Annotated in this window: 236 protein-coding genes and 5 tRNA genes (2 of these 241 running past the window's edge); 120 read left to right on the plus strand and 121 right to left on the minus strand. The window is 68.4% G+C overall.

The window, feature by feature from the left end:
* From NO978_RS03350 to NO978_RS03380, 7 genes are all read right to left on the minus strand, one after another.
* Positions 1 to 148, minus strand: partial view of a branched-chain amino acid ABC transporter permease gene (locus NO978_RS03350; protein ID WP_257298108.1) — the 5' end (the start) only. The gene continues 896 nt to the left of window position 1, outside the view; the window shows 148 of its 1,044 coding nt (coding positions 1-148); the start codon lies at positions 146 to 148; its stop codon lies beyond the left edge, outside the window.
* Positions 148 to 1,026: a branched-chain amino acid ABC transporter permease gene (locus NO978_RS03355; protein WP_257298109.1), complete on the minus strand. Its 879-nt coding sequence runs from the start codon at positions 1,024 to 1,026 to the stop codon at positions 148 to 150. The genes NO978_RS03350 and NO978_RS03355 overlap by 1 nt, the downstream gene beginning before the upstream one ends.
* A gap of 18 nt (positions 1,027 to 1,044) precedes the next feature.
* Positions 1,045 to 2,382, minus strand: coding sequence for an ABC transporter substrate-binding protein (locus NO978_RS03360; protein ID WP_257298110.1), 1,338 nt, complete (start codon positions 2,380 to 2,382; stop codon positions 1,045 to 1,047).
* Positions 2,383 to 2,561: 179 nt separating this feature from the next.
* On the minus strand, positions 2,562 to 3,311 hold the full coding sequence (locus NO978_RS03365; RefSeq protein ID WP_257298111.1) for an SDR family NAD(P)-dependent oxidoreductase: 750 nt from the start codon (positions 3,309 to 3,311) through the stop codon (positions 2,562 to 2,564).
* Positions 3,312 to 3,359: 48 nt separating this feature from the next.
* The gene (locus tag NO978_RS03370) at positions 3,360 to 4,829 is read right to left on the minus strand and encodes an aldehyde dehydrogenase (RefSeq protein ID WP_257298112.1); all 1,470 of its coding nucleotides are present in this window, start codon (positions 4,827 to 4,829) and stop codon (positions 3,360 to 3,362) included.
* 54 nt (positions 4,830 to 4,883) lie between these two features.
* Positions 4,884 to 5,537 (minus strand): DUF502 domain-containing protein, encoded by a 654-nt coding sequence (locus NO978_RS03375; protein WP_257298113.1) that lies wholly within the window; start codon positions 5,535 to 5,537, stop codon positions 4,884 to 4,886.
* 39 nt (positions 5,538 to 5,576) lie between these two features.
* Entirely contained in the window at positions 5,577 to 6,416 is an 840-nt protein-coding gene (locus tag NO978_RS03380) for a proline dehydrogenase family protein (protein WP_257298114.1), read from the minus strand.
* A gap of 356 nt (positions 6,417 to 6,772) precedes the next feature.
* Between NO978_RS03380 and NO978_RS03385 the strand changes: the two genes are divergently transcribed.
* The 7 genes from NO978_RS03385 (at position 6,773) to NO978_RS03415 (ending at position 14,533) form a co-directional block, all read left to right on the plus strand.
* A complete protein-coding gene (locus NO978_RS03385; RefSeq protein ID WP_257298115.1) occupies positions 6,773 to 7,318 on the plus strand; it encodes a CDP-2,3-bis-(O-geranylgeranyl)-sn-glycerol synthase in 546 nt (181 codons plus the stop codon).
* Between the two features lie 429 nt (positions 7,319 to 7,747).
* Positions 7,748 to 8,278, plus strand: coding sequence for an orotate phosphoribosyltransferase (gene pyrE, locus NO978_RS03390; protein ID WP_257298116.1), 531 nt, complete (start codon positions 7,748 to 7,750; stop codon positions 8,276 to 8,278).
* A 177-nt stretch (positions 8,279 to 8,455) separates the two neighbouring features.
* Positions 8,456 to 10,399 (plus strand): threonine--tRNA ligase, encoded by a 1,944-nt coding sequence (gene thrS, locus NO978_RS03395; protein WP_257298117.1) that lies wholly within the window; start codon positions 8,456 to 8,458, stop codon positions 10,397 to 10,399.
* A 138-nt stretch (positions 10,400 to 10,537) separates the two neighbouring features.
* Positions 10,538 to 11,254, plus strand: coding sequence for a phosphoribosyltransferase family protein (locus NO978_RS03400; RefSeq protein WP_257298118.1), 717 nt, complete (start codon positions 10,538 to 10,540; stop codon positions 11,252 to 11,254).
* A 35-nt stretch (positions 11,255 to 11,289) separates the two neighbouring features.
* Complete coding sequence (locus NO978_RS03405; protein ID WP_257298119.1) at positions 11,290 to 12,135, plus strand: DUF4129 domain-containing protein; 846 nt, start codon at positions 11,290 to 11,292, stop codon at positions 12,133 to 12,135.
* Positions 12,132 to 14,048: a DUF58 domain-containing protein gene (locus tag NO978_RS03410; RefSeq protein ID WP_257298120.1), complete on the plus strand. Its 1,917-nt coding sequence runs from the start codon at positions 12,132 to 12,134 to the stop codon at positions 14,046 to 14,048. The genes NO978_RS03405 and NO978_RS03410 overlap by 4 nt, the downstream gene beginning before the upstream one ends.
* Entirely contained in the window at positions 14,045 to 14,533 is a 489-nt protein-coding gene (locus NO978_RS03415) for a hypothetical protein (protein WP_257298121.1), read from the plus strand. Before NO978_RS03410 ends, NO978_RS03415 begins: the two co-directional genes overlap by 4 nt.
* A gap of 12 nt (positions 14,534 to 14,545) precedes the next feature.
* On the opposite strand, the gene NO978_RS03420 is transcribed toward NO978_RS03415, so the two are convergent.
* Positions 14,546 to 16,468 (minus strand): DEAD/DEAH box helicase, encoded by a 1,923-nt coding sequence (locus tag NO978_RS03420; protein WP_257298122.1) that lies wholly within the window; start codon positions 16,466 to 16,468, stop codon positions 14,546 to 14,548.
* A 245-nt stretch (positions 16,469 to 16,713) separates the two neighbouring features.
* On the opposite strand from NO978_RS03420, the gene NO978_RS03425 reads away from it, so the two are divergent.
* The 3 genes from NO978_RS03425 to NO978_RS03435 all read left to right on the plus strand — a co-directional run bounded on the left by NO978_RS03425 (position 16,714) and on the right by NO978_RS03435 (position 18,861).
* Positions 16,714 to 18,192: an NCS2 family permease gene (locus tag NO978_RS03425; protein WP_257298123.1), complete on the plus strand. Its 1,479-nt coding sequence runs from the start codon at positions 16,714 to 16,716 to the stop codon at positions 18,190 to 18,192.
* A gap of 90 nt (positions 18,193 to 18,282) precedes the next feature.
* Entirely contained in the window at positions 18,283 to 18,528 is a 246-nt protein-coding gene (locus NO978_RS03430; protein ID WP_257298124.1) for a glutathione S-transferase N-terminal domain-containing protein, read from the plus strand.
* Between the two features lie 60 nt (positions 18,529 to 18,588).
* Complete coding sequence (locus NO978_RS03435) at positions 18,589 to 18,861, plus strand: DUF5808 domain-containing protein (protein ID WP_257298125.1); 273 nt, start codon at positions 18,589 to 18,591, stop codon at positions 18,859 to 18,861.
* Here the strand turns inward: NO978_RS03435 and NO978_RS03440 are convergent, their stop codons facing one another.
* Complete coding sequence (locus NO978_RS03440; RefSeq protein WP_369684096.1) at positions 18,862 to 20,517, minus strand: NADH-quinone oxidoreductase subunit D; 1,656 nt, start codon at positions 20,515 to 20,517, stop codon at positions 18,862 to 18,864.
* Between the two features lie 120 nt (positions 20,518 to 20,637).
* Here NO978_RS03440 and NO978_RS03445 point away from each other — a divergent pair, with 120 nt between their 5' ends.
* From NO978_RS03445 to NO978_RS03460, 4 genes are all read left to right on the plus strand, one after another.
* Entirely contained in the window at positions 20,638 to 21,291 is a 654-nt protein-coding gene (locus NO978_RS03445; RefSeq protein ID WP_257298126.1) for a helix-turn-helix domain-containing protein, read from the plus strand.
* A 58-nt stretch (positions 21,292 to 21,349) separates the two neighbouring features.
* On the plus strand, positions 21,350 to 21,913 hold the full coding sequence (gene rdgB / locus NO978_RS03450; RefSeq protein WP_257298127.1) for an RdgB/HAM1 family non-canonical purine NTP pyrophosphatase: 564 nt from the start codon (positions 21,350 to 21,352) through the stop codon (positions 21,911 to 21,913).
* A 169-nt stretch (positions 21,914 to 22,082) separates the two neighbouring features.
* On the plus strand, positions 22,083 to 22,862 hold the full coding sequence (locus NO978_RS03455) for an SDR family oxidoreductase (RefSeq protein ID WP_257298128.1): 780 nt from the start codon (positions 22,083 to 22,085) through the stop codon (positions 22,860 to 22,862).
* Between the two features lie 39 nt (positions 22,863 to 22,901).
* Positions 22,902 to 23,105, plus strand: a complete 204-nt coding sequence (locus NO978_RS03460; RefSeq protein WP_257298129.1) for a hypothetical protein — start codon at positions 22,902 to 22,904, stop codon at positions 23,103 to 23,105.
* Here the strand turns inward: NO978_RS03460 and NO978_RS03465 are convergent, their stop codons facing one another.
* The 4 genes from NO978_RS03465 to NO978_RS03480 form a co-directional block, all read right to left on the minus strand.
* Positions 23,106 to 23,576, minus strand: coding sequence for a hypothetical protein (locus NO978_RS03465; RefSeq protein ID WP_257298130.1), 471 nt, complete (start codon positions 23,574 to 23,576; stop codon positions 23,106 to 23,108).
* On the minus strand, positions 23,566 to 23,703 hold the full coding sequence (locus NO978_RS03470; RefSeq protein ID WP_257298131.1) for a hypothetical protein: 138 nt from the start codon (positions 23,701 to 23,703) through the stop codon (positions 23,566 to 23,568). Before NO978_RS03470 ends, NO978_RS03465 begins: the two co-directional genes overlap by 11 nt.
* Positions 23,700 to 24,563, minus strand: coding sequence for a dihydrodipicolinate synthase family protein (locus NO978_RS03475; RefSeq protein WP_257298132.1), 864 nt, complete (start codon positions 24,561 to 24,563; stop codon positions 23,700 to 23,702). Before NO978_RS03475 ends, NO978_RS03470 begins: the two co-directional genes overlap by 4 nt.
* A 194-nt stretch (positions 24,564 to 24,757) precedes the next feature.
* Positions 24,758 to 25,414, minus strand: coding sequence for a TrkA family potassium uptake protein (locus NO978_RS03480; protein ID WP_257298133.1), 657 nt, complete (start codon positions 25,412 to 25,414; stop codon positions 24,758 to 24,760).
* Between the two features lie 175 nt (positions 25,415 to 25,589).
* Between NO978_RS03480 and NO978_RS03485 the strand changes: the two genes are divergently transcribed.
* The 7 genes from NO978_RS03485 to NO978_RS03515 are packed head-to-tail and all read left to right on the plus strand — an operon-like array spanning position 25,590 to position 33,333.
* Entirely contained in the window at positions 25,590 to 26,852 is a 1,263-nt protein-coding gene (locus NO978_RS03485) for an ABC transporter substrate-binding protein (protein ID WP_257298134.1), read from the plus strand.
* Between the two features lie 3 nt (positions 26,853 to 26,855).
* A complete protein-coding gene (locus NO978_RS03490) occupies positions 26,856 to 27,875 on the plus strand; it encodes a branched-chain amino acid ABC transporter permease (protein WP_257298135.1) in 1,020 nt (339 codons plus the stop codon).
* A complete protein-coding gene (locus NO978_RS03495; RefSeq protein WP_257298136.1) occupies positions 27,872 to 28,984 on the plus strand; it encodes a branched-chain amino acid ABC transporter permease in 1,113 nt (370 codons plus the stop codon). Before NO978_RS03490 ends, NO978_RS03495 begins: the two co-directional genes overlap by 4 nt.
* On the plus strand, positions 28,981 to 29,850 hold the full coding sequence (locus NO978_RS03500; protein ID WP_257298137.1) for an ABC transporter ATP-binding protein: 870 nt from the start codon (positions 28,981 to 28,983) through the stop codon (positions 29,848 to 29,850). Before NO978_RS03495 ends, NO978_RS03500 begins: the two co-directional genes overlap by 4 nt.
* The gene (locus NO978_RS03505; protein ID WP_257298138.1) at positions 29,847 to 30,605 is read left to right on the plus strand and encodes an ABC transporter ATP-binding protein; all 759 of its coding nucleotides are present in this window, start codon (positions 29,847 to 29,849) and stop codon (positions 30,603 to 30,605) included. The genes NO978_RS03500 and NO978_RS03505 overlap by 4 nt, the downstream gene beginning before the upstream one ends.
* 14 nt (positions 30,606 to 30,619) lie before the next feature.
* Positions 30,620 to 31,123: an LUD domain-containing protein gene (locus NO978_RS03510; protein ID WP_257298139.1), complete on the plus strand. Its 504-nt coding sequence runs from the start codon at positions 30,620 to 30,622 to the stop codon at positions 31,121 to 31,123.
* Complete coding sequence (locus NO978_RS03515) at positions 31,120 to 33,333, plus strand: LUD domain-containing protein (RefSeq protein WP_257298140.1); 2,214 nt, start codon at positions 31,120 to 31,122, stop codon at positions 33,331 to 33,333. Before NO978_RS03510 ends, NO978_RS03515 begins: the two co-directional genes overlap by 4 nt.
* Here NO978_RS03515 and NO978_RS03520 read toward each other — a convergent pair.
* The 4 genes from NO978_RS03520 to NO978_RS03535 all read right to left on the minus strand — a co-directional run bounded on the left by NO978_RS03520 (position 33,267) and on the right by NO978_RS03535 (position 38,118).
* Positions 33,267 to 34,829 carry an Hvo_1808 family surface protein gene (locus NO978_RS03520; RefSeq protein WP_257298141.1) on the minus strand — a complete coding sequence of 521 codons (1,563 nt, stop codon included), beginning with the start codon at positions 34,827 to 34,829 and terminating at the stop codon, positions 33,267 to 33,269. The genes NO978_RS03515 and NO978_RS03520 overlap by 67 nt on opposite strands.
* Positions 34,830 to 34,874: 45 nt before the next feature.
* The gene (locus NO978_RS03525) at positions 34,875 to 35,474 is read right to left on the minus strand and encodes a class I SAM-dependent methyltransferase (protein WP_257298142.1); all 600 of its coding nucleotides are present in this window, start codon (positions 35,472 to 35,474) and stop codon (positions 34,875 to 34,877) included.
* A 62-nt stretch (positions 35,475 to 35,536) separates the two neighbouring features.
* The gene (locus NO978_RS03530; RefSeq protein WP_257298143.1) at positions 35,537 to 37,711 is read right to left on the minus strand and encodes an amino acid permease; all 2,175 of its coding nucleotides are present in this window, start codon (positions 37,709 to 37,711) and stop codon (positions 35,537 to 35,539) included.
* Positions 37,708 to 38,118, minus strand: a complete 411-nt coding sequence (locus NO978_RS03535; protein WP_257298144.1) for an NAD-binding protein — start codon at positions 38,116 to 38,118, stop codon at positions 37,708 to 37,710. Before NO978_RS03535 ends, NO978_RS03530 begins: the two co-directional genes overlap by 4 nt.
* Before the next feature lie 234 nt (positions 38,119 to 38,352).
* Between NO978_RS03535 and NO978_RS03540 the strand changes: the two genes are divergently transcribed.
* Positions 38,353 to 38,850, plus strand: coding sequence for an Lrp/AsnC family transcriptional regulator (locus NO978_RS03540; protein WP_257298145.1), 498 nt, complete (start codon positions 38,353 to 38,355; stop codon positions 38,848 to 38,850).
* 66 nt (positions 38,851 to 38,916) lie between these two features.
* On the opposite strand, the gene NO978_RS03545 is transcribed toward NO978_RS03540, so the two are convergent.
* The 4 genes from NO978_RS03545 to NO978_RS03560 all read right to left on the minus strand — a co-directional run bounded on the left by NO978_RS03545 (position 38,917) and on the right by NO978_RS03560 (position 41,628).
* Positions 38,917 to 39,288 (minus strand): Hsp20/alpha crystallin family protein, encoded by a 372-nt coding sequence (locus NO978_RS03545; RefSeq protein ID WP_257298146.1) that lies wholly within the window; start codon positions 39,286 to 39,288, stop codon positions 38,917 to 38,919.
* 189 nt (positions 39,289 to 39,477) lie between these two features.
* On the minus strand, positions 39,478 to 40,722 hold the full coding sequence (locus tag NO978_RS03550) for a transposase (RefSeq protein WP_257298147.1): 1,245 nt from the start codon (positions 40,720 to 40,722) through the stop codon (positions 39,478 to 39,480).
* Between the two features lie 104 nt (positions 40,723 to 40,826).
* Positions 40,827 to 40,898, minus strand: a tRNA-Thr gene (locus tag NO978_RS03555).
* A gap of 55 nt (positions 40,899 to 40,953) precedes the next feature.
* Positions 40,954 to 41,628: a hypothetical protein gene (locus NO978_RS03560; protein WP_257298148.1), complete on the minus strand. Its 675-nt coding sequence runs from the start codon at positions 41,626 to 41,628 to the stop codon at positions 40,954 to 40,956.
* A 59-nt stretch (positions 41,629 to 41,687) separates the two neighbouring features.
* On the opposite strand from NO978_RS03560, the gene NO978_RS03565 reads away from it, so the two are divergent.
* From NO978_RS03565 to NO978_RS03575, 3 genes are all read left to right on the plus strand, one after another.
* On the plus strand, positions 41,688 to 42,377 hold the full coding sequence (locus NO978_RS03565; protein ID WP_257298149.1) for an enoyl-CoA hydratase/isomerase family protein: 690 nt from the start codon (positions 41,688 to 41,690) through the stop codon (positions 42,375 to 42,377).
* A gap of 92 nt (positions 42,378 to 42,469) precedes the next feature.
* On the plus strand, positions 42,470 to 43,126 hold the full coding sequence (locus NO978_RS03570; RefSeq protein ID WP_257298150.1) for an SDR family oxidoreductase: 657 nt from the start codon (positions 42,470 to 42,472) through the stop codon (positions 43,124 to 43,126).
* A 58-nt stretch (positions 43,127 to 43,184) separates the two neighbouring features.
* Complete coding sequence (locus NO978_RS03575; protein WP_257298151.1) at positions 43,185 to 43,814, plus strand: hypothetical protein; 630 nt, start codon at positions 43,185 to 43,187, stop codon at positions 43,812 to 43,814.
* Here the strand turns inward: NO978_RS03575 and NO978_RS03580 are convergent, their stop codons facing one another.
* Entirely contained in the window at positions 43,815 to 44,612 is a 798-nt protein-coding gene (locus tag NO978_RS03580; protein WP_257298152.1) for an NAD+ synthase, read from the minus strand.
* 194 nt (positions 44,613 to 44,806) lie between these two features.
* On the opposite strand from NO978_RS03580, the gene NO978_RS03585 reads away from it, so the two are divergent.
* From NO978_RS03585 to NO978_RS03595, 3 genes are all read left to right on the plus strand, one after another.
* Positions 44,807 to 44,877: transfer RNA gene (locus NO978_RS03585), tRNA-Gly, on the plus strand.
* A gap of 317 nt (positions 44,878 to 45,194) precedes the next feature.
* On the plus strand, positions 45,195 to 45,452 hold the full coding sequence (locus NO978_RS03590; RefSeq protein ID WP_257298153.1) for a hypothetical protein: 258 nt from the start codon (positions 45,195 to 45,197) through the stop codon (positions 45,450 to 45,452).
* 1 nt (position 45,453) lies between these two features.
* Positions 45,454 to 45,633 carry a hypothetical protein gene (locus tag NO978_RS03595; protein WP_257298154.1) on the plus strand — a complete coding sequence of 60 codons (180 nt, stop codon included), beginning with the start codon at positions 45,454 to 45,456 and terminating at the stop codon, positions 45,631 to 45,633.
* 111 nt (positions 45,634 to 45,744) lie between these two features.
* On the opposite strand, the gene NO978_RS03600 is transcribed toward NO978_RS03595, so the two are convergent.
* From NO978_RS03600 to NO978_RS03615, 4 genes are all read right to left on the minus strand, one after another.
* A complete protein-coding gene (locus tag NO978_RS03600) occupies positions 45,745 to 45,897 on the minus strand; it encodes a hypothetical protein (protein ID WP_175526450.1) in 153 nt (50 codons plus the stop codon).
* Positions 45,898 to 45,960: 63 nt separating this feature from the next.
* A complete protein-coding gene (locus NO978_RS03605; protein ID WP_257298155.1) occupies positions 45,961 to 46,239 on the minus strand; it encodes a hypothetical protein in 279 nt (92 codons plus the stop codon).
* Between the two features lie 61 nt (positions 46,240 to 46,300).
* Positions 46,301 to 47,383, minus strand: a complete 1,083-nt coding sequence (locus tag NO978_RS03610) for a PQQ-dependent sugar dehydrogenase (RefSeq protein ID WP_257298156.1) — start codon at positions 47,381 to 47,383, stop codon at positions 46,301 to 46,303.
* Positions 47,384 to 47,418: 35 nt separating this feature from the next.
* On the minus strand, positions 47,419 to 48,318 hold the full coding sequence (locus NO978_RS03615; protein ID WP_257298157.1) for an acyltransferase: 900 nt from the start codon (positions 48,316 to 48,318) through the stop codon (positions 47,419 to 47,421).
* Between the two features lie 129 nt (positions 48,319 to 48,447).
* Here NO978_RS03615 and NO978_RS03620 point away from each other — a divergent pair, with 129 nt between their 5' ends.
* Both NO978_RS03620 and NO978_RS03625 read left to right on the plus strand, forming a co-directional pair.
* The gene (locus NO978_RS03620) at positions 48,448 to 48,648 is read left to right on the plus strand and encodes a hypothetical protein (RefSeq protein ID WP_257298158.1); all 201 of its coding nucleotides are present in this window, start codon (positions 48,448 to 48,450) and stop codon (positions 48,646 to 48,648) included.
* Positions 48,649 to 48,726: 78 nt separating this feature from the next.
* Positions 48,727 to 49,779 carry an aldo/keto reductase gene (locus tag NO978_RS03625; RefSeq protein ID WP_257298159.1) on the plus strand — a complete coding sequence of 351 codons (1,053 nt, stop codon included), beginning with the start codon at positions 48,727 to 48,729 and terminating at the stop codon, positions 49,777 to 49,779.
* 320 nt (positions 49,780 to 50,099) lie between these two features.
* Here the strand turns inward: NO978_RS03625 and NO978_RS03630 are convergent, their stop codons facing one another.
* Positions 50,100 to 51,587 (minus strand): heme-binding protein, encoded by a 1,488-nt coding sequence (locus tag NO978_RS03630; RefSeq protein ID WP_257298160.1) that lies wholly within the window; start codon positions 51,585 to 51,587, stop codon positions 50,100 to 50,102.
* A 132-nt stretch (positions 51,588 to 51,719) separates the two neighbouring features.
* On the opposite strand from NO978_RS03630, the gene NO978_RS03635 reads away from it, so the two are divergent.
* Positions 51,720 to 52,247, plus strand: coding sequence for a PadR family transcriptional regulator (locus NO978_RS03635; RefSeq protein WP_257298161.1), 528 nt, complete (start codon positions 51,720 to 51,722; stop codon positions 52,245 to 52,247).
* 45 nt (positions 52,248 to 52,292) lie between these two features.
* Here NO978_RS03635 and NO978_RS03640 read toward each other — a convergent pair whose 3' ends face one another.
* From NO978_RS03640 to pyrH, 4 genes are all read right to left on the minus strand, one after another.
* Positions 52,293 to 54,080 (minus strand): site-2 protease family protein, encoded by a 1,788-nt coding sequence (locus NO978_RS03640; RefSeq protein WP_257298162.1) that lies wholly within the window; start codon positions 54,078 to 54,080, stop codon positions 52,293 to 52,295.
* Positions 54,081 to 54,174: 94 nt separating this feature from the next.
* On the minus strand, positions 54,175 to 54,372 hold the full coding sequence (locus tag NO978_RS03645; protein WP_257298163.1) for a hypothetical protein: 198 nt from the start codon (positions 54,370 to 54,372) through the stop codon (positions 54,175 to 54,177).
* A gap of 548 nt (positions 54,373 to 54,920) precedes the next feature.
* Entirely contained in the window at positions 54,921 to 56,588 is a 1,668-nt protein-coding gene (lysS, locus tag NO978_RS03650) for a lysine--tRNA ligase (RefSeq protein ID WP_257298164.1), read from the minus strand.
* A gap of 103 nt (positions 56,589 to 56,691) precedes the next feature.
* Positions 56,692 to 57,408, minus strand: coding sequence for a UMP kinase (pyrH, locus tag NO978_RS03655; RefSeq protein ID WP_257298165.1), 717 nt, complete (start codon positions 57,406 to 57,408; stop codon positions 56,692 to 56,694).
* A 90-nt stretch (positions 57,409 to 57,498) separates the two neighbouring features.
* Between pyrH and NO978_RS03660 the strand changes: the two genes are divergently transcribed.
* From NO978_RS03660 to NO978_RS03675, 4 genes are all read left to right on the plus strand, one after another.
* A complete protein-coding gene (locus tag NO978_RS03660) occupies positions 57,499 to 58,326 on the plus strand; it encodes a molybdopterin synthase (protein ID WP_257298166.1) in 828 nt (275 codons plus the stop codon).
* A gap of 264 nt (positions 58,327 to 58,590) precedes the next feature.
* Positions 58,591 to 58,842, plus strand: a complete 252-nt coding sequence (locus tag NO978_RS03665) for a hypothetical protein (protein WP_257298167.1) — start codon at positions 58,591 to 58,593, stop codon at positions 58,840 to 58,842.
* 222 nt (positions 58,843 to 59,064) lie between these two features.
* Entirely contained in the window at positions 59,065 to 60,207 is a 1,143-nt protein-coding gene (locus NO978_RS03670) for a site-2 protease family protein (protein ID WP_257298168.1), read from the plus strand.
* 136 nt (positions 60,208 to 60,343) lie between these two features.
* Entirely contained in the window at positions 60,344 to 61,318 is a 975-nt protein-coding gene (locus NO978_RS03675) for a formyltetrahydrofolate deformylase (RefSeq protein WP_257298169.1), read from the plus strand.
* On the opposite strand, the gene NO978_RS03680 is transcribed toward NO978_RS03675, so the two are convergent.
* Both NO978_RS03680 and NO978_RS03685 read right to left on the minus strand, forming a co-directional pair.
* A complete protein-coding gene (locus NO978_RS03680; RefSeq protein WP_257298170.1) occupies positions 61,319 to 61,495 on the minus strand; it encodes a hypothetical protein in 177 nt (58 codons plus the stop codon).
* Positions 61,496 to 61,569: 74 nt separating this feature from the next.
* Positions 61,570 to 63,393, minus strand: a complete 1,824-nt coding sequence (locus NO978_RS03685) for a DEAD/DEAH box helicase (RefSeq protein ID WP_257298171.1) — start codon at positions 63,391 to 63,393, stop codon at positions 61,570 to 61,572.
* Between the two features lie 112 nt (positions 63,394 to 63,505).
* Between NO978_RS03685 and NO978_RS03690 the strand changes: the two genes are divergently transcribed.
* On the plus strand, positions 63,506 to 63,970 hold the full coding sequence (locus tag NO978_RS03690) for an N-acetyltransferase (protein ID WP_257298172.1): 465 nt from the start codon (positions 63,506 to 63,508) through the stop codon (positions 63,968 to 63,970).
* A 25-nt stretch (positions 63,971 to 63,995) separates the two neighbouring features.
* Here NO978_RS03690 and NO978_RS03695 read toward each other — a convergent pair whose 3' ends face one another.
* Positions 63,996 to 65,015: a phosphoribosylaminoimidazolesuccinocarboxamide synthase gene (locus NO978_RS03695; RefSeq protein WP_257298173.1), complete on the minus strand. Its 1,020-nt coding sequence runs from the start codon at positions 65,013 to 65,015 to the stop codon at positions 63,996 to 63,998.
* A gap of 131 nt (positions 65,016 to 65,146) precedes the next feature.
* Here NO978_RS03695 and NO978_RS03700 point away from each other — a divergent pair, with 131 nt between their 5' ends.
* The 3 genes from NO978_RS03700 to NO978_RS03710 all read left to right on the plus strand — a co-directional run bounded on the left by NO978_RS03700 (position 65,147) and on the right by NO978_RS03710 (position 67,380).
* The gene (locus NO978_RS03700) at positions 65,147 to 65,548 is read left to right on the plus strand and encodes a hypothetical protein (protein ID WP_257298174.1); all 402 of its coding nucleotides are present in this window, start codon (positions 65,147 to 65,149) and stop codon (positions 65,546 to 65,548) included.
* Positions 65,549 to 65,652: 104 nt separating this feature from the next.
* Positions 65,653 to 67,059: a 7,8-didemethyl-8-hydroxy-5-deazariboflavin synthase subunit CofH gene (cofH, locus tag NO978_RS03705; protein WP_257298175.1), complete on the plus strand. Its 1,407-nt coding sequence runs from the start codon at positions 65,653 to 65,655 to the stop codon at positions 67,057 to 67,059.
* Positions 67,060 to 67,098: 39 nt separating this feature from the next.
* Positions 67,099 to 67,380, plus strand: coding sequence for a hypothetical protein (locus NO978_RS03710; protein WP_257298176.1), 282 nt, complete (start codon positions 67,099 to 67,101; stop codon positions 67,378 to 67,380).
* Between the two features lie 7 nt (positions 67,381 to 67,387).
* On the opposite strand, the gene NO978_RS03715 is transcribed toward NO978_RS03710, so the two are convergent.
* From NO978_RS03715 to NO978_RS03740, 6 genes are all read right to left on the minus strand, one after another.
* Positions 67,388 to 67,678, minus strand: coding sequence for a winged helix-turn-helix domain-containing protein (locus tag NO978_RS03715; protein ID WP_257298177.1), 291 nt, complete (start codon positions 67,676 to 67,678; stop codon positions 67,388 to 67,390).
* Between the two features lie 69 nt (positions 67,679 to 67,747).
* A complete protein-coding gene (gene cofG, locus NO978_RS03720; protein ID WP_257298178.1) occupies positions 67,748 to 68,893 on the minus strand; it encodes a 7,8-didemethyl-8-hydroxy-5-deazariboflavin synthase subunit CofG in 1,146 nt (381 codons plus the stop codon).
* Between the two features lie 299 nt (positions 68,894 to 69,192).
* Positions 69,193 to 69,810, minus strand: a complete 618-nt coding sequence (gene cofC, locus NO978_RS03725; RefSeq protein WP_257298179.1) for a 2-phospho-L-lactate guanylyltransferase — start codon at positions 69,808 to 69,810, stop codon at positions 69,193 to 69,195.
* 43 nt (positions 69,811 to 69,853) lie between these two features.
* On the minus strand, positions 69,854 to 70,672 hold the full coding sequence (locus NO978_RS03730; RefSeq protein ID WP_257298180.1) for a hypothetical protein: 819 nt from the start codon (positions 70,670 to 70,672) through the stop codon (positions 69,854 to 69,856).
* Positions 70,650 to 71,822, minus strand: a complete 1,173-nt coding sequence (locus NO978_RS03735) for a tubulin/FtsZ family protein (RefSeq protein WP_257298181.1) — start codon at positions 71,820 to 71,822, stop codon at positions 70,650 to 70,652. The genes NO978_RS03730 and NO978_RS03735 overlap by 23 nt, the downstream gene beginning before the upstream one ends.
* A gap of 203 nt (positions 71,823 to 72,025) precedes the next feature.
* On the minus strand, positions 72,026 to 72,931 hold the full coding sequence (locus NO978_RS03740; RefSeq protein ID WP_257298182.1) for a complex I NDUFA9 subunit family protein: 906 nt from the start codon (positions 72,929 to 72,931) through the stop codon (positions 72,026 to 72,028).
* 260 nt (positions 72,932 to 73,191) lie between these two features.
* Here NO978_RS03740 and tmk point away from each other — a divergent pair, with 260 nt between their 5' ends.
* Positions 73,192 to 73,779, plus strand: a complete 588-nt coding sequence (gene tmk / locus NO978_RS03745) for a dTMP kinase (RefSeq protein WP_257298183.1) — start codon at positions 73,192 to 73,194, stop codon at positions 73,777 to 73,779.
* On the opposite strand, the gene NO978_RS03750 is transcribed toward tmk, so the two are convergent.
* Positions 73,780 to 74,103, minus strand: a complete 324-nt coding sequence (locus NO978_RS03750; RefSeq protein WP_257298184.1) for a hypothetical protein — start codon at positions 74,101 to 74,103, stop codon at positions 73,780 to 73,782.
* 71 nt (positions 74,104 to 74,174) lie between these two features.
* Here NO978_RS03750 and pdhA point away from each other — a divergent pair, with 71 nt between their 5' ends.
* Positions 74,175 to 75,221, plus strand: a complete 1,047-nt coding sequence (gene pdhA / locus NO978_RS03755) for a pyruvate dehydrogenase (acetyl-transferring) E1 component subunit alpha (RefSeq protein WP_257298185.1) — start codon at positions 74,175 to 74,177, stop codon at positions 75,219 to 75,221.
* Between the two features lie 17 nt (positions 75,222 to 75,238).
* Here pdhA and NO978_RS03760 read toward each other — a convergent pair whose 3' ends face one another.
* Positions 75,239 to 75,469 carry an Lrp/AsnC family transcriptional regulator gene (locus NO978_RS03760; RefSeq protein ID WP_257298186.1) on the minus strand — a complete coding sequence of 77 codons (231 nt, stop codon included), beginning with the start codon at positions 75,467 to 75,469 and terminating at the stop codon, positions 75,239 to 75,241.
* Positions 75,470 to 75,567: 98 nt separating this feature from the next.
* Between NO978_RS03760 and NO978_RS03765 the strand changes: the two genes are divergently transcribed.
* Positions 75,568 to 76,254, plus strand: a complete 687-nt coding sequence (locus NO978_RS03765) for a TrkA family potassium uptake protein (protein WP_257298187.1) — start codon at positions 75,568 to 75,570, stop codon at positions 76,252 to 76,254.
* Positions 76,255 to 76,256: 2 nt separating this feature from the next.
* Positions 76,257 to 76,487, plus strand: coding sequence for an Lrp/AsnC ligand binding domain-containing protein (locus tag NO978_RS03770; RefSeq protein ID WP_257298188.1), 231 nt, complete (start codon positions 76,257 to 76,259; stop codon positions 76,485 to 76,487).
* Positions 76,488 to 76,502: 15 nt separating this feature from the next.
* Here the strand turns inward: NO978_RS03770 and NO978_RS03775 are convergent, their stop codons facing one another.
* The 7 genes from NO978_RS03775 to NO978_RS03805 all read right to left on the minus strand — a co-directional run bounded on the left by NO978_RS03775 (position 76,503) and on the right by NO978_RS03805 (position 80,235).
* On the minus strand, positions 76,503 to 76,988 hold the full coding sequence (locus NO978_RS03775) for a DUF5813 family protein (RefSeq protein WP_257298189.1): 486 nt from the start codon (positions 76,986 to 76,988) through the stop codon (positions 76,503 to 76,505).
* Between the two features lie 58 nt (positions 76,989 to 77,046).
* Entirely contained in the window at positions 77,047 to 77,601 is a 555-nt protein-coding gene (locus NO978_RS03780; protein ID WP_257298190.1) for a DoxX family protein, read from the minus strand.
* A gap of 56 nt (positions 77,602 to 77,657) precedes the next feature.
* Positions 77,658 to 78,065 (minus strand): hypothetical protein, encoded by a 408-nt coding sequence (locus NO978_RS03785; RefSeq protein WP_257298191.1) that lies wholly within the window; start codon positions 78,063 to 78,065, stop codon positions 77,658 to 77,660.
* Between the two features lie 514 nt (positions 78,066 to 78,579).
* Positions 78,580 to 78,662: transfer RNA gene (locus NO978_RS03790), tRNA-Leu, on the minus strand.
* A gap of 40 nt (positions 78,663 to 78,702) precedes the next feature.
* On the minus strand, positions 78,703 to 79,044 hold the full coding sequence (locus NO978_RS03795; protein WP_257298192.1) for a ferredoxin: 342 nt from the start codon (positions 79,042 to 79,044) through the stop codon (positions 78,703 to 78,705).
* Positions 79,045 to 79,102: 58 nt separating this feature from the next.
* The gene (locus NO978_RS03800; protein WP_257298193.1) at positions 79,103 to 79,615 is read right to left on the minus strand and encodes a hypothetical protein; all 513 of its coding nucleotides are present in this window, start codon (positions 79,613 to 79,615) and stop codon (positions 79,103 to 79,105) included.
* A gap of 77 nt (positions 79,616 to 79,692) precedes the next feature.
* Positions 79,693 to 80,235, minus strand: coding sequence for a peptidylprolyl isomerase (locus tag NO978_RS03805; RefSeq protein ID WP_257298195.1), 543 nt, complete (start codon positions 80,233 to 80,235; stop codon positions 79,693 to 79,695).
* 139 nt (positions 80,236 to 80,374) lie between these two features.
* On the opposite strand from NO978_RS03805, the gene NO978_RS03810 reads away from it, so the two are divergent.
* Positions 80,375 to 81,352, plus strand: coding sequence for a succinylglutamate desuccinylase/aspartoacylase family protein (locus NO978_RS03810; protein WP_303647189.1), 978 nt, complete (start codon positions 80,375 to 80,377; stop codon positions 81,350 to 81,352).
* 3 nt (positions 81,353 to 81,355) lie between these two features.
* Here the strand turns inward: NO978_RS03810 and NO978_RS03815 are convergent, their stop codons facing one another.
* Positions 81,356 to 81,766 carry a cytidine deaminase gene (locus NO978_RS03815; protein WP_257298197.1) on the minus strand — a complete coding sequence of 137 codons (411 nt, stop codon included), beginning with the start codon at positions 81,764 to 81,766 and terminating at the stop codon, positions 81,356 to 81,358.
* 90 nt (positions 81,767 to 81,856) lie between these two features.
* On the opposite strand from NO978_RS03815, the gene NO978_RS03820 reads away from it, so the two are divergent.
* Positions 81,857 to 82,471 carry a cyclopropane-fatty-acyl-phospholipid synthase family protein gene (locus NO978_RS03820; RefSeq protein ID WP_257298198.1) on the plus strand — a complete coding sequence of 205 codons (615 nt, stop codon included), beginning with the start codon at positions 81,857 to 81,859 and terminating at the stop codon, positions 82,469 to 82,471.
* Positions 82,472 to 82,489: 18 nt separating this feature from the next.
* Here NO978_RS03820 and NO978_RS03825 read toward each other — a convergent pair whose 3' ends face one another.
* Complete coding sequence (locus NO978_RS03825; RefSeq protein WP_257298200.1) at positions 82,490 to 83,560, minus strand: anthranilate phosphoribosyltransferase; 1,071 nt, start codon at positions 83,558 to 83,560, stop codon at positions 82,490 to 82,492.
* Between the two features lie 119 nt (positions 83,561 to 83,679).
* On the opposite strand from NO978_RS03825, the gene NO978_RS03830 reads away from it, so the two are divergent.
* The 3 genes from NO978_RS03830 to NO978_RS03840 all read left to right on the plus strand — a co-directional run bounded on the left by NO978_RS03830 (position 83,680) and on the right by NO978_RS03840 (position 86,758).
* Positions 83,680 to 84,735 carry an Lrp/AsnC family transcriptional regulator gene (locus tag NO978_RS03830; RefSeq protein WP_257298201.1) on the plus strand — a complete coding sequence of 352 codons (1,056 nt, stop codon included), beginning with the start codon at positions 83,680 to 83,682 and terminating at the stop codon, positions 84,733 to 84,735.
* A 229-nt stretch (positions 84,736 to 84,964) separates the two neighbouring features.
* Positions 84,965 to 86,206 (plus strand): proteasome-activating nucleotidase, encoded by a 1,242-nt coding sequence (locus NO978_RS03835; RefSeq protein WP_257298202.1) that lies wholly within the window; start codon positions 84,965 to 84,967, stop codon positions 86,204 to 86,206.
* 78 nt (positions 86,207 to 86,284) lie between these two features.
* The gene (locus tag NO978_RS03840; protein ID WP_257298203.1) at positions 86,285 to 86,758 is read left to right on the plus strand and encodes a pyruvoyl-dependent arginine decarboxylase; all 474 of its coding nucleotides are present in this window, start codon (positions 86,285 to 86,287) and stop codon (positions 86,756 to 86,758) included.
* 36 nt (positions 86,759 to 86,794) lie between these two features.
* On the opposite strand, the gene NO978_RS03845 is transcribed toward NO978_RS03840, so the two are convergent.
* A complete protein-coding gene (locus NO978_RS03845; RefSeq protein WP_257298204.1) occupies positions 86,795 to 87,850 on the minus strand; it encodes a hypothetical protein in 1,056 nt (351 codons plus the stop codon).
* Between the two features lie 111 nt (positions 87,851 to 87,961).
* Here NO978_RS03845 and NO978_RS03850 point away from each other — a divergent pair, with 111 nt between their 5' ends.
* The 3 genes from NO978_RS03850 to NO978_RS03860 are packed head-to-tail and all read left to right on the plus strand — an operon-like array spanning position 87,962 to position 90,302.
* Complete coding sequence (locus tag NO978_RS03850; protein ID WP_257298205.1) at positions 87,962 to 89,254, plus strand: glucose-6-phosphate isomerase; 1,293 nt, start codon at positions 87,962 to 87,964, stop codon at positions 89,252 to 89,254.
* 37 nt (positions 89,255 to 89,291) lie between these two features.
* Positions 89,292 to 90,107: a CPBP family intramembrane glutamic endopeptidase gene (locus NO978_RS03855; protein WP_257298206.1), complete on the plus strand. Its 816-nt coding sequence runs from the start codon at positions 89,292 to 89,294 to the stop codon at positions 90,105 to 90,107.
* A gap of 57 nt (positions 90,108 to 90,164) precedes the next feature.
* Complete coding sequence (locus NO978_RS03860; protein ID WP_089736014.1) at positions 90,165 to 90,302, plus strand: CopG family transcriptional regulator; 138 nt, start codon at positions 90,165 to 90,167, stop codon at positions 90,300 to 90,302.
* Here NO978_RS03860 and NO978_RS03865 read toward each other — a convergent pair.
* From NO978_RS03865 to NO978_RS03875, 3 genes are all read right to left on the minus strand, one after another.
* On the minus strand, positions 90,299 to 90,763 hold the full coding sequence (locus tag NO978_RS03865) for an NOB1 family endonuclease (protein WP_257298208.1): 465 nt from the start codon (positions 90,761 to 90,763) through the stop codon (positions 90,299 to 90,301). The two genes, NO978_RS03860 and NO978_RS03865, sit on opposite strands and share 4 nt — an antisense overlap.
* Complete coding sequence (locus NO978_RS03870; protein ID WP_089736018.1) at positions 90,764 to 91,009, minus strand: PRC-barrel domain-containing protein; 246 nt, start codon at positions 91,007 to 91,009, stop codon at positions 90,764 to 90,766.
* Positions 91,010 to 91,093: 84 nt separating this feature from the next.
* Positions 91,094 to 91,360, minus strand: a complete 267-nt coding sequence (locus NO978_RS03875; protein WP_257298209.1) for a hypothetical protein — start codon at positions 91,358 to 91,360, stop codon at positions 91,094 to 91,096.
* Positions 91,361 to 91,485: 125 nt separating this feature from the next.
* Here NO978_RS03875 and infB point away from each other — a divergent pair, with 125 nt between their 5' ends.
* Positions 91,486 to 93,297, plus strand: a complete 1,812-nt coding sequence (gene infB / locus NO978_RS03880) for a translation initiation factor IF-2 (protein ID WP_257298210.1) — start codon at positions 91,486 to 91,488, stop codon at positions 93,295 to 93,297.
* A gap of 52 nt (positions 93,298 to 93,349) precedes the next feature.
* The gene (locus NO978_RS03885; protein ID WP_257298211.1) at positions 93,350 to 94,021 is read left to right on the plus strand and encodes an alpha/beta hydrolase; all 672 of its coding nucleotides are present in this window, start codon (positions 93,350 to 93,352) and stop codon (positions 94,019 to 94,021) included.
* A gap of 6 nt (positions 94,022 to 94,027) precedes the next feature.
* Here the strand turns inward: NO978_RS03885 and NO978_RS03890 are convergent, their stop codons facing one another.
* A complete protein-coding gene (locus NO978_RS03890; RefSeq protein ID WP_257298212.1) occupies positions 94,028 to 94,489 on the minus strand; it encodes an NUDIX hydrolase in 462 nt (153 codons plus the stop codon).
* Positions 94,490 to 94,539: 50 nt separating this feature from the next.
* Positions 94,540 to 94,935 (minus strand): DUF5811 family protein, encoded by a 396-nt coding sequence (locus tag NO978_RS03895; protein WP_089736029.1) that lies wholly within the window; start codon positions 94,933 to 94,935, stop codon positions 94,540 to 94,542.
* A gap of 211 nt (positions 94,936 to 95,146) precedes the next feature.
* On the opposite strand from NO978_RS03895, the gene NO978_RS03900 reads away from it, so the two are divergent.
* The gene (locus NO978_RS03900) at positions 95,147 to 95,770 is read left to right on the plus strand and encodes a hypothetical protein (RefSeq protein WP_257298213.1); all 624 of its coding nucleotides are present in this window, start codon (positions 95,147 to 95,149) and stop codon (positions 95,768 to 95,770) included.
* Here the strand turns inward: NO978_RS03900 and NO978_RS03905 are convergent, their stop codons facing one another.
* Both NO978_RS03905 and NO978_RS03910 read right to left on the minus strand, forming a co-directional pair.
* Positions 95,771 to 96,427: a metalloregulator ArsR/SmtB family transcription factor gene (locus NO978_RS03905; protein WP_089736033.1), complete on the minus strand. Its 657-nt coding sequence runs from the start codon at positions 96,425 to 96,427 to the stop codon at positions 95,771 to 95,773. It lies immediately after the preceding gene.
* Between the two features lie 61 nt (positions 96,428 to 96,488).
* Positions 96,489 to 97,490: a hypothetical protein gene (locus tag NO978_RS03910; protein WP_257298214.1), complete on the minus strand. Its 1,002-nt coding sequence runs from the start codon at positions 97,488 to 97,490 to the stop codon at positions 96,489 to 96,491.
* Between the two features lie 176 nt (positions 97,491 to 97,666).
* Between NO978_RS03910 and NO978_RS03915 the strand changes: the two genes are divergently transcribed.
* The 5 genes from NO978_RS03915 to hisS all read left to right on the plus strand — a co-directional run bounded on the left by NO978_RS03915 (position 97,667) and on the right by hisS (position 102,795).
* The gene (locus NO978_RS03915) at positions 97,667 to 98,056 is read left to right on the plus strand and encodes a DUF5802 family protein (RefSeq protein WP_257298215.1); all 390 of its coding nucleotides are present in this window, start codon (positions 97,667 to 97,669) and stop codon (positions 98,054 to 98,056) included.
* A 77-nt stretch (positions 98,057 to 98,133) separates the two neighbouring features.
* Positions 98,134 to 99,027, plus strand: coding sequence for a Vms1/Ankzf1 family peptidyl-tRNA hydrolase (locus tag NO978_RS03920; protein ID WP_257298216.1), 894 nt, complete (start codon positions 98,134 to 98,136; stop codon positions 99,025 to 99,027).
* 105 nt (positions 99,028 to 99,132) lie between these two features.
* Positions 99,133 to 100,146, plus strand: a complete 1,014-nt coding sequence (locus NO978_RS03925) for a DUF1611 domain-containing protein (RefSeq protein WP_257298217.1) — start codon at positions 99,133 to 99,135, stop codon at positions 100,144 to 100,146.
* Positions 100,143 to 101,168 carry a dipeptide epimerase gene (locus NO978_RS19900; protein ID WP_257298218.1) on the plus strand — a complete coding sequence of 342 codons (1,026 nt, stop codon included), beginning with the start codon at positions 100,143 to 100,145 and terminating at the stop codon, positions 101,166 to 101,168. The genes NO978_RS03925 and NO978_RS19900 overlap by 4 nt, the downstream gene beginning before the upstream one ends.
* Before the next feature lie 313 nt (positions 101,169 to 101,481).
* The gene (gene hisS, locus NO978_RS03935; RefSeq protein WP_257298219.1) at positions 101,482 to 102,795 is read left to right on the plus strand and encodes a histidine--tRNA ligase; all 1,314 of its coding nucleotides are present in this window, start codon (positions 101,482 to 101,484) and stop codon (positions 102,793 to 102,795) included.
* 4 nt (positions 102,796 to 102,799) lie between these two features.
* On the opposite strand, the gene NO978_RS03940 is transcribed toward hisS, so the two are convergent.
* Positions 102,800 to 103,219, minus strand: a complete 420-nt coding sequence (locus tag NO978_RS03940) for a hypothetical protein (RefSeq protein WP_257298221.1) — start codon at positions 103,217 to 103,219, stop codon at positions 102,800 to 102,802.
* Between the two features lie 96 nt (positions 103,220 to 103,315).
* On the opposite strand from NO978_RS03940, the gene truA reads away from it, so the two are divergent.
* Positions 103,316 to 104,137, plus strand: a complete 822-nt coding sequence (gene truA / locus NO978_RS03945; RefSeq protein ID WP_369684098.1) for a tRNA pseudouridine(38-40) synthase TruA — start codon at positions 103,316 to 103,318, stop codon at positions 104,135 to 104,137.
* On the opposite strand, the gene NO978_RS03950 is transcribed toward truA, so the two are convergent.
* Positions 104,134 to 105,441, minus strand: coding sequence for a M28 family metallopeptidase (locus NO978_RS03950; RefSeq protein ID WP_257298222.1), 1,308 nt, complete (start codon positions 105,439 to 105,441; stop codon positions 104,134 to 104,136). The two genes, truA and NO978_RS03950, sit on opposite strands and share 4 nt — an antisense overlap.
* Before the next feature lie 152 nt (positions 105,442 to 105,593).
* Between NO978_RS03950 and pepF the strand changes: the two genes are divergently transcribed.
* Positions 105,594 to 107,387 carry an oligoendopeptidase F gene (gene pepF, locus NO978_RS03955; protein ID WP_257298223.1) on the plus strand — a complete coding sequence of 598 codons (1,794 nt, stop codon included), beginning with the start codon at positions 105,594 to 105,596 and terminating at the stop codon, positions 107,385 to 107,387.
* Positions 107,388 to 107,438: 51 nt separating this feature from the next.
* Here the strand turns inward: pepF and NO978_RS03960 are convergent, their stop codons facing one another.
* The 4 genes from NO978_RS03960 to NO978_RS03975 form a co-directional block, all read right to left on the minus strand.
* On the minus strand, positions 107,439 to 107,696 hold the full coding sequence (locus tag NO978_RS03960) for a hypothetical protein (protein ID WP_257298224.1): 258 nt from the start codon (positions 107,694 to 107,696) through the stop codon (positions 107,439 to 107,441).
* Positions 107,697 to 107,745: 49 nt separating this feature from the next.
* Positions 107,746 to 107,961, minus strand: coding sequence for a hypothetical protein (locus NO978_RS03965; RefSeq protein WP_257298225.1), 216 nt, complete (start codon positions 107,959 to 107,961; stop codon positions 107,746 to 107,748).
* A 204-nt stretch (positions 107,962 to 108,165) separates the two neighbouring features.
* A complete protein-coding gene (locus tag NO978_RS03970) occupies positions 108,166 to 111,246 on the minus strand; it encodes an FAD-binding and (Fe-S)-binding domain-containing protein (RefSeq protein ID WP_257298226.1) in 3,081 nt (1,026 codons plus the stop codon).
* A gap of 113 nt (positions 111,247 to 111,359) precedes the next feature.
* On the minus strand, positions 111,360 to 111,509 hold the full coding sequence (locus tag NO978_RS03975) for a hypothetical protein (protein WP_257298227.1): 150 nt from the start codon (positions 111,507 to 111,509) through the stop codon (positions 111,360 to 111,362).
* 169 nt (positions 111,510 to 111,678) lie between these two features.
* On the opposite strand from NO978_RS03975, the gene NO978_RS03980 reads away from it, so the two are divergent.
* Positions 111,679 to 111,840: a hypothetical protein gene (locus NO978_RS03980; RefSeq protein ID WP_257298228.1), complete on the plus strand. Its 162-nt coding sequence runs from the start codon at positions 111,679 to 111,681 to the stop codon at positions 111,838 to 111,840.
* A gap of 64 nt (positions 111,841 to 111,904) precedes the next feature.
* Here the strand turns inward: NO978_RS03980 and NO978_RS03985 are convergent, their stop codons facing one another.
* From NO978_RS03985 to NO978_RS04000, 4 genes are all read right to left on the minus strand, one after another.
* The gene (locus tag NO978_RS03985) at positions 111,905 to 112,492 is read right to left on the minus strand and encodes an archaellin/type IV pilin N-terminal domain-containing protein (protein WP_257298229.1); all 588 of its coding nucleotides are present in this window, start codon (positions 112,490 to 112,492) and stop codon (positions 111,905 to 111,907) included.
* 52 nt (positions 112,493 to 112,544) lie between these two features.
* On the minus strand, positions 112,545 to 113,432 hold the full coding sequence (locus NO978_RS03990; RefSeq protein ID WP_257298230.1) for a haloalkane dehalogenase: 888 nt from the start codon (positions 113,430 to 113,432) through the stop codon (positions 112,545 to 112,547).
* A gap of 76 nt (positions 113,433 to 113,508) precedes the next feature.
* Positions 113,509 to 113,582, minus strand: a tRNA-Ile gene (locus NO978_RS03995).
* Positions 113,583 to 113,660: 78 nt separating this feature from the next.
* Positions 113,661 to 114,260 (minus strand): FxsA family protein, encoded by a 600-nt coding sequence (locus tag NO978_RS04000; RefSeq protein WP_257298231.1) that lies wholly within the window; start codon positions 114,258 to 114,260, stop codon positions 113,661 to 113,663.
* 92 nt (positions 114,261 to 114,352) lie between these two features.
* On the opposite strand from NO978_RS04000, the gene NO978_RS04005 reads away from it, so the two are divergent.
* The 4 genes from NO978_RS04005 (at position 114,353) to NO978_RS04020 (ending at position 119,130) form a co-directional block, all read left to right on the plus strand.
* Positions 114,353 to 115,666 carry a hypothetical protein gene (locus NO978_RS04005; RefSeq protein ID WP_257298232.1) on the plus strand — a complete coding sequence of 438 codons (1,314 nt, stop codon included), beginning with the start codon at positions 114,353 to 114,355 and terminating at the stop codon, positions 115,664 to 115,666.
* Between the two features lie 415 nt (positions 115,667 to 116,081).
* Positions 116,082 to 117,755, plus strand: a complete 1,674-nt coding sequence (locus NO978_RS04010; protein ID WP_257298233.1) for a DUF255 domain-containing protein — start codon at positions 116,082 to 116,084, stop codon at positions 117,753 to 117,755.
* A gap of 116 nt (positions 117,756 to 117,871) precedes the next feature.
* On the plus strand, positions 117,872 to 118,675 hold the full coding sequence (locus NO978_RS04015; protein ID WP_257298234.1) for a TrmB family transcriptional regulator: 804 nt from the start codon (positions 117,872 to 117,874) through the stop codon (positions 118,673 to 118,675).
* 59 nt (positions 118,676 to 118,734) lie between these two features.
* The gene (locus NO978_RS04020) at positions 118,735 to 119,130 is read left to right on the plus strand and encodes a hypothetical protein (protein ID WP_257298235.1); all 396 of its coding nucleotides are present in this window, start codon (positions 118,735 to 118,737) and stop codon (positions 119,128 to 119,130) included.
* Positions 119,131 to 119,135: 5 nt separating this feature from the next.
* Here NO978_RS04020 and NO978_RS04025 read toward each other — a convergent pair whose 3' ends face one another.
* Positions 119,136 to 119,414 carry a hypothetical protein gene (locus NO978_RS04025; RefSeq protein ID WP_257298236.1) on the minus strand — a complete coding sequence of 93 codons (279 nt, stop codon included), beginning with the start codon at positions 119,412 to 119,414 and terminating at the stop codon, positions 119,136 to 119,138.
* Between the two features lie 24 nt (positions 119,415 to 119,438).
* Entirely contained in the window at positions 119,439 to 119,969 is a 531-nt protein-coding gene (locus tag NO978_RS04030) for a DoxX family membrane protein (RefSeq protein WP_257298237.1), read from the minus strand.
* A gap of 163 nt (positions 119,970 to 120,132) precedes the next feature.
* Here NO978_RS04030 and NO978_RS04035 point away from each other — a divergent pair, with 163 nt between their 5' ends.
* Positions 120,133 to 121,668, plus strand: coding sequence for an amidohydrolase (locus NO978_RS04035; RefSeq protein ID WP_257298238.1), 1,536 nt, complete (start codon positions 120,133 to 120,135; stop codon positions 121,666 to 121,668).
* Between the two features lie 67 nt (positions 121,669 to 121,735).
* Positions 121,736 to 122,104 (plus strand): hypothetical protein, encoded by a 369-nt coding sequence (locus tag NO978_RS04040; RefSeq protein WP_257298239.1) that lies wholly within the window; start codon positions 121,736 to 121,738, stop codon positions 122,102 to 122,104.
* 8 nt (positions 122,105 to 122,112) lie between these two features.
* Here the strand turns inward: NO978_RS04040 and NO978_RS04045 are convergent, their stop codons facing one another.
* Together NO978_RS04045 and NO978_RS04050 are read right to left on the minus strand one after the other, a co-directional pair.
* Positions 122,113 to 122,439, minus strand: a complete 327-nt coding sequence (locus NO978_RS04045) for an AzlD domain-containing protein (protein WP_257298240.1) — start codon at positions 122,437 to 122,439, stop codon at positions 122,113 to 122,115.
* A complete protein-coding gene (locus NO978_RS04050) occupies positions 122,436 to 123,194 on the minus strand; it encodes an AzlC family ABC transporter permease (protein ID WP_257298241.1) in 759 nt (252 codons plus the stop codon). The genes NO978_RS04045 and NO978_RS04050 overlap by 4 nt, the downstream gene beginning before the upstream one ends.
* Before the next feature lie 188 nt (positions 123,195 to 123,382).
* Between NO978_RS04050 and nadA the strand changes: the two genes are divergently transcribed.
* The 4 genes from nadA to NO978_RS04070 all read left to right on the plus strand — a co-directional run bounded on the left by nadA (position 123,383) and on the right by NO978_RS04070 (position 127,460).
* Positions 123,383 to 124,516 carry a quinolinate synthase NadA gene (gene nadA / locus NO978_RS04055; protein ID WP_369684100.1) on the plus strand — a complete coding sequence of 378 codons (1,134 nt, stop codon included), beginning with the start codon at positions 123,383 to 123,385 and terminating at the stop codon, positions 124,514 to 124,516.
* A 3-nt stretch (positions 124,517 to 124,519) separates the two neighbouring features.
* Positions 124,520 to 126,013, plus strand: a complete 1,494-nt coding sequence (locus tag NO978_RS04060; protein WP_257298242.1) for an L-aspartate oxidase — start codon at positions 124,520 to 124,522, stop codon at positions 126,011 to 126,013.
* Entirely contained in the window at positions 126,013 to 126,825 is an 813-nt protein-coding gene (gene nadC / locus NO978_RS04065; RefSeq protein WP_257298243.1) for a carboxylating nicotinate-nucleotide diphosphorylase, read from the plus strand. Before NO978_RS04060 ends, nadC begins: the two co-directional genes overlap by 1 nt.
* Positions 126,826 to 126,992: 167 nt before the next feature.
* Positions 126,993 to 127,460, plus strand: coding sequence for a hypothetical protein (locus tag NO978_RS04070; protein WP_257298244.1), 468 nt, complete (start codon positions 126,993 to 126,995; stop codon positions 127,458 to 127,460).
* A 3-nt stretch (positions 127,461 to 127,463) separates the two neighbouring features.
* On the opposite strand, the gene NO978_RS04075 is transcribed toward NO978_RS04070, so the two are convergent.
* Entirely contained in the window at positions 127,464 to 128,363 is a 900-nt protein-coding gene (locus NO978_RS04075) for a helix-turn-helix domain-containing protein (protein WP_257298245.1), read from the minus strand.
* A gap of 193 nt (positions 128,364 to 128,556) precedes the next feature.
* On the opposite strand from NO978_RS04075, the gene NO978_RS04080 reads away from it, so the two are divergent.
* The 3 genes from NO978_RS04080 to NO978_RS04090 all read left to right on the plus strand — a co-directional run bounded on the left by NO978_RS04080 (position 128,557) and on the right by NO978_RS04090 (position 130,559).
* The gene (locus NO978_RS04080; protein ID WP_257298246.1) at positions 128,557 to 129,765 is read left to right on the plus strand and encodes an MFS transporter; all 1,209 of its coding nucleotides are present in this window, start codon (positions 128,557 to 128,559) and stop codon (positions 129,763 to 129,765) included.
* A 66-nt stretch (positions 129,766 to 129,831) separates the two neighbouring features.
* The gene (locus NO978_RS04085; RefSeq protein WP_257298247.1) at positions 129,832 to 130,020 is read left to right on the plus strand and encodes a hypothetical protein; all 189 of its coding nucleotides are present in this window, start codon (positions 129,832 to 129,834) and stop codon (positions 130,018 to 130,020) included.
* A 77-nt stretch (positions 130,021 to 130,097) separates the two neighbouring features.
* Positions 130,098 to 130,559 carry a pyridoxamine 5'-phosphate oxidase family protein gene (locus NO978_RS04090; protein WP_257298248.1) on the plus strand — a complete coding sequence of 154 codons (462 nt, stop codon included), beginning with the start codon at positions 130,098 to 130,100 and terminating at the stop codon, positions 130,557 to 130,559.
* A gap of 16 nt (positions 130,560 to 130,575) precedes the next feature.
* Here NO978_RS04090 and gpmI read toward each other — a convergent pair whose 3' ends face one another.
* Complete coding sequence (gene gpmI / locus NO978_RS04095; protein WP_257298249.1) at positions 130,576 to 132,150, minus strand: 2,3-bisphosphoglycerate-independent phosphoglycerate mutase; 1,575 nt, start codon at positions 132,148 to 132,150, stop codon at positions 130,576 to 130,578.
* A gap of 517 nt (positions 132,151 to 132,667) precedes the next feature.
* On the opposite strand from gpmI, the gene trmY reads away from it, so the two are divergent.
* The 6 genes from trmY (at position 132,668) to NO978_RS04125 (ending at position 137,314) form a co-directional block, all read left to right on the plus strand.
* Positions 132,668 to 133,264: a tRNA (pseudouridine(54)-N(1))-methyltransferase TrmY gene (gene trmY, locus NO978_RS04100; protein WP_257298250.1), complete on the plus strand. Its 597-nt coding sequence runs from the start codon at positions 132,668 to 132,670 to the stop codon at positions 133,262 to 133,264.
* A gap of 50 nt (positions 133,265 to 133,314) precedes the next feature.
* Positions 133,315 to 134,049 carry a hypothetical protein gene (locus NO978_RS04105; protein WP_257298251.1) on the plus strand — a complete coding sequence of 245 codons (735 nt, stop codon included), beginning with the start codon at positions 133,315 to 133,317 and terminating at the stop codon, positions 134,047 to 134,049.
* 54 nt (positions 134,050 to 134,103) lie between these two features.
* Positions 134,104 to 134,176, plus strand: a tRNA-Pro gene (locus NO978_RS04110).
* 223 nt (positions 134,177 to 134,399) lie between these two features.
* Positions 134,400 to 134,795 carry a PIN domain-containing protein gene (locus NO978_RS04115; RefSeq protein WP_257298253.1) on the plus strand — a complete coding sequence of 132 codons (396 nt, stop codon included), beginning with the start codon at positions 134,400 to 134,402 and terminating at the stop codon, positions 134,793 to 134,795.
* 57 nt (positions 134,796 to 134,852) lie between these two features.
* Positions 134,853 to 136,628 carry a DUF4013 domain-containing protein gene (locus NO978_RS04120; RefSeq protein ID WP_257298254.1) on the plus strand — a complete coding sequence of 592 codons (1,776 nt, stop codon included), beginning with the start codon at positions 134,853 to 134,855 and terminating at the stop codon, positions 136,626 to 136,628.
* A gap of 95 nt (positions 136,629 to 136,723) precedes the next feature.
* On the plus strand, positions 136,724 to 137,314 hold the full coding sequence (locus NO978_RS04125; protein ID WP_257298255.1) for an AAA family ATPase: 591 nt from the start codon (positions 136,724 to 136,726) through the stop codon (positions 137,312 to 137,314).
* 1 nt (position 137,315) lies between these two features.
* On the opposite strand, the gene NO978_RS04130 is transcribed toward NO978_RS04125, so the two are convergent.
* Positions 137,316 to 137,918, minus strand: coding sequence for a CocE/NonD family hydrolase (locus NO978_RS04130; RefSeq protein ID WP_257298256.1), 603 nt, complete (start codon positions 137,916 to 137,918; stop codon positions 137,316 to 137,318).
* Between the two features lie 54 nt (positions 137,919 to 137,972).
* Here NO978_RS04130 and NO978_RS04135 point away from each other — a divergent pair, with 54 nt between their 5' ends.
* From NO978_RS04135 to NO978_RS04145, 3 genes are all read left to right on the plus strand, one after another.
* The gene (locus NO978_RS04135) at positions 137,973 to 138,851 is read left to right on the plus strand and encodes a PspA/IM30 family protein (RefSeq protein ID WP_257298257.1); all 879 of its coding nucleotides are present in this window, start codon (positions 137,973 to 137,975) and stop codon (positions 138,849 to 138,851) included.
* A 123-nt stretch (positions 138,852 to 138,974) separates the two neighbouring features.
* Entirely contained in the window at positions 138,975 to 140,006 is a 1,032-nt protein-coding gene (locus NO978_RS04140; protein ID WP_257298258.1) for a hypothetical protein, read from the plus strand.
* Between the two features lie 80 nt (positions 140,007 to 140,086).
* Positions 140,087 to 140,803 (plus strand): DUF5821 family protein, encoded by a 717-nt coding sequence (locus NO978_RS04145; RefSeq protein WP_257298643.1) that lies wholly within the window; start codon positions 140,087 to 140,089, stop codon positions 140,801 to 140,803.
* 63 nt (positions 140,804 to 140,866) lie between these two features.
* Here NO978_RS04145 and katG read toward each other — a convergent pair whose 3' ends face one another.
* From katG to NO978_RS04165, 4 genes are all read right to left on the minus strand, one after another.
* On the minus strand, positions 140,867 to 143,014 hold the full coding sequence (katG, locus tag NO978_RS04150) for a catalase/peroxidase HPI (RefSeq protein ID WP_257298259.1): 2,148 nt from the start codon (positions 143,012 to 143,014) through the stop codon (positions 140,867 to 140,869).
* Positions 143,015 to 143,169: 155 nt separating this feature from the next.
* A complete protein-coding gene (locus tag NO978_RS04155) occupies positions 143,170 to 143,760 on the minus strand; it encodes an alpha hydrolase (RefSeq protein WP_257298260.1) in 591 nt (196 codons plus the stop codon).
* A complete protein-coding gene (locus NO978_RS04160) occupies positions 143,760 to 144,107 on the minus strand; it encodes a DNA-binding protein (RefSeq protein ID WP_257298261.1) in 348 nt (115 codons plus the stop codon). The genes NO978_RS04155 and NO978_RS04160 overlap by 1 nt, the downstream gene beginning before the upstream one ends.
* A gap of 51 nt (positions 144,108 to 144,158) precedes the next feature.
* Positions 144,159 to 144,614: a 30S ribosomal protein S19e gene (locus NO978_RS04165; protein ID WP_257298262.1), complete on the minus strand. Its 456-nt coding sequence runs from the start codon at positions 144,612 to 144,614 to the stop codon at positions 144,159 to 144,161.
* Positions 144,615 to 144,806: 192 nt separating this feature from the next.
* Here NO978_RS04165 and NO978_RS04170 point away from each other — a divergent pair, with 192 nt between their 5' ends.
* From NO978_RS04170 to NO978_RS04180, 3 genes are all read left to right on the plus strand, one after another.
* Positions 144,807 to 146,123 (plus strand): tRNA pseudouridine(54/55) synthase Pus10, encoded by a 1,317-nt coding sequence (locus tag NO978_RS04170; protein ID WP_257298263.1) that lies wholly within the window; start codon positions 144,807 to 144,809, stop codon positions 146,121 to 146,123.
* Positions 146,124 to 146,509: 386 nt separating this feature from the next.
* Positions 146,510 to 147,151 carry a ribonuclease HII gene (gene rnhB, locus NO978_RS04175; protein WP_257298264.1) on the plus strand — a complete coding sequence of 214 codons (642 nt, stop codon included), beginning with the start codon at positions 146,510 to 146,512 and terminating at the stop codon, positions 147,149 to 147,151.
* A gap of 36 nt (positions 147,152 to 147,187) precedes the next feature.
* A complete protein-coding gene (locus NO978_RS04180) occupies positions 147,188 to 147,613 on the plus strand; it encodes a universal stress protein (RefSeq protein ID WP_257298265.1) in 426 nt (141 codons plus the stop codon).
* 17 nt (positions 147,614 to 147,630) lie between these two features.
* On the opposite strand, the gene NO978_RS04185 is transcribed toward NO978_RS04180, so the two are convergent.
* Positions 147,631 to 149,193 (minus strand): preprotein translocase subunit SecD, encoded by a 1,563-nt coding sequence (locus tag NO978_RS04185; protein WP_257298266.1) that lies wholly within the window; start codon positions 149,191 to 149,193, stop codon positions 147,631 to 147,633.
* Positions 149,190 to 150,095 carry a protein translocase subunit SecF gene (gene secF / locus NO978_RS04190; RefSeq protein ID WP_257298267.1) on the minus strand — a complete coding sequence of 302 codons (906 nt, stop codon included), beginning with the start codon at positions 150,093 to 150,095 and terminating at the stop codon, positions 149,190 to 149,192. The genes NO978_RS04185 and secF overlap by 4 nt, the downstream gene beginning before the upstream one ends.
* 171 nt (positions 150,096 to 150,266) lie before the next feature.
* On the opposite strand from secF, the gene NO978_RS04195 reads away from it, so the two are divergent.
* Positions 150,267 to 150,584, plus strand: coding sequence for a hypothetical protein (locus tag NO978_RS04195; protein WP_257298268.1), 318 nt, complete (start codon positions 150,267 to 150,269; stop codon positions 150,582 to 150,584).
* 20 nt (positions 150,585 to 150,604) lie between these two features.
* On the opposite strand, the gene NO978_RS04200 is transcribed toward NO978_RS04195, so the two are convergent.
* Together NO978_RS04200 and NO978_RS04205 are read right to left on the minus strand one after the other, a co-directional pair.
* Positions 150,605 to 151,078, minus strand: a complete 474-nt coding sequence (locus NO978_RS04200) for a DUF5812 family protein (RefSeq protein WP_257298269.1) — start codon at positions 151,076 to 151,078, stop codon at positions 150,605 to 150,607.
* Positions 151,079 to 151,123: 45 nt separating this feature from the next.
* Positions 151,124 to 151,642, minus strand: coding sequence for a hypothetical protein (locus tag NO978_RS04205; protein ID WP_257298270.1), 519 nt, complete (start codon positions 151,640 to 151,642; stop codon positions 151,124 to 151,126).
* A gap of 224 nt (positions 151,643 to 151,866) precedes the next feature.
* Here NO978_RS04205 and gatD point away from each other — a divergent pair, with 224 nt between their 5' ends.
* On the plus strand, positions 151,867 to 153,114 hold the full coding sequence (gatD, locus tag NO978_RS04210) for a Glu-tRNA(Gln) amidotransferase subunit GatD (protein WP_257298272.1): 1,248 nt from the start codon (positions 151,867 to 151,869) through the stop codon (positions 153,112 to 153,114).
* Positions 153,115 to 153,116: 2 nt separating this feature from the next.
* Positions 153,117 to 154,067 carry a GNAT family N-acetyltransferase gene (locus NO978_RS04215; RefSeq protein WP_257298274.1) on the plus strand — a complete coding sequence of 317 codons (951 nt, stop codon included), beginning with the start codon at positions 153,117 to 153,119 and terminating at the stop codon, positions 154,065 to 154,067.
* Between the two features lie 21 nt (positions 154,068 to 154,088).
* On the opposite strand, the gene NO978_RS04220 is transcribed toward NO978_RS04215, so the two are convergent.
* Genes NO978_RS04220 through NO978_RS04230 form a run of 3 tightly spaced genes read right to left on the minus strand, consistent with a single transcriptional unit; the run spans position 154,089 to position 156,834 of the window.
* A complete protein-coding gene (locus NO978_RS04220) occupies positions 154,089 to 154,385 on the minus strand; it encodes a ubiquitin-like small modifier protein 1 (protein WP_257298275.1) in 297 nt (98 codons plus the stop codon).
* Between the two features lie 20 nt (positions 154,386 to 154,405).
* Positions 154,406 to 155,587, minus strand: a complete 1,182-nt coding sequence (locus NO978_RS04225) for a potassium transporter TrkA (protein WP_257298276.1) — start codon at positions 155,585 to 155,587, stop codon at positions 154,406 to 154,408.
* Positions 155,584 to 156,834: a potassium channel family protein gene (locus NO978_RS04230; protein ID WP_257298277.1), complete on the minus strand. Its 1,251-nt coding sequence runs from the start codon at positions 156,832 to 156,834 to the stop codon at positions 155,584 to 155,586. The genes NO978_RS04225 and NO978_RS04230 overlap by 4 nt, the downstream gene beginning before the upstream one ends.
* A 109-nt stretch (positions 156,835 to 156,943) precedes the next feature.
* Here NO978_RS04230 and NO978_RS04235 point away from each other — a divergent pair, with 109 nt between their 5' ends.
* Positions 156,944 to 158,131: an NAD-binding protein gene (locus tag NO978_RS04235; RefSeq protein ID WP_257298278.1), complete on the plus strand. Its 1,188-nt coding sequence runs from the start codon at positions 156,944 to 156,946 to the stop codon at positions 158,129 to 158,131.
* A 103-nt stretch (positions 158,132 to 158,234) separates the two neighbouring features.
* Here the strand turns inward: NO978_RS04235 and NO978_RS04240 are convergent, their stop codons facing one another.
* Positions 158,235 to 159,716 carry an HPP family protein gene (locus tag NO978_RS04240; RefSeq protein ID WP_257298279.1) on the minus strand — a complete coding sequence of 494 codons (1,482 nt, stop codon included), beginning with the start codon at positions 159,714 to 159,716 and terminating at the stop codon, positions 158,235 to 158,237.
* Positions 159,717 to 159,819: 103 nt separating this feature from the next.
* Between NO978_RS04240 and NO978_RS04245 the strand changes: the two genes are divergently transcribed.
* Positions 159,820 to 160,554: a DUF547 domain-containing protein gene (locus tag NO978_RS04245; RefSeq protein WP_257298280.1), complete on the plus strand. Its 735-nt coding sequence runs from the start codon at positions 159,820 to 159,822 to the stop codon at positions 160,552 to 160,554.
* A 49-nt stretch (positions 160,555 to 160,603) separates the two neighbouring features.
* On the opposite strand, the gene NO978_RS04250 is transcribed toward NO978_RS04245, so the two are convergent.
* Both NO978_RS04250 and NO978_RS04255 read right to left on the minus strand, forming a co-directional pair.
* Complete coding sequence (locus NO978_RS04250; RefSeq protein ID WP_257298281.1) at positions 160,604 to 161,335, minus strand: nucleoside phosphorylase; 732 nt, start codon at positions 161,333 to 161,335, stop codon at positions 160,604 to 160,606.
* A gap of 37 nt (positions 161,336 to 161,372) precedes the next feature.
* Positions 161,373 to 161,810 (minus strand): hypothetical protein, encoded by a 438-nt coding sequence (locus NO978_RS04255; protein ID WP_257298282.1) that lies wholly within the window; start codon positions 161,808 to 161,810, stop codon positions 161,373 to 161,375.
* Between the two features lie 71 nt (positions 161,811 to 161,881).
* On the opposite strand from NO978_RS04255, the gene NO978_RS04260 reads away from it, so the two are divergent.
* Positions 161,882 to 162,082 (plus strand): hypothetical protein, encoded by a 201-nt coding sequence (locus NO978_RS04260; RefSeq protein ID WP_257298283.1) that lies wholly within the window; start codon positions 161,882 to 161,884, stop codon positions 162,080 to 162,082.
* 31 nt (positions 162,083 to 162,113) lie between these two features.
* Here NO978_RS04260 and NO978_RS04265 read toward each other — a convergent pair whose 3' ends face one another.
* The 3 genes from NO978_RS04265 to NO978_RS04275 all read right to left on the minus strand — a co-directional run bounded on the left by NO978_RS04265 (position 162,114) and on the right by NO978_RS04275 (position 164,915).
* Positions 162,114 to 162,995 (minus strand): carbohydrate kinase family protein, encoded by an 882-nt coding sequence (locus tag NO978_RS04265; protein ID WP_369684101.1) that lies wholly within the window; start codon positions 162,993 to 162,995, stop codon positions 162,114 to 162,116.
* Positions 162,996 to 163,871 carry a DUF63 family protein gene (locus NO978_RS04270; RefSeq protein WP_257298285.1) on the minus strand — a complete coding sequence of 292 codons (876 nt, stop codon included), beginning with the start codon at positions 163,869 to 163,871 and terminating at the stop codon, positions 162,996 to 162,998.
* An 84-nt stretch (positions 163,872 to 163,955) separates the two neighbouring features.
* Positions 163,956 to 164,915, minus strand: a complete 960-nt coding sequence (locus NO978_RS04275; protein ID WP_257298286.1) for a ribose 1,5-bisphosphate isomerase — start codon at positions 164,913 to 164,915, stop codon at positions 163,956 to 163,958.
* A 132-nt stretch (positions 164,916 to 165,047) separates the two neighbouring features.
* Here NO978_RS04275 and deoC point away from each other — a divergent pair, with 132 nt between their 5' ends.
* Complete coding sequence (gene deoC, locus NO978_RS04280; RefSeq protein ID WP_089735478.1) at positions 165,048 to 165,689, plus strand: deoxyribose-phosphate aldolase; 642 nt, start codon at positions 165,048 to 165,050, stop codon at positions 165,687 to 165,689.
* A 17-nt stretch (positions 165,690 to 165,706) separates the two neighbouring features.
* Here deoC and NO978_RS04285 read toward each other — a convergent pair whose 3' ends face one another.
* Entirely contained in the window at positions 165,707 to 167,623 is a 1,917-nt protein-coding gene (locus NO978_RS04285; RefSeq protein WP_257298287.1) for a PGF-CTERM sorting domain-containing protein, read from the minus strand.
* 165 nt (positions 167,624 to 167,788) lie between these two features.
* Here NO978_RS04285 and NO978_RS04290 point away from each other — a divergent pair, with 165 nt between their 5' ends.
* Together NO978_RS04290 and NO978_RS04295 are read left to right on the plus strand one after the other, a co-directional pair.
* On the plus strand, positions 167,789 to 169,045 hold the full coding sequence (locus NO978_RS04290; protein WP_257298288.1) for a tRNA (N(6)-L-threonylcarbamoyladenosine(37)-C(2))-methylthiotransferase: 1,257 nt from the start codon (positions 167,789 to 167,791) through the stop codon (positions 169,043 to 169,045).
* Between the two features lie 16 nt (positions 169,046 to 169,061).
* Positions 169,062 to 169,802 (plus strand): competence/damage-inducible protein A, encoded by a 741-nt coding sequence (locus NO978_RS04295; protein ID WP_257298289.1) that lies wholly within the window; start codon positions 169,062 to 169,064, stop codon positions 169,800 to 169,802.
* Positions 169,803 to 169,945: 143 nt separating this feature from the next.
* Here NO978_RS04295 and NO978_RS04300 read toward each other — a convergent pair whose 3' ends face one another.
* The 3 genes from NO978_RS04300 to NO978_RS04310 all read right to left on the minus strand — a co-directional run bounded on the left by NO978_RS04300 (position 169,946) and on the right by NO978_RS04310 (position 172,335).
* Entirely contained in the window at positions 169,946 to 170,413 is a 468-nt protein-coding gene (locus tag NO978_RS04300; protein ID WP_257298291.1) for a cyclic nucleotide-binding/CBS domain-containing protein, read from the minus strand.
* 194 nt (positions 170,414 to 170,607) lie between these two features.
* Positions 170,608 to 171,522 (minus strand): cation diffusion facilitator family transporter, encoded by a 915-nt coding sequence (locus tag NO978_RS04305; RefSeq protein ID WP_257298292.1) that lies wholly within the window; start codon positions 171,520 to 171,522, stop codon positions 170,608 to 170,610.
* Positions 171,523 to 171,792: 270 nt separating this feature from the next.
* On the minus strand, positions 171,793 to 172,335 hold the full coding sequence (locus tag NO978_RS04310) for an HIT family protein (RefSeq protein ID WP_257298293.1): 543 nt from the start codon (positions 172,333 to 172,335) through the stop codon (positions 171,793 to 171,795).
* Positions 172,336 to 172,592: 257 nt separating this feature from the next.
* On the opposite strand from NO978_RS04310, the gene NO978_RS04315 reads away from it, so the two are divergent.
* Positions 172,593 to 172,793 (plus strand): hypothetical protein, encoded by a 201-nt coding sequence (locus NO978_RS04315; protein WP_257298294.1) that lies wholly within the window; start codon positions 172,593 to 172,595, stop codon positions 172,791 to 172,793.
* 39 nt (positions 172,794 to 172,832) lie between these two features.
* On the opposite strand, the gene map is transcribed toward NO978_RS04315, so the two are convergent.
* A complete protein-coding gene (gene map / locus NO978_RS04320; protein ID WP_257298295.1) occupies positions 172,833 to 173,735 on the minus strand; it encodes a type II methionyl aminopeptidase in 903 nt (300 codons plus the stop codon).
* A 125-nt stretch (positions 173,736 to 173,860) separates the two neighbouring features.
* Between map and NO978_RS04325 the strand changes: the two genes are divergently transcribed.
* Entirely contained in the window at positions 173,861 to 174,568 is a 708-nt protein-coding gene (locus tag NO978_RS04325) for a metallophosphoesterase family protein (RefSeq protein ID WP_257298296.1), read from the plus strand.
* Between the two features lies 1 nt (position 174,569).
* A complete protein-coding gene (gene ppk1, locus NO978_RS04330; protein ID WP_257298297.1) occupies positions 174,570 to 176,699 on the plus strand; it encodes a polyphosphate kinase 1 in 2,130 nt (709 codons plus the stop codon).
* Positions 176,700 to 176,950: 251 nt separating this feature from the next.
* On the opposite strand, the gene NO978_RS04335 is transcribed toward ppk1, so the two are convergent.
* Positions 176,951 to 177,856, minus strand: coding sequence for an isoaspartyl peptidase/L-asparaginase (locus NO978_RS04335; RefSeq protein WP_257298298.1), 906 nt, complete (start codon positions 177,854 to 177,856; stop codon positions 176,951 to 176,953).
* Positions 177,857 to 178,024: 168 nt separating this feature from the next.
* Here NO978_RS04335 and icd point away from each other — a divergent pair, with 168 nt between their 5' ends.
* The 5 genes from icd (at position 178,025) to NO978_RS04360 (ending at position 181,375) form a co-directional block, all read left to right on the plus strand.
* Entirely contained in the window at positions 178,025 to 179,299 is a 1,275-nt protein-coding gene (gene icd, locus NO978_RS04340; RefSeq protein WP_257298299.1) for an isocitrate dehydrogenase (NADP(+)), read from the plus strand.
* A gap of 268 nt (positions 179,300 to 179,567) precedes the next feature.
* Positions 179,568 to 179,810, plus strand: a complete 243-nt coding sequence (locus NO978_RS04345) for a hypothetical protein (RefSeq protein WP_257298300.1) — start codon at positions 179,568 to 179,570, stop codon at positions 179,808 to 179,810.
* A 299-nt stretch (positions 179,811 to 180,109) separates the two neighbouring features.
* A complete protein-coding gene (locus tag NO978_RS04350; protein WP_257298302.1) occupies positions 180,110 to 180,631 on the plus strand; it encodes a DUF5817 domain-containing protein in 522 nt (173 codons plus the stop codon).
* The gene (locus tag NO978_RS04355) at positions 180,628 to 180,972 is read left to right on the plus strand and encodes a hypothetical protein (RefSeq protein ID WP_257298303.1); all 345 of its coding nucleotides are present in this window, start codon (positions 180,628 to 180,630) and stop codon (positions 180,970 to 180,972) included. The genes NO978_RS04350 and NO978_RS04355 overlap by 4 nt, the downstream gene beginning before the upstream one ends.
* 49 nt (positions 180,973 to 181,021) lie before the next feature.
* The gene (locus NO978_RS04360; RefSeq protein WP_257298304.1) at positions 181,022 to 181,375 is read left to right on the plus strand and encodes a hypothetical protein; all 354 of its coding nucleotides are present in this window, start codon (positions 181,022 to 181,024) and stop codon (positions 181,373 to 181,375) included.
* Here the strand turns inward: NO978_RS04360 and hmgA are convergent, their stop codons facing one another.
* The 3 genes from hmgA to NO978_RS04375 form a co-directional block, all read right to left on the minus strand.
* On the minus strand, positions 181,376 to 182,587 hold the full coding sequence (hmgA, locus tag NO978_RS04365) for a hydroxymethylglutaryl-CoA reductase (NADPH) (protein WP_257298305.1): 1,212 nt from the start codon (positions 182,585 to 182,587) through the stop codon (positions 181,376 to 181,378).
* 39 nt (positions 182,588 to 182,626) lie between these two features.
* Positions 182,627 to 185,422, minus strand: a complete 2,796-nt coding sequence (locus NO978_RS04370) for a VWA domain-containing protein (protein ID WP_257298306.1) — start codon at positions 185,420 to 185,422, stop codon at positions 182,627 to 182,629.
* A 206-nt stretch (positions 185,423 to 185,628) separates the two neighbouring features.
* The gene (locus tag NO978_RS04375; protein WP_257298307.1) at positions 185,629 to 186,147 is read right to left on the minus strand and encodes a GbsR/MarR family transcriptional regulator; all 519 of its coding nucleotides are present in this window, start codon (positions 186,145 to 186,147) and stop codon (positions 185,629 to 185,631) included.
* A 55-nt stretch (positions 186,148 to 186,202) separates the two neighbouring features.
* On the opposite strand from NO978_RS04375, the gene NO978_RS04380 reads away from it, so the two are divergent.
* The 3 genes from NO978_RS04380 to NO978_RS04390 are packed head-to-tail and all read left to right on the plus strand — an operon-like array spanning position 186,203 to position 188,381.
* Positions 186,203 to 186,919: an ABC transporter ATP-binding protein gene (locus NO978_RS04380; protein WP_257298308.1), complete on the plus strand. Its 717-nt coding sequence runs from the start codon at positions 186,203 to 186,205 to the stop codon at positions 186,917 to 186,919.
* Positions 186,916 to 187,650: a hypothetical protein gene (locus NO978_RS04385; protein WP_257298309.1), complete on the plus strand. Its 735-nt coding sequence runs from the start codon at positions 186,916 to 186,918 to the stop codon at positions 187,648 to 187,650. The genes NO978_RS04380 and NO978_RS04385 overlap by 4 nt, the downstream gene beginning before the upstream one ends.
* Entirely contained in the window at positions 187,647 to 188,381 is a 735-nt protein-coding gene (locus NO978_RS04390; RefSeq protein ID WP_257298310.1) for an ABC transporter permease, read from the plus strand. Before NO978_RS04385 ends, NO978_RS04390 begins: the two co-directional genes overlap by 4 nt.
* Before the next feature lie 2 nt (positions 188,382 to 188,383).
* Here the strand turns inward: NO978_RS04390 and mptA are convergent, their stop codons facing one another.
* Positions 188,384 to 189,316 carry a GTP cyclohydrolase MptA gene (gene mptA, locus NO978_RS04395; RefSeq protein ID WP_257298311.1) on the minus strand — a complete coding sequence of 311 codons (933 nt, stop codon included), beginning with the start codon at positions 189,314 to 189,316 and terminating at the stop codon, positions 188,384 to 188,386.
* 67 nt (positions 189,317 to 189,383) lie between these two features.
* The gene (locus NO978_RS04400) at positions 189,384 to 190,208 is read right to left on the minus strand and encodes an NAD(+)/NADH kinase (RefSeq protein WP_257298312.1); all 825 of its coding nucleotides are present in this window, start codon (positions 190,206 to 190,208) and stop codon (positions 189,384 to 189,386) included.
* Positions 190,209 to 190,426: 218 nt separating this feature from the next.
* Here NO978_RS04400 and NO978_RS04405 point away from each other — a divergent pair, with 218 nt between their 5' ends.
* Positions 190,427 to 191,692 (plus strand): KaiC domain-containing protein, encoded by a 1,266-nt coding sequence (locus tag NO978_RS04405; protein ID WP_257298313.1) that lies wholly within the window; start codon positions 190,427 to 190,429, stop codon positions 191,690 to 191,692.
* Between the two features lies 1 nt (position 191,693).
* Here NO978_RS04405 and NO978_RS04410 read toward each other — a convergent pair whose 3' ends face one another.
* Positions 191,694 to 192,122 (minus strand): universal stress protein, encoded by a 429-nt coding sequence (locus NO978_RS04410; RefSeq protein WP_257298314.1) that lies wholly within the window; start codon positions 192,120 to 192,122, stop codon positions 191,694 to 191,696.
* A gap of 42 nt (positions 192,123 to 192,164) precedes the next feature.
* Complete coding sequence (locus tag NO978_RS04415) at positions 192,165 to 194,003, minus strand: ATP-binding protein (RefSeq protein WP_257298315.1); 1,839 nt, start codon at positions 194,001 to 194,003, stop codon at positions 192,165 to 192,167.
* A 116-nt stretch (positions 194,004 to 194,119) separates the two neighbouring features.
* Here NO978_RS04415 and NO978_RS04420 point away from each other — a divergent pair, with 116 nt between their 5' ends.
* Together NO978_RS04420 and NO978_RS04425 are read left to right on the plus strand one after the other, a co-directional pair.
* Positions 194,120 to 194,323, plus strand: a complete 204-nt coding sequence (locus NO978_RS04420; protein ID WP_257298316.1) for a hypothetical protein — start codon at positions 194,120 to 194,122, stop codon at positions 194,321 to 194,323.
* Positions 194,324 to 194,375: 52 nt separating this feature from the next.
* Complete coding sequence (locus tag NO978_RS04425; RefSeq protein ID WP_257298317.1) at positions 194,376 to 194,711, plus strand: hypothetical protein; 336 nt, start codon at positions 194,376 to 194,378, stop codon at positions 194,709 to 194,711.
* Between the two features lie 18 nt (positions 194,712 to 194,729).
* Here the strand turns inward: NO978_RS04425 and NO978_RS04430 are convergent, their stop codons facing one another.
* A complete protein-coding gene (locus NO978_RS04430; protein WP_257298318.1) occupies positions 194,730 to 195,989 on the minus strand; it encodes a DNA double-strand break repair nuclease NurA in 1,260 nt (419 codons plus the stop codon).
* Between the two features lie 103 nt (positions 195,990 to 196,092).
* Between NO978_RS04430 and NO978_RS04435 the strand changes: the two genes are divergently transcribed.
* From NO978_RS04435 to NO978_RS04455, 5 genes are all read left to right on the plus strand, one after another.
* On the plus strand, positions 196,093 to 196,350 hold the full coding sequence (locus NO978_RS04435; RefSeq protein ID WP_369684109.1) for a hypothetical protein: 258 nt from the start codon (positions 196,093 to 196,095) through the stop codon (positions 196,348 to 196,350).
* Positions 196,351 to 196,852: 502 nt separating this feature from the next.
* Positions 196,853 to 197,743, plus strand: a complete 891-nt coding sequence (gene thiL / locus NO978_RS04440) for a thiamine-phosphate kinase (protein WP_257298320.1) — start codon at positions 196,853 to 196,855, stop codon at positions 197,741 to 197,743.
* Positions 197,744 to 197,837: 94 nt separating this feature from the next.
* On the plus strand, positions 197,838 to 198,092 hold the full coding sequence (gene purS, locus NO978_RS04445; RefSeq protein WP_257298321.1) for a phosphoribosylformylglycinamidine synthase subunit PurS: 255 nt from the start codon (positions 197,838 to 197,840) through the stop codon (positions 198,090 to 198,092).
* Positions 198,089 to 198,769, plus strand: coding sequence for a phosphoribosylformylglycinamidine synthase I (gene purQ / locus NO978_RS04450; RefSeq protein WP_257298322.1), 681 nt, complete (start codon positions 198,089 to 198,091; stop codon positions 198,767 to 198,769). Before purS ends, purQ begins: the two co-directional genes overlap by 4 nt.
* A gap of 115 nt (positions 198,770 to 198,884) precedes the next feature.
* Positions 198,885 to 202,034 carry a PAS domain S-box protein gene (locus tag NO978_RS04455; protein WP_257298323.1) on the plus strand — a complete coding sequence of 1,050 codons (3,150 nt, stop codon included), beginning with the start codon at positions 198,885 to 198,887 and terminating at the stop codon, positions 202,032 to 202,034.
* Here the strand turns inward: NO978_RS04455 and NO978_RS04460 are convergent, their stop codons facing one another.
* The 5 genes from NO978_RS04460 to NO978_RS04480 form a co-directional block, all read right to left on the minus strand.
* On the minus strand, positions 202,035 to 203,138 hold the full coding sequence (locus NO978_RS04460; RefSeq protein ID WP_257298324.1) for an archaeosine biosynthesis radical SAM protein RaSEA: 1,104 nt from the start codon (positions 203,136 to 203,138) through the stop codon (positions 202,035 to 202,037).
* Between the two features lie 59 nt (positions 203,139 to 203,197).
* Positions 203,198 to 203,479 carry a hypothetical protein gene (locus NO978_RS04465; protein ID WP_257298325.1) on the minus strand — a complete coding sequence of 94 codons (282 nt, stop codon included), beginning with the start codon at positions 203,477 to 203,479 and terminating at the stop codon, positions 203,198 to 203,200.
* On the minus strand, positions 203,476 to 203,847 hold the full coding sequence (locus tag NO978_RS04470; protein ID WP_257298326.1) for a helix-turn-helix domain-containing protein: 372 nt from the start codon (positions 203,845 to 203,847) through the stop codon (positions 203,476 to 203,478). Before NO978_RS04470 ends, NO978_RS04465 begins: the two co-directional genes overlap by 4 nt.
* A gap of 64 nt (positions 203,848 to 203,911) precedes the next feature.
* Positions 203,912 to 204,955, minus strand: a complete 1,044-nt coding sequence (locus NO978_RS04475) for a halocyanin domain-containing protein (protein ID WP_257298327.1) — start codon at positions 204,953 to 204,955, stop codon at positions 203,912 to 203,914.
* 32 nt (positions 204,956 to 204,987) lie between these two features.
* On the minus strand, positions 204,988 to 205,389 hold the full coding sequence (locus tag NO978_RS04480) for a VanZ family protein (protein ID WP_257298328.1): 402 nt from the start codon (positions 205,387 to 205,389) through the stop codon (positions 204,988 to 204,990).
* Positions 205,390 to 205,476: 87 nt separating this feature from the next.
* Between NO978_RS04480 and NO978_RS04485 the strand changes: the two genes are divergently transcribed.
* Positions 205,477 to 205,890 (plus strand): DUF123 domain-containing protein, encoded by a 414-nt coding sequence (locus NO978_RS04485; protein WP_257298329.1) that lies wholly within the window; start codon positions 205,477 to 205,479, stop codon positions 205,888 to 205,890.
* Here the strand turns inward: NO978_RS04485 and NO978_RS04490 are convergent, their stop codons facing one another.
* The 9 genes from NO978_RS04490 to NO978_RS04530 all read right to left on the minus strand — a co-directional run bounded on the left by NO978_RS04490 (position 205,891) and on the right by NO978_RS04530 (position 212,981).
* Positions 205,891 to 206,304 (minus strand): hypothetical protein, encoded by a 414-nt coding sequence (locus NO978_RS04490; protein ID WP_257298330.1) that lies wholly within the window; start codon positions 206,302 to 206,304, stop codon positions 205,891 to 205,893. It lies immediately after the preceding gene.
* A gap of 276 nt (positions 206,305 to 206,580) precedes the next feature.
* Entirely contained in the window at positions 206,581 to 208,332 is a 1,752-nt protein-coding gene (gene arcS, locus NO978_RS04495) for an archaeosine synthase subunit alpha (protein WP_257298331.1), read from the minus strand.
* 77 nt (positions 208,333 to 208,409) lie between these two features.
* Positions 208,410 to 209,885 carry a tRNA guanosine(15) transglycosylase TgtA gene (tgtA, locus tag NO978_RS04500; RefSeq protein ID WP_257298332.1) on the minus strand — a complete coding sequence of 492 codons (1,476 nt, stop codon included), beginning with the start codon at positions 209,883 to 209,885 and terminating at the stop codon, positions 208,410 to 208,412.
* 67 nt (positions 209,886 to 209,952) lie between these two features.
* Complete coding sequence (locus tag NO978_RS04505) at positions 209,953 to 210,129, minus strand: hypothetical protein (protein WP_257298333.1); 177 nt, start codon at positions 210,127 to 210,129, stop codon at positions 209,953 to 209,955.
* A gap of 193 nt (positions 210,130 to 210,322) precedes the next feature.
* Positions 210,323 to 210,871: an NUDIX hydrolase gene (locus NO978_RS04510; protein ID WP_257298334.1), complete on the minus strand. Its 549-nt coding sequence runs from the start codon at positions 210,869 to 210,871 to the stop codon at positions 210,323 to 210,325.
* A 45-nt stretch (positions 210,872 to 210,916) separates the two neighbouring features.
* Complete coding sequence (locus NO978_RS19905; protein ID WP_369684103.1) at positions 210,917 to 211,234, minus strand: alpha/beta fold hydrolase; 318 nt, start codon at positions 211,232 to 211,234, stop codon at positions 210,917 to 210,919.
* Positions 211,235 to 211,262: 28 nt separating this feature from the next.
* Positions 211,263 to 211,808, minus strand: a complete 546-nt coding sequence (locus tag NO978_RS19910; RefSeq protein ID WP_369684104.1) for an alpha/beta fold hydrolase — start codon at positions 211,806 to 211,808, stop codon at positions 211,263 to 211,265.
* 60 nt (positions 211,809 to 211,868) lie between these two features.
* Complete coding sequence (locus tag NO978_RS04525) at positions 211,869 to 212,336, minus strand: pyridoxamine 5'-phosphate oxidase family protein (RefSeq protein ID WP_257298335.1); 468 nt, start codon at positions 212,334 to 212,336, stop codon at positions 211,869 to 211,871.
* 87 nt (positions 212,337 to 212,423) lie between these two features.
* Positions 212,424 to 212,981, minus strand: a complete 558-nt coding sequence (locus tag NO978_RS04530; RefSeq protein ID WP_257298336.1) for an ABC transporter permease — start codon at positions 212,979 to 212,981, stop codon at positions 212,424 to 212,426.
* Positions 212,982 to 213,005: 24 nt separating this feature from the next.
* Here NO978_RS04530 and NO978_RS04535 point away from each other — a divergent pair, with 24 nt between their 5' ends.
* The 4 genes from NO978_RS04535 to NO978_RS04550 all read left to right on the plus strand — a co-directional run.
* A complete protein-coding gene (locus NO978_RS04535; protein WP_257298337.1) occupies positions 213,006 to 213,503 on the plus strand; it encodes a hypothetical protein in 498 nt (165 codons plus the stop codon).
* Positions 213,503 to 214,495, plus strand: coding sequence for a tyrosine-type recombinase/integrase (locus NO978_RS04540; RefSeq protein WP_257298338.1), 993 nt, complete (start codon positions 213,503 to 213,505; stop codon positions 214,493 to 214,495). Before NO978_RS04535 ends, NO978_RS04540 begins: the two co-directional genes overlap by 1 nt.
* A gap of 147 nt (positions 214,496 to 214,642) precedes the next feature.
* Positions 214,643 to 214,912 (plus strand): hypothetical protein, encoded by a 270-nt coding sequence (locus NO978_RS04545; protein WP_257298340.1) that lies wholly within the window; start codon positions 214,643 to 214,645, stop codon positions 214,910 to 214,912.
* Positions 214,913 to 215,196: 284 nt separating this feature from the next.
* Positions 215,197 to 215,390, plus strand: the 5' portion of a protein-coding gene (locus tag NO978_RS04550) for a hypothetical protein (RefSeq protein ID WP_257298341.1). Its footprint extends 127 nt past the window's final position; only the first 194 of its 321 coding nucleotides appear in the window; its start codon is at positions 215,197 to 215,199; its stop codon lies off the right edge, out of view.

The raw sequence follows: 215,390 nt of genomic DNA on the forward strand, positions 1-215,390 counted from the left end.
CGCCCGCAGCGAAGAAGGCGACGTGCCCGAAGTTCAACAGTCCTGTGTAGCCGTAGTGGACGTTGAGGCCCAGCGTCAACAGCCCGTAGATGCAGCCGATGGTCCCCACCGAGACGAGGAACGCCGCCCAGCCGGTCAGCAACGCCATCAGAACTCACCTCCCCTGATGCCCTCGGGTCTGACCAGCAGGACGGCGACCAGGATGACGAAGGCGTACGCTCGGGTGTAGTTCGCCGAGAGGTACGCCGAGCCGAGGTTCATCGCGATGCCGATGATGAACGCGCCGAGCATCGCCCCGTATGGACGGCCGATACCGCCGAGCAGCGTCGCGGCGAAGATGACGATGAGGTACGCAAACCCCACCCCGGGGCGGAACGGCGCGAACAGGATGGCGTACAGGACACCCGAGAGCGCCCCTGCCGCCGCGGAGATGAACCACGTCTGCCGGACGACGCGTTGCGTGTCGATGCCGGCGACCTCCGCGAGGGAGCGGTTCCCGCTGGTCGCACGCATCCGCTTGCCCAGCATCGTCCGCTGCAGCAGCAGGTGCACGAGGAGCATCGTCACCACGCCGACGACGATGACGGCGACCTCGAGTTCGGTCAGCTGGACGCCGAAGTAGTCCTTCCGGCGCAACAGTGGGACGGGGAGCTGGCGTGCGTCGACGCCGACCCACCCCTGGAGCAGGTTCCGGAGGATGAACGAGACGCCGATAGACGTGATGAGCAACGGGAGCGCGCCGCGGTGGGAGATGGGCTCGAAGAACACCCGCGAGACCGCCACGCCGAGCAGCCCGACGAGGAGGACCGCGACGGCGATGGCGACCGGCAGCGGGAGCGACACCCCGAACAGGCCGCCCGCGATGAACACCGCGAGGTACGCCCCGTAGGTGAGGAACTCGCCGTACGCGAAGTTGATGAACCGCGTGACGCCGTAGGAGAGCGTGAGACCGACCGCACCGACGGCGATGACACTGCCCTCGACGATTCCGAATACGAACGTCTGTATGAGATTGTCCAGAACCATGTTAGAGGGCGCGACAGCTCAGAGCGCCTCGGGCGGCAGCCGGCCCGCCTCGCTCCACGCTCCGTCCTGGGCTCGCCTGATGGAGAAGGGGGCGACGATGTCGCCGTCGTCGTCGAAGTCGATCGGACCCACCAGTCCCTGGTAGTCCACGTCGGTGCCGTCGGCGGTGGCGGACGCACCCTCGCTGTAGCTAGTGACCGCCTGCTCCGGGGGGCGGGCGACTGTCGGGATGGCCGCAGCGACGTTCGGGCCGGTGAGGTCGTCGCCGTCGGCCGCGACCTGACTCATGGCGAGTCCGAGCACGTTCATCGCGTCGTAGGTGTTCGTCGCGAACACGCGCGAGCCCTCGTCCCACCCCGCGTACTCGGTGATGGCGTCGAAGAACCCCTGGAGCCGACCGGCCTCCTCGGCCGGCTGGTACGTCGCCGCGTTCAGTCCGAGCATGTCGTTCGTGACGCGGTTGTCGCTCTGGGAGAGGAAGTCCTGGTTGGTCTGGTCCTGGGTCGCGAACCAGTTGCCCTCGTAGCCCGCCTGGAACCCCGCCTCGGTGATCTTGATGCTGTCCTCGACGGACGCGACGAGCACCGTTATCTCGGGGTCGGAGTCCATCATCGACTGGACCTCCGAGGTGTAGGAGGCCTTGCCGGTCCGGATGTCCATCGTCGTGGTGACGGTCCCGCCGAACTCCTCGAACGAGGACCGGATCGGCTCCTTGAACGACTGGAACACCTCCTCGTTGCCGACCATGAGCGCCATCCGCTCGTAGTCCTGGATGGAGTTGTACTGCTCGTCGCGGGCCGCGCGGGCGATGGCCCGACCACCCAGCGAGTCGGAGGAGACCGTCCGGAAGACGTACTCGCCGCCGCGGTCGTCGAGCGAGGTCGTCCCCGCCGTCGGCGTGACGACCGGGACCTCGTTCTCCACGAGCGTGTCGATGACCGCCGACATGGTGATGCTCGTCGGACCGATGACCGCGCTGACGTTCTCGACGTTGACGAGGCGGTTCGTCGCAGAGACGGACGCGTCCGGCGACGCCTCCGTGTCCCCCTGGACGATGCTCACCTGCCGGCCGTCGATGCCGCCCCCGTCGTTGATCTCCTCGACGAGCATCTCCACGACCGGGAGCACGTTCGCGCCGACCCACCCGTAGTCGCCCGAGAACGGCAGCAACACGCCGATGCGGATGTTGTTCCCACCACCACCTCCGCCGCCAGTATCGGTGTCGTCGCCCCCACCCGGAGCCGTGGTATCACCGTTCGAGCCGTCGTCGCCGTCCCCACCGAGACAACCGGCTAATGCGGTGATTCCTGCCAATCCACCAGTGTGCTTGATCAGTCGCCGTCTCTCGATACCCATGCACACACATCACTATTTTCCATTATAAAACCGTTTGTAGAGGGGAAAAACTCGCCCGTAGACCGCAGAAAGCGGGAACGCCGGTGTTTCCGTCGAACAGGATTGGCCCCCGTCGTGCAGCCGGGCGGTGGCCTCTCGACGCGTCGCCGGGGCGTGGAATGAGTCCGGACCGCCGAGAGTCAGATGTCCCGGCCGCCGTCGACTTCGAGAGCGGTCCCGGTTATCATCGATGCCTCGTCGGAGGCCAAGAAGGCCGCCGCGCTGGCGACGTCGCCGGGCTCGGCGAGTCGCCCGAGCGGGATGGTGTCGGCCATGTCGGCGACGGAGAGCTGGTCGCTCGCGAACTCGGGGAGCATCCCGGTGTCGGTCGCGACCGGACAGATAGCGTTGACGCGGATGCCGTCCTCGGCGAGTTCGTGTGCGAGTTGCTTCGTGAGGGTGATCATCCCGCCCTTCGACGCGGCGTAGGCCGACAGGCCGGTCCGGGGGCGAATGCCCGACGTCGAGGCAGTGTTCAGGATGACGCCCTCCGCAGCCTCGCGCAGGTGCGGCACAGCGTACTTCGCACCGAGGAACGCGCTCTTGAGGTTCACGTCCTGTATCCGGTCCCACGTCGCCTCGGTCACGTCCTCGACCGGCGTCGACTGCTGGGGGATGCCGGCGTTGTTGTGCAGCACGTCGAGCCCCCCATAGGTCTCGACTGCGCGGTCGACGAACGCCTGCACGTCGTCGGGGTCGGAGACGTCGGCGACGACGGGCTCGGCCTCGCCGCCCTCGTCGACGATGCCGTCGGCCGTCTCCGCCGCACGGTCCGCGTCGAGGTCGACGACGACGACCGACGCGCCCCGCTCGGCGAACAGCTCGGCGGTGGCCCGTCCCATTCCCGACCCCGCACCGGTGACGATGGCGGTCATGTCTTCGAGTGTCATGGACCGACTGAGACGGAGCGGCGACAAAAGTATCGGGGTCCGTCGAGTTCAGGCACCGGGAAGGTCGTCGCCGGGCCCGGCGTCGAGGTTGACGGCGACGTTTTTCGTCTGCAGGTAGGAGTCCAGCGCCGCGAGCCCCTTCTCCCGGCCGATGCCGGAGCGCTTGTAGCCGCCGAAGGGGGTCTGGTTCGTATCGCCGAACCACTTGTTGACGTAGATGTTCCCCGCCTCGAGACGCTGGGCTGCACGGTGAGCACGGCGGACGTCGTTCGTGAACACCCCGGCGACGAGGCCGTACGCCACGTCGTTGCCGAGCGCGACGGGGTCCTCGTCGTCGTCGTAGGGGATGACGGTCAGCACGGGACCGAAGATCTCCTCCTGGGCGACCCGCATGTCGTTGTCGACGTCCGTGAGCACTGTCGGTTCGACGAAGTAGCCCTCGCGGTCGAGCGCCTCGCCACCGGTCGCGACCGTCGCGCCCTCCGTGACACCGACGTCGACGTAGTCGAGCACGCGCTCGAAGTGGTCCGCGCTGTTCAGCGGTCCCATGTCGGGGTCCTCTTCGCCGGGGCCCAGCTCGTAGGCCTCGGCCCGCTCGACGATACGCTCGACGAACTCCTCGTAACGGTCCTCGTGAACGATGGCCCGGTCGGCCGCCGAGCAGACCTGGCCGGCGTTCGTGAAGATACCGCGGTCGATCCACGAGACCGCCTCGTCGAGGTCCGCGTCGGGGTAGACGATGGCGGGGTTCTTCCCCCCGAGCTCCAGCGTGACGGGTGTGACCTCTGCCGCGGCCGCCTGCATCACCCGCTGGCCGGTGGCGACGCTCCCGGTGAACGTGATGGTGTCGACGCCCTCGTGACCCGTCAGCGCCGCGCCGGTCTCGCCGCCGCCGGTGACGAGGTTCACCGCGGACGCGGGGACGCCGGCCTCGAAGCAGAGTTCAGCGAGCCGGTAGGTCGACAGCGGCGTCGTCGGAGCCGGTTTGACGACCGCCGTGTTCCCCGCGGCCAGCGCCGGGGCGACGCCACGGGCGAACAGGTTGCCCGGGAAGTTCCAGGGCGTTATCTGGGCCGAGACCCCGTACGGCTCGCGGACGGTGAAGTCGACCTGGCCCGTACCGACGGGGACGCTGGTGCCCTCCAGCTTGTCGGCAGCGCCGGCGTAGTACTCGAAGTAGCGAGCCGCACTCAGCACGTCAGAGCGAGCCTGTGACAGTGGCTTTCCCTGGTCCAGGCTCTCTATCTCGGCCAGCTCGTCGGCGTGTGCCCGGATGCGTTCGGCGACCCGGTACAGGGTCCGGCCACGCTCGGCCGGGTCGGTGTCGCGCCAGTCGGGGAACGCCTCGCGGGCCGCCTTGACCGCGCGGTCGACGTCGGAATCGGTGGCGACGGCGACCGCCGCGATCGGCTCCCCGGTCGCCGGGTCGACTGTCTCCACGTACGCCCCGTCCGCCGGGGGGACGCGCTCCCCGCCGATGAGTAAGTCGTACCGTTCGGTCGAGCGCGCGCTCTCCATGACGAACAGTACTGTCGCCGGTCACTTGATACCCGCAGTTGGGGGCAACCGGTGTTACTCGTCCTCCTCGACCTCGACCAGGTTTTCCACCGCCGAGCCGCCCATCCGGTCGGAGTCGCCGAACCCGGCCGAGAGGATACGGGTGAGTGCGTCCTCGACGCGCTCGTCGGTCTCCTCGATGTCCGCGGGGTCGAGTTCGATGACGAACCCGGTGGTGATGTTCGGCGCCGTCGGGAGGAAGACGACCACGCGTCCGTCCTCGGTCGTCTTCCCGGTCTTGAACGCGGTCATGCGCATCCCCGTCCAGGGCTCGATACGGACGGGCGTCTGGAGCGAGTCCGTCCCACCGAGGGCGGTCTCCGCGGCCATCTTCGAGGCGTTGTAGACGACACGCAGGCCGGGGACGCGGTTCGCCATATCGTCGATAACCCCCTCGGCAAGATTGCCGACGGCCGTGCGCATCAGATAGCCGACGGAGAAGACGAAGACGACGAACACGGCGAGGACGACCAGCACGCGCAGGGGTTCGACGAGCGTGTTCGCGACGCCGGACGACACCCCGAGGTCGGTGAGCAGCTCGACCTTGATGACGCGCTGTGGCGTAACGGAGGAGATGACGCCGTACAGCCAGGCGATGACGTAGGCGCTGACGAGCACCGGCAGGACGACGATGAGACCCGACGCGAAGTCCCGTTTCCACGACGACATACACGCGACAAATCCCACCGTGGGGTTATGTCTCTGTTCCTATCGCCCAAGGACCGCCCGTAACGCGAACGTGACGTTTTCTTTCCGCTCGCGGACCCGGCGGTAGAAGTACGAGAGCCACTTCCCGCCGTAGGGGGCGTACTGCCACACCTCGACCCCCTCGCTGGCGAGGTCGAACTGCGCGTCCTCGCGCACGCCCATCAGCATCTGTACCTCGTAGGGGGTGCCGTGTTCGGCGTGGAGGTCCCGGGCCATCGCGATCATCTCCGGGTCGTGGCTGCCGACCGCGATGCCGTCGTCGAACTCCTCGAACATCTGCTTGAGGAGGTCGCGGTACTGCTGGTCGACACGGGACTTCTCGCCGTACGCGACGGACTTCGGCTCGTCGTACGCGCCCTTGACCAGCCGGACCTTCCCCGGCACGTCGGCGAGCCGTTCGAGGTCGTCGGGCGTGCGCTTGAGGTTCGCCTGGATGCAGACGCCGACGTTGCCGTCGGTCTGGCGGGCGTACCTCTCGAACGCGTCGAGCGTCGCATCCGTCGTGTGTCGGTCCTCCATGTCGACCCAGACGAACGTGCCGGCCTCGTCCGCCACGTCGACGATGTCGCCGAGCAGCTCGTCGAACACGTCGTCGCCGACGTCGAGCCCGATCTGGCTCGGCTTGATGGAGATGCAGGCATCGACCTCGGTGTCACCGATGTCCGCGACCAGCTGCTTGTACGCCTCCGCGTCCTCCTCGGCCGGCCCGCGCTCGTCGTAGTGCTCGCCGAGCAGGTTCAGGATGACCTTCACGTTCCCCTCGTTCAGGTCGCGTGCGTGTTCCAGTGCCTCCGCTGGTGTCTCCCCAGCGACGAACTGGCTCGCGATGGGCGGAATCATGCTCGAGAGTGGGGGCCCGTGGTACAAGAGGATTGATGTACCGGGCTGAGGCGTCTGGACTCCGCTTCGACGGGTGACGTACACCGCAGGCTGCCGAGGGTTTACGAAAACTGTAAACCGCGTTCGGTGTCCCGGGCGACGGACTGGCCGGAGCACTCCGGGGCCGGGGCCGCGAGACGCTCGGAGCCGCCTACATCCAGTGCGGCTCCGGAGCCGTCCGCGCCTGGCGTGGGGTCCCGCCAGTTCGTGGTTCTCGTCGTCGCCCGACCCGAGCTGCCGGCCTCACCGACACGACGATGCCATCAGTTCGCCGACAACCCAGACACCTTAAGGTGGCCGGTCGACATCCAACGGACATGGACCTCGTCTCGACGCTGGTCGTCGCCTTCTGGGCGATGCTCCCCGCGTACGTGCCGAACAACGCCGCCGTGCTCCTCGGCGGCGGTCGGCCCATCGACGGGGGACGGAACCTCGGCGGGCGGCGCATCCTGGGCGACGGGAAGACCTGGCGTGGGACCATCGTCGGCACGGGCGTCGGCGTGGGCCTCGCACTGCTGCTCTCCGAGGTCGCCGCGTCGGTGGGGGACGCCGCGAACGTGGCGCTGCCGACGTTCCCGCTGCCGGTCGCGTTCGCACTCGCCTTCGGCGCGATGGTCGGCGACATCGGTGCGTCGTTCCTCAAACGCCGGACCGGCCGGGACCGCGGGGCCGCGTTCCCCGGGCTGGACCAGCTGGACTTCGTCGTGGGCGCGCTCGGGCTCGCCGCCGTCGTCGACCCCGCGTGGTTCGGCGAGTGGTTCACGGTTCCGGTGCTCGCGGCCGTCGTCGTCGTGACGCCGTTGCTGCACATCGGGACCAACGGGGTGGCGTACGCGCTCGACCTGAAAGAGGAGCCGTGGTGAAACAGTTCGATTATAGCCTCTTCAGTTCGCCCTCTTACCGTTGATTCTGCCGTCACTACCCGCCAGAAAACTCCGATTATCTCGACTCGGGGGACTCGCTGCGGTTCGTGCGTCGTCCGCCGTCGTCGAGATGGTCGTCCCCTTTCAGTCCCGCCCACCTGAACCGCATCTCCCGCCACCCCAGCCGACTGCATCTCCGGAAATCAGAGATTTCCGGCGGGCTCACGAGACGCAAGCGTCTCGTGACCGACGCTCGTTCCTGTGCTTCTCGTCCCTCGCGTGTGCACGACGAGCGACACTCGCTCCGCTCGGTACGCTCGTCGGCGCGCGCCACCCGGCTGATTCGGTAGCATCGCCGCCAGCCACCTGCCAGTTCACTCGCGAACGAATCCACGGGCCTTATTGTCGGCGGGCGCGGCTCTCAGTCCAATGACGAACGACGACCTCATCTCGGCGCTGGTGGCAGCGGACGCGGTCCGCTTCGGCGAGTTCGAACTGAGCCACGGCGGTACGAGCGAGTACTACGTGGACAAGTACCTGTTCGAGACCGACGTCGACTGCCTGCGCCAGATCGGCGCGGCGTTCGCCGAGCGCGTCGAGGACACGAAGCTGGCGGGCGTCGCGCTCGGCGGGGTCCCCCTCGTGGTGGCGACCGCGCTGGCGGCGGACCTGCCCTACGTCATCGCGCGCAAACAGCAGAAGGAGTACGGCACCGCAAACCTGGTCGAGGGCCGACTGGAAGAGGGCGAGGAGGTCGTCGTGGTGGAGGACATCGCCACGACGGGGCAGTCCGCTGTCGACGCCGTGGCGGCGCTCCGGGATGCGGGCGCGGTCGTGAACCGCGCGCTCATCGTCGTCGACCGGGAGGAGGGCGGTCGCGAGAACCTCGCCGACGTGGGCGTCGAGATGGAGGCACTCGTCACCGCGAGCGACCTGCTCGGTCACGCCGACGACGGATAGAACGTGCGATAGCGTACCACAGCGTGCATCGCAACCCTTTTCTTGCAGTCTTGGCTATTGAGATGTACGATGGTAGGTGTCTGCTTTACAGGCCGGGCGGCAGCCCACTTCTAACATCAACGTCCACCTACCGTTCTTCGCGTTCGCAGACACCCACCAGAGACATCCACAACAGCCATGTCCCAGTCAGAATCCGAATCACAGATAGCGGTCGTACTACCGGACGGTTCCGAACTCTCCGTCCCCGAGGGAGCCAGCGTCGAAGACGTCGCCTACGAGATCGGCCCCGGTCTCGGTCGCGACACCGTCGCGGGCAAGATCGACGGTGACCTCGTCGCCAAGGAGGCCGAGGTCCACGACGGCGCGGCCATCGAGATCGTCACCGACGGCTCCGACGAGTACGTCCAGGTCATGCGCCACACGGCCGCCCACGTCCTCGCGCAGGCGGTGAAACGACTGTACCCGGACGCCAAACTCGCCATCGGCCCGCCGACGGACGAGGGCTTCTACTACGACTTCGACGACATCGACGTCGACGCCGACGACCTCGCCGACCTCGAGGACGAGATGGCCGACATCGTCGACGACGACCTCGAACTCGAACGCGAGGAAGTGTCCTACGAGGACGCCAGGGAGCGCCTCGCAGACGAGCCGTACAAGCTCGAACTGCTCGACGAACTCCACGAGGAGGGTGCCGAGATCACGTTCTACTCCCAGGGCGACTTCGAGGACCTCTGTGCCGGCCCGCACGTGGAGTCCACGGGCGATATCGGCGCGTTCGACCTGCTCGAGATCGCCGGCGCGTACTGGCGCGGCGACGAGGACAACGAGATGCAGACGCGCATCTACGGCACCGCCTTCGAGAGCGAGAGCGACCTGGAGGAGTTCGTAGAGCGCAAGCAGGAGGCAGAACGACGCGACCACCGCAAGATCGGCAACCAGATGGACCTGTTCTCCATCCAGGACGTGACGGGGCCGGGGCTGCCCCTCTACCACCCGAACGGCAAGACGGTGCTGCGCGAGCTCGAGCGGTTCATCGAGGAGCTCAACCTCGACGCCGGCTACGAGTACGTCGAGACGCCGCACCTGTTCAAGACGGACCTCTGGAAGCGCTCGGGCCACTACGACAACTACGAGGACGACATGTTCCTCTTCGAGGTCGACGACGACGAGTTCGGCCTGAAGCCGATGAACTGCCCGGGCCACGCCGCCATCTTCCAGGACCAGTCCTGGAGCTACCGCGACCTGCCGGTGCGCTACGCGGAGGACGGGAAGGTGTACCGCAAGGAACAGTCCGGCGAGCTCTCCGGGCTCTCTCGCGTCTGGGCTTTCACCATCGACGACGGCCACCTGTTCGTCCGCCCGAACCAGATCGAGGCGGAGGTCGAGCAGATCCTCGACGCCATCGACACGGTGCTCGACACGTTCGAGCTCGACTACGAGGTCGCCCTCGCCACGCGCCCGGAGAAGTCCGTCGGGAGCGACGATATCTGGGAGAAGGCCGAGTCCATCCTCGAGCGGGTCATCGAGGAGCACGAGGACGACTACGTCGTCGAGGACGGTGACGGCGCGTTCTACGGCCCGAAGATCGACTTCGCGTTCGAGGACGCCCTCGGCCGCAAGTGGGACGGCCCGACGGTCCAGCTCGACTTCAACATGCCCGAGCGCTTCGACCTCTCCTACGTCGGCGAGGACAACGAGCACCACCGCCCGGTGATGATCCACCGCGGCGTCTACGGGTCCTACGAGCGCTTCTTCATGGTGCTCATCGAGCACTTCGAGGGCAAGTTCCCGTTCTGGCTCGCCCCCGAGCAGGTCCGCATCCTCGCCATCTCGGACGACAATCTCGACTACGCCTACGAGATCGCCGAGGAGTTCGACGAGTTCCGCGTCGAGGTCAACGACCGCGACGCGACCATCGAGCGGAAGATCCGCGGCGCACACAACGACCGCGTGCCCTACATGATAATCGTCGGCGGCAACGAGGAGGAGGACGGCAATATCTCGGTGCGAGACCGCAACGAGAACCAGGAGTACGACGTCGAGATCGACGCGTTCCGCGACCACCTCCGCCGCGAGCGCGACGAGAAGCACGTCGAACCGGACTTCCTGCTGGACTGACCCCGCTCCGCCGCCGCTGCCCTCGCTGTCGTCCCCGTTCTTCCGGGCCGACCGCGCTCGACTGTTACACGTCCGTGGTGTAGCACGCCCGTTTTTCGTTTCGACGTATTCATAGTTGCGTAGTCGTGTATACTGGCCATGAACCGCGCAGAGAAGGCGGCGCTCCAGCTTCGCGCCGTCGACGTGCTCCAGATGTTGAAGGAGACGCGCACCTACGACGAGCTCGCCGAGGTCACCGGTCTCCCGGCGGGCGACCTGAACCGCTACGTGAACGGCCACGTCCTCCCGAGCGCCGAGCGCGCCCGCGAAGTCGTCTCCGGCGTCGGTCACGAGGCCCTCGGCGACGAGCTCGAGGCCCGAATCGAGGTCGACGACGAGGGCTACGTCGACAACTCCGCGGCTGTCTTCGACCAGGCGTTCCTCGACCTCGTCGCGCCGGTCGCCGCCGACGCCTACGAGTTCGAGCGGCCGGACGCCGTGTTGACCGCGGCGACGGACGGCATCACGCTCGCGGCGGCGATGGCGAGCTACTTCGGCGCGCGCTGTGTCTACGCGAAGAAGAGCAAGGAGACGGCCGTCGAGGAGTTCGTCGAGGCCCGCCAGCGCCTCCAGTCCGGCATCGAGCTCACCTACTACCTGCCTGCATCCTCCCTCTCCGCTGGTGACACCGTCCTCGTCGTCGACGACCTCATCCGCTCCGGCGAGACGCAGGAGCTGCTGCTCGACATCGCCGACCACGCCGGCGCGTCAGTCGGCGGCGTCTTCGCCCTCATCGCGGTCGGCGACGAGGGCACCGAGCGCGCGGCCGCGCTCACCGACGCACCGGTCGGCGCGCTGGTCGACGTCGAACCCTGAGTCTTTTTCTTCGCCGCGCTCGCGCTTGTGACCGGATGCAATCGGTCCCTCGCTCCTTCCTCGTTGCGCTCGCAGGCGTCGTCGGCGTCGTCGCGCTCGCGGCCGCCCTCGCCACGCCGGACACACCGGTGACGGCCAGCGTCGGCAGCGGTGGCGGCCGTGGCGTCGCCCGCGTGGTCGTCGCGACCGCCGTGTTGCTCGCACTCGCGGTGGTGCCGCTGCTCCTGCTGACGCTCCGCCGGGAGACCCCCACAGAGACCGTCGACCGACGGCTGGCCGCGCTCGGGCTCCTCCTGCTCGGCGTTCTCGTTGCCGTCGTCGCGTTCCTGCTCGCGAACGCGAGTGGCGGAGCCACGCGGCCCCCAGCCGGTGGCGGCGGGGGTCCCCTGGGCGCGGTGAACCAGTCGACGCCGGAGCCGTCGGCGGGCCCCGGCGGGACCGGGTTGGCCGGACTGGCGGTCGTCGGCGCCGTCGGCCTCGCGGGTGCCGGACTGCTCTGGCTGCGGCTCCGCACACCAACCGACACACCGGACGGGGACAGCGACGAGGACGCCGCCGAGACCAGGGACGCCGTCGCGGCGACGGCCGGCGCGGCCGCGGAGCGGCTGGCCGCGGGCGACCGGCCCGTCGACAACGTCGTCTACGGGGCGTGGCGCGAGATGACCGCAGCACTGGACGTGGGTGCATCCGCATCGACGACGCCCGGCGAGTTCGCCGCCGCGGCGGTCGACGCCGGATTCGACCCCGACGCGGTCGCCGAGCTGACCGACGTCTTCGAGACGGTCCGCTACGGCGACGACCCCCCGGCGGCGTACGCGGACCGGGCACAGGGCGCGCTCGAACGAATCGAGGCGACGGCCGACGGGGGCTCCGAGCCGTGAACCGTGCGCTCGCGGCCGTCGGGCTCGCGGCGGTGGGCCTCGGCCTCGTCGGCGTACTCGAACTCGGAGGCGGCGTCGCGGCCGCCGCCGCGGTCGTGGCGCTGCTTCTGACCGCGTGGCTCCTCAGCGCCGTGGTCGTCGACGAGCCCGAGCAGCGCACGCTCCCGGCCGTCGAACGCGCGGCGGGGACCGACCCCCCGGGAGAGACCGTCACGAGCGCGCTCGGTCAGTTCGTCGACGAGGGGCGGGTGGGTCGTGGCGCGAGGGACCTGCGGGCGGCGCTGTCGGCCGCCGCGGTCTCGGTGCTCGTCCGACGCGGCGACCGCTCCCGGGACGCGGCCGAGTCTGCCGTCGCCGACGGCAGCTGGACCGACGACGGGCGCGTCGCCGCGTTCCTCGCGGGCGAGACCGGGGACGGCGACGACGTATCGTTGCGCGACCGGCTCCCGTTCCGCAGCGGCCCGTCGCTCCGGGACGACGTCCGGCGGACCGTGGACGCGGTCGCCGACGTCGCCGGGGTAGAGCGTGCGGGCGACACACCGGGCTGGTTTGCCGTCGGCCCACGGAGCCCTGTCGAGACGGTCCCCTCGCTGCCCCCGGACCACGACGGCGGCGTTCACGTCCGCGAACGTCGGGCGACTGGGCGCTGGCGCGGCCTGCGCGCGCTCGGCGTGGCCACGCTCGCGGTCGGGACGCTGCTGCAGTCGCCGTCGGTCGTCCTGCTCGCCGCGCTCCCGTTCGGCTGCCTCGGCGCGGCCAGGCTCGGTGCCGCGCGGCTCGATGCCGAGGGGACCGCGGCGAGCGACCCGCCCGTCATCGCCGTCGAGCGGACGCTGGCCGACGACGACGTGGCCCCCGGCGACCGGGTCGCGGTCGAGCTGACGGTGACCAACGAGGGCGAGACGGCGGTCGCGGACTGCCGGCTGGTCGACGGCGTTCCCGCCGGTCTCCCGGTCGTCGACGGCTCGCCGCGCGCCGCCGTCGCGCTGGCACCCGGCGAATCGACGACGCTGCGGTACGCGGTTGTGGCTCGCCGTGGGAGCCACGAGTTCGGCCCGACACTGACCGTCGAGCGGGACCCCGCCGGCACGAGCGCGGTCGAGTGCCTGCGTCCCGTCGAGTCGACGCTCCGGGTCCTCCCCCGGTTCGAGGCCGTGCCGACGGTCCCGCTCCGCCGGCAGGGGACGCGTGCCGCCGGGGAGATACGGACCGGCGAGGGTGGCGAGGGAACGACGTTCCACGCGACTCGCGAGTACCGCAAGGGCGACCCGCTCTCGCGGGTGGACTGGCGACGCTGGGCCCGGACCGGCGAGTTCGCGACCGTCGAGTTCGAGCGCGAGCGTGCCGCGACGATCGTCTTCGTCGTCGACGCCCGCGGCGCGAGCTACGTCGCGCCCGACCCGGACTCGGAGCACGCCCTCGACCGGGCGCTCGGCGCGGTCGCGTCGCTCTACCCGGCGTTGACCGCGACCGGGAACCGGGTCGGACTGACCGCGGTCAGCACCGCGGACTGCTGGCTCCCGCCGGGAGCTGGCAAGGCCCACCGTGCCCGGTTCCGCGAGACGCTCGGGACGCACCCGGCGCTCTCGTCGGCCCCCGAGAGCGATAACCTCGCCGCACGAACGGCTATCGCCCGGCTCCATCGACGACTCCCGACCGGCGCGCAGGTGCTCCTGCTCTCGCCGCTGTGTGACGACTACGCCGCACAGATCGCCCGCCGGTTCGAGGTCGGCGGGCACCCCGCGACGGTCGTCAGCCCGGACCCGACGACGACCCGGTCACCGGGCCAGTCGCTGGCGCGGGTCGCCCGGCGGAACCGGATCCACGACCTGCGGGAGGCCGGCGTGACGGTCGTGGACTGGGCGTGGGACGAGCCGCTGTCGACCGCGCTCGAACGGGGTGACCGGCGGTGAGACGGGTTGGCGGAGTCGAGTCGTGGGCGAGCCTGCTCGCGGGCAGCGTCGCACTCGTCGTCGCCGCACTCGCCGGCGTCGCCACGGTCGCGCTCGCAGCCGTCGGATTCGCGCTGCTCGCGGTCGGGGTGTGGCGTGGCGTCCGGACGGGTATCACGCTCGGTTCCCTGGGGCTGTTCCTCGCGGTCGTCCTGGCTGGGACCGTGCTTCCACCGCTGCCGACGCTGCTCGGCGGACTCGGGGCGACAGTCGCCTGGGACGCCGGCCATCACGCCCGGGAGCTGGACCGCCAGCTCGGCCGCGAGAGTCCGAGCGGGGCCGTCGAGCGTAGACACCTCGGGTACCTGCTCGTGGTCGGCGCGGCGAGCGTGGGACTCTCGTACATCGGCTACCTGTCCGTGGCCGGCAGTCTCGGGCCGGGCTCGGCGGTGCTCCTGTTCGTCGGGACGGTCGCGCTGTTCGTCGCGTTCGGGCGGGAGTTCTGACCAGCGACCCGCTCAGGCCTCGCGCTCGACCAGCGCCTCGCGCGTCTCGCGGATGACCCGGGCGACGCGCTCGACCTCACCGCCCTCGTCGGCGATGTAGCCCGCGATGGACTCCGTGGCCGCGAGCAGCCACGCCGCCCGTTCGGCGATGCGTCCAACGTCGCCCGGTCCGACGCCGTACTGCTCGGCGAGCTCGTCGAGCGCGACGCCGTCCGCCCAGTCGGCGAGCATCAGCGCGGTCTTGAACACGTCCAGCCAGCGCTGGAAGTCGCCGTCGAAGCTCATCACCGACTTCGTGAGCTCGCTCTCGCGCCGGGTCGCCGCGTCGGTCACGCGGCCGGCCTCGTCGTTGCGGACGTACAGCGTCGGCATGTCGCTCGTGTCGCAGACGAGTTCGAGCACGGTCAGCGGCGTCACGCGCGGGAGGTCGGCCGCCTGCTCGATGGCGTCGACGACGGACCGTCCGGTGACGGGGTCGACGTACACCCGGGAGACGAGCGTCCCGAGGCGGGTGGCAGCGAGCCCCTCGCGACGCTCGAGCATCCCCGACGCCGCGAGGTAGTCGAGCACGTCGCCGACGACGGAACCGAGCTCGTCGGCGGCGCGCTGGTGCCCGTAGAACGTCTCGTCGAGCAGGTCCAGCACCTCGGTCCGGGAGTCCGCGAAGCCCGACGCGACCGTCGAGAGCACGTGGGTGCGTAGGGCGCGCTCGCTGTCGAGCTTCGAGGTGACGCGCTCGGGCTCGGCGCCGACGTAGCGGTCACGGAGCTCGTCGCCCTCCTCGGCGTCGCCGGCGACCAGCAGCGCCTCGCCGTACGGGTCGAGGTGGGGCCGGCCCGCCCGCCCGAACATCTGGTGGACCTCGAGCACCGGGAGCGGAGCCATCCCGTCGCCGTCGTAGCGCTCGTGGTCGCGCACGACGACTCGGCGAGCTGGAACGTTCACCCCGGCGGCGAGCGTCGGTGTCGCGACGATGACCGTCAGCTCGCGGTCCCGGAAGGCGTCCTCGACGACGCGGCGCTGGTCCGCCGAGAGCCCGGCGTGGTGGAACGCCACCGCGTTGGCGGCGGAGCGCGCGAGGTCGGTGCCGGTTCCGGTTGTCGCCAGGACCCGCAGCTCCTCCGCCACCTCTGCTGCGTCGTCGAGGAACTCGTCGGCGAGGTCCTCCGCGAGCGCCTGGGCCGACCGTCGGGAGGAGACGAACACGAGGCACTGGCCGCCCTCGTCGACGGCATCACGGGCGAGCGCGATGGCCGGCTGGTCGCCGCCGGTCGGGATGTCCCGCTCCTCCCCGTCGTCGAAGGCGGCGGTCTCCTCGGCGTAGACGCCCGTCTTCAGCTCGACCGGTCGCCAGTCGCTCGCGACGAGTTCGGCGTCGAGCCAGTCCGCAATCTCGCCGGCGTTGCCGACCGTCGCGGAGAGCCCGACGAGCTGGATCTCCGGCGTGAGCCGGCGGAGCTTGGCGACGGTCACCTCCAGCGTCGGCCCGCGGCCGTCCTGGTCGAGCAGGTGTATCTCGTCGACGACCGCGCAGTCGACCGCCGATATCCACGCCGCGCCGTTCCGAATCGCCGAGTCGACCTTCTCGCTGGTCGCGACGACGATGTCGTGCTCGGCGAGGTCCTCGTCGGTCGCGTCGAAGTCACCCGTGGCGATGCCGACGCTCACGTCCGGAAGTTCGGTAAACTCGTCGTACTTCTCCGTCGCGAGCGCCCGCAGCGGGACGACGTACACCGCCGGGCCGTCGCTGGTGAGCATCGCCAGCTGGGCGACGAACGTCTTGCCCGATGCGGTGGGGACCGCGGCGAGAACGCGCTCCCCCTCGCAGACGCCGGCCTCGACTGCCGCCGCCTGTGGCGGGTAGAGCTCCTCGACGCCCCGGGTCTCGAAGTGCTCGACGAAGCGCTCGGCCAGCGGCAGGTCCGCGACGTGCATCTACCCCGTGATTGGGCGGGATGATATAAAAAGTGGAGCCGCGGGTGGGGGTGTGGACCACCGGCTCGGCCGCTCGCAGTGACCCAGTCGCCCGGGTACGACCGGCGGAGCCGCGAGGCACCGCACCCGGGCGGACTCCCTTCCCCGACGTGAAACCACGAAATTATACACGAATGTGAATAGCTCTCCGCCTGTTTTCCGGAACGGTTTAGTAAATCAGTTTTGTGGTTGGCCGTACGTGCATTATGGGTTCCAGTGATAGTTCGACGGGGCAGTCGGGCTCTGGTGGTGGGTCCAGCTGGTTCGCCGACTACTTCGGCTTCGACGAGCACGGTACAGACCTCAGAACGGAACTGCTGGCGGGGCTGACGACGTTCCTGACGATGAGCTACATCGTCGCCGTCAACCCGCAGGTCATGGCACAGACGACCGACGCCGAGGGCAACGTCACGAGCCCCGGCATCGCGCTGTCGGGTTACAGCGAGCCGCAGACCATCCAGATGATCGCTGTCGTCACCATCCTCGCGAGCGTCGCCGCCATCCTCGTGATGGCGTTCTACGCGAACCGGCCGTTCGCGCAGGCACCCGGCCTCGGGCTGAACGCATTCTTCGCGTTCACCGTCGTCGGCGCGATGGGCATCCCGTGGCAGACGGCGCTCGCCGCCGTCGTCACCGAGGGTGTGCTGTTCATCGTTCTCACCGCCGTCGGCGCGCGGGAGTACGTCATCGGCCTCATCCCCGAACCGGTGAAGTTCTCGGTCGGGACCGGTATCGGCCTGTTCCTCGGCATCATCGGCCTGGAGGCGATGGGCATCATCACCGGCGAGGCGGGCACCATCGTCGCGCTGTCGTCCATCGCCGAGAGCCCGGTCGCCATCGTCTCCGCAGTCGGCCTGTTCCTGACCGTGGCCCTCTACGCCCGGGGCGTGAAGGGCTCCATCGTCATCGGCATCGTGCTGACCACGCTCGCCGGTTTCGCGCTCTCGTTCGCCGGCATCGGCTCGGGGTCGCTCTCGGGCGACTTCGTCACCGAGGGCGCGTTCGTCGCCAGCGAGCTCCCGCAGGCGACCTACGACATCACGCCGCTCGCCGGTGCGTTCGTCTCCGGCTTCCAGGACGTCGAGGCGTTCACGTTCGCACTCGTCGTGTTCACGTTCTTCTTCGTGGACTTCTTCGACACCGCCGGCACGCTCGTCGGCGTCGGCCAGGCCGGCGACTTCCTCGACGAGGACGGTGAACTGCCGGACATCGACAAGCCGCTGATGGCGGACGCGGTCGGTACGACCACGGGCGGCATGCTCGGTACGTCGACCGTCACGACGTACATCGAGTCCGCGACCGGCATCGAGGAGGGCGGCCGGACGGGGATGACCGCGCTCGTCGTCGCAGCCCTCTTCCTCGTCTCGCTCGTGTTCGTCCCGCTCGCGGCCGCGATTCCTCTGTACGCGTCGCACATCGCGCTGGTCGTCGTGGCCATCCTGATGCTGCGCAACGTCGTCGAGGTCAAGTGGGACGACATCACCCACGCGGTCCCGGCGGGGCTGACAATCATGGTCATGCCCTTCACGTTCTCCATCGCGTACGGTATCGCAGCGGGCATCCTCAGCTATCCCATCGTCAAGACCGCCGCCGGCGAGTTCGACGACACCTCGCCCGGCCAGTGGTTGCTCGCGGCTGCGTTCCTCGTCTACTTCGCCGTCCGAACCAGCGGTATCGTCGGCTGATCTCCCGCGACTCTCTCGCGCCGTGGTCTGGCGACACCGGCGCACACGACCGCCGTCCCTTTTATCGCGAGGCACCAAGCGACGACCAGCATGTCCACCCTCGAACTGTACGACTTGCCCGGCTGTCCGTTCTGCGCGAAGGTGAAGACGAAGCTCGACGAGCTCGGCCTCGAGTACGAGACCCACGAAGTCCCCCGGTCGCACAGCCAGCGCACCGAGGTGGAGGAGGTAAGCGGTCAGACCGGCGTTCCGGTGCTGGTCGACCCGGACAACGGCGTCGAGGGGATGCCCGAGTCCGACGACATCGTCGCGTACCTCGAAAAGCAGTACGCCTGACAGCGCCTCGGGGTCGTCCCGACGACAATCTTCTTAAATCAACCGCCCGTACGGACAGGTATGCCCGATAAACCGAGTTCTGGCGAGATTCTGGGGGTTCCGTACAACTTCGAACGACCGAGCATGAGTCGCATGCTCTCCTCGTACTGGGAGCCCGGCGAGGGAATGCTCGTGAAGAAGCCGTTCGGCATCGGCTACACGCTGAACCTGGCGAACTGGCGTTCGTGGCTCGTCATCGCGGTCGCCGGTGGCCTGCTCCTGCAGGAGCGCAACTCCGGCTCCGGTGCCGAAGAAGAGGACGACGAGGCCGTCGAGGTCGTCGTCGAGGACTGATCAGCGGTCCACTTCTCCCATGATGGTGTCGAGGCTGCCCAGCGACGCGACCAGGTCGGGAACGTACTCGCCCTCCGCCATGGCGGGCAGCGCGGAGAGGTTCGAGAAGCACGGGCTCCGGATCTTGAAGCGGGCCGGCTCGTCCGTGCCGTCCGAGCGGATGTAGATGCCGAGCTCGCCCTTCGCGCCCTCCACGGCACGATACACCTCGGTGTCGGCCGCGGGCTTGAGGGTCCGCGGGACGTTGGACTGGATGGTGCGGTCCTCGTCGGGCCAGCTCTCGAGGACGTCGACGCACTGCTCGATGATTTTCGCGGACTCCTCGACCTCCTGCAGGCGGACGAGTACCCGGGCGAAGTTGTCACAGCCGTCGCGCGTGACCACGTCCCAGTCGAGCTCGTCGTAGTAGCCGTACGGGTCGTCCCGGCGGAGGTCGTAGTCGATACCGGAGCCACGGGCGACCGGGCCGGTACAGCCGTACTCCTTGGCCTCGTCCGGGTCGAGGTTGCCGGTGTCGACGCAGCGGAGCTGGAAGATCTCGTTGCTCGTGAGCAGGTCGTGGTACTCCTCCAGCGCGGGGGGGAGCGTCGCCAGCGTCTCGCGCACGTCCTCGAAGAACTTCTCGCGGGGGGCGGGGAGGTCCCAGGCGACCCCGCCGAGCCTGAAGTAGTTGAACATCATCCGCTGGCCGGTGAGCTGTTCGAGCAGGCCCAGCGCCTTCTCGCGGTCGCGGATGCCGTACTGGAAGGCGGCGGTGAACTCGCCGAAGACGTCCAGCGCGTACGTCGCGATGGCGAGCATGTGGGAGGCGATGCGGCAGAGTTCGGCCCCCATCGTGCGGATGACCTGTGCGTACTCCGGCACCTCGATATCCGCGAGGTCCTCCGCGGCACGGGCGTACGCCCACTCGTTCAGCAGGCCCGACGACGCCCAGTCCCAGCGGTCGGGATACGGCATAATCTGGTGGCGGTAGGTGCCGTTCTGGCACATCTGCTCCTCGCACCGGTGGATGAAGCCGATATCCGGGTCAACGTCGGCCACCGTCTCGCCGTCGAGCACCGTCTTGACGTGCAACACGCCGTGGGTCGACGGGTGGTGTGGCCCGATGTTGAGGAACATCGTGTCCTGCTCGCGCTCGTCGTCGTGCAGCGGGTTCGCGTGCTCCTCCAGCGGGACGACCTGTGGCTGGTTCTGGTCGTAGTCGTCCGAGAGCGGGTGCCCCTGCCAGGTACGTGGGAGGAGGATGCGCCGCGGGTCGGGGTGGTCGCCGTAGTCGATGCCGACGAGGTCGAACGCCTCGCGCTCGTGCCAGTTCGCCGTCTCGTAGACGGGGGCGGCGGACTCGCTCCACGGGTCGTCGACGCTCGTCGGGACGACGACGCTCAGCTCGTCGGTCGGGTCGTCGTACTTCTTCAGGTGGTAGATGGTCTCGTAGCGGTCCTCGTACTGCTGGGCGGTGACGCAGGAGCAGTGGTCGTAGCCCGCCTCGCGCTTGAGATGGCTGAGGACGGTCTGGACCTCGTCCGGCCGGACGACGATGCCCGGCGCGTTCAGGTGCTCCTCGCGGTCGAGGACGTACTCGCCCACGAGGCCGTCGATGTCCGGCTCTGCCGCCTGTTCGGTCCGCGCAAGCGCCTCGGTCGTGCCGCCGCTCACGGTCCGGCACCCCCTGTGTGACTCGTCGGTCGCTCCATACTGGGTTTCGTGCCGCGCGGGCCACGGAATTTTGGTCGCAGTCGCTAGGGGATTTAAGTCATCGGCCCAAACCCGCTGTCGATGAAGTACCTGCAGGTCACGCTCAGGCACTCGGCGGAGACCATCCATCCGATGCACGAGTTCGTCTGCGACCACGGAGGGTACGACGAGTACTACCTCGTGAACTGGAACTTCGCCACGCCCGACGCGAACACGCTCCTGTTCCACGTCCGCGGCCCGCGCGAGCCGTACGAGGCGGCGCTACGCGAGGTCGAGGGGGTCCGGTCGTTCGAGGTCGCACCGCTCGGCGACGATCGGTTCTACGTCTACGTCATGGACGACCCCGACGAGACCGGCCAGGGGCTGATGGAGGCGTTCTCGCGGCCGAGCATCGCTGCCGTCCCGCCGCTGTCCTACCGGATGGACCGCTCGGTGTCCATCGGTGTCCTCGGCGAGCCAGAGCGGCTCCGGGAGCTGTTCGAGGCCACCCCCGACGGCATCGACGTCGACATCGAGCGCGTCGGGCAGTACGCCGCCGACCCGGCCGCCGCGGGCGCACGGCTCACTGACCGCCAGCGCGAGGCCGTCCGCGTCGCACAGGAGCTCGGGTACTACGAGGTGCCGCGGGCCGCGACCGTGGCGGACGTGGCCGCCGCGCTCGACTGCTCGACCGGCACCGCCGCCGAACACCTCCAGAAGGCCGCCGCCGAACTGCTGGGGGACCTGGACTGCTGACTGTCGGCTGTCGGCCGCGACCGACGGCTCTTTGGCGGCGACACGCCGACGCTATCGCATGACGATTCGCTTCGTGACGAGCAACGAGGGGAAGGTTCGTGAGGCCAGCGAGTACCTCACCGAGCCCGTCGAGCAGGTGAACTACGACTACACCGAGATACAGAGCGACGACCTCGGCGACATCGCCGCCTACGGTGCGCGCGAGGCGTTCGCCCACCTCGGCGGCGAGGAGCCGGTCCTGGTCGACGATGCCGGGCTGTTCTGCGACGCATTCGACGGGTTCCCCGGCCCGTACTCCGCCTACGTCCAGGACACCGTCGGCGTGCAGGGCGTCCGCGAGCTCGTCGGCACCGCAGACGACGACCGGGCGCGCTTCCGGACCGTCCTCGCGTACTACGACGGCGACGAGGTCACCACGTTCGAGGGCGCGGTCCAGGGTCGCATCATCGACCCGCGCGGCGACGGTGGCTTCGGCTACGACCCTATCTTCGAGCACGACGGCCAGACACTCGCGGAGATGAGCACCGCCGAGAAGAACGCCATCAGCCACCGTGGCCGTGCGCTGGCGAAGTTCGCGGACTGGCTCGCCGCGGAGCCGGCCGAGCGGAAGGGCCCACGGTAGTCCACCCGGGCGTTCAAGTACGAAGCCGGAGGCAGGGTCGGCGTGTTCTGACCGAGTGCCCCGGCCGACCGAGGCGCGAGCGCGGCGCATCGCCGGGGGCCGAGCTGCGCCGCCTGTTCGCCCAGCCGAAACCCGAAGGGTTACTCTCCTCGCGGCCGCCGTTGTCGACATGACACGCGACACCGCCCTGGTCACCGGCGCGTCGAGCGGCATCGGTCGCGAGCTCGTCAGACAGTTCGCCCGTCACGGCCACGATGTCGTTGCCGTCGCCCGCAGCGAGGCGACGCTCGACGAGGTGGCCGACGAGATAGAGTCCCGTTACGCGGTCGACGTGACACCGCTGCCGATGGACCTCGACCGGGATGGCGCGAGCCAGGAGCTGTACGACGCGGTTCACGACCGCGGCCTCGACGTGGGTATCCTCGTGAACAACGTCGGCATCGGTACCCACGGCCCGTTCGCCGACGCCGACATCGACGAGGAGCGAACGCAGCTCCAGCTCAACGTCGTCACGCTCGTCGAGCTGAGCCGGCTGTTCCTCGACGACTTCACCGCACAGGACAGCGGGAAGATACTCAACGTGGGCTCGACCGCCGGCTTCCAGCCGGGGCCGTTCATGGCCAGCTACTACGCCAGCAAGGCGTACGTCAACTCCTTCACCGAGGCACTCGCTGAGGAGCTGCGCGACACCCGCGTCTCCGCGACGGTGCTCGCTCCCGGCCCCGTCGACACGAACTTCCAGTCGCGTGCGGGTACGGGGGACTCGGCGATCGGATCGACGTACAAACAGCCCGTCGAGGACGTCGCGAAGGCCGGCTACACGGGGCTGATGAAGGGGAAGAAGGTCGTCGTTCCGGGGCTACCGATGAAGGCGCTCTACCTCCTCTCGCGCGTGACGCCGCGACCCATCCTCCGGCGGGTCGCTCGCCGGGTCAACGAGGAGCGGTAATCGGCAGCTCTTTGCGGACCACGTCCCCCGATTACGGTGATGTCCTCTAACTCGTTCGTCCAGCGACTCGGTCCCCACCAGGCCGCCCTGTTCGCCGCCACCGGAAGTTCGATCATGCTTTTGATGGCGGCCGGAGTGCTCTTCATGTCCGAGTCCTCGATGTACTGGGTCCTCCTCGCGGTCGCACCCGTGGACTTCGCACTCGTCTACGTCTTCCTGAGGCGAACCTTCGAACGGACCTGATCAGGCCCGTGGGTCGCGGTCCGGCCCCGGGTACTCGTCACCGACGACGGCTTCGTACAGGCTCTCCGCGTCGAACAGCCGTGCGAACGCGTCCGGCGTCCGGATGCTGACCGACATCCGGCGGTTCAGGTTCGCGCCGGCGTCGACGCTCCCGAGCCCCTCGTCGAAGCTGAGGAGGTGTGCGGCCTGCCCCCGGTACGCCGACGCGAGACCCGGGTGGTCGGTCGCGGGGTGATCGACTGGCTCGCGCTCTCGTTCGATCCGCTCTCGCCAGTCCGCCGCGAGCGACGCGTCCGTCAGCGCCGCGATGACCGCGGCCGCGTCGTCGAGCAGGTGATCGCTCGCGACCAGTGTCACCCAGTCATGTCGCCGGACGTGGTCCATGGCCTCCCGGCTCGGCCCGTCACAGCAGAGGTCGGCAGCGAGTACGTCCGCATCGGCGACGACGCGGGCGGCAGCCTCAGCGCCCATCGCCGCCCTCCTCGTCGGCGTCCGGTTCGCCGGCGCTCGCGGCACGGTGTTCGGCGAGCGTCGTCCGCACGTCGTCGACGGTCACGTCGTACGCCGCTGCTCGGTCGAACAGCGCACCCCAGCTCATCGTGCGGCCTCGACGAGTTCGGCGAGCTCGGTCGCGGTGGCGTCGTCGACCGGGCGGAACGGCCGCCGGACGTGGCCGGCGGGGAGCGACCGCGACCGCATCGCGGCCTTGAGTCCCGGGACGCCGTAGCGGCCGGTGACTGCTCGGTTGAGTTCGACGAGTGACCGGTTCAGTGCGCGTGCGCCGTCGTCGTCCCCGGCGGCGTGGCGCTCGTACACCTCGCTCGCGCGCTCGGGAACGACGTTCGCCAGCGCGAGGACCCCGCCGTCCGCGCCGTGGTCGAGGCCCGCAGCGTAGATGCTCCCGCTCCCGACGAGCACGGCGAAGTCGGCGTCTTCGGTGAGCGCGGCGGTGCGCTGGAGCCGTTCGAGGTTCCCGCTCGAGTCCTTGATACCGCCTACGTTCGGGTGTGTCGCGAGCGACTCGACGGTGCGCGGGTCGAGCGCCGTCTCGGTGTACTTCGGGACGCTGTAGAGGTAGATGGGGATGGGGCTCTCGTCGGCGAGGTCGCGGTAGTACGACGCGAGGGCCGACTGGTCGTGTCTGAAGTAGTACGGGGTCACCACGAGCGCGGCGTCGGCACCGGCCGCGGCGGCAGCCTCGGTGTCGGCGAGCGTCTCCCGGTAGCCCGGCTGCCCAGTGCCGGCGAGGACGGGTACCTCGCTTCGGTCGGCGACGACCTCGACGACGTGACGGCGTTCCACTGGCGTGAGCAGTGGTGCCTCGCTGTTCGACCCACACGGCACGATGAAGTCGACGCCGGCGTCGGTGACGCGGTCGACCAGCGCACGGAGTGCGGCCTCGTCCACGTCGCCGGTCTCGTCGAAGGGTGTCACGAGCGGCGGTCCGGTGCCTTGCATGGTCGGAGTGAGTCGGTGGGACGACAAAAGCGAACCGCTGGCGGGTTCTGGCGTCGGTGTGCGACAAACGTCTGACGTAACTTTATGAGCAACGGAGGTCACGAACCGGTAGGGCGCGCACGACGGCCTCGAACTCCCATCCTACACGTCGCGCGCCCGGTAGCTGTCTCTCCCCCCTTTCAATGCCCACACCCTCAGGCAGCGGTGAGTGCCTGGCGGACCGAGTCGATACCCGTCTGTTCGGCGACGACGGCGAGCCGGTCGCCCGCCTCGATAGAGGTTGAGGGGAGCGGAATCGTCAGTGATCCGTCGCTCGACCCGTGGGCGTAGACGCGTGCCTGCGCGGGCAGGTCGACCTCGACGACGCGCTTGCCGACGAGCTGGGAGTCCGCAGGGATCTCGAAGACGGAGAACTGCAGATTCTCGGTCACGTCCGCGAGCACGTTGAAGTCGCCACCGAGCATCGCGGTCTTCGCGCCGGCGGCACCCAGCCGTTCGGGGTAGATGACCTCGTCGACGTCGCTGGCGTACTTCTCGTAGATGTCCTCGCGGTAGTCCTCGTCGATGCGGAGGACGGTCCGGGCGCCGTTGTGCTTCCCGATCATACAGGCGGTGAAGTTCGCGTTCAGATCGGGGGTGAGCGCAGCGATGGCGTCCGAGTCGGCGATTCCAGCCTCGACGAGGACGTCCTCGTCCTCGGCGTCACCCTCGACGACGTGGAACCCGTCGTTGCGCGCGCGCTCCACGCGGTCCGGGTCGTTGTCGACGACGACGACGTCGTGGCCCTCCTCGCTGAGGATGCGGCAGGTTCTCGTTCCGACACGACCGTAGCCCACGATAACGAACTTCATGGGGGACGCTACGCGAGCGGGGGGTAAAAAAGATAGTCCCGGGAGGGCGGGCGGCCGGTTCGCTGTGGATAGCGAAATCGACGGATTTGAATCCACCGGTCTGACAGGCAGACCCCGCCGTCAGCTTTCGATTTCACCACGTAGGTTTATCTATGACCATTTGTTAGTCAAGGGCATGAGTGGTAACAACACTTGGGACACGGTGGACAGACGTACGGTGCTCCGCGCGGCCGGCGCGGCAGGCATCGGTGGACTCGCGGGCTGTCTCGGTGGCGGTGGTGACGAGGGTGGCGCGAACGACTTGACCGTCGGCGTCGCGACGTCGCTGTCGGGGCCGTTCTCGGTGTTCGGCCAGGCGGCGCTGGACGGGGCGATGCTCGCAGTCGAGGACCTGGAGGAGGAGCTCGGCGTCAGCATCACGGTCGAGGACGGCGACACCCAGCTCGACCCCCAGACGGGCGTGAGCCAGCTCCAGCGGATGGTCACGGAGGCGGAGGCGGACTTCACGATGGGCGCGGTCTCCTCCAGTGCGGCGCAGGCGATGGCGTCGTGGGCGAACGAGAACGAGGTCATCTACATGCCGACGGGGGCACACGGCGACGGGCTGACCGGCGCGGCGTGCGGGCCGTACTCGTTCCGGCCGACCGCGTCGAACTCGATGCTCGCGGCGAGCATCGGTGCCGAGATGGCCGAGAGTGCGGACAGCTGGTACCTGCTGTACTCGGACTACGCGTGGGGAGACACCGCACAGTCGGCGGTGAGCCGCATCCTCGAGGAGCAGGGCAAGGAGGTCGTCGGCCGGTCGGCGACGCCGTTCCCGGCGGACGACTACTCGCCGTACCTCAACGAGGCGGACAACTCCGACGCGGACGGCATCGGGATGCTCATCGCCGGGCTGGACCTGCGGAAGGCGTCCAACCAGCTCGTTTCACAGGGCATGCAGGGAGACTACACGCTCGCGATGCACCAGCTCGAGGACGCCGTCTTCTGGGGTCTGGACCGTGAGTCGGCCGGAATCCTCGACTCGGCGGGGCAGGTCTGGGGGCCGGCGGTCGACACCGACGCGAGCGTCGACTTCTGCGAGCGTGTCGCGGAGTCCTCGAACACGGACCCGTACGTCCGGCACTTCCTCGGCTACCTCTCGATGGACCAGGCGGTACGGGCGGCCGTGCGGGCGGACTCGACCAACGCCGACGACATGCGTGGCGCGCTGGAGGGCCACGAGGTGTCGTCCATGGCCGCCGACATCAAGGGCGGCGACAGCGGGATGTACTGGCGCGAGGGCGACCACCAGCTCATCCAGCCGACCTACACGGTCGAGGCGATGGACGTCGAGACCATGTCCGAGGACCCCTACAAGCGGTGGTTCCAGACGGTGAACACGTTCGACGGTGACGACGTGGCACGCCCGGTCTCCGAAACCGGCTGTTCGATGTGATCGATGAGCACGACCGAACTCACCCGTGAGGACCTCGCGACGGTCTCGCCGGCCTGGTGGGCGGCCGGGCTCCTGACGGTCGTCCTGTTAGCGGTCACGTTCGCCGTCGAGCCCGGGCTGTTCATCGACCAGGCCATCGGTGGCCTCGTGTACGGGATGGTGCTGGTGCTCGTCACGCTCGGGCTTTCGCTCATCCTCGGCCTGATGGGTATCGTCAACTTCGCCCACGGTGCGTTCTTCATGCTGGGGGCGTACATCTCGTACTCGGTCGTCGTCACGCTCGGCCTGCCGTTCTGGGCGGCGCTGATACTCGCCCCGCTCATCGTCGGCGTGGTCGGCGTCGTGCTGGAGATCACCGTGCTGCGATACCTCTACGATTCAGACCCCATCGTCAGTCTGCTCGCGACGTTCGGCCTGACGATGATGATCGAGGAGGTCATCCGCGCGTACTGGGGTACTGCCCCACTGGAGATTTCCCGGCCGTCGGTGCTTACGCGCGGGACGGACCTCGGCGTGACGACGGTTCCGACCTACCGGCTGTTTCTGGTCGGCGTCGCGGTCATCACCATCGCCGCGGTGTACCTGCTCATCTCGCGGACCGACTTCGGGCTCACGATCAGGGCCGGGGTACAGGACGGCGAGATGACCGAGTTCGTCGGGGTGAACCTCCCGATACGTTTCACCGCGATGTTCTTCCTCGGTGCGGCGCTGGCCGGCTTCGCCGGCGTGCTGTACTCCGCCGAGACGGGCATGCGGACGACGATGGGTGAGACGTTCGTCATCCTCGCGTTCGTGGTCGTCGTCGTCGGTGGTATCGGGAGCCTGTTCGGGAGCGTGGTGAGCGGCATCCTCATCGGCGTGTCGGCGTACCTCACGCCGGTCGTGCTCTCCGCGCTCGCGGAGGTAACGAACCAGCCGTGGCTGGCGCTCCAGATACGGAACCTCGTGCCGTACCTCGTGATGATACTCATCCTGCTGTATCGGCCACGGGGACTGTTCGGCGAGGAGGGTTTCCTCGAATGAGCGGCGAGACCGCGACCGGCGAGGGGCCGACCGAGGCACTCGACCGCGCGCGCTCGCTGCTGTTGCGCTACCGGGTGCCGGTCGGGCTCGTGCTGGTCGTCCTGCTGCTGCGCCCGGTCATCTCGCACCCGCTGTTGCTCGGCTACGAGGCCGTCGCGGCGACCATCCTCATCTGGATGGTGTTCGTCGCGGCGTTCAACCTCCTGTTCGGCTACGCGGGGCTGCTCTCGTTCGGGCACGCGATGTTCCTTGGCTTTGGCATGTACGCCGCGGCCATCGGCGTCTCCGGGCGCGCCGGCGCGCCCGAACTGCCGTTTCCGGTCGCCGCCGCCGTCGGCATCGCCGTCGCGGCGACGGTCGGCTACCTGCTCGGACGGCTCACCGTCGAGAAGGGCGAGATATACTTCGCCTTCCTCACGCTGGCGGTCGCACAGGCCGTGGAGTTCACCGCGAACCGCAACCCGCTGAACCTCACCGGGGGCTCGAACGGCGTCACACAGAACGTGCTGCCGGGCTTCGTCGAGTCGACGCGGGGCCAGCTCGTCGTCGTCTTCACGGGTCTCGAGATCGACTGGTACTGGTTCGTCTCGGCCGTGTTCCTCGTCGCGATGCTCGCGCTCTGGCAGATCGTCCGCTCGCCGTTCGGGCGGTCGCTCGTCGCCATCCGCGAGAACGGCGACCTCGCGCGGGCGATGGGCATCAACACGACCCGGTACAAGGTGCAGGCGTTCACCATCAGCGCCGCGTTCTCGGCGCTCGCCGGGTCGGTGCTGATGATCGACCGGTACGGCGCGTCACAGGAGACCCTCAGCGTCATCACCAGCGGCGACACCGTGCTGATGGCCGTCCTCGGCGGGGTCCGGTACTTCTTCGGGCCCGTCGCGGGCGTGTTCGTCTGGCAGTTCACCGAGGAGTTCCTCAACGAGTTCGAGGTGCTGCACCTCGGGTTCACGAGCGTCGACCTCTCGGGGGTGTTGACCCACTGGCAGTTCTTCCTCGGCGCGCTGTTCGTCGTGCTCGTCGTGGTCGCCCCGCTGGAGGGCATCTGGGGCTACCTGCGTGACTGGGTGCGCGACCTCTACGTTCGGGTCAAGGGGGTGGCCGAATGAGCGACACCGCCGACGCAGCCACCGGGACGGCCGACGACGGGGAGCCGACGGACGCCGGCCGCGAGGCCGACACGATGCCGTCGCCGGACCCTGCGGTCGACCCTACGACGGCCGCACTGGCGACGGACGGCCTCCGCCGGACGTTCGGCGAGGTCACCGCGGTCGACCGCGTCTCGCTCGGCGTCGAGCGCGGCGAGCTCCGGGCCATCATCGGCCCGAACGGCGCTGGCAAGACGACGCTGTTCAACACCATCATGGGGACGCTCCCGCCGACCGACGGACGGGTGTTCCTCGACGGGCAGGACGTCACCGAGCGCGACGAACACGAGCGCCCCCACCTCGGGCTGGCCCGGTCGTTCCAGTCGAACGAGCTGTTCGAGGAGCAGACGGTGCTCGAGAACGTCCGCGTCGTCGTCCAGACGTCTCGGCGCGGCGCGTTCAGCTTCGACCTGTTTCGGGACCATCGGTCCGTTGGCAGGGAGCGAGCCCTCGAACTGCTCGACACCGTCGGGCTCGACGCGCTGCCGTCGACGCTCGCGAAGAACCTCTCGCACGGCGACCAGCGCCGGCTCGGCATCGCGATGGCGCTGGCGACCGACCCCGAGGTGCTGCTGCTGGACGAACCCACGTCGGGGATGAGCCCGGGCGCGACGACGGCGACGGCGAACCTCATCGAGGAGATCCGCGACGAGCTCGGGCTGACGGTCGTCCTCATCGAGCACGACATGGACGTGGTGCTCTCCATCTCGGACCGCATCTCGGTGCTGAACCGGGGGTCGCTCATCGCGACCGGCCCGCCCGAAGAGATACAGGCGAACGATGCCGTTCAGGACGCGTACCTCGGTGGTATGCGGGAGGAACTATGAGTTCGGACTGGGACGCTAGCACGACCGCGGACACGACGGAACCGTCCGGCGCACTGCTCGAAGTCGACGGCCTCGCGGCCGGCTACGACACCGGCCAGGTGCTGTTCGACGTCGACCTCGCCATCGGGGAGGGGGAGCTGGTCTCCCTGCTCGGACGCAACGGCGCGGGGAAGACGACGACGATGCACGCCATCATGGGTGCCGACGAGCCGGCGGTGCTCGGTGGCGACGTCCGGTACCGTGGCGAGTCCATCGTGGGCTGGCAGTCGCACCGGCGCGCGAACAGCGGCATCGCCATCGTGCCGGAGAAACGGCGGTGCTTCCCGCGGCTCTCGGTCGTCGAGAACGTCCGTCTCGCCATCAACCACGCGGCGAACCCGCTCGGGCTGGACGAGGCGCTCGCGTTCTTCCCCGAACTCGAGGACATGCGCGGGAAGGAGGCCCGGAACATGAGCGGTGGCGAACAGCAGATGCTCGCCATCGCCCGCGCGCTCGCGGCGAACCCGGACCTGATGCTGCTCGACGAGCCGTTCGAGGGGCTCGCGCCGTACATCGTCCGGCGCATCGAGGACATCGTCGCCGACATCAACGCGGAGCAGGGCATCACGGTCTTCTTCGTCGAGCAGAACGTCGCGGCCGCACTCGCCATCGCGGACCGCCACTACGTGCTCGACGAGGGGCAGATCGTCGACGAGGTGACGAGTGACCGCATCCGCGAGGACGAGGCGTTCCGTCAACGATACCTCGGTGTGTAACCGTGTCTTCGACAGTGACAGCTACCGACGACTTCCTGGACGCGCTCGACGACCTCGACGTGTCCCACGACCGGACGACGCTCGACGGGCTATCCGCGACGCTCGCGGCGGCCGTCGACGACCCGGCGGTCGGTGTGCCGCTGCACGTCGACGCCACCCTGCCCGACTCAGTCGCGACGACGTTCACACCGGGCGAGCTGCAGGACGCGGCGACGGGCGTCACGCCCGCCCGCCTCGGTATCGCCGAGTACGGGAGCGTCGTCATCCGGTCGAGCGCCGGCGGCGACGAGCCGTTGAGCCTCTACCCGGAGCGACACGTCGCGGTGCTCGACGCCGCGGACGTGGTCGCCACGGGCCGGGACGCCGTCGACTGGCTGGCCAGCGAGGTCGCCGCCGGCCGGGGCTCGCACGTGTTCGCGACCGGCGCCTCCGCGACGGCGGACATGGGTGGACTCGTCGAGGGCGTCCACGGCCCGAACGAGGTCCACGTCGTGCTCGTGGAGGCCGATACAGCATGAGCTCCGAACGCAAGGAGAAGGCGGCCCACATCCGCCACCTGCTCGACACGGAGGGGCCGCTCATCGGCGAGAAGGTCCGCGGGAAGAACCGCGACCGCTACGCCGCCGCCGAGCGGTTCGAAGCGTGGGACGACAGCCGCGACGAGGCGAGAGCCATCAAGGAGGCCGCCATCGCGGACCTCCCGGACCTCGTCGAGCAGCTACGCGAGTCCGTCGAGGCAAACGGCGGCACCGTCTACGTCGCCGACGACGCGGCCGACGCGAACCGCTACGTGACCGAGCTCTGTGAGGAACAGGGCGCTGAGACGCTCGTGAAGTCGAAGTCGATGACGACGGAGGAGCTGGAGCTGAACGACGCGCTCGCGGCCGCCGGCGTGGACACCTACGAGACGGACCTCGGGGAGTTCGTCGTCCAGCTCGCCGAGGAATCGCCGAGCCACATCGTCGGGCCGGCGCTGCACAAGTCTCGCGAGGAGATCGCCGACCTGCTGAACGCGACGTTCGAGCCCGACGAACCGCTGGAGACGGCCGAGGAGATGACCCGGTTCGCCCGGGACTATCTCGGTGAACGCATCCGCGAGGCCGACGTCGGCGTCACCGGTGCGAACTTCGTCTTCGCGGAGTCGGGGTCGATGGCGCTCGTGACCAACGAGGGCAACGCCCGGAAGTGCGCCGTGACGCCGGACACCCACGTCGCCGTCACCGGCATCGAGAAGATACTGCCGTCGGTCGACGACTTCGGTCCGTTCGTCGACCTCATCTCGAAGGCGGCGACCGGGCAGGACATCTCCCGGTACGTCTCGCTGTTCACGCCGCCGACCGCGTCGCCGACGCTCGACTTCGAGAGCGACGAACCCATCGAGTTCGGCGACGCGGCCGCCGAGTCAGACGACCCCGACGACGACCGCGCGTTCCACCTCGTGCTCGTCGACAACGGCCGCACCGAGCTGCGCGAGGACGACCAGCTCCGGGAGACGCTGTACTGCATCCGGTGTGGCGCGTGCTCGAACTCGTGTGCGAACTTCCAGGCCGTCGGCGGCCACGGCTTCGGCGGCGAGACGTACTCGGGCGGCATCGCGACCGGCTGGGAGGCCGGTGTCCACGGCATGGAGAGTGCAGGGGAGTTCAACGACCTCTGCACCGGCTGCTCGCGCTGTGTCGACGCCTGCCCCGTGAAGATCGACATCCCGTGGATCAACACGGTCGTCCGCGACCGGCTGAACCGCGACGCCGACCCCGACACCTTCGACCACCTCGTCGACGGGCTGTCGCCCGACGAGGAGCCGTCCGGGCTCGCGCTGGACAAGCGCCTGTTCGGCAACTTCGAGCGGCTGGCGAAGCTCGGCAGCGCGACCGCACCCGTCTCGAACTGGCTGGCCGACGCTGGACCCGCACGAGCCGTCATGGAACGCTTCCTCGGGGTCGACCGGCGGCGCGACCTGCCGCGGTTCCGGCGGGAGACGCTGGTCGACTGGTTCGACGACCGGGGCCCCCGCGTCGCTGCCGACGACGCCGCGCGGGAGGCCGTGCTCTACCCCGACGCGTACACGAACTACGTGCTCGTCGACCGCGGGAAGGCAGCGGTCCGCGCGCTGGAGGCGCTCGACGTGCGCGTCCACGTCCCCCGCGTCCGGTCCTCGGGCCGGGCACCGCTCTCGCAGGGGATGATTTCGACCGCGGAGGACCACGCCCACCACGTCTACGCCGGGCTGGCCGAGCACATCGACGCCGGGCGCGACGTGGTGGTCGTCGAGCCCTCCGCGCTGGCGATGTTCGAACGGGAGTACGAGCGACTCCTGGCCCCGAAATCCGCAGACAGGCTGGCCGACGCGAGCTACGAGGTCATGGAGTACGTCTACGGCCTGCTGGAGAACGGCGGCTCGCCCGACGCGCTCGGGCACCCGCCCGAGGCGGTCGCCTACCACAGCCACTGTCAGGGCCGGACGCTCGACCTCGAACCGTACACGGTCGCGGTGCTCGAAGCGTGTGGCGCGACAGTCCGCACCTCCGACGTGGAGTGCTGCGGGATGGCCGGGAGCTTCGGCTACAAGGAGACCTACTACGAGCTGAGCATGGACGTCGGCGAGGAGCTCGCCGACCAGTTCGCCGGCGAGCCGGTCGTCGCCGCCAGCGGCACCTCCTGTCAGGAACAGCTCGACGCGCTGCTCGGCGGCGAGGTGCCACACGCCGTCGAGTTGATCGCGCCCTGAGCGGGTGCAACGTCGGCGGCAGTCACCCGGCTGTTCTCGGGATGAATCTCGGACAGCGCCGACCGGTCGGGCCCGTTCACGATGGTCACGGCGTCGTTCGAGACGCGCACGGAGAAGGCGTCGGCGAACTCCCCGTCGCTGATGACCCAGGTCTCGGCGGTGGCGCGGACGGCACCGTGGTACTCGAGCAGGTCCCGGTACGCGCTCGCGAACTCGCGAGCCTCGGCGTTGGAGTCCCACTCGGTCTGCCAGACGTAGCCCGTCTCCTCGCCGTTGCGGTAGGCGTACAGCCGGTCGCCGCCCCAGCCGGCGCTCGGGGCCAGGTCGTAGGTCAGGCGTGGCCCCGGGCCGTCCTGCCGGCGGAACGCGCCCTCCTCGACGAGACTCCCGTCGCGGTCGTCGTACAGCGTGTAGGCGAACATCGTCGCGAGGCTCGCCTCGCCGAGGGTTCGGCCGGCCGGCTCGCCGGCGGTCACGCGCTCCCAGTCGCCGGTGCTGCGGTCGGGGACCGAGACCGACCTGGCGTCGTCCGGGTTCGACCGCCAGTGGATGACCTGCTCGCTCGACAGCGGCGGCTCCTGGTAGAGTCGGGCGACGCCGTCCCAGCCATCGCGCTCGTACACGCCGGCGACCATCGACTCGCCGGCGGCGTACGGGAAGTACGACTGGAGGTAGATACCCAGGTTCGGCCCCGCGCTGGCGGCGGTCGTGCCATCACCGGAGCCGACGTCCGACCCGCCGCTGCCCTCGTCGGTCCAGTCGCTCCGGCGCAGGCAGTCCCACTCCTCGCCACAGCGCGCCTCGTACCGGCGCTCGACGAAGTTCGCGTCCCCCTCGATGAGGGACCGTAGCCCGACGATGCCGTCCTGCGAGACGTCTTGGGGGATTCGGGTCTGCCGGAGCGGGCCTCGGAACTGGTAGGCGTGGACGAGTTCGTGGCCAAGCGTCAGCTCGGCCAGTCTGGGCGTGTCGGAGTTCGAGACGACGACGATGCGGTCCTGCTGGGTGTCGTAGTAGCCCTGCACCGACGCCTCCCGGGTCGCCTCCTCGGCCTCGCCCGCGTCGGTCGTCTCGCCGACGACGAACAGTGCCTCGAACTCCGCGGCGCGTTCGGCCGCGGCGGCGCGCTGGCTGGCCGTCGGCGAGCCACCGCCACCCCCGCCCGCACTGTACTCGGACCGGTTGATGAGTTCGACGTCGACTGGCTCGTCGAACTCGACGTCCCTCACGACCTCGACGCGGGCCATCGCGCGGGAGACGAGCGCCTGCAGTTCGGCCTCGGTCAGGCCATCCTCGGGGTCGACGTTCAGCGACTCGTTGTGCCAGTAGCCCCGTTCCCAGCCCTGTACGTCGGTGGTCGGGTCCGTGACGGAGGCGTCGGCCGCGAGCGAGTCGTCGCCCGCGGGTGGGTCAGCCTCCTGGGCGCCGAGGGCGGTACAGCCCGCCAGCGCGACGAGTGCGAGCGTGACGACGACGAGCAGCAGGGACCTGCGCATTCACCCGTCGTTCGGACCGCCCGGACAAAAGCCGTGCGACCGTGGCTACGCGACCCTCGCCAGCGCCTGCACCCAGCCGTCCCGGCTCGCGACCTCCTCGGCGGCGGCGGTCTCCACGTGTACCGGCTCGAACCCGGCTCCGACCAGCAGCGACGCCACCGCGTCGGCGGTGTGACGCTCGAAGAACCGTCCGTCCGCGTCGAAGCCGCTCTCGTCGCCGCGCTTCAGCGAGCAGTACAGGTGGCCGCCGTCGGCGAGCACGCGCGCGAACTCGGAGAGAGTGGCGGGGACGTCCTCGCGTGGCACGTGCAGGAGTGAAGCGCAGGCCCAGACGCCGTCGAAGGTGCTCGAATCGAATGGCAGGTGGCGCATGTCCCCCAGCGAGAACCGGGCGGCGGGGACGTTCGTCCGGGCGCTTTCGAGGAACGACGGCGTCACGTCCAGTCCCGTCACGTCGTACTCACGGTCGGCGAACGTCTCCGCGTCCGAGCCGGGACCACAGCCCACGTCGAGCACGCGGTCCCCCTGGAGGGCCTCGAAGAACGGCTCGCCGAACCGCTCGGCGATGGACTCGCTCCGGTACTTCTCGACGAACGCGTCGCTGTGTTCTTCGTAGATGGACCGTGTTCGGGCGACTTCGTCCATATCTGTGGGGTCGCCACGTCGGGCAATCAATCTTCGGCGACGACCCGACCGGTGTCCCCGTCTCAGAACACCAGCCGTTCGAGCAGGCGGCGCAGCAGGCCGGGCCGCTCGGACTGCGTGGGGTAGACGGTGACGGTCGTACACTGCGGGCTCGGGAACGCCGGCCGTTCGTCGAACAGCGCGCTCCGGAGCCGGTGGTCGGCACCGCGGCGGACGACCACGTCCGGGCGCGTCTCGCGGCCGCCGTCCGTGCGGACGGGCGTCGACTGGACCGGGACGGAGAGGAGCGACGACAGGTCGGACTGGTACTCCCCGACGGTGGCCCGGTACTGGTCCGGGGCGTCGCTGTCGACGGGGTACCAGAGCGAGATCCGGCCGTCGTTGGTCCCGGCGACGGTGTCCGCGACCGAGACGGCGAGCGGGTCGTACGGGCCGACGCCCGCGAGGACGACGTGCTGGGGGCGGTCGTAGCCCAGGTTGTCGACGAGCAGCACGTCACACGGGGCGTGGCGGACGACCCAGTCGATGGGGTCGCCGAACAGCCGCGAGCGAAGCCGGAGCGGCTCGTGCTCGGCGAGCACCGTGTCGACCCCGCGGTCGGCGGCGACGTTGACGATGGCGTGTTTCGTGTCGTGGCTGACGACCTCGTCGGCCTCGACGGCCACGTCGAACTCGTCCGCGAGCTCCGTGACCCGCGTCTCGAACGAGAGGTCCGACGAGGACTGTGCGGTCATCTCCTCGGTCAGCGGGGCCTGGTCCGGCACCTCCTCGAAGCGGACCGCGACCACTCGCCCGTCGTGCGGCCGGACGAGGTCGGCGGCGAGCGCGAGCAGCGAGCGCTCCCGGTCCGGCCCGACGTCCTTCGTGAGTGCGACGAGCACCTCGTGAGTGGGCGCTGACTGGCCGTCCGCAACGTCGGTCAGTGCGGAGCGGCTGACCTGCCGACGGATGGCATCCCGTGCGGTGCCCTCCCGGTCCACCCGCGGCCGGACGTAGACGAGGTACCAGCCGATACTCGCGACCGTGATGACCACGGCCCCAAGGAGGGCGACCGTCCCCATCTGGGTCAGCAGGACGACACCGGCGACGACGCCGAAGAGCTGCATCCAGGGGTACAGCGGCGAGGTGAACTCGGGGTCGTACTCGGTCTCGCCCTCACGGAAGGCGACGACGGCGAGGTTCACGAGCGCGAACACGATTATCTGGAATGCACTCGCGAGCTTCGCGATTTCGAGGATGTCGACGAACGCGATGAGCGCGAGCAGGACCGCGCCCGTCAGCGTGATCGAGGCGACGGGGGTCCCGAAGCGTTCGCTGACCGCCGATAGCGACGGCGGGGCGAGGCTGTCGCGACTCATCGCGAAGGGGTACCGCGACGACGAGAGGATGCCGGCGTTCGCGGTGGAGACGAGCGCGAGGATGGCGGCGCCGATGACCGCGTACACGCCGGCGGTCCCGAGCGTCTGCTCGGCGGCGTCCGCGACCGGCGTGAGCGACCCGGCAACGCTCCCGGGGTCGGTGACGCCGACGAGAACCGCGACGACGACGACGTAGAGGACGGTGGTGAACGCGAGCGACCCGAGGATGCCCAGGGGGATGTTCCGCCCGGGGTCCTCGACTTCCTCGGCGATGCTCGCGACCTTCGTCACGCCCGCGTACGAGACGAAGACGAGCCCGGTCGCGGCGAGCAGGCCGCCGATGCCGTCACCGAAGAAGTTCGCGTAGTTTGCGCTCTGGGCGCTGGGTGCGCTCGACGCCGCGAACCAGCCGAGCGCGGCGAGCATCACGACGACGATGCCGAGCTGGAGACGCCCGGTCTGCTTCGCGCCGACGACGTTCACCACGATGAGGATAGCTGCGAGCCCGAGCGCGACTGGCTTCAGCGGGAGGTCGAACAGCAGCAGCAGGTACGGGACACCGCCGACGAGCGCGAGCGCGCCCTTGAACGACAGCGAGAACCACGTGCCGACGCCCGCGATGGTCCCCAGCAGCGGCCCCATACCGCGCTCGATGTAGATGTACGTCCCGCCCGCTTCGGGCATCGCGGTCGCCATCTCGGACTTCGAGAGGGCGGCAGGGACGACGAGGAGACCGGCGACGAGGTACGCGAGGATGACTGCCGGGCCGGCGATCTTCAGGGCGAGCGCGGGCAGGATGAAGATGCCACTGCCGATCATCGCGCCGATGCTGATGGCGAGGACCGAGGGCAGCCCGAGGTCCCGTTCGAGCTCCTTCATAGCGCCTCCGCGACGCCGGTCGACAGCACGGTCGCCGCACAGACCGACTCGTGGCCGGCCTCCTCGAACAGGCGGACGCTGCTCGGGCGGTTCGCCAGGACGATGATGCGGTCCGGGTCGAAGTGGACGCGGACGAGCTGTGCCACGAGCAGGTTCCTCCGGTCGTGACGGGTCGCCACCACGACGGTCGAGGCCGGGCCGATGCCGGTCGTCTCGAGGCCCCGTACGTCGGTCGGGTCGGCTTCGTGCGACGGAACTACCGACGACTCGTGACTGTCGTCGACGTACCGCACCCGCAGACCGATGTCAGCGAGGCGTCTGGCAACCTGTTCTCCGACTGGACCGCCGCCGAGGACGTACCAGGCCTCGACGGACGGCTCGTCCGGGCCGCGTGGGCTCTGTCTCATGGTGGTGGGTGTCGTCCGGGCCGTGGTTCGCGACCACGCCCGGGGTCGTACCCCGTACTTGGTGACGGAACAGCATAAACTAGTGGTTTCTTTTCACGGACTGTCAAAATAAGGCCGATTAAACACACTAAATGTCTTTGAACTCTCCCGGTGACGACGCCGCTCGACGACACGCACTCCGACCGGCGGCGGAGCCAAACAATGAATAGTGCTCGCCGACCACCCAGACAGCAGATGAAAGACGGTACACTCGACGACGTCGACAGACACATCCTGTACTATCTCCAGCGAGACGCCAGACACACTTCGTCCAGCGACATCGCCGAGGAGCTCGACATCTCGCCGAGTACGGTCCGGACGCGACTCAAGGAACTCGAAACGAGAGGCATCATCCGGGGCTACCACATCGACATCGACTACGACCTCGCCGGCTATCCGCTCTACACGAAGATTATCTGTACCGCACCGGTTCCGGACCGCGACACCCTCGCGAACCGCGCCCGCGAGGTCAACGGCGTGACCGCGGTCCGGGAGATCATGACCGGCGAGCGGAACGTCTACGTCAACGCCATCGGCACCGACCACGACGACCTCAACCGCATCGCACAGGACCTCGACGAGCTCGGGCTCAGAATCGTCGACGAACAGCTCATCCGCGACGAGCACGTCTGTCCGTACCACGGCTTCCTCGACGCCGACGCTGAGCAACCCGTGCCCGACGCCGAGGACTAACCGCGACGAGAACCGGGTCCGGGTGCCCGCTCGTCGCCTCTAGGACCCCGGACGGTGCGTCTCCGGTCAGCTCTCGACCGGAATCTCCGTGCCGGTGGCGGTCGCGTCCGCCATCACCGGCAGCCTCACTTCGAGAATGCCGTTGGTGTACTCGGCCGTGATCTCCTCGTCAGCGACGGCCTTCGGGAACCGGAACCGGCGATGGTACGTCTTGCGCTGGCCCCGGGCCTCGTCTTCGTGCTCCGCCGCGATGTTGAGGACGCCGTCGTCCCACGCGACGGTTATCTCCTCGGGGTCGAACCCGGGGAGTTCGACGCTCAGGACGAACTCGCCGTCTTCCTCGTACAGTTCGTAGTCGTCACGACCGGTCCCGAACAGCTGGCTCGGGACGTCGAGGCTCTGCATCCACGAGGTTGGTGTACTCCTGGGCAGTGCCATCGCTGGTCACCTCGAATGCAGTTAGATGTACGTTCGCGGTTCGAAAAGAATTTTTCTGACGGTTCGTGACAGATTGGATGGGTGGTTGGTCGGCGGTCGACAGGGAGCGCCGAAACGGACTCTAGCCGGGAATCGACTGCGAGAAGAGCCTAGGCCGGGATATCGACTGTCCACCCCGTTCCGCTCAGTCTACGACTTCGCTTCCGATGGGGCGGACTCGTCCGTGAACTCGGCCTCGAACCCGTCGGGGTAGGCGGTGAATCCGCCGTTCGGCGTCACCGTTCCGGACTGCAGGGCGAGTCGACCGTCGCCCGTCCGCCGGGACGACTGGTGGCCCCGACGGACGTACCGCAGACCGATGTTCTTCGCCGCGTTGTAGTCCGCGTTCGCCTCTGCGCCGCACTCCTGACAGCGGAACTCGTCGCGTGACCGCCGGTTCTCGGCGACCGTGAACCCGCATTCGGAACAGCGTCGCGAGGTGTTCGCTGGTGCGACCCGTTCGACGGCGATACCGACCGCCTCCGCCTTGTAGGAGACGTATTCGGAGAGCGTTCGGAACGCCCAGCGGTGTCCCCACGCCGCCCCGGTATGGGTTCGAATCTCGGCGAGGTCCTCGAGCGCGATGACGTCGCAGTCGTACCGCCGTGCCTCCCTGACGATGTCGTTCGCTGCGTTGTGGAGCACGTCACGAACGTACCGAAGTTGATGGCCGCTCGCCCGTTCGAGCGTCCGGTGGGCACTTCGGGTTCCGTTCTGCTGGAGCCCGGCACGTGTCTTTTCGAACTCACGGAGACGGTGGGTAAGTTCGCGACCGTTCACGAAACAGGCGGTGCTCGTGACGGCGAGGTTCTCGATACCGAGGTCGACCCCGAGGACCGTCCCGTCCTCGGCGGTGGTTCGCTCGGTCTTCGGCCGTCGGAATCCGAGGTGTAGGAAGTACGCCCCGTCGCGTGCCCTGAGTGTACTCTCGGTCAGCGCCCACTCGTCAGAGTCGAGGAACTGCCACTGGTAGCCATCCTCGTCGTCGGGAAGCACGAGCGGACACCGGATACGGTCCCCCACGGTCGCCAGCGATACCGTTCCGTCGTCGAATAGGGTCATCGACCGTGCGTCGTAGGTCACCGTCGGTGCGGTGAAGCGGGGCTTGCTGGTCTTCTTGCCCATGCGCTTTCGCTCGATGCAGCCGCTAATCGCGTCCGCAGCCTGTTGAGTAGCCAGCACCGCGTGCTGGCTCCCGAGGGTCGTCTTCTCACGGACGGTGTCGTATGCGAGCGGTTGCACTTCCCGCTTAGCGTGGCATCGGTTCCAGGCCAGGTCGGTCGCGAGCTGGCAGCCCCGTTTCCACTCGGCAATCGTCGCCTCCAGGGTTTCGCGTTGCTCCTGCGTGACCGACAGCCTGGTGACGGCAGTCCGTCGCACGTAGTTCGCCGACACGTCTTATTTCAGAGGCCGAGAGCTGAAAATAGTTGGGGGTCTGCGTGGTTGAACCTCCTGACAGACCCTGGCCTCTCCGTGCGAGAAATCCGAGTGAAGAAGCAAGCCTGAGGCGGGATTTGAACCCGCGCTCTCGTCCTTACCAAGGACGCGCTTTACCGCTAAGCTACCCAGGCACCGAAGTGCATCCTATCGTTGCTCGGTGTAGTTTTAATGGGTTTCGATTCCCGTCTACGAATCCGTCGCCGACTGGCGGACGTGGTCGTCGGCCCTGCTGGCGGTCTCGCCCGCCGTCGCGCCGATGTTGAGGTCGCTTGCGGCGGGGAGCGCCTCGACCGCTGGCAGCGGCTCGCTCCCGTCCGTGGGCACGAGGCCGGCGAGCTGGGCGAACAGCTCGGTCGTGGGGGTGGCACCGACGGCGGTGGTGCCGGCGACGGCGGCGAGTTCGAACACGTCGCGTTCGAGGCTGGCGTCGAGGGCGGTCGTGTCGGCGTCGGGCTGCCGGCGGTCGGTCTGGTCGCGGCCGAAGTCGCGGACGGTCCCGACGGCCTTGGCGGCGGCGTCGGTCCGCGCGAGGAGGTAGAAACCGCGTGAGACGAGCACCGTGGCGGCCAGCGAGTCGAGGTTGGCCTGCGTGTGGTCGTCGGTCTCGGTCCAGGGCTCGTCGTGGGCGAGCGAGCGGGTGAGCCGGAGACCGTCGTAGATGAGCTGCACGCCTGCGGCCCTGTCGACGACGCTCTCGACCTCGACGTCGTCGTCGCAGGCGCGGGCACAGCGGAGCGTCACCACGCCGGGAGCCATCGGCGCGGCTGCCAGGCGGGACGCGATGTCGTCCCGGAGCCGGTCGGGGTAGATGTCGGCGAGCGCCTCCTGGGCGGCGCGCCTGCACGTTGCGACCTCGTCCATTGCCGCCGACTAGCGGGGGGAAAGGCAAAGACCTTTGGAAAGCGAAAACTCGCCAACGTATGATCGAAACGGCAGTTGACGGGGACGTGACCTGGGTGACGCTCTCCCGGCCGGACCGGCGGAACGCGTTCACCGAGCCGGGGCTGCGGGCGCTGCGGTCCGCGGTGACCGAGGCGGAGACACCGGTGGTGTTCCTGACCGGCGAGGGGGCGGCGTTCTCTGCGGGGGCGGACCTCGAAGTCGTCGGGGGCCTCGGCCGCGAGGAGGCACGGGCGTTCGCGCAGCTTGGCCAGTCGGTCGCGACCGCCATCGCGGAGGCCGAGGCGGTCGTCGTCGCCGGCATCGACGGGCCGGCCCGGGGCGGCGGGGTCGAGCTGGCGCTCGCCTGCGACGTCCGGGTCGCCACGCCCGCGGCCACGTTCGCGGAGACGGGCGTCTCGCTCGGGCTGTTCGGCGCGTGGGGCGGGACGTCCCGACTCCCGCGCGTCGTCGGCGAGGGTGAGGCGATGGACCTCGCGCTGTCGGGCCGGACCGTCGACGCGGACGAGGCGCTGGTGATGGGGCTCGTGTCGCGCGTGGTCGACGAGCCGGCGTCCGTGGCCGAGGAGATCGCCGGGAACGACCCCGCTGCACTGTCGGTGCTGAAGCGACGGCTGCGCGACGACGCGGACCGGGCGGTGCAGCACGCCCGCGAGGCAGATGCCTTCGCGGACCTGGTCGAGCGGAACGCCGGCGACATCGCCTGGTGACGCCAGCGAGCCGGCCGTCGCGGACCTGACACTCGCGCTACCAAACCGCGTTTCAGCGAACGCTTTTGCGCCTCTTGCCACTGGTTTCGTCCATGACGGGAACCGCAGTCGTCGCTGGCGTCGGCCCGAAGATCGGCGAAGCAGTCGCACGCGAACTCCACGACGCGGGCTACGACGTGGGGCTCTTCGCGCGCTCGGAGGGGTTCATCGAGGAGTTGGCCGCGGACCTCGGGACGGGAGCGCTCGCGGTCCCGACCGACGTGACCGACGAGGCGTCGGTCCAGGCGGGGATGGAGACCGTGCGCGAGGCGTTCGGGCCCATCTCGGCGCTGGTGCTGAACGCGACCGGTGGCGGTGGTCGCCCGGTCGGGCAGGCGAACGCGGACCGTCTCCGCGACATCTTCGACGTCCGCGTTTCCGGGTCGCTTGCCTGCGTCAACGCCGCGCTGTCGGACCTCCGGGAGAACGAGGGCACGGTCATCTTCAGTGGGACGACGTACGCCGACTCACTCGTCCCCGAGCAGATAGAGTGGGGGGCGGTCGGCCCGGCCGCACGTGGCCTCTCGAAGTCGCTGGCGACCGCGCTCGACGACGTGCAGGTCACCTACGTCCGCATCGGGAGCCGCGTCGACCCGGTCGGGCAGGTCGGCGACGACGCCCTGAGCGCGGCCGCGGTGGCGTCGCAGTACCGCGAGCTGGTCGAACGCGAGGACGCGGTCACGCGGGAGCTGGACCTGCGGCAGCGGTAGTGCGTTTCGTGAGCGACCACACGGAAAATATGAGTAGTCCCGGGCCCAGAGTGGGGGTGTGCACGAGTGCGACCACTGTTCGGAGTCGTTCGAGGACGAGGAACCGTACCTCGAACACCTGCGGGACGAACACGAGGAGGACCTCGGCCCCATCGAGCAGCGGCGTGTCGACGCGATGGACGACGGGAGCGATGGCGTATCGGGCTTCGTCTACGCCGCGGTGGCCGTCGTCGGACTCGTCCTGCTCGGGGGCGCCGCCGTCGGCCTGCTCGGCGGGGGCGGTGGCGGCAGCACCGACACGCTGAACGACAGCGCGCCACGGCAGCCGACCAACGTCGGCGGCCCGCACTACCACGGCGGGATGACCGTCACAATCGACGGGCGGTCGCTCGACTTCAGCCAGCCAGAGTTCCAGCGGGCGCGTAAGAACCCCGCCTTCCACTACGAGCGGGGCAACGGGGACCGATGGCACGGGCACGCGGAGGGTGTCACCCTCGAGTACGCGCTCGCGAGCCTCGGCATCGACGTCGCGGCCGACGCGCTCGCCTTCGACGGGTCGGTGTACCGGTCGAGCGAGGGCGACACGGTGCGCTACGTGGTCAACGGCGAGCCGGTGGACCCGACGACGTACGTCCTCCAGCCCAACGACCAGGTCGAGGTCGTGGCGTCGGACAACGAGAGCGCCTGACTACAGGTCGGCGGACTCGGGTGCGGGCGGCATCGACCGCTTGTGGGCGCTCCCCTCGTACAGCTTGCGGACGGTCTCGACGACACCTTCCTCGACGCCGAGCTCGCGGGCCGTCGCCGCGGTGGAGACGCCGCCCTCGATGTGGAGCGCGATGACGGCGTCGACGACGTCGTAGCCGACGCCCATCTCGTCCTCGTCGGTCTGGTCGGCCCAGAGCTCCGCGGTCGCGGGCTTCTCGGCGAGCTCCTCGGGCGCGCCGAGGTGGCGGGCGAGCTGGCGGACCTGCTGCTTGTAGAGGTTGCCGATGGGGTTGCAGTCGACGGCCTGGTCGCCGTACTTCGTGAAGTAGCCCGTCAGCGCCTCGGCCTTGTTCCCGGTGCCGAGGACGACCCGGTTCTCCTCGTTGGCGACGTAGTAGTTGAGGACGCCTCGCACGCGTGCAGCGGTGTTACCTACGGCGACGGTGTCCTCCTCGGCGTCGGGGATCGAATCGACGATCTCGTCGACGATGCTCCCGATCTCGATCACGTCGTAGTCGATGCCGAGGTCCTCGGCGACGCGCTCGGCGTCGCTCATGTTCTCGTCGCTGGAGACGCGCGAGGGCAGGACGAGCCCCCGGACGTGGTCCCGGCCGAGCGCCTCGACGGCCAGATACGCGGTCGTGGTGCTGTCGACGCCACCGGAGAGCCCCAGTACGGCACCGGTTGCGCCTGCGTCGTCGACGACATCCTCGATGAAGCTCACGATGTGGTCGCGCTGTGCGGTTAGTTCCTCGTCTCCGAACCGGAGGTCTATCATCGTCCGTCGGTAGGGAGTACAGGACCAATAACGTTCCTCGCTCTCGTCTGGAACTGGACAACCGTCCAGTCGGGCGAAGCGCTACGTTCAAGTGCCATCGGGGGGAAGAACGTGATGGAATCACTGTGCGTGAGCGCCCTCGGTCCCGTGACCGAAGTGCGCGGGACCGCCGCGCACACGACCGCAGTGGTAGAGCGCCGTTGGTCCAGTGGTAGGACAGTGGCTTCCCAAGCCACTAGCCCGGGTTCAATTCCCGGACGGCGCACTTCTTCCGGACCAGGCGACTGAAGAGTGGCAGCGCCGGGCTGGTGGTTCCGTCGATGGGCCGCAGTTCGTTCCGGGGCGCGCAGGCACTGGTTGAACGCGAGAAACCCCAGCTTTCGAATCTATCGCGAACGGTCATCCGGTTCGGTTCGAAATCGCGGGATAACGAGTTCTTGATGCGGAAAACCGCCCGACTGCACGGGGGATAAAAAGCGGCATTATTCCCGTTGGGTCGCTTACACTCCGAAGCGCGGTGAGGTAATCGGTGGTTAGCTATGGCCCCACGTATCAATGTTATGGCCGGGGAGTTGGAAGGCCGTGAGTCAAAACGTACAATCTGATACTGGGGGTATCGATCCACCCGCGACGGGTGAGCAACGGACGGCGGAGTCGCTCGTGTTCGACGTCCTCTCCGAATCGACGGTCGCCGAGCGATGGCCACAGCTCGAACGCGGCTACTCGTCGAACGACTTCGTGACCATTCAGGCCGCAGTCGCGGTCGAGTGGGACGACATAGACCACGAAGACCTACACGTCGAGCCGGAAGCGCTACTCGACTGTGCGGAGGGGGAGTGAGATGCGGTTCCCGACCATGGTCCGGCTGGTGGTCGGTATGTCGTTGTTCGCACTGACCGCACTCGGCCTGGCGTGGTCGTTCGAGGGGGCGGTGTACGCGCTGGGCTCGGTCGGCATCCTCGCAGTCTGTCTGTTCACGGTCGGACTCGCACTCGAACCGGAGCTTCGTGGCACCTACTGATCCCACACCTTCGTGGGGTCGTCCCACTGTCGCCCGCGCAGTTCTTCGCGCACTGTCCACAGAGCGGCGGCTTCTCGGTCCGAGTGACGTGAGAAACGCAGCCCGGCGAGCCTACCGCGACGGCGACGAGCGATGGTCCGTCTGCTCGGTGACGGCGACGGTGGTGTCGGACTCGATCCAGGCGTCTAAATTCTCGCGGTCGTAGATGATGAGTCCGTTGACGGTCTCTCGGCCGACGTACCGTTCGGAATCCGTATCTTCCATTCGAGTCGATACAGGATTCCGCCGCGCTGGGCTTATGTTTGCTGGCCGGCGTGGCCACAACGCCTAAGCACCGGACAGCGATTTCGCGCAGTTGCGACAGTAGCGGTAGCGCGAGTCGGGGTCGTTCGACGCGCCGCAGTGTGGACAGCGGCGACTGTCTGTCGTCTCGGTGCTGCGGACCGACGTGTTCGCCGCGGTCCGGTCGACGCCTGCCGGGTCGCCGCCTGCAGGGTCCGGCGTCGGGTCGTCGTCGACCTGCCGGCGGTAGTAGGCGTACACGGCGAACTGCAGGACAGCGAACACGACGAGGTAGCCAAGGGTCCAGTCCCAGACGTTCGCCATACTGTGCTATAGTGTGGCATGGGACTTATACCGTTCGCCAGTTGTCGTCCCAGGGGGGAGGTCACGGCGGTCTGACGCGGTAGACCTCGTCGTCGGTCGGGTCCGGGTCGCCGCGACCGTCCTGGTTGCTCGTGGCGAAGTAGAGGTGGTCGTTTGGGCCGGTGAACGTCGTTCGGAGCCGACCGAGGTCGCTGTAGAGGGTGTTCTGCGTGGGTACGTCGTCAGCGTCGAGGCTGACCTGGCGCAGATGCGTGCCCTCCAGCGCGCCGACGAAGAAGCTGTCCTGCCAGCGGTCGATCGGGCCGGTGTAGTAGGCGAGGCCGCCCGGCCCGATGGCGGGTGTCCACGTGACCAGCGGGTCGACGAACGTGTCCTGGTCGCTCTCGCCGGTAGCCGCCGGCCAGCCGTAGTTCCCGCCGGCCTCGAGTCGGTTGAGTTCGTCGGCCTCGTCCGGCCCGTGTTCGACGACGTAGACGGACCCACCGACGAACGAGAGGCCCTGCGGGTTCCGGTGGCCGTAGGTGTACACCGGACTGTCGAACGGGTTGCCCGGGTCCGGGTCGCCGTTGCGGGTGACCCGGAGCACCTTCCCGGCGAGGGAGTCCCGGGACTGTGCCGTGCTCGGCTCGCCGGCGTCGCCGGTCGTCACCCAGAGCGCGCCGTCGGGGCCGAACTCGATTCGGCCGCCGTTGTGGACGGTGTTCGCGGGGATGCCGTCGAGGACGACCGAGTCGACGGCGAAATCGCGGTCGGCGTCGAGCCGTAGCACCCGGTTGGCCAGCCCCGCGTCGCCGTCGTAGGTCTGGTAGACGTAGGCGTCGCGCGGGTTCCTGGGGTCGAAGGCGAACCCCAGAAGGCCCCCCTGGCCGAAGTTGGCGGTGTCGTCGAGGGTCCTGACGGGGCCGCGGTCGTTCCCCGTCGCACGGACGATCCGCCCCGGCCGCTCGGTGAGGAACAGGTTGCCCGTCTCGGGGTGGAACGACGCGCCCCACGGCGTGTCGAGGCGCATCCGGACGCGCTCGAGTCGGAGCGGGGCGCCGTCCTCGATGGGCGTGTTCTCGCCGTTGTTGGACGGGTTCAGACAGCCGGCGACGCCACTGGTGAGGCCGGCACCGGCCGTGACGAGGAGGCGACGACGCTTCATCACACCGACCTTTCACACGATAGAGTAAAAACTTGTTACTTCGGCGGCGACAGGTCGCGTCCGAACTCGTCGAACGTGTCGAGGTCCTCGGGCAGTTCGTACTCGAGCTCGCGTTCGTCCCGGCGGTCTACGTTCGCGTCCTCGAGCGGGGTGGCGACGTCCTCCCAGCCGGGTTTGACACGGACGCTCTTTGCGGGCTGGCCGACGGCGACGTGGTGGGCGGGCACGTCGCTGGCGACGATGCTCTTGGCGCCCACGACCGCGTTCTCGCCGACGCGACAGCCCGCTCTGACCATCGAATCGTAGGTGACGCGGGCGTCGTCCTCGACGATGGTGTGGAAGTTCGACACCGCGGTCTGGTCGACGATGTCGTGGTCGTGGCTGTAGATGTGGGCGTCGTCGGAGATGGAGACCCGGTCGCCGATTGTCAGCGTCCCGCGGTCGTCGAGGTGGACGTCGTCGTGGACGACGACGTTGTCGCCGACGCTGATGTTGTGCCCGTAGGTGAAGGAGATACCCTTGAAGAACCGACAGTCCTCCCCGCATTCGTCGAACAGGTGGTCGGCGAGCATCGCCCGGAAGCGCAGCGCGAACTCGACGTTGTCGGCCATCGGCGTCGCGTCGAACTGCCGCCAGAGCCACTGGAGGTGCTTCGAGCGCTCGAAGCGCTCCTCGTCCTTCTCGGCGTAGTACTCCGACTCCAGCGTCGTGTTGCACGGGTCGTACCCTTGCAGGCGTACGCGCTCGGCGGGCGAGACCGACTCGTCGTTCTGCCAGCGCTCGTAGGCGTCGCGGTCGCCGTGCAGGTCGACCAGCGTCTCCTCGACGACCGTGCAGGTGTCCTCGTCGGACGAGAGCCGCTCGTCGACCTCGTCGATGAAGGCTCGAACACCAGCCTCCGCGTCGGCCGGGAGCGAGACGTGCCGTTTCGTCATGCGTCCCCGTTCGGCGGGCAGCCGTATGGACTTTCGGTTGTCCGAACGCCGGACACCACCGGGACGGTGCTACGACGTCCTGTCCGAAGACAGACAAACTATAACTGTGGTCTCCGCGAACCACCGACTGTGCCCAGAACCTCCATCACGACCGACGAGACGGACTCGTCGCTCAGCGGCGCGGCGCTCGGTGGCATCGCCGGTGCCGTCGGTGCGACCGTCGCGTTCAGCGTCGTCTCCGATCCGCTCGCAATCGCCGGGGTTACGGCCTGCATAACGCTCGGGATCATCGGTGTCGGTGCGCTCGTGTTCGACGTCGATCTGACGTAGCCGGCGTCCCGGGACCACCTTCCCGCGACCCGGGAACGAAACACACCCGCTAAGTGGGACCGTTCCCTAGCCGGGAGTATGCAGTACCGCGAACTCGGAGACTCCGGCGTCGAGGTGTCCGAAATCGGCTTCGGCGCGTGGGTCGTCGGCACGGACTGGTGGGGCGACCGCACGGAGGAACAGGCGGTCGAGATGCTGCAGTACGCCCACGACCAGGGCATCACCTACTTCGACACCGGTGACGTGTACGGCCACGGACGTAGCGAGGAGCTCGTCGGCGAGGCCCTCGGCGACCGACGCGACGACGTGACCGTCGCGACGAAGGTCGGCTACGACTTCTACAACAACCCGCAGGCGGGCCACGGCGAGCTACCGAAGGAAATCACACCGGAGTGGATCCGCACCGCGACCGAGCGGAGCCTCGACCGGCTCGGTTTCGACCACATCGACGTGCTCCAGCTGCACAACGCGAACGTCGACGAGGTCGACGCCGACGTGCTCGAGGTCCTCGACGAGCTCCGCGAGGAGGGTCTCGTCGACGCCATCGGCTGGGCGCTCGGCCCCTCCATCGGCTGGCTCGCGGAGGGCGACATGGCCATCGAACAGGAGTTCGACTCGCTGCAGCTCGTCTGGAACGTGCTCGAACAGGAGGTCGGCGACCACTTCCTCGACACCGTCGAGCGGACCGGCTCGTCGACGAGTCTCATCCCCCGCGTCCCGCACTCCTCCGGCCTGCTCAACGAGCAGGTCACGCCGGAGACGGAGCTCGACGACGGCGACCACCGCTCCTACCGGCCCGACGAGTGGTACGAGACGGGCTGGGAGAAGGTCGAGGCGCTCCGGTTCCTCGAACAGAACGGCGAGCGCACGATGTCCCAGGCCAGCATCCAGTGGCTCCTGTCGCACGCGCAGGTCGCGACGGTGACCCCGACGTTCCGAACGAAAGACGACATCGACGAGTGGGCCGCCGCGAGCGACGTGCCGCCGCTCAGCGACGTGGAGGTCACGCGCGTCGCCGAGCTGTACGCCGACGACTTCGGCATCGAACGCGACGACGGGATGGACGTGCTCCGCTCGTCGGTCGGTGGCGAGGACATCGACGCGGCGAACATCGACAAGCAGGCGACCTGAAAACCTCGGACTAATCTGTCCCTTCCCCTGAAAAACGGGCGATTACCTTTCTGTCTCGGGGTTCACGCTACTCCTGCTCTCGGCTCCGACGGTCCGTCCGTCGAGCGAGAGCTTGGCCGATTCAGGGCCGCACCAACCCCCCTGCCGCGTAGACTCCCCCCACTGACGCGGGGCGGGGGCGGTCGTCGTGTTCGCTCCGAACACGAGACTACCACCCCTTTCTTTCGGCTGGAAACCCACTACTGTCGGGCGAACACACGCATCGGATTTCACTTTCACTCCGCAGTCCCGACGACTGCTGTGGCGGACCGCCGTGCCGGTCAGGCCAGGAAGACGTGGCGCGGGCGGTCCGCCAGCACGTCGCGCCCCCAGTCGACGGTGTCCGAGAACGCGTCCGACCGGAAGAACTCCATGGCGTCCTCCTGGGACTCCCAGCGCGAGGCGATGAACATGTCGTTCTCGTCCTCGCGGTTGGCGAGCAGGTCCGTGGTGATGTGGCCCTCCATCCCCTCGAGGACGCCGCCGACGGTGTCGAACTTCTCGACGAAGTCCGTGCGCTTCTCGGGCTTGGTGGTGTAGAACATCCCCATCGTTCCCCAGGTGTCGACGGCGGCGTCGTCGCCGGCCTGCCGGACGATGCCGGGCAGGTCAGAGAGGAAGCCACTGGCCGTGTCGGCGGCGGACTGGGTCTCCCAGACGCTCGCGACTGCGGTCGGGGCGTCACCCTCTGCCTGGTACACCGCGGTCTTCACGTGGGAGTCGTAGTGCTCGAAGTTCGAGCGCAGCCCCTCGACCTCCCCGAACAGCTCGTCCGGGTCGGCATCGGAGTAGAGGACGACGGCGTAGACGTCCTCGCCGTGGGGCTGGCCGCCGTAGACGCCCTCCTCTTCGAGTGTAGAGCGCACGTCAGCGCCGTGGTCGGTGGCCGGGCGCTCGTCCTCGTCGTCGTGAGCCGCGTCGCCCTCGCCGTGGTGGTGGGCGTCGCCCTGGTGGTGGCCTGCCTCGTCGTGGTGGTGTCCGTCGGCTTCGGCGGGAACGGCCTCGCCGGCCATGAACGCCGGGAGGTCGCTCGGCTCGAACCGGCGGCCCGTGTAGAACTGGCCGAACTCGGCGAACCGGGAGGTGGACGGGTCGAAGCGCATCTCGTACAGCAGGTCCTTCACGTCGGTCATGTCGTCGGCCCAGAGCGTGACGCCCCACTCGTGGTCGTCGAGACCGACGCTGCCCGTGATCATCTGCTGGACCTTGCCGCCGTAGTCGCGGCCGATGTCACCGTGGCTCGCCATGTGCTCGGCGCGCTCGTCGAACGGCAGGTCGTACCAGTTGTCCTCGGCGGTCCGGCGCTTGGACATCGGGTAGAAGGAGAGGTAGTCCATCTCCGGGATCTCGGGGTGGAGCCGCGACTGGATGTACTGCGCCAGTCCGGAGTCGTCGTCGACCTCGCCCTCGAAGTACTCCCGGGCACGCTCGGTGTAGCCCGAGGCCTCCGTGACCGAGATGTACGAGTCCGTCTGCTCGGTGAATCCGGCGAACTCCGTCGACTCGAAGCCGCGTTCGAGCTGGTCAAGCTCGTCGAGCGTCGGCCGCAGGTGCAGTACCATGAGGTCGGCCTTGTGGCCGAGCACGGTGTAGACCGCGGTCCCGCCCGTCTCGGGGTCGCTGTGTGTGTCGAGGAACGCGATGCCCTCCCCGACGGCACGCTCGCGCGTCCGCTCCGGCGCGTCGCGCCACGCGTCCCAGTCCACGGTCCGGAAGTCGTGCAGTGCGTACCAGCCTTCCTCGGTCAACGGAGGTTCGCGTCGCTGCATGGTCGAGCGTTCGGAGACGATGGGTAAGGACGTGTTGATTCGTCGGAGGCGATGGCAGGACGCGGCCGAGAACCGGGCAAGGGGTTCTCTGTATCGAAACCCTTTCACGTCCACCGCGGGTACCACGCGACAATGCGGAAAAGCGGTCCACCGAAGGGACTCATCGCCTATCTGGTGCTCGAACTGCTCGCGGAGAAACCGCGGTACGGGTACGAGATACTCAAGGAGATACGGGAGCTCAGTGGTGGCCACTGGGAGCCCTCCTACGGCTCGGTCTACCCCATCCTCTACAAGTTCGAGGACGAGGGCTGGGCCGAGCGCATCGAGCGCGAGGACGAGCCCGACCGCAAGTACTTCGAGCTGACCGACGACGGTGCAGACGAGCTAGAGGCCCGCCGCGAGGACTCCGCGATGAAGGCCAAGGAGTTCGCCGACGTCATCCTCGGGTTCTACCACGTCTACGTCGCGTTCTCCTGTGACGACCGCTTCGAGGTGCCCAGCGTCGACGGCGAGTGGCGCTTCGACGAGACCTTCTCCGCGTGGATCGTCGAACAGATGATCCGCCACCACGAGCACTACTACAGCGACGAGTTCGACCGTATCGACGCCACCCCCGAAGAGTTCTACGCGGATCACGGCATCGACAACGACGAGGAGTAGTCGGCTGTCCGGGCAGTTCTCGCGTGCAAAACGACGAACCAGCGGTCAGCCCGCCAGGAACTGCGGGCCGACGATCAGGACGACGAAGCTCAGGAACATCGTCAGGCCGATAGTCGTCGTCACCGCGCTCACCCGCCGGCGGGTCACCTCGACCGGGAGCCGCGAGAGCACGGCCTCGGTCGAGGTCCGCAGCAGGTGGCCGCCGTCGAGCGGGAACGCGGGGATGCAGTTGAACGCACCGAGCTGGACGTTGATCCAGCCGGTCCAGAACAGCGCGTTCGCGAGTGCGAACAGCAGGCCCGCGCCGAGGAACTCCAGGGGCCCGGTTGCGACGAAGAAGTTCGCGATCTCGCCGATGAAGCCCGCGAAGTTGTACGGGAACTCGCCGCCGGGCATCACGGCCGCGACGGGGAGGACGAGCACGAACAGCACCTTGCCCACGAACGACTGGGCGAAGGAGTTGAGCATCGACTGGTCGCCGCCGCCGAGGATGGCGAGGTACGACTCCGCGGGGTAGTAGTTCAGCCCCACGTCGTCGACGGTGAGGCCGCTGGTGCCCTGGGCGAGCGGTGCGACGCCGAGGAAGCTGCTCCCGTCGTCCTGCGTGCCGAGGGTGACCTCCTGGGTCGAGCGCTCGCCGTCGTCGTAGAGCACGACCTCGACGGTCTCGCCCGGGTCGGCGGCGTCGATGGCCTCACCGAGTTCGCTGTAGGAGATGACCCGCGTGTCGCCGAATCTGGTGATGATGACGCTCTCACCGGCGGGTGCGCCCGCCGCCGCCAGCGGCTCGCCCTCGATGGGCCGGAGGTACGCGCCGGCGACGAACGACTTCGTCTCGCCGGCCTTCGTCGTCACCGACACCGGCCCCGGCGAGGCACGGACGGCGTCCTCGAAGCCCGGGGTGGTCGAGACGGGGGTCCCGTTCACCGCGGTTATCGTATCACCCGCGGAGAGGTTCGCCGGGCCGTTCTCCAGTGCTCCGGTCACGAGCACGCTCCGGTTCATCGTCACCGTCCGGTCGTCGTTCACCTCCAGTTCGAGCCGGCTGGCGTTCTGCTCGTCGACGAGGTCCTGGAAGTGGCTGTTGTTCTCGACCGCCGTCCCGCCGACTGCCGTGATGCGGTCGCCGCCGCCGATGTCCGCGCCGGCCGCCGCCGACCCGGGGAGCACGCCGCCGACGAGAGCGCCGCTCGCCACGCCGATGGAGCCCGCGACGGGCCCGAACAGCAGCGCGAACGCGACGACGGTGATGGCGAAGTTGTTCGTCACGCCCGCGGCGAACATCCGCGACTGCGCACCGCGGGACGCCTTCCGGCGGTTCTCCTCGTTCGGCTCGACGAACGCCGCCACCGGCAACACGGCGAGCAGGCCGATGCCCATCGACTCGATGTCGATGCCCTCGACGCGGCAGAGCAGGCCGTGGCCCCCCTCGTGGACGACCAGACCGACGAGCAGCCCGAACAGGATACCGGGGGCCGCCGAGAGCGGCAGGAAGTCGTTCACGCCCGGGATGACGAGCACGTTCCGGGGCTGGTTCACCGCGCTCGGTGCGGGCGGATTCTGGATCGTCAGAATCGCGCCCTGGAGGAGGAACAGGAACGCGCCGAACATCACGACCAGTGCGATGCCGAGGCCGATGTTCGACCAGGCACGCCAGAACCGCTTCGGCCCGGCCAGCCAGTTCAGGAACCGCCGCCCGCGCTTCGTGTGCACCAGCAGAATCGGCCCCTGCGTCGAGACGTAGGACGGGAGGAGATTCTCTTTCTTGGCCGCCCAGACCACCATCCAGTAGAGGACGAAGCCGCCGATACCCAGCCACAGGGTGGAAACCATTGCGGGATACTGGGGGAGGAACGGGGAAATGCGTTTGGTTTGGCGGTGTTCGGCGGCTGACGGATCCGCGTTCCCTGGGCCGGAATCGCCCCGGTCAGACTCTGTCGAGCGCCACGTAGAGGCTGAGTGCTGTCACCCCGCCGAGGAGGAGCGCCAACGGGAGGCCAAGCGCGCCGAGCCCGAGCAGCAGTGGTGCGTACATGGCGAACGACACGGTGACGAGCACCCCGACGAGTGCGGACCCGAGACCGTTTACGACATCGAGCCAGGGAATCGACCGCGTCTCAGTCATACCCACACCGACACTACAGATTTTGATAGTTTTTTATCACTCTTCCGTCGTGCTCGTTCCTGTTCCACGTTACATCATCTGGACACCAACCCGAATCGACCGGTTCGAGTATCCTTCTGCCATCGTCGGGCCCGTTCGTGTCGACACCAGCCAGAAAGCCCCGACGGGCTACGCTCCCGCGGCTCGTTGCGAGCCTTGTCTGGCGAGACTCCTCGGTCGTCTCGCTGCTTCACGCTCGGTCGCAGGCTCTCTCGCGGGAACGTCGCCGGGAGTCGTCGAGACGCTCGCCCCTTTCAGTCCCGTCCGCCTCCACCGCACCTCACGCCTCCCCAGCCTCCTGCGATGCTCACTCGGTTGCGCTTCTCGTCCCTCGCGCGGCTGGCTCACGGCCTCGCTACGCTCGGCGCGCTCACGGGTCGCTTTGCTCCCCGTTCGCAGTCGCGGTTCTCACTCGCTCACGCTCGCTCCGAACCGCGCACCGCTCGCCAGCCGCGCACCGGCGGTGAAAACCCGGCTACAATCGGAGCAGAGAGGAGAGATCAGACCTTTCAGCGTTCCCGTCGCAGCCGCGCGACCACGAAGTCGCGGTCGAGCTTCCCGAGGAAGGTCCCGAGCTGGGGACCCTGCTCCTCGTCGAAGAACAGGCGGTAGCCCGCGGTGAACAGCGCGCCGATGTCCATGTCGTTTCGCTTGGCGGTCTCGTAGATCTGGCCCTGGATAGCGTCGCCGTCGTGGCCCTCGGCGACGAAGTCGGCGAGTTCGTCGAGGGCGTCCTCGGTGGCCGGGTCGAGGTCCACGTCCGGAATCTCGGCGCGCTTGAGCTCGTAGTTGAACTCGTTGTCCGTGCGTCGCGCCCAGTTCCGGGCGCGCTCGACGCGGGCGAGGGCGGCCTCGACGGTCTCCTCGTCGGCGTCGTCGGGGATGTGGCCCTCCTTGCGGGCGACCTGCTCCCGGAGGTCGGGGTCGTCGAACATCCCGAGGACGGCCGCGAAGGTAAACGGGAGCCGGATTCTGTCGGGGCCGACCTCGTCGACGACGAAGGGGTAGACGCGCTCCGCCCGTGCGGTCTCGTCCTCGGTGCCCTCGACCTCGCCGAAGTAGAGCTGCTCGAAGCGGTCGAACTCGTCGACGAGCTGGTCGAGACGCTCGATAGAGAAGTCCCGCGCCCTCTTCGGGTTCTTCGCGAAGAAGAACCGGACGACCTCGGGTTCGAGCAGTTCGAGCACGTCCTCGACGAGGACGACGTGGCCTTCGGAGGAGGAGAACGCCTTCCCGTCGAGCGTGAACCACTCGTACACCATCGGCACCGGCGGGGTGTCGCCGAGGACGTTCCGCGCGACGTCGTCGCCGGAGGGCCAGGAGCCCTCGGCGTGGTCCTTCCCGAAGGGTTCGAAGTCGACGCCGAGGACGCGCCACTGGGCGGGCCACTCGAAGCGCCAGGGGAGCTTCCCCTCGCGCAGCGTTGCGGTTCCCTCGTGGCCGCAGCCGGCGATGGTGTCGCCGCCGGCCTCCATGTCGGTACACTCGTAGTCGACCTCGCCGGCCTCGGGCCGGACGGCGGTGACGGTCTCGGTGACCTTGCCGCAGTCCGCACAGATTGGGTTGAACGGGACGTAGTCGGCGTCGACCTTGTCCTGGTACTTGGCGAGGACACGCCGCGCCGTGTCGGCGTTCGCCAGCAGGAACCGCGTCACGTCCTCGAACTCCCCGTCCTCGTACAGCCGGGTGTTCGAGGCGAGTTCGATGGGTACGCCGAGGGCATCGGCGCTGGACTGGATGAGCGCGGAGAAGTGGTCGCCGTACGAATCACAGCAGCCGAACGGGTCGGGGATGTCGGTGTACGGCCTGCCGAGGTTCCGCCCGAGTGCGCCAGCGTTCACGTCCCCGAGATCGACGAGCTCGCCGTCGAGGTTCGCGAGCTTCCGGGGGAGCTTCCGGAGCGGGTCGCGGTCGTCGGCGGTGAACACCTGCCGGACCTCGTGCCCGCGTTCGCGGAGCACTGCGGCGACGAAGTAGCCCCGCATCACCTCGTTCATGTTGCCGAAGTGGGGGACGCCCGACGGGGAGATACCGCCTTTGATGACGATGGGGTCGTCGGGCTCTCGGGCCGCTATCTCGTCGGCGATCCGGTCGGCCCAGAAGACGTGTCGGTGCTCGTCCCCGTCCTCGTCGTCTGCCTGGAGCGTGTACGGACTGGTCGCCTCGTCGGCGCTCACCGGGCGCTCACCCCGTGGTCGGCCGCAACAGCGCGTGTCGATTGCATGGCTGTGGCTACCCGTGTGGCGTGCTTAAGGGTTGTCAAGCAGAGACAGCAGTGCGCTACTCGGCCCAGTAGGTCAGTTCGTCGCCGGTCCCCTTGGGGATGATGTCGGTGCCGTCGTGGTCGCCGTAGCGGACCGCGCTGAGCACGCGCTCCGGGTCGTTGCCGTCGAGGACGATGGTCCGCATTCCGGAGCGCTGGATGACCTTCGCGGCGAGGAGGTCGACCGGAGCCGACGCACCGGCGTTCATCTCCAGCCCGGCGATGACGTCGACGAGGTCGTTCGCAGTGAGCTCCTCGTAGCGCTCGGCCTCGTCGTCCTCGGCGGGGTCGGCGGAGAAGACACCGGGGACCGAGGTGGCGTAGACGAGCAGGTCCGCACCGACGTACTCCGCGAGGGCGGCACTGACGGCGTCGGTGGTCTGGGCGGGGGAGACGCCACCCATGACGACCACGTCCCCGTTGCGCATCACTTCGCCCGCCGCCTCGTAGTCCTTCGCGGGCGCGGTGACGACGTTCTCGCCGAGTGCGGAGATGAGGAGCCGGGCGTTCAGGCGGGTGACGTCGATGCCGATCTGGTCGAGCTCGATCTCGTTCGCGCCGAGGTCGCGTGCTGTGCTGATGTAGTCGCGGGCGACGCCGCCGCCGCCGACGACGGCGGCGACCTGGCATCCGTCCGCGACGAGCTGGTTGACAACGTCTGCGTACGCGGTGACCCGGTCGGGGTCGAGTTCCGGGGCCAGGACGCTGCCGCCGACGGAGACGACTACCTTCATACTACCGGCCAGTAGCCGACTCCGTCTCTTAAGGATTGCCAAGTCCCGGCCGGCGACACCTACAAGCAACTCCCGGCGGACAACTCCGGTATGCACGTACTCGCAGTGGTCGGCCCCGACGAGGCGGGTCGGCAGGCGCTCGTGGGTCGAGTGGTCGATGCCCTCGACACGGCGGGGCCGGTCGCCGTTGTGGCCGAGCCGGGCGAGCCGGTCGCCGCACCCGACTCTGTCTCCCGCGCCGACGACGCCGTCCGGACCACGGTCTCGGTCGGGGACGACGGCTGGGTCGCCGCCGGCAGGGACCGCACGCTCGGTGACGTCCTCGACGACCTCGCGCCGACACACGACTACTGCGTCCTCGACGACGTCCGCGAGGCGACGGTTCCCGGTGTCGTTCTCGACGGCGTCGACTACGCGGGCGAGGTTCTCGCGGCGGGCGAGACGGTGGACGACGTCGACGTCGACGCGACCGTGGCCGCGCTCGGGGACCGTCAGCCGCACGAGACGCTCGACTCGCTCGTCGAACGGGCGAAGCGGGCTCCCGGAGCGGCGTACGCCGGGGCCATCGCGACGTTCACCGGCCGTGTCCGGGCGCGTGACCACCCCGACGACGAGCGCACCACCCACCTCGAGTTCGAGACATACGAGGGGGTCGCCGCGGACCGCATGGCGACCATCGAGGCCGAACTCGAGGAGCGCGAGGGAGTTCACGAGGTCGTCATGCACCACCGGACCGGCGTCGTCGCCGCCGGTGAGGACATCGTTTTCGTGGTCGTCCTCGCCGGCCACCGACCGGAGGCGTTCGAGACGGTTTCTGACGGTATCGACCGCCTCAAGGACGAAGTCCCCATCTTCAAGAAGGAGGCGACGACCGACGGCGAGTTCTGGGTCCACGAGCGAGATTCGGCGGGCGAGTAAGTGCGGCTGACACGTCTGACGAGTTGTTTTCCAGTTTCAGGGGCCGAAAGCTGTATTCTGACGTGCGTCAGACAACAACCACTTTCAAAGCGTTAGAAGCGGTTATAAAATTTCTAGTGGGATATGGAAGTCTCTTATTCGAGCGAAGAACTCGCGTGAAACGTTCGATCACCTCGATTTCACTCGAAATATATCAAAACAGCCCGAAGCAACTGTCCTTTATAACCTCCCCCAGTGGCTTGGGGAAAGTGAGGCGAACGCAATATGAGCGCTACACAGAAACCCTCCGTCGACAGCGAGCCCGCCAACAAGGAAACGCGCCTGCAGGAGTACCTGCGGGAGAAGGCAACCGACGGCGAGATGTACTTCAAGTCGAAGTTCATCGCCGACGATGTCGGTCTCTCCCCGAAAGAGATCGGCGCACTCATGGTGAAGCTCAAGGACTCGGCCACGGACCTCGAGATCGAGAAGTGGTCGTACACGAGCGCGACGACCTGGCGGGTCGAGCCCATCTGAGAACGGTTCCCGAACCCTGGCATCCCACCCCACACCACTCCACCACTCCACCACCACACCCCACTGCTCCACCACCACACCCCCCGCTCCACCACCACAGCGAACCCACCACTGCACTGCAGCCCGCCCGAACACCCACCGCCGGCCGTTGGTCCCCGGCGCCTCACCATCTGCAGTCCGCCGCCGTGCCTTTTTACGACGTGACGACTAACCACCGTCCACATGGCCGCCGACGAGCCGCCGTCACAGTCCGACCCGGAGGCCGGGCCTCCGCTCTCCGCCCTGGCGGACGAGTTCCACGTGGAAGACGTCCGACGGGACGGTGAGACGATCTACTACTACGGGACGCCGCTTCGGACCCCGGAGATGACCATGCGGAACGTCTGGGGTGCGTTCCACGAGGCCGGCTACGATGCGGAGCTCACGACTTCCGCAGGACGGTACGTCATCGTCGCCGAACCGAGCAGTCACGGACCGGAGGGGATTCCCTGGAAGAACGTCCTGCTGTTCCTCGCCACCGTCGTCTCCACGCTGTACGTGGGTGCACGGTGGTTCTACGTGGACCCCGTCGCGAACCCGGTCGAGGCGGTGCTGACTGCCTGGCCGTTCTCCGCAGCCATCCTGTTCGTCCTGGGCACGCACGAGCTTGGTCACTACGTGATGAGCCGCTACCACGACGTGGACGCGTCGCTGCCGTACTTCTTGCCGTTCCCGACGCTCATCGGGACGATGGGCGCAGTCATCCGGATGCGCGGGCGGATGCCCAACCGGAAGGCACTGTTCGACATCGGTGCGGCGGGCCCGCTGGCGGGGCTCGTCGCGACGGTCATCGTCACCGTCATCGGCCTCTACCTCCCGCCGGTGGTCGCCCCAGAGAGCTTTGCTCCCGGCGCGGACGCAGTCACCATACAGCTCCAGTTCCCGCCGCTCATCGAGGGTATCGCGCTCCTGACCGGGCAGCAGCTCTCTTACCAGGACCCGACGGTGAACGCACACCCGGTCGTCATCGGCGCGTGGGCCGGCGCGTTCGTCACCCTGCTGAACCTCATCCCAGTTGGCCAGCTCGACGGCGGCCACATCATGCGGGCGATGTTCGGCGAGTCTCACGACACCGTGGCGACGCTGGTCCCGGTCGGCCTGTTCTCGCTCGCAGGCTACCTTCACTTCGTCGAGCAGATCGCCTGGGACTCCGTGTTCATCTGGGTCTTCTGGGGCGGCTTCGCCGCGTTCATCGCCGCCGCAGGCTCCGCGACGCCGGTCAGCGACGAGGAGAAACTCGGCTGGAAACGCATGGCCCTCGGCGTGCTCACGTTCGCGCTCGGGCTGCTCTGTTTCATGAAGGTCCCGGTCGCCATCGTCGGCTGACCCGCGCCGTCGGTCGCCGAAGCGGCGACCGTTCACACGAGTCAGGCTGTCGTTGCGCCGATGCGAACGCTTTTGCACGCCGACAGCATGAGCGAAAAGTGATGTCTCCGACGACCAGTGACCGGAGGTGGTACCGATGACGACAGAGCTAACCGAAATTACGGTGGTCGGAGGAGACAAGACCGGACTCATCGCACGCGTCACGAGCCTCCTGTTCGAGCGCGGCATCAACGTCGAGGACCTGGATCAGGCCGTCCGAGACGACATCTTCCGGATGACCCTCCACGCGGACACCACGGAGATGGTCTGCAAGGAGGAGACGCTGCGTGACGACCTCCACGACCTCGGCGACGAGCTCGGCGTCGACGTACAGGTGCGGTTCCCCGCCGACCGCGAGACCCAGCAGATTGCGGTCTTCGCCACCAAGGAGAGCCACTGCCTCGAACGCCTGTTCCAGGCGTGGGCCAGCGGCGACCTCGGTGCGGACATCTCGGTGGTCATCGCGAACCACGACGACCTCGAACCGCTCGCCGAGAAGTACGAGGTGCCGTTCCACGACGTCGGCGACGAGAAGGGAACGCCCGACGAGGGCGAGATCCTCGACCTCCTCGGGGAGTACGACGCCGACCTCATCGTCCTCGCGCGGTACATGCGTATCCTCAGCCCGGACGTGGTGTTCCGGTTCGAGGACCGCATCATCAACATCCACCCGAGCCTGCTGCCCGCCTTCCCCGGCGCGAAGGCGTACCGCCAGGCGCTGGAGGAAGGCGTCCGCATCGCCGGCGTGACGGCCCACTACGTGACGACGGACCTCGATCAGGGTCCCATCATCACCCAGCGAGCGTTCGACGTGCCCGACAGTGCCGACATCCAGACGATGAAAGAGCGCGGCCAGCCCCTCGAGGCGGACGCGCTGCTCGAGGCGGTGCGGCTGCATCTGAACGGCGACGTGTCCGTCCACCGCGGGCGGACGCAGCTTAGAGAGCAGAGTGGGAGCTACCAGCTCGGCCTCTCGAGAGAAGCGCGCGACGCGAACCCCGACCGACCCGTCGACGGGCTCGGCGAGATCGTCGCCGGGTCGCCAGCGGGCGAGGAGTCGGCGGACGACTGATTAGCCGTCCCACTTCTCGAGGCAGTCGTCGTCACAGAAGTGGCGATGCTCGACGTTGCCGTCTGCCACCCACGAGCGCACCCGATGGTCGTCGCCGGTGACGGCCGCGCCGCAGACGGCACAGGCCGGGGCGTCCTCGGGGTCCACGTCGCCGATGTCCGATGTGGGGTCGACCATGTTCTCCCTTCGCACGCGGAGAGGGTCAACAGTCCCGACGACGGCAATTCTTCGGTCCCCGCTGTCTCACCGCGTCATTCGACCGCCTCGGCCGGGCCGTCGCGGACACCGATGCCCTTCGAGGCGAGGTGGCGCACCTGCCGCTTCGCGAAGCCCTCCTCCCGCGTGCCACGGGTCGCGAGCACGTAGACCAGGGCGGTGCCCTCGGGGCGCATCGTCCGGCCGGCGCGCTGTGCACCCTGCCGGCGCGACCCGCCGAGGCCGGAGGCGACGATGGCGAGTTCGGCGTCGGGCAGGTCGATGCCCTCGTCGCCGACGCGGGAGACGACGAGCGTGCGGCGGTCGCCGCGGCGGAACTCGGCGAACAGCTCCCGGCGGCGTGCGTGTGGCGTCTCGCCGGAGATGAACGGCGCGTCGAGTGCCTCGGCGAGCTGGTCGCCGTGGTCGAGGTACTCGACGAACACGAGCGCCTTCTTCTCGGGGTTCTCGGCGAGCAGGTGCTGCGTCTCGGTGACCTTCGCGGGGTTCATCGCGGCGAGCTGACGGCGGTGGTGGCCGGGGTCGGCGCTGGCGTGCTCGCTCTTCTCGTCTTCATCGGTCCACGGTACGTAGCGGATGTGTACCTCCGGCTCCTGCACGTACCCGGCCTCGAACAGCGCGTCCCAGTCGGTTCCGATGGGCGGGCCGACGAGCGTGAAGATGTCCTCCTCGCGGTCGTCCTCGCGGACGGGGGTCGCGGTGAGCCCGAGGCGATGTTTCGACTGCAGGTTGGCGGTGCGCCGACGCACGTCGGAGGGGATGTGCTGGACCTCGTCGTAGACGACCAGTCCCCACTCGCGGGAGTCGAACAGGCTCCGGTGACGGTCCATCCCCGCAATCTGGTACGTGGCGACCGTCACGGGGCGTACGTCCTTCGTCCCGCCGTGGTACTCGCCGACCTGGTCGGGCGAGAGCGACGTGTGGGTCAGAATCTCGTCGCGCCACTGCCCGGCGAGCTCGCGCGAGGGCACCAGGATAAGCGTCTCGCCCTCGATGGCGGCCATGACGCCCATCGCGGCGACAGTCTTGCCGCTGCCGGGCGGGCCGACCATCACGCCGGCCTTCGCCTCGAGGAACCGGTCGACCCAGGACTGCTGGTAGTCCCGCAGCACGAGCCCGAGCTCCATCGGTAGCTCGTCACCGCCCTCCAGATCGCGCTCGTCCTGCACCGGGTAGCCCGCCTCGTACAGCCGGCGTTTCACCTCGGCGAGCTTCTCCTCGGCGACCCACGCGGTCACGTCGTCGATGGGCGCCCGGATGCAGTCTTCGGGAAGCTTCTCCAGTGCGACGTTGCCCATGAGGCTCTCGTTCGCGGCTTCGAGCACGACGTAGCCGTCCTCGTGCGTGCGGAGGACGAACTGGTTCGCGCGTTTCCACTGATCCTCGACCCACGCCTCGAACTCCGGCGCGCGTTCGGGCAGCACTTGCCGCATCGTCCGCTCCAGCTTGTCGAACGACTCGTAGGGTGCCTGCCAGATGTCCCCCTGGCGCACCTCGTAGAGGTAGCCGCCCGACCGCGTCGTGTCGACCAGGTGGGCGAACTGCGAGCACTGCGCCCGCGTGAACTGCTTGGGCTGGTCGACGACGAACTGCCGGCGCTCCGGGAAGAAGACGACCCGCTCGCGCTCCAGCATCGCGCCCCAGTCGCTCGGGTACCAGATGGTCGGCTCGACGCCCGCGTCGGTCCGCTCGACCGCACCTTGCGATTCGAGGGCTTCGAGCGCCTGCAGGGTGGCCTCCTGGGTGCTGTCGAGCCGGCGCGCGAGCTGGGCGGCCGTGATGACCGGCCGGCCCTGCGCGTCGAGTGCGTCGTAGAACTCGTCGACGTCGATGGAGTTCGAGGGATCCTCCGCTGTCACTGTCGGTCACTAGGTCGTCCCGGGGCAAGCGTGTTTCGAGTGCAGTCCCGGGGTGTGTGTTGAACTACCGCGCCGTCCGGAGTTTTACCAGCAAGCCCCGACGAGTCGTCCCATGGAGCTCGTCGAAGCCACCGCCGACGACCTCGAGTCGCTCGTCGACCGCTGGCACTCGCTGGCGCGGGCGATGGAGGCCCACGACGAACTGAACGAACTCGCCGCGAACGTCGACGAAACCGCCGAGGAAGGGTTTCGCCGGCACCTCGACGACGACGCGGTCGACGACTACCTCGTCGTTCAGGGTAGCGAGCGCATCGGCTTCGTGACTCTCCGGGAAGGCAGCCACCCGTCCCGCGAGTACTCGCAGTACCTCCGCATCGTGAACCTCTTCATCGACGAGGCGTACCGGAACCGTGGCCACGGCGCTGCCGTCGTCGAACGAGTGAGGGCGCTGGCCCGCGACCGGGGCTGTGACCACCTCAAAGTCTCCTGCGAGTGGGCGAACGAGGGGGCGCGACGCTTCTACCGCGACGCGGGCTTCCGACCGAAGCAGGTCGACTTCGCGCAGCCCCTGAAGTGACCGGGCGATATCGGTCGAGAACAGTTCAGAGCCGGCTGACGGCACCGATGGCCGAGTCCAGCGGCGGCGCGTCGAACAGTTCGAGGCCGGTGTAGGCGTTCGCACCGGCGGTGTAGAGCTCGCTCGCGACGGCGAGAATCTCGTCGTCGAGGGGTTCGGGCTGGACTTCACAGAGCGACTTCCAGTCGGCGACGTCCTCGGTCTTCGCGTGCTCCTTGGCCTCGGTGACGGCGGCGACCCAGTCGGGCTGGGTGCGCTTGTGGTACTGCCGGATGACCTCCTTGGAGATCTGGGTGCCTTCGTAGCTGAAGCGGTTCTCGTCGAACGTGCCGACCACGTCGGCGACGCGGATCTCGCCGTCGAAGTAGAGGCACTCTATCTTCCCGTCCTCGTGGGTCAGTCCACCCCGCTCGGCCTGTTCGGTGACGACGCGGTTGACCTCGCGAGCGGTCCGTTCCAGCGCGTCGATGTCCGCACGGCCCGCGATGTTGTCGGCCTCGGCGTGGGAGAGGTAGCGGTCGGACTCCTCGAACTTCGTGGAGAACTCGACGATGGGCTCGTCGAGGTCGACCGCTTCGTCGGGCCACTCGTCGAAGTCCAGGCCGTGCATGACCGGGTCCGTCCGGTCTCGCAGGCTGGAGCCGACGGGGACGCGGTTCCGGAAGACGATCTCCAGCGGCACGAGGTAGTTCGACCCGGCCTCGGCGTGGAACGCGTCGTAGTCGTAGTTCCGTCCCTCGTGCGGGAGGTCGGGCACCTGCGTGAGGTCGATTGCCATCTCCCACGGCGGCTGGTCGGCCTCGCGCAGCGGCAGCGTGTCACCGTTGCGGACGACGCCCCGGTAGTGCGTCGGAATCCCCTCGTCCTCGAGGAGCTCGAAGTTGAACGCGCCCATCGAACAGAGCGAGGCACCCTTGTTCGCGATGGTGTCTGGCATCTTCCCCCAGTCGAAGACGGAGTAGTCGTCGGTGAAGACGAACGCGCCACGGCCCAGTTCGTCGGCGGTCGCCGGCTCCTCGATGCGGAACTCCTTGACGCTCGTCACGGACGGTCCCTCCGCAGGCGAGTGCTCATACTCGAACGGGCGAAGCCGTCACTAAAGAAGGTTTCACTACGCGGTCGAGGTTCCGCGAACCGCCTCCTCGATTTATCTGGCAGACGTGTCTTGTTACAGGCATGTTGCCCGCCGACACCGCCCTCGCGCTTGCGACGGGTCTCGGTGTCGTGTTCGCCCCCTACTACGTCTTCGGCGTGGAGGAGTACCCTGTCGACAGCATCGTCGAAGAGCCGCGGTCGATGCTGGTACTCGTCCCGTTCGGTTTCCTGCTGGTGCTGTTCACCGGCACCGCCGTCTATGGGCTACTCGGTATCGGCATCCTCACCCCGTTCGTCGTCTGGCTGTTTCTCACCGGGACGAAGACGTACGCTCGGTTCTTCGAAGGCGGTACCTCCGGCGACTCGATCGCTGGTGTCGTCATGGCCATCTCTCCAGTGATGATATTCGTGGTGGTCGTCGGAGCTATCGAGTACGGAATCAGGAGCGCGTTCGGCATCTACCCGCCGGGGTCGCTCTGCTGAGGACTGCGAGACTCTCGGGTCGGTGCTGGTGCCCGCCGAAATCCCGTGGACAACCGACCGCCGGTTCCACTACCCTTTTGGGCGTGAGACGCGAGTCTTGGACAATGGCCGACTCGTCCGAGCACAGCGCGGCTGACCTGCCCACGGACGGCTTCGACTACGAGCACGTTCCCGAGAGCGACCAGTCATTCGAGAACGCACTCGCGAAGGCGCGGGACGGGGAGCGACTCACCGTCGCGGACGGCATCGAGCTCATCACCACCGGCACCGACGTCGACGGCATCGACCAGTCCCGGAAGGAACTGGTGCTTGAGGCCGCCGACCGTCGGCGCGCCGAGGTCGTCGGGGACGAGGTCACGTTCGTCGCGAACCTGAACAACAACGTCACGACGGCCTGCAACACCGGCTGTCTGTTCTGCAACTTCAAGGACACCGCCCACGCGTTCGAGGACGACAGCGACGTGGCGCACGCCGGCTTCACGAAGACACCGGCGGAGTCCCGCGAGGTCGTCGCGTCGATGCTCGACCGGGGCATCTACGAGGTCACCTCCGTCTCCGGGCTGCATCCCGGGTTCGCGCTGAACGACGAGCACCACGAGATTCTGCAGGACTCGGACTGGAAGGAGACGAACTACAAGCCGCCCGAGCGGTACAGCACGGACCCGGGGACCTACGTCGAGCAGATGGCGGCGATGTCGGTCGACGACGTCCACCTGCACTCGATGACGCCGGAGGAGGCGTACCACGCCCGTCGCGGCACCGACTGGAGCTACGAGGAGGTGTACGGCGAGCTGAAGGAGGCTGGCCTCGACTCGGTACCCGGAACCGCCGCCGAGATACTGGTCGACGAGGTCCGGGACGTCATCTGTCCCGGGAAGATTCGGACCGACGAGTGGCTCGAAGCCATGGAGGCCGCCGCGAACGTCGGCCTGGGGCTCACCGCCACCATCATGTACGGCCACGTCGAGAACGCAGCCCACCGGGTGGTCCACCTCGACAAGGTCCGGGACCTGCAAGAGCGCGTCGACGGCGCCATCACGGAGTTCGTCCCGCTCTCTTTCGTCCACCAGTCGACGCCGCTGTACGAGCACGGCGTCGTCGACGGCGGCGCGAGCGAGGACGAGGACGAGCTGATGATCGCCGTCTCCCGGCTCTACCTCGACAACGTCGACCACGTGCAGTCCTCGTGGGTGAAGTACGGCGACGAGCAGGGCCTGAAGATGCTCAACTGCGGTGCGGACGACTTCATGGGCACCATCCTCTCCGAGGAGATCACCAAGCGCGCGGGCGGCGAGTACGGAGAGTTCCGCTCGTTCGACCAGTACGTCGAGATGATACGGGCCATCGGCCGCACGCCGGTCGAGCGCTCGACGGACTACGAGCAGCGCCGCGTCGTCGACGGGGACGCGCCGTTCGGCCCGGCACTCGGCCCTCGCTCCGACGGGACGCCCCTGCTCCGCGAGGAGGAAGGGGCACGGCCGACGGGGGACGAGGTCGCAGCCGACGACTGAACCGCACACCCTTTCACACCACTCACCCTACCGGCGGGCATGAACACGCTCGCGCCGGCCGACGGCGACGAACGCTACCGGCTCCCGCAGCACGCGCACATCGTCGTCTACGAGCGCGACGGCGGCCGCGGGCTCCTCACGGTCTACGACTGCGGCGCGGCACAGAAGCCGCCCACGGCACAGCTGCTCGGCGAGCTGGGCAGCGTGCGTGCCGAGCACGAGGTGCAGTCGAACCCGACGGGCTACGTGGTGCGGATGCGCGAACCGTCGGTCATCGCGCGGCAGGGAGAGGGCCACTGGGTCGTCAGGGCGGCGGAGTGAGCGGGTCTCAGGGTCCGATGCGTCGCTGTCTGAGCAGTGTCCGCAGATACTGTTCTCCGTGTGCCGTGATGCTGTAGGAGCCGTCGGTCCGTGCGCGGACGTAGCCAGCGCTCCGGAGGCGGTGGCAGAGGTGGTCGACAGTCGCCGGGTCGGCGTCGACCGTGCTCGTGAGCTCCGCGATGGGCATGGCGTGTGTGGTGTCGAGCGCGTGAAGGATGGCCAGGTCGGCCGGGCGGTCCGGCGCTGATGGTGAGTCGGGCGTGGGCTGGTCGGCGTCGGTTGCGTGAGTCTCGTCCATCCCACTCCAGCGAACGGGCGGCTGCAGCAAGAAGCTCACTAGGAGCCGTATCGAGTGCTCCCGAGCGGTCTATAGCTGGACCGTCGCCCCATCGAGGACCCGCCGGTACCGTCGGCCTGCCGGGGTGTCGCCGGTGAGCGCGTCGCGGATAGGGTCGTCGAGCCACCCATCACCGGGAGCGGGCTCGCCGTCGAAGTCGTCGGAGCGGAGGTCCCCGGGGAGGTAGCGTTCGTACACCGGGAGCCGCTCGCGCAGGGGGACGCCGGCCTCGTCGGCGATCTCCCGCAGCTCCCGGAGCGCCGGCCACTCGTAGTCGGGGTTGATGTAGTCGTCCGTCACCGGCGAGACACCGCCGAGGTCGTCGACCCCGCAGTCGAGTAGCTCGCGCGTCGGCGAGAGGTTCGGCGGCACCTGCACCGACACCGTCTCGGGGAGCACCCAGCGCGCCATCGCGACGACCCGGCGCATCGTCTCGACGCTCGGTTGGTCGAAGCGCGAGCGCTCGTTCGGGACGACGTTCTGGACGATCACCTCCTGTACGTGCCCGTAGCGCTCGTGCAGGTCACGGATGGCGAGCAGGCTCTCCGCACGGTCGCGCCAGTCCTCGCCGATGCCGACCAGGATGCCCGTCGTGAACGGCACCTGCAGCTCGCCGGCGTTCCGGATGGTGTTGAGCCGCTGTCCGGGTGATTTCACCCGGCGTCCCGCGTGGGCGTCCACGTCTGCCGTCGTCTCCAGCATCACGCCCATGCTGGCGTTGTACGGAGCGACCATCGCCATCTGTTCTCTCGTCTGGTCGCCGGGGTTCGAGTGCGGGAGGATGCCCCGGTCCAGGGTGTGTGCACACACCGCCCGGAGGTAGTCGTGGATGTCGTCGTAGCCCCAGCGGTCGAGCTGAGCGTGGATCGCGTCGTAGCGGTCGTCCGGTTCGTCGCCGAAGGTGAACAGGGCCTCCGTACAGCCGGCGTCGATGCCCCTGTCGAGCGTCTCGTTCACGTCGTCGTCGTCCATGAGCGTCGCCTCGCCCGGCGGGTCGAAGAACGTACAGTACGTGCAGGTGTACCGGCAGGCGGTCGTCAGCGGCAGGAAGACGTTCCGGGCGAAGGTGAGTTCGTCGGCGGGCTCGACGTCTTCGGGGGTGACCGAGAGGGCGCGCTCTACCTCGCGCTCGTCGAACGACAGCGAGACGCCGTACTCGTCCGCCCCCGGAATCATGCTCGGTGATGCGTGGTCGACGGGCAAAAGGGTGTCTCCCTGTGAAAACGCTGCCCGGAACTGCGATGGTCTCGTGTCGACCGGGCGGTGCGCTTCGGGGCTTCCCGACTCTCCGCGGTGGAAACGGCTCCCACGCCACACTGACCGCTCTGCCAGTTCCAGACGCAGACGACGCTCGCGGCTCCTGACCGAACGTTCCGAGAAAGCCAAAAGGGAGGTGGTGGTGGTGGTGGGTTCGCGCGCAGAGGCCTCGCGCATTCTGACGGAAGAGCCGTCCCTATATAGTGCCACGGAGCGACTCAGTCGTCGACTCGCACGGCGTTGACCCGGCCGTTTCCGCGCTCGATTCGAACCCCGTGGTTCGCGAGCCAGGTGGCGGCCCGGCCGTCCCCGTGGACGAGCACCTCGACCAGGTCGGCGCGCTCGTCGACGTCGGTGGCGAGCCGGTGGGAGTCGACCACCGTCACCGCGGCGCCGACGGTGCTCGCAGCCTCACGGTGGTCGAGGTAGGACGCGCCGTGGAAGTCGGTCCGGAACGCCGGGTCACGCACGACCAGGGCGTTCGTGCCCGCGCCACGGCCCGGCGCGACGACCACGTCACCGTCGGCTTCGAACAGCCGTTCGAGCACGGTGGGCGTCACGAGCGGCAGGTCGGCCATCACGACCGCGACCGCACCGTCGGTCTCTGCGAGCACGTCGTTCACGGCGGCAGTCAGCGACCGGTCGTCCACGCGGACGCGAGCGTCGACGTCGACCGGCGCGGTCGCGAGGACCACCGGCGTGTGACCCGCGGCCCGGACCGCGTCGAGCACGTCCGCGAGCATTGCCCGCGCGAAGGCGGCGCGCTCGCCGGCGTCGAGGACGCCGGAGAGCCGGGTCTTGGGGTTCTCGGCCGCGAACGGCACGACGACACGCATAGCTGGGGGTGGCCGTCGAATCCCAAAGAACGTTCCGAACCGCTCAGCCGAGGCGGCTGTAGTCGTCCTGCTGCTGGCGGTACCAGTAGAAGCCGCCACCGATGAGGGCGACGAGGACGACGCCGACGCCGGCGTAGAGGAGCAGCTGGTTGCGCTGCTCGGTCGACTCGGCGTTGCTCTTCGCCGTGTTGGCCTCGTCCTGGGCACGGTCGGCGAGGTTCTGGGCCTCACCGAAGCTGGAACCGCTCTCGTAGACCGAGATGGCCGATTCGAGCGAGGATTCCGCGGTCGAGGTGTCACCGCCGGCGCTGTCGGCGTCCTCGATTGCCTGCTCCGCCTCGCCGATAGCCTGGCGCGCGGCCTGGCTCTCCTCGGTGAAGTGGTGGGCCCGCTTCGTCGCGATCTCGTTCGAGGTGCCGCCCTCACGGACCTGCGTGAGGTTGCCGACGACGAACTTCTCCTCGTCGGGGTAGGTGAAGTTCTCGACGCCCGGGACGGTACCGGTCACCTCGACGGTGACCTGGTTGGCGTCGTTCGCTTCGGCGTCGATGTTCGAGTAGTTGAACGTCTGCCCGTCGAAGGACTGACGGTCGATCTGGTTCCCCGTGTCGGTGTCGGTGGTCGTCACCGTCCACGTCACGTCCTCCAGTTCGGTCTCCCCGCGGAGCGTCCACGACGTGTAGTCCGGGTTCTGGTACAGCTCACCGAGCGTCATCGTTGCGCTGTAGTCCTCGCCGACCTGTTCCTCGTTCGGGACATCCTCGTCGGTAACCTGCACGGCCACGGCTGTGCCGGCCGCGGCGAACGCCAGCAAGGCCACCGCAGCGAGGATCGCCCACCTAGAATAGCGGCTCGAGCTCATCCTCGTCATCTTCGACTAAGTTCTGTAAGTTATCTTCGCTTTCCTCCCGGATGGCCTCGATGTTGTCCTGCGCCTCGATGGCGACCTGCTGCAGCTCCTTGATACGCGGGACGTTGTTCACGCCCGACAGGAGGATACAGGACGCGACCTGGGGCTCGCGCAGCGGGTAGTCGCCGCCGCGGACCTCCATGGAGCCGGTCTGCTCCTCGAGCCACTTCCGCCCGCGCTCTATTCCTTTCCGGTTGAGGTGCTCCGTGGGGCCGGCCATGACGAGCAGGGCACGCTCCGCTCCCTCGATCTCACACGGCAGGGTCAGTCGCCCGAGCGCGGCCTTGCGGACGAGCGACGTGATGCGGTTGGTCGTGTGTGCGGTGTCGACCTGTTCGTCGTCGCCACCGGTGAACCGCGAGAGGAGGCCGCCGTCGTCGGACAGGTCGACCTCCTCCGTCGCGTAGCCGACGGTCGAGATGCCGCCGCCGGCCAGTGTGTTGATGATCTCGGAGGAGTCGACGACCGACTCGCCAACCTCGTCGCCCTGGCCGACCTCGCCGGCCCCGAACAGGACGCCGAAGCGTCGGACGATCTCCTCGTTGATCTCCTCGTAGCCGCCCTCGACGGACTCCCCGGACTGTCGCCAGGAGTCGTTGTCGAAGACCAGCAGGTTGTCGACCTCGCGGACGAACGTCTGGAACGACCGCGCGGCGTTCAGCGTGTAGATACCACCTTCGTCCGACCCGGGCAGGACACCCAGTCCGTACACCGGAATCGTGTAGATCCGCTTGAGGTGCTTGGCGAGGACGGGCGCGCCACCGCTCCCCGTGCCGCCGCCCATCCCAGCGACGACGAGGAACGCGTCGATCTCGTGTGTCGGAATCGAGTCGATGGCACCCTGGACCTCGTCGATGTCCTCCTCGGCGATCTCCGCGCCGAGCTCGTTATCAGCGCCGACACCGTGTCCCTTCACCCGGGACTGCCCGATGAGGACGCGGTTCTCGTTCTGAATGTTCTCCAGACCCATCAGGTCGGCCTTGGCCGTGTTGACCGCAATCGCCGAGCGGACGATACCGCTCTGTGTCCGTTCGTCGTAGTCGACGAATCGGTCGACGATCTTCCCGCCGGCCTGACCGAATCCAATCATCGCCAGTTTCATTTGAAAGGGGGCTCCGTTGGTTTGTCAAGAGTGGGATGAAGGATATAAGCCTTTGGATGGTCCCACTCTCGAACCGATGTCATGTTCCCAAAAATAACCGTCCAATAGGCCTGCTATCGTCCGAATTAGGCATACAATACTTCTCAATTTTTCCGTGACATTACCCCGGTCTATTTAAACCCTTCCGGGTGTCGCTTCCCCGATTAGGCGGTTGCTTCCGCCGTGTTCTCGACGCCGAGATACGACGACAGCGTCGTCAGCTCGCGGGGTTCGACACCGAACGCCCCGACGTCGTTGTCGTCGACCGTGTTGTCGACCTTCAGCGAGCGGGCCTGGTCGGGGCCGAACGGGATGAACGGGAGTGGCCCGGCCATCGTCATACCGAGTTTCGCAAGCGGCATCGGAACTGGCAGAATGCGGACTGATTTCCCCTCGGCGGCGTAGGCGAGGTGAGTGACGTCCGCGAGGGTCAGCACCTCCGGGCCACCGATGTCGTACGCCTCGCCGACGTGCTCGTCGTCCTCGACGGCGTCGGCGACCATCGGCACGAAGTCGCCGAGCCAGATGGGCTGGAACGGCGTCTTCCCGCCGCCGGGGAAGCCGGTGACGATCGGCGTCGTCAGCTTCTTCGTGAACGAGACGAACTCGCCGCCGTCGCCGAACACGACGGAGGGCCGGAACATGACCCAGTCGAGGTCGGAGGACCGGACGACCTCCTCGGCCTGTCCCTTCGTGCGGAGGTACGCCGTCGGGCCGTTCGGGTCGGCCCCGAGCGCCGACATCTGGACGAGCTTGCCGACGCCGTGCTCCTCGCAGGCACGCACGACGTTCTCGGTCCCCTGCAGGTGGACGGTCTCGTGGCTGATGTTCCCCTTCGGCTTGAACAGCGGCGACAGCGCGACCAGATTGACCGCCACGTCCTGCCCCTCGAAGTGCGGCCCGATGGACTCGTAGGCGCTCACGTCCCCCATCGCCGTCTCGACGGTGTTCGGCAGGTCCGCATCGTCGGGGTTCCGGGCGAGGGCGGTCACGTCGTGGCCACGGTCGGCCAGCTCTGCACACAGTCGGCGTCCGATGAAGCCGGTTCCGCCGGCGACAATCACGTTCATACCGCGAGTATTGGTCAGGAATCAGGATAAAGCCTCGCCCAACGGCAGGTCGTCGACCGAGACGTCGGCGGCGAACGACCCGAGGTTGTCGCCTGTACACAGGTAGCATGCCCTCTCGTCGGGAGTGTCAGGACGCGGACGGAAGGACTCGACGACCCCTAGCGAACCTGCAGCCAGGCCCTGGACAACCCCGGCGGGATGACAGCGAAGGTGGCGGAGAGTCCGACAGACAGATACGGTTGCCCACAGAAACACCGGCCATGCTCGTCACGCTGGAGGGACTCGACGGCAGCGGGAAGACGACGGTCTGGGAGGCCTTACACGACACCTACCCGGACGCGACGTTCACCCGCGAACCGACCGAGTCCTGGTACGGCGAGGCCGTCGACCGCGCCATCGCGGCCGACGACGCCGACCCGCTGGCCGAACTGTTCCTGTTCATCGCCGACCACGCCGACCACCTCTCGCGGGTCGTCCGCCCCGCGCTGGCCGACGGCGACCTCGTCATCTCGGACCGCTACTCGGACTCGCGCTACGCCTACCAGGGGGCGACGCTTGAGGGCGAGGTCAAGCGCCCGATGGAGTACATCCGCGGAGTGCACCAGCCGTTCACGCAGCCGCCGGACGTGACGATCTACCTCGACGTGGACCCCCGGACCGCGATGCAGCGCTCGGGCGCGACGAACAAGTTCGAGCAGTCGAAGTACCTCACCCAGGTGCGCCAGAACTACGAGCAGCTGATGGAGTGGCAGCCCGAGCGGTTCGTCCGCGTCGACGCCACGCAGTCGCCGGAGGGCGTCCTCGACGACGTGGAGGACGTCTTCGAGCGGATTCTCGACGCGGAGTGACTACTCCCGCATCGTATCCGGGAGCTCGATCTCGTCAGGCGACGGCATCCAGAAGAAATCGACGCTGACGCCGAGCACGAGGGGGAGTGCGATGGCGACCAGCAGCGCGAGACTCTGGGAGCCCAGGTTCGCGCCGAGACTGAGCACGCCGGAGACGACGAGCGTCGTCGCGAGCAGCGCGACCGGTGTGAGCAGCACGACGTAGATGACCGACCCCCAGTCGGTGTCGAGCCGTTGGCGGAAGAACCGGGTAGAGACGGCTGCGATAGCGGTGTTGAGAGTGACGAGGACCAGCAGGCCGATGACGCCGACCGGTGAGACCATACCGACCCTAGGGACGGCAGAACCTTTGACGTATCGGAACGGCTTTCAACCGCGCTGAGTTTGCAACCAACATGCATCGAGTCATCGGAGAACGGGACGTTGAGGAGACACCGTTCTCGCCCGAACAGGCCCGGACGCTCTACCGAGATATGGTCCGGGCTCGCCGTTTCGACGAGCGTGCGCTGGCGCTCCAGCGCCGCGGCTGGATGAGCGGATACCCGCCGTTCAAGGGACAGGAGGCGTCGCAGGTCGGTGCAGCCCACGCCATGGCGGAGGCGGACTGGCTGTTCCCGACGTATCGCTCGAACGCGATGCAGATCGCTCGCGGCGTGCCGATGAGCGACCTGCTGCTGTTCCGACGCGGCAGAGCCGAGTTCGACTCCGGCCACACCCTCCCGGTGTTCCCGCAGGCGGTGCCCATCGCGACGCAGATTCCCCACGCGACCGGCGCGGGGATGGCGATGAACTACCGCGACGACGACGGCGCGGTCGTCTGCTACTTCGGCGACGGCGCGACCTCGGAGGGTGACTTCCACGAGGGCCTGAACTTCGCCGGTGTCTTCGACACCCCGACAGTGTTCTTCTGCGAGAACAACAACTGGGCCATCTCGCTCCCCCGCGAGCGCCAGACCGCTGCGACCTCTATCGCCGACCGCGCGGAGGCCTACGGCTTCTCCGGCGGGCAGGTCGACGGGAACGACCCGCTCGCCGTGCTGGAGTTCGTCGGCAGCGCGCTGGAGACCGCCCGCGACGGCGAGCCCGTGCTCGTCGAGAGCATGACCTACCGGCAGGGCGCACACACCACCAGCGACGACCCGTCGCGCTACCGAGAGGAGGAGTCGGACCTCCCGGAGTGGCGGACCCGCGACCCCCTCGACCGGTACGAGGAGTACCTCCGCGAGCAGGGACTCATCAACGACGAGTACGTCGAGACCATCCACGAGGAGGCCGACGAGGAACTGTCAGACGCCGTCGACCGCGCGGAGGCGAAGGAGCCCGCCGAGCCCGAAGAGGTGTTCGACCCGGTCTACGCCGAACTCCCGTCGCGGCTCCAGAAACAGCGCGAGGAGGCACTCACCTTCGCCGCGGAACACGACGTCCAGGAGCTGGACCACTAGCGAGCGGGGGCGTCCCGTCACTGTAGCGAGATGTAGGTCTTCGTGTCGGCGACGCCGCCGAACTTCTGCATCTCTCCGGTCACCGTGTGCAGCACGTCGTACACCTCGTCGGCGTCGACCTCGGTGATGATGTCGTAGTTTCCGGCGACGATGTGTGCCTCCGTCACCGCCTCCAGGCTGCGAATCGAATCGAGGAGCTCCTCGGACTTTCCGGCTGCAGTCTTCACCATGATGAACGCGTGTACCATTCGTGCTGTGGTACTATGTCACATGGCAAAAACCTTCCCCCGGCACGGGGACCGCCGCCAGGGTAAGTTATTCAAGGTGGGTGAGCGTATGCTGGAATATGCGGTTCGTTATCATAGGCGCTGGTCGAGTTGGACTGCGCACGGCGCGCGTGCTCAGAGACGAAGGACACGAGGTCACGCTCGTCGAGCGCGACGAACGGAAGATTGGGCGCGCACGCGAACAGGATTTCACCGTCGTCGAAGGCGATGGGTCTCACGAGGACGTACTGGAGGAGGCAGGGATCGCGGAGGCCGACGCCATCGGCGCGCTGACGGGAGACCTGAACACGAACTTCGCGGCCTGCATGATCGCCAACCACAACGGCGCACGCACCATCATGCGCATCGACGAGGACTACCGCGAGGACATCTACCGGAAGTACGCCGACGCAGTCGACGAGGTCGTCTACCCCGAGCGGCTGGGGGCCATCGGCGCGAAGAACGCGCTGCTCGGCGGCGACATCCACGCGATCGCCGACATCGCACAGAACCTCCAGCTCGTCGAGCTCACCGTGACCGAGGAGTCGCCGATGCGTGGTTACTCGCTCTCGGAGGTCGAGCTGCCCGCGAGTGCGACCATCATCGCGTTCGGCAAAGCCGAGGGGTCGCTCATGCTTCCGGATCCCGACGAGTCCCTCGAACTCGGCGACCGCGCGGTCGTACTCGCGGACTTCGACGTGCTCGCGGACGTGCGCCAGCTCATCGTCGGCAACGCCAGCCGGGCCGCAGCCGCAGGAGGTGTCTAATCGTGGTCACAGCCTACATCATGATCAAGGCGAACACGGGCGAGGCGGACAGGCTGAAGGAGAACATCGAGGCGAGCGAGGGCGTCGACCACGCCTACATCGTCGCCGGCGACGTCGACGTCATCGCGAAGGTGACCGTGGACTCGCCGGGTGCGGTCAAGGACATCGCGGCGTCGAAGATACAGAGTATCCGCGGCGTCGAAGACACACAGACCTACATCGCGATGGACTGAGTCGGATTACCAGCGCTACCCCCCGCCGTTCGTCGCGGTCGCGAGCAGGTCGGCGGCCGGTTCTTCGTAGTCGTAGCCCGGAATCAGCCCCTGGACGTACGTTCCCTCAACGAACTCAGCGAGCACTTTCGCGTCCGCCACACCGGTTTTCGCTCGCCCGGAGCGGTAGGTGAACGTCGCGACGACCGCCCCCGCGCGGCGCTCGACGGCCGGCTCGTCGTGATCGACGGTCTTCGCGGGGTCGAACGAGTCCTCCAGCCGCAGTTCGAGCGTCTCGAACCAGCCGTCCTCGACGACCGGCGGGACGGTCTCGTCGGCGACCACGGTGTCCAGCGTCGGCAGGCGCACCGTCACCTCGAACGCGGTTCCGGCGTCCTCCTTGCTCGTCGCGGTCGCCCGTACGTCGAACGGGGTGGTCGTCAGGTCGTAGCCGTCGTCCACGGGCGTGAACGCGTCGTGGCGGTCGAACGCACGCTCGGCCGACTCGGGCAGCTGTGTCATGTCCCCCGCTAGGCCGTCGAAAAGGATGGAAGTTGCGTTCCGGGCGCGTTCGTCCGGCTCAGCCGAGCAGGTAGCGCATCCACGGGTAGCGTTCGACCAGCGGCTGCCCATCGACCTCGTACTGCTCGACTCTGGCGTCCAGGCCGAGGATGCGCCCCGCCCCGAAGGCGGCGACGGAGAGGAACACGAGCATGTACGCGAAGTCACCGTTGATGTAGCCGTGCGTGACCTCCCAGTTCCCGAGGTAGAACAGGAGCATCATGAACGCACCCCAGAACGCGGCCAGTCGCGTGAGAAAGCCCACGATGAGCCCGAGTCCGATGAGCAACTCGCCCCACGGGACCGCGACGTCGACGAAGCTGACGAACCAGCCTGTCTCGCCCATCGTCACGAACAGGTCCGCGACGGGACTCCCGTTCGCCGGCGGTGAGTTCACCAGGTAGCCCGATGCGCTGAAACTCCCCGATAGCACCTTGTCGACACCGCTCTGTAAGAACGCGATCCCCATCATCAGTCTGAGCGCCAGGATGAACCAGACACTCAGCGAGTGCAGTTTGCCGGTCGCCGTGTAGCCCCCGAGCGTACTCCGGAGCTGGATCTCTTGGGTTGCCATGTCACGTGAAGTCGTACCACTGTCCCTGTATTAAAAATACCGCGTGAATAGCCCGGCTACGCCCCGGTCTCCTCGGCCTGGCCCTCCTCCTCGGCGTCGAGTACACCCCGAACCGCCATCTCGACCTCGTCGAAGTTCGACAGGGTCAGCCCGTCGGTCGTGACGAACACGCCCTCCGTCTCGGTCGTGACTCGCACCAGGAACCCGTTCTCGAACACGCGGATTGTGTACTCGTACTCGCCCAGCTCGGACTGCTGGTACGCCGCCTGCGTCGTTTTGAACCCGCGCCACTCGTGGCCCACGAACGTCGTCAGGTCCGCGTCCCGCTCCAGGTCGCTCCGGAGGTACAGCTGCTCGAAGTCGTCCCGTGTGAAGTACGTCACCGACCGCAGACTGTCGCCGATCGTCGTTCTGCATGCCGACACGATGCGGTCCGCGCCCCGCTCCGTCACCAGGCTGGCCATGGTCGTTGTCGTCCATCCATGGACATAAGACCGCCGTTGTGCACAGGTGACCGTCCGTGTCCCCGATACTGCAGTTCAGTGACCTGTCATTGACCGTTATATTTACGTATGAAACTTCCGTAGTTGAGACTGGTTCCTGAGTATTCGGGGCCCGGCCGACGAGACATCTGTCATGTCCACAGGTCGCGTTGGTCGCGGCGGCTGCCTCCGCCATGCCCGGCAGCCGCTTTCTGCGAGCCTGATACCGACGCCAGCGACTGGCGTGGCTCGCCGGCCCTTGCTCCTCGACGCACCTGTCCCGACTCACTGATATGTGTCTGGCGCCCGGGCTGCTGTGCCCGCCGACCCGACCGGTCACGGCAGCCGTGACGGGGGCAGAAGTCGAACTTCCGCGCTCCGCTCGTGTGTTCGAATCCTCGCTCTCGGCTCGCTGGCGCTCGCCGTTCGCTGTCCGCGGCGGCGAGCGGCCCCGCACTTCTCGCAGACACGTCTCTCACGTTCGCTCGAGACAGTATGCGAGGGGCAGGATTCGAACCCGCGAACCCCTATGGGAGCGGATCTTAAGTCCGCCGCCTTTGGCCGCTCGGCCACCCTCGCGCGGTCGGGAGTTCACCCGGCGGCTTCAAGACGATTTCGCTTACCAGTCCACGCTGAGGGTCCCGTCGCCGTGCGGGTCGGGCGCGATCTCCTCGTCGGTGCGCCGGTCGACGATGTGGATGATGCCCGTGTCCTTCTTGGCGGGGCAGACCTCGGCGGCGCGGACGTTGTGGTCGAGCTCGTCCTCGCCGAAGAAGTAGGTCCTCGGGCGGGCCAGCCCGGTGTCGATGTCGAGGTCCCAGTTCCCGGACACCTCGGCGCACTTGCCCGCGCCGAAGCACTTGTTGGCCTCGAAGATTATCTTGTAAGGCTTCTCCTCGACCGGTGGGGCGTCCGACTCGCCGATCTCGCTCGGCGTGTGGGCGTCCTCGGCGTCGCTCATGTCTGGCTTTCGGAGGCGGGCGAACTTTCGTGTGTCGGTTCCGGCGTCCCTACGTCGGTCAGTACGACCACACGGCCGCGAGGATGCCAGCGGTCTGGCCGACGCCGACGAGCGCGAAGCCAAGCAGCGCCAGGGGCTCCGAGCTCGAGAGCTCGGGCGAGAGCAGGTACGCACCAGCACCGATGGCGCTCAGGGCGGCACCGGCCTGATAGACGCGGGGGGTGCGGTCCACGTTCTCACCGGTGTAGACGTACGCAGCGGCCGGAACGAGCATCCAGCCGGCGACCGCGACCCGTGCCAGCGTGGTGTTCACCGGGTCGGCGAAGACGGCGACCGTGCCGAGCGCGTTCAACACGATACCGACGAGGAGGACGACCTTCCAGGCGAGGAGCACGCCTTCCTGCATGTCGCGCCACGAGAGGAGGGTGAAGGCGACGAGCAGCACGTCCATCACCACCATCCCAATTCTGACGGCCTCGAGTCCCGCGAGCTCCACGTGGGCGGCGGCGGCGAACGTCCACGCGAGCGGGACCAGCAGCCCGGGGCCTGTCTCTCGGAGTCGTCGGAGCATGGTGGCACATCGAAGGGGAGCGAAAAGAGCGTACCCCCTCGAAGCGCGGGGCGACGGAAAAACGTCGGGCGGTCGCGTTACTCGTGGATGTCGATGCCCTCGATGACGGCCTCCTCCTGGGGCTGGTCACGGGGCCCGGTCGGAAGCGAGCCGATGGCCTCGACGACGTCCATGCCGTCGGTGACCTTGCCGAAGACGGCGTGCTTGCCGTCGAGGTGCGGCTGGGCGTCGAGGGTGATGAAGAACTGGCTCCCGTTCGTGTTCGGGCCGGAGTTCGCCATCGAGAGCACGCCGGGGCCGTCGTGGCTCAGGTCGTCGTGGAACTCGTCCTCGAACTCGTAGCCGGGCCCGCCGCGGCCGGTGCCGGTCGGGTCGCCGCCCTGGATCATGAAGTCGCCGATGACGCGGTGGAACGGGACGCCGGCGTACAGCGAGTCGCCGCGTGTCTCGCCGGACTCGGGGTCCTCCCACGTCGGCGTCTCGACTGCTGGCTCGTCGTTCGCGGCCGGCTCGTGCTTCGCGAGGTTGACGAAGTTCTCGACGGTGTTCGGGACGCGCTCGTCGTACAGCTCGACCTCGATGTCGCCGTGATTCGTGCGGATGGTTGCAGTCAGACTCATGTCTCCACCCAGGAGCGCGCTCGGGAAAACGTTGTGGATACGTCGACGGCGGGACGTTGCGGCTGTGGCGGTGCGGTCCTGTCGCCGACTCGGCACCCCCCATGGATTCAATAACGAGCGGGTCGAAAACTTCGAACGAATGACCCGCTCGGCGCGTCACCGACGCGAGCACGTGACACTCGCCAGACTCCCCTCCGGCGTCGAGATCACGACGACCGTTCACAGCTACGAGGGGCCGGACGACGGACCGACGGTGTACGTGCAGGCGGCCCAGCACGGCCGCGAGATAAACGGCACCGAGGTCCTCCGCCGGCTGCACGACGAGCTACCGACGACCGACCTCGCCGGTAAGCTGGTCGCGGTGCCGGTCGCGAACCCGCTCACGTTCGACCGCATCTCCTACACGACACCGGAGGTGCTCGATTCGGTCAACCCGAACATGAACCGGGTGTGGCCGGGGGACTTCGACGGGAGCCTCCACCAGCGCATGGCAGCGGCGCTCTGGACGTACGCGGGCGAGGCCGACGTCATCGTCGACCTCCACACCGGCAGCCCCTCGATGCTCACTCACACCGTGTTCACGCAGGGCGACGACCGCTCGCGCGAACTCGCCGAGGCGTTCGGGACCGACCTGTTGCTCGCCGAGCCGTCGGGCGAGGATGCCCCGGAGACCTGGCACCGACGTGGTTTCGACGGCAAGCTCCGCGTCGCCGCCTCGGCCGAGGGCATCCCGGCCATCACGCCCGAACTCGCCCACAACAAGCAGATCGTCGAGGACGCGGTCTCGACGGGCGTCCGCGGGACCCTGAACGTCCTCCGCCACCTCGGCGTGCTCGACGGGCAGGTGATCGCGGGTGAGTCACCACAGGTCGCCCGGAACCATCTCGGTCGGGTCGACGCGGCGGAGTCGGGGCTGTTCCGGCCGAACCCGTCGCTCGAGCTCGGACAGCGCGTCGAGACCGGCGACCACCTCGGGCACGTCTACCACCCGTCGACGTACGAGGTGCTCCAGCGCGTCGAGTGCGACCGCGACGGCATCTGCTACGCCATCACTCGCGAGGCGACGGTGAAGGGTGGCGACCGGCTCGTCAGCGTCGCCATCCCGGTCGAGGAGTAGTGCTCAGGCCCGCGCAGGCAGCAGTTCGGAGAGCGCGACCTTCCGCAGCTCGCCGTCCAGTCTGACGAGCACGTCGAGCGTCGGGTCGTAGTCGTACAGCAGCTCCCGACAGACGCCGCAGGCGGAGATGACGACCGGGTCGTTCGCGGGGTCGTTCTCCCGGAAGCGCACCGCGACGGAGCAGTCGAACGAGTCGTGACCGTCGGCGAGTGCGTTCTCCAGCGTGACGGGCTCGCAGTGGACGGTCGCCTGGTCGACGCTCGACTTCAGGTTCACGGCGGTGTAGACGGTGCCGTCCTCGGTCCGGAGCGCGGAGGCGACCCGGTGTCGGTCCGGGTCGAATCTGGCTTCCAGTGTCTCGACGGCGGCGTCGACGAGCTCGTGGTCGGCGGCGTAGGGCGGTCGGGGCTCCATGGCGGCGCTTGGACCGCCGGGGCAAAAAGGGTCCGTCAGACGGGGGGGAACCGCAACTGTGATTTTCTCCTGAGCACTCGGTCCGAGCCCATGACGGACGACGACGACCCCGCAGCCTGGTGGGACGAGGCGTACGAGCGCGACGCGGCTCCGTGGGACACCGGCGAACCGCAGTCGGTGCTCGCGGGCGTCGCCGACCGTCCTGAGTGCTGGCGCGTCCTCGCCCCAGGCTGCGGGACCGGTACGCACGCCGTCCACTTCGCGGGCCACGGCCACGACGTAGTCGGCGTCGACATCTCCGAGAACGCCGTCGAGCACGCCCGGGCCAACGCCGACGAGCACGGCGTCGAGGCGACGTTCCACGTCGACGACGTGCGCGAGCTCGACGGCGTCGACGGGCCGTTCGACGCGGTCGTCGACAGCGGCACCTTCCACGTGTTCGCCGGCGCGGAGCGCGAGCGGTACGTCGACGCGCTCGCGGGCGTGGTCGCCGACGGCGGCCGAGTGTTCCTCCTCGCCTTCGGGGCCGATGCCCCCGACGACGCCGGGCCGACACCGGTCTCGCACGACGACGTGCGGACGGCGTTCGCCGAGGGCTGGAGGGTTCGAGAGGTTCGGGACGCGCCGTTCGGGACGCGCCACGGCGACGTGCCCGGGACCTACGCGGTCGTCGAGCGGACGGCGGAGAACAACGAAACGGCGTGAGAAACGGACCGACGGCAGTCAGAACGCGCGGAGGTCCTCGAGGACAGCGGCGGCGTCGCCCGACGCGATGGTCTCGCGGGCGAGTTCGAGGCCGTCGTCCAGCGAGTCGACGTCGTCGCGGGCGTACATCCGGAACGCGGCGTTGAGTGCGACGGCGTCGGCGAACTGGTCGTCGCGCTCGCCGGCGAGGACCGCCTCGGTGATGGCGGCGGACTCCGCGGCCACGTCGTCGACGCCGAGGTCCTCGCCCTCGAAGTCCATGCCGAACTCGGCGGTCTCGATTTCGTAGTCGTCGACCGCGTCGTCGCCGTCGTGCCACTCCGCGACCTTCGTGTAGCCGGGGCGGATGTCGTCGTAGCCCTCCATGCCCTGGAACATGACGACCTTGTCGACGTCGAGTTCCTCGCTCGCGGCGAACGTGTTGCAGGTCTTCTTGGCGAACGCGAGGTGGTAGAAGGAGCCGAGGTGGACGTCGGCGTTGGCGGGGTTCGCGAACGTCTCGACCGTGTTGACGAACGTCCGGACGCCCATCTGGTCGCGGCGGTCGAACAGCTCGTCGATGCCCGGGTTGAACGCGGGCTGGTAGTAGAAGCCGAAGCCGGTCTCGTCGACCATGTCCGCGCTCTCCTCGGGCGAGAGTTCGGTGCGGACGCCGAGCTCGTCGAGCACGTGCTTGTAGGCGTCCTGCTTCTGCGTGGGGACGCGGTCGCCGCTGTGGGCGACGACCGGTGTGCCAGCGGCGGCGGCGACGACGCCCGCGGCGACGCCGAAGATGGCCGACCGGCCCTTGCCGTCGTAGTTCGCACCGCAGTCGACGGGGTCGGCGTCGGGCTCGGCCGTGACGACGCTCTCCTCGCGCATCACGTCGGTGTACGCCGCCAGCTCTTCGGGGTTGTTGCGCTTCCAGCGGTTCGCCAGCCAGAACGCTCCGAGTGTCGTCGGGTCGGGCTCGCCGCCGAGGATGCGCTGGAACGCCTCGCGGGCCTGTCCACGGTCCATGTCCGCCGCGGACTTGTGGCCGGAGCCGACGACCTCCGTCATCAGTCGCTTCAGGGGCCACTCGCCGTACTCGCGGGTCGCTTGTGCCATGTCCGCTCGTTAGAACGGTCCGAGGAAAAGTCGCCCGGTCCGTTCCCAGCGTGTGGGAGTCGCGTCACGGACCATCGCCCTTCGAAACACGTACCTTGGCCAGGTCCCTAGCGCCGACGATGAACACGCAGTCGGGCGAGTGGTGCGAGGAGGTAGACGAGGTCGACGCCCGCCTCATCGACGGCTACCAGTCGGGCTTCCCGGTGGTAGAGCGCCCGTTCCGCGTCGTCGGTGAGGAGCTGGGCGTCTCCGAGAGCGAGGCGTTCGAGCGCGTCCAGCGGCTCCGCGACGAGGGGGTCTTCCGACGGTTCGGTGCGGTGCTGAACCCGCCGGTCATCGGCTCCTCGACGCTCGCGGCGGTGCAGGCTCCCGCGGACCGCTTCGACGAGGTCGCCGAGATAATCAACGGCTACCGGCAGGTGAACCACAACTACCGGCGCGAGCACGAGTGGAACATGTGGTTCGTCGTCACTGCCGGTTCGCGGGAGACACGGGACCGCATCCTCGACGAGATAGCGGAGCGGACCGGCTGTGACGTCCTCAATCTCCCGATGCTCACCGACTACTACATCGACCTGGAGTTCCCGGTGGTCAACGCGGACCGGTTCGCCCGGGAGTCCGTCGAGTCGACCGAGGTCTCCGCGACCCGCATCTCGGAGAACGCGACGGGCGACCTCTCGCGGTTCGACGCCGAACTCCTGCTCGCCATCCAGTCGGGCTTCCCGCTGTCAGAGACGCCCTACCGCGACATCGCGGCGGAGATTGCCCCGAAACTCGACGGAGATGTCACCGTCGAGATGGTGCTCGACGGGGTCGAGCGCCTCTGCGAGGACGGCTGCATCAAGCGCGTCGGCTGCATCGTCAACCACGTCGTCACGGGGTTCTCGAACAACTGCATGGTCGTCTGGGACGTGCCCGACGACGAACTCGACGAGCGCGGGCTGGCGGTGGGCGAACTCCCCTACGTCACGCTCTGCTACCACCGCCCGCGCCGACCAGAGCAGGACTGGCCGTACAACCTGTTCACGATGATCCACGGCCGCGACCCCGACGCCGTCGACGAGAAGGTCGACGAACTCGCCAGCGACTACCTCCCGGTCGACCACGAACGACTCTACTCCACGGAGACGCTGAAGCAGACGGGCGCGCAGTACGAGGAACTGGTCGGGGAGTAGCTGGTAACCGGACGGCCGCGAGCGGTGCGCGGTTCGAAGAGCGCAGTGAGGGAGTGGCCGTTTTTCGGCCCAGCGTTTTTCGAGGACTGGTCACGAGCGGAGCGAGCGACCCGACGACGAAACCGGCGGTCGTACCGTCGTGACGACCGAAGAATATGAACCTTCTGCACTCGGGTTCTCTCCCCAACCCAAAGGCTATTTTACGCCCATCGCCTACCGGCCGATAATCATGTCCCGGAGTCCTTCGCTGCCCGACCGTCCGCGGTTAGACCTCGACCCGGACATGTCGGAGGAAGAGCGGTTGTCCGCGCTCCGTGAGCACTTCGCAGACGTCACTGAAGTGCACGCGAAGCTCTCCAGTCAGCTGGAGGCTGCTCACGAGCGCCGCGACGAGCTGAAAGACGAGGTCGACCAGACGGAGCGGGAGAACGAGGCGCTGAAGACGTCCTCGCTCTACATCGCGACCGTCGAGGAGATCGACGAGGAGACACAGGAAGCCGTGGTCAAGCAACACGGCAACAACCAAGAGGTGCTCACCGATGTCTCTCGTCGGATGGGCGAGGAGCTGCAGGCGGGCGACCGCGTCGCGGTCAACGACTCGTTCTCGGTCCAGAGCATCCTCGCGAGCGAGACCGACGCCCGTGCGCAGGCGATGGAAGTAGACGAGAGCCCCGAAGTCGAGTACGCCGACATCGGCGGTATCGACGAGCAGGTCCGCGAGGTCCGCGAGGCCGTCGAGGAGCCGCTCGTCAACCCCGAGAAGTTCGACACGGTGGGCATCGACCCGCCGTCCGGCGTCCTCCTCCACGGTCCGCCGGGGACCGGGAAGACGATGCTCGCGAAGGCCGTTGCCAACGAGACCGACGCCACCTTCATCAAGATGGCCGGCTCCGAGCTCGTCCGCAAGTTCATCGGCGAGGGCTCTCGGCTGGTCCGTGACCTGTTCGAGCTCGCGTCCGAGCGCGAACCGGCTATCATCTTCATCGACGAGATAGACGCCATCGCCGCGAAGCGCACGGAGTCAAAGACCTCCGGCGACGCAGAGGTCCAGCGGACGATGATGCAGCTACTCTCCGAGATGGACGGCTTCGAAGCCCGAGGAAACATCCGTATCATCGCCGCCACCAACCGCTTCGACATGCTCGACCGCGCCATCCTCCGCCCCGGCCGGTTCGACCGCCTCATCGAGGTGCCCGAGCCCAATGCGGAGGGCCGCGAGCGCATCTTCGAGATCCACACCGAGCAGATGAACATCGCGGACGACGTGACCTTCGCCGACCTCGCCGCGGAGACGGCGGGCTACTCCGGCGCGGAGATCGCCAGCGTCGCTACCGAGGCCGGCATGTTCGCCATCCGCGACGGCCGCACCGAGGTCCGCAAGGAGGACTTCGTCGAGGCTCTGGAGAAGATCGAGGCCGACGACGGCGGCGAGTTCGTCCCCTCGGCAGGCCACGCGACGTACCACTACTGAACGGCGAGGCGACGCCGAACCGCGGACTTCGGGACCGCGAACCGCAACTTCCTTTCTCCCGCGCCGACTCGCTCGACCATGGAACCAATCCGTATCGTCTGGGGTCACGCCACCGGCCCGACAGAGATGGCCGCCTACGATGCGGCGCTGGCCGACGCCGGCGTCGAGAACTACAACCTCGTCGGCGTCTCCTCGGTCATCCCGGCCGATGCGACCGTCGAACTCGCCGGCACTGCCCCCGACCTCGGTCCCATCGGGAACCGCCTCACTGTCGTCGAAGCCTGCGCCACTGCGACGGAGCCCGGCCACGTTTCCGCCGGCCTGGCGTGGGCCACCTCGCCCGACGGCGGGCTGTTCTACGAGGCTGCCGGCCCGATGGACGAGGCCGACATCTCCGAGCGAGTGCGGCGCGGACTGGCGGCTGGAGAGTCGCTCCGCGACTGGGCGCTCGACGACCCGCACGTTCGTGTCGAGAGCGCGTCGGTCGAGCCCGGGACCTACACGACTGCCGTGGTACTGGCGGTGTACGGGGAGTCCGAGCCGATTCTGTAACCAGTAACCCGGTCCGGAATCGGCCGCAGGACCGAGCTACGACGAGTCGTCGCTGTTCAATCGCTTGTATCTGAGCCAGCCACCGGCGAGGACGGATGCGGCCGCGACACCGGCACCGAAGCCCGGAATCGAGTCACTGCCCGAATCTTCGAGGTCCGACCGTTCCTGCACACTGGGATCGTTCGGTGCGTAGTCATCCGAATCGATGACGCCGTCGCCGTCGCTGTCCTGTATGGCCTGTTCCGTGGTAGTTTCCGGTGGCTCCGTGGTGGTCGTCCGTGGTGCCTCAGTGGTGGTCGTCCGTGGTGCCTCAGTGGTGGTCGTCCGTGGGGCTTCCGTGGTGGTCGTTCGGGGAGCTTCCGTGGTCGTCCGGGTCGGTGTGGCGGTCGCAGTCTCGGTCCGGGTCGTGGTCTCGACCGTGTTGTCGATGTCGGTCCCGTAGAGGGTGTTGTCCCCTTCGAACCAGAGCCGGTCGTTGGTGTACGCGAGGTCGTAGTACGACGTCGGCCCGGGGTAGTCGTACGTGGCCGCTCTGCTGTCCGTTCTGGGGTCGAACTGGATGACGTGTCCGAGGTCACTCGTCCCGACCCAGAGATACGTTCCGTCGTATGCCAGGCCAAACACGCTTCCGGAGAACTCGTAGGACTGTCGTATCGAGAGCGAGGGGTCCAGCTGCCAGACCGTCCCCTCCGCCGACCCCGCCCAGAGGTAGCCGGTCGATTCGTCGTATGCCAGGGAGTACGTCGTTGCAGGCACGTCGTGCCAGACGGGGTCTCCGTCGAAGGGATAGTAGACGATTGACTGGAGTTCGCTGAAGTAGACGCCGTCGCTCGAGATCGCCGCCCCCTGGACCGCACCGATGTCGAACGGCCCTTCCGCCGAGCCGTCGGTTCCGACGTAGTAGCCCTGGTCGCTCGTGTGACTGGTGAGGAAGACGCTGTCCGCGTTGACGCCCAACCCCCTCGCACCGTCCTCGGGCAGTGTTATCTCCGAGACCACGGTCGGCCGCCCGCTCGCCTCAGCCGAGACGGATAGCCCCCCCATAGCCACAGCCCCCGTTACAACCCCCTTCAGCAGCGACCGTCGCTCCATATGTTGGGATATTGTCAATACAACTTATGTAGTTTGGTAGGGGCAAACAATGACTCCCGTCGTACCGTCGTGATGGGAACGCCTTTGACCCGAACGGTCGACGCTCGACACATGAACGTGGACCTGGGCAACGCGCTGGCGGCGGAGGCGTCGCCGGGCATCTCCCGCGAGAACCTGGAGCGCCTCGACGAGCAGGTAGCGGTGGCACACGAGCGAATCGAGCAGGGCATCGCGGACCGGGAGCACGGCTACGCAGCGCTGGCGCTCCCCGAGACCGTCGACACGGACGCCATCGAGGCGGCGGTCGAGCCGTTCGCGGACAGCGAGGCGGTACTGACGGTCGGTATCGGCGGAAGCGCGCTGGGTGCGGCGACCATCGCGGACGCGCTCGACTCGGACGTCGAGGCGTACTTCCTCGACAACGTCGACCCGGAGCAGGTGACGACGCTCCTCGCGGACCTGCCGCTCGGCTCGACGACGGTGAACGTGGTGTCGCGGTCGGGGACGACGGCGGAGACGCTGGCGAACTTCCTCGTGGTCCGGGACGCGATGGAGTCAGCGGGCGTGGACTGGACCGAGCGGACGTTCGTCACGACCGGCGAGTCGGGGCCGCTCCGGGAGCTCGCGGACAGACACGACCTGCCATCGCTGCCGGTGCCGGACGGCGTGCCGGGGCGCTTCTCGGCGCTCTCAACGGTCGGGCTGGCGTCTGCGGCCATCCAGGGCCACGACCTCGACGCGCTCGTCGCGGGGGCGGCCGACCAGCGCGAGCGCCTCTCGAACTCCCTGTTCGACTCGCCGGCCTACGCGTACGGTGCTATCTGCTACGCGCTGGACGTGCGGGGGGCGAGCGTGAACGCGATGCTGCCCTACGCGGAGTCGCTGGAGACGTTCGCCGAGTGGTTCGCCCAGCTCTGGGCCGAAAGCCTGGGCAAGGACGGGCTCGGCCAGACGCCGGCGCGGGCGCTCGGCGCGACCGACCAGCACTCCCAGCTCCAGCTCTACCGGGCCGGCCCCCGGGACAAGATGGTGACGTTCGTCCGACCGCGCGAGCGCGCGGACCGCGCCATCCCGGAGACGGAGTTCGAGGCGCTGTCGTACCTCGGCGGGACGGGGCTGGGCGACCTCCTCGAAGCGGAGTTCGAGGCGACGGAGGCGAGCCTCGCGGCGGCAGGCCGGCCGAACGTCCGGGTCGAGATCGACCGCGTCGACGAGCACGGGCTCGGCGAGCTGCTGTACGCGATGGAGGCCGCCTGCGTGCTCGCCGGCGAGCTGTACGGCGTCGACACGTTCGTCCAGCCAGCCGTGGAGTGGGGGAAGAACGCGGCGCGTGGCCTGCTCGGCGGCGGCGACCTCCCGGAGGCGGAGGCGGTCGACGCAAAGCGCACGCTCCGCATCGAGTAGCAGAGGGTCTATATCGCTCGCGCCGATAGCCAGGGACATGGACGAGAGCTACGTCGACGGTCGCGGTGGCTCGCCACCACGGGACGATGCCTCCCTCGCCGACATCTTCAAGACGTTCGTCCGGTTCCTCCTGCTCGGCTTCGGCAGCCTCGCCCTGCTGTTCGTCATCCAGCTCGTCCTGTACGTCGTCGCCATCAGCGTGCTGGGGCCGGTTCCGGAGGGTGGTCTCGAGGTCCAGCTCATCTCCTTTTTGAGCCTCGGACTGGGGACACTCGTCGTCGCCGGGGCGTACCTGCAGAACTCGGGCCGCGACTGGTCGTTCGTCGACATTGAACTGCCGTCACTGCGTGACGTCGCGTGGACGCTCGGTGGGTTCGTCATCCTCATCCTGGGCTTTCTCGCCGTCGTCTCGCTGTTCGACCTGCTCGGACTCTCACCCGCCGAACACAGCAGCACGGACTCCATCATCAACGCCACGCCGCAGGTGATACTGCTGGTCCTCGTCGCCCAGCTGCTCGTCGTCGGGCCGGGCGAGGAGCTGCTGTACCGGAACGTCATCCAGAAGTCGCTGTACGACTCCGTCGGGAAGCCGAGGGCGGTCGTGCTCGCCAGCGTCATCTTCTCGCTGGTCCACATCCCGGCGTACTCCGCCGACGGGGCGAGCCTCACCGGGGTCGCGACCACGCTCGCCGCCATCTTCGTCCTCTCGCTCGTGCTCGGCGGGGTGTACGCCCGGACCGAGAACATGATCGTGCCGGCGGTCATCCACGGGAGCTACAACGTGCTCTCGTTCTACTCCACGTACGCCACCGGCGGTGGGGGCGGAACCGAGGCGCTGGCCTGGCTGTTCTGACGCGTCGTACGAGCGTCTGACGAAGGTTTTTCGACCTACGCGTGGTAGCACTGGAGGATGCCAAAGCGCTACGCGGTCGTCTGCGAGGACGACGTGAGCGAGCGCATCGAGCGACTCGCCCGCGAGTACGACCTCACCGAGCAGGCCGTCCTCAGGCAGTTGATAGAGCGGGGCCTCGAACAGACCGACGACTAGGAGTTCGAGGGGTTCTTGCGGGAGAGCGGGCTCCCGCAGATGGGGCAGCGGTCCTTCTGTTCGTCGAACTCGCGACCACAGCCCTGGCACTGGAACAGCCAGTCACGGCGCTCGTCGATGCCGTCGCGGGCGATGACCTCGACGCCGATGTTGAGCTTCTCGGCGACGTTCTGCATCGCGTAGTCGTCGGTGACGAGCGTGCCGTCGAGCTCGAACGTGGCGGCGACGAGGCGAACGTCGGTGTCCGAGAGGACGGAGAGGTCGCCCGTCTCGCCGGCGGCGCGGCGCACCCGCTCGGTCGTCTCCGAGTCGGGGATGTGGATGTGCATGCCCGCACCCTCCATGGCGTCGTAGCGGTAGACGCTCTCGCCTTCCAGTTCGTCCCGCACCATCGGGATGGTGGCGGTGTCGTTGGACGTGTGGTACTCGTTGATGAATGCGGAGGAATCGAGAACGTACATCTAGCGTTCGACGACGATGTAATCCTTCACGGCCTGGACGTGTCCGACGGGGATGCGGAACCGACCGCCCTCGTCTCGTTCGTAGGAGACGCTGCGCGTCGGTGTGTCCTCGTGTGGGTCGACGAGGAGATGGTGGAGTTCGCCGCTCTTCAAGTCCATCGTGATGTTGTACACGATGCCGAGTTCGGTGCCGTCTGAACCCATCACGTTCTTGTCCGACAGGTTCTCCGCGAGTACGTCTGGCATACTATGGCCATTTCCGACGACCAGTAATAAACGCCACGGGGACGGTCCGACGGACGGCTGACGCTCCGTAATCGTGACCGTCTGTCACAGGAAGCGACGGAACTGCCAGTACAGACCGGAGAGTGCGTTGCGGAGGCCGGCGACCGGCTGGAAGCCGGCTTCCGGGTCGGCCGCGGCCTCGAACTCGGCGTCGAGTCGGTCCGCGGAGACGTGGCGCAGGTCGCCGGTGCTCGCCCGTCGGCCCGCATCGTCGGTGACCCGGAGCAACGCCACCTCGTCGGTGACGCCGACGACCCGGTAGACGGGGGCGTCCTCGCCGGCCGGTCGGTAGTGGTCGCCGATACTGGGCATACCCGATTCTGCTCGCCCGACGTACATGAAACATCCGTGTGAACCGTTCCACCGGCCGTGGCGTAACGGTGGAGTTATACGCCGTCCTGCGAAGGTTTAGACGACACTTCTTCAGGGTGGCACTCATGTCGGACTCGGATACAACCCCCACGGACACATCGGCGGACGCACTTCGAACCCCCATCGTCGCGGTCCTCGGCCACGTCGACCACGGCAAGACCAGCCTGCTCGACAAGATCCGCGGCTCGGCGGTCATCGAGGGCGAGGCGGGGGCCATCACCCAGCACATCGGCGCAACCGCCGTCCCGCTCGACGTGGTCTCCGACATGGCGGGCGAACTGGTCGACCCCGACGACTTCGACCTGCCCGGTCTGCTGTTCATCGACACCCCCGGCCACCACTCCTTCACCACCCTGCGCTCCCGCGGCGGAGCCCTCGCCGACATCGCCGTCCTCGTCGTCGACGTCAACGACGGCTTCCAGCCGCAGACGCTCGAGGCGATCAACATCCTGCAGAACACCCAGACGCCCTTTATCGTCGCCGCCAACAAGGTCGACACGGTGCCGGGCTGGAACCCCAACGAGGACAGCCCCATCAAGCCGTCCTACGACGCGCAGTCCGACCGCGTCCGCGGCGACCTCGACGACCGCCTCTACAACATCATCGGCGAGCTCTCGGACCAGGGCTTCTCCGCCGACATGTACTGGCGCGTCCAGAACTTCCAGAACAACATCGGCGTCGTCCCCGTCTCCGCGATGACCGGCGAGGGCGTCCCGGACCTCCTCGCAGTCATGATGGGGCTCTCCCAGCGATACATGAAGGAGGAGATGGCCATCGACGTCGACGGCCCCGGGGTCGGGACCGTCCTCGAGGTGAAAGAGGAGCGCGGCTTCGGCACCACCGTCGACATCGTGCTCTACGACGGCACCATCCGCGAGGACGACACCATCGTCGTCGGCGGGGAGAACAACCCCATCGTCACCGACGTCCGCGCGCTGCTCCAGCCCCGCCCGCTCGCCGAGATCCGCACCGAGAGCCGCTTCGAACAGGTCGAAAGTGTCGGTGCCGCCGCGGGTATCAAGGTCGCCGCGCCGGACCTCGACGAGGCGATGGCGGGCGCACCCATCCGCGTCGTCGGCGACCGCGACCTCGACGCGGTCATCGACGAGGTGCAGGCCGAACTCGCCGAGGTCGCCGTCGACACCGTGGAGGACGGCGTCGTCGTCAAGGCGGACACGCTCGGCTCGCTGGAGGCCATGGCCGACGCCCTCTCGGAGGCCGAGATACCCATCGTCCGCGCCGAGGTCGGCGACGTCGCACCGCGGGACATTGCCGTCGCATCCACCGCGGAGGACGAGCTCCACCGCGCCATCCTCGGCTTCAACGTCGACGTGCTCGGCGACGCCGAGGACCGCGCCGACGTCGAGGACGTGAAGATATACACGGACGACGTCATCTACCAGCTCGTCGAGGAGTACGACACGTTCGTCGAGGACCAGCGCCAGTCCCAGCAGGACACCGTCCTGGAGAACATCGCCCGTCCCGCTCGCTTCCAGATCCTCGACGACCACACGTTCCGCCAGAACGACCCCGCCGTCGTCGGCGTCGAGATCCTCTCGGGGACCGTCAAGAAGAACCAGTACGTCGTGAAGTTCGACGGCAACGATGCCAATCGCGTCGGCGAGCTCAAGGGCATCCAGGAACAGGGTGAGGAGGTCGACGAGGCCCGTGCCGGCAACCGCGTCTCGGTCGCCATCGACGGCCCGACGGTCGGCCGGCAGATCGAGGAGGGCGACGAGCTCTGGATCGAGCTCCCCGAGAAGCACGCGAAGATTCTCGAACAGGAGCTCAAGGAGGAGATTCCGATGGACGAGCGCGAGGCGCTGTCGATGTACCTGGAGAAGCAGCGCAAGCGGGACCCCTTCTGGGGGAAGTGAGCTGGGCTCACACCACCGCTACCCTTTTTTGCTGACCGGCTGACACCCGAGCATGGCGATTTCCCTCCTCGAACTCGACGTCGACGGCGAGACCTACGAGGCGCGACTGAACACACCGGAAGCCGGCGAGACGGACACCTGCGTCGTCGTGCTCCCCGGCGGCGGCCACGGTCCATTCGGCGACATCTTCGACGTCACGGCGTACGAACTCGCACAGGCGAACGTCGCGACGTACCGCTTCGAGACGTGGACGTCGCCCGACGAGCTGCGGGCGAAATCGTTCGCCGACTTCCACGCCGAACTCGACGCGGCCATCGCCGACGTGCGGGAGCGCGGCTACGACCGGCTGTTCCTGCTCGCGAAGAGCTTCGGCGGGCGCATCGGGTTCACGCACGACCTGGACGCGTTCGAGCGCGTGCTCGGCTGGGCGCCGGCGGTCCGCCTGTCGGAGGAGTCGACCTTCGAGGCCACCTACGACACGCCGCTCGGCGAGACGGAGGACCTGCACATCGACGCCGATGATGTCGCTGGCGTCGACGCACCGGTGCGTCTCGTCCGCGGCGACGAGGACGAGGTGGTCTCGGCCGACGACGCCGACGCGTTGGTCGACGCGCTCGCGGACGCCGAACTGCGCGGGATTCCCGGCGAGGACCACTCGTTCAACGAGAACCGGACGACGGTCGTCGCGGAGACGCTCGACTACCTGGTGCCGGACGGCGGCTGATCGCGGTCAGGGCTCGGCGACGTGGCCCGCGCCGTCGCCGTCGCCGTCGAGCAGCCGGCACAGCCCCCCGGGGTACAGCGGCTCCGGGCCATCCTGCACCGTTCCGAGGTCGAACCAGCCGGCGTCGTACTCGATGGCCCCGCCGGCGTCGACGCCCGAGAACGCCTCGCGCTCGTACAGCGACTCGTCCGCGAACTCGGCGGCCCGGAGCACGACGAGCTCGTGGTCGGGCTCGCCCTCCCAGCTGAACCGGTTCTCGATGGTGCCGAGCGTCTGACCCGCCGTGATTTCGACGTCCAGCTCCTCCCGGAACTCGCGTTCCAGTGCCTCGCCGCTCTCCTCGCCGAACTCGATACTGCCGCCGATGGGGCGGTAGAACGCGCCCTCACCCGGGTCGGTGAGCCGCTGGAGGAGGTGCTCGCCGTCGCGTTCGAGTATTCCGAGGACCTTCGTCTGGATGGGTGGCATAGACCGGCGTAGAGTCGACCGTCCGGCCTAAAACTGTTGCTTCGCCCCCGCTACCGCGCGGTCTGCGACACCGAGTCGGAGATGGCGTGTTTCACCTGGAGCGCAGCCGAGGCCGCCAGTCCGCGGGCGACCTCCGCCTGGTCCTCGGGGTCGATGAGGTCCTCGTCGCCGAACTCGTCGACGTCCGGCGTGAAGCCCGCGCTGATGGGGTTGCCGACCGGCGGCTGGACGGCGACGGTCGCCTGCGGGCCGCCGACACCGTTGGAGATGTCGCCGTCGACGACGTACTCGTCGGGGAGGAACTCCCGGGTCAGAGCGGCGATGCGGGAGACGTCCGCGCGGAGCCGCCGCTTCTGTTCCGCCGTGAGCTCTGGCACGTCGGCGGACGCACGCTTCCCTGCCTGCGTGCTGCCCGGAAGACCGGCGTACGGAGTGTTTCCATTCATAAAAGCTCGCTACTCCGCCTATGTTCGGATGGGCTAAAAGTCGTTCGGCTACGGAAGTCGGGGAGGGACTGAGCAGGCGAGTTCGCCCCCCGAGGCGGCTACGCGTGCTGCCCGTGCTGGGCTTCCGGAGCTGGTGCTCGGGGCTGTGGCCTGCCGAACGGTCGTCGTGCCGACGAAAAGGCTCTTGGTCGGACACCCGATACGTCTACCCATGGCAGACGGCTCGGAGGAGAAGACCGTCGACAAGTCGACGGACGAGCTCCTCGCAGAGACGGACAACCTCCTCTCGGATCTCGACGGCGGGGGCGAGAGCGCCCGCGAGTCGGACGCCGAGCAGTCCACCCGAAGCGAGCCTTCCCCGACCGAAGACGACGGGGGGTTCGACCTCGGCTTCGGGGACGATTCGGCGTCGACGCAGGCCGAGCAGTCCCAGCAGTCCGAGTCGACGGGCGAGGGCTGGCGGCGCTACTTCAACCCGAAGTCGTTCCTGCTGGCGACGGCGCTGTTGACCGCGGGCTTCGTCGCCGGTGGGTTCGTCCCCGTCCTCGGCGCGCTCGCGAGCTGGGCGGGGCTCGTCGGCGCGGCGTTCGTGTACGGGCTCGGCACGTCGCAGGGCCGGTACCCGGAGACGGCGCTCGCGGGCGCTGGCGTCGGACTGGTGACGACCGTACTGAGCAGCCTGCGGTTCATCGCGCTCGCGAACGGACAGTTGCTGCTCGCGGTCGGTGGGGGCCTCGGGCTGGTCGGCGCGCTCGCCGGGTACTACTTCGGGTCCGACCTGCGGAAGGGACTCACCAGCGACCCCGACGAGTTCGAGGACGACCTGAGCTGGTAGTCAGTCGGCGAGTTGCCAGCCGTCCGTGCCGTAGCGGACGAGGTCGTTGTCCTGCAGGTCCGCGAGGACGTCCTCGACCATTCCCGGGGGTGCGTCGACGCTGTTTGCGATCTCGACGGCGGATCTGGGCTCGGAGCGCACCGCGAGCAGCACGTCGGCGTAGAGCCGGCTGTCGCTACCGGCACCGACGGTGTCCGTGATGCGGTCGAGCACGTCGGTCATGCGGCCCTGTACCCACCGCTGTGCCATCGAGAGCTCGTTCTCGAGCTCCTCCAGCCGGGAGAGGTCGGCGACGAGGTCGTTCGTGTCCTCGCCCTCCTCGGAGTACTGTACGTCGAGTTTGAGGTGCCGACAGGTCGTCATGTCCAGGCTCTTCGAGGCGGGGTAGGCGCTCTTGGTGGCGAAGGCGTAGGGGGAGACGTTGACTTCCAGTCGGAGGTTCCGGGCGATGTGGAAGTACTTCCGGCGCTGGTCGTCGGTGTGGCTTTCGATGAGGCCGGCGTCCTCGAGCTTCCGGAGGTGTTCGATGACCGCCTTCGGGCTGACCCCCAGGTACTCGCTGATTTCGGTGACGTAGCACGGTTTCCGAGCGAGCAGGCGCAGAATGCGCCGTCTGTTCTCGTTTCCGAGCAGGTCGAGCAACGCCGCTGAGTCCATCTAGCTGTGCCTTGGCGATTAGCGCGTAAAAGCGTCACCCCTCCGGTCCGGCCGCCGTCGATCAGGTCGTGGCCTGCCGAACTGGCTCGAGGAGGACGGTGTCGCCCCCGTAGATGCCGTCGTCCGGTGGGCCGTTGCCGCCGTTGCCGCCGTTACCATCGCCGGGGCCGTTGCCGCCGTTGCCGTCGTTACCACCGTCGGAGCCGTTGCCGCCCGGACCGGCAGTGGGGCCGTCGTCGGAGCCATTCCCACCGCCGGGGGCGTCGTCAGGACCGCCAGGCCCGTTTCCCGGGTCGTCGTCGGAGCTATTGTCGCCGCCAGGGGCGTCGTCAGGACCGTCAGGCGCGTTTCCCGGGCCATCGGACGTGTTCCCGCGGTTCCCCTCGCCCTGGCCGGGGTCGTCACCTGGGCCGCCCTCGCCGGCCCCGGTTTCGTTCCCGCAGTTCGGCCGTTCCGTCTCGCAGTCGTCCCGGTCGAGTCCGGGCACGTCCTCGGGCGGGCCGCCCCCGCCGAGTTCGCGGGCCATCTCCGCGACCTCGGGGCCGGTGAGTTCGCTCGCGTTCTGCCGGAGGCGGTCGAGTTCGGTGGTGTTCACGCCGACCTCGCGGGCGGCCTCCTCGGTCTGGTTCAGTGCGGAGCCGAGCGCGGCGAGGCGGGTGGTCAGCGACGCCAGCTGTGCGCGGTAGGCGACGCGGCTCATCTCGTCACGGCGCTCCTGCAGCCGTTTGCGCTGCTCCTGAAGTGCGTCGAGTCGCGCTTCGAGGGCGTTCGTGCGACCCTCGACGAGCCGGACTTGCGTCGCGTTGTCGCCGGACCCGTTCCAGGCGGCGGTCCACATACCGCCCTCGATTTCGGCGTCGGCGTCGGCGGCAGCGGACTGCGTGAACGTGGAGAAGGCTCCACCCATCGACCGGTTCGAGGAACTGTTGTTCCCCGCCTGCGGTGGCGTATCTGCGGTCGCTGCGTCGCCCGCCGTCGCGGGGGCCGGGCGGTCCGCGACCGCCACGGGGAGGGCTGCGACGGTAAGCATGACGCAGGCCAGTACAGCGAGTGTACGCTTCATCACCGGGGCCTAGGACTGACTACGGTAAAAACCTCTACCACTGTTCGGACGGTTCACCCGCAGGAGCGGGACCGTTCAGAACCGTTTTTCCGGCTGTAGTCGGTCGATTTGTGGTCCGGCATAAATACTGCCCAGTAGGCTTTTGCGTGTCAATGTCTTCCATACACGTGCACAGCATGTTCGAAGAGTTCTCGACCAGCTACTATCTCGGGCGGTTGTACGTCACGCCGTCCGATGGCGACGAGCCCGTGATGCAACGCGAGCAGCACGAGCGCGTCGCCGAACAACTCTACCACGACGGGAGCGGCGTCACCCGGACCGACAGCCCGCTGGTGATGAAACTGGACACGGCTCACCTTGCCGTGCGCGGCGAGGACTGGGTCCCCGCGGACACACTCGCGGTACCGGCGTCGCTCCTCGAGCGGACCGACATCACCAACCCACCGGAGCTGACCGAGGTGTTCCTCGCGAAGGCGGACCGGGCCTCGCAGCTGCTCCAGTTCACGGGGTACGCCGAGGCCGAGCCGACCGAGGAGTTCGACGTGGGACCGAACACGGGCACCTGAGCGCCCACTGCCGCTTTTGTTCGACGGACGGCCCGACTGCGCAACCTAGAAGTGCGCGGCTCTCCCGGATGCGTACGATGCTCGACGAGCTGCTCGGCCGCGCGGCGCTGAAGGACCGCATCGAGGAGTTGGAGGAGGAGACCGAGCGCCTGGCGGCCCAGCTCGAGGCGGAGTCCGAACGCCGCGCGGACGCCGTCAGCGAAAGACAGGACGCGGAGGAGCGCGTCAACCGGCTGGAGGACCGCATCGCCCAGCTGGAGGGCGAGCTCGACCGGCGCGAGGACGACGGGGACGACCTGGCCTTCCGCGACCGGGCCGACCTCCGTGACGAGCGACTCGACGCGGTGCTCGGACGGCTGGAATCGGTAGAGACGGAGCCCGAGGGGTTCGTCTCGGCGGCCGTCGCTGACGGCGCGGACGCGTCCGACGCCGTCGCCGACCTGCTCGGCGACCGCGCCCGGCTGGTCGAACGTGCCACGCCATGCCTCGTCTACGCCGACGACGCCGGGCTCGTCTCCGCGGTGCTGGAACCGCCGGTCCAGCCCGAGCCGTTCTGCGAGTGGGGCGATTCGCCCCGGATCGACCGGTCGTGGTGCCAGCCGACGGGGGAGTTCGCCCTCGCCCTCGTCCGTGCGGACGTGTTCGCAATCGGCGAGTACGACGGCCGCGAGCGGCGCTCGGCGCGCTCGTTCGAGAGCGACGTAAAGAGCGACCACTCGAAGGGCGGCTTCTCGCAGGGTCGGTTCGAGCGCATCCGCGACGAGCAGATCCGCGACCACCTTGCGGAGTGTCGGGCGGCGATCTCCGAGCGGGATGCCGACCGCCTGTTCGTCGTCGGCGACCGGCGATTGGTCGGCGAGTTCTCCGACGAGGCGGCGGCGACGGCGGCCGTAGACGTGAGCGAGGGCGGTACGGCGGGGCTGGACGCCGCACTGCACGAGTTCTTCACGACCCGGCTGTCGACGTTCTAGCGGCTGGCCCGGGCGAGTCGGTCGGGGACTCGATAGCGGCCCGACAGTCCCGACCACCTTGCCGTCCCGAGAACGCTTTTCACGTCATCGGGCGAACCCGGAGTCATGCGAATCGCCATCCTCGCCCACGAGAAGTTCCCCGACCGCGCCAAGACCGCGCTCGGGCTGCTCCGCTACAGCGACGACGAGGTGGTCGCGGTGCTCGACCGCGACAACGCCGGCAGCCGAGTCGGCGACTTCGTCGGCGACGTACAGGACGCCCCAATCGTCGCGTCGATGGCCGACGCGCCGGACTGCGACGCGCTGGTCGTGGGGATCGCACCCATTGGCGGTGGCTTCGAGGAGTCCTGGCGCGACGACGTGCGGACGGCGCTCCGGAACGGCTGCGACCTCGTCGCCGGCCTGCACTACTTCCTCGCGGACGACGGCGAGTTCGCCGACCTCGCCGCGGCGAACGGCTGTGACATCTGGGACGTGCGCGAGCCGCCCGCGGACCTGACCGTCGCCGAGGGCGTGGCGGGGGAGGTCGACGCCGAGGTCGTCTGCACCGTCGGCACGGACTGCTCGGTGGGGAAGATGACGGCGACGATGGAGCTCTGCGAGGCTGCCCGGGAGGCCGGCCACGACGCCGCCGTGATTCCGACGGGCCAGACCGGCATCATGATCGAGAACTGGGGCGTGCCCGTCGACCGCGTCGTCAGCGACTTCACCGCGGGCGCGGTCGAGTCGATGATACTGGAGAAGGGCGACGAGCACGACTACCTGTTCGTCGAGGGCCAGGGCTCCATCGTCCATCCCGCGTACTCCGCGGTCACCTGCGGCATCCTCCACGGCGCACAGCCCGACTCGCTGGTGCTCTGCCACGAGGCCGGGCGCGAGGCGGTCCACGGCTACGAGTCCTTTCCGCTCCAGCCCGTCGAGACGTACGTCGACCTGTACGAGGGGCTGGCAGCACCGGTCCGCGAGACGGGCGTCGTCGCCGGCGCGCTGAACACCGTCGGGCTCGATGACGACGACGCAGTCCGGGATGCCGTCGACGAGTTCGCCGACGCGCTTGACGCGCCCGCGACCGACCTCGTCCGCTTCGGGGCCGACGACGTGCTGGAGGCGATACTGTGAAGCTCACCGTCGAGCGCGTCTCCCTCGAACTCGCGGAGACGTTCACCATCTCGCGGGGCTCCACCGACCGCACCGACAACGTCGTCGTCCGGCTCGCAGACGGCGACCACGAGGGTGTCGGCTCGGCCGCCCCCTCGGCGCACTACGGCGAGACCGCGGCCACCGTCGAGGCCGCCATCGAGCGCCTGCGTCCCCGAATCGAGGCCATCGACGACCCGTTCCAGGTCGAGCGGGTTGAGCGCGACCTCGCCCACGAACTGGGGCGCAACCCGGCCGCACGCTGTGGGGTCTCCATCGCGCTGCACGACCTCGTCGGCCACCACACTGACCTCCCGCTCTGGCGCTACTGGGGACTCGACCCCGATGCAGCCCCCGACACGTCCTACACCGTCGGCATCGGCGACCCGGAGACGATGGCCGACCGCGCCCGCCGCGCCGCCGACGCCGGCTACGGCACGCTGAAGGTGAAGGTCGGCACCGACGACGACCGCGCCAGGGTCGACGCCGTCGCCGAGGCCGCACCGGACGCCACGCTGCGGCTCGACGCCAACGAGGCCTGGACGCCGAAGGAGGCCGTCGCAAACGCCGAGTGGCTCGCGGACTACGACGTGGAGTTCCTCGAACAGCCCGTCCCCGCCGCCGACCCCGAGGGGCTCCGGTACGTGTACGAGCACTCGTCGCTCCCCGTCGCCGTCGACGAGTCCTGCGTCACCCTTCCCGACATTCCCGCCGTCGCCGACCGCGCCGACGTGGCCGTCCTGAAGCTGATGAAGTGCGGGGGGCTCGTCGAGGCACGGCGGATGGTCCACGCCGCCCGCGCCCACGGGCTTGAGGTGATGCTCGGCTGCATGATCGAGACCGACGCCGCCATCTCCGCCGGCGCACAGCTCGCGCCGCTCTGTGACTACGTCGACCTCGACGGCTCGCTCCTGCTCGCCGACGACTCGGACCCGTACGACGGACCCGTGCGGGCCGGCGGCTCCATCGAGCTGGACGACACGCCCGGCATCGGACTGCGGTAACGACGACCCCCTGAGTTTCCCCCGTGGCGCGCGCCGGCGAGCGTGCCGAGCGCCAGCGAGGCCGTTCGCCATGCACGTGCGAGGGACGAGAAGCGCAGGGAGTCAACGACCGAGCATCGCAGTCGGCTGGGGAGGCCTGAGGTGCGGTGCTGTGCGGTCGGGTGGGGCTTTCTGGCTGTTATCGGTCCGAGAGAGTCCCGCGACGATAGGTGCTTTCAGAGGGTCACGTCTCCGTCTTTCGCCCTAAACATGAATCCAGTGACGACAAGCGATGATGGAAGCTTTCAAGCGCGCGCTGGCCGAATCCCGCTCCATGTACGAGGGACTCAAAGGGTTCCGTGACGTCTACCCCGCGGAGATGGCGGCCTACCGGGCCGTCATGGACACGGTCGAGGAGACGGCGCGGAGCTACGGTTTCCGCGAGATTTCGACACCCGCACTGGAGCGGACGGAGATGTACGTCGACAAGTCGGGCGAGGAGATCGTCGAGGAGCTGTACGCCTTCGAGGATAAGGGCGGGCGGGACGTTTCGCTCACCCCCGAACTGACGCCGACGGTCGCACGGATGGTCGTCGCGAAGCAGCAGGAGCTCTCGAAGCCCATCAAGTGGTTCTCGACGCGGCCGTTCTGGCGCTACGAGCAGGTCCAGCAGGGGCGGTTCCGCGAGTTCTACCAGACGAACGTCGACATCTTCGGCTCCGCGGAGCCGGAGGCCGACGCCGAGGTGCTCTCGTTCGCGGCGGACATGCTGACGAACTTCGGGCTGACGGCCGACGAGTTCGAGTTCCGCGTCTCGCACCGCGACATCCTCGGGGGGCTGCTCCGGGAGTTCGACGCGGACGTCGACACCACGAACGCGATCCGCGCGGTGGACAAGCGGGCGAAGGTGCAGGAGAACGAGTACCTCGACCTGCTGTACGAGGCCGGGCTCACGTACGACCAGGCGCGCGAGTTCGACGACCTGCTGCTGGCGGGCGACGACGACCTGGACGCGCTCCTCGAGTGGTCGGAGAGCGAGCAGGTCCACGACGCCGTCACGAACCTGCAGGACGTGCTCGGCGCGGCCGAGGACTTCGGCGTGCGCGAGTTCTGTGACGTGTCGCTGACGACGGCCCGCGGGCTGGACTACTACACGGGCGTCGTGTTCGAGTGCTTCGACTCGACGGGCGAGGTCTCCCGCGCCGTCTTCGGCGGTGGGCGCTACGACGACCTCATCGAGTCCTTCGGCGGCCAGCCGACGCCGGCGGTCGGCGTCGCGCCGGGCGTGATGAACTCCACGCTGCCGCTCCTGCTCCAGCGCGCCGGCGTCTGGCCCGAGGAGGCCGTCTCCACGGACTACTACGTCCTCTCCGTCGGCGACACGCGGCCCATCGCGGCCCGGGTCGCCCGCGACCTGCGCGAGCGCGGCCACGTCGTCGAGACGGACGTGTCGTCCCGGAGCTTCGGCGCGCAGCTCGGCTACGCGGACTCGATAAACGCCGAGACGGTCGTCGTCGTCGGCGAGCAGGACCTCGCGAACGACGAAGTGACCGTGAAGGATATGGAATCCGGCGACGAGACGACCGCGCCGGTCGGCGCGTTCCCGGGCGAGCACGACCGGCCGACGTACGACACGTTCGCGGAGTAACGGCTCAGTCCGACCCGATCTCTCTCCTCGTCCGGTCGATGATGGCGGTCTGGACCATCGCGCCCGGCGTCTCGAACTCGGTCGTCCGCGAGAGGAACGTGCTGTTCGCCGCCGCCGGGTTCTCGCCGTCCGGCGTCTCTCCGGCGAACGCGGCCGTGATCTCGTCCTCGGTCCACGGGCTCGACTCGAGGAACGCCTCGAAGTCGTCGAACTCGCTGTGTGCGGCCATGAAATCGGGCGTGAAGAGGGTCGCGAGGTCGGCCTCGCCGTCGGCCACCGACTCCGCGAGCTCGGCGCTCTCGCCCAGCACGTCCGTGATTCGAGCTACCTCGTCGGCCGTGTACTCGCCCTCGTCGACGCCGAGCTGTGCGGCCAGGTCCGCGCCGACCACCTCGGCGACCTCCGCGCCCGTGAACGTCTCCATGCTCGCACGGTGTGTGCGGGGACTCCTAACCCTGTTGGCGGCGGTCCGCGCCGCGGCGACGAGGGGATTATACTCGACCGCGGCGAACCACCGGGCGTGCCACGGGGCGCCTTCCGGATCGCGTACGACGGCCGGCCGTTCCACGGCTTCCAGCGCCAGCCGTCGGTACCGACCGTCGAGGGCGCGCTGTTCGACGCGCTCCGCGATCTGGGGGTACTCGGCGACGAGGCCGACAAGCCCCCGGGCTACGCGGCGGCGGGCCGGACCGACGCGGGCGTGTTCGGCCTCGGCCAGACAGTCGCGTTCGACGCGCCGGAGTGGCTCACGCCACGGGCGTACAACGGCCAGCTCCCGGCGACGGTGCGGGCGTGGGCCCACGCGGATGCGCCGACCGACTTCCACGCCACCCACGACGCGGCGAGCCGGGCGTACGAGTACCACCTGTACGCCCCGGGTGCCGACCTCGAACTGGCCCGCGCGGCCGTCGACCGGCTCCGCGGAACTCACGATTTCCGGGACCTCTCGGCGGTCTCGTCGGGGAACACGACTCGCAGGCTGCGGACTGCGACGGTCGAGCGCGACGGGGAGTTCCTGGTTCTCGGGGTCCGGGGCGACGGCTTTCTCCACGAACTCGTCCGCCGGCTCGTCTCGCTGGTGCGGTCTGTCGCGACGGGGGTAGTGCCGGTCGAGCGCGTCGACAGCGTGCTCACGCCGGGGACGCTCCCGGACCACGAGATACCGCCGGCGGCGCCGCCCGGTGGGCTCGTCTTCGTCGACGCCGCGTACCCCGGGCTGGCGTTCGAGCCCGACCGCCGTGGGGCGGAGAGCGTCCGCGAGGTGTTCGGGGAGCGGGCGACCCGAGCGACGAGGCGTGGGCGGCTCTGTCGCCGGATCGCCGGTGGCGTCGGCGAGGATTAGGACTCCGGCCAGACCCCGGCGGCGCGCATCCCCGGCTCGTACTCCCGGTCGCGGAGCGCCTGGAGCAGGTCCGCCCGCGACACGCGGTCGGGCTCCGTCTCGATCAGTCGCTGGACCAGCAGACTCGCGAGCATCGCGTGACTCCGGAGGGTCCGCGGGTCGACCTTGTCCAGCGTGTCGGCGCGGGTGTGCGTGACGCCGCGGCCGCGCTCGCCGCTGTCGGAGTGGAGCTGGAGCGCCGGCACGCCCGCCGTGAGGAACGGCCAGTGGTCGCTCCAGGGGTGCGGGTCGGGACGAACCTGCACCGGATGGTCGGTGTCGTCGGCGAGCGACTCGGCGAGGCGTTCGAGGTCGTCGCTGCCGTGGCTGAACGCGACGAGGTCGCGGTGTCGGCCCGCACCGTCGACGTTGATGACCGCACGCACCGAGGCGGTATCGAGCTCGCGAGCCAGCCCGTGACTCCCGACGAGACCGACCTCCTCGCCGCCGACGGCGGCGACCCGGACCCGGCAGTCGAGGTCGAGTTCGGCGAGGGCGCGGGCGACCCCGACGACCACGGCGACGCCGCAGCCGTTGTCGAGTGCGCCCTCGCCGACGTCGTGGGCGTCGAGGTGGGCGAGCACGACGACTTCCTCCTCGGTGTCCGGGCCCAGCACACCGTGGACGACGGGGGTCTCGCTCTCGTCGCTCGTGGCGTCGACGGACACCCGGACCGCACCGTCCCGGTCGGCGTACCGCCGGAGCCACTCGCCAGTTTCGTAGGAGACGCCGATGCCGGGCACTGCGCCGCCCTCGTCGAACCGGAGCGACCCCGTCGGCGGGAGCTGCCCGGGGACGTGGTTGGCGAAGACGAACGCCTCCGCGCCGGCGTCGACGGCGTGCCCGTACTTCTCCATGCGGTGGACGATGCGGCGGTCCGGCGGGGTGTCCGTGCTGGCGACGACGACCGCGCCCGCCACGTCGGCCTCGTCGATCTCCTCGGGCGTGCCGTAGCCCACGTCGACGAGTGGCGCGCGCACCTCCCCGGCGGGCGAGTACGGCAGCGCGATGGCTTCGAAGGTCCGGGGGGTCGGTTCGACGACGCCGAACTCGGTCCTGCCGCGGGTCCACCGTGTCATCGGCACCGCGAACTCCGTGACGTTCGCCACGCCCGCGGTCTCGAACGCGCCGGCGACGAGGTCCGCCGCCCGGGCCTCGCCGTGATGGCCCGCGAGCCGGTCGTCGAGTTCGCAGAGGGAACTGAGCACGTCCCACGGTTCGTCGTCGCGCCAGAGTCGGCCGAGGACCGCGTCTACGTCTACCATGAAACGTTCTGTGTGCGGAAACGGGAAACGTGTTGTGTCGCCGCCGGGCTGGCTGGGCGGACGAGGTCGTCGGACCGCCAGACTGCGGCGGGGCGCCCGGTCCCGAGGGAAGGTGACAAAGCTTACGAACGCCCAGTTCCGAACCGAAACACATGAGTTCAGTCCCGGAGCGGTCCGAGGTCGACACCGAGTACAAGTGGGACCTCGAATCCATCTACGCGACGGACGAGGAGTGGGAGGCGGCGTTCGAGGATGTCGAGACACGGCTCGAAGACCTCGAACACTACGAGGGCGCGGTCACGGAGGACGGCGAGACGCTGCTCGCGACGCTCGAACTCCGTGACGAGGTCATGCGCGAGGTGTCGATGGTCGCGGCCTACGCCCGGATGCGCAAGGACGAGGACACGACGGACCAGACGTATCAGGGCTACAGTACGCGGGCGCAGTCGCTGTCGGCGGACGCCTCCAGCGCCGCGTCGTTCATCGAGCCGGAGATTCAGTCCGCGACGCGCGAGGAGATCGAGTCGATGGTCGAGTCGACCGACGGCCTCGCCGAGTACGACCACTACCTCGACGACGTGCTGCGGATGAAGCCACACACCCGCTCGGCGGAGGTCGAGGAGCTGCTGGCGGACCTCTCGGAGGTCACCGGCGGTACCGGCGACGTGTACACCATGCTCTCGAACGCGGACATGTCGTTCCCGACCGTCGAGAAACCCGACGGCGACACGGTCGAGATCACCCAGAGCAACTTCACGAACCTGCTGAAAGAGCCCGACCGCGCGTTCCGCCAGTCGGTGTACGAGGGCTACTTCGAGGAGTGGGGCGACGTGCGCAACACCGTCGCGACGGCCTACGAGAACTCCGTGAAGGCGGACGTGAAGCTGGCGCGGGCGCGGAACTACGACACCGCCCGCGAGGCCTCGCTCGACGGCCCGAACGTCCCGGTCGAGGTGTACGACAACCTGCTCGACACCGTCCACGACAACCTCGACAAGCTCCACCGCCACACGGAGCTGAAGGCGCAGGCGCTCGACGTCGACGAGCTGGCGATGTGGGACCTCTACATGCCGATGACGGAGACGGAGAGTCCCGACGTGGCGTACGAGCAGGCCACCGAGTACATCGTCGAGGCGCTCGGCGCGCTCGGCGAGGAGTACCAGGAGCGCGTCGCCGACGGCCTGGAGTCGCGCTGGGTCGACGTGTACGAGAATCAGGGCAAGCGGTCGGGGGCGTACTCCGGCGGGACCTACGACACCCAGCCCTTTATCCTGATGAACTACCAGGACGACATCTCCTCGATGTTCACGCTGGCGCACGAGCTGGGTCACTCGATGCACAGCCAGTACACGAAACAGGAGCAGCCCTACATCTACTCCAACTACGAGATCTTCGTGGCGGAGGTCGCCTCGACGGTCAACGAGACGCTGCTGACCCAGCACCTCCTCGACACCGTCGAGGACGAGGAGTTCCGGCGGCACGTCCTCAACGAGTATCTGGAGCGCGTTCGCTCGACGCTCTACCGGCAGACGATGTTCGCGGACTTCGAGCACCGAACGCACGAGATGGTCGAGGCAGGGCAGCCGCTCACGCCCGACGCGCTCGACGAGACCTACGGCGACCTGAAGCGGGAGTTCTACGGGCCCGCCGACGTGGACGAGCACATCACCCGGGAGTGGATGCGCATCCCGCACTTCTACTACTCGTTCTACGTCTACCAGTACGCGACGGGTATCTCCGCGGCCGTCGCCCTCGCGGGCAAGATCCTCGACGACGACCAGCCCGACGCGGCGGCGAACTACCGGGAGTTCCTCGCGAAGGGCTCGCGCGAGTACCCGCTCGACCTGCTGCAGGGTGCGGGCGTCGACATGAGCTCGCCGGAGCCGATCCAGGCGGCGCTCGACACGTACGGGGACTACCTCGACGAGATGGAAGCGCTGCTGTAGGCACTTCGGTTTCTCGTCGGAACAATCGGCAGAACGGGTCGGACGGGCGTCTTACTTTCGTGCCATGATGACGAGCATCGGCCCCACGATGAGCAGGGCGAGCCCGAGGAAGCGGTACTGTACCGGGGCGAGGCTCGACGGCGTCACCACGAAGACCGCACCGAAGGTGACGACGACCAGGCCGACTGTCTTCAGGGACTTGAGCGGGAGCGTCCCGAGTACGGAGAGGACGAACACGAAGAGGAGCGCTTGCCCCACGTTGTAGTTGAGCAGGAAGCTGTCGATGACCTGCAGTGCGAGCCCGTTCATTTCTAGTATCGTCTCCCGGCGGTGCAGTCTTAACGCTAACGAAAGGACGCTATTCTGGCCCGGTCAGGTCGATGGGGCGGATGAACAGGTACCAGAAAACGAGCGCGAAGCCACCGTACCCGAGGGCCCAGACCAGCGTTCCGAGGAAGGAGAAGCCGGCGCTCGTCAGCAGGTACTTGAGCACCCCGGGGATGATGACGGCGAAGGCGACGGTCAGGCCGGCGAGCAGCGTCCGGCTCTCGTCGAAGCTCCTTGTCTCTGCCATAGCCGCGGCTTCGGACTGGAGAAGCGTCAATGCCCCGGTTCGTGCCGACGGGGACGGCCCGAACCGCGGCTGACGGGGTGGACGCACGCGAACGGGTGAACCATGGAGCGTGCGAGTGCGTCCGTACGAAGTTACGGATTCGAGCGTCAAAAAGCTCTCTACTGGCCCCAGTACGTCCGATTCCTGTCGTAGGGGCAACCGATATCACCGTTCGAGTGCGCGCGCGAGCAGTTCGACCGGGGTCGGCGGTTCGCTGCCGTCGCCGTCGTCGACGAGCACGTCGCGGTCCGCGAGCTGGGTCCGACAGGACGCTCCGGGCGCGACGACGCGGTCGCCGGGACTCTCGTCGACCTGGTCGTAGAGGATGCGGGCGATTGCGGCGCTCATGCCGCGGTGTTCCGCCTCGTAGCCGAAGCTGCCAGCCATCCCGCAGCAGGTGGAGTCGAGCGGGTCCACGTCGTAGCCCGCGCGCCGGAGCACGCCGACGGCGTGGTGGTCTTTCGCGGTCGCCTTCTGGTGGCAGTGACCGTGGTAGGTGAGCGACTCGCCGGGCGCGTCGAACGCGATGCTCTCGTCCAGCCGGAACGTGTCGAGGTACTCGCAGACGCCGTAGGTCGCGTCGGCGAGGTCGCGCGCGGAGGCGCCGCCGAGCAGGTCGAGGTAGTCCGACTGGAGCATGACGGCGTTCGATGGCTCGACCAGCACCACGTCCCAGCCGTCGCGCACCCGCGGTGCGAGCCGGGCGACGTTCTCGCGGGCGGTCGCCCGGGCCGCGTCGAGCAGTCCCTTCGAGTGCGCCGGTCGACCGGTGTCGCCGACGCCGTCGGGTACCTGCACGTGGACGCCGGCGGCCTCCAGCACGGCGACGGCAGCCATCCCCGCATCGGGGTCGGTGTAGTTCGTGTGCGTGTCGGGGTAGAGCAGCACCTTTCGGTCTGCGTCGTGCTCGGGAACCGCCGGGCCGCCACGGGCCGCGAACCGCTTCCGGAACGTCTTCCGGTGGAACGTCGGGAGCGACCGGTCGGCGTCGACGCCGAGCAGTCGCTCGCCGAGGGCACGCGCCGGCCCGAGGTCAGCCAGCCAGTTCGAGAGCGGTGCGAGGGCGCTACCGACCCGTGAGAGGTCGTGGATGCGGCCGAACAGGCGGTCGCGCAGGGGGACGCCCTCGCGCTCGTGGTGCTCGTGGACGACCTCGGCCTTGAGCTTCGCCATGTCGACCTCGCTCGGGCAGTCGTGGGCACAGCCCTTGCAGCCGATGCAGAGGTCGAGCACCTCGTCGACGAACTCGTCGCCGAAGCCGTCGTCGGGGAGGTCGCCGGCCATCGCCGACCGGAGCATATTCGCGCGACCGCGGGTCGACGTGATCTCCTCGCGGCTGGCGCGGTAGGTCGGGCACATCACGCCACCGGTGGTGTGCTGGTCGCCGCGACAGCCGCCACAGCCGTGACAGAGCTCGACCATCCCCTGGAAGCCGTTCTCGTTCTCCCACTCCAGCTCGGGTTCGAAGCCGGCGTCGAACGTGTCGTCGGGGCCACTACGCAGGTTCTCGGTCATCGACACGTCGCCACAGACTTGGCCCGGGTTCAGGAGCCAGTCCGGGTCGAAGGCGGTCTTGAGGTCGCGGAACGTCTCCCAGAGGTCGTCGCCGTACAGCTTCCGGTTCCACTGGGTCCGGGCGCGCCCGTCTCCGTGCTCGCCCGAGACGGAGCCGCCGAGGTCGACTACGAGGTCGGTGACGGCGTCGGCGATGGACTCCATCGACTCGACGCCCGCCGTCGTCTTCGTGTTCACCAGCGGGCGGACGTGGAGTACGCCGGGCCCGGCGTGGGCGTAGAAGCTCGCGAAGGTGTCGTGGTCGTCGAGAATCTCGCGGAAGCCCTCGACGAACGCCGGCAGCGAGTCGGGCGGGACGGCGGTGTCCTCGATGAACGAGATGTGCTTCGCGTCGCTGGTGCGCGAGAGGAGGATGGGGAGGCCGGACTTGCGGAGCTTCCAGATCTTGGCGCGCTCGGCGTCCTCGTGGGCCTCGAGCGCGTCGAAGGCGCGGCGCTGGTCGTCGCTGCCGGCACCGTCGTCGGAGCCCTCGCCCGCCGCGGGCACACGGTCTGCGAGCAGATCCCCGACCGCACGCTCGCCCGCGGCGTCGTCGTCGGCGTAGAACTCCACGAGCAGCGTCGCCCGGGTCCCAGCCGGCAGCCGGCCGGCCACGTCGGCGAACTCGGCGGTGTCGCGTGCGAGGTCGAGCAGCACCTCGTCGACGAGCTCGACGGCGGCGGGGTCGTGGTCGAGGATGGCCGGCACGTCCGCCATCGCGGTCACGAGGTCGTCGTAGCACAGCAGCGCGAGCGACTTCGTCGCGGGGACGGGTTCGAGCGACACCTCGGCCTCGGTGACGACGGCGAGGGTGCCCTCGCTCCCGCAGAGCAGTTTGGCGAGGTTGACCGTGCCGCCGTCGGCGTCGGGTTCGCCCACGTCGCGACTCGCCCCCGCCGCGTCCGCGACGAGCCAGTCGAGGTTGTAGCCCGAGACGTTGCGCTTCAGCTCCGGGTAGCGCTCGCGGATCCCGTCGGCCTCCTCGTCGAGCACCCGGGCGACCGCGGCGTGGATGCGGGCCTCGAGGTCGCCGTCCGGGTCGGCACGCTCGCGGAGCTCCTCGGTGGATATCTCGCCGAACTCGGTGACGGTACCGTCCGCGAGGACGACCTCGCAGGACTCGACGTAGGCGTCGGTCTTACCGTAGCGCAGCGAGTGCGCGCCCGTCGAGTTGTTGCCGATTGCGCCGCCCAGCGCGCTCTTGTCGCCCCACGCCGGGTCGGGCGCGAACTTCAGCCCGTGGTCGGCGAGCCGGTCGTTCAGGTCGCCGAGGCGCACCCCGGGCTGGGCGCGGGCACGACGTGCGTCGGGGTCGAGCGATTCGACGGCGTCCATGTACCGCGTGAAGTCGAGGACGACGGCCTCGTTGACGGTCTGCCCGGCCAGCGAGGTGCCGCCGCCACGCGGGAGCACCGGGATATCCTCGTCGGCGCAGTAAGCGACGACGGCGGCCACGTCGGCCGTCGACTGCGGAAAGACCACGCCGACGGGCAACTGCTCGTAGATGCTCGCGTCCGTCGCGTACAGCTGGCGGGAGTAGGAGTCGAAGCGGACGTCGCCGTCGACCCGGGCTGAGAGTGCGTCGAGGAGGTCGGGCCGGGCCACGTCGTCGCTCCGGTAGTCGTAGGTCGCCGCCGCGTCGCGCGCGTCGAGGGGCGCGTCCCGGTCGACGACGTCGGGGTCGCTGGCCATGGCGGAGACTGGGGAACCCAGCGGTGTAAAACGTGGCGAGTGCGGCAGTCCTGTCGGCCGCGCGCTGGCGTGGTCTCGGGTCAGCCCGGGCGGCTGGTCGCCGCCGCTCCGGCTCAGTCGGCGTCGGCCCGGCGAGCCTCCTGGCGGTGGCGACGGGCGAGCGCGACCAGCCGGAGCCCGGCGGACTCCAGCCCGTCGTAGTCGTCGCTGGCGGCCGCGAGCCGGGCAGCGTCGAGCGCTTCGCCGATGTCCTGGGTAGCCATACGTCTCGATAGGGGGAGACCACACATAACGGCCAGCCAAGCGCGGTGAAAGTGAAAGTGGACGGCTGCGACGGCCCGGTTGCCGTCCAGAGACGGGGCGGCGACCGCTGGTCGGTGACGCCGGTCAGGCCGAACGATTAAAATGGTCCTGTCCGAGTTTGAGAGTAGGATGGGACCGCTGACAGCTGTCAAACGCCGCCTCCAGGGGGTCGTTCAGACACGGGAGTTCGGGGGCGAGTACACGTGCCGCTCCTGCGAATCACGGTTCGACGTTCAGTACCACACCTGCCCGAACTGCGGCAGCTACAGCGTCGAACGGCTCGACTGGTAGGCACCCGGCGGCGTCGGTCCGTCGTCCCGCCGACTCCCGGGTCGGTCCCTGTCACGTCCCTCGTTCAGACCATGACCCACTCCCTGCCGTCGAGCGCAGCCGGGGGGGTCAGCGTCACCGTCGTCCGCATCTCGTTCTCCGTGACGATGGTCAGTCCCCCGTTCGTCAGCCAGGTGATCCCGGCCGGGCCGTCCTCGGCACCCGCACGGATGGCCTCCACCGCGACGAAGACGTGGAACGTGTCCGTGTCGTCGTTCAGCACGGGTGCCGAGTCGTCGCTGTCAACCGGTGCGGCGACCGAGAAGTTCGTCGCGTTCGCGGTGCGGTTCGTGAAGTTCAGCGTCGCCGTCGTGTCGTCGTCGGTGTAGTGGATGGTCGCGTTCCGCAGGTCGCTCTCGTTGGTCCCCGAGCCGAGCTTGACGCTGAGGCGGACGTACCGGACGCTCTCGCCGTCGTCGTCCACGCGACCGACCTCGTTGACGACGTTCACGCCGGTCCCGATGTCGGCGAGGGTGGACTCCGTCTCGTCCTGGGCCTGCAGTCGAATGGCGTTCGCCCCGCCCAGCAGCGCACCCGACGCGATGGCGGCGACGACGACGAGCGCCACGAACATGACGAGGGTCCCGATGCCGGCCTGGCCCCGTCGTTTCATACTCCTCACACGACTCGGCGGCCACATAGTTCTGTCCGCCGGACTGTCCGGGCTACGTCCGGGCGACGAACTCGGCGATGTGCTCGGCCACCCGCTCGCCGGCGTCCTCCTGCAGGAAGTGTCCGGCCCCCTCGACCCACACGTCCGGCTGCTCGCTCGCGGTCGGCAGGAACTCGCGCAGCGGGTCGCGGTTCGGCCCGGTGATGGGGTCCGAGTCGGAGAACAGCACGAACGCCGGCTGCTCCCAGTTCGCGAGGCGCTCGCGGGTCGCCCGCATCACGGCCGCGCCCTCGTCGTCGGGCGACAGCGGGACCATCCCCGGCCACGTTCGGACGCTCGCCTTCACCGCGTCGGTGTGGAACGGCGCGCGGTAGCCGTCGAGCACGGCTTCCGGGAGCTCGGTCGCACAGCCCGCCTCGACCAGCCGCCCCACGTCCAGCTGGTCGGCGGTCTCGACCATCTCACGGAACTGGTGCCACACCTCGGGCATCTCCTGTGTCCCGTCGGGAATGCCGGTGTTCATCGGGACGATGCGGTCGAACCGCTCCGGGTGGTGCGCCGCCGCCGCCAGCCCGAGGATACCGCCCCAGTCCTGGCAGACGAGGGTCAGCCCGTCGAGATCGAGCTCCGCCAGGAACGCCACCAGCCAGTCGAAGTGACGGTCGAAGGAGTAGGCGTCCTCGTCGGTGTACTTCTCCGAGCGCCCGAAGCCGACGAAGTCCGGCGCGACGACGCGCCCGTGCTCGGCGAGGCCCGGAACCATCTTCCGGTAGAGGAACGAGTAGGTCGGCTCGCCGTGCAGGCAGAGGAACGTCTCCTCCCCCTCTCCCTCGTCGACGTACGCCATCTCCGGCTCGCCGACGCTGACGTACTCGGCGTCGTAGTCGTCCCCCGGTAACCCCTCGAATTGTTCTTCGGGTGTCCGCACGAGTTCCGTCATGGCGTGAGCAACTCTCGCCGGCGTGAAAACGGTTCGGCCGCCACGCGTCGCTGCTCGACTATTGTTCCTCGAAAAGTGGGCCGACTCGGATTTGAACCGAGAGCCTCCACCTTATCAGAGTGGCGCTCAACCTGATTGAGCTATCGGCCCGAGGTCTGCGATTTTGAGTTGAGTGCTGGAACGTTTAAACGTTTCTTTCTCGCAGTCCATCGCCACGCCGTCGCACGCTCACTCCTCGAACTCGATGTCGTAGGCGTCGTCGCCGAGATCGTACACGTCGTCGTCGTTGCTGTCGCCGCCCGCGTCCCCGGAACCAGCGCCGGGGCCGCCGGAGCCGCCGGGGCCGCCGAAGCCGCCACCGCCGCTCGCACCGCCGGCGTTCTCGAACGGGTCCTCGCCCTCGGGGAAGCCGTAGGTCCAGACGTTGCCAGTTGCCATCCCGCCGACCTGTTTGTCGACGTACGGCGTGACGACGTACTTCTTCAGGACGACGCGGATGGGCACGCGGGTGATGGGGATAGTGAGCAGGACGCCCAGCGTGTCGGTGACGAACCCCGGCGTGAGGAGGAACGCCCCGGCCGCGATGAGCAGGCCGCCGTCCATGAGCTCGTCCGTCGGGGGCTTGCCTTCGACGAGTTTGCGCTGTATCTTCCGGATGGTCCTGCGCCCTTCGGCGCGGACGAGGAACATCCCGACGAGCCCGGTCAGCACGACGAGCGCGACTGTCTCGATGGGGCCGAGGAAGCCCCAGGCCGCGATGGCAACGAGCAGGATCGCATCGAGCAGGGGGATGAGCAACAGCAGCCCGATAACCCGGAGCGTTCGCATGTCCGGGTGTAGCGGGCCACCCCTCAAAGCCCTTTTTCTATCTACGGGCGGTGAGCAGCAGATTTTTCAGTCGGTTTCGGTGATTACTGTCCATGAGGCGACTGGTTCTCGCGCTGGTACTCCTCTCGCTGCTCGCCGGCTGTGCCGGGTTCGACGGTGGAGGGACGACTGCCCCGACCGCGGAACCGACGGCCACGGAGTCGGATGCTGGCACGCAGACGACAGCGTCGTCCCAGGCGACAACGACGACGATAGCGACTCACACGGCGACCACGGGTTCCCTTGAGGTCGATGTCCGGGGTGACGAACTCCCGGTCGACGCCCGACCAATCGCCGAGTACGTCCAGCGCGTCCAGCCGAGCAACGTCTCCTCGGTGACGGTGACCGTAGACCGGCGAAACGTGTCCGCCGTCGCCTCGGAAGGGGGTACCTCGGGACTTCACTACGTGTTCGCCCGTCCAGAAGTGACGTCTTTCCCCGCTGGAGGCGGTGTTCTCATCGGAAGTGGCGGTCCGGTCAACGTCATGTACGAACCGAACGCGTCGGAGTCGGTCATCGCGAACGTGCTGGCGCACGAACTCTCACACCGATATCAATCGGACGGTCGACGAGAGCTGTTGCTCGACGAGTTCGGCCGCGAGTACCTCCAGACGACGGACGGAGGGGACGTCCAGAGAGCACTCGTCGAAGGTGGCCCGACCTACGTGGCCGACACCTACGCCGACGAGCACCTGTCCAACTCGCCGAACCTGAGCGAGGAGATCACGGCGCGCTGGGACGACTTCGGAATCGTCCGTCGTGTGCTGTGGTCCGGTCACTACCTCGGCGCGGCCTACTTCCACCAGCGCATCGACTCCCCGCAGGGGCTCGACGAGGTGTACGCCGACCCGCCGCGGACGACCGAGCAGGTCCTCCACCCCGAGCGGGACGACGAACCGCCCCGGAACCTCTCCGTGAGCGCGAACGTCTCCGCGTCGGCCTGGGAGACCGGTCGCCGGGACGTGCGTGGGGAGCTGTACACCCGCATCCTGCTCGGCCCCGCGCTCGGCTCGGACCGCGCGGCCGAGGCAGCCGCCGGCTGGGGGATGGACCGCGAGCTCGTGTTCTTCCAGGACAGCGACCAGGGCCACGCCTGGGTGCTCCGCTGGGACGACGCTGCCAACGCCACCGAGTTCGAGGGCGCGTTCGAGGAGTTCCTCGACCGCCACGCGAACGCGACCGACGGCCGGTGGAGCCACGATGGCTACGCCTTCGACCTGGTGCGCGTCAGTGACGAGACGGTCATCGTGCTCTGGGGCGACGCCGGCTTCGTCGACGGCGCGACCGTGGCCGGCGACGACGGCAGCATCACCGTGACGCCGCCGACGGCCAACGAGAGCGTGCGCCGCGTGCCCGTCCTCGGGTGACGACGAGGTCCTGACTTTCCACCACCGGCGCGCGGCTGGCGAGACTGTGCGACCGTAGGGAGCACGTCGAGCCATTCCGTGCGAGGGATGAGCGAGGGAGGCTGCGACCGAGCGAATCGGCTGGGGAGGCGTGAGGGGGTGGTGGTGTGTGGATGGGACTGAAAGGGGCGACGTTCTCGGCGAACCCCGACGAAGCAAGCACCGCCGGCACGAGGAGCGGTCACGGGACGCTCCGCGTCTCGTGAGCACACCGGAAATCTCCGATTTCTGGGGACGCAGCGAGTCGCGGGAGCCGAGAACCTCGGGGCTTTCTGACTGTTTTAGACGCTACCTCTGTACGAACTGTGAACCCATCACCCTCCAACAAGCACCGACAACACGCAACCCTTAGGCACGCACACCCGAACCCCAAATCATGGACGACTCCGCAGTCGAAACACGCGTCGAGTGGCGGGAGTGGGGTCAGGATGCCTTCGACGTGGCCGAACGAAAAGGACAGCCAGTCCTCCTCTCGCTCTCGGCGACCTGGTGCTCGCACTGTCACGAGATGGACCGCGAGACGTACGACGAGCCGCGCATCGCGGCGAACGTGAACGACGGGTTCGTCCCGGTCCGGGTGGACGTCGACCGCCACCCGCGAGTCCGGGACCGCTACAACATGGGGGGGTTCCCGTCGACGGTGTTCCTCACGCCCGAGGGTGAGGTGCTCACGGGTGCGGGGTACCTCGGCGTCGACGGGATGCGGCAGGTGCTCGACTCGGTGCGGGAGATGTGGGACGGGCGCGGCGCGGACGCCGGGCGAGTCCCGCGCTCGCTGCAGGGCACCGACACGCCGGCCGGGGAGCTGACGGCCGACATCGAGTCGAACCTCGTGGGACAGCTCCGCGCGGCGTACGACGAGCACGCGGGCGGCTGGGGCGAGGCGGAGAAGTTCCCGATGCCCCGTACGGTCGAGTTCGCGCTCAAGCGCGAGCAGGAGCAGGCGCTGCGGAGCCTGAACGCGGTGAGCGCGAACCTGCTGGACGACTACGAGGGCGGGTTCTTCCGCTTCGCGGGCAACCCGGACTGGACCGACGTACACTACGAGAAGGTGCTGGACACGAACGCGGCGCTGGTCCGGGCGTTCGCGAACGCCTACCTGCTGACGGGGAAGGAGGAGCTCCGCCAGCCCGCGGCGTCGACGGTGGATTACCTGACGACGACGCTCTGGACGGGCGAGGCCTTCGCGGGCAGCCAGGCCGCGGGCGAGGGTCGTGACTACTACGCGGCGGAGGCGAGCGACCGCGAGTCGATGTCGGCGCCGCCGGTCGACGAGACGGTCTTCGCGGACTGGAACGCGCTCGCTGTGGACGCGCTGCTCACCTACCACGGCTACACTGACGACGAGGGCGCGCGGCGGTACGCCGAGCGGGCGCTCTCCCATCTCGTCGCGGACCTCGTCGACGACGGCGTCGTGACCCACTACCGGACCGGGGACGAGGCGGGCGCGTCGGGGCTACTCGTCGACCACGCGCGAGTCGTCGGCGCGCTGACGAAGGCGCGGCAGGTGCTCGGGCCGGACGCGCTCGCTAATGCTGACGACGACGTGGACCTGACGGAGACTGCGCAGGCGGTCGCCGACCACGCTATCGAGACAGTCCGGTCCGAGGGCTCCTTCGTCGACGGCCCGTCGGCGGGCGTGGGTCTGCTCGACCGGCCACTCCGCCCGCTCGACGGCAACGTCGAGCTCGCCGACGCGTTGCTCGACCTCGCCGTCCTGACCGGGGAGGACCGCTACCGCGAGGTGGCTCGCGACACGCTCGCGGCCTTTGCCGGTGCGGCGGACCGCTTCGGTGTGCGGATCTCGGCCTACGGCAGCGCGGTGTCGCGGCTGCTGAACGAGCCGCTGGTCATCGCCGTGACCGCCGACGCGGGCAGCGACCTCCACCGGGCGGCGCTCCGGATGGCCGACCACGAGAAGGTCGTCGTGCCCGCCGCCGAGGGCTACGACGAGCCCGACGCGGCGTACGTCGTCCGCGGCGACGAGACGAGCGAGCCAGCCACGACGCCGGAAGAACTCAGCCAGCGCGTCTCCGAGCAGGTGCGCTGAGCCAGCGAGAGGCACCCCGGCGTCGGGTCGACCCGACGCCTGCATGCGGTTCGGGACGGCGGTCACTGAAACAACTACCGTTGTGTTTATGGTTCTCCACTGTGAGAGGGTTTATTATGGCGAGTTTGAGGGACCTGGGTCTGTCGGAGTACGAGGCGAGAGCCTACCGAGCGCTCCTGAACACTGGTCCGACAACGGCCAAAGAGTTGTCCCGGGCGAGCGACGTGCCGATGGGCCGCATCTACGACGTCCTGAACAGCATCGAGCAGTACAACCTCGTGCGGTCACAGACCGCGAGCCGGCCGAAGAAGTACGTCGCGGTGGAGCCCTCGACCGCGCTCGACCGCCTCCTCGACGACAAGAAACGCGAGCTGGAGGAGAAAGCCGAGCAGTACGAGAACATCGTCGACGAGCTCTCTGACGAGCTCGACGCCGCCGAACCCGTCGAGGAGCAGTTCTGGACCGCCTCCGTCGGCGAGGCGGAGACGACGGACCTGCTGCTGGAGCGGCTCACCGCCGCGGACGAGCGCATCATCATGGTCGCCTCGACGGCGTCGCCGCAGTTCGACGTGAGCGAGGTCGGCGAACGCATCGTCGAGGAGCTGGAGGAGGCCATCGAGCGCGGCGTCGACGTCGACGTGCTGCTCACCCGCGAGATGGTCGCCTCGCTGTCGGAGGAGGTCGGCCGCCGCTACCGCAAGCGGCTCTCCGGCGAGGACGCGTTCCAGGTGCGGACCAGCGAGGATGTCACGGGTACGTTCAACCTCATCGACGACATGGAGGTCGTCATCCAGGTGCCGAACCCGCTGGGCTCCCGGGAGACGTTCGCGATGATCGACCTGAAAGACCCCGAATTCGCGGGCGAGGTGTACGGCGAGTTCGAGCCGACGTGGCAGGACGCCGAGCCGCTGAGTTTCTGAGTGGACGACTCCTGCTGTTCGGGAAAGGTACTTACCAGTAGAAATGGACATCCTCCGGTATGAGACGCCGCCAGGCCCTCCTCGCGATGACCGGCGTGCTGACCTCACTGACCGGGTGCTCCATGCTGTCGTCGCGGTCCGGGACGCTCGACCTCTCCGTCTTCAACCACGACGACAGCCCCTACACGGTCTACGTCGAACTGGTGCGTCCGGGTGGGGATCGTTCGAGGAGCGAGGCGGTGGTCTACGACGCCCGGTTCGAGGTCCCAGCCGACGATGGAGAGACCCGTGAGGCGGTCGTCGAGAAGCAAGCCTACATCGCGAGATACGACGCGTACGAGGACGACACCTTCCGGACCGACCAGGACCACTTCCACTACTACCCGACGGACGGCGCGGACGACGACTTCGTCGCGTTCGACATCGACGGGGAAGGGACGCTGACGCATCGATGACCAGCTCACTCCACCTGCTGGTAGAGCGCCACGGCGACCATGCCGAAGCCGACCGCCAGCGCGGTGGCCTGTCCGAGTCGCCGTGCCGCGGGGTCGAGGCCCAGCAGTCCGTCGGCGACGCCGACCGCACCGACGGCTGTCAGCGCCGCCAGCCCGACCGCCAGCCAGCGGAGCGGTCGCGAATCGGTCCGCCGGTGCGCCCGGTAGGCGACGTGCGTGACGACGCCGCCGAGCGCGACGGAGACCGCGTTCGTGAGGACGACGAACGGTGTCGTGGAGACCATCGTGGAACGGGGACCCCGGCCGGGTCACCCGAGGAGGTACTGGAGCGGCCGGTTCTCCTGTACCACGTCGATGTCCTCGAGGTAGGTGTCGAGCCCGAGGATGCGCCCGGCCCCGAACGCGCCGAGGCCGAACAGCAGCAGCGCGTAGACGATGTGGGAGTCGATGACGATGCCGTTCTCCAGCGGCAGGCTGGCCGCCCAGTAGAACAGCATCATCACGGCGCCCCAGAACGCGCTGAACCTGACGAACGCGCCGAGCAGGAGCGCGAGCCCGACGAGCGTGAGCCCCCAGGCGTTCAGCGGGTCGATGAGCCAGAGGTACTCGTTGGCCATGGTCGTCCACATCCCGCCGAAGGGGTTGCCCTCCGGGATGGCGTTCAGCAGGAAGCCCTCGGCGGACCAGCTCGCATCGAGCACCTTCGTGATACCCGCGTAGAAGAGCGTCCAGCCCATGATGAGCCGGAGCGCCAGCAGCGAGTAGCCGACCCACGTCTCCGAGTAGTTGAACCGGGTACTGCGTCCGAACAGCTCGGTTTCGAGTTCGTTGGTTGCCATGGTCGCTCACCTCTACATGTGAACGTGGTCGGGGGAACCTCTTCAAGCGGGGTTCCGGTTCCCAGACGTTGAAAAGCAAGGATACGACGGGGTTGCGGTGAGTTCGCCGGGCGAGACCACCGCATCCGGAACGACTTTGCCCACGGCAGGCGGGGCTGGGAACATGACCACAGCGGCCGACCGCGTCCTCACGAACGCGGAGGTACACACGCTCACCGACCCCGACGAGACGTACGAGGCCGTCGCCATCCGCGACGGCGAGGTCGTCCGGCTCGACAGCACGTACGAGATCGAGTTCCTCGTCGGCGTCGACACCGACGTCGTCGACTGCGGGGGACGAACCGTGATTCCGGGGTTCGTCGACGCACACACGCACATGCAACAGCTCGGCCAGTACCAGGTCCACGCGGACCTCTCCGGGGCGGGCTCGGTCGACGAAGCGGTCGAGACGCTCGAAAGCGACGCGAAGGACGACGGCGACTGGCTGCTCGGCTTCGGCTGGGACGAATCGGAGTGGGACGAGCCGCGCTACCTCACGCGCGACGACCTCGACCGCGTCAGCGACGACCGCCCGGTCGCCGCGGTCCGGGTTGACATGCACACGGCCGCGCTGAACTCCGTCGCGCTCGACCGGCTCGCCGACGCGATGCCCGACGAGGACGTCCGCACCGACGCCGGCGAGCCGACCGGCGTCGTCGTCGAGGACGCCGTCGAGCCGGTGTGGGACGCAATCGACCCCGACCCCGCGGAGACGCGCGAACTGCTCACGGCGGCGGGGGACTACGCCCACCGCCACGGGGTCACCTGCGTCCACGACATGGTGCGAGAGTCCCACGCACCCCGGGTGTACCGGGACCTCGACCTCGACGACGAGCTGGACCTCCGGGTGCGCATCAACTACTGGAGCGACCACCTCGACGCCGTTCGCGAGGCGGGGCTGCGGACGAACCACGGCAGCGAGTTCGTCGAGGTGGGAGCCATCAAGTCGTTCACCGACGGGAGCTTCGGCGGCCGTACCGCGAAGCTCTCGGACTCGTACGCCGACGCCGAGGGTGAGACCGGGACGTGGGTGGTCGACCCCGACGAGCTCCGCGACATCGTGGACGAGGCGGACGCCGCCGGGCTCCAGTGCACCGTCCACGCCATCGGCGGCGAGGCGGTCGAGGAGACGCTATCGGCGTTCGAGGCGACCGAGGACCCCGGTGCGGCCCGCCACCGCGTCGAGCACGTCGAACTCGCGACCGACGAGCACGTCGAGCGCTTCGCCGAGACCGGCATCGTCGCCTCCTGCCAGCCCAACTTCCTCCAGTGGGCACAAGAGGGCGGGCTGTACGACCAGCGCCTCGGCGAGGAGCGCCGGCGGCGCTCGAACCGCTACCGCGACCTGCTCGACGCCGGCGTACACCTCGCGTTCTCGAGCGACGTGATGCCGATGGACCCGCTGCTCGGGGTCTCCTACGCGGCCAGCGCGCCGAGCGAACACCAGCGGCTCACCGTGACCGAGGCGCTCCGGGCGTACACCCTCGGCGGCGCGTACGCGGGCTTCGACGAGGACCGTATGGGGACCGTCGCGGTCGGGAAGAAGGCCGACCTCGCGGTGCTTGAGGAGTCGCCGTGGGACGGCGACGCCGAGGCAATCCGGGACATCGACGTGGCGATGACGGTCGTCGACGGCGAGGTCGTCTACGACGCACGCTGAACAGCCGCGGCGTGCGCCGCGGCCCCGACCACCCACCGTTTTCAGTCGCGAGGCTGTCGTCCCGACCATGGTCCTCGACTCCCTTCGGGACAGCCGCCGGCTCGCGCTCGGCGTCGGCGTCGCAGCCGGTCTCCTCGCCGCTGCCGCCGCCATCGGACTGACCACCGTCGGGCTCGATGTCGTGTTCGCACTGACTGTCGGCGTCTCCGGGACGACGTACTACAGCCTCCACTACTGGGGGCAGTTCCCGGCGCAGTCCAACTTCTGGCGGGCGTTCCTCCGCATCTTCTCGCTGCTGCTGCTCGCGACGACGTTCGTCCCCGATGCCGTCCGGCTAGTCGACGGGATCACCACGCTCGCGGCTCTCTTCTCGCTCGGGGTGCTCGGCCAGTATGGGGCGATGCTCGACGGTGCGGGTGCCGACGAGCTGGAGTGAGCGGTCCGTCAGAGCGCCAGCAGTAGCCACAGCGTCCCCATCCCGGCCGCCAGCGTCCACGCCATGCTCTCGGTGCGCCAGGCGACGGCGGCGGCGACCCCGCCGGCGGCGACCTTCGGCGTCAGGAGCGCGAGGCTCCCCTCGGGGGCGACCAGCGACGGGAGCACCAGCGCCGCGAGCGCGGCAGCGGGCACGAGTTCGAGCGCGCGCTCGACTCGCGCCGGCACCTCGTCGACCCGTCGGAACAGGACGAGGAAGGAGCTTCTGACGAGGTAGCTCCCGACGGCGGCCGCGACGAACGCCGCCCAGAGGACCGGGTCCGACGCCGAGGTCATGGTTCGGCCTCCGTGGGGTCGTCGTCCGGTTCCATTCCGTCGGCGTCCGGTTCCGCCCCGTCCGGCTCGTCGCTTCCCTCGGGGTCCGCAAGGAGTCCGACGCCGACGCCGGCGAGCGCGGCGACGACCAGACCGAGGTCGAACGGCATGCCGAGGCCGGCGACCGCGCCGACGCCACCGACGGCCGCGGCGACGACGCCGCCGCGGTCCCGGACGTTCGGGACGAGCAGCGCGAGGAACAGCAGCGGGATGGCGAACTCGAGGTGCCAGGCCGGCGGGAGCTCGGTCCCGAGCGACGCGCCGGCGGTGACGGACAGGGTCCACGTCAGCCACAGCGGGACGGCGAGCCCGAGGTAGTACGCGCGCCGGTCGGGCGTCTCGTCGGCACGGAACGCCGGCACCGAGAGGGCGTAGGTGACGTCCAGCAGGAAGAAAGAGAGGACGAGCCGCCAGCGTCGCGAGACCGAGCGGACGTACGGCGCGAGCCCGGCGCTGTACATCGCGTAGCGCAGGTTGACGACGATGGCGGTGAGGACGGCGACGACGACGGGGGCGTCGCGGGCGAGCAGCTCTATCATCGCGAGCTGAGCCGCGCCGGCGAACAGCAGCCCGGCGGACCAGAGCGCGGTGACGGGGTGGAGACCGAGGTTCGCGGCCGCGACGCCCACGACCAGTCCGAACGGGACGTTCGCCGGGAGTGCGGGGAGGACGGCACGCGCACCGTCGACGAACGCCGAACGCGCGGTCGAGGTCACGTCTCGCACTCGTCCGTGGGGCTCCTGTCGGTTGTGGTTCCGGCAGTCCGACCGCCCTATCCGTTCGTGTGAATCGGTGTCGTGAACGCCGGCCAAGAGAGGTTCCGAGTCGCCATCTGCCCTCTTTGAAGAGAAAAGTTATTCAATGTCTGGTACAGAGTTGCAAGTCACCCACAGGTGGACAAACCGTGCCAAGAATGGAAACTGCGGACTTCGATACGGAGCTCAGTCTCTTCAAGTACGACAATCTGGAACAGCTTCCGCCGGAGTACCGCGACCTCGACGAGGCCGAACGAACCGAACGCATCGAGGCCGCGAAGGCGGCACTCGGCGACGACGTGGTCATCCTCGGCCACAACTACCAGCGCCGCGAGATCGTCGAGCACGCCGACTTCATCGGCGACTCCTACCAGCTGAGCAAGGAAGCCGCCGCGGCCGACGCACCCTACGTCATCTTCGGCGGCGTGACGTTCATGGCGGAGTCCGCCGACATCATCACCGACGACGACCAGTCCGTCATCCTCCCGTCGATGGAGGCGTCCTGTCCCATGGCCGGGATGGCCGAGGCGCTGCAGGTCGACGCCGCCTGGGAGGAGATCACGACCGCTGCGCCCGACGCGAACATCATCCCCATCACGTACATGAACAGCTACGCCGACCTGAAGGCGTTCTGCGCCGAGCAGGGCGGGCTGGTCTGTACGTCCTCGAACGCCCACCGCGCGTTCGAGTGGGCGTTCGAGCGCGGCGACAAGGTGCTGTTCCTGCCGGACAAGCACCTCGGCGAGAACACGGCCCACCGGCTCGGCATGCAGGACGACGTGGCCGAGTGGGACCCGTGGGACCCCGAGGGCAAGGACGCCGAGCAGGTCGCCGAGTCGGACATCGTCCTCTGGGACGGCTACTGCCAGGTCCACGAGCGCTTCCGCGTCGACCACATCGAGCAGGTGCGCGACCAGCACCCCGACGCGAAGGTCATCGTCCACCCCGAGTGCCGTCGCGAGGTCGTCGAAGCCGCCGACAAGGCCGGCTCGACGGCGACGATCACCCAGACCGTCGAGGACGCCGACCCCGGCGACACCTGGGCCATCGGCACCGAGATTCACCTCACGAACCACCTCTCGCGCTGGCACCCCGAGGTGAACGTCCTCCCGCTGTGTGGCGACGCCTGCATGGACTGCAACGCGATGCGCCAGATCGATCCGAACTACCTCACCTGGGTGCTGGAGGAGCTGGTCGAGGGGCGCGAGCGCAACGTCATCGAGGTCGCACCCGGGGAGAAGGACCTCGCGAAGGTCGCTCTCGACCGGATGCTGGAGGTCTGACCGATGCGAGAGACTGACGTCCTCGTCGTCGGCACCGGCATCGCGGGCTGTGCGGCCGCGCTCGGCGCTGCACGCGAGGGCGCCGACGTGCTCGTCGTCACGAAAGCCGAGAAACCCGAGGACGCCTCCTCGGACTGGGCGCAGGGCGGCATCTCGACGACGGGCACCGACCCGGAGACGTTCAAGCAGGATATCCTCGACGCCAGCGCCGGCACCGCCGACGAGGAGGCCGTGGACGTGCTCGTCGAGAACGCCGACGAGGCCGTCGCGGACGTGCTCGTCGACACACTCGGCGTCGACTTCGACGTGGAGGCGGACACCGACGAGTTCGACTACACGCGGGAGGCCGCCCACTCCGAGGAGCGCATCCTCCACGTGGACGCCTCGACCGGCCGGCACATCCTCCGGCCGTTCCTCAACTACCTGGCGGACCACGACAGCGTCGAGATTCTGGAGGACACCGCCGCGCTCGAACTCGTCACCCACGAGGGGCTGGTCCACGGCGCGATGCTCGACACGGAGACGACCGGCGAACCCGTCTACGCGGGCTCGACGGTCCTCGCGACGGGCGGCATCGGCGACCTGTTCGAGCGGAGCACGAACCCCGCCGGCTCGACCGGCGACGGTATCGCGATGGCCGCGCTGGCGGGCGCGGACGTTGCGGACATGGAGTTCGTGCAGTTCCACCCGACCGCGTACGCCGGCGACGACCCGTTCCTCCTCTCCGAAGCGATTCGCGGCGAGGGCGGCCTCCTGCGGAACGGCGACGGCGAACGGTTCATGCCAGACTACCACGCGGACGCCGAGCTCGCCCCCCGCGACGTGGTCGCCCGTGCCGTGCAGGACGAGATAGACGCAACGGGCGAGGTCACCCTCGACGTGTCGACGCTCGACGAGCCCTTCGACGAGGCGTTCCCGGACCTCGCCGCCAAATGCGACGAGCGCGACGTGGACTGGACCACGGGGATTCCGGTCGCGCCCTGCGAGCACTTCCTCTGTGGCGGCGTCGACGTCGACCACGAGGGGGGCACGAGCCTCGACCGGCTGTACGCGGTCGGCGAGTGCGCCCGGACGGGCGTCCACGGCGCGAACCGCCTCGCCAGCACGAGCCTGCTCGAAGGGCTCGTCTGGGGGCTGCGTGCCGGCGAGGACGCGGTCGGCGTCGAGCCCGAGGCCGTCGAGGCCCCGGAGCTGCTCGACCGTGACCCCGACCTGCCCGAGCGCTTCGCCGGCGAGAAGTTCCACCGGCTCCGCCGGACGATGGACGAGTACGTCGGCCTGCGTCGGACCCCCGGAGACCTGGGCCGCGCGCAGGCCGTCCTCCGGCGGCTGAAGGGTGAGGTCGACGCCTACGTCCGCACCCGGACGGCGCGTGACCTCTACGAGCTGCGGAACGCGAGCGTCACCGCGCTGCTCGTCGCCCGCGCCGCCGCGGAGAACGAGGAGAGCGTCGGCTGCCACTACCTCGAGCAGCCGGCGGCGGCAGGCCAGCACTGATGCTGCACGACAGTCAGGTCGAGGCGTGGCTCCGGGAGGACCTCGGCCACCACGACGTGACCAACGAGGTGCCCGGCGAGACGACCGGTCGCCTCGTCGCCAAAGAGTCCGGCATCGCGGCCGGCCTCGACGCCGCCGCGCGCGTGTTCGACTACCTCGACGTGGCCGTGACCGAGCGCGTCGACGACGGCGCTCGTATCGACGCGGGTGACACCGTACTCCGCGTCCAAGGGCCGGCGAAGGCCGTCCTCCGCGGCGAACGTGTCGCGGTCAACGTCGCCGGCCACGCCTCCGGCGTTGCCAGCCGGACCCGCCGCGCGGTCGACGCCGCCCGCGAGGTCGACGACGACGTGCGCGTCGCCGCGACCCGGAAGACGACGCCCGGACTCCGCGAGCTGGAGAAGCGTGCGGTCGTCGCCGGCGGCGGCGACACCCACCGGCTCGACCTCTCGCACATGGTGATGGTGAAGGACAACCACGTGGCCGAGATGGGCCTGGAATCGGCGGTCCGGCACTTCCGCGACCGCGTCTCCTTCGCCACGAAGGTCGAGGTCGAGGTGGAGTCGCCCGAGGACGCCCCGCGCGCCGCCGACGCCGGCGCGGACGTGGTCCTGCTCGACAACATGAGCCCCGAGCGGACGACCGAGGCGGTCGACCTGCTCCCCGACCGCGTGCTCGCCGAGGCCTCGGGCGGCATCACCGTCGACGCCGTGCCGGCCTACGCGACCACCGGCGTCGACGTCATCTCGATGGGCTCGCTGACCCACTCCGCCGCGAGCCTGGACTACTCCTTCCGTACGGGCGGGGACTGAACCCCGCGAGGCAGCGGTCGGGTTCGTCGCGCTTTCCCTCGCGTGCCATCGTGTCGAGCGTCGCTCTCGTGACCGATAGCCGTGGTTACCGCGTCCGTATCGGTTCGGTGTCGTCGTCCCGCCGGCAGGGGGAAAACGTTACACGGGAATCCCCCGTACCCGTTGGCATGTCAGCGGAGAAACGGACGCCGCCTCGCATCGTCGCCGTCTCTGTCGGTGCTCTCTGCAGCGTCGCACCGCTGTCCGCCGTCACGCTGCTGAGCGGCGCGGCCACTCTCGCTGCCTGGTTCGGCATCGGGCCGCTCGCAGGACCCGTCGAGATGGCCCTCGCGGCCCTCGCTGTCGGCCTCGGTCTCGTCGTGGCCTCGGTCGCCGTCGACGTGTCGTTCGACGGTGCCGACGGCGTCCGCACGGCGGGCCGCTGGTCGGCGGTCCGCCTCGTTGCCGTCTGGAGCGTCGTCCTCGCCGCAACCGTCGTGATGCTCGACCTCGCCGTGGTCCTGCTGCTCGCGGTGCCCGGCCACGGCTACTCGCAGTTCGTCGCGGTCATCCCGCTCGCGTTCCTCGCCGCGTTCGCCCTCGCCGCCGTCCGAACGCTCACCGCGTTCCGCGACGGGCTGGCGAGCGCGCGCTGAGGGCTACTCGGTTCGGACCGCGACCACGTCGGCCCCCTCGATGGTGGCGACCAGTTCCTCGTTCCCGCCCGGCACCCGGACCGTCACCCGCCACGGCTCGCGCGACTCGATGGTCGTGTACCGGTCGCTCACGCAGAGCGACAGCTCCCAGAACGGCGGCTTGCGCAGGTCCTCGCCCCGGTTCCGGTGGAACGACACCACGTCGGGGTGGTCGAGCAACAGCATCCCGAACGACGGCAGCACCGAGAAGTCACAGCGCGTGCAGTCGAACGCCGGCAGCGCCTCGTACCCCCACTCTGGCGGGATGTCGGTGGTCACGTGGCCGTCCATCGTCGCGGTACACTCCGGGCAGACGCCGTCCGCGGCGAAGGAGACGCGGTGACGGACCAGCCGGTCGAACGCGTGGAGCACGTCCGCGAGTGAGCGCTCCTCGAAGCCGCCCGGCGGGAAGTCGTTCGCGGTCAGGGCAGTCTCGCAGGCGGCACAGCTGATTGCGAGTCGCTCGTCGGCGTAGCTGGCCCGGAGGTCGGCGTCCCCGCACTGGGGACACGTCCCGTCGATGGGTTCGTCCGTGAGTGCGGCTCGCTCGGTGAACGTGCCCGCCCTGATGGCGCGGACGACCTTCCGGGCGGGGTAGCGGGGCCGGTAGCCGTCCTCGGTCCCCTCGACGAACTGGTCGCGGAGCTCCTGCAGGTGGTAGTTGAAGTGCGCGGAGTCGCGGGTGTCGACCTGTTCGTGGAGCGCCGAGAACGATACCGGCTCGCTCCCGTAGCCTTTCGCATCCGTGAGCTCGACGAGGCCCTGGAGCGTCTGGAGGCGGGTGCCGTCGCTCAGCAGTCTGAACGCCTCCGTCGGCGGGAGCGTGTTCTCGTCGGCGTTGGTGTCGTCTTCCTCGGTCGGCATCCGGGTCGTGTTCCGGTTCGGGTCTGGCGGGTAAAGTGGTCCGGGTGTCCGTGACGTGTTTCGAACGGGCTACTGGAACAGCCAACACGGATGCAAGTGCGGGAATCGAGACGACCGTCCAGATTCTTGTCACGTGCGGTACAAAACCGCGCTTCAGGGAACGCCTATGGGGCGATACCGTCGAACTGGAAGTGTGCGCCGCCCAGCCCTCCGCCCCGCGTCGGCCCTCCCCTCCGGGCCCGTGGCGAAGTACTACCTCTACAAGCTCACCGCGACGGCCGGGCTCACGGTTCCCGTCTGGGTGCTGTTCCTGCGCGCCCAGCACCTGAGCTACACCGAGATCATGCTGCTTGACGCCATCTGGTGGGTCGGCCTGACGGCGGGCGAGATACCGACGGGCTACGTCGGCGACCGGATGGGCTGGCGGAACAGCCTGGTGGTCGGGAACGCGCTTCGGGCCGCCGCCGTCGTGGCGATGGGGCTGGTCTCGACGTTCGCCGCCTTCGCCGGCGTCTACCTGCTCTGGGCGCTGGGGTCGACGCTCATGTCGGGGAGCACGGACGCCTGGCTGTACGAGACGCTGGAGCGGCGCGGCGACGCCGATGCGTTCGCGCACTGCCGGGGTCGCGGACAGTCGCTGACGCTGGCCGCGGGTGCGGCGGCCGCGGTCCTCGGTGGCTACCTCGGAACGGTGAGCTTCCGGCTCCCCTTCCTGGTGACGGGCGTGCTGTGGGCGGGCGGCGCGGTCGTGTTGGCGACGATGCCCGCGGTCGCGGTGGCCGACGACGACCGGCTGACCATCCTCGAGGCGCTGCCGGTGCTACGCGAGCGCCTGCTCTCCGTCGAGCTCCGGGGTGTCGTGCTCTGGGTCGCGGTCGTGCTCGCGGTCGCGAACGCGACGGGGCGGCTCACCCAGCCAGTCGCGGTCGACCTCGGCGTGCCGTCGGCGTGGCTCGGCTGGCTCTACGCCGGATTCACCGTGTTCGCGGCGGTGGCCAGCGACCGGTCGGCGTGGCTCCGGGACCGCTTCGGCTTCGACGGCTGGCTCCTCCTTGGGCCGGCAGTCCTCGGGGGGCTCCTCGCTGCGGTCTGGTTCGCGCCGGTCGTCGCCCTGCCGGCGTTCGTGCTCGTCCGCGTGGTCCGCACGCCGACGGAGACGCTCGCCAACGAGTACATCAACGATCGCGTGGCGACGGCCGGCCGCGCGACGACGCTCTCCGGCGTCTCGATGGTCAACGCGGTCGTCGCTATCCCGTTCGGCGTCGCGCTCGGTGCCGCCGCCGACCTGTCGCCATCCCTCGCGCTGGCCGGCATCGGCGCGGTGCTTCTCGCGCTCGTCGGTGTGGTCGCGCTCGGCGGCCTCGTCACGACGGACGCACCCGAACCACGCTCGGCGGACTGAGAGTTCGCTGCCCGACGGCCACAGCGAGCGTCGGGATTAATGAGCCCTCCGACCGAGGTGTCGCTCATGCAGCGTGAACTGACGCGGCGACGTCTGGTCGCCGTCGGGGGGAGTGCGGCGGCGACCGCGTCGCTCGCGGGCTGTTTCGGCCCCGGCGAGGACGACGAGGACGACGAGGAGGGTGGAGAGTCCGGCGGCGAGGAGGACGACGAGCGGCTCGCGGATCCGGCTCCCGGCGCGACCCCGGAGCACTGACCACCGCGAAACGGGCCCGACAGGACGCTGTCGGTTCCGTGGCGCGTTTTATGAGTCCGGCCGCCGTGCTCTCACGTATGGACGACAACAGCTCGGTAACGATGTCGGTAGAGGAACGGGACGCGTTCCTCGGCAGCGGCGGCACCGGCGTGCTATCGCTCTCGACCGACGCCGGGGACGCTCCGCACGCGATTCCGGTCTCCTACGGCTACGATGCCACGGCGGAGACGTTCTACTTCCGGCTCGCGGTCGGTGGAGACCGGTCGAAGGGCGAACTCGGCGGCCGGGCGGCCACGTTCGTCGCGTACGGGCAGGAAGGCGAGACCGCGGACGGCGACTGGCAGAGCGTCGTCGCCAGCGGCACGCTGATCGATGTCGAGCGCGAGGCGGTCGCGACGGAGAGCCTCGCGGCGCTCGACCGCGTCGACATCCCGCTCGTCGACATCTTCGGCGCGCCGACGGGCGACGTGTCGTTCCAGTTCCTCCGACTCGACCCCGACGAACTGAGCGCCCGGGAGGAGAGCCCGACTGGCGTCTGAGCGGTCGCGGGTGGACTCAGGCGTCGTCCAGCAGGCTCCGACCCGTCATCGCGGCGGGCTGGTCCACGCCGGCCAGCGCGAGCAGCGTCGGTGCCACGTCACAGAGCGAGCCGCCCTCGTGGACCCGCTTCCCGCCGTCGTCGCCCGTAGGCGAGAGATAGACGAACGGCACGTCGTTGTACGTGTGAGCGGTGTGCGGACGCTCCTCCGTGCCCATGTCGTCGGCGTTGCCGTGGTCGGCGGTCACGACTGCGTGGCCGCCCGCCGCTTCGATGGCCGCGAGCAGCCGCCCGAGCTGCGTGTCGACCGTCTCGACGGCCTCGACCGCCGCCCGGTAGTCGCCCGTGTGGCCCACCATGTCCGGGTTCGCGTAGTTCAGCACGAGCACGTCCGGGTCGTCCCGCTCGACGTGCCGGATGGCCGTGTCGGTGACCGCCTCCGCACTCATCTCCGGCGTCTCGTCGTAGGTCGGCACGTCCGGGCTCTCGATGATCTCGCGCGTCTCGCCCGCGAACTCGACCTCGCGCCCGCCGTTGAGGAAGTAGGTGACGTGGGCGTACTTCTCCGACTCGGCGAGCCGGAGCTGGGTCAGCCCGGCCGCGGAGACGACCTCGCCGAGGGTGTCCGCGGGCTGGCGCGGCGCGAACGCCACGGGCAGGTCGAACGTCTTGTCGTACTCCGTCATCGTCACGAGCCGGACCGCGGGCGGCTCGGGCCACTGCTCGACCGTCTCGTCCTCGGGCTCGATGTCCGCGAGCAGCCTGGTGAGCTGGCGCGCGCGGTCCGACCGGAAGTTGAAGAAGAGGACGGCGTCGCCGTCTTCGAGCCCCGCGTGCTCGCCGACCGTCGTCGCCTCGACGAACTCGTCGGTGTCCCCGCGCTCGTAGCTCGCCTCGACGGCGTCGACCGCCGTCTCGGCGTGATGCTCGGCCTCCCGGTCCACGATAGCGTCGTACGCCTCGCGGGTGCGCTCCCAGTTCCGGTCGCGGTCCATCGCGTAGTACCGGCCCGTGACGCTGGCCACGTCGCCGGTGCCGTACTCGTCGACGACGGCTTCGAGGTCGGCCAGATAGCCCGCGCCACCCTTCGGGTCGGTGTCACGCCCGTCGGTGAACGCGTGCGTGACTGCAGGGGTGCCACGCTCGGCCGCCAGCTCGATGAGCGCGTGGAGGTGCTTCTGGGAGGAGTGGACGCCCCCGTCGCTCACGAGGCCCATCAGGTGCACACGGCCGTCGTGCTCGTCCGCGTGGTCGAACGCCGACGCGATGGCATCGTTCTCGTCGAACGCGCCGTCGGCGTCGTCCTCGGGCGCGTCCGGGTCCCCGCGCCAGCGTGCGATGGCGTCCTCGATGCGGGTGTACTCCTGCATCACGACCCGGCCCGCGCCGATGTTCAGGTGGCCGACCTCCGAGTTGCCCATCTGTCCGTCCGGGAGCCCGACGCGCCGGCCAGTCACCGAGAGCCGGCCGTCGGCTCCCTCCCGGCTGATGCGGTCGAACACCGGCGTGTGGGCCGCCGCGACGGCGTCCCTGTGGTCGCCCGGGTCGTCGTTCAGGCCCCAGCCGTCGAGAATCACGAGTGCCGTCTTCATGTGCGTGGGGTCGTGGGTCGGGTCAATGAATGGTTCGTTCGCTAGGCGTACTCCTCTGAATTGTAAGTGGTTGGACCAGCTCTCGTCGCTCGGACAGACCGGTTGAATCGACAACACCCAGAAAGCTCCCGCGTTCTCGCCGCCTGGAACTCGCTGCGCTCCTCACTCCGTTGCGATGCTCGCCCCTCGCGCGGTTAGCGGCTCGCGGCCTTCGGCACGCTCGCCAGCGCGCGCCGTGCCGGTCTATTCGACGACCCCGTCACCAACCACACGGCCAAGACACCCCGCGCCGGCAGGCGCGTGGGTGTCGAGGGGGAGGGCTGGCGCGGTGTGGTCGCGGTTGCGGGGCGGGACTGGAAGGGCCGAGCGCCTCGGGGCTTTCTGGCTGTTCGAGTACCAGCGTGTTCCCACGAGTATCGAGACTGGCCCACCATCAGCCGGAGTAGAGAGAAGATCACCGCCTGCGTTCGAGAGCGGGTTCGACGCGACTAAACCCACACCAGCCACACCAGACGATATGCGACAGTTCGTCATCTGCGGCCACGACGTTCCCACATCGCCCGACTTCTCGCTGGACGCGCTCGCGAGCGAGGCCGGGCGGCTGGACCTGCTCTGTCGATGTCTGAACGCGGCGTTCCTGACGAGCCACGGGCTGCGCGACGACGTGCAGGTCCACCTCGTCATCCAGGACGAGTTTACCGTCACCGTCGACGGGGCGACGGTGCGGAACCTCCACCCGGACGAGCGGTCGACCGCGGCGCTGGTGCGGACGGCGCTGGAACACCGCGACGATGCCATCGGCCACCAGCCCGCGGAGTCCTCGCCGGGCGTCAGCATCCGCCGTGTGGGACTGGACGTGGTGCTCGACGAGTGCGCCCGCGATGGCACCGTGGTCCAGCTCCACGAGGACGGTGCACCCGCCAGCGAGGCCAAACCTCCCGAGGACCCGACGTTCGTGCTCTCCGACCACCGGGACTTCACCGACACCGAGGCCGAGTTGCTCGCCGACGCCGCGGCCCAGCGTCTCCGGCTGGGGCCGACGCTGCTCCACGCGGACCACGCCGTCACCGTCGCCCACCACTACCTCGATACCGACGGCTACGCAAATTTCTGATAGCACCCGATAAGGTCGAAATTAAGTGAGTGGGACTCAGAGGGTGATGCATGTCCACCGACACCCCCGACGCCTGCCGGTTCTGTGCGCGCACCGTCACCTCGACGGCGACCGACACCGTCCACCGAGTCTACACCCGACGAGTCGACGCCGACGGCGCGACCGTCGCCACCACCGAGCGGTTCGCCTGCGACCACTGCTTCGCGGACGTCCGCGCGCTCACCGCCGACATGCGACGCCACTCCGTCTCGGACAACGGTGCGCTGGCCGCCCACGACTGCAGCTTCTGCGGCGGCGATACCGAACCCGGTGCAGACGTGACACAGCTCGACGTGGACCAGCAGCGATACGTGCTCTGTGCCGACTGCACCGACGTGTTCGAGCGGTTCTGCGCCTCGGTCCCCGAGACGGAACCCGGCCCCGCCGCCGACGCTTCGGCCGCGACCGAGGTCGTCGCCGACGGCGGCACCCCCGAGCAGGACGGCACCGACCTCGGCACCGTGCTCGACTCCGGTCTGGACGACGTCGTTGAGGGCGACCGCGTCCACTTCGACCTCCGACGCGACACCGGCGACGACTCCGCCCCCACCAAGACGGTCTCCGGCGACGTCACGAGCGCCGACACCAGCTACATCGGCGGCTCCACCATCTACGTCGACGGCGACGACGGGGAGGAGTACCGCGTCGAGTCCAGTTTCTCCTCCGACGCCGTGCGCGTGACCACCGTCCACGGGCACGACCTCCAGTTCGAGGGCCACCTCGACGAGCTCCGCGTCGACCGGTGAGTCGTCGGGCGTTTCGGAAGCGTTAAAAGTCGCCCACTCGTCTATCTCGAATGCGGGCCGGTGGGGTAGCTTGGTATCCTTCGGCCTTCGGGTGGCCGTAACCGCGATTCAAATTCGCGCCGGCCCACTTTTCCCCACTTCACACCGACGAGCCGCGGCTGTTCCCTGCGAAGTCGGCCACAGCCGGTAGCCGGAGCCGAACGTTTTACTCCCGACGCCCTCGCACGCCAAGCCATGGACGAATCAGCCGACAACGACACCACGCCAGCCAAGCCACTCGGCGACAGCCTCCACGGCCGTTTCGCCGACGCGGACATCGACCCGGTCGAGGCGGTCAGGGAGGAGCGCAAATGACGACCGTCGTCGATACGGACGTGTTCCTCGCCGCGCTCGTTGCCGACGGCGAGCACGGAGACACAGCACGCGCGTTCCTCAACGACGCCGACGACCTCGCCACGTCGACGCTGACGATGCTGGAGCTGCAGGCTATCCTCGTGGACGAGGCTGGGATGGACGCGGAGACTGTGCGGGACGCCTGCGAGGACATCGTGGACGCCGTGGACGTGTACGAAGCGGACATGGACGACTTCGGACTGGCGGAGACGATGCGCGGCAGCACGGACCGTGGCGCGGAGCTGACGAACAACGACTGGACGCTGCTCGCGATGGCGGCGAATCTCGGCGCGGACCTGGCGACGTTCGACGAGCGGAAGCAGTCCCAGGGTGCGGTCGCGCCCGAAGCCTGAGAACCGAACGGCCGGTACGCCCAAGTGACCGCTTCGCGCAGGGACAATCAGTTGCGAATGTCACCGAGCGAGAACAACGGGGGGCGGCGGACGGACGGGGGGCGTCACGAATGTACGAACTGCGGTGCGAGTCTCGACCCATCCACGGACGTCTGTCCTCGCTGTGGGGTCGAGCAGGCGGACGGCGGCCGCGGACGGACGGCCGACAGACGGTCGGGGGCCACCGGCCGCGAGAGTGACGGCGACGAGCGGGAGAGGACGACACGGTCGACCCGTCGGCAAGCGGACGACGGGCGCTCGCAGGATGCCGGCGGGGGCCAGCGGGACTGCCGTAACTGCGGCGTGAGCCTCGACCCGTCGACCGACATCTGTCCACGCTGTGGGGTCGACCAGACCGGGAAGACGTCGCCGGACTCGAAGCGCAGCCGGCGAGAACGCGGCGACGGTCGGTCGTCGGCCACCACGGACCGGCGGCAGTCAGGTCGGGACGGGTCGTCACGGCGGCGCGGGACCGACGACGGGCCGGACCAGTCGGAGCGGCGGTCGGACAGTCGACCCGCGGGCGGGCGGGACAGCCCAGGGAACGAACGGTCGAAGCGTGCGGACACTCGCGGTCGCGGGACCGACGCGCGGTCCGACCGTGGTGGAACGACGGACCGGGGCCGCCGCGAGGACGACCGGGGGCGACGCACCGACGACCGTCGTGGCGACGACCGAGGGCGTCAACCCAACGAGCGGCGCGACGACGACCGCCGCGACGACGAGCGACGGCGGCAGGGAGGGAGACGGCGCGGCGAGGGCCGCCACGACCCGGAACCGGCTCCGAGCCGAGGAGAGCAGGACAGGCGCGACGAGCCGTCTCGCCGCGGCGAACCGCGTGACCAGCGCACCGACAGGCCGCCAGCGTCGGCCGGTAGCGGCCACCCGGAGACCGACCGCCGGGGGCGCCGCGGAACACCCCCCGCCGAGGAGACCAGCGGCGGCGGTACGACGACGCGAACGGAGCCCGTGACCGAGGACCGGGGGCCACCGCGCGAACACGGGGCCGAGACGGGCGCGCGACAGCGTGACGGCGACCCACCACGGCCGGACCGCGGCGGTGGGTCGAACGTCCGTCCCCCGGCCGACGGTGTGGAGGGTCCGGGGGACCACCATCCGGACACGCGAGGCCCGGACAGCATCGGCACCGACATGAAGTATCCGATGAACGAGGAGGGATGGTGGAAGACCATCACTCTCGGGACCGTGCTCGAGTACCTGACGTTCCTCATCGTCCCCGGCTGGCTGTTGACGGGATACTACGTCCGGGTGATGCGGCAACGGCTCACCGGCGACCCCGAGCCCCCGTCGTTCTCGGACCCCGGTGACCTCCTGGTCGACGGCATCAAGGGCTCTATCATCGCCTCCGTCTACGGCATCATCCCCATCATCGCGTTCGTCGTGTTCGTGCTGGGCAGCATCACCGCAATTCTGAACGGGAACTTTCAGGAGGGGATCGGGAGCCTGCTTACTGGGCTCGTCATCTGGTTCGCGCTGACCGCGCTGTTCGGCTACGCGGGCTCGGCGGGGATGGCGCGCTTCGCCGAGACCGGGTCGATGCTGTCCGGGTTCTCCCCGAAGCTGGCACGCGTGCTCGTCAGTGGAACGTGGTTCGTCGCCTGGGTGAAGGTGACTATCGTCGGCGCAATCGCCTTCGCCATCTCGGTGGCCATCGCGCTCATCCCGGTCGTCCAGCTCATCACCGTCGTCGTCACGCCGGTGAAGATCAAGTACCTCGGCACGGTGTTCTCGAAGCAGTTCGCGGACGCCTACGCCAGTATCTACGCTACCTGAACGGGCCATCCCGTGACGGATTCCACAGTTTCATGTGCGCTCGGGGTCGTCTGTCTCCCAATGACGGCCGGGCACGGGGCGACCGCCGGACACGGATGGGCCGACCGACGAACCGACGCACGCTCGCGGACGACCACCGCGGCCACACGACGAGACGGTGGCCGATGTTGCTAGTGGTCTGTGGCCTGCCCGGTGCAGGCAAGACGACCATCGCCGAGGCGGTGGCCGACCGCGTCGACGGCCGGCTCGTCCGGACCGACGTGGTGCGCAAGGAGCTCTTTCCCGACCCCGACTACACCGAGGCCGAGAAGCTCGCGGTGTACGCCGAACTGCTCGGCCGTGGCCGCGAGGTCGTGGAGAACGACGAGACGGCGGTGCTCGACGGGACGTTCAAGGAGGCGCGCTTCCGCGAGGACGTCGTCGACCTCGCGGCGGACCTCGGTGTCGACTTCCAGCTCGTGAAGGTCGAGTGCGACGAGGCCGTCGCCCGCCGGCGCATCCGCGAGCGCACCGACGACGAGAGCGACGCCGACCCGGACCTGCACTCGCGGTTCCGCGAGCTGTTCGACCCCATCGAGTGCGAGCACGTCGTGGTCGACAACTCGGCCGACCTCGACGCGACCCTCACACGTGTCGACGAGCTGTTCCCGACCGCGGACCCGACGAGCGTCCCGGCGGGGGAGTGACTCAGACGGTTCGCAGCAGGAACTCGGACACCGCGTCGGCGACCTTCTCGTGCTGACCGACGAAGAAGTGGTCGGCGCCGAAACGGACCGTCTCGAAACCCAGTTCCTCCGCGCGCTCGACGATTCGCTCCCAGTCGACGACGTCGTCGCGCTCGCCGTAGCAGATCTGGAGAGGAGCGTCGAGGTCGTCCAGTGCCGCGACCGCGTCGAGGTCGTCTGCGAGTCGGTCGGCGGGTGCGAGCGCGCCGACTGCGGTGACGGGCACGTCGACGCTCGCGGCGGCGAGGATGGAGAGACAGCCGCCGAAACTGAAGCCGAAGAGGCCGACGCGGTCGTATCGCTCGGCCGCCCAGCGTACCGCGTTGCGCACGTCCTCGCGCTCGCCGTAGCCATCGTCCCAGTCGCCGTAGTCGATGCGCAGGCAGTCGACGCCGCCGGCTGTCAGCGCATCGGCGACGGCGACGAGGCGCTTGTCGCCGCGGTGGCCGCGATGCTGTGGGTGTGGCGGGCACGCGACGACGCAGGCGTCGACATCGCCTTGCGATTCGTCGAGACTCGCGCGAACGTCCCTGGCTCCCGGTACGAGAACTGTATCGGCTGTCACACGTACACCTTCGGAGAGTGACGTTTTTAAGTTCACGGAGTGAAATAACGCAATATGGGAATACTATCGCGGACGTCGTACGTCCTCAAATCGAAGATCAACTCGTTGTTGAACCGGGCCGAGGACCCGACGGAGACGCTCGATTACTCCTACGAGCAGATGCGCGACCAGCTCCAGCAGGTCAAGCGCGGCATCGCCGACCTGACGACACAGAAGAAGCGGCTGGAGATGCAGAAGCGCCGGCTCGAGGAGGACGTCGAGAAGCACAACCGGCAGGCCCGCGAGGCCGTCCGGCAGGACCGCGAGGACCTCGCGCGCCGTGCGCTCGAGAAGAAGAAGACGAAGATGCGCCAGATGGAGGAGCTCGACGCCCAGGTCGAGGGCCTCCAGGACACGCAGGACCAGCTAGTCGACAAGAAGGAGGCCCTCCAGCAGCGCATCGAGGAGTTCCGCACGAAAAAGGAGTCGATGAAGGCCCGCTACGAGGCCGCCGAGGCGAGCAACCGCGTCTCCGAGGCCATGACCGGCGTCGGCGACGAGATGGACGACGTCGGGATGGCCATCGAGCGCGCCGAGGAACGCACGCAGGACATGGAGGCCCGCGCGGCCGCCATGGACGAGCTCTACGACGAGGGCGCGTTCGACGACGCACTCTCGGACAAGGACTCCATCGACCGCGAGCTCGAGGAGCTCGGCACGTCCAGCGGCGTCGAAGCCGAACTCGACACCCTCAAGTCCGACATGGGCAAGGGCGGCGGCTCCGCCGACGCCGGGTCCGCCGACGAGCCGAGCAGTGACGAGGAGGTCTCTGCGGACCTGGAGGAGCTCGAGGCCGAGATGGACGCCGCCGAGTCCGGCGGCTCCGGCGACGAGGCCATCGAGGCCGACCTCGAGGGGCTGGAGGAGGAAGAGGGGAAGAACTCGGACGCGTAACCGCCCGTCGACAGTTCCCATTCTGCCGCCGCGTTCCCGGACCCCCAGCCCCGCGAGCCCGGGGGAGAGCAGCCTACGGGGTTCGGCCACACGTTTTTCAGCGTCTTCACCGTCGCACGCGGTATGGACGAAGCCGACGACGTGAGCGACGACACCATGCGCAGCCGCGCCCAGGAGTCGAGCTGGAAGCTGCGACTGCTGCTCGATGCGAACCGGTGGCTCGTCGCTGCGGGCATCCTTGCGTTCGTGTTCCTGGGCACGCTCGCCGCCGGCCTCGCCGTCGACGGGGTGGCACGCCTCACGGCGAGTGACCCCGTCGAGACGCTGTTCCAGGCGCACGTCACCGCCATCGTCACCGGCGTCACGCTCGTACTGACGCTCAACCAGCTCGTGCTCTCACAGGAGCTCGGGGCGGCGGGCGACCAGCGCGAGCGCATGGCAGGCGCGACGACGTTCCGGGAGGACGTCGCCGACGTGGTCGGCGTCCCCGTCGCGCCGGCGGACCCCGCCACGTTCCTGAAGGCGATGCTCGACGCCGCCGACGAGCGTGCAGCCGACCTCGCCGAGAGCGCAGCGGCGGAGGGCGACGCAGTGGGCCACATCGAGTCACTGACGGACGCGGTGCAGAGGAACGCCGCCGCCGTGAGCGACGAACTGTCGGGCACCGAGTTCGGTGACTTCGACGTCGTCGCTGCCGCGCTCGACTTCAACTACTCCTGGAAGCTCTACGCGGCGAAGCGCCTCCGCGCGGAACACGGTGACGAGCTCCCGGCCGACGCGGGGGAGACACTCGACGAGCTTGTCGACCTCCTCTCGCTGTTCGGCCCCGCCCGGGAGCACATCAAGACGCTGTACTTCCAGTGGGAGCTCGTCGACCTCTCGCGGGCCATCAGCTACGTCGCGGTGCCCGCCCTGCTCGTCGCGATAGCGATGCTCTCCTTCTTCGACCCCGCCTCGCCCGCGTTAGCCGGGTCGACCTTCGGCGTCACCCACGTCTTGCTCGTCTACGCTCTCGCCAGCACCATCTCGGTCGCGCCCTTCGCCGTCCTGCTCGCGTACGTGCTGCGCGTCGCGACCGTCGCAAAGCGCACCCTCTCCATCGGCCCGTTCATCCTCCGCGACACCGACCGCTCGTTCGACTACGACGACGACTGACCCGGCGACGGGACGGCCGGGCATCACCGGTGGCTCCGGCCACAAGCGTATAGTCGCAGTAGCGCGACCGGATAGCCGTGATGTGGGTTCCGGTCATCGCCGCGGGACTGTGTGGCCTGCTCGGCGTCGGCCTCGTCCAGCTCTGGCGCGGCCGCCTCACCGCGACGGCCGCCCACGACCAGCTGGTCGTCGACGCCCGGTTCCGGACCCCCGGAGAGCCTGTCGACCGTGACACCGTCGCCAACCTCGCCATCGTCGCGCTCGAACTCCTCGCGCTCGTGCTGGCCGCGGTGCTGACCGGCTACCTCGTCGTCGAGACGGCGCTCGCCCCCTCTCTGAAGGCCCTCTTCGCCGCCACCTACGGCGTCGCAGCGGTGCTCATCGGCCGCGCCGCCTACGTCCGCCTCGGGCTGCCGGTCCCCGGACGCACCGCCGTCGACGACCCGGAGACGCTGGACGACCTGACCGACTCCCTCGTGGAGAGCCTCGGCGAGCCGACCGCCGCGGAGTTCGAATCCCTCTACGTCGCGATGACGACCGCCCGCGACGACGGCCCCGGTCCCGACGTGGTCACGGTCGCGCTCGTCGCCGCCGCCCGCGCCGAGATGGACGTCGCCACCGTCGAGTACTGGGCGGCGACCAACGGCATCGCCAGCCCCGCGACGGTCGCGAACCGCCGCGACGAGCTCGCCGCCGCCGGCGTGCTGAAGGCCGACTGCTTCGAGCTCGCCCGGCCCGAGTTCGTCGACGCACCTGCTCCCGACGTGGCGTCGATGACGACGACGCTGCTGAGCTGAGCGCACCCGCGACTGTCCTCGGTCGAGAAGAAGAAGAAACCGGTTCAGAGAACTACCGACCGGTCACTCGAGGTCGAAGCGGTCGAGCTGCATGACCTTGCTCCACGCGTCGGCGAAGTCTTCGACGAACTGCTCCTCGCCGTCTTCGGCACCGTAGAACTCGGAGATCGCGCGGAGTCGGGCGTTCGAGCCGAAGACGAGGTCGACGCGGCTCGCGGTCCACTCGAGCTCGCCGGTCTCGCGGTCGTAGCCCTCGAACTCCAGCCGTTCGTCGGAGACGGGCTCCCACTCGACGTCCTCGCCCAGCAGGGTGGCGAAGAACTCGTTGGTCAGCGTCTCCGGCTGGTCGGTGAACACGCCGTGGTCGGTGTCCTGGTAGTTCGCGCCGAGCGTGCGCATGCCGCCGACGAGCACCGTCATCTCGGGCGCCGTCAGGTTCAGCAGGTCCGAGCGGTCCACGAGGATGTCCTCCGGGTCGCGCTCGGCCTCGTCGCCGTAGTAGTTGCGGAACCCGTCGGCCTTCGGCTTGAGCGCCTGGAACGACTCGACGTCGGTCTGCTCGGGCCGGGCGTCCGTCCGGCCGGGCTCGAACGGGATCTCAACGTCGTAGCCGGCGTCGGCCGCGGCCTGCTCGACTGCCGCGTTGCCGCCGAGCACGATGAGGTCGGCCAGCGAGACACGCGTGGCGTCCGAACGCGAGTCGTTGAACTCGGCCTGGATCTCCTCGAGGGTCCCGAGCACGGACTCCAGCTCCGCCGGCTCGTTGACCTCCCAGCTCGCCTGGGGTTCGAGGCGGATGCGCGCGCCGTTCGCGCCGCCGCGCTTGTCGCTGTCGCGGTACGTCGACGCCGACGCCCACGCCGTCTTGACCAGCTGCGAGACGGAGAGGTCGGAGTCGAGGATCTCCGTCTTGAGCTGGGCGATCTCTTCCTCACCGACCGGCTCGTAGTCGGCCTCGGGGAGCGGGTCCTGCCAGAGCATCTCCTCGTCCGGGACCTCCGGGCCGAGCAGTCGCTGCGGCGGGCCCATGTCGCGGTGGATGAGCTTGTACCAGGCCTTCGCGAAGGCCTCCTGGAACTCCTGGGGGTTCTCGTGGAACCGCTCGACGATCTCCAGGTAGTCCGGGTCCCGCTTGAGGGCGACGTCCGTCGTCAGCATCATCGGCGTGTCCGTCTCGGACGAGTCGTGGGCGGCCGGCACGCTGTCCTCGAGCTCCTCGTCGACCGGCTTCCACTGCCAGGCACCGCCGGGGCCCTTGTGTGGCTCCCACTCGTGGTTCAGCAGGTTGTCGAGGTAGCCCATGTCCCAGGAGATCGGGTTCTGCGTCCAGGGGCCCTCGATGCCGCTGGTGATCATCTCGCTCCCCTTGACGGGGCCGTCGGCACCCTCGACCTGCCAGCCGAGGCCCTGCTGCTCGATGGGCGCGTCGGCGGGCGGGGAGCCGTGCTCGTCCTCCGGGTCGTCGGCGCCGTGGACCTTCCCGAAGGTGTGACCACCGGCGATGAGGGCGGCGGTCTCCTCGTCGTTCATCGCCATCCGGCTGAACGTCTGGCGGATACGGTCGGCGGACCACTCGGGGTCAGGCTCGCCCTCGGGGCCCTCGGGGTTGACGTAGATGAGACCCATGACCGAGGCACCGAGTGGCTCCTGCAGGAAGTCGTCCCCGTCGAAGCGGTCCCAGGTCTCCATCTCGTCCTCGGGACCCCAGTCGATGGCGTCGTCGGACTTCCAGGCGTCCTCGCGGCCGCCGCCGAAGCCGAACGTCTCGAAGCCCATCGACTCCAGAGCGACGTTGCCCGTCAGCACGAGCAGGTCGCCCCACGAGAGCTTCCGGCCGTACTTCTGCTTGACCGGCCAGAGCAGCCGTCGTGCCTTGTCGAGGTTGGCGTTGTCCGGCCAGCTGTCGAGCGGTGGGAACCGCTGTCGGCCGCCGCCCGCGCCGCCGCGGCCGTCGACGGTTCGGTACGTGCCGGCGCTGTGCCAGGCCATCCGGATCATCAGCGGCCCGTAGTGTCCGTAGTCGGCGGGCCACCAGTCCTTCGAGTCCGTCAGGACGGCTTCGATGTCGGCTTTCACCTCGTCGAAGTCGAGCGATTCGAACGCCTCCGCGTAGTCGAACTCCTCGTCCGTCGGCCCGACGTCACGGGCGTTCTGGTCGAGGATGTCCACGTTGAGCAGGGTCGGCCACCAGTCCTGGTTTGTCTTACTCATCATCGAGAAATTGTTGCTATTCCCTGTTAAGGGTACCTAATTCGGAAACGAACTCTTTGCAGTCGCAAAATTATCTACAGGAATACTGAAGCCCGACACCACGGCACGGACTGCGTTCGCACCGGCCGGCGGCCGCCGCCGTACCACGACCCGATTCAGTCCGTTCCGGTGACGTACGTCTGGTCGTGGTCGGGGAACACCTCGCCAACGGCGTCCGGACCGGCGATGTCGGCGAGCAACGGCCGCAGTTCGGCCTCGTAGTCGGCGCGGCGAATCTCCTCGCTCGGGCCCACTGTCACGGCGAGCTTGGACTCGACGACCCTGTCGACGGCGTTGCGGCCGAAGCCCGAGAGTGGTGCGACGTAGTCCACGTCGTGGCGGTCCTCGAGACTCTGGGCCTGTGCACGGGAGATTGTCGGCACGCGGTCGTCACGGCGAGTGCCGTCGGCGATGGCGTCGAACTCCTGGGCTGCGAGGCGCTCGAGGGCGTGCTCGTGGACCTGCTGGATACCGTTGCGGGGGAAGCCGTCGGCGCGCATCCGGGCGACGGCGTCCTCGGCGGCCGCGCGGTCGAGTGCGAGCCGCTCGAAGGGAAAGCCCACCGCCTCGGCCGCGTCGCGGGCGTGTTTCCAGTCGTCCGTCACGCCGAAGTGGCCGGTCACGAGGGTGACGTCGTAGAACTCGTCACAGAGCAGCGCGGCTAGCGTGGAGTCCTTGCCACCGCTGTAGAGCAGCCCCAGTTGCATCAGCGCCGACGGATATCGAAGCTCTGGGAGTCCGGCTTGAGTTCGCGGAGCAGGTCCTTCATCTTCTCCTCGTCGATCTGGCCCTGAATGCGGCCCGACCGTGCGAGGGCGACGACCTGCTGCTCGACCTGCTCGGCGAAGTCGGGTTTGGACATCCGCACGGAGTTGAGTCGCTTGCGGGCCCCGTCGGTGAGGTACTGCCGGAGGAGGGCCTGCTTCTGTGCTTCGGCTTGCTCCCGCCTGGCGTCCTGAGCCTCGGTGTCGGCGCCGCCCTGCTGTTCGCGCATCTGCTCCATCTTCTTCTCTCGAAGCTTCTCGAGTTCGTCGTCGTCGGGACTGCCACTCATACTACCCGTTTGTCGATTGCGGAGGAAAATCGTTTCGACTGTTCGCAGTCGTTACGCGTAGCGCTCGAGCTCCGGCCGGTCGAGCTCTTCCATCACGTCGGCGGCGATGTTGTCGAGGAAGCTGCGCCCCTCGGCGGTGATACGGCGACCCTCGCCGTCGGCGGTCTCGACGAGGTCCTCCTCCTCGAGCTGCTGGAGGGCGACGCGGATGATTTTCTTCGAGCCGTTGGTGCGGTGGGACGTGGCGACGCGGTAGCGGGTCGAGCCGTTCTTGGAGCCACCGTACTCGGTGGAGAGACGGTCGACGCCGACGGGGCCGGTGTCGGCGACCTTGCGGAGGAGGGAGGCCGAGCGGATGGCCCAGAAGTTCTCCTGCTCCGGCGGGAGCTCGCGGTTGACGCCTGTCTTGCTGAATTCGAGCCACTCGGGCTCGTCGAGTCGATCCTCGAGTTCGGCGGCGACGGCCTCGATGAGGTCGTCGGCCGGAACGTCGTACATCGTCGTCATTGCACCTTGGTTCCCTCGCGCAGGTTAAAAGGGCATCGTCTTCCTGCCGGGGCGTCGCAGCCGGAGACGGGCGTCGTCGAGGGCTCTCAACCACGCTGGGCGGTGCCGAGCGCGGCCGTCGCGCCACCGCCGGCGAGTTCCGGAACGCGAGAGATAGCAAGGCACTAACGCACCGCGCCGCTTTCGTGGAGCATGGACGACTTCGACGACGCGGTCCGAGCCATCCTGGCGACCGGACCGGTCTGTGACGCCTGTCTCGGGCGGCCGTTCGCGGACCGCAGCTTCGGGCTGACGAACGCCGAGCGGGGTAAGGGGCTGCGTGTCACGCACGCGCTGGCCGAGGACGACCCCTACGAGACCGTCGAGCCCGACGAGTGCTGGGTCTGTGAGGGGCTCTGTGGCCGCTTCGACGAGTACGCCGAACTCGTCGCCGACGGGCTCGCGGATATCGAGTTCGAGACGTACCAGGTGGGCACCCGCACCCCGCCGCTGGTCGAGGAGAACGACCGCCTGCTTCGGGAGGACGCCGGGATGGAGCCGGATTCGGGCGAGCTGTTCAAGAGCGAGTTCAACCGCGAGGTCGGCAAGCGCGTCGGCCGGCTGACCGACACCGAGGTCGACTTCACGCGCCCCGACGTGCTCGCGCTGGTGAACCTCGATGCGGCCGCCGAGGACCCCTCCAGCCACGCGGTCGAGGTGCAGGTCAACCCGGCGTTCGTCTACGGTCGCTACCGCAAGCTAGAACGCGACATTCCCCAGACGGAGTGGCCTTGCCGCGAGTGCGGCGGCTCCGGCGTCCAGCTCGGCGACGACGGCGAGGAGCCCTGCGACCACTGCGGCGGCTCCGGCTACCTCTACGACATGAGCGTCGAGGAGCACGTCACGCCGCACGTCCTCGAAGCCATGGACGGCGACGAGGCGCTGTTCCACGGTGCGGGCCGCGAGGACGTCGACGCGCTCATGCTGGGCACCGGCCGGCCCTTCGTCGCCGAGGTGAAACGGCCCCGAAGCCGGGACCCCGACGCCGAGGCGCTCCAGCGGCGCATCAACGAGGAGGCCGCCGGCGCGGTCGAAGTGGAGGGCCTCCGCCTCGCCACCCACGAGATGGTCGAACGCGTGAAAGAGCTCGACGCCTCGAAGACCTACCGCGCCAAGGTCGAGTTCGACGACGCCGTCGATGCCGACGCGCTCGCCGACGCCGTCGCCACGCTCTCGGGGACGACCGTCCGGCAGCACACCCCGCATCGGGTGGACCACCGGCGGGCGAAACTCGACCGCGAGCGCACCGTCTACGAGATCTCGGCCGAGCAGACCGACGACCGCCACGCCACCGTCGACGTCCACGGCGAGGGCGGCCTCTACATCAAGGAACTCATCAGCGGCGACGAGGGCCGGACCGAGCCCTCCCTCGCCGGCCTGCTCGGCGTCGACGCGACCGTCAGCGCACTCGACGTGCTCGCGGTCGAGGGCGAGGACGAGCCGTTCGACGACCCCGACTACCTGCGGTAGCGGGGGAACTGTTTTTGTCGTGTGTCACGTTGTCATGGTTCGAGGGGTTACCCAATGTGCCACCATGATATCGAGATAGAACACACCGCAATCGAGGATATCGAGGACGACAGCACCGACGAGTCCGAGGACGGCGAGTTCGCGGAGATGCCCACCGCCGCCGACGACTGAGTACACCTTCCCTTCTTTCGGGACGCGAACTGACGGCGAGCGACTGCTTTCTGACCAACCGGGTGGGCTTTCTCGCTGTTCGGGGTTCCCGTTGCGCTCGTGGCTGCCGAACCATCTTCCCTGGTACTTCACCGAAAGATGGCCCCACGCAACAACCGACAGCGACGGTCAGCAACGAAAACGACCAAGACACCGCGGGATGAAACGAGGTGCAGATGCGATTCGGTGTCGACGAGGCCGGCAAGGGACCGGTGTTCGGCTCGATGTGGGCGGCCGCGGTGGTCGTCCCGCGAGCGAGCGTCCTCCCCGACGGCGTGGACGACTCGAAGCGACTCAGCCCGGAGCGCCGCGAGACCCTCGCGAGCACGATCTACGACGACGACCGCGTCCAAGTCGGGGTCGCGGAGATACCCCCTGCGAGAATCGACGAACCCGAGACGGACATGAACTCGCTGACGGTCGCGGCGCAGGCCGAGGCCCTGGACGACGCCGGGGTCGACGGGGCGCGAGGCGTCGTCGACGCGGGCGACACGGACGCCGCGCGGTTCGGCCGGCGGGTCGGGGACGCGGCCGATGGCGACGTGAGGGTCGTCCCGGCGCATCGCGCGGACGAATCCGACGCCGTCGTCGCGGCCGCGAGCATCGTCGCGAAGGTCGCCCGCGACGCCCAGATGGCCGCGCTCGCCGACGAGTACGGCCCCGTGGGGTCGGGCTACCCGAGCGACGGCACCACCCGCGAGTTCCTCGCCGACTACGTCGAGCGGACCGGCGAGCTACCGCCCTTTGCCCGCGAGTCGTGGTCGACCTGCGCGGACGCGCTGGCCGCCGCCGAGCAGTGTGGCCTCGGCGAGTTCTGAGCAATCCCTTTGACGCTGGCGGGCGAACCGCCACGCATGTACGACGATATCCTCTTCCCGACCGACGGCAGCGAACCGAGCATGGCTGCGTTCGAGTACGCCGTCGACCTCGCCTCGACCTACGGCGCGACGCTGCACGTACTGTACGTCGCCGACACGAACCGCGATAGCGTCACGACCGTCAGCGGCGAGGTCGTCGACGCGCTCGAGTCGGAAGGAGACCGTGTCGTCGCCGACGTCGAAGACCGCGCAAGGGACCACAGCGTCGAGACGACCACCGAAGTCATCCAGGGCGACCCCTCCACGACTATCCTCGACTACGCCGAGGACCGCGGCGTCGACTGTATCGTCATGGCCACCCGCGGACGGTCGGGAGTCACGGACCTGCTGCTCGGCAGCACAACCGAACGGGTCGTCCGCCAGTCGTCGATGCCGGTGCTGGCGGTCAGCGACGACGACTAAAAGAACGAAACAGGGGACTACTCGTCGATCGAGAGCGTGCGCAGGATGTCACCGTAGGCGGGCCGGGTGACGAGCACCCCGATGAGCACGCCGAGGATGGTGACGATGGCGAACCCGCGCAGGTCGCCGAGACTCAGCACCGCCAGCGGCGACATCGCGATGATGGTCGTCGCCGCCGCCGCGCCGATGACCCAGAACGCCTTGCGGAAGCGCGACTGGAACACCCGCGCGGAGCTCACGTCACCCTCCGCAAGTACCTCGTCGGCGATGATGATGAGGTCGTCCACCCCCGTCCCGATGACGGCGATGAGCCCGGCGATGTGCGAGAGGTCGAGCGGCAGTCTGACCGCGGCGACGAACGCGAGCAGGAGGACGACCTCCGCCAGCGCCGTCAGCACCATGGGCACCGCGACCCGGGACTCGCCGTAGCGCAGGTAGACGACACCGCTGACCGCGAGCACCGCGATGATACCCGTGATGAGCGAGTTCGTCTTGAAGCGGTCGGCGAGCGCGGGCTCGAGCGTGTACACCTGGCGACCGTCGGTGTCGAGCGGGGCGCGCAGCGAACCGGCGCGGAGGCTGACCGCGATGGTCTCGGCCTCACTACGGCTCTGTGCACCCATCACGAAGCGGGGGTCGTCGGAGAAATCGTTCGCCCGGATGATGTCGGCGAAGCTCGGGGCGAGCGAGTGCGAGGACGCGACCTCGCCGTCGACGACCGTCAGCAGACAGTAGCCGCGGTCGTTCTTCTCCGCGCCGCCACAGGCCGCCGATCCGGCGCCCGTCGTGGTGAACTCGTTCTCGTTCAGCACGCGGGTGAACCGTTCCGCACCTTCCTGGTTCAGCACGACCGGGACCTGATAGGGGCTGGTATCGCCCCGCTCCGGGCTCCCGATGCTATCGATTCCCTCGCGGGCGACCAGCATCGTCTCCTCCATCGTCCCGTTGTCGCCCGGATACCGTGCGACGAGCTCGACCGAGCCGCGCTGGGCGACCAGCCGCTCCAGCTCCTCGGCACCCTGGTTCGGCGCTTCGACGACGATGTAGTTCCGTCCCTGCGGCGTCGTCGCGACGCGTGCCGACCCCGCTGTGAGGCCGGACTCGGCCAGCTTCTGGTCGAGCGTATCGACGATCTGCTGGCGGGTAGCAGCGGTTACGCCCTCGCGGATGTCACTCTCGCTGAACTGCCCACCGTCGCTGGTCCGGAGGCCGACCTGGTTCAGCGTGGTCGCGACCTCGGACTGATCGACGGACTTGTTGAACACCTCGACGGTGCCGACGCCCGTGTCCCGACCCACCTGGAAGTAGATGTCAGCAGTCGGGATGCTCAGGTTGTCGGCCATCGCCTGTCTGGCCTGCCCCTGGTCCTGGCCCGCGAAGTCCACGTTCTCCGCGGTCATCCCGACGACCGGGGCGCGCAGCCGCGTCCCACCGTCGAGCTGGATGCCGTACTGGAGGTTCGATATCTGGTTGTTGCCGCCGTCGGAGCCGCCGACGACGCCCGGCACGAACAGGACGACGCCGCTCGTGATGAGCATCGCGGCGAGCAGGAACACCCGCCAGTTCTCGCGGACGTTCATTCCGATGTCACCTCTTCGAGCCTGTACCAGCGAAGGAGACTCAAGTTCAACATGTACGTGTTCATCAGGTCGGTCGCCAGTCCGAGCACCAGCACCAGCCCGATGGACGCCATCAGGTCGATGCCGAACAGCGTCGCGGTCACGGCCATCACCGCCATCGCGGACATCGACGTGACCGTCATCGTCACACCGGTGTCCATCGCGCGCTTCGTGCTCTCGTAGAACCCGCCAGACCGCCGGAGGATGTGGTTGTTCAGCAGGATGTCGGAGTCAACGGAGTACCCGACGAGCATCAGCAGTGCTGCGACAGTCCCCAGCGAGAGCTCGATACCGACGAGGTTCATGATCGCGAGCGGGATGACGATGTCGGAGAACGCCGAGATGACGATCGCCGCCGAGGGGACGAACGTCCGGAACAGCCCGAACGCGAGCAGGCTCATGCCTGCGAAGGCGACGAAGAGACCGAGAAGCGCAGTGTTCTGGGCACCGGCCGCGAACGCCGGTGACACGGTCTGTCTGGAGAGCACTATGTCACACTCTTCCGGGTTCGAACACACTGGCTCCAGATTGTTGGTGGCCTGCTGGCCGAGCGCGGAGCCGTTCGTCTCCGGCCCGAACGTGGCGACGTAGGTCGGGTTGTTCGAGGTCGGGTCGCGGACCCGCTGTGTCGACAGCACTTCCGCCTCGAACGCCTGGTCGATCTCGCCTCTCGGCGTATCCGTCTGTACCGTGAGTTCGGTCCCGCCGGTGAAGTCGGTCCCCAGCGACACCGGTGTTCCGAACATGACGTACCATCCGGCGAGAACCACCAGCGCGACGGCGAGGACGGCGAGGGGCACCGCCGCAAGCTGGCGGTTCGAGTACCGGGTGTAGTCGATTTCCGGTACCTCGAACTTGCTCATGCAGGCGGCTCTGGCATCAGTCCACCTAAGCCTTCTTATCCTTGGCCGCTCCGCCGGTCGAAAAGACCGCGTTACGCCGCCCGTAACCGCCGTCGTTCGACGACTGTCGGATTGGCGCGCGCCGCGCCGACCCGGGGCACGCTTTTGCCCGGCTGGCACCTGTGTTTAGGTATGAGCACCCACGCTACTCGGATCGTCCTCTCGTACCCGGCGAACCTCTCCGACTGGAGCCGCCGACAGGTCGACACCGACCACTACCACGCCTGGCTGCGCCGGACCCACGACGAGGTCGCGGTCGGCGACGTGTGGGAGGAGTTCGTCGACGTCGGCTGCTGTGGAAGCACCTACGACGTCCCCTTGCGCGTCGAGGCGGTCGAGGGGAGCGCCACGATGGGCCCGGACACGGAGATCGAGTACACCGTCCGCGAGGCCTGCGAGATCGGCGGCGGCTGGGAGGTCCAGAGTGCCGCCGGCCCGGCCAACGAGTAGCGCGAGTCCGGTAGTGCGTGTCAGTCAGGCAGGTAGCGCACGTTCAGCACGCCCGCGTCGGGGTCGCTCCGTACCTCGACTCGCACCGCTCCCACGCGGGCGGCGCGGGCGACGGTTTCCTGATCCTCGAGCACGTCGTCGACCGCGTCGTCTGCCTTCTCGGGCGGCACCGATAGCACGTGTATCTCGCCCGTCCCGGCGCGTTCGACCCGCTCTACCTCCCCGACGGACTGCGATTCGGCGATCTCCATCGCCTGCTGCGTGGGCGAGAGGTCGCTGTCGACCAGCTCGACGGTCCGGCGGTACGACTCCTCGACGACCGTCCAGACGACCTCCATCGGTGGCTCCGCCGCGATAGTCGCGCCGACGACCTCCCCCTGCTCGTAGCCGTCGTGCTCGGACAGCGTGTGAATCTGGCTCGTCTCCACGTCCTGCAGGACGGCCGACTCCGCGTCGGCCTCCGTCACGAGGAACGTCCCCGTCTTCTCGGTCATACCCAGCGATAGTCGGTCGAGCCATTTCCGGATTTCGTCACGGGCTCACCGTGCCAGCCGCTCCACTGCCACGATGACGACCACGCCGAGCACCGGCGGCACGAGCGCGTACACCGGGTCCAGCCCGTAGCAGAACTCCACGAACGAACCCAGCAGCGGCACGTCCGGCGCCGGGTCGCGGAACTCCGCCGGTGCCGACACCAGCAACGTGACGTACAGCGACGCGAGGAACGCGAACCCCGCGAGCGCCAGCCAGAAATCCGTCCGGCGGCTGCTGCTGCCCCGCCCGGCCCGCCGCGCCGCGTAGAACGGCGGCGCTAGCAGGGGGGCGACCATGAGCATCCCCAGCCACGGGAGCATCGCCCGCGAGAACGTGTTCAGCTCCGACTGCCCGAGAGTCCACTTCACCCACTGCGGGATGGCAAGAAGCAGCAGCAGGGCGATGAACACCGACGCGAGCACCCCGATGACGGTGTAGGCCCGCAGGAGGTACGATTCGCTCCGCACGCCCTTCGCAACCGAGCGCCTGATGACGCTGTACCTGCCGGCCGACTGCTCGCTCATTGTCCGACGTTTGGCCTCTGGCGAGATAAGCCCCGCGACAACTACCGAACGGTGGCTGCGGTTCCTGACACGTCGAGACGCTCGCCGCGCGGAGCGACTACAGCCGATGGAAACGTCTGTCTCCCGCGCATCGTCGCGTCCCCACGGTTCGGTTTCGCTGGGTCGCCACCCAGACCCGAGACGGAACGGATGGCTTTACGTCCGACCGAGGCGAACCCGGATCCATGAACCCAGGCGACCGTGTCCGCGTCGAACGCGCGGACAGAGAGTACGAGGGCGTGCTGCTCCCGTCGTCGACAGCCGAGGAGCTCGTCGTGAAGCTCGACGGCGGCTACAACGTCGGCATCGAGCGCGAGGGAGCGGAGACCGAGGTGCTGGAGTCGGACGTGTACCAGATCGACGCGGCCCAGGACGAGACGGCGTCGTCGTCGGTCGAGTTCGACGAGGACCTGTCGACCATCGCGCTCATCTCGACCGGCGGTACCATCGCGTCGACGGTTGACTACCGCACCGGCGCGGTGACGGCCCGTTTCGACGCGGAGGACGTGCTGCGGGCGGTGCCGGACCTGGCGGGCCGGGCGAACTACCGGGGCCGAGTCGTCGCGAACATCCTCTCGGAGAACATGGAGGTACCGATCTGGCAGGAGCTCGCCGAGGCCGTCCACGAGGAGATCGAATCGGGTGCCGACGGCGTCGTCGTCATGCACGGCACCGACACGATGCAGTTCTCGGCGTCGGCGCTCTCGTTCATGCTCGACACGCCGGTCCCCATCGTGTTCACGGGCAGCCAGCGCTCGGCCGACCGTCCCTCCTCCGACAACGTGATGAACGCGGTCTGTGCCGTCGAGGCGGCGAAGGCCGACGCCGCGGAGGTCATGGTCTGCATGCACGCGAGCGAGAGCGACGACGTCTGCGCGCTCCACCGGGGCACCCGCGTCCGGAAGAACCACACCTCGCGCCGCGACGCGTTCGAGACGGTCGGCGCGGCGCCGCTCGGGACGGTCGACTACGACACCGAGACCGTCGAGTTCGACGGCGAGTTCGAGGAACGCGGCGCGACCGACCTCGACATCCAGCCGGCGCTCGACGAGGACGTCGAACTGGTGAAGTTCACGCCCGGGATGGACCCCGCGTTCTTCGATCTCTGTGAGGGTAAGTCAGGGCTCGTCATCGAGGGAACCGGCCTCGGGCACGTCCACAGCGACCGTATCGAGCAGCTGGAGTCGCTCGTCGACGACGGCACGACCGTCGTGATGACCAGCCAGTGTATCGAGGGCCGGGTCTGCGACCGCGTGTACGACACCGGACGCGACCTGCTTGACGCGGGGGTGGTCGAGGGCGAGGACATGCTCCCCGGCACCGCGAAGGTGAAGCTGATGTGGGCGCTCGCCAACGGCGACGACGTGGCGAAGACCATGCGGACGCCGCTGGCTGGCGAGATCACCGACCAGTCCCGGCCGTGGAACGCGTGACCATGAATATCGACCGCCGCGCGGATGTCACGTACCGTCGCGCCACGCCCGAGGACTACGACGACGTGGTCGCGTTCACCAGCGACACCTGGGCCGACCGCGACGGCAGCGACTACATCCCCGATATCTACCACGACTGGATCGAGGACGAGGACGCGTACGACGAGCAGTTCACCTGCGTCGCCGCTGTCGACGGCACCGTGGTCTCCATCGCCCAGACCGTCCTGCTCTCCGACCGCGAGGCCTGGTGCCAGGGCATGCGCACCCACCCCGACTACCGCGGCGTCGGCATCGGGCTCGAACTCACCCACGAGATGTGGGACTGGGCGCGCGAGCAGGGCGCGACCGTCGCCCGGAACATGGTGTTCTCGTGGAACGTCATGGGCCTCGGCCACTCCCGGGGCGTCGGCTTCGAACCCGAGACGGAGTTCCGCTGGCTCGAACCGGAGCCCGACGCCGACGCGACGGGCCCGCTCGACGTCACCGGCGACCCGAACGCCGCGTGGACCTACTGGACCGACTGCGACGCCCGCGACAACCTCAGAGGCGTCGGCCTCGCGATGGACGAGTCGTGGGCCGTCGCCGAACTGACCCCGGCCCTGCTCGAACGCGCCGCCGACGAGACGATGCTCGCCGCCGTCACCTCCGGGGGCGGCACCCGGGGCGTCACCTACCGCGTCCGCGACTACGAACGCGAAGACGACGAGGGCGACATCGACCACTTCGCCGAGTACGGCGTCGGCGCGTGGGACGATATCGACGCCGCCAGGACACTCGTCGCCGCCATCAAGCGCGACGCCGCCGAGCTGGGAGCCGACAGCGTCCGGGTGCTCATCCCCGAGACAGTCGACTTCGTCAGCGACGGCTCACTGCTCCGCTCGGGCATCTCTGACGAGCCCGACTTCGTGATGGCCGCGGACCTGACCGCGGACTACCGCGAGAACCACGGATAGCGCCACGACGACGGGCGGGTTCTACCCACCACTCACGGGCGGGAACAGCGCCAGCTCCGCCCCCACCTCGACCTCGGTGGCCAGCCCGTCCGCCGTCGTGAACACGTCCGCGCCGTCGAGCAGGACGTTCACGTCGGGCGCGATGCCGTCACGGGACGCCGGCTCGCCGTCGGCCAGCACGCGCTCGCGGAGGGTCGGTTCTGTCTCGAAGAGGGCATCGAGCGCGTCGCCGACGGTCGGGTCGTCGCCGTCGACCTGGACCGCGACCGCGTCGGTACCGGCGCGCTCGGCGATGTCCGCGAACAGCTTCCACTGCATGGACGTACCGTACGACGCCGTCACGAAAGCGGTTTCGCCTCCTCCCCGCGGGCGAGCGCCTCGAACCGCCGGAGTGCCGCGGGTCGCTCGACGATGTACAGCGTCGACCCCGCGACGAGCTCGGTGCCCCGAGGTGGCGTCGCGGTGACACCACCATCGGGGCCGCGGATGGCGGCCAGCGTCACGTCGAGGTCGGCGACGCTCCGGCCGACAAGCTCGCTGGTGTCGGCGAGTTCGACCGCGCTCATCGTCTCGTCGGCGGCACGAAGCAGCGACGCGAACTCCCTGTCGGCCGACGGCTCGGTGGGCAGGGTGACGAGCCGGTAGGTCGTCGTGTCCGAGAGCGCCTCGGCGTCCGTCTCGTCGACGGCGAGCGTGACCACGTCCTTCTCGGTCGTCGCGCGCAGCTCGCCGGTCGCGTGACGGACGAGCCCCTCGTCGTCGGTCCGCTCCCACACCTGGACCACGTCACCGGGGCTGGCCCCGTTCGCCGGGTCGGCCTGGACCGCGACCGCGACGGTGCCCGGCGCGAGCGTCGGGCCGAGTCCCGCCGCGCGCGAGCCGACGGCGAGGTAGTCGACGGTGCCGTCGGCCTCCAGTTCCAGGTCGACGTGGCCGACGCCGTAGTCGTCCTTCAGCCGGGTGACGACCCGGTCCTGCAGGTCCGCGACGGTGATACGCCGCGGGAAGACGAACGTCGTCCCCGCGAGTTCCTCTTTCACCTCGGGGTCGACCGGGTCGTAGCCGTCGATGTCGTCGAGGTCGTCGGGCAGGCTGACGGTAACGACGCGCCCGACCGCCCGCACCAGCTGGGAGACCTCCCGATCCAGCTTCGCGGTGCCGGTCACCGCGAAGGCGTTCGACGCGACGCCGTCGCCGATGCGACGGCCGATACCCGTCCCCAACGCGGCGGCGACGAACGTCGCGACGGTGACGACCGCCGTCGTCTCCGCCGGGAGCCCGTCCCGGCCCTGCATGACGAGCTTCAGCGTCTCCTCCGTGTTGAGCACGAGCGCGACCGCGCTGACCCCGAGCAGGACGGAGACACCCTCGGGGACCCGCTCGCGGGTGTACCACCGGTAGACGACGGCGGCGACGAGCGACGCGACAGTCGCCAGCCCGGTGAGCGCGAGGATGCGGGCCGTCTCGGCGACGAGGTCGAACGAGCCGAAGTCGACCTGTGCGGCGACGAGCCCCGTCACGCGACCGCCTCCGTGAACGCCACGAGGGCGGGCTGCCGGCCGACGACGAACAGCTCGTCACCGGCCGAGAGCTCGGTGTCACCGCGTGGCGAGAACGACCACGAGCGGTCGCCGCTGGTCCCGTCGGGCGGGCGGCGGAGCGCGAGGACCGTCACGTCGTAGCTGTCCCGGATGCTCGCGTCGCCGATAGTGACGCCGTCGAGCGGGCCCTCGGCGCCGACGGACACCTTCCGGAAGCGCCGCCCCGAACGCCGGAGCAGCGAGACGAGTTCGAACTCGCGGCGGGTTCCACGCGAGGTCACGGCGACCTGCGCACGGTCGACATCGAGCAGGGTCCGGGCCTGCTCGCGGGTGACCGCGGCCGTGAGTCGTCCCTCTCCGCCGGTCGTCGTCGGCGCGGTCGGTGCGGGGACCGGACCGTCGTCCGTTCCACCGTCGGTCGCCACGCCGTCGTCCGTGTCCGGCTTCGGCGGTGCCGGCGCGGGCGAGCCGTCGCTCTTCGCACTCAGCAGCGTCCCCGCGACGCGTGCCTCGCCCGCCCGGACGACGACGGAGTCGCCGCGGGCCGCGCCCGTCGGCAGCAGTGCCGTCACCGACACCGCGCGCTTGCCCGGCGGGACGCGACGAGAGAGCCCACTCGCCGGCGGGGCGGCCGCGATGGTCGCCCGACCCTGGGTGTCGAGCGTCACTGCGGCGTCCGCGAGGTCGTACTCCGTTCGGAGCCGGTCGACGAGGCGGCTCTCCAGTTCGGCGAGCGGCAGGTCCGCGGGCAGCGACCACGACCCATCGGCGATGGTCTCGCGGAGGTCCGCCGGCAGGGGCGGGTAGCCCTCCATGTCCCGGACGGGACCGGACGGCCGCAGCGTGACCTTGCCGACGCCGCCGACGATGTCGACGACGTCGGCCGAGATGTTGCGCCTGCGGAGCGACGCGAGCGTCACCCGCTTGGGCATCGACACGCCGAGTTTGTCGCCCTGACTGTGTGCCCACAGCGAGAGCATCATGATGACGACGACCGCGACGAGCAGCCGGGGCGAACTCGACACCGTCGGGTCGAGCAGCCCCATCAGCCCGCCGTTGACGCCGGCGATGGCGACCGACAGCACCACGACCCCGAGCCCGGGGAGCGTGACACCGGTCACGTACTTGAACAGGAACCCGAGCGAGCCCGATACGAGCGCGGGGATGATACCGGTGAGGAGACCGAGGTAGATACCGTAGAGGACCTCGACGGGAAGCGACGCCATGTCCCTGCCCTCGGGTGCCGACGGTAAATCGGTGTCGCCGCTGGAGCTGGTGGCCGGCCCCGGTGCCGACACCGCGACCCTTTTCACCTATCCGGCGCACTGGCGGCGTATGGGACTGCTGGACAGGTTGACGAGCGCACGGCTGCCGGTCGCGCTGACCGGTCTCTCCGCAGTCCTCTCCATCGCGACGGGCATCGCGAACATCGGGTCCGCTCCCGCCGGCCCGCTCTCGCCGTACATTCCCGTGGCGGTCCAGCAGACAGCTGGGTTCACCGGCGCGATGACCGGCTTCCTGCTGCTGCTGAGCGCCTACACGCTCCGGCGGCGACGGCGCGGCGCGTGGTACAGCGCGCTGCTGTTGCTCCCGCTGGCCGCACTGCAGGGCGTCATCCAGACCAGCCCGTACTCCTACCCGCTCGTCGTCCTGTCGCTGCTGGCGATACCGGGGCTGCTGGGCAACCGCGATCGCTTCGACCGGAAGCTCTCGCTGTCGACCTCGCAGCTGGCCGCCGGCATCATCCTCGCGAGCGTCCAGGTGTACGGCACCGTCGGCGCGTACGCGCTCCGCGACGAGTTCCCCGCCATCCGGGACGGCTCCGCGGGGCTGATCGACGCGTTCTACTACACCATCGTCACCGCCAGCACGGTCGGGTACGGCGACGTGACGCCCGACCCCACCTCGACCCGCGGGAAGCTGTTCGGGCTCTCCGTCGTCGTCCTCGGCGTCGTGAGCTTCACGGTCGCGCTGGGGACGCTGCTCGCACCGCTGCTCGAAGCCCGGTTCCAACGCGCACTTGGGAGAATGACAGAAACACAGCTCGACCTGCTCGAAAACCACGTCATCGTCCTCGGCTACGGGGACCTGACCGAACCGATCCTGAACGAACTCACCGACGGCGACGTCCCCTTCGTGGTCATCGTACCGGACCAGGCGCGCGCCGCCGAGCTCTCCGACCGCGGGATGAACGTCATCACCGCCGACCCGAGCGACGAGGAGCCGCTCCGGCGGGCGCAGCTGGCCGACGCGACCGCAGTCGTCACCGCGACGAACAACGACGCGGAGGACGCCCTGGCGGTGCTGACCGCCCGCCAGCTCCGGCCGAACGTCCGCATCGTCGCCGCGGCGACCGACCGCGAGAACGTCAAGAAGCTCAAGCGCGCCGGCGCGGACACCGTCATCAGCCCGGCGGCCATCGGCGGCCACCTGCTCGTCGAATCGGCACTCGGACGGGGCGACACCGAGGACCTCGCGGACAAGATACTGAAAGACGAGGGGCCGTCGGACCGGACGGAGTAGTCGGCGAGGAGCGTCCGGAGCGTCGTCCGCGAACGATTCTGTCGCCATCACACACGTACCACCGCACAGAGACGAGTCGTCCGTTCGACGGACTCCGGCCCGCTCACCCGCCGCGGTGGACGATGGCCACGTCGCAGTCCACGTCCCGTAGCTTCTCGAACGTCGGTGGGGCGAGAAAGCGCGAGGCGCCGGTCCGGTCGGTGCTCGCGCCGACGACGACGAGGTCGTGCGACGGCGCGTTCGTGCTGAGGAAGCGCTCGATGGAGTCCCGGGAGACCCGCGTCTCGAACGTGCCGTCGAACGGCTCGACGAGGTTCACCAGCATCGACTCCGCACGCCGACGGTGGCTCTCGGTGTCGATGCAGGTGCAGACGCTCACCGTCCCCGTCGCACGGGAGACGCGCTGGGCGAAGTCCAGCATCGCGTGCGCGTTGTCCCCGGGCCGTGCCACCGCGACGAGCACCCGTCGCCAGCGGCTCCGCCCGGACACCGACCGGAACGCCACCACGTCGATGGGGTCGTCGAACAGCGATTTGACGAAGGGAGAGAGACTCCCGTGGCGCTCCTCGTACGGCGTCACGACGAGGTCGCAGTTCGCCTCCTGTGCGGCCTGGAGCACCACGTTCGCGGGGCTGCCGGACTCGCTCGCGACGACGACCTCGCAGGGGACGCCGACCCTGGTCTGGATACGGCCGGCGAGGCGCTCCAGTCGCATCGCCGCCTGTCCTGCGACCTGCTCCGCCGCCTCGGTCGTCGGGTCCGTCCCGTCCGCGTCGGACGCTGCCTCCGATGCCCCCGACCCAGCCTCCTCGTCGCGACGGATGCCCGCCTCCGCCTCGGCGATCTCGCTCTCGGACACCAGGTCGAGCAGCACCACCTTCCCGGCGTCGTGGGCTGCCGCGATGTGCGCGCCGAACATCGCCGTCTCGTCGGCGGTCTCGCCGCGGACCGGCACCAGCACGTGGTCGTCGCCCTGCGTCGTGCGGTAGAGGTACTCCGCGCGCCGGTCGTAGAACAGCTCGCGCCAGGCGTAGAACGCCGTGGCGATGAACGTCGTCGAGACGATCACGCTCAGGACGTACTCGCCGCGCGAACCGCCCGTGAGTAGGGTCAGCAGCGCGGTCGAGAACGCCGTCGGCTCCTCCAGGTCGAGCGCCCACGTCACCGCACCGGTGAGGAAGATGCTGACCCCGGCGTCCAGCGTGCTCACCGACTGGATGCCGATACGCGTGCCACCGCTGACACCTGCCACGCCGGTGATTTCGATGGCGAGGAAGCCACACACCGCGCCGACGGTCATCCCGCCGACGAACTTCGGGGGCGAGGCGTACTTTCCCTCCGGGTCCGAGAACAGGGTGTACGTCCCCGAGGCCAGCGGGGGGAACAGCAGGAACGACAGCGCCGGCGACGCGTTCGAGATGTACGTGACGAAGGCGATGAGCAACGGGACGAACACCAGCACGGAGAGGTGCAGCAGGTTGTTCGTGTGCTCGACCCAGCGACGGAACTCACGCAGCTCGCGCCGTTCGACCCGACGGACGCGAGCGAGGAGCCGTTGGAGGCGCGCCCGCAGACCCGAGAGCATGGACCGCCGTTTCCTCCCCAGCGAGAAAACCGTTCTGTCGTGCCCCCGCCGGATACCCGCCGGTAGCCGACCGCTTTTGCCGCCGCCGTCCCAACCTCTTGGCATGGCCGCCGTCGACCACGACGACCCCGTCTCGCTCGCCACCAGCTTCCTTCGAGCGGTGAAGACGGGCGACGACAGCCGCGCCCACCGCCGGGCCCTCGCCGGGCTCGACGACCGACGGCTCGCCCGCGAGCTGGACGGAGACGCCCCCCGGACCGCGTTCTGGCTCGACGTGTACAACGGCTTCGCGCAGTACCTGCTCAGGTCGAACCCGGACCGCTGGCAGAAACGGCGGCTCCCCCCGACGCGGCCGGTCTTCACCGACGAGCTGTTCACCGTCGCCGGCCACGACCTGAGCCTCGACGACGTCGAACACGGCATCCTCCGCGGCTCGCAGTCCGGCGTCGGCCTTGGCTACCTGCCACGAATCCGCGTCGACGGGTTCGAGCGCCGCCACCGCGTCGACGAGCTCGACCCCCGACTCCACTTCGCGCTGAACTGCGGTGCCAGCTCCTGTCCCCCGGTCGCGGTGTACACCCGGGACGGCGTCGACGACGAGCTCGACCTGGCGACGGCATCGTACCTGGAGAGCGAGTGTCGCCACGACTCGACGGCGGACGTGGTGCGGGTGCCGAAACTGTTCTCGTGGTACCGCGGCGACTTCGGCGGGAAGTCGGGCGTGGTTCGGTTCTTGAGACGGTACGGCGTCGTCCCCGGCGATGCCGCGCCGTCGCTCACGTACGCAGACTACGACTGGTCGATGAAGCTCGGCAAGTTCGCCGAGCTAGAGGCGTGAGTGCGTCGGCAGGTCCGCCGGGAGACCGAGAACGACCGTTCGAACTGCCCTACTCCCGCAGCGCGCGGACGGCTTCGAGCGAGATGTCGATGGCGCGACCGACGTTGTTCTTGGCCTTCTCGGGCAGCTCCTCGTCCTCGGTCTCGGTACCCTTCTGGGTTCCCTTCACGAGGTTGCCGTCGACGGTGCAGATGGCGCCCGCGGCGAGGCCCTTCCGACGGGCGAGCGTGAACACGGTCGCAGCCTCCATCTCGACGCTCAGGATGCCCGCCTCCTCCCAGTCAACGACGTAGTCGTCGGTCTCGGCGTAGTAGGCGTCGTCGCTGGCGATGGGGCCGACGTGGACCTCCTCGTCGTTCGCCTCGGCGCCGTCGACGAGCGCGGTCATGACGTCGAAGTCCGGGACGGCGGGGTACTCGACGGCCTCGTACCGCTTCGAGGTGCCCTCGTTCTTCGCCGCGCCGGTGGCGACGATCATGTCGCCGATCTCGACGTCGTGCTGGAGCGCGCCGGTCGTGCCGACGCGGATGAACGTCTCGACGCCGACGTTGCTCAGCTCCTCGACGGCGATGGCGGCGGAGGGACAGCCGATGCCGGTCGAGCAGATGGTCAGGTCGACGCCCTCGTAGGTCGCGTTGACGAGTTTGTACTCCCGGTTCTCTGCGACGACCTCGTGCTCGTCGCAGTGGCCGGCGATGCGGTCCACGCGGCCCGGGTCGCCCGGGATGAGCGCGATGTCGTGTACGTCTCCCTCCTCGACGAGCAGATGCGGCTGTGTCATACCCACGGCTTCGCCGGAGCCCGAGAAAAAACGTTCGTCACGCGCCGAGCCCGAACAGCGCCACGGCCGTCACGGTGGCCCCGTAGACCACCGCCGAGAACAGCCACTGGAGGAACGTCGCCTCCTGCCGGTCGTCGTCGAAGCCCGCCGTCGGGAGCACGACGAAGCCGAAGAAGTTCATGATGAAGACGGTGAACACCGTCGCCGGGAGCACGACGGCGGCCCACGTCCCGAACCGCGGTTCGAGCGCGACGACGGCGACGCCGAGACCGAGCCCGCCGACCACCCCCGTGCCGTGGTGGACGACCTGCGCCGCGAGGGTCGACACCGCCTCGACCGGACGGCGCTGGAGCTTCGAGGCCGCGACGGCGGCCGGGGTGAACCCTTCGGGCATGAGCACCATCGGCACGTCCATCACCAGCGCGCCGGCCAGCCCGGCAGCCACGCACACCGCGAGCGTCGTCACCGTCGACATGGCGTCGGCTTCGGGCGGTCGTGACTTAATCCCGTGGCATCAGTGCCATCCCGCAAGAACCGTTTCCGAGGATGCGTGACACCCTCCTCGACCGGGCGACAGTACCTCTCTTCGTCGACGCGTTCGAAGCGTCGATGTACCGCGTCGCCATCACACTCCTCACCGCGTTCGGCGCCAGCGCACCCGGCTACGCCGACGTGCCCTCCCGCTCCCGGTGGCAGTCGGGCTCGGAGGAGAGACGTTCGTCGCGGTGTTCCTCGCCAGACAGGTGAACTGGGGCACTGTCGACTGCCCGACCGTGAGTCAGTACTGCTCGTCGAGGAACGTCTCGAGCTCGCTCTCCGTCGGCGCGGCGCGGGCACCCTCCTCGGCGGCCGCGAGCGCCCCGCAGGCGTTGCCGTGCTCGACGGCCCGCTCGTAGTCCTCGATTTCGAGCAATGCCGCGACGAAGCCCGCCGCGAAGGCGTCGCCCGCGCCCGTCGTATCGACGGGGTCGACGCCGAATCCCGGGTGTTCGTACGTCGCGTCCGGCGCATGGACGACTGCGCCCTCGCTGCCGTGCTTGATGACGAGGACGCGGTCCGCGAACGCCGAGCCAGGGTACTCCGTCTCGAGAACGCTCTCCGCCTCGCGGTCGTTCAGGAACAGGATGTCGGCGGCGTCGAGCGCCCGCGAGAAGTCGCGGTCGGCGAGTCGCCGCCCCGGGTCGAAGCTGACGCGCACGCCCGCTTCCGAGGCGGTCTCTGCGAGGGCCGCCGCGGTGTCGGGGCGCTGGCTGGTCAGGTGCACGTGGTCGGCCGCGCGGACGTAGTCGGGTTCCACGTCGTCCGGGGTGACCGCCTCGTTCGCGCCGTCGTTGCCGAGCACCGCGACCTCGCCCTGCTCGTCGACGAGCAGGTACTTCACTGCGGTCTGGCCGTCCGAGACGGTCAACAGGCTCTGGAGGTCGACGCCCGCCTCGTCGAGCTCGCGACGTGCGAGCAGGCCGTTCTCGTCGTCGCCGACGCTCCCGACGAGCCCGGTGTCGACGTTCAGCCCCGAGAGTGCGACGGCGACGTTGGCAGCACTCCCCCCACCGGACGACTGCTGTGAGCTGATCCGTGACTCGCCGTCCGGTTCGGGCAATCGGTCGACTCGGAGGGTCACGTCCCAGTTGACGTGGCCCGCGGTCACCACCTGCGGCACTCAGGCCACCCCCGCGACGTGTGCGATGGCGAGTGGCACGTCCGCGGCCGTCACGTCGCTCGACACCGCAAAGAGCAGCAGGTTGTGCAGGCCGGGGCCGAAGCCGACGGCCGCGACGAACGCCAGCGCGAGCCGGCCGTACCGGGGCTGCTCGTCGATGTACTCCTTGAACGCCGCGACGACCACGAGTGCCAGCAGCACCTTCACGAGGACGAACAGCCAGCCCGCGCCGATGGCGTCGTACGTCGGGAGCTGCTCGCCCGCCTGCAGGATGTACTTCGAGAGGACGACGCGCTCGCCCCCGCCGAGCTGGTCGTAGCCGACGGCGGTCGTGACACCATCGAGGGTGTGTGCGAAGACGACGACTGCGCCGGTGCGGCCGGCCTTGGCGGCGACCTCCGTGTAGCGCAGGCTCAACAGCACCCAGGCGACCGCCGCGACGATGGCCGCGACGACCGCACCGATGACCGACCAGAACGGGGTGAACGTCCCGTTCTCGAGCGACGTGAGGATGGCGAACATGACGAAGGTAACGCCGAAGCCGGTCCCGACGGTTCCCAGGCCGCGGTCGGCGTCGAAGTGCTGACGGACCGCGGCGAGGAACGTCATCAGTATCCAGGTGAGAGCCACCACCGTCGCTGTCGTGATGTAGACCGTGAGCGTGCCGAACAGGGGTTCGATCGAGGCGGGGTAGACCTCGAGAACGTAGAGGACGTGGAGTATCGCCCCCGTGAGCATCCACGGGACGAATGCGACGGCTGTCCAGTCCGTGACGGGCGGGTGGACCGCCCAGAGTAACGCCACCACCCCGAGGAAGGCGAGCACGAGCGGCACCGCGTAGACGAGCGGCGGTAGCTCTGCCCCTGCAAGTACCATGGTCGCATATCGTGAGAGCAACAGGAAAGAAGGTTCCGGTAGCCTACCGTCGGAAAGTTACGCGACCGACCCGTCCTCGTCCGGTCACGCCTCCCACGGGCGGGCGGTGTCCCGGCCGAACAGCTCTCGCATCAGGACGACGATGCTCTCGGGCGGGAACTGTCCGCGTTCGGTGACGATGGCGTCGACGTACCGCGGCGGTGTCACGTCGAAGGCCGGGTTCTCGACGGCGAAGCCGTCGGGGTCACCCTGGATGCGCTCGCGCTCCACGTCGTCGATGACCTCGTCCTCGTCGCGCATCTCTATCTCGACGGTGTGGCCCGTCAGCGTGTCCGGGTGCAGCTTGATCGTCTGGGCGCCGACCATGATGGGCACGCCCCGGTCGCGGGCGTTCACCGCCAGCCCCGAGGTGCCGATCTTGTTGATGACGCTCCCGTCCGCCGCGATGGAGTCCGCGCCGACGACCACGTGGTCCACCTCGTCGAGGTACCGCCGCGCCGCGCTGTCGACGATCATGGTGACGGGGACGCCCCAGTCGCGCAGCTGCTCGGCGGTGATGTGGCCCTGCTTCCGGGGCCGGGTCTCCTTGACGATGGCCTCGATGTGCTTCCCCTGGTCGACCGCGGCCTTCACACACGACAGCGCGTCCGTCGAGTGGCAGTGGGTCATCACCACGTCGCCGTCCCGGAGCCGGTTCGCGCCGACCTCTCCGAGTCGCGCCTGGGCCTGATCGAGCTCGCGCTGGAACGCCGCGGCGCTCTCGACGGCCGTCTCGCGTAGCTCCCGGACCGTGTCGCCCTCGATGTCGGCCATCACGAACCGGAGCGCGTTCGGCAGGCTCACCGCGGTCGGTCGCGTCTCGTACAGCGTCTTCGCCGCCCTTCGGAGGTCCTCGCGGAACGCCTCGGGCGAGTCGGCGTCGGACTCCCGCGCCTGGACCGCGAGCGCGCCGGCAGCCGCGTCCGCGATGGTCGCCGCACCGCGAATCTCCATCGTCGCGATGTCGTCGGCGGTGTCGGCAACGTCCGGATGTACGTCGGTCATACCTCTCATCTCGACCGCGACGACACAAAAATTGCGCGGCGCGAGCCGACGTCTCGGGAGGGCTACGGAGGGGTATTGACCGGTCGGCGACGACCGGCGACTACTAAACCCTCGGCCGCACAACGGGGAGCCATGAACCGCGACGAACTCGCCGCGAGCATCGACCACACCGTGCTCGGCCCGGAGACGACGCTCGACGACGTCGAGCGCGTCCTCGACGAGGCCGCCGAGCACGGCATGAACGCCTGCATCCCGCCGTGTTTCGTCGAGGAGGCGGCCGACTACGCGCCCGACGTGACGCTGGCGACGGTCATCGGCTTCCCGCACGGCAACAACACGCCCGAGATGAAGCGCGACGAGGCCGTCGCGGCGTGGGACGACGGCGCTGACGAGCTGGACGTGGTCATCAACGTCGGCCGGCTGAAGGCGGGCGACTCGGGCACCGTCCACGACGAACTGGAGGAGCTGGTCGCCGCGGTGCCGGTGCCGGTGAAGGTAATCATCGAGACGGCGCTGCTCACCGACGAGGAGAAGCACGCCGCCTGCAAGGCCGCCGCGGACGCCGACGCCGACATGGTGAAGACCTCGACCGGCTTCGCCGACGGCGGGGCCGAGGTCGAAGACGTCGAGCTGATGAGCGAGTACCTCCCCGTGAAGGCGAGCGGCGGCGTCGGCTCGTGGGCCGACGCGAAGGCGATGTTCGACGCCGGCGCGGTGCGCATCGGCGCGTCCAGCGGCGTCGCTATCGTCGCGGACTACGAAGAAAACGAGTAGTCGGACCGCGGCTGGTTCTACTCTGCGCGCCGACGGCCGAACAGTGCGAGTGCGACGAGTGCGACGAGCGCGACGGCCGGGCCGAAGCCGGGCATACCGCCGAGCAGGCCACCGCCGTCGTTGTCGACGCTCAGGTAGTTACGGGCCTCCTGGGCGTCCATCTCGGGGAAGTCCTGTTCGTCGGGGTCCCAGTCGCCGGGCATGAAGACCTCGGTGTCCTCGCCGACGACCGCGAGTTCGCGCACGTCGGACTCGCTGGCGTCGCCGGAGACGGCGCCGGAGAGCCGAACGTAGGTGGCGCCCCCGTCACCGGAGAGCTCGCCGTAGGCGCTCTCGATGCTCAGGTCCTTGCCGTACTCATCTTCGAGCACGTCACGGAAGGCGGAGACGTTGTCGAAGCTCGCACCGGCCTCGAAGGTGACGGTGCGGTCCTCCATCGAGACGTCCATCTTGGCCGTCTCGAACTCGGACTGCTGGAAGGCGTCGAGCATGGCACGGGACTGGTCGCTCCCGGTGCCTTCACTCGACTGGAGCATGCTGTCGATGGCCCCGCTCACGAGCTCTTCCTGGCTGAAGGTCGCGGACATCTCGGCGCTCAGCTCGCCGTTCTCGGTCTGTGCGCTCGCGGAGAACTCGGTGTTGCCGGACCACTCGACGCCCCGGCTCTCGAGTTCCTCGACGTAGTTCCCCCAGTTCTCGGTCTCGTAGTCGGCGGAGAACTTGACCGCCGCCGTGTTCTGGTCGGGCGAGGAGACCGAGCCACTCCAGGTGAACTCACTGGTGAGATCGGCCGCCTGCTGGGCCTTGAGACGGGCCCGTGCGTCCTCGAGGTTCATCTGGCTGCTGTTCATCTCGGAGGCCTCGGCGATGTCGAGCATCGCCGTCGATGCCTCGTCGTAGTTGTCGATCTGGACCGACCAGCTCGCGCTGGCCTCCTCGCTCGTCACGTCGACGGTCGCGGAGAGCTCGGTCATCTCGACGGACTGGAGGCGCTGGGCGAGGTCCTCGGCCTCGCTCTCGGAGAGGTCCATCTGCTGGGAGGACGCGAGAGACGTCGTCAGCTGCTCGGAGACGGCCTCGTCGACGCCGGTGAACTCGACCGTGTAGCTCATGTCGACCCGGTTGGTCTCGCTGTCGAACGAGTGCGAGTCGACGGTGACGGAGACCTCGCCGTCGAGCTGTCGGGCGACGACACCGAACTGGGCCTCGAGGCTGCGACGGGCGCTCTCGCGGGTGTTCCACGAGTCAGCGCTGTAGGAGCCGACGACGTAGTCCTGTTCGCCGGAGAGGACGTAGCTGTCCTCGCGCTCTTCGAGCGTGAACGCGAAGTGCATCTCGTCGACGCCGGGGTCCTCGGAGAACGTCGCGCTGACGGAGCCGTCAGTCGAGAACGCGCTCCCGGTCGTCGTCATCGAGCCCTCGGTCGAGACGGATTCGACCATCGAGGTGCCCGTCGAGGCGGTGCCGGACTCGCTGGTGAACGTCCCGTCGAAGGAGACCGAGCCCTGGGCGTTCTCGCGGGTCTGCTCGCCCGAGGCCTTGAACGAGAGGTCTTCGATGGAGTCGGGCGTGTCCACTGAGAACGCGCCGTCGCCGGTCATCGACTCGGGCGTGAGTTCGAACGAAGCCTCACCGGAGAAGTTGTCTTCGGGGGCCTCGTCCATCGTGTCGTTGAGGAACACGTGCATCAGGCCCTCGGAGAGGTCGGCACCGTAGTGGCCGGTGCCGGTTCCACTCGCGTCGTCGCGGTAGACGAGGACGGCGTCACCGTTGTCCTCGACGTAGATTTCGTCTGCCGATTCGAGGTCGTCTTGCTCCTGCGTGCCGTTCAGGGCGGACAGAGAGGAGCCACCCACGGCAACCGCGCCGACGCTGCTCGTCACGAGCAACGCGGCGAGCGCGAGTGCCAGGAGTGCGCGGCTTTGTGTTCGCATCACAGGTTATGTGTTGAAGTTGAGAGGTAAAAACCCCATCGGCTTGGTTTCAGAGTGTGAAGACGCGGCAACAATAGGCGCCGGTGCGCCGCGGACGGGCTCTCACACACGGACGCGGGGGTTATCGTCGCGCTTTTGAACGCGCACCGGCAACAGGGGATAGGAATGGCCCGATACCACATCGAGACGTACGGCTGCACCTCCAACCGGGGTGAGAGCCGACAGATAGAGTCGGCACTCCGCGACGCGGGACACTACTGCGTCGACGGTCCCGAGCAGGCCGACGTCGCGATACTGAACACCTGTACGGTGGTCGAGAAGACGGAGCGGAACATGCTCCGACGGGCCAAAGAACTCGAAGCCGAGACGGCAGACCTCATCGTCACTGGCTGTATGGCGCTGGCCCAGGGCGAGGAGTTCCGCGACGAGGCCGTCGACGCCCAGATACTCCACTGGGACGACGTTCCGACGGCGGTGACGAACGGCGAGTGCCCGACGCCCGGTCCCGGCGTGGAGCCGGTGCTCGACGGCGTCGTCGGCATCCTCCCCATCGCCCGGGGCTGCATGAGCGACTGCTCGTACTGCATCACGAAGCAGGCGACGGGCAAGATAGAGTCGCCCTCGGTCGAGGAGAACGTCGAGAAGGCACGCGCGCTGGTTCACGCGGGCGCAAAGGAACTCCGCATCACCGGCCAGGACACGGGTGTCTACGGCTGGGACGAGGGCGAGCGCAAGCTACACACGCTGCTCGACCGGATCTGCACCGAGATAGACGGCGAGTTCCGGGTGCGCGTCGGCATGGCGAACCCGAAGGGCGTCCACGGCATCCGCGAGGAGCTGGCCGACACCTTCGCGAGACACGACGAGCTGTACGACTTCCTGCACGCGCCGGTGCAGTCCGGCAGCGACGACGTGCTCGGCGACATGCGACGCCAGCATCAGGTCTCCGAGTACCTCGAGGTCGTCGAGGCGTTCGACGACGCGCTCGACTACTGGACGCTCAGCACTGACTTCATCGTCGGCTTCCCCACGGAGACCGACGAGGACCACGCACAGAGCATGGCGCTGCTGCGCGAGACCCGCCCCGAGAAGATCAACGTCACGCGGTTCTCGAAGCGCCCCGGCACCGACGCCGCGGAGCTGAAAGGTCTCGGCGGGCAGACGAAGAAGGACCGCTCGAAGGCGATGTCCGAGCTGAAGATGAACGTCGTCGGCGACGCCTACGAGGCGATGGTCGGCGAGACGAAGGACGACTGCCTCGTCGTCGAGCACGGCACCGGCGACTCGGTGAAGTGCCGCGACTCGGCGTACCGCCAGATAATCGTCCGGAACGCGACAGAGCACGGCCTCGAACCGGGCGACTTCGTCGACCTCGAGGTGACGGGCCAGAACACGGTCTACGCGTTCGGCACGCCGGTGTAACGTGGGGGCAACTCTGATGCAGGTCGCTATCCTGACCGTCGGCGACGAGGTGCTCGCCGGCGAGACGACGAACACGAACGCCTCGTGGCTCGCCGAGGAGCTGACCGACCGCGGCGTCACCGTCACCCGTATCCTCACCGTGCCCGACGACGAGGCGGTCATCGCCGAGTGGGTACGTGAGTTCGCCGGGAGCTTCGACGCCGTCGTCGTCACCGGCGGCATCGGCGGGACACCGGACGACGTGACCGTCGAGGCCGTCGCCCGGGCGTTCGACCGCGAGCTGGTCGTCCGCGAGGACCAGCGCGAGCGGCTGCTGGCGAAGGCCGAAGCGTTCAGGGACGAGAACCCGGACCTCGCCGCGGACTACGAGTTCGACATGGACCTCGACGCGGCGGCGTCACTCCCCGAGGGGGCCCGGGCGCTGACGACGGATGAGAGCTGGGCCCCCGGCTGCGTCGTCGCGAACGTCTACGTCCTCCCCGGCATCCCGTCGGAGATGCGGGCGATGTTCGTGGGCGTCGCCGACGAGTTCGCGGGCGACCGGACCAGCGAGACCCTCTACACGCCGACGCCGGAGGGTGCGTTCGGCGGCGCGCTCGCCGCGGTCCGCGACCGGTTCGACGTGGCCGTCGGGAGCTACCCCGCACCCGTCGACGAGCCTGGCCGGATTCGCGTCTCCGGCTCGGACCCCGACGAGGTCGCTGCGGCGGTGGCGTGGCTCCGTGACAACCTCGAGACGTGTGACCCGCCGGAGTAGTTCGCCCGTCGCGTCGTAGCTCCACGACTCGCGAGGCCCACCTCAGTTCTATCGGCGCTGGTCGGCGAACGCGACGACTATGGACGCCGGACGGTCCGCCGATGGCACGACCGGTAGGCGGTCGAAGGCCGGGACGCTACGAGCTACGCGGTATCCGTCGCCTCGGCGTCTGCCCCCTCTGCCTCCGACGCCGGGTCGAGCCGGAGGGGCTCCGCATCCCACGTGCTGTCGAGGCGCGACCGGGTGACGTACGGGGCGAGCGTCTCGCGGGTGACGACGCCGTGGTACTCCCCGTCGTCGACGATGGGGAGAACGGCGATACCGGCCTTCCGCATCCGGTCGGCGGCCAGTCCGACCGGCATCGTCGGCCGGACCGTGACGACAGGGGTGGACATGACATCATCCATCGGGAGCGCGAACCCCTCCTCGGCGACGGCGGCAACGACGTCGGATTCAGTGACGACCCCCGCCACATCGTCCTGCTCGGCACGGACGACCAGCGCCGGGACGTCGGGGTCACGCAGGTACTCGGCCGCCTCCGGCAGCGAGCAGTCCGGCTGGACGACCACCGCGTCCTCGGTCAGGGCGCCGTGGACTGGGATCTCTATCATCATCCATGACAAGAGTTAGCACGACTTAGTGTTTCCGTACAAAGAGCCATTGACTCCTAGAATACCCTCAAAGACGGCGGATAACGGGGCGAACGGCCAGTCGAAACCCGGGGCCACAACCGGCGAATACAGTACGGTTCGGCCGCAGTAAGATGCGCTGTCCGGAGTCACGAACGGTTCCTGTCCCGTCGCGCTCACTCCCCGGCCAGCCGTTCGGCCTTCTCGTCGTCCTTCCACTCGCCGAGTTCCTTCGGGTCGACGTGGACGAACACGTCGTCGACCTCGGGCAGCTCCCGGATGGCCTGGACAACGTCGCTCTCGATGTCGTGCGCCTCGAACAGCGTGTGGTCGCCCTCGACCTCGATGTGGAGGCTCACGTCGATTTCGGGACCGACGTAGTGGGCGACGACGTCGTGGACGCCCTCGACCTCGGGGTGGACCGTGGCGCGCTCGACGATCTCCGCGCGCAGATCGTCCGGCGGCGCGCCGCCGACGAGGTAGTTGACGTTGTCGCGGACGATCTCGACCCCCGTCCAGAGGATGCCGAGCGCGACGAGACCGGCGGCCAGCGGGTCGAGCACGGGGTAGCCCGCCGCCGCGCCGAGGACCCCGACGAGCGCGGCGAGGGCGGTGAGCACGTCGTTGCGGTTGTCGAGCGCGGTCGCGACCAGCGCCGGCGAGTTCGCGTCCGACCCGCGAACCAGGCAGTACCGGTAGAGGCCGAGCTTGAGCACCGCGGACCCGGCGAGGACGCCGACACCGGCCGGGGTCGCGCTGACGGCGATATCGCCGGACAGCAACGTGGTGCTCGACTGCCAGAACACGATGACACCGGCCGCGAAGATGCCGGCGGCGACGAACAGCGAGACGAACGGCTCGATGCGCTCGTGACCGTGTGGGTGCTCAAAGTCCGGCGGCTGGGTCGTCAGGTAGAGTCCGACCAGCACGACGAGACTGTAGACGGAGTCCGAGAGGCTGTTGACCGCCTCCGAGCCGACCGCGAGGCTCCCGCTCTCGACGTACACCGCGCCCTTCGCCAGCGCCAGCGCGACGTTGGCGAGCAGGACCACGGCTCCGACCCGGCGGACCGTCCGGCGGCGGTCGTCCATCGGTCACGGCTTCGCCCCGGGGGACAATGTGCGTGTCGGGATAGCCGCGCCCCCTCGCTGGCGACCGGGATACCAGCGGCCCCGTCCCAGCCAATATTTCCCCTTGCTACTGAGCAGTACCAGATCATTTACCGGCAGCTCCAGACCCGGGGTGTATGGTCCACCCGAGCTTGCTGGACCGCATCGGGGCAGTGTGTGACCGGGCACAGACGGTCTTCTTCGTGGTCTCGTCCTGTTGCTCGTCGGCGGGTTCGGTGCGTTGCGTACGCTCTACTCCTCGAACCGCACCGCCGTGTCGTCGCCGTCGACGACCGCGCCGTCCTGTGCGGCGAACGCCTCGTGCAGCCGCTCGTACGTCTCCGAAACCGCCTCGACGATGACCGTCGTGTCGCTGACGACGGGCATGAAGTTCGTGTCGCCGTTCCAGCGCGGGACGACGTGTGTGTGGAGGTGGTCGTCGATGGAGCCGCCGGCCGCCCCGCCCCCGAGGTTCAGCCCGGCGTTGTAGCCGTCCGGCCCCATCGCATCGTCGAGCGCGTCGAACGTCCGCTGTTTCAGGTGCGCGTGTGCAAGCAGCGTCTCGTCGTCGAGGTCGCGGAAATCCCCGGTGTGGGTGTCGGGGATCACCATCGCGTGACCGGGGTTGTACGGGTAGTTGTTCAGGATGACGAACGCGTCCGCGTTCCGGGCGACGATGCGGGACTCGCGGTCGGTATCCCGGGCCGGCAGTTCGCAGAAGACACAGCCGTCGATGTCGTCGTTCCCGTCGCGTTCCACCCAGTCGATGCGCCACGGCGCGAACACCTGGTCCATGGTCAGAGTCGGGCCGGCGACGGTTTGAATCCCACGACCCCCGGTTCCTCTCCGGTGAGCTGTCATGAAAGGACTGCAATACCGGGTTCAAGACCCGGTTTCGGGGTTACAAGCCCTCGCAGTTCGCCCGCTAAACGACTGGTTACGCCAGAATTAGTGGTTCCCTACTCAGAAACTAATAGACATCAGTTTTGGTTAGTTTTTGGCCCTGAACGGTCGTCTCTTTTTATACCCCTTCCACTTCTCTACCGGAGTAGATGGCAACGACTGACAACTCGATCGATGGGCGGACCGAACACTGTGACAGCTGCGGAACGAACACGATCCACCAGGTGTCCGTCCAGCTCGTCACGGAGAGCACGAAGAAAGAGAACTCCCAGTTCTCCCGGGAACCCTACCGCGTGACCGAATGCCAGCAGTGTGGGTCTCGCGAGAGCATGCGGATGAACAACGCCTGACGGTGGCACGGCCGCGGACAACTCCCCCCGACGACGCCGTTACTGTGACGCCGTCGTCACTTCACATCCATCCTCGGTGACGATTATCGTGTGCTCCTTCTGACTGACCAGCTTGCCGTCGTCCTCCTTGAGCACCGGGTAGCCGTGGACGATGTTCTGTGACTTGAGCCGCCGCAGCGCCATGTTCGGTCGCGAGATGTCGAGCCAGCGCGTCGCGAACGGCAGCGTCTGGAACTCGTCGGTGATCTGTTCGAGCGCCTTGCGGGCGTTCCGGTCGCGGACGGACGCCTCGCGCTCCAGCGAGTATATCTCCTCCTGCTGGCCCTCCGAAACCTTCCCGGAGCCGTCGGTCGCGAAGGGTTCGATGGCGACCACGTCGCCGACCTCGAGCGTCGTCCCCTGTTCGACCGCGCGGTTCGGGATGTTGGGGCTGACGTGCTGTTCCCAGTGACCCAACCCGTGGCCGGTGAGGTTCACGACCGGGTTGTAGCCGTAGCCGTCGATGACCTCCTCGATAGCCGCCCCGATGGTTCCCGTCTCGACGCCCGCTTCGACGGTATCGAGTGCCGCGTCGAGCGCCTCCTCGGCGGCCTCGACGAGCTCCGGGTTGCCGCTGAAGTCCACCGTGACCGCCGTGTCGGCGAGCCAGCCGTCGATGTGGACACCGATGTCGAGTTTCACCATCTCCTCGCCGACCGTGCGCTCGTCGCCCGGGCCCGCCGCGCCGTGGGCGGCCTCCTCGTCCACGCTCACGTTGACCGGGAACGCGGGTGTGCCGCCGAGCTCGCGGATGCGGTCCTCGGCCCACTCCGAGATCTCCAGGTAGCCCATCCCGACCTCCAGCCGTTCGGCGGCCTCGTCGCGGACCTGCGCGAGGATTCGTCCGGCCTCGCGGTGCTTCTCGTACTTCTCGGCGTCAAGATCGACCTCGGGCTCGCTCATACACGCCCTTCGCGCAGGCCGGAAAAAGAGGTTGCGCATCCGGCGCCCGTGACAGGGAACCTCACCCGTCGGCTATATAGAGTTCTTAGCAACCCTTTACCTGCTTCTCGTCTCTCCCTTCCCCAATGCGAACCCCGGCTCCCGCGTTCCCCGAGACGGAGGCGGCGTGGCATCGCACGGTCGACCGCGACGAGTGGGACGACATCTACGTCGTGGGCGACGTCCACGGCTGTCTGTCCGCGCTCGACAGGCTCCTCGCTACGCTCGACCCGTCCGCGGACGACCTCGTGGTCTTCGTCGGCGACCTCGTCAAGAAGGGCCCGAACAGTCGCGGCGTGCTCCGGCGAGTCCGGGACGCCCCGAACATGCTCTCGGTACGGGGCAACAACGAGGAGAAGCTCCTGCGGGGCGACGCGTCCATCCCGGAGCTCGGCCCGGTCGACCTGGAGTACGTCCGGTCGATGCCAGTCGCCATCTCGTGGGACGACCACCTCGTCGTCCACGGTGGCGTCGACCACCGGAAGACCCTCGCCGACCACAGCGTCGACGACGTCCAGAACATGCGGGCGCTCGACCCGGCCGACGGCTACGACGGCCCGTTCTGGTTCGCGGAGCGCGACGAGGGTCCACGGGTGTTCTTCGGCCACACCGTCCTCGAATCGCCCGTCTACCGGGAGTACGCAGTCGGCCTCGACACCGGCTGCGTCTACGGCGGCGAGCTGACTGCCTACGACGTCGCAGGCGACGAGTTCGTCTCCGTCCCGCTCGCCCGGTCCGGCCGGGACCGCAGCGCGTCGAAAATCGTGACCCCGGAACGGACCCAGACCGTCTAAGATGTCTGACGAGCACCCGGCTGCAACAGATGTCAATCTAAACGACCCCGACCTCTACCGGAACCGCGAGCTGAGCGAACTCGCGTTCCAGCGGCGCGTGCTCCACGAGGCGCTCGACGACCGGAATCCGCTGCTGGAGCGCGTGAAGTTCCTCTCCATCTTCACCTCGAACATGGACGAGTTCTTCATGAAGCGGGTCGGCGGGCTGAAACAGCAGATCGCTGCCGAGGTGACCGACCGGACCCCCGACGGCCGGACCCCCGAGGAGCAGATCGACGATATCGTCGCCACGGCACGGCCGTTGTTCGACCGCCAGACTCGCTGCTACCACGAGGACATCCTGCCGGCGCTCGCCGAGGCCGGCATCGACATCGTCGACTACGAGACGCTCACCGCGGCGGAGCAGTCGACGCTGCGGGACTACTTCGAGCGCTCGGTGCTCCCGACGCTGACGCCGCTGACGTTCGACCCGGCGCACCCGTTCCCGTTCATCTCGAACCTGAGCCTCTCGCTCGCGGTGCTGACCCGGTCTACCCCCGACGCCGACGTGACGTTCTCCCGCGTCAAGATTCCGGGGAACCGGCCACGGCTCGTCGCGGTCGACGACGACCACACGTTCGTCCCGCTCGAACAGGTCGTCGCCGCGAACCTCGACCTGCTGTTCCCCGACGTGGAGGTGCTCGACTACTCGACGTTCCGTGTCACCCGAAACGCGGAGGTCCGCCGGAACGAGGAGGTCGCCGAGGACCTCGTCGACGCCATCGAGGACGTGCTCCGCGAGCGCCGGTTCGCGACGGTCGTCCGACTCGAACTGGAGGCGGGGACGCCCGGACGCGTCCGGGACCTGCTGCAGGAACACCTCGACGTGAGCGAGGCGGAGACGTTCGTTCGCGAGGCACCGCTCGACTTCCGCGATCTGATGCAGCTCACCGAGCTCGACCGACCCGACCTGAAGTTGGAGCCGTGGACGCCACAGCCACATCCGCGGCTGCTCGAATCGCGTCTCGACGCCGAGGACCGCAGCATCTTCGACGTGGTGCAGGACGAGGACGTGCTCGTCCACCACCCGTACCACGCCTTCTCGAAGACGGTCCACCGGTTCATCGACGAGGCCGCCCACGACCCCGACGTGCTCGCGATCAAGGCCGCCATCTACCGGACGTCGCGCGACTCGAACATCATCGAGAGCCTCATCGATGCGGCGCGCAACGGCAAGCAGGTCGCGGTGATGGTCGAGCTGAAGGCCCGCTTCGACGAGGAGAACAACCTCCACTGGGTCGAACGCCTCGAGGAGGAGGGCATCCACGTCGCCTACGGCACGCCGGGCTACAAGACCCACACCAAGACGACGCTCGTCGTGCGCGAGGAGGGCGACGACGTCGAGCTGTACTCACACGTCGGCACCGGAAACTACCACTCCGAGACGGCGAAGACGTACGTCGACCTCGGGCTGCTCACCGCCGACCGCGACCTCGGGCAGGACCTCGTGAAGCTGTTCAACTTCTTCACCGGCCACTCGCGACACGACGAGTACCGCAAGCTGCTCATCGCGCCCGGCAACATGCGCGACCAGTTCACCGAACTCGTCCGGAACGAGGCCGAGGTGGCCCGGGACGGCGGTGACGCTCGTATCGTCGCGAAGATGAATCGGCTGGAGGACCCGGCGATGGTCAGAGAGCTGTACGAGGCCTCGCAGGCCGGCGTCGACATCGACCTCGTTGTGCGGGACATCTGTCGACTCGTGCCCGGAATCGAAGGCGTCAGCGAGAACGTGGCCGTCTACAGTATCGTCGACCGCTTCCTCGAACACGCCCGAATCTGGTACTTCGAGAACGACGACCCCGGCTTCTACACCGGTTCGGCCGACTGGATGACCCGGAACCTCGACAACCGCGTCGAAGGTGTCGCACCCGTCGAGAACGAACGCCTGCAGAACGAGCTGTGGACGATTCTCGAGGCGAACCTCTCGGACAACCGCAAGCGGTGGCGACTCCGCTCCGACGGACGCTACGAGCAGCTCCGCCCCGATGACGGCGAACCGGTCGTCAGCGTTCAGGAACTGCTGATGGAACGAGCCCGCGCCGCCGCCCGTGACGCGGAGGGCCTCGACTGGGCCGGCCGCACCGACTGACTACTCGTCGACCCAGGCACACCGCGGGCAGGCGTCGACGCCCTGAACGTTCACCGTGGCTGTCTCGCACTCTGGACACTGCCGTGTGCGACCGCGTTTCACCTGTTCGAGCATAAACGCGAAATCTACTTCGACGGCCATAAAGCTACGCTACGACAGTCGTCGAACAATCGGCAGCTACTGGGGGTGATATCGCCGTGCCAGTCCGGTGGACCGATAGCAGGGGTCGGTGTCGGCAGGCGTCGAACCCGCTACTCCCGCACGACCGCCGTCTGCATCCCGTCGCTGTTGAACGCAGAGCCCGTCCCGTCGCGGTCGGCGACGATGACCCCGGCCGAGGCGCCCGTCAGCTCGCCGAACTCGTCGATAGCGCGGTCCGCGGCCGCCTGCGCGTCCATCCCGTCCTCCAGATAGCGCACCGCGCGCCGCGAGAGGGTGACACGGGCGATGTCCTCGCCGGCACCGGTCGCGCTCGCGCCGCCGGCCGGGGAGCAGTAGAAGCCGCTGCCGACCTGTGGCACGTCGCCGACCCGGCCGGCGAGCGCGAGCCAGCGCCCGCCTGTCGAGGTCGCGGCCGCGAAGTCCTCGCCGTCGCGCGCCACAGCACCGACCGTGTCGTGATCTTTCCCCGCGGGCGCGCCGGCGTCCTCCTGCTCGGCGTCGGGGTCGGCCGTCGCGCCACCGAACGTCTCCTGTACCCAGCGGGCCTGCGCCGCCATGTCGCCCTCGGGCACGTCCGCGTCGGCGAACCGTTCGCGCGTGCTGTCGGTCCAGAGGTCGACCTCGCAGTCGATGCCCTGCGCCGCGGCGAAGTCGACGGCGTGGACCCCGGACAGCAGGATGTGCGGCGTCTCCTCGAGCACCGAGCGCGCGACGCTGACCGCCGCCTCGACGCCGGGCATCGAACTGGCCGCCCCGACCGACCGGTCGCCGGTCATCACGCCTGCGTCCGTCCGGAGGATGCCGTCGGACTGCGCGCAGGAGCCGACGCCCGCGTTGAACCGGGGCGACGACTCCAGCACGCGGACCGCGCTCTCGACCGCGTCGAGCGGCGTCGCCGCCGACGCCCCGCGTCCTGCTGCCTCGTCGAGCACTGCCTGTCGCGGGTCCGGATCGTCGGGCACCCCGCCCGCACCGCCGTGTACGATGACCTGCATGAACGGCCGTTCAGTCGGGGACCTCAAAAGTGCGGGTGGTCGGGGGCAGTCGACGTGGGCCCAGGAGCACAGCACGTCTCCACCCGACCGACGGTCGGGCCGCGATACTTGCCGCGCAGCGGCAAATGGCAGCCCTTTTACCCGCACTGTACGTCGTTTCAGGTGACAATGAGCTCCGACTACGAGCATATCGAGGTACCCGACAGCGGCGAGAAGATCACGGCCGACGGCGACGAGCTGTCCGTTCCGGACGAGCCCGTCATCCCGATCATCCACGGTGACGGCATCGGGAAGGACGTCGGCCCAGCCGCACAGAAGGTACTCGACGCCGCCGCCGCAGCGACCGGACGCAAAGTCCACTGGATGGAGGTGTACGCCGGCGAGTCCGCACGAGAGATCTACGGCGAGGACGTCAACCTCCCCGACGAGACCGTCGACGCCATCCGCGAGCACCGCGTCGCCATCAAGGGCCCGCTCACGACACCCGTCGGTGCCGGCTTCCGCAGTCTGAACGTCGCGCTCCGCCAGACGCTCGACCTCTACGCGAACGTCCGTCCGACGTACTACCTCGACGGCGTCCCGTCCCCGATGAAGGCGCCCGAGGAGATGGACATGGTGACGTTCCGGGAGAACACCGAGGACGTCTACGCCGGCATCGAGTGGGAGCAGGGCACCGAGGAGGTCCAGCAGGTCAAGGAGTTCGTCGAGGACGAGATGGGCATGGACGACATCATGCACGACGGTCCCATCGGCCTCGGCCTCAAGCCCATCTCCGAGAAAGGCAGCAAGCGCCTCGTCCGCGAGGCCATCGACTACGCCATCGAGAACGACCGCGACAAGGTCACTCTCGTCCACAAGGGCAACATCATGAAGTTCACCGAGGGCCAGTTCGGCACCTGGGGCATGGAGGTCGCCGACGAGGAGTACCCCGACGACGAGGTCTTCGCCGCGCCCGACTCGCTCTGGGAGGAGCAAGACGAGGTCGACATCCCGGAGGACGCCGTCATGGTCGAGGAGCGCCTCGCCGACGCGATGCTCCAGTGGATGCAGCTCCGTACCGACGAGTTCGACGTGCTCGCGATGCCGAACCTCAACGGCGACTACCTCTCCGACGCCGCGGGCGCCCAGATCGGCGGCCTCGGCATCGCGCCCGGCGCGAACTTCGGCGAGGGTCGCTGTCTCGCAGAGCCCGTCCACGGCAGCGCGCCCAAGCGCGCCGGTCAGGACAAGGCTAACCCGTCCGCGCTCATCCTCTCGGGTCGCCTGATGTTCGAGTACATGGGCTGGGAGGACACCGGGAAGCTCATCCGTGACGCCGTCGAGCAGACCATCTCCGACGGCAAGGTCACCTACGACCTCGAGCGCCAGATCGAGGGCGGCGAGAAGCTCTCGACCACCGAGTACGCCGAGGAGATCATTGCGAACATCGAGAAGCTGTCGTAGCGCGCCGGTCACGGCACCGCCGTTGTCTCGGACCTGTTTTTATCGTCGCAGTGGCGAGCCGCACCGAAATCGCCAGACGATGTTCCGGTATCCGACAGTTGTTGCCAGTGCGACAAGATTGGTCTCGGCCGGGACCCGAGAGCCCCCGCCGACAGCCCGTTTCAGAGCCAGCCGCCGCAGCCATGGGGTTTCTACTCGCGCCAACATCCTGTCCACCGACTGATTAATAACTAGAACCTATTTCTATTAGTGACCACATTCGAGTGGTATGGCATCTCCCCCCACGCCACCAGCTCAAGTACCCGACTTCGTCGTCGAGCACTTCGAGGAGCACGACCCCGAAACGTTGCGCGACATCGTTGCGTACGAGGCACAATGCGCGCGCTCGACGGAGGTTCCAAAGTACATCACCGAAGTGTTCGTGATGCAGAACTCGGAGACGAAACGGGCCATCGCATCCTACGCTCGCGACCTCGCCGCCCACAGGGAGCAACGCGCCGAGGCGCGGTGAGTGGACGCGGAGACAGCCGCCGACGGCGCCGAGGCCGACGCGACCGACGACACGGACGACGACGACGGCCCGTCGTTCGGGACCGGGCCGATGTTCGGGTGACTGTCGGCGTCAGGCACCGCCGGTACAGGCCACCTCGAACCGCGCCCCACCGTTCTCGGCCTCGTCGACCGCTCCCAGCCCGGGATGGGTCGCGGGCCGGAATCGGCAGCCTGTGCGTACCGGGAACGGAACCGAGGAGAGTTTGAGCGTACCGCCCGAGACGAAAGTTCAAATCGGACGAGGCCTCAGTCCCGGGTATGTACCACGTGGTCGGGTGTAGCGACTGCGGCGCGTTGCGCATCGTCGAGGGACGGCCAGAGACAACACGCTGTGGCACGTGTGGCACTCGAACGCAGTTCTCGAAGGTCAAATCCTTCGTCGAGACGGACGACCTCGACCACGCCCGTGAGGTCCGTGCCTCGATGCTCGCGAACCGTCAGGGCGAGGGCGAGGCGTTCGCCGCGATGGACTCCTTCGCCGAGCTCGAGGCGGACGTCGCCGACGGCGTCCTCGACGACGACGCGTTCCTCGAGGCGTCGGGACTCGACGTCGACCGGGTCAACGAGGCCGGCGACCGCGCCACCGAGACGCGCAGCTCGACCAGCCGGAAGGAGACGGTCAAGAACGCCCTCCGCGACCTCGACGGACCCACGGCGGAGGAGGTCGTCGCCTACGCCGACGAACGCGGCGTTCCCGGCGACTACGTCGAGCGCGCACTGACCAAGCTGGTCCGGCAGGGCGAGGTCAGCGAGAGCCGCGGGCAGTACCGGCTGCTGTGAGCCACGACCTCCCACGGTACGCCGTCGGGGCGCTCGTCGGACTGGCCGGCGTCCTGCTGTTCGCCGAGCCGCTGGTCGGACCCGTCGCCCTCGGTCCCGTCGCTGTCAGGCCCGTCGCGCTGTCGGTCGGCGTCCTCGCACTGGGGCTCTCCCTCGGAGGCGTCCTGTTCCTCTCCCGCGGGCAGTGGTTCGTCGGCGTCGCCCACGCCGTCCCTGGCGTCGGCTTCGCGGTCGTCTTCGGTGCGACCGTGCTCGGGAGCGAGACCGGCCTCCTGTTCGGCGTCGCCGTCGTCCTCGGCGCGTGCCTCGCACTGGCCGACGGCCTGCGTCGGCAGCGCTGACGCCATCCCCCGCCAGCAGCTTCTTGCCGGCAGCCGACGACGTGTGGCCATGAACGACCGGACGGTCGGCCTCGCCGTCGTCGGCGCGCAGTTCGTCGCGACGCTGTTCGCCCTCGTCATCGTCGGCCGCTGGAGCGGCGAGACGGTGCTGGTCGCCGGCACCGTCGTCGACGTCGCCCTCGTCGCCGGTGCGTGCTGTCTCGCCGCCTTCGGCCTCGGCGCAGTCCGCACGGTCAGGCAACGCAACGGCCGCCGCGGGCTCGCGGAGTTCGCGGTCGGCGTCGGCGTCGCGGCCCCGCTGCTACTCGACCTCTCGCCAGTCGTCCTCGCCGGCGTGGCGGTCCTCGTCGTCGTCGCGCTCGTCGGCCGGGTCGACCCACGCCGGACGCTCGAACGGAGCTGACTACCGCCCGAGCTCCTCGTGCGCCGACGCGAGGTGGTCGGACGCCAGCGCCGCCAGCAGCGACAGCTCCCCCGCGAGCGCCCCGGCCGCGATGACCTCCGCAAGGGCGTCGGCGTTGTCCCCCGCCGGATCGCCGCTGCCCGCGAGCCCCAGCACGTCGAGCGCCTCGGACTGCGTCGGCAGCTTCGTCCCGCCACCGACGGTACCGACCTCCAGCGAGGCGAGCGATACCGAGAGGTAGAGCCCGTCCTCGCGCTCCTCGGCCGTCGTGATCGCGTTCGACCCCTCGACGACCTGTGCCGGGTCCTGCCCGGTCGCGATGAACGCCGCCGCGACGATGTTCGCCGCCTGCGCGTTGAACCCGAGCGACCCCGCCTTCGCGCTGCCGACGAGGTTCTTGCGGGTGTTCGCCTCGGCGATGGCCGCCGCCGTCGTGTGCAGGCGCTCCTCGACCACCTCGTCGGGGATGACGACGTCCGCGGTGACCGACCGCCCCCGACCCTCGACGGCGTTGACGGCGGCCGGCTTCTTGTCGGTACAGAGGTTGCCCGAGAGCGCGACGAGTGACCCCGGCGTCTCCGCCTCGACGACCTCGCAGGCCGCCTCCGTCGCGATGGTCGCCATGTTCATCCCCATCGCGTCCTTCGTGTCGTAGCGGAACCGGAGGTACACCCCGTCGCCCACGACGTACGGCGTCACGTCCAGCAGTTCCCCGTGGCTCGTCGTCGACTCCGCCGCCTCGGCGAGGTCGGTCTCGTGCTCGCGCACCCACTCGACGACCTCGGCGGACTCGACGACGCCCGCGGTTCGGAACACCGGTGCGCGCGTCATGCCGGACTTCGTCACCCTCGCGTTCGCGCCGCCGGCCGACTCGATGACCGACAGCCCGCGGTTCACCGAGGCGACGAGCGCGCCCTCGGCAGTCGCGAGCGGCAGGTAGTACTCGCCGTCTGCCGCCCCGCCGTCGACGGTCACCGGCCCCGCCACGCCGAAGGGCACCTGGGTCGCACCGGTCATGTTCTCGATGGCCGAATCCGCGACCTCGGCGTCGAAGGCGTAGCTTCCGGTCGTCGAGAGGTCGGCGTCGGTCTCGGCTTCGAGAACGAGTCGGCGTGCCTCCGCGGCGGTGTCGTGGTCGGCGTGCGCTTCGAGTTCGTGGAACCGCAGTTCGCCCGCTCGAACGCGGTCGGCGAGCGTCGCCGGGTCTGTCATACCGGCACTCGCACCCGATACCGCTTAACGGTTGTCGGTTCAGGCCGCGCGTTCGCGAGCTGGCGCGTGGACCGGTGCCGTCGCCGGGGCGGACGCGTCGGCCGACAGCACCGCACTCGCGTCCACGCTGGACACCGGCGGCCCCGCGAGGACCTGCGTGCTGTTCTCCGTGGTCGAGACCACGCTCACGTCCACACCGACCAGATAGCTCATCTCGACGTCCTCCGAGCACCGGCCCACGTCGGCGAGGAACACCATGTTGTTCGCGTCGGTCTGGCTCTCGTTGTCCGTCGCCTCCACCACGACGATCGCCTGGTTGTCACAGGGGAGATCCGCGTACAGCTCGCCGGTCGGCGTCTCGCGGTAGTACTGCCCGTCGGGGGTGTCGAGCATCTCCTCGAGCGACTCCTGCCACGTGAGGCTGCTGTTGGCGAGTATCTGCGTGTTGTTGGCGTAGATGTGAACCTCCGTCTCCGAGTCGCTCAGCATCGTGCTCCCGGCGGCCGTACAGTACGTCTGCTGGTAGTCCGTCCCGCCGATGGTGACCGTGTCGCCGGTCGTCTCGTTCGCGATACACTCGCGGAACGTCGGCTCGAAGCTGGTCTCCTCGCCGTCCGCGAGCGAGAAGGCCTCGCTTTCGAAGGCGTCGAGCGTGACGCTGTCGGCGGTCAAGTTGTTCAGGTTCCGCCCGTCCCAGAGTGTGGCGGTGTCACCACCTCTCTCGGCGGTAAGCGTCGCCTGCGGGTGCAGCAGGTACCGCTGGTACGCCGTGTCGGTGTCGAGGTGTCGGTCCTCGAGGACCACCGTGTCGTTCACGTCGCCCGTGACGTTGGCCTGATAGGAGAACTCGACGGACCGAGACACTGTCGTCGTGTACGTCGAGTTCGACGCGTTGCTGAACCGCTGGACCGTGAACTCCATCGAGACGGTCTCGTTCTCGTCGATCACGAGCGATTCGGTGCCGTTGACCCAGACCGGGTCTCCGACTGAGTGGTTCTCCGCTTCGGCCTCGGTGAGCGACCGCGTCGTCGAGAGGTTCACGTCGAACTCGCTGCTCTCGCTAACCGAGACCGTCTCGGTCGTCTCCTCGACGCCCACGAGGACCGTCTCGTTGTAGCTCTCGTTGTGGTGTACGGTCCGCGTGCTGACGTTCTCCGCGATCTCCTCGAACGTCTCGCTGAGGTCGCCCGAGTCCGAGACCGGATAGTACTCGCCGTCGGTGGTCGCGTCGGCGGTCGCCTCGAGTATCATGTCGTCCGGGTTGCCGAAGCCGACGCTGTGCAGGGTCACGCCGCCCGGGACTTCCTGGGTGGCAGCTTCGTCGGGCCAGCGCACGTCGGCGTTCGTGTCGTCGTCGACGTTGTGCTGGCCGTCGGTCAGCAGCACGATGAACTGCTCGTTCGAGCTGTTACCCTCCGTCTGGAGGACGTCGCTCGCCTCTTCGATGGATTGGCTGATGGGCGTGTTGCCCTGGGCCTCGAGGCCGTCGATGGCGTCGTGTGCCCCTTCCTCGTCGGTGTTCAGCGGCTGGTGCTGGGTCACGTCCGCGGGGCCGTTCGCCTCGCAGACGTTCCGGTTCCGACCCTGGTGGAACTCATCATACCAGTACGAGCAGCCACTGGTCGAGGTGTAGCCCACGACGCTGTAGCGCGGCTCGGTGCTGTTCGTGGTGGTCTCGACGACCTCGACGAACTCGTGGGCCGCCTCCTGTGCGTTCTCCATCTTGGAGCCGTCGTCCATCGAACCGGACTCGTCCATCACGAAGACGATCTCGAGCGTCTCGTTGGTGGGGACCTCCTCGGTCCAGTTGTTCCACCGCTGCTGCTGCTCGTAGACCGGTTGCTCGTGGGTGAGCTCGACGGTCGACCCGTCGCCGAGCGTCACCGTGGAGTTGTTCCAGCCCACGATGGGGTCTCCGGGACTGTTCTGTTCGATCTCCTGGCTGGTCGCGTTCGCGTTGGCGGCGCCGAGCAGGGTGAGCGAGCTCTCGTAGGTGTTGCCCTCGCCCTTGTCGATGGCGAACGCGTCGTCGTCGCTGCTGCCGACGCCGGCAGCGGCCAGACCGAGCGTGCCTTCGGAGACTATCTCCCCGGTGCGGAGCCGGTCGTCGAAGTTGACGACGGTGTTGCGCCGGTTGTCGTACTCCGGCGGGAGCATCGAGCGTGGAATCTCGACTTCGACCGTCTCGGAACCGGCCCGACCGACATGGCTCGCGCCGAACTCGGCTTCGAGGTGCCGCTGCCAGGCCTCGTGGTACGTGCTGGTCACCGAGAGCGTGAGGTTCCGGAAGGCGTCGGGGTCCCCACAGGCACCGTCGAAGAGCTGGGACCGGACCGAGCTGGCCATCGCCGCGGAGCGCGAGCTGTTCTTCTCGACCTCGATGGTCGAGTCGTCGACGGTCCCAGAGAGATTTACGAGGCTCAGCTGGAGGGTCTGGTCCCGATACTGAACGCCCGGCTCGCTGAGCTGGGAGACACCGCCGTTCTCGTCGGCACGCCAGACCGCGCCGGACTCGTAGACCACGGTCGTGCCGCTCCGGTGGTGGTATTCGAGCGCCGTCAGTGGAACTGTCGCCGAGCAAGCGGTCGCGTCGTTCACGCTGACCCGTATCTCGCCGGTCCGGTTGATGATGGCGTCGTCGGGTGACATGCTACCAAGGTTCAACTGCCCTCCGGTGGTGCTCGAGTCGGCCATCGAGAGCGAGCCGAGCTTGCTGTCGACGTTCGACATGACGACCTCGGCCGACTCGACCTCGTTGTTGTCCTGGAGGGTCTCCGTCACGGCCGATCCGGAGACGAACAGGATCGCTGCCCCCGCGATGACGATGCCGAACAACAGCACCACTCCTGTAATTTCAGATACAGCTCGTGCCCGGGCCGTCGACGTCCCTTGACCCCTCATATGTGACCTCGTTCCCAGATAGTACTCCCGAGGACATATTAAATCTATTGTCTAGGCTGTAAAAAATACAGTAGATGGTGAGAAACTAGCTCGTCAGCGGATCTAGTCTATTGCAGAGTTACCGCGAAAAATAGGGGGCGTTACTCGGGAGTGAACCGCTCGACTGCGTCGGTAAGCCGGTCGAGTGGGACACGGCTGAGTGCCGACACGAGCCGGTCCGCGTGCTCGTACGTTCGCTTGAGCTGGCGCACCCGTTCGAGGTCCCGCGCGGCACGCTCCCCATCCGCTCCTTCGAGGACGGCTTCTGCCTCGCCGAGTGCTTCGACCATCACGTTCACTTCTCGTGACACTTCTTGGGCCAGGAACTCACGGCTGACCCTCCAGAGGTCGCGCTCGGCCTCGAAGAACGCACGCTTCCCCTCACCGGGCATCGACAGCCGACGGACCAGGTGGAACCGCCGAAGGGTGCTCATCGCCGTACTGACCGTGGACTTCGCGTAGCCCGACTGTTCGGCCAGTTCGTCCAGCGACAGCGGCTCCTCCGCGAAGTAGAGGGTGCCGTACAGTCGTCCGTAGCTCTGCTTCAGTCCGTAGATGTCCGCCGACCGGGCCAGTGCGTCGATGACGCGCTCCCGGGCACGCTCCACGTCAGTCGTCATGCCAGACCGTTGGGAGGCACAATCTATAAATCACTTGATTCAGAATATTCGGTATATGCCGAATATGCTCGGACAGCGGGCATCCGACCCCTCGATCCGGCCCGACGACCTAGCGGGGGATGTCCTCCTCCGGGGTGACGGTCTCGAGAAGACCTACGGCTCTTCCCTGCCGTTCACGCGCTCGGTCGAGGTGCTGACCGGCGCCAGCCTCGAACTCCGCCGCGGCGAGATCGTCGGCATCGTCGGCGAGAACGGCAGCGGGAAGTCGACCCTGCTGAAGCTCCTCGTCGGCGCGCTCGACCCCGACGCGGGCGAGATAACCCGCGGTGGAAGCATCGGCTGGTGTCCACAGGAGACGCTGTTGTACGACCGGCTGACCGTTCGCGAGACGTTCGAGCTGTTCGGCGAGGCGTACGGGATGGACGCGGGCGCGGTCGCCGAGGCCCGGGACGAGCTGGCCGAGCGTCTGGACTTCGAGCGCTTCCTGGACTACCGCGTCGACCACCTCTCCGGCGGCAACCGCCAGAAGGTGAATCTTGGCGTCTCCCTGCTGCACGACCCGGACGTGCTGCTGCTCGACGAGCCCTACACCGGCTTCGACTGGGACACCTACCAGACGTTCTGGTCGCTGACCGAGGAGCTGACCGCCGACGGGACGAGCATCGGCATCATCTCCCACCTCGTCAACGAACACGAGCGATTCGACCGGCTGTACGAGCTACGCGACGGGAAACTCGAACTGGCGCCCCGCGACGGAGGCGAGACGGCGTGACGGCGACTGCGAGCCGGCTCCGAACGGCTGTCCTCGCGAGCACTCGGGCGTTCGCTCGCGACCCGTTCCACCTCACCATCCTCCTCGTGCTCCCCCCGGCGGTCGTCGTCGGCTACGGGGAAGCGATGGCCGCATTCCCGCAGCTCCCGGGGCTCTCCGCGCCGCCGCGTGCGCTCGGTCGCATCAGCGGCGCGACGTTCGCCGCCGCGTTCCTCGCCGGCCTCGTCGGCCTCTTTCAGGTCATCAGTGCCAGTCGGGCCGACGCGCGCCTCGGCCTCGCCGGCTTCCCCCGGACCCACCTGCTCGCGGGGCGGTTCGTCACGGTGACGCTCGTCGCCCTCGTCGGGGCGAGCGTCTCGCTGGCGTCGGTCTGGTACGACACCGTGCCCGAACGTCCGGCTCTCGCACTCGCCGCACTCGCACTCGCGGGGCTGACTTACGGCGCGCTGGGTGTCCTCGTCGGTGCCCTGCTCCCCCGCGAGCTGGAGGGGTCGCTCGTGCTCGTGTTCGTCGCCGACATCGACGCCGCCATGGCGACCGGCATCGTCGGCGAGCTCGACGGTATCGCGTGGGTGTTCCCGCTCTCGCACGTGCACGCGCTCGTCGAGACGGCGGTGCTTGGCGGCGACCTTGCGGTCGGTGACGTGGTCGGCGCGGTCGGCTACGCACTCGCACTCACTGCCGCTGCGACGCTCGCCTACGCCCGCCTGACGCGAGGTGCTGCCGCGTGAGCCGCACCGCCACCGCGCTCCGGCTGGGCCTTCGCGAGTACGCTCGGACGCCCGTCCTGCTGGCCCTGTTCGCGTTCCTCCCGGTGTACTTCGTCGCCGTGTTCGCCAGCGTCGCCCCCTCGACACTCGTCCCGGTCCACCTGCCCGGAGGTGGCACTGTGACCCGCGCTACCGCCGACGCCGTCGTCGTGCTCGTCGCCCCCATCGTGACCGCACTCGTTGTCGGCATCACCGGGCTGTTCGTCCTGCGGGCGACCGCCGACGCCGACTCCCGGCTCGTCATCGCCGGCTACGACGTGCGCTCGGTCGTCCTCGCCCGCTTCGGCGTGCTCGCCGTGGTCGCCCTCGTCGAGACCGTCGTCACCGTGGCGGTCGCACTGGCGTTCGTCTCCCCGGACCACCTCGGCGGTTTCGCCCTCGGCATCCTGCTCGCCGGCGCGACCTACGGCGCAGTCGGTGTCGCCGTCGGCGTCGTCCTCGACAGGCTCTCGGGCGTGTACGTCATGCTGTTCGGGCCGACGCTCGACGTGTTCCTCTTCCAGAACCCGATGACTGGGTCGACCAGCGACGTCGCCGCCCTGCTTCCCGGGCACTACGCGAGCGAGCTCGTCGTCGCCGGGGCGTTCGCGGGGGACCTCCCTGTCGAGAGCCTCGGCTGGGGACTGGTGTACCTGCTCGGGGTCGGTGTCGTGGCAGGCTGGGCGTTCGTCAGAAGTGCGAGACCCGCGTAGCTTCAGCGCGTGCCGTCCACTTCGTCGCGCAGCGTCGCCATGTCGACGATTCGCTCGGCGTGGGCGTTGTGCTGGTGGATGGACTCGTCGTTCGACTGCTTCATCGTCACGACGGCGTCGTCGGGCAGGTCACGGAACTCCGTCACCACGTCTTCGGCCATCGAGCGCACGCAGTCCTCGACGAACTTCGCGTTGGCGTGGGAGTGGTACGTCATGTGGTCCTCGTCGGGGCGCTTCGCGAGGTTGTAGATGCGGGCGGACATGGAGTCGCGGGCGACGTCGACGAGGTTCATCAGGTCGACCTCGGGAGCGTCCTCGCTCTCGACGGTCAGCGTGGCGTGGCCGCGCTGGGAGTGGCCCGGCTGGGGCACCTCGTCGAGGAACGCCTCGGCGGTGTCGTCGTCGACGCCGAGGTCGTCGAGCACGCGCCGGGCGCGGGCCGCGGACATCCCCTGCGAGCAGGGACAGACCGTCATTCCGACGACGCGGGCGCCGATCTCCTCGCGGGTGCCTTCCTCGGTCGCGGTCGCGGAGGCGATGACGTCGATTGTCGACTGGGTCTCCCTGTCCGACTCCGGGGTCTTCTCCCGGGTCATCAGCTCGGCCTCCATCCGGACCTCGGCCTTTGTCGTGTAGTCGTGCTTGGCGAGCAGGCGCTCGGCGGCGTCGCCACAGACGTCCTCGACGCGGTAGGCCTCCTCGCGCGTCGCGGCCTCCAGCGTCTCGTCGATGACCTCCATGTTCCGGGACATGTCCGCGCCCTTGCGCCACGACGGCAGGTCGACGAACACCTCGAACTCCGCCGTCAGCACGATAGGTCGCTTGTCCGGGCGGGCCAGCTTGACGAGCTTCTCGACGCCCGTCACGCCGACCTGGCTCAGCCCGACGGTCACGTCGGGGCTCGACGCCTGCACGTCGGGGAGTTGTTCACTCATTACCCCCGGGTAGGGTCGTGAATTGATTAGTGCTTTCGAAAGTCGGGGGGTTTGCCCGTACTCCGGCTCAGTCGAGCTTGTTGAGCGCCTTGAAGAACTCGCTGTGCGGCCCGGCCAGCCGGACCGGTTCTCGCGCGCGTTCGACCGTGATCGTCGTCGGTGGCTCCAGCTCTTGCTGGGCGCGACCGTCGCTGATGACGTAGCCCATCTCGGCGTCGCCGATACGCACGGTGACGGTGCTGTCGGCGGCGGAGACGAGCGACGGCATCGGCTCGCCCGCACACATCTCGGTGACGACGACGGCATCGACCTCCGGGCGGACGAGCGGGCCCCCCTCGCTCATGTTGTAGGCGGTACTACCGGCTGGTGTGGCGACGAGCACACCGTCGGCCGCGGAGCCGCTGTACAGCTCGCCGTCGACGCGGACCTCGAACTCGCCACCGTTGCCGTGGCCGCGCTGTGGGCCATGCACGACGATCTCGTTGACTGCCGGGTCGAGGTCCCAGCCATCCCCGCGGGCTCGCAGCCGGCTCATCTCGCGGGTGCGGACCGCGCCTGTCGACTCGAAGCGGTCGACCTCCTCGCGAACGACGTCGACGGCGTCCTCGGGCGAGACGGCGTTCAGGAACCCGACTTCGCCGAGGTTGACACCGACGATGGGGACGGTACCGACGCCGCGAGCGGTGAAGAGGAACGTCCCGTCGCCGCCGATGCTCACCGCCAGGTCGGCGTCGTCCATCGCCGACGGCTCGACGCCGGGTACCTCCAGCGCCGTCGCGGTGGCCGTGTCGACGACGACCGTCACGTCCTGCTCGCGGAGCATCTCGCGGAGACGCGCCGCGAGGCTGGCAGCGCGAGCGTTCTCCTTCTGTGCGACCAGGCCGACCTTCATACCCGACGGTAGCGCGGTCGAGGGATAAAACCCTCCGGATGGCAACAAGGTTAATTTATACGTAGGGCCTTGCATCGGCTGTACCAACCGTCCGGCGGCAGCGTGCCGACCGGCCGGACTCACACCCAGATGTTCCCCCTCGACGACCAGGTCGACGGCACTGCACCGCACCCCACGACTGCGTGTCGGACCGACTGTCCGAACGGAGCTGGCGTGTCATGAGTGACGACGACGAGCTGGACTGGTTCGAGCGGGCCGTCCGCGAGCGCCACGGACGACAGCCCAGCGACGACACCGACGACGCTGACAGCGACGGCGGGGACACCGACGGCACCGACAGCGCTGACGCCGACGGCACCGACAACGCTGACACCGACGACACTGACAAGCAGGGGGCAACGACGGCTGGTGACGGTGCGACCGCGGCGGATACGCCCGACGATCCGACGGCGACCGACGCCTGGGAGGCTCTGGACACCGCCGAGGTCGCCGACGGCGACGGTGCCGACCCCGAACTGGACGACGCAACCGGCAGCGACGGGGACGACGGCGGCGGGGGGTTGTTCGACGACGACTTCGGCGCGGCGATGGGCGACATCCAGCTTCCCGACAGCGCGGGCGGCTCCGGCGGTGGCGGGATGGACGCCGACATCGGCGAGATGGACGGCAACGTCGGCGACTTCGACCCCGGCGAGTTCGACATGGGCGACGGCGGCGATCAGTTCGGTATGGGCGGCGGGGCCAGCCTGGGCGGCACCAGCTTCGACGACGACGAGTTCGACTCGGACCTGCCGCGCATCGACCTCGGCATCAAGGGCCTCGACGAGATGGTCCAGGGTGGCGTCCCCGAGCGCTCGCTGATGGTCACCATCGGCTCGGCCGGGACCGGGAAGACGACCTTCGGGCTGCAGTTCCTGAACGAGGCCCTGGAGAACGGCGAGCGGGCCATCTTCATCACGCTCGAGGAAAGCAGCGAGCGCGTCGTCAACTCCGCCGTCGAGAAGGGGATGCCGTTCGACGAGTACGTCGACGAGAACCGGCTCGCCGTCGTCGACATCGACCCTATCGAGATGGCGAACAGCCTCGCCTCCATCCGGTCGGACCTGCCACGGCTCATCGAGCAGTTCGGGGCGACCCGACTCGTGCTGGACTCCGTCTCGCTGCTGGAGATGATGTACGACTCCCGGGCCAAGCGCCGGACTGAGGTGTACGACTTCACGCAGAGCCTGAAGAACTCGGGCATCACGACGATGCTGACGAGCGAGGCCAGCGAGGACTCGCCGTTCGTCTCCCGCCACGGCATCGTCGAGTACCTCACCGACGCCGTGTTCATCCTCCAGTACGTCCGTCCGTCCGATTTCAGGGAGACGCGCCTCGCCGTGGAGATCCAGAAGATCCGCGACGCGAACCACTCCCGCGAGACGAAGCCCTACGAGATAACGGACAAGGGCATCTCGGTCCACCGGCAGGCGAACATCTTCTGAGCTACCGCACGACCGTCACGGGCACCGGCGACCGCCGGACGACCGTCTCGGCGACGCTCCCGAGCACGATGCGCGAGACGCCCGAGCGCCCGTGGCTGCCGGTGACGATGTGGTCGCAGTCGTGCTCGTTCGCGTACTCGACGATGGTCTTCGCGGGCCGGCCGACGACCACATCAGTCTCCACGTCGACACCCGCCACGGTCGCCAGTTCGGTCGCTTCCGCGAGTCGGTCCTGGGCCTCCTCGCGGGCGTCCTCGTACCACTCGCTCGCGAACGTCGGCATCGAGAACAGCCGCTTCGTGTTGGCCTCGCCCGGGTCGACGATGGCCAGCACCAGCAAAGTCGCGTCGCCGAACTCGCGCAGGGCGAACTCCAGCGCCTCGGTCGACTGCTCGGAATCGTCGTAGGCGACGAGGACACGGCCCCTCATGCGGAGTAGTACCACGGCACGCGACGTAAAGCTTCGACCAAGCTATCGGCCGTGCTCGGTCACACACGTCGACAGCCCGATGCACTCCACGGGCTCGGAGTTGTCGGGCGAGTAGACGACCATCTGTCCCTTCTCCATGTAGGGCACCTTGCTCTCCAGGTTCGGCGGGATATTGACGGACTTGATGGCGTCCTCGTCGCCGAGGTTCAGGACGACCTTCGTGTTCACCTGCTTGAACACCGGGTCGGCGATGTCCTGGGGGTCCTGTGTGATGAGAAACAGGCCGAGGCGCTCCTTCCGGCCCTGCTTGGCGGCGTCGGTGAACTTCGAGATGACCTTCCGGGCCTGCACGTTGTCGGCGTCGGTGAGGAAGTTGTGCGCCTCGTCCATGCCGAGCACGAGCGGCGTCTCCTTGATGCGGTCGTGGGTCGGGTCGTTCGAGAGCTTCTCGTCGACGAGCAGGCTGGCGAGCGCGAGGACGACCGTCGTCGTCGCCCGGCTGTCGTTGACGTGGTACGTCGGAACGACGGAGACGCCGCCGGGCCGGACGAACTCGTGGACGAGGTCGGTGATGGGCCGGGCGGCCTGGTCGAACACGTCGCCGAAGCCGTAGGTCCGCCGCTTGACGGCGTCGAAGGTTGCCTCGTGGACCCGGCCGGACTCGTCCAGTTCCTCCTTCAGCGCGGGGTCGTCGAGGAACCGCCTGAACTGCTCGTACGTGCCCTCGTTCCCGTGCTGGTCGAAGAAGCGCTTGAGGAGGTACTTCAGCGCCGGGTACTGGTTGTCGTTCAGCCCCGCGCTGGCGACGAGCCAGGGGCGCGAGCGCACCATCGAGAACGGCACGGTGAACTCGACCTGTTCGGCGCGGTGGTGGTCTGCGGCGTAGGTCGCCCGCCCGACCTTCGGGACGAACGCCGTGGTGTCGTCGACCCCGCCGTGAGCGATGCCCTCGCGCTCCAGCCGCCGGGCGAACCCGTCGGTCATCGCGGGGTTGTCGTCGTGCATCTGGGCGTACTCGTCCTGCGGGTCGAACATCACGAGCGCCGGAGTCACGGACCGTCCGTCCTTCATCGGGTACGTGCGCTCGTCGGCGACGTACTGTCGGAGGATGTTCTTCGCGCCGTGGGTCTTCCCAGAGCCGGTGCCGCCGGCGACGAGCGTGTGCCGGAAGACGAGCGGGTCCCCCGAGTCGTAGTCGTCCTTCAGCCGGTAGTCGATGGTCGGCGGCTCCGCGTTCGTCTCTACCCTCTCGCCGCCGACTGAGAGGTGGCCCACGAACACGCCGTCCTCCGGCATCTTCAGCCCGGTCTTGATCTCGGAGGTGTCCGCGGCCTCCCGCACGACCGTCTCCGGCTTCGGGACACGGTCGACCATCCGCCGGGTCAGCTCGCCGTCCTGCTCGAACAGCACGGCCATCGGCTCCAGCGTCGCCATGAACTTGTAGTCGGCCTCGTCGATGCCGTCGCGTCGCATCGCCCGCCGGGCGTGTATCTCGGTGGCGTCGTCGGCGTGGAACGCCTGCGCGTACTCCAGGCCGGTGATGCGACAGAACAGCCGCTCGCCGTCGGGGTAGGGGACGAGGAGATAGGAGCCGATGCGGACGTTCGGCCGGTTGCCCGTGGTGACGTACGCCCGGAGCTGGGTGTCCTCCTCGCGCTCGCAGATCTGGAGGCCCTCGGAGACCGCGATGGTGCCGATGCCGCGGTCGCTGCCCCGGGGCGAGACGTCGAGCGGTTCGAACTCGTCCTCGCGGGCGGACGAACCGCCGTCGGCGGCCGAGTCGCCCGTCGCCGGCGCAGCGCCGTCGTCGTCCACGCCGACCGACGGCCCGCCTCCGTCGTCGCCGCCGTCGAAGTCGCCGAAATCGCCGAGGTCGGTCATGTCAGGGCCAAGGCGGGCCGGGGTCAAACCCGTTTCCCATCCAGTGACCGCGTGTCTCGACTCCGAGAACCGCGGACCCACCTTTTTCTCCCCGCGACCACGAGCGTAAAAGGAAGATGCGAAAAGCCCTGCTACAGCTCCTCCTGTTCGCCGGCTACGTGGTCGTCATCCTCGGCTGGTTCCTCGCCAACGACCCGAACGCGGTGAGCTTCGTCGTCGGTGTCAACCTGGGTGTCGCATTGGTCGGACTCACCCAGTCGGCTCTCAAGCTGTACCGCCCCGACAAGTACCAGTTCGTGTACGAGGCCGAGGGGTCGTGATCGAGACCTGTAGCCCGCGCTCTTATGCGGCCCCGGAACGTAGCGGCGGGTCATGTTGCTCGTACGCGGGAGCGCGGCCGGCACCGACCTGACGGGGACCATCTACGAACGCGGCGAGGAGGCCCCGCAGTTCCAGGGTGCGCCCGACGAGGACGCGCCGTACGTCTGGGTCTGCGACGAGTTCTACGCGGTCGAGAGCGGCGGCACAGTACAGCAGGTCGGCGGCGAGACGGTCAACGTCGCCTTCGAGTCCCCGATGCCCCGTGGCTTCGAGACGAAGGACCAGGCCGTCGCGGCGGCCGAGGAGCACGTCCGCACGCAGTTCGCCCGCATCGGCGTCGACCCGACCGACGTCGAGGTGACGACGACGAAGGCCGAGCCCGCCTGACCACCGCCGACCCGATACCTACTCGCCGTCGCCCCAGCGCATGTCGTCGTAGTTCCGGGCGCGGCGGGCGTCGAAGCTCTCCTCCAGCGTCTCGCGGAGCGCGCGTTTCTCGTCGCGGCTGATCCGCGCCAGCTCGTCGGCCTTCGCGACGGCACGCGGCGGGCCGGACTCGGCGGCGACCTCCTGCATCGCGAACAGTCGCAGGTCCTCACGCAGGTCGGCGTCCTTCGTGAACGCGTAGGGCGCTTCGAGCCGGTAGACGATGTCCTCGCGCGGGTCGTACACCATGCAGAACGTGACCTCGTACTCGCTGGCGTCGAGTCCGCGCTCCACGCCGAGGGCGTCGCCGTCGGTCGAGAGCGGGCGGTCGACGCCACCCCGCGACCGGAACCAGTTCGTGCAGGTGAGCCGGTCCGTGTCGCGCTCGTACGCCCCGGTCTCGCCGGGGTCGCGTCGTTCGAGTACCCGCGAGAAGAACGCGGAGTCGTCGACCCAGGGGGCCTGCCCGCCCTGCTTCCGGACCACCTGCGTGACGACTTTCGAGGCGGGATTCTTGACGAAGCCGACGAGCGGCACGTCGCGCTGGACGAACGTCTCGACGAGCTCGACGTAGTTCCCGACGACCTCGCGAGGCTGGTCCTCTTCGGCGAGCAGCGTGGCGAGTTCGGGGTGGCGGTCGGCCCACTTCAGCAGCCCCTTCGGGTAGAGCGGCCCGTCGAGCACGAGCAGTTCGTCCACCTCGTCTGCGTGTTCGAGAGCGTGGTCCGACTCGGCGAGGTAGAGCGCAAGCGCGTGGACGACGCCCTCCTCGAACCGGTTGACGTGTGGCGCGTGGCGGATCTGTGACCTGATGTACCCATCGTCTCCCTCCTCCCAGTCGGCCTCGTCCACGTCGACCGTCGCGTCGTTCGTGTGGACGGTCATCACGAGTGTGCGCGCCCGGTGCAGATCGAGGTCCGACGGCGTCGCGGACATCGCCGCCTGCGCGATGTCGAGCACCAGCCCGTTCGTGAACGTCGTCGGGTTGATCGTGCCCGAGTCCAGCCCGTGGACGGTGTCGAACGCCGTCTCGGTCAGCGCCACGTCCTCGACCGGGGCCGAGTGCCGCGCCAGCCCGTCGAGCGGTTCGAGCACCGTCCGGCCGTCGTGGACCAGCGGGGCGAGGAACTCGTTCCAGACGGTCTCCGCGAACGCCCGGTGGTCCGACTCGTTCACGTCGTACCGGATGCGGCGGGCCAGCTCCGCGATGCCGTCGAAGTGCACCGGGTCGAGCGTCATACCAGCGGGGTTCGACCCCGACCGGTAAAAACCGACGGTTAACTCGGTTCCGTGTTCAAATTTACCAACGGTCTTATGTTTCGCGGTGTCGGAGCTACCGATGATGGTAAATCAGGGTGCAGACCCCGTCCAGACCGAGGGCGACGCCGACTACGACTGGTGCCAGACCGACGATGGCGTCCGCATCTTCGACCCAGACAACGCCGACGCCTGGGTCGAGATGTCGTTCGAGGCCGGCGTCGACCCCGAACACCGCCTGTTCATGGTCTGCGACGACTGCGGCGCCGTGTTCGCCCAGCGGACCCGCCCCGGAAACGGCTCGCGCTGTGGCGACTGCGGTGCCGAGTTCGTGTCCGAATAATTCGGTCTCGAATTTGTTTCGGCTCGTCGTTTCTCGTTGCGTGACTGCGGTTGGTGTGTGAGTCGTGGGACTCGCCGGTGACGCCAACAGCCAGAAAGCCCCGCCAACCTTGAGAGCAGACTCGACCCCAAACAACCAGAAAGCCCCGGCGGGCTACGCTCCCGGGACCATAACTGCGCTCCTCGCTCCGCTGCGGTGCTTGTTGGGTCCGGGTTCGCGTAGCCCGCAGCCCCTTTCAGTCCCACCCCCGCAACCGCGACCACACCGCGCCAGCCCTCCCCCTCGACACCCACGCGCCTGCCGGCGCGGGGTGTCTTGGCCGTGCGGCTGGTGACGGCGTCGTCGTCCGGATGAGTTTACAAATGCTGTCAACCCCTGTTCCGGCGCGCGGCTGTGTTGCATGCCGAGCGGGACGGTGCGCTCTGGCTATCGTGGTCGCCGGAGTGGAATCTATTCCCGGACCGCGTTCCTTTTGCCACACGCCACGAAACACGTGGCCGACATGAACGAACGGGCGGCGCTCTCGCTCGTCGGCGGCCTCGTCGACCATGCGGGGGACGACGCGGCGGTCGTCGACGGGACGGTCGTGACGACTGATATGCTCCACGACCGGACGGACTTCCCCGCAGGGACGACGCGGTACACGGCAGGCTGGCGGGCGGTCGGCGCGTCGCTGTCGGACGTGGCGGCGACGGGAGCCGAGGCGACGGGGGCGGTGGCGGTGTACGCGGCACCCGATTTCGAGGAGTCGGAGCTCCGCGAGTTCCTGCAGGGGGCGACGGACGTCTGCGAGGCGGTCGGGGCGGAGTACGTCGGTGGCGACCTCGACACACACCAGGAGTTCACGGTCGCGACGACGGCGCTCGGACGGACCGACGACCCGGTGGGGCGGAGCGGTGCGGAGCCGGGCGACCGGCTGTGCGTGACCGGGGCGCTCGGACGGAGCGGCGCGGCCCTGCGACTGTTCGAGGCGAGCGAGACGGACCGCGCGAACGAGCTGTTTCGGTTCGAGCCCCGTGTCGCCGCCGGGCTGGCGCTGGCCGAGCACGCGACGGCGATGATGGACTCCAGCGACGGGCTCGCGCGCTCCTGTCACCAGCTCACCGAGGCGAGCGAGGTCGGGCTGGCGCTCGATGGCGACGCCGTGCCGGTCGACAGCGCGGTGCACGATGTCGCCGCGGACGAGGCGACGGTCCGCGAGCTGGCCTGGTACTTCGGGGAGGACTTCGAGCTGGTCTGTACGGTCCCCGAGCACGCGGTCGAGGACGCCCGCGCCGACTGTCCGGTGCCGCTGTCGGTCGTCGGCGAGGTCACGGACGGCGACGATGGCGACCTCGCCGTCAGTATCGACGGGGAGGCGCTGCCCGACCGCGGGTTCACGCACGGGGAGTGAGCCGGCGTCGTGGCCGACCGAGACGCTATCCACGAACGTGCATCACAGGCGTGAGTCACAAGAGTTTTTGAACACGAACGCGCGTCTCCACCTGATGAGCGCCTACACCGCCACGGTGACTGTCCGACTCAAGCAGGGAGTCCTCGACCCGGAGGCCGAGACGACCAAGCGCGCGCTGGAGCGCCTGGGCTTCGAGCTGTCGGGGCTGCGCTCGGCCGACCGGTTCGAGGTCGATCTGGACGCGGCTGACGAAGACGCCGCCCGCGAGCGTGCCTCGGAGATGGCAGAGCGCCTGCTCGCGAACCCGACCATCCACGACTACGACGTGGAGGTCGCCCCGCGCGAATGACGGTCTCCGTCGTCCGCTTCGGCGGGTCGAACTGTGACCGCGACGCCCTCCGGGCCCTGGAGGACCTCGGTATCGACGCCGAGATCGTCTGGCACGAGGACGGCCTCCCGGCCGACACGACGGGCGTCGTGCTCCCCGGCGGCTTCTCCTACGGGGATTACCTTCGCGCCGGCGCGATGGCCGCACGCTCGCCCGTCATGGACGAGGTGCGCGAGCTGGCGAGCGAGGGCGTCCCCGTCCTCGGCGTCTGCAACGGCGCGCAGGTCGGCTGCGAGTCCGGGCTGACCGAGGGCGCGTTCACGACGAACGCCAGCGCCCGCTTCCAGTGCGAGCACGTCCACGTCCGGGTCGAGCGCACCGACACGCCGTGGACCGCCGGCTACGAGACGGGCGAGGTCATCGAACTCCCCATCGCTCACGGCGAGGGGCGCTACGAGATCAGCGAGGACCGTCTCACGCAACTGGAGACCCAGGACAGGGTCCTGTTCCGGTACTGCGACGCCGACGGCAACCTCACGGACGAGGCGAACCCGAACGGCTCGAAGCACAACGTCGCCGGTGTCGTCGGCGAGCGCGACTCCGTGGCAGTGTTGATGCCCCATCCGGAGCGCGCCGCGCTCGCGGACGTCGGTGGCACCGACGGACGGCCGCTCCTTCGCGGCTTCGCCGCCGAGTAGGGCGATTCGACGGCCAATCGAGGCCCGATTCGGGGCTCGTAACGGCTAAAGCATTAAAGTCCGTGGCTGTCTTCGGTGCGGATAACTGGTGGCTCGTGGTGCCGCCGAGAGTCGAATGACTGGACGGACAACACGCCTCCTGCTCGTCGCGCCCCCCGGCGACGTGCGGACGAAGACGGTAGCGTCGCTTCCCTGGTCGGTGAGCACTGCGCCCGACGTGGCGTCAGCACTCGACGAACTCGATGGCGAACCCGACTGCGTCGTCGCGACGGACACGATCGACGGCGACCCACTCTCCCTGCTCGAGACGGTACGTGAGCGACGGCCGACACTACCCTTCTTCGTTCTCACCGAGGACGGCGACGAAGCCCTCGCGAGCAGGGCCGTCGCGGCCGGTGTGGACGGCTACGTTCCCGTCTCGGCCGGTCCCGAGGTACTCCGCGAGCGCGTCGCCGACGTGGTCGAGCCGACGGCCGGTCCGACCGTCGACAGCGAACTCGACCGCCTCAGGCTCGTCTACGACCAGGCACCGCTCGCGGTCGTGGAGGTCGACGCCGACGGTCACATCACCGCCTGGAACGCCGGCGCGGCCGACATCTTCGGCCACGAGCCGGCCGCGGCGATCGGCGAGCACGTCGTGGAACTGCTCGTCCCACCCGACGAGCGCGAGGCCGTCCGGCTCGTCTCGGACGCCGCGCTCTCGCCCGACGGCGACGTTCCGGAGGTCAACGTGAACCGGAACGTCACCGCCGACGGCGAGGAACTGACCTGTGAGTGGTACAATAGGACGCTGACCGACGACGACGGGAGCGTGCTCGGAGCGCTCTCGTTCGTCCGGGACGTGACCGACCGCGTGGACCGCCGCGAGACCGTCGAGTCGCTTCAGGCGACGACCAGCGAACTCGTCGGCGTCGAGGAACCAGCCCAGGTCGCCGACTTCGTGGTCGAGGCCGCCCGGACTGTCCTCGACCAGCCCTACGCCGCCGTCTTCTTCCACGACGAGGTCAGGGAGGTTCTCCGCCCGGTCTCGGCCACCGTGGACAACTTCGAGGAACCGACGTTGCTCGACCCGAACGACGGGCTCGCCTGGCGCGCGTTTCAGGAGCACGAGACGGTCGTCATCAACGAGGATGCGACGTCGAAGACCGGGATGCCCGGTAGGTTGGCGCTCGAGAGCGCCATCGTCGTCCCGCTGGCCGACCACGGCATCCTCGCCTTCGGGTCCCGGTCACGCAGCGCCTTCGACCGGACCGACGTCCACATGGCGAACATCCTCGCGTCGACGACGCAGGCTGCCCTCGACCGGAGCACCCGCGAACGCGAGTTGGAGCGACACCACACCATCGTGGAGGCAGCGGGCGACGGCGTGTTCGCGCTCGACGAGTCCGGACGCTTCCGTGCGGTCAACGACGTGATGGCCGAGATGATCGGCTACGAGCGGGAGGACCTGCTCGGCCGCCACGTCGACGAGGTCCTCCCGGACGAGCAGATCGAACGCGGCCGTGAGGAGCTGGCGGCGCTGGGCGACGGCGACACCGGCAGCGAGACACACACCTTCGAGCTCGAGTTCGGCGAGGAGGGGGTCGTCGAGTACGAGGCGACCATCGCCAGCCTCCCCGACGAGACGACTTTCGACGGGACGGCGGTCGTCGTGCGCGACATCTCCGAACGCAAGCGCATGGAGGCCGAACTCGTCGCACAGAAGCGCAAGATAGAGGCACTGCACGCCATCGCCTCCGACCTCGACGACTGCGAGACTCGCGACGAGATATGGACGCTGACCGTCGAGGCCGCAGAGCGAGTGCTCGACTTCGACATCTGCTGTGTCGACGAGGAAGTCGACGAGTTCCTCGTCTCCAGAGCGCTCTCCTCCGAGGTCGAGCCCAGAGGCTACGACGACCGCGCCCCGGTGACCCAGGGACTCGCGGGGAAGACACACCGAACGGGCGAGTCTTTCCTCATCGACGACGTGACCGCCGACAACGCGGCCGAGCCGGAGGACCGGGCGTACAGGTCGCTTCTCTCCGTGCCCGTCGGCGACGAGGGAGTGTTCCAGGCCGTCTCCGACGAGGTCGGCGCGTTCGACCAGTCCGACCTCGAGCTCACGGAGCTCCTGATGACCCACGTCGCCGACGCGCTGGAGCGAGCGTCGTTCGAGACCGAGCTCAAGGACGAGCGCGATCGGTTCGCAGCCCTGTTCCAGAACGTTCCCGACCCGGTGGTGTACGCGGTACACGACGAGGACAGGTCTCCCCGGGTCGTCGAGGTCAACGCCGCGTTCGAGCAGGTGTTCGGCTACGACGCCGACGAGATCGCCGGCAGCAACCTCGACGAGTTCATCGTCCCTCCGGACCGGGACGACGAGGGACAGCACATCAACGAGCGGGCGAACCGCGGCGAGCTGGTCGAGGGCGAGGTGAAGCGACGCACGACCGACGGCCTACGGGATTTCCTGATGACCGTCGTCCCCGTCGACCTGGACGAGACCTCCCCGCGGACGTTCGGGGTCTACACCGACATCACCGAGCGCAAGGAGCGGCAGAAGCGCGTCGAGATACTCAACCGCGTGCTTCGACACGACCTGCGCAACGGGATGAACATCATCAAGGGCTCGGCGGAGATGCTCGGCGGCGTGGTCGACGGGACCACCGCCGTCGGCTACTCGGAGACCATCATCGACCGCGCGGACGACCTCATCGGCCTCGCCGAGAAGACCCGTGCCGTCGAGCGCACGCTCGACCGTGACCGCACGGCGACCGGCCCGGTGAACGTCCGCGAGGGCGTCAGCACGTCCATCGCGCGGCTCTCCGAGCAGTACCCGGCGGCCGAGTTCACGACCGACCTGCCGGAGTCCGCACAGGTCCGCGCGGACGACCTGCTCCGGACGGCCATCTTCCACGTCATCGAGAACGCGGTCGAGCACAACGACACCGACGAGCCGGAGATCCACGTGAGCGCGTCCCGCAGCGAGACCGACTCCGACGTCCTGAAGGTGTCGGTCGCGGACAACGGCCCCGGCATTCCCGAGCCGGAGCGCGCACTCCTCTCCGAGGAACAGGAGATCACACAGCTCAGACACGCCAGTGGCCTCGGTCTCTGGCTGGTCAACTGGGTCGTCACCCAGGCCGGTGGCTGGCTCAGCTTCGAGGACAACGAGCCGCGGGGTACCGTCGTCACCCTTCACGTGCCGCTGGCGATGTCGTCGGTCGTCGACGAACGGGAGACGGATGGCCGAGAGAAGAACGGGACGACGCTGCCGGAGTGACTACCGGGCCAACGGCATGTTGTAGCTGGTCTCGCGCTCCAGGACGGCCGACCACGTCAGCTCGCAGTCACAGGACACCTGCTCGAACACCGACGGGTCCTGCCGCACGTCGAAGTCCTTGATAGCGGTCTGGACGCGGTCGTCGCACTCGCCGCAGTTGTGCGCGCCGCGGTCGGAGCCGTGACCGACCGGGTCGGAGACGACGATGGCGTCGCAGTCGGTGGTCGACTCCAGCACGTCCGCGACCGACCAGAGCCACGGCGGGCGGTAGCCGCCCCGGAAGAACAGCTCGTCGACCATCGTGTACCGCTGGACGTTGCAGGGGTTCATCGAGACGGTGTGACAGCCGTCGACCGCGCTGCAGCGACGCACGGACGACTTCATGTCTTCGAGCGCCTCCGGCTCCGAGAGAAACGGCGGCTTCATCAGCAGGTACGCCTTCACGCCGGCGTCGCCCTCGTCGTCCCCCGCTGCCTCGTCGGCCGCGACGGCCTCGGCGCAGGCGTCCTCGAAGTCCGCGAAGTCGAAGTACTTGTTCACGCAGTCGTGACGCACGCGGTCGGTCGCCGTCTCCAGTCCGACGGCGACGTCGGTGTCCAGCCCGTGACGGGTGAACTCGCCGATCTTCTCCCTGTCGACGAAGTCCGGCAGCGACTCGACGACGATGCGCTCGCGGTCCGCGAACGTCTCCGCGATGGCACGGCGGGTCTCCGCACCGACCTCGCGCTCGTCGAGGAAGCTCCCGGAGGTGTAGATTTTGATGAGGTCGCTCTGCTCGTCCGCGTTCTCGGCCTCGTGGTCCAGACAGACCGCTATCTGGTCCATCAGCGCCTCGTGACTCACCGAGCCACCTTCGACGGACTCGGCGACGTAGCCACACATCGTGCAGCCGCCGGCGCGAGCCCAGCGGCAGCCGCCGGTGTTCAGGATGATGGTCAGGCTCTGGAACACGCCGCCGGGCGTGTTGTCCTCGTCGAGCCACACCCGCGTCGGCTCGTGGGGGTCGTACGTCTCGTCTTTCTCGGCGCGGATGCGACGCATCACCTGGTTGTGCGCGTCCATCCCCTTCCCCTGCTCGTACACCTCGGGGCTGGGCTTGCTCATTGCCGGAGAACAACGGTCGTGTGCGTAAATCCGCTTCGGGTCGCCGAGGGGCCGACGGCTCAGTCGGCGTACAGCGAGTAGAGGATGACGCCGAAGCCGACGGTGGTCAGCAGGCTCTCGATGGCCAGCGCGACGGTGCGGTCGTCGGTCCCCATGATGAACTGGTCGGCGGCACCGGCCAGCATCGCGCCCAGCGTGACGAAGCCGAAGCCGACCGCCAGCGCACGGAGCGCGGGCGATCCGGTCCGGCGGTACGCCTTCGTGGCGAAGTAGGTGATGAGGCCGCCGAAGACGAGCGCGAGCGTCTTGAACGCGATGACGAGGGCTGAGAGGTGTGTCATGTCTCCTTGCGCACCTCCTCCCACATCGACGCGAGGCGTTCGTCTGGCGTTTCGGGTGGCCGAGCGATGCGTAGTTCGAGCGAGTGGTCCTCGGCGAGCATGATTGTGACGTTCTCGAAGTTGACGCGGTACTGCGACGTGTGACGGCCGTCCGGACGGAGCTGGGTCTCCTCGACGAGCAGCGACGCCTCGGTGAGCTGTTCGAGCTTCCGGTAGGTCGTCGAGAGCGGGATGTCGCACTCCTCGGAGAGTTCACTGGCGGTCATCGGCTCGTCGAGCGCCTCGATGATCGTGTGGCAGTCCTCGTCGTCGAGGGCATCGACGACAGACTGGAACTCCGGTTCGTCCGTCGCGGACGGGTCGTACATCCGTATCCAGCTACTGCGAACGGATGCATTAAGACAGTTCGGTTTTTCGGGCGCCGGCTGGCGGTCAGTTTCCGCCGCCCGGTTCATCTTCCGGCCGGCCGTCGGAGCCCAGCCCCATCGCGATGCCGACGAGCGCGGGGAACAGCAGCAGCGAGCCGAAGCCGCCGACGAAGGCAAGCTCCAGAGGTTCGATGCTGGATTCGCCGACCGGGCGGGGCTGGGACGTGGGCTCGGTCCAGCCCTCGGCGGCGCTCTCGTCGGTGCCGCCGTCGCCGGTCACCACGACGGCACCCTTCATGCCCAGCCCCTCGTGGGGTTTGCAGTAGTACTTGTGGATGCCGGGCTCCTCGAAGGTCCGCGAGTAGGTGTGCCCCGGGTCGCTGACGAGTTCGGAGCCCCAGTTCGCGCCCTCGGCGAGCACGTTGTGGACGCCGCCGTCGCCGGTCCACTCCCAGACGACCTCGGTGCCAGGGTCGACCCGGATCGCTGGCGGGGCGAACCCGAACGCGCCGCCGTTGGCCTGGCTCCCGACCTGGACGGTCACGCTGTCACTCCCGGTCTCGTTCGCGGTCGACTCGTAGTTCCCCACGTCGTCGAACCAGCCGCCGTAGTCCGGCTCTTCGAAGCTCTCCTGGCCGCCGCCACCGCCGGACGACCCGGCGTCACCGACCACCACGACGCCTTTCATGCCAAGCCCCTTGTGGGGATCGCAGTAGTACTTCACCACCTGCGCCTCGTCGAAGGTCTGCGAGTAGGTGTGCCCCGGGTCGCTGACGAGTTCGGAGCCCCAGCCGCCCGAGTCCGGGAGGACGTTGTGGACACTGCCGTCGCCGGTCCACTCCCAGACGACCTCGGTGCCAGGGTCGACCCGGACCGCCGGTGGCGAGAAACCGAACGCGCCGCCGTTGGCCTGGCTCCCGACCTGGACGGTCACGCTGTCGCTGCCCGTTTCGTCGACGACTCCGTCGTAGTTGCCGACGTTGTCCAGCCAGCCGTCGAACGTCGGCTGGTCCTGTGCGGTTGCCGTCGCGCCCGTCGCAGCGAGGCCGGCCCCGACGCCGAGTGCTCGGAGTGCAGTCCGCCGCGTGCAGGTGCCCTGTGAGCTCATACACGAGAGTCGTCCCGGTGGAGAAAAGCCTGTTACGAGCGTTCCCAGCGCCCGGGAGACCTTTTCGCGGCGAGCTGCCAGCCACCCACGCCGACGAGCGCGCCGACCGCGTTCGCCGTGCCGTCGAGGAGCGAGGCAGTTCGCCAGGGGACGAACGACTGGAGGACCTCCACGCCGACGCCGACGGCGACGACGACGCCGACCGCCAGCAGCGCCGCTCGCAGCGTCGACCGGCCGAACGACCGTGCGACCAGCCCACCGAGCAGGGCGTAGCCGAGCCCGTGTTGCCACTTGTCCGCCGGCAGGACGCCGAACGGGCCGGTCGTCGCCGTCGCTGCCCCAGGTGGGTCGACGAGCGAGGCGACGACGACGACCGTCGCCCAGCCGACCGCGGGCCCCCAGCGCCACGCACGCCGGCGGTCGAGTCGGGTCACGGCCCCGACTCCGGGACGACGGCACAAAAGCCGGTCGCGTCGGCGTGGACCGCCGGCTTCTTGCAGTCGCCGCCGGCACGTCCGCTCATGGCTGGTGGTACGTACACGCTACTCGTCGAACTCTCGCGCTCCGTCACGCTCGACGTCGGTGCCCTCGGCGAGGTGGCGCTGGACGCGGGCTGGTACGGATACACGGGCAGCGCGCTCGGCAGCGGCGGGTTCTCGCGGCTGGACCGGCACCGCGCGGTCGCCGCCGGCGAACGCGACGTGCAACACTGGCACGTCGACTACCTGCTGGGACACGACGCCGCGACGGTCGCGGGCGATGTGCGGACTGCCGACGATGTCGAGTGCGCCGTCGCCCGACGGCTCCCCGACGCAGTTCCCGGCTTCGGCTGTTCGGACTGTGACTGCACCAGCCACCTGACCTGGGCCGCCGACGAGTCGGCGCTCCGTGCGGCTGTCGAGGACGCGCATCGGGCGGCCAGCAACGGGCGGTGACTAACGCGGCTCGGGCTCGGTGCTCGTATCCCCGCCGTCGGTCGCGGCCTGTGGCGTGTCCTTCCCGATGACGACGCACTCCCGCACCTCGAGGGCCGTCGCGAACTCCTGGACCCGGTCGGCCTCACGCGCGAGTCGGTGCAGGTGCTCGACGTGGGCACGCTCGACCGCGTGGGAGTCCGTCGCATCGAAACCGAGGCGCTCGCCGATAGTCGCCCAGTGTCCCCATTCGACGAAGAAGACGAACGCCTCGCTCGTCTCGTGGACGCACTCGTAACGGCTCCGGTAGTCGTCGACCCGGAGCCCGAGGTCGGCCTGCACCAGCCCGACGAGTTCGGGAAGGCGGTTCGGCGGCACGCCGGCTCTCGCTGCCGCGAGCAGCACTGCCTCGTCCGGTATCGGGTGGTCTCTCATCCTCGTCACCCCGAACGGGCGTCGGTCTGCAATGTGGACGCCTCACGACGCTCCGGTGTCCTGTTCCTGCAACGCTCGCAACTCGTCGCGACCGACTCCTGCCTCATCGGTTGTATCCAGCGACTCAGCGCCTATAAACTCGCCAGGCAACCAGTTGGTAGCCGCGTTCCAACGAATATGTAGGTCATACGAATCTGGTCCCCGCGACCGGCCGGGTGACTGCGAGCGAGACTGCCGGAGCGGGCCACGAACTACGTATCGAGACGAACGACCTGACTACTTCTCTTCGACGTGGCGGACCGACGCCGCCTCGCCACGCGTGCTCTCGACCATCGCTGCGCCGTGCATCTGTGCACGACCGATGGCGTAGGCAGCCGGCCCCTCGACGACAACCTCGTCGCCGACGCGGATGTCCTCGTCGGCGTCGACGACGCCGGGCGCGAGCACGCTGCCGTGCGGAACGAAGCCGTCGATCTCGACCCGCTTCGTCGGCGCGTCGCTCTCGTCCCAGCGGCGGGCTCCTTCGAGCGTGAAGGAGAGCGTCCCGTAGCTCGGGACCTGCGTCGCGAGCTGCTCGCCGTCGTCGTCGCGGACCTGGAGCTTCGGGTACCGACTCGTCGTCCGGAACGACTCGAACAGGTCGTCGCCCGCGCCGTCGCCGAGCTGGACGTCCGCCAGCGCCCGGACCGTGTTGTGCTCGCGTTCGCGCTTGCTGTAGGCGTCCTCGCCCGCCAGCGCGTCGCGCAGGTTCCCGAGGCTCTCGCTCGTCGTCGGGTGGTCCGCGACGGTGTACTCGACGGGGACGTCGAGGTCACCCTCGATGCGTTCGAGGATGGGCCGATAGTCGTCCGGAACGTGTGCGACGATACGTGGGTAGTCGCTCCGCTCGAGGTAGCGCCGGAGCACCTCGCTCACGAACTCCACCTCGTCGGCGCTCCAGCGGCCCGTCACCACGGAGTCGTAGTGCTGGGCGGGGTACGTGGTCTCCAGCTCCTGCGGGACGACGCCGATCGGCGAGGTCATCGAGACGATGTGGCCCCGGAACTGGATGGCGTCCATGTACTGCCGGTGGCTCTGGGACTCGCTGTAGGGCTTCGCGGCCGAGCACGGCACGAGCACGAGCGGGTGGTCGTCGAACCGGCTCCGGTACCGGGTCGTCACGCGCTCGGCGAAGCGCTGGATCTCGGCCCGGCGGATGGTGTCCTCCGTCGCCGCGTCCAGGTCCGCGCCGCGGTAGACGGGCGTCCGCTCCTCCAGGTAGCTGTACTGCTGGTCGAGCTCGCGCATGAGCGCCGTGAGCCACTGGTCCTGGCGGGCCTGGCCCTCGATGTAGTCGCGTAGACGGCCGTCGCGGATGCGTCGACGGACCCGCCGTAGCTCGGCCTCGAGGACGTTGACGTTGTGTGCCGCACAGTCCTCGCGGCCGAACTCCTCGCGCGGCGTCGCGCAGGCCGGACAGGCACACGGGAGCTCGTCGAGGTCCTCGAGGAAGTAGGCGTCGTCGGTCGTCAGGTAGCGGCCCTCGGTGCCGCGGACGTAGGCCCGGTGGGCGTCGAACAGGTCGACCCCGGCGTAGGCGAGGACGGCGACGTTCCGCGGCGTGGCGACGCCAGAGAGGTAGAGCCCGGTGTCGTCCGGGATTGCGTCGCGGACTGCCAGAACGAGGTCTTTCATCCCCGCACCGTGGCCGAGCGAGCCACCGGCGTCCGAGACGACGTAGGCGTCCGCGCCGTGGTCGGCCGCCGTGTCCGCGGAGACGACCGCGGCGCTCGGGTAGTCGACGGACGGGTAGTCGACGGCGAAGGAGTCGGCGACTTCGTCAGCGGTGCCTGCCGGGAGGCCTCGATGCGGAAGGACGGTCAGCCGGGACTCGTCGCCGTCGGGTAGCTCGCGCTCGGCCCGCCAGAGGCTCCCGGCGTCGTCGACGTGCTCGTCCACGAGCGCCGGCGTCGTCACGGCCTCGGTCAGCCGGAGCTCGGCCAGCCGGGCCGCGCCGTCGCGCTCGAGAACCTCGAAGTAGTCGGTCATGGCACGGTGTCGGGGACCGACGGACTACTATCTTGCTTTGTGCACCGACATCCGCTCCGGGGCGAGCGGGCCAGCGTTCAGCGGTCGCCGCGCCACAGGTTCTCGACGCTCACCGACTCCGGAACGAGCGCCAGCGCGCTCTCCGGCCAGCCCTCGTGGGCGAGTGTGAACGAGGTGTCGGGATTCACGTCGGCGAGTCGTGCCACGCCGCTGGCGGCGGCCTCGTACGCGTCGCGGTCGAGCCGGCTCGGCATCTCCGCGGTCAGCGGGTAGGTGTTCCGGAGCGCCTTCGGGAACGGGCCGAAGGGCGGAACGACCGGCCAGGACTCGTCGTAGTCGCTCGAGTGGTCGCCCTCGGTCAGCAGCACCTCGCCCGACGGGGAGAGCCGGTCCAGCCGCTCGTGGTGCCGGACGACCTCCGGCCGCTGTGCGCTCTCGTTCGAGAGGTAGAAGAACGAGCCCTTCGACGCGGGGTCGGTCTCCTCCAGCTGGGCCGCGTGGTCGGTGAGCGCACGGTAGCCGTCGAGCATCGCCGGATGGGCGCGGGCGCGCCGCTCGACGAGCTCCATGAGGTCGCCGTCGCGGATGGCCTGCTTGATGGTGCGCATCTCCGCGAAGGTGACGTGGAGGTTGTGGGCGGCGAGTGCCTCCTCACGGTCGCGGTCGTCCATCGCACGGAGAGACTCCGGCGTCTCGTCGACGCAGACCGGACACGAGCAGGGCATGTAGTCGAGCTCCTCGACGTGTTCGGTGCCGTCGACCGTGAGGTAACGGCCATCCCGGGCGTACAGCGCGTACGCCGCCGAGTCGAACAGGTCACAGCCCATGGCGACGGCGAGGGCGAACATCATCGGGTGCCCCGCCCCGAACAGGTGGACCGGGCAGTCGCGCGAGAGGCCGCGCTTCGACGCGGCGACCACGTCGACCATCTCGTCGTAGCGGTAGTCGTTCAACAGCGGGACGACCGCGCCGACGGGGAACACATCGAGGTCCGTCTCCGCGGCGTGTGCACCGGCGTCTTCGCGCAGGTCGGGGTGGGTCGAGCCCTGCACCGGCGCGTTGACGAGCATGTCGCCCACGTCGATGGTCTCGGCGAGCTCCAGGCGCTCCTGTGTCGTGCGGAGTTCGGACTCGGCGCGCTCGTGGGAGACGTCCGGGGGCGTCGGGATGTCCACGGGCGTGCCGATGTCGCTGCCGATCTCGTGCTGGAACTGGAGTATGTCCTCGGTGTTCGTGTCGATCTCGCCGTACTCGGCGAGCTGGAAGCTCCCGGAGTCGGTGACGATGGCTCCGTCGAAGTCGAGCAGGTCGTGGAGCCCCTGGTCGCGGGCGTCGGCTTCGAGTCCATCGGTCGTCTTGATGATGTAGGAGTTCGTGATGATGATCTCCGCGCCGAACTCGTCGGCCATCCGCGAGGGCTCGATGGTGACTATGTTCGGATTGACGACCGGCATCAGCGCGGGGGTCTCGACGGTGACGCCGGCACGGGGAACGGTCAACTCCCCGATGCGACCGCCGGCGTCGCTGTCGCGGACCTCGAACTTCTCTCTCATTGGCGTCGGCTACCCGGGCACCGGCGGTAAGGGTATCGTTTGGCGACGAGGTGCGCGTTCGGCGGGACTACCGGTAGTGCGCCGGCACGCGATCGGGGCGTCGCGCCTCGAGATACACGGACGCAGCGGCGAGTAATGCGAACGGGAGCCCCGCGCCGACGGCGAAGCCGTAGCTGACGAGGACGATCAACCCGGCGAGCCGCACCGCGAGCGTCGTGCGGTACGAGAGGAACCGACGCTGCACACGTCTCCTAGGTGTCGTACCGACAAAACCACTGTGGTAGGAGATAACACGACATCGAGCAGACGGTGGGGGCGGACAGGCGACGCGGCAGGGGGCACACGACGGTGCGTCGCACACCGGCCTCGGCCGTCGCGTGGCGATTCTCAGCGCACGCCACGTCTGGGCGCGGTATCGTACTTGAACCCCCGGCCGCTCAGCCGAACAGTTCGTAGTAGCAGAGTGCGGTGATGGCCCGCCCGTCGCGCAGAGCGCCGTCGCGGGCGGCGGCTAGCAGCTCGTCGTAGGGGCGGGTGTCGACCAGGATGCTCTCGTCGTGGTCGAGCTCCTGGTCGCCCGCCGGCTCGCAGTCGCGGGCGACGAAGTGGTGGTGGACGGAGTTGCCGACGCCGTTGGAGGGCTCGACGGTCGTGAGTGGTTCGACGCTCCCGGCCTCGTAGCCGGTCTCCTCGCGGAGCTCGCGCCGGGCGGCGAGCGAGAGGTCGTCGTCGTCGGGCTCGACGCTGCCGGCGGGGAGGCCGTTGTTGACGCGGCCGACCGCCTGCCGCCACTCGTCGATGACGACCACGTCGCCGCCGGGAGTGAAGGGGAGCACGACCACCGCCGGCGGCTCGTCGACGTAGTCGTAGTCGGTGCGCGTGCCGTCGGGCAGCGTGACCTCGTCGTGGACGACGTCGAAGCCGGGACACTCGTAGGCGACGTGGGACGACTCGACGCGCCACGCGAGTTCCTCGTCGTCGGTCATGCCCGTCTCTCGGCGGCGGAGGGTGAAAAGCGTGCGTCTCCCGGCTCAGTCGTGGGCGTCGAAGAACTCGCGCAGGTTGTCGGTCACGGCGTCGGGCTCGTCGAGGTGGAGCCAGTGGCTCGCGTCGGGGAACCGCACGACGCGGAGGTCGGACACCCACTCGTCGAGCCCCTCGGTGAGGTTGGGCGAGAGCGCCTCGTCGTCCAGTCCCCAGAGGACCTGCGTCGACACGTCGACGTCGAGGGGCGGTCCCTCACCGCCGACGAGCGGGAGCATCGACAGGCCGAGGGTACGGAACAGCGCCCGGTAGTAGTTGATAGCGGAGGTGGGAGTACCGGGGAGCGTGAACGCGTGTTCGAACATGTGGACGTCCTCTGCGGAGCAGGCGTCCTCACTGCTGGTCCGCTCGGCGAACAGCTCGGAGAAGATCCGGCCGCTCGCGGCCCCGAACAGCCGTTCCGGTAGCCACGGCACCTGGAACCAGAGGGCGTACCACGAGCGCCGGAGCTGGCCCGGATTGCGGAGCAGTTCGCGCTGGAACGCGCCGAGGTGGGGCGCGTTCAGCACGGTGAGCGTCTCGACGACGGCGGGGTGGCGCGCGCCGATATCCCAGGCGACGACGCCCCCCCCAGTCGTGGCCCACCACGTGGCCCGTCTCGCCGAACGCTTCGACGAGACCGACCACGTCGCGCGAGAGCCGGCCGAGCGTGTAGGCGTCTTTCCCGTGGGGTTTCTCGGAGGTGTTGTAGCCCCGCATGTCCGGCGCGACGACGTGGTAGCCGGCGTCGGCGAGGGCGGGGAGCTGTCGGTGCCAGGTGTACCAGTACTCGGGGAAGCCGTGGAGGAGGACCACCGTCTCGTCGTCGGGGTCGCCGGCTTCGACGTAGTGGAGGCGCACGTCGTTGACGATGGTCTGGTCGTGCTCGACGTCCGGCATACCCGACGCTTCGGCGGCGTGCCTGAAAGGTGCTCCCCCGAGTCGTCCGCGCCGGTCCGGCTACCCGTCGAACCCCGGCGGGAGGCCGGTCTGCTTGATCGCCGACCAGTCCGCGACGACGAACCGGTAGAGCTCGACGTCGACGCCGTCGGTCGACTCCTCGAACAGGGTCGGCCGCCAGGCGTTCGCCAGTGCGTCGCGCGCCGCGTCCACCTCGTCCTCCGGCACCGGCTCGATTCGCCCGGTCAGTCGAGCGCTCTGCCACGTGAACGCGGTGTCGGCCTGGTAGACGAGGAACGTCGCTGCCTCGGCTTGCTCGGCGCGCGCCTGCTTCTCGCTGTCCCCCTGGAGGACGAAGGTGAAGTAGAGCGTCGACTCGCCGTCGAACCCGAACGACAGCGGCAGGAGGACGGGTGCGTCTGCCGTCGGTAGACCGAGGATGCCGACGTTCTGGGTGGTGAGGAACGCGCGAACCGCCTCGTCGTCCATCCGTTCGACGCCGTACTGCGCGAGCGTTTCGAGAGTCATGTGTGAACGTACGTGTAGGGATGGTTCAAAGGCGTCTGCGAATCCTGCGTGGTGAGAATCGGCCGACTGCCCGCGTTCGAGGAGGGTTCACTCGGTCAGTCCGTAGCCTCTCGCGACGAGCGCCACGTCGACCGCGAAGACGACCCCGGTCGCGACGAGCAGGATACCCAGCGAGAGCGCGGGGTCGCGTTCGGCGTAGCCGAGGAAGCCGTAGCGCACTGCGTCGACCATGTGGACCATCGGGTTCGCGAGCGAGACGGTGTACCAGATCCCGTCGAGCGCCGAGAGCGGGTAGAAGACGCCGCCGAAGAACACCAGCGGGCGGATGAGGAACTGGTTGAGCACGGTGAGGTAGTCGAAGTCCCGCGCCCAGAGTCCGCCGACGATGCCGAAGCAGGCGAACAGCGCGGAGACGGCGACGAGCGAGACGGCGAGATAGACGGGGTGGGCGACGCTCACGATGTCGTAGTTCGGATGCACCAGCGTGAACACGACACCGATGACCGAGATGATGACGCCGACGAGCACGCCACGGAGCGCGCTGGCGGCGACGTAGGCGAAGGAGAGCTGGCGGTACGACAGCGGCGACGTGAGCACCTCGTGGATGTACTCGTTCCGCTGCTGTATTACACAAGTTTTATTCAATAGCCGTGTGTCTGTCGAGTCGTAATGGCAGACAGAAAGCGCGTCAACCTCACAGTCTCGCCGGCACAGAAAGAGAGATGGGACGATGCCGTGGCCGAATCTCCGGAGTATTCCAGCCTCTCTGATTTAATCCGTACTTCTGTCGCACACGAACTCGCCGACGAAGCTGGAGAAGATACCGGAGAGGTTAGCCCACGCACCGCAGAGGCTAACACAGAAGCATTAGAGAAGGTTACAGACAGTCTCGCGCGAATGGAATCGACCCTCAGCAGTTTGGACGAACGTATCGGGAGCCTGGAGCAGGAGGTCAATGCGTCGGAAAAGACCAACCTGAAAAACGAGATATTCAAAGTACTCCCCCCTTCAGGGAATATCGGCGATGTTGAGGTTGCACAACGGATTAATCGGGATGAAAAAGAGGTTATCAATACACTCTCTCGATTAGCCGACCAGACGGGGATGGTCGAACGGGTTGGAAAGCCGGAACATGATGGTCCGACGTACTACAAGAGGCTTGACTAATGGATTTTGAGACCGCACTCTCGAAATACCGGCATGAACGCAGCATGACTTCGGCAGACTCAACGGTTGATAGGTACGTCCGCCACGTCGATAATTGGCAGACGTGGCTTACAGACAACCGTGGTAAGCAGGTATGGGATGCCGAGTATGGTGATTTGTTACTCTTTGTTCGAGAACTAACCCATGAAGGGATGGCCCCAACCACAATTAGCCAGAGAGTTTCTGCTATTTCGAAATTCTATCAAGATATGGAGAAACTCGACAAAATACACACTGATATGCCGAATATTCCTGAAAACCCATACGATAGTTTCGACAAAGAAGATAAAAAGTTACTCCGGGGAGATACAAAGAAACAAACCGGCCTCTCAGAGACAACAGACGACAAATTTCCATACCTCAAACCCGACGAAGTGTCAAAGTTAGTTGATAATGTGCCTTCCCCACGTATTCGAAACGAGCTAATTATAAGATTACTATTTAATTGTGGTTTTCGACGTGGGGAATTAGCTGCTTGTAAGGTGAAGCACATAGATAAGGAGGATAAATCAATCTTTATTCCACCACGGAAGTCTGACAAGAGTCGTATCGTATCTTATAACGAGGACTATATCGGATTCCAACTATCACAATGGTTAGATTACGGTGGCAGAGAGAGTATGACCTACGCCGACGAATCGGAATACCTGTTTCCAACCAACAACAGTATCCATATTTCTGGCGATTACATCAATCAAATGGTCAAAAAGACAGCAGAAAAAGCCGACCTACAAGAAACTCTCAACGAATATGCGGATGGTCGGGAGATACACAAAGTAACAGCCCACACATTACGACATTCGTTTGCCATGCAGTCTATAAAATCTGATATTCACGTTAAAACTCTACAAACCCTCTTAGGCCATGATGAACTTGACACTACTCTCATCTACCTCCAACAGTCAAAAGACGAAGCGAAAGAAGAATCACGTCTTTTCAACCCCGAAGCGTAGAGTCAACCCCCACACTTAGCGCACCGAGATACCCCTTCCACGCGCTTCTTGCGACGGGCGGCATTACGCACCGCAAGTGCCGCCAAAGAGTTAATGTCGATACTTTAAGACCTTAGAACTAAGTAGAAGCTCGCTAAAAGATTCTCTGTGTCTGAAAGCACAATCGGAATACCCGACGCCGTCGCCACAGAATCACTCTCCTACGCAGGAACTGATATGACCCTTCGAGAGATAGCCACCGACCTACAGGAAGCGCACAGGGAACTTGACGAATATCATAGCGGTTCGTTGGTCTTGGCACAGAACCTGAAGGAACTACGGATGAAAGCCGAACGGGACGGAAACCTACAACTCGCTAATACCACCAAAGAATTAGAAGAATCAGCTATGGCCGTGGTAGAACGTAGCAGAAAATAGCAACCGTCTCAGAATCTCCACAGACAACATGGGGTACGTCACAAGAAATTCGATTTTGAGAGGATGGTTGGGACATAGAAGCAAAACAAATCTTCACAGACATACGTCGTATGAGCTCACGGCCTTAGAGTTGAAACCAAAGTGGAGTCTCGGCGTATCAACCCATCGACCTTCCCCGCCCGCCTCCACGTTCCTGCTCGCTACGCTGCGCGGGCTTTCGCCAATCAACGAACTAACACCTCAACGCCAAAATTTATTTACACTAACAATGAGTACCGTCGCCCATGCCCGAGATGGGTAAACTCTACGAGGCTGCTGTCGATGAATTCAGTAACTCCGGAAACCCGATTGTATACCCCGGAATGGGCGGAAAACGCACGGTCATAATTGCTCCCAGTAACCGCGATATAGAAGTCGGAGACAGAGTTACATTCACCATCGAAGAGGAAAATAAGGACCACTACAAAGCAAACCTCAA

Origin of the sequence: Haloarchaeobius sp. FL176 (genome assembly GCF_024609245.1) — an archaeon.
Classification (GTDB): Archaea; Halobacteriota; Halobacteria; order Halobacteriales; family Natrialbaceae; genus Haloarchaeobius.

What these genes read in the sequence shown, in the direction of transcription:
- NO978_RS03355 (WP_257298109.1), bottom strand. Translation starts at nt 1,026, where the DNA reads ATGGTTCTGGACAATCTCATACAGACGTTCGTATTCGGAATCGTCGAG.
- NO978_RS03360 (WP_257298110.1), bottom strand. Translation starts at nt 2,382, where the DNA reads ATGGGTATCGAGAGACGGCGACTGATCAAGCACACTGGTGGATTGGCA.
- NO978_RS03365 (WP_257298111.1), bottom strand. Translation starts at nt 3,311, where the DNA reads ATGACACTCGAAGACATGACCGCCATCGTCACCGGTGCGGGGTCGGGA.
- NO978_RS03370 (WP_257298112.1), bottom strand. Translation starts at nt 4,829, where the DNA reads ATGGAGAGCGCGCGCTCGACCGAACGGTACGACTTACTCATCGGCGGG.
- NO978_RS03375 (WP_257298113.1), bottom strand. Translation starts at nt 5,537, where the DNA reads ATGTCGTCGTGGAAACGGGACTTCGCGTCGGGTCTCATCGTCGTCCTG.
- NO978_RS03380 (WP_257298114.1), bottom strand. Translation starts at nt 6,416, where the DNA reads ATGATTCCGCCCATCGCGAGCCAGTTCGTCGCTGGGGAGACACCAGCG.
- NO978_RS03385 (WP_257298115.1), top strand. Translation starts at nt 6,773, where the DNA reads ATGGACCTCGTCTCGACGCTGGTCGTCGCCTTCTGGGCGATGCTCCCC.
- pyrE (WP_257298116.1), top strand. Translation starts at nt 7,748, where the DNA reads ATGACGAACGACGACCTCATCTCGGCGCTGGTGGCAGCGGACGCGGTC.
- thrS (WP_257298117.1), top strand. Translation starts at nt 8,456, where the DNA reads ATGTCCCAGTCAGAATCCGAATCACAGATAGCGGTCGTACTACCGGAC.
- NO978_RS03400 (WP_257298118.1), top strand. Translation starts at nt 10,538, where the DNA reads ATGAACCGCGCAGAGAAGGCGGCGCTCCAGCTTCGCGCCGTCGACGTG.
- NO978_RS03405 (WP_257298119.1), top strand. Translation starts at nt 11,290, where the DNA reads ATGCAATCGGTCCCTCGCTCCTTCCTCGTTGCGCTCGCAGGCGTCGTC.
- NO978_RS03420 (WP_257298122.1), bottom strand. Translation starts at nt 16,468, where the DNA reads ATGCACGTCGCGGACCTGCCGCTGGCCGAGCGCTTCGTCGAGCACTTC.
- NO978_RS03425 (WP_257298123.1), top strand. Translation starts at nt 16,714, where the DNA reads ATGGGTTCCAGTGATAGTTCGACGGGGCAGTCGGGCTCTGGTGGTGGG.
- NO978_RS03430 (WP_257298124.1), top strand. Translation starts at nt 18,283, where the DNA reads ATGTCCACCCTCGAACTGTACGACTTGCCCGGCTGTCCGTTCTGCGCG.
- NO978_RS03435 (WP_257298125.1), top strand. Translation starts at nt 18,589, where the DNA reads ATGCCCGATAAACCGAGTTCTGGCGAGATTCTGGGGGTTCCGTACAAC.
- NO978_RS03445 (WP_257298126.1), top strand. Translation starts at nt 20,638, where the DNA reads ATGAAGTACCTGCAGGTCACGCTCAGGCACTCGGCGGAGACCATCCAT.
- rdgB (WP_257298127.1), top strand. Translation starts at nt 21,350, where the DNA reads ATGACGATTCGCTTCGTGACGAGCAACGAGGGGAAGGTTCGTGAGGCC.
- NO978_RS03455 (WP_257298128.1), top strand. Translation starts at nt 22,083, where the DNA reads ATGACACGCGACACCGCCCTGGTCACCGGCGCGTCGAGCGGCATCGGT.
- NO978_RS03460 (WP_257298129.1), top strand. Translation starts at nt 22,902, where the DNA reads ATGTCCTCTAACTCGTTCGTCCAGCGACTCGGTCCCCACCAGGCCGCC.
- NO978_RS03465 (WP_257298130.1), bottom strand. Translation starts at nt 23,576, where the DNA reads ATGGGCGCTGAGGCTGCCGCCCGCGTCGTCGCCGATGCGGACGTACTC.
- NO978_RS03470 (WP_257298131.1), bottom strand. Translation starts at nt 23,703, where the DNA reads ATGAGCTGGGGTGCGCTGTTCGACCGAGCAGCGGCGTACGACGTGACC.
- NO978_RS03475 (WP_257298132.1), bottom strand. Translation starts at nt 24,563, where the DNA reads ATGCAAGGCACCGGACCGCCGCTCGTGACACCCTTCGACGAGACCGGC.
- NO978_RS03480 (WP_257298133.1), bottom strand. Translation starts at nt 25,414, where the DNA reads ATGAAGTTCGTTATCGTGGGCTACGGTCGTGTCGGAACGAGAACCTGC.
- NO978_RS03485 (WP_257298134.1), top strand. Translation starts at nt 25,590, where the DNA reads ATGAGTGGTAACAACACTTGGGACACGGTGGACAGACGTACGGTGCTC.
- NO978_RS03490 (WP_257298135.1), top strand. Translation starts at nt 26,856, where the DNA reads ATGAGCACGACCGAACTCACCCGTGAGGACCTCGCGACGGTCTCGCCG.
- NO978_RS03495 (WP_257298136.1), top strand. Translation starts at nt 27,872, where the DNA reads ATGAGCGGCGAGACCGCGACCGGCGAGGGGCCGACCGAGGCACTCGAC.
- NO978_RS03500 (WP_257298137.1), top strand. Translation starts at nt 28,981, where the DNA reads ATGAGCGACACCGCCGACGCAGCCACCGGGACGGCCGACGACGGGGAG.
- NO978_RS03505 (WP_257298138.1), top strand. Translation starts at nt 29,847, where the DNA reads ATGAGTTCGGACTGGGACGCTAGCACGACCGCGGACACGACGGAACCG.
- NO978_RS03515 (WP_257298140.1), top strand. Translation starts at nt 31,120, where the DNA reads ATGAGCTCCGAACGCAAGGAGAAGGCGGCCCACATCCGCCACCTGCTC.
- NO978_RS03520 (WP_257298141.1), bottom strand. Translation starts at nt 34,829, where the DNA reads ATGCGCAGGTCCCTGCTGCTCGTCGTCGTCACGCTCGCACTCGTCGCG.
- NO978_RS03525 (WP_257298142.1), bottom strand. Translation starts at nt 35,474, where the DNA reads ATGGACGAAGTCGCCCGAACACGGTCCATCTACGAAGAACACAGCGAC.
- NO978_RS03530 (WP_257298143.1), bottom strand. Translation starts at nt 37,711, where the DNA reads ATGAAGGAGCTCGAACGGGACCTCGGGCTGCCCTCGGTCCTCGCCATC.
- NO978_RS03535 (WP_257298144.1), bottom strand. Translation starts at nt 38,118, where the DNA reads ATGAGACAGAGCCCACGCGGCCCGGACGAGCCGTCCGTCGAGGCCTGG.
- NO978_RS03540 (WP_257298145.1), top strand. Translation starts at nt 38,353, where the DNA reads ATGAAAGACGGTACACTCGACGACGTCGACAGACACATCCTGTACTAT.
- NO978_RS03545 (WP_257298146.1), bottom strand. Translation starts at nt 39,288, where the DNA reads ATGGCACTGCCCAGGAGTACACCAACCTCGTGGATGCAGAGCCTCGAC.
- NO978_RS03560 (WP_257298148.1), bottom strand. Translation starts at nt 41,628, where the DNA reads ATGGACGAGGTCGCAACGTGCAGGCGCGCCGCCCAGGAGGCGCTCGCC.
- NO978_RS03565 (WP_257298149.1), top strand. Translation starts at nt 41,688, where the DNA reads ATGATCGAAACGGCAGTTGACGGGGACGTGACCTGGGTGACGCTCTCC.
- NO978_RS03570 (WP_257298150.1), top strand. Translation starts at nt 42,470, where the DNA reads ATGACGGGAACCGCAGTCGTCGCTGGCGTCGGCCCGAAGATCGGCGAA.
- NO978_RS03580 (WP_257298152.1), bottom strand. Translation starts at nt 44,612, where the DNA reads ATGATAGACCTCCGGTTCGGAGACGAGGAACTAACCGCACAGCGCGAC.
- NO978_RS03595 (WP_257298154.1), top strand. Translation starts at nt 45,454, where the DNA reads ATGCGGTTCCCGACCATGGTCCGGCTGGTGGTCGGTATGTCGTTGTTC.
- NO978_RS03600 (WP_175526450.1), bottom strand. Translation starts at nt 45,897, where the DNA reads ATGGAAGATACGGATTCCGAACGGTACGTCGGCCGAGAGACCGTCAAC.
- NO978_RS03605 (WP_257298155.1), bottom strand. Translation starts at nt 46,239, where the DNA reads ATGGCGAACGTCTGGGACTGGACCCTTGGCTACCTCGTCGTGTTCGCT.
- NO978_RS03610 (WP_257298156.1), bottom strand. Translation starts at nt 47,383, where the DNA reads ATGAAGCGTCGTCGCCTCCTCGTCACGGCCGGTGCCGGCCTCACCAGT.
- NO978_RS03615 (WP_257298157.1), bottom strand. Translation starts at nt 48,318, where the DNA reads ATGACGAAACGGCACGTCTCGCTCCCGGCCGACGCGGAGGCTGGTGTT.
- NO978_RS03625 (WP_257298159.1), top strand. Translation starts at nt 48,727, where the DNA reads ATGCAGTACCGCGAACTCGGAGACTCCGGCGTCGAGGTGTCCGAAATC.
- NO978_RS03630 (WP_257298160.1), bottom strand. Translation starts at nt 51,587, where the DNA reads ATGCAGCGACGCGAACCTCCGTTGACCGAGGAAGGCTGGTACGCACTG.
- NO978_RS03635 (WP_257298161.1), top strand. Translation starts at nt 51,720, where the DNA reads ATGCGGAAAAGCGGTCCACCGAAGGGACTCATCGCCTATCTGGTGCTC.
- NO978_RS03640 (WP_257298162.1), bottom strand. Translation starts at nt 54,080, where the DNA reads ATGGTTTCCACCCTGTGGCTGGGTATCGGCGGCTTCGTCCTCTACTGG.
- NO978_RS03645 (WP_257298163.1), bottom strand. Translation starts at nt 54,372, where the DNA reads ATGACTGAGACGCGGTCGATTCCCTGGCTCGATGTCGTAAACGGTCTC.
- pyrH (WP_257298165.1), bottom strand. Translation starts at nt 57,408, where the DNA reads ATGAAGGTAGTCGTCTCCGTCGGCGGCAGCGTCCTGGCCCCGGAACTC.
- NO978_RS03660 (WP_257298166.1), top strand. Translation starts at nt 57,499, where the DNA reads ATGCACGTACTCGCAGTGGTCGGCCCCGACGAGGCGGGTCGGCAGGCG.
- NO978_RS03665 (WP_257298167.1), top strand. Translation starts at nt 58,591, where the DNA reads ATGAGCGCTACACAGAAACCCTCCGTCGACAGCGAGCCCGCCAACAAG.
- NO978_RS03670 (WP_257298168.1), top strand. Translation starts at nt 59,065, where the DNA reads ATGGCCGCCGACGAGCCGCCGTCACAGTCCGACCCGGAGGCCGGGCCT.
- NO978_RS03675 (WP_257298169.1), top strand. Translation starts at nt 60,344, where the DNA reads ATGACGACAGAGCTAACCGAAATTACGGTGGTCGGAGGAGACAAGACC.
- NO978_RS03680 (WP_257298170.1), bottom strand. Translation starts at nt 61,495, where the DNA reads ATGGTCGACCCCACATCGGACATCGGCGACGTGGACCCCGAGGACGCC.
- NO978_RS03690 (WP_257298172.1), top strand. Translation starts at nt 63,506, where the DNA reads ATGGAGCTCGTCGAAGCCACCGCCGACGACCTCGAGTCGCTCGTCGAC.
- NO978_RS03700 (WP_257298174.1), top strand. Translation starts at nt 65,147, where the DNA reads ATGTTGCCCGCCGACACCGCCCTCGCGCTTGCGACGGGTCTCGGTGTC.
- cofH (WP_257298175.1), top strand. Translation starts at nt 65,653, where the DNA reads ATGGCCGACTCGTCCGAGCACAGCGCGGCTGACCTGCCCACGGACGGC.
- NO978_RS03710 (WP_257298176.1), top strand. Translation starts at nt 67,099, where the DNA reads ATGAACACGCTCGCGCCGGCCGACGGCGACGAACGCTACCGGCTCCCG.
- NO978_RS03715 (WP_257298177.1), bottom strand. Translation starts at nt 67,678, where the DNA reads ATGGACGAGACTCACGCAACCGACGCCGACCAGCCCACGCCCGACTCA.
- cofG (WP_257298178.1), bottom strand. Translation starts at nt 68,893, where the DNA reads ATGATTCCGGGGGCGGACGAGTACGGCGTCTCGCTGTCGTTCGACGAG.
- cofC (WP_257298179.1), bottom strand. Translation starts at nt 69,810, where the DNA reads ATGCGTGTCGTCGTGCCGTTCGCGGCCGAGAACCCCAAGACCCGGCTC.
- NO978_RS03730 (WP_257298180.1), bottom strand. Translation starts at nt 70,672, where the DNA reads ATGAGCTCGAGCCGCTATTCTAGGTGGGCGATCCTCGCTGCGGTGGCC.
- NO978_RS03735 (WP_257298181.1), bottom strand. Translation starts at nt 71,822, where the DNA reads ATGAAACTGGCGATGATTGGATTCGGTCAGGCCGGCGGGAAGATCGTC.
- NO978_RS03740 (WP_257298182.1), bottom strand. Translation starts at nt 72,931, where the DNA reads ATGAACGTGATTGTCGCCGGCGGAACCGGCTTCATCGGACGCCGACTG.
- tmk (WP_257298183.1), top strand. Translation starts at nt 73,192, where the DNA reads ATGCTCGTCACGCTGGAGGGACTCGACGGCAGCGGGAAGACGACGGTC.
- NO978_RS03750 (WP_257298184.1), bottom strand. Translation starts at nt 74,103, where the DNA reads ATGGTCTCACCGGTCGGCGTCATCGGCCTGCTGGTCCTCGTCACTCTC.
- pdhA (WP_257298185.1), top strand. Translation starts at nt 74,175, where the DNA reads ATGCATCGAGTCATCGGAGAACGGGACGTTGAGGAGACACCGTTCTCG.
- NO978_RS03760 (WP_257298186.1), bottom strand. Translation starts at nt 75,469, where the DNA reads ATGGTACACGCGTTCATCATGGTGAAGACTGCAGCCGGAAAGTCCGAG.
- NO978_RS03765 (WP_257298187.1), top strand. Translation starts at nt 75,568, where the DNA reads ATGCGGTTCGTTATCATAGGCGCTGGTCGAGTTGGACTGCGCACGGCG.
- NO978_RS03775 (WP_257298189.1), bottom strand. Translation starts at nt 76,988, where the DNA reads ATGACACAGCTGCCCGAGTCGGCCGAGCGTGCGTTCGACCGCCACGAC.
- NO978_RS03780 (WP_257298190.1), bottom strand. Translation starts at nt 77,601, where the DNA reads ATGGCAACCCAAGAGATCCAGCTCCGGAGTACGCTCGGGGGCTACACG.
- NO978_RS03785 (WP_257298191.1), bottom strand. Translation starts at nt 78,065, where the DNA reads ATGGCCAGCCTGGTGACGGAGCGGGGCGCGGACCGCATCGTGTCGGCA.
- NO978_RS03795 (WP_257298192.1), bottom strand. Translation starts at nt 79,044, where the DNA reads ATGAGCGACGCCGAGGACGCCCACACGCCGAGCGAGATCGGCGAGTCG.
- NO978_RS03800 (WP_257298193.1), bottom strand. Translation starts at nt 79,615, where the DNA reads ATGCTCCGACGACTCCGAGAGACAGGCCCCGGGCTGCTGGTCCCGCTC.
- NO978_RS03805 (WP_257298195.1), bottom strand. Translation starts at nt 80,235, where the DNA reads ATGAGTCTGACTGCAACCATCCGCACGAATCACGGCGACATCGAGGTC.
- NO978_RS03810 (WP_303647189.1), top strand. Translation starts at nt 80,375, where the DNA reads ATGACCCGCTCGGCGCGTCACCGACGCGAGCACGTGACACTCGCCAGA.
- NO978_RS03815 (WP_257298197.1), bottom strand. Translation starts at nt 81,766, where the DNA reads ATGGAGCCCCGACCGCCCTACGCCGCCGACCACGAGCTCGTCGACGCC.
- NO978_RS03820 (WP_257298198.1), top strand. Translation starts at nt 81,857, where the DNA reads ATGACGGACGACGACGACCCCGCAGCCTGGTGGGACGAGGCGTACGAG.
- NO978_RS03825 (WP_257298200.1), bottom strand. Translation starts at nt 83,560, where the DNA reads ATGGCACAAGCGACCCGCGAGTACGGCGAGTGGCCCCTGAAGCGACTG.
- NO978_RS03830 (WP_257298201.1), top strand. Translation starts at nt 83,680, where the DNA reads ATGAACACGCAGTCGGGCGAGTGGTGCGAGGAGGTAGACGAGGTCGAC.
- NO978_RS03835 (WP_257298202.1), top strand. Translation starts at nt 84,965, where the DNA reads ATGTCCCGGAGTCCTTCGCTGCCCGACCGTCCGCGGTTAGACCTCGAC.
- NO978_RS03840 (WP_257298203.1), top strand. Translation starts at nt 86,285, where the DNA reads ATGGAACCAATCCGTATCGTCTGGGGTCACGCCACCGGCCCGACAGAG.
- NO978_RS03845 (WP_257298204.1), bottom strand. Translation starts at nt 87,850, where the DNA reads ATGGAGCGACGGTCGCTGCTGAAGGGGGTTGTAACGGGGGCTGTGGCT.
- NO978_RS03850 (WP_257298205.1), top strand. Translation starts at nt 87,962, where the DNA reads ATGAACGTGGACCTGGGCAACGCGCTGGCGGCGGAGGCGTCGCCGGGC.
- NO978_RS03855 (WP_257298206.1), top strand. Translation starts at nt 89,292, where the DNA reads ATGGACGAGAGCTACGTCGACGGTCGCGGTGGCTCGCCACCACGGGAC.
- NO978_RS03860 (WP_089736014.1), top strand. Translation starts at nt 90,165, where the DNA reads ATGCCAAAGCGCTACGCGGTCGTCTGCGAGGACGACGTGAGCGAGCGC.
- NO978_RS03865 (WP_257298208.1), bottom strand. Translation starts at nt 90,763, where the DNA reads ATGTACGTTCTCGATTCCTCCGCATTCATCAACGAGTACCACACGTCC.
- NO978_RS03870 (WP_089736018.1), bottom strand. Translation starts at nt 91,009, where the DNA reads ATGCCAGACGTACTCGCGGAGAACCTGTCGGACAAGAACGTGATGGGT.
- NO978_RS03875 (WP_257298209.1), bottom strand. Translation starts at nt 91,360, where the DNA reads ATGCCCAGTATCGGCGACCACTACCGACCGGCCGGCGAGGACGCCCCC.
- infB (WP_257298210.1), top strand. Translation starts at nt 91,486, where the DNA reads ATGTCGGACTCGGATACAACCCCCACGGACACATCGGCGGACGCACTT.
- NO978_RS03885 (WP_257298211.1), top strand. Translation starts at nt 93,350, where the DNA reads ATGGCGATTTCCCTCCTCGAACTCGACGTCGACGGCGAGACCTACGAG.
- NO978_RS03890 (WP_257298212.1), bottom strand. Translation starts at nt 94,489, where the DNA reads ATGCCACCCATCCAGACGAAGGTCCTCGGAATACTCGAACGCGACGGC.
- NO978_RS03895 (WP_089736029.1), bottom strand. Translation starts at nt 94,935, where the DNA reads ATGAATGGAAACACTCCGTACGCCGGTCTTCCGGGCAGCACGCAGGCA.
- NO978_RS03900 (WP_257298213.1), top strand. Translation starts at nt 95,147, where the DNA reads ATGGCAGACGGCTCGGAGGAGAAGACCGTCGACAAGTCGACGGACGAG.
- NO978_RS03905 (WP_089736033.1), bottom strand. Translation starts at nt 96,427, where the DNA reads ATGGACTCAGCGGCGTTGCTCGACCTGCTCGGAAACGAGAACAGACGG.
- NO978_RS03910 (WP_257298214.1), bottom strand. Translation starts at nt 97,490, where the DNA reads ATGAAGCGTACACTCGCTGTACTGGCCTGCGTCATGCTTACCGTCGCA.
- NO978_RS03915 (WP_257298215.1), top strand. Translation starts at nt 97,667, where the DNA reads ATGTTCGAAGAGTTCTCGACCAGCTACTATCTCGGGCGGTTGTACGTC.
- NO978_RS03920 (WP_257298216.1), top strand. Translation starts at nt 98,134, where the DNA reads ATGCTCGACGAGCTGCTCGGCCGCGCGGCGCTGAAGGACCGCATCGAG.
- NO978_RS03925 (WP_257298217.1), top strand. Translation starts at nt 99,133, where the DNA reads ATGCGAATCGCCATCCTCGCCCACGAGAAGTTCCCCGACCGCGCCAAG.
- hisS (WP_257298219.1), top strand. Translation starts at nt 101,482, where the DNA reads ATGTACGAGGGACTCAAAGGGTTCCGTGACGTCTACCCCGCGGAGATG.
- NO978_RS03940 (WP_257298221.1), bottom strand. Translation starts at nt 103,219, where the DNA reads ATGGAGACGTTCACGGGCGCGGAGGTCGCCGAGGTGGTCGGCGCGGAC.
- NO978_RS03950 (WP_257298222.1), bottom strand. Translation starts at nt 105,441, where the DNA reads ATGGTAGACGTAGACGCGGTCCTCGGCCGACTCTGGCGCGACGACGAA.
- pepF (WP_257298223.1), top strand. Translation starts at nt 105,594, where the DNA reads ATGAGTTCAGTCCCGGAGCGGTCCGAGGTCGACACCGAGTACAAGTGG.
- NO978_RS03960 (WP_257298224.1), bottom strand. Translation starts at nt 107,696, where the DNA reads ATGAACGGGCTCGCACTGCAGGTCATCGACAGCTTCCTGCTCAACTAC.
- NO978_RS03965 (WP_257298225.1), bottom strand. Translation starts at nt 107,961, where the DNA reads ATGGCAGAGACAAGGAGCTTCGACGAGAGCCGGACGCTGCTCGCCGGC.
- NO978_RS03970 (WP_257298226.1), bottom strand. Translation starts at nt 111,246, where the DNA reads ATGGCCAGCGACCCCGACGTCGTCGACCGGGACGCGCCCCTCGACGCG.
- NO978_RS03975 (WP_257298227.1), bottom strand. Translation starts at nt 111,509, where the DNA reads ATGGCTACCCAGGACATCGGCGAAGCGCTCGACGCTGCCCGGCTCGCG.
- NO978_RS03980 (WP_257298228.1), top strand. Translation starts at nt 111,679, where the DNA reads ATGGGACCGCTGACAGCTGTCAAACGCCGCCTCCAGGGGGTCGTTCAG.
- NO978_RS03985 (WP_257298229.1), bottom strand. Translation starts at nt 112,492, where the DNA reads ATGAAACGACGGGGCCAGGCCGGCATCGGGACCCTCGTCATGTTCGTG.
- NO978_RS03990 (WP_257298230.1), bottom strand. Translation starts at nt 113,432, where the DNA reads ATGACGGAACTCGTGCGGACACCCGAAGAACAATTCGAGGGGTTACCG.
- NO978_RS04000 (WP_257298231.1), bottom strand. Translation starts at nt 114,260, where the DNA reads ATGCGAACGCTCCGGGTTATCGGGCTGCTGTTGCTCATCCCCCTGCTC.
- NO978_RS04005 (WP_257298232.1), top strand. Translation starts at nt 114,353, where the DNA reads ATGAGGCGACTGGTTCTCGCGCTGGTACTCCTCTCGCTGCTCGCCGGC.
- NO978_RS04010 (WP_257298233.1), top strand. Translation starts at nt 116,082, where the DNA reads ATGGACGACTCCGCAGTCGAAACACGCGTCGAGTGGCGGGAGTGGGGT.
- NO978_RS04015 (WP_257298234.1), top strand. Translation starts at nt 117,872, where the DNA reads ATGGCGAGTTTGAGGGACCTGGGTCTGTCGGAGTACGAGGCGAGAGCC.
- NO978_RS04020 (WP_257298235.1), top strand. Translation starts at nt 118,735, where the DNA reads ATGAGACGCCGCCAGGCCCTCCTCGCGATGACCGGCGTGCTGACCTCA.
- NO978_RS04025 (WP_257298236.1), bottom strand. Translation starts at nt 119,414, where the DNA reads ATGGTCTCCACGACACCGTTCGTCGTCCTCACGAACGCGGTCTCCGTC.
- NO978_RS04030 (WP_257298237.1), bottom strand. Translation starts at nt 119,969, where the DNA reads ATGGCAACCAACGAACTCGAAACCGAGCTGTTCGGACGCAGTACCCGG.
- NO978_RS04035 (WP_257298238.1), top strand. Translation starts at nt 120,133, where the DNA reads ATGACCACAGCGGCCGACCGCGTCCTCACGAACGCGGAGGTACACACG.
- NO978_RS04040 (WP_257298239.1), top strand. Translation starts at nt 121,736, where the DNA reads ATGGTCCTCGACTCCCTTCGGGACAGCCGCCGGCTCGCGCTCGGCGTC.
- NO978_RS04045 (WP_257298240.1), bottom strand. Translation starts at nt 122,439, where the DNA reads ATGACCTCGGCGTCGGACCCGGTCCTCTGGGCGGCGTTCGTCGCGGCC.
- NO978_RS04060 (WP_257298242.1), top strand. Translation starts at nt 124,520, where the DNA reads ATGCGAGAGACTGACGTCCTCGTCGTCGGCACCGGCATCGCGGGCTGT.
- nadC (WP_257298243.1), top strand. Translation starts at nt 126,013, where the DNA reads ATGCTGCACGACAGTCAGGTCGAGGCGTGGCTCCGGGAGGACCTCGGC.
- NO978_RS04070 (WP_257298244.1), top strand. Translation starts at nt 126,993, where the DNA reads ATGTCAGCGGAGAAACGGACGCCGCCTCGCATCGTCGCCGTCTCTGTC.
- NO978_RS04075 (WP_257298245.1), bottom strand. Translation starts at nt 128,363, where the DNA reads ATGCCGACCGAGGAAGACGACACCAACGCCGACGAGAACACGCTCCCG.
- NO978_RS04085 (WP_257298247.1), top strand. Translation starts at nt 129,832, where the DNA reads ATGCAGCGTGAACTGACGCGGCGACGTCTGGTCGCCGTCGGGGGGAGT.
- NO978_RS04090 (WP_257298248.1), top strand. Translation starts at nt 130,098, where the DNA reads ATGGACGACAACAGCTCGGTAACGATGTCGGTAGAGGAACGGGACGCG.
- gpmI (WP_257298249.1), bottom strand. Translation starts at nt 132,150, where the DNA reads ATGAAGACGGCACTCGTGATTCTCGACGGCTGGGGCCTGAACGACGAC.
- trmY (WP_257298250.1), top strand. Translation starts at nt 132,668, where the DNA reads ATGCGACAGTTCGTCATCTGCGGCCACGACGTTCCCACATCGCCCGAC.
- NO978_RS04105 (WP_257298251.1), top strand. Translation starts at nt 133,315, where the DNA reads ATGTCCACCGACACCCCCGACGCCTGCCGGTTCTGTGCGCGCACCGTC.
- NO978_RS04115 (WP_257298253.1), top strand. Translation starts at nt 134,400, where the DNA reads ATGACGACCGTCGTCGATACGGACGTGTTCCTCGCCGCGCTCGTTGCC.
- NO978_RS04120 (WP_257298254.1), top strand. Translation starts at nt 134,853, where the DNA reads ATGTCACCGAGCGAGAACAACGGGGGGCGGCGGACGGACGGGGGGCGT.
- NO978_RS04125 (WP_257298255.1), top strand. Translation starts at nt 136,724, where the DNA reads ATGGGCCGACCGACGAACCGACGCACGCTCGCGGACGACCACCGCGGC.
- NO978_RS04135 (WP_257298257.1), top strand. Translation starts at nt 137,973, where the DNA reads ATGGGAATACTATCGCGGACGTCGTACGTCCTCAAATCGAAGATCAAC.
- NO978_RS04140 (WP_257298258.1), top strand. Translation starts at nt 138,975, where the DNA reads ATGGACGAAGCCGACGACGTGAGCGACGACACCATGCGCAGCCGCGCC.
- NO978_RS04145 (WP_257298643.1), top strand. Translation starts at nt 140,087, where the DNA reads ATGTGGGTTCCGGTCATCGCCGCGGGACTGTGTGGCCTGCTCGGCGTC.
- katG (WP_257298259.1), bottom strand. Translation starts at nt 143,014, where the DNA reads ATGAGTAAGACAAACCAGGACTGGTGGCCGACCCTGCTCAACGTGGAC.
- NO978_RS04155 (WP_257298260.1), bottom strand. Translation starts at nt 143,760, where the DNA reads ATGCAACTGGGGCTGCTCTACAGCGGTGGCAAGGACTCCACGCTAGCC.
- NO978_RS04160 (WP_257298261.1), bottom strand. Translation starts at nt 144,107, where the DNA reads ATGAGTGGCAGTCCCGACGACGACGAACTCGAGAAGCTTCGAGAGAAG.
- NO978_RS04165 (WP_257298262.1), bottom strand. Translation starts at nt 144,614, where the DNA reads ATGACGACGATGTACGACGTTCCGGCCGACGACCTCATCGAGGCCGTC.
- NO978_RS04170 (WP_257298263.1), top strand. Translation starts at nt 144,807, where the DNA reads ATGGACGACTTCGACGACGCGGTCCGAGCCATCCTGGCGACCGGACCG.
- rnhB (WP_257298264.1), top strand. Translation starts at nt 146,510, where the DNA reads ATGCGATTCGGTGTCGACGAGGCCGGCAAGGGACCGGTGTTCGGCTCG.
- NO978_RS04180 (WP_257298265.1), top strand. Translation starts at nt 147,188, where the DNA reads ATGTACGACGATATCCTCTTCCCGACCGACGGCAGCGAACCGAGCATG.
- NO978_RS04185 (WP_257298266.1), bottom strand. Translation starts at nt 149,193, where the DNA reads ATGAACGTCCGCGAGAACTGGCGGGTGTTCCTGCTCGCCGCGATGCTC.
- secF (WP_257298267.1), bottom strand. Translation starts at nt 150,095, where the DNA reads ATGAGCAAGTTCGAGGTACCGGAAATCGACTACACCCGGTACTCGAAC.
- NO978_RS04195 (WP_257298268.1), top strand. Translation starts at nt 150,267, where the DNA reads ATGAGCACCCACGCTACTCGGATCGTCCTCTCGTACCCGGCGAACCTC.
- NO978_RS04200 (WP_257298269.1), bottom strand. Translation starts at nt 151,078, where the DNA reads ATGACCGAGAAGACGGGGACGTTCCTCGTGACGGAGGCCGACGCGGAG.
- NO978_RS04205 (WP_257298270.1), bottom strand. Translation starts at nt 151,642, where the DNA reads ATGAGCGAGCAGTCGGCCGGCAGGTACAGCGTCATCAGGCGCTCGGTT.
- gatD (WP_257298272.1), top strand. Translation starts at nt 151,867, where the DNA reads ATGAACCCAGGCGACCGTGTCCGCGTCGAACGCGCGGACAGAGAGTAC.
- NO978_RS04215 (WP_257298274.1), top strand. Translation starts at nt 153,117, where the DNA reads ATGAATATCGACCGCCGCGCGGATGTCACGTACCGTCGCGCCACGCCC.
- NO978_RS04220 (WP_257298275.1), bottom strand. Translation starts at nt 154,385, where the DNA reads ATGCAGTGGAAGCTGTTCGCGGACATCGCCGAGCGCGCCGGTACCGAC.
- NO978_RS04230 (WP_257298277.1), bottom strand. Translation starts at nt 156,834, where the DNA reads ATGGCGTCGCTTCCCGTCGAGGTCCTCTACGGTATCTACCTCGGTCTC.
- NO978_RS04235 (WP_257298278.1), top strand. Translation starts at nt 156,944, where the DNA reads ATGGGACTGCTGGACAGGTTGACGAGCGCACGGCTGCCGGTCGCGCTG.
- NO978_RS04240 (WP_257298279.1), bottom strand. Translation starts at nt 159,716, where the DNA reads ATGCTCTCGGGTCTGCGGGCGCGCCTCCAACGGCTCCTCGCTCGCGTC.
- NO978_RS04245 (WP_257298280.1), top strand. Translation starts at nt 159,820, where the DNA reads ATGGCCGCCGTCGACCACGACGACCCCGTCTCGCTCGCCACCAGCTTC.
- NO978_RS04250 (WP_257298281.1), bottom strand. Translation starts at nt 161,335, where the DNA reads ATGACACAGCCGCATCTGCTCGTCGAGGAGGGAGACGTACACGACATC.
- NO978_RS04255 (WP_257298282.1), bottom strand. Translation starts at nt 161,810, where the DNA reads ATGTCGACGGTGACGACGCTCGCGGTGTGCGTGGCTGCCGGGCTGGCC.
- NO978_RS04260 (WP_257298283.1), top strand. Translation starts at nt 161,882, where the DNA reads ATGCGTGACACCCTCCTCGACCGGGCGACAGTACCTCTCTTCGTCGAC.
- NO978_RS04270 (WP_257298285.1), bottom strand. Translation starts at nt 163,871, where the DNA reads ATGGTACTTGCAGGGGCAGAGCTACCGCCGCTCGTCTACGCGGTGCCG.
- NO978_RS04275 (WP_257298286.1), bottom strand. Translation starts at nt 164,915, where the DNA reads ATGACCGACGTACATCCGGACGTTGCCGACACCGCCGACGACATCGCG.
- deoC (WP_089735478.1), top strand. Translation starts at nt 165,048, where the DNA reads ATGAACCGCGACGAACTCGCCGCGAGCATCGACCACACCGTGCTCGGC.
- NO978_RS04285 (WP_257298287.1), bottom strand. Translation starts at nt 167,623, where the DNA reads ATGCGAACACAAAGCCGCGCACTCCTGGCACTCGCGCTCGCCGCGTTG.
- NO978_RS04290 (WP_257298288.1), top strand. Translation starts at nt 167,789, where the DNA reads ATGGCCCGATACCACATCGAGACGTACGGCTGCACCTCCAACCGGGGT.
- NO978_RS04295 (WP_257298289.1), top strand. Translation starts at nt 169,062, where the DNA reads ATGCAGGTCGCTATCCTGACCGTCGGCGACGAGGTGCTCGCCGGCGAG.
- NO978_RS04300 (WP_257298291.1), bottom strand. Translation starts at nt 170,413, where the DNA reads ATGATAGAGATCCCAGTCCACGGCGCCCTGACCGAGGACGCGGTGGTC.
- NO978_RS04305 (WP_257298292.1), bottom strand. Translation starts at nt 171,522, where the DNA reads ATGGACGACCGCCGCCGGACGGTCCGCCGGGTCGGAGCCGTGGTCCTG.
- NO978_RS04310 (WP_257298293.1), bottom strand. Translation starts at nt 172,335, where the DNA reads ATGGACCAGGTGTTCGCGCCGTGGCGCATCGACTGGGTGGAACGCGAC.
- NO978_RS04315 (WP_257298294.1), top strand. Translation starts at nt 172,593, where the DNA reads ATGGCAACGACTGACAACTCGATCGATGGGCGGACCGAACACTGTGAC.
- map (WP_257298295.1), bottom strand. Translation starts at nt 173,735, where the DNA reads ATGAGCGAGCCCGAGGTCGATCTTGACGCCGAGAAGTACGAGAAGCAC.
- NO978_RS04325 (WP_257298296.1), top strand. Translation starts at nt 173,861, where the DNA reads ATGCGAACCCCGGCTCCCGCGTTCCCCGAGACGGAGGCGGCGTGGCAT.
- ppk1 (WP_257298297.1), top strand. Translation starts at nt 174,570, where the DNA reads ATGTCTGACGAGCACCCGGCTGCAACAGATGTCAATCTAAACGACCCC.
- NO978_RS04335 (WP_257298298.1), bottom strand. Translation starts at nt 177,856, where the DNA reads ATGCAGGTCATCGTACACGGCGGTGCGGGCGGGGTGCCCGACGATCCG.
- icd (WP_257298299.1), top strand. Translation starts at nt 178,025, where the DNA reads ATGAGCTCCGACTACGAGCATATCGAGGTACCCGACAGCGGCGAGAAG.
- NO978_RS04345 (WP_257298300.1), top strand. Translation starts at nt 179,568, where the DNA reads ATGGCATCTCCCCCCACGCCACCAGCTCAAGTACCCGACTTCGTCGTC.
- NO978_RS04350 (WP_257298302.1), top strand. Translation starts at nt 180,110, where the DNA reads ATGTACCACGTGGTCGGGTGTAGCGACTGCGGCGCGTTGCGCATCGTC.
- NO978_RS04360 (WP_257298304.1), top strand. Translation starts at nt 181,022, where the DNA reads ATGAACGACCGGACGGTCGGCCTCGCCGTCGTCGGCGCGCAGTTCGTC.
- hmgA (WP_257298305.1), bottom strand. Translation starts at nt 182,587, where the DNA reads ATGACAGACCCGGCGACGCTCGCCGACCGCGTTCGAGCGGGCGAACTG.
- NO978_RS04375 (WP_257298307.1), bottom strand. Translation starts at nt 186,147, where the DNA reads ATGACGACTGACGTGGAGCGTGCCCGGGAGCGCGTCATCGACGCACTG.
- NO978_RS04380 (WP_257298308.1), top strand. Translation starts at nt 186,203, where the DNA reads ATGCCGAATATGCTCGGACAGCGGGCATCCGACCCCTCGATCCGGCCC.
- mptA (WP_257298311.1), bottom strand. Translation starts at nt 189,316, where the DNA reads ATGAGTGAACAACTCCCCGACGTGCAGGCGTCGAGCCCCGACGTGACC.
- NO978_RS04400 (WP_257298312.1), bottom strand. Translation starts at nt 190,208, where the DNA reads ATGAAGGTCGGCCTGGTCGCACAGAAGGAGAACGCTCGCGCTGCCAGC.
- NO978_RS04405 (WP_257298313.1), top strand. Translation starts at nt 190,427, where the DNA reads ATGAGTGACGACGACGAGCTGGACTGGTTCGAGCGGGCCGTCCGCGAG.
- NO978_RS04410 (WP_257298314.1), bottom strand. Translation starts at nt 192,122, where the DNA reads ATGAGGGGCCGTGTCCTCGTCGCCTACGACGATTCCGAGCAGTCGACC.
- NO978_RS04415 (WP_257298315.1), bottom strand. Translation starts at nt 194,003, where the DNA reads ATGACCGACCTCGGCGATTTCGGCGACTTCGACGGCGGCGACGACGGA.
- NO978_RS04420 (WP_257298316.1), top strand. Translation starts at nt 194,120, where the DNA reads ATGCGAAAAGCCCTGCTACAGCTCCTCCTGTTCGCCGGCTACGTGGTC.
- NO978_RS04425 (WP_257298317.1), top strand. Translation starts at nt 194,376, where the DNA reads ATGTTGCTCGTACGCGGGAGCGCGGCCGGCACCGACCTGACGGGGACC.
- NO978_RS04430 (WP_257298318.1), bottom strand. Translation starts at nt 195,989, where the DNA reads ATGACGCTCGACCCGGTGCACTTCGACGGCATCGCGGAGCTGGCCCGC.
- NO978_RS04435 (WP_369684109.1), top strand. Translation starts at nt 196,093, where the DNA reads ATGGTAAATCAGGGTGCAGACCCCGTCCAGACCGAGGGCGACGCCGAC.
- thiL (WP_257298320.1), top strand. Translation starts at nt 196,853, where the DNA reads ATGAACGAACGGGCGGCGCTCTCGCTCGTCGGCGGCCTCGTCGACCAT.
- purS (WP_257298321.1), top strand. Translation starts at nt 197,838, where the DNA reads ATGAGCGCCTACACCGCCACGGTGACTGTCCGACTCAAGCAGGGAGTC.
- purQ (WP_257298322.1), top strand. Translation starts at nt 198,089, where the DNA reads ATGACGGTCTCCGTCGTCCGCTTCGGCGGGTCGAACTGTGACCGCGAC.
- NO978_RS04455 (WP_257298323.1), top strand. Translation starts at nt 198,885, where the DNA reads ATGACTGGACGGACAACACGCCTCCTGCTCGTCGCGCCCCCCGGCGAC.
- NO978_RS04460 (WP_257298324.1), bottom strand. Translation starts at nt 203,138, where the DNA reads ATGAGCAAGCCCAGCCCCGAGGTGTACGAGCAGGGGAAGGGGATGGAC.
- NO978_RS04465 (WP_257298325.1), bottom strand. Translation starts at nt 203,479, where the DNA reads ATGACACACCTCTCAGCCCTCGTCATCGCGTTCAAGACGCTCGCGCTC.
- NO978_RS04470 (WP_257298326.1), bottom strand. Translation starts at nt 203,847, where the DNA reads ATGTACGACCCGTCCGCGACGGACGAACCGGAGTTCCAGTCTGTCGTC.
- NO978_RS04475 (WP_257298327.1), bottom strand. Translation starts at nt 204,955, where the DNA reads ATGAGCTCACAGGGCACCTGCACGCGGCGGACTGCACTCCGAGCACTC.
- NO978_RS04485 (WP_257298329.1), top strand. Translation starts at nt 205,477, where the DNA reads ATGGCTGGTGGTACGTACACGCTACTCGTCGAACTCTCGCGCTCCGTC.
- NO978_RS04490 (WP_257298330.1), bottom strand. Translation starts at nt 206,304, where the DNA reads ATGAGAGACCACCCGATACCGGACGAGGCAGTGCTGCTCGCGGCAGCG.
- arcS (WP_257298331.1), bottom strand. Translation starts at nt 208,332, where the DNA reads ATGACCGACTACTTCGAGGTTCTCGAGCGCGACGGCGCGGCCCGGCTG.
- tgtA (WP_257298332.1), bottom strand. Translation starts at nt 209,885, where the DNA reads ATGAGAGAGAAGTTCGAGGTCCGCGACAGCGACGCCGGCGGTCGCATC.
- NO978_RS04510 (WP_257298334.1), bottom strand. Translation starts at nt 210,871, where the DNA reads ATGACCGACGACGAGGAACTCGCGTGGCGCGTCGAGTCGTCCCACGTC.
- NO978_RS19905 (WP_369684103.1), bottom strand. Translation starts at nt 211,234, where the DNA reads ATGTTCGAACACGCGTTCACGCTCCCCGGTACTCCCACCTCCGCTATC.
- NO978_RS19910 (WP_369684104.1), bottom strand. Translation starts at nt 211,808, where the DNA reads ATGCCGGACGTCGAGCACGACCAGACCATCGTCAACGACGTGCGCCTC.
- NO978_RS04525 (WP_257298335.1), bottom strand. Translation starts at nt 212,336, where the DNA reads ATGACTCTCGAAACGCTCGCGCAGTACGGCGTCGAACGGATGGACGAC.
- NO978_RS04535 (WP_257298337.1), top strand. Translation starts at nt 213,006, where the DNA reads ATGGCAGACAGAAAGCGCGTCAACCTCACAGTCTCGCCGGCACAGAAA.
- NO978_RS04540 (WP_257298338.1), top strand. Translation starts at nt 213,503, where the DNA reads ATGGATTTTGAGACCGCACTCTCGAAATACCGGCATGAACGCAGCATG.